The organism is Streptomyces sp. P1-3, from assembly GCF_050613155.1.
Taxonomy (GTDB): domain Bacteria; phylum Actinomycetota; class Actinomycetes; order Streptomycetales; family Streptomycetaceae; genus Streptomyces.
This window is the reverse complement of record NZ_CP192512.1, coordinates 5,861,977-6,091,207: the sequence shown is the minus strand read 5'-3', so window position 1 is coordinate 6,091,207 and position 229,231 is coordinate 5,861,977. Positions and strand designations below refer to the sequence as shown.

204 protein-coding genes, 1 tRNA gene, 2 pseudogenes and 1 riboswitch (2 of these 208 running past the window's edge) are annotated in these 229,231 nt (G+C 71.5%); of the genes and pseudogenes, 70 read left to right on the top strand and 137 right to left on the bottom strand.

From position 1 onward, the window contains the following. Positions 1-212, top strand: a pseudogene (gene dapA / locus ACQUSR_RS26010) (4-hydroxy-tetrahydrodipicolinate synthase); its annotated part reaches 634 nt to the left of the window's first position; the annotation flags it as partial. Positions 213-238: 26 nt separating this feature from the next. Here dapA and dapD read toward each other — a convergent pair. The 9 genes from dapD to ACQUSR_RS25965 form a co-directional block, all read right to left on the bottom strand. Further along, positions 239-1,240, bottom strand: coding sequence for a 2,3,4,5-tetrahydropyridine-2,6-dicarboxylate N-succinyltransferase (gene dapD / locus ACQUSR_RS26005; RefSeq protein WP_431045037.1), 1,002 nt, complete (start codon positions 1,238-1,240; stop codon positions 239-241). A gap of 136 nt (positions 1,241-1,376) precedes the next feature. Further along, the gene (locus ACQUSR_RS26000; protein ID WP_431045036.1) at positions 1,377-1,721 is read right to left on the bottom strand and encodes a metal-sulfur cluster assembly factor; all 345 of its coding nucleotides are present in this window, start codon (positions 1,719-1,721) and stop codon (positions 1,377-1,379) included. After that, on the bottom strand, positions 1,718-2,182 hold the full coding sequence (gene sufU, locus ACQUSR_RS25995) for a Fe-S cluster assembly sulfur transfer protein SufU (RefSeq protein WP_431045035.1): 465 nt from the start codon (positions 2,180-2,182) through the stop codon (positions 1,718-1,720). Before sufU ends, ACQUSR_RS26000 begins: the two co-directional genes overlap by 4 nt. Positions 2,183-2,192: 10 nt before the next feature. Continuing rightward, positions 2,193-3,449, bottom strand: coding sequence for a cysteine desulfurase (locus tag ACQUSR_RS25990; protein ID WP_431045034.1), 1,257 nt, complete (start codon positions 3,447-3,449; stop codon positions 2,193-2,195). Next, positions 3,446-4,210 (bottom strand): Fe-S cluster assembly ATPase SufC, encoded by a 765-nt coding sequence (sufC, locus tag ACQUSR_RS25985; RefSeq protein ID WP_431045033.1) that lies wholly within the window; start codon positions 4,208-4,210, stop codon positions 3,446-3,448. The genes ACQUSR_RS25990 and sufC overlap by 4 nt, the downstream gene beginning before the upstream one ends. Before the next feature lie 7 nt (positions 4,211-4,217). Further along, complete coding sequence (locus ACQUSR_RS25980; RefSeq protein WP_431045032.1) at positions 4,218-4,541, bottom strand: bifunctional 3-phenylpropionate/cinnamic acid dioxygenase ferredoxin subunit; 324 nt, start codon at positions 4,539-4,541, stop codon at positions 4,218-4,220. Next, a complete protein-coding gene (gene sufD, locus ACQUSR_RS25975) occupies positions 4,538-5,707 on the bottom strand; it encodes a Fe-S cluster assembly protein SufD (protein WP_431045031.1) in 1,170 nt (389 codons plus the stop codon). Before sufD ends, ACQUSR_RS25980 begins: the two co-directional genes overlap by 4 nt. Positions 5,708-5,766: 59 nt before the next feature. Continuing rightward, complete coding sequence (sufB, locus tag ACQUSR_RS25970; protein ID WP_431045030.1) at positions 5,767-7,188, bottom strand: Fe-S cluster assembly protein SufB; 1,422 nt, start codon at positions 7,186-7,188, stop codon at positions 5,767-5,769. After that, the gene (locus ACQUSR_RS25965) at positions 7,185-8,003 is read right to left on the bottom strand and encodes a helix-turn-helix transcriptional regulator (RefSeq protein WP_431045029.1); all 819 of its coding nucleotides are present in this window, start codon (positions 8,001-8,003) and stop codon (positions 7,185-7,187) included. The genes sufB and ACQUSR_RS25965 overlap by 4 nt, the downstream gene beginning before the upstream one ends. Before the next feature lie 170 nt (positions 8,004-8,173). Between ACQUSR_RS25965 and ACQUSR_RS25960 the strand changes: the two genes are divergently transcribed. The 3 genes from ACQUSR_RS25960 (at position 8,174) to ACQUSR_RS25950 (ending at position 11,010) form a co-directional block, all read left to right on the top strand. After that, positions 8,174-9,100, top strand: coding sequence for an ABC transporter ATP-binding protein (locus tag ACQUSR_RS25960; RefSeq protein WP_431045028.1), 927 nt, complete (start codon positions 8,174-8,176; stop codon positions 9,098-9,100). An 83-nt stretch (positions 9,101-9,183) separates the two neighbouring features. Then, positions 9,184-9,900, top strand: coding sequence for an ABC transporter permease (locus ACQUSR_RS25955; RefSeq protein ID WP_431047845.1), 717 nt, complete (start codon positions 9,184-9,186; stop codon positions 9,898-9,900). A 99-nt stretch (positions 9,901-9,999) separates the two neighbouring features. Then, complete coding sequence (locus ACQUSR_RS25950) at positions 10,000-11,010, top strand: COX15/CtaA family protein (RefSeq protein ID WP_431045027.1); 1,011 nt, start codon at positions 10,000-10,002, stop codon at positions 11,008-11,010. Here the strand turns inward: ACQUSR_RS25950 and ACQUSR_RS25945 are convergent. The 3 genes from ACQUSR_RS25945 to ACQUSR_RS25935 all read right to left on the bottom strand — a co-directional run bounded on the left by ACQUSR_RS25945 (position 10,959) and on the right by ACQUSR_RS25935 (position 13,500). Beyond that, complete coding sequence (locus ACQUSR_RS25945; RefSeq protein WP_431045026.1) at positions 10,959-12,074, bottom strand: amidohydrolase; 1,116 nt, start codon at positions 12,072-12,074, stop codon at positions 10,959-10,961. The two genes, ACQUSR_RS25950 and ACQUSR_RS25945, sit on opposite strands and share 52 nt — an antisense overlap. Before the next feature lie 71 nt (positions 12,075-12,145). Next, positions 12,146-12,505, bottom strand: a complete 360-nt coding sequence (locus ACQUSR_RS25940) for a hypothetical protein (protein WP_431045025.1) — start codon at positions 12,503-12,505, stop codon at positions 12,146-12,148. Positions 12,506-12,552: 47 nt separating this feature from the next. Then, positions 12,553-13,500 (bottom strand): heme o synthase, encoded by a 948-nt coding sequence (locus ACQUSR_RS25935; RefSeq protein ID WP_431045024.1) that lies wholly within the window; start codon positions 13,498-13,500, stop codon positions 12,553-12,555. A 370-nt stretch (positions 13,501-13,870) separates the two neighbouring features. On the opposite strand from ACQUSR_RS25935, the gene tkt reads away from it, so the two are divergent. From tkt to ACQUSR_RS25905, 6 genes are all read left to right on the top strand, one after another. Further along, the gene (gene tkt, locus ACQUSR_RS25930) at positions 13,871-15,949 is read left to right on the top strand and encodes a transketolase (protein WP_431045023.1); all 2,079 of its coding nucleotides are present in this window, start codon (positions 13,871-13,873) and stop codon (positions 15,947-15,949) included. Positions 15,950-15,984: 35 nt separating this feature from the next. After that, positions 15,985-17,103, top strand: a complete 1,119-nt coding sequence (gene tal, locus ACQUSR_RS25925; protein ID WP_431045022.1) for a transaldolase — start codon at positions 15,985-15,987, stop codon at positions 17,101-17,103. Then, complete coding sequence (zwf, locus tag ACQUSR_RS25920; protein ID WP_431045021.1) at positions 17,100-18,641, top strand: glucose-6-phosphate dehydrogenase; 1,542 nt, start codon at positions 17,100-17,102, stop codon at positions 18,639-18,641. Before tal ends, zwf begins: the two co-directional genes overlap by 4 nt. Then, complete coding sequence (opcA, locus tag ACQUSR_RS25915) at positions 18,638-19,714, top strand: glucose-6-phosphate dehydrogenase assembly protein OpcA (protein WP_431045020.1); 1,077 nt, start codon at positions 18,638-18,640, stop codon at positions 19,712-19,714. Before zwf ends, opcA begins: the two co-directional genes overlap by 4 nt. Continuing rightward, a complete protein-coding gene (pgl, locus tag ACQUSR_RS25910) occupies positions 19,711-20,493 on the top strand; it encodes a 6-phosphogluconolactonase (protein WP_431045019.1) in 783 nt (260 codons plus the stop codon). Before opcA ends, pgl begins: the two co-directional genes overlap by 4 nt. A gap of 174 nt (positions 20,494-20,667) precedes the next feature. After that, positions 20,668-21,405 carry a hypothetical protein gene (locus ACQUSR_RS25905; protein WP_431045018.1) on the top strand — a complete coding sequence of 246 codons (738 nt, stop codon included), beginning with the start codon at positions 20,668-20,670 and terminating at the stop codon, positions 21,403-21,405. A 28-nt stretch (positions 21,406-21,433) separates the two neighbouring features. Here ACQUSR_RS25905 and pgi read toward each other — a convergent pair whose 3' ends face one another. From pgi to ACQUSR_RS25840, 13 genes are all read right to left on the bottom strand, one after another. Next, positions 21,434-23,086, bottom strand: a complete 1,653-nt coding sequence (gene pgi / locus ACQUSR_RS25900) for a glucose-6-phosphate isomerase (RefSeq protein ID WP_431047843.1) — start codon at positions 23,084-23,086, stop codon at positions 21,434-21,436. Positions 23,087-23,146: 60 nt separating this feature from the next. Beyond that, the gene (locus tag ACQUSR_RS25895) at positions 23,147-24,442 is read right to left on the bottom strand and encodes an MFS transporter (RefSeq protein ID WP_431045017.1); all 1,296 of its coding nucleotides are present in this window, start codon (positions 24,440-24,442) and stop codon (positions 23,147-23,149) included. Between the two features lie 132 nt (positions 24,443-24,574). Further along, positions 24,575-24,910 carry an RNA polymerase-binding protein RbpA gene (locus tag ACQUSR_RS25890; RefSeq protein ID WP_431045016.1) on the bottom strand — a complete coding sequence of 112 codons (336 nt, stop codon included), beginning with the start codon at positions 24,908-24,910 and terminating at the stop codon, positions 24,575-24,577. A 174-nt stretch (positions 24,911-25,084) separates the two neighbouring features. Continuing rightward, entirely contained in the window at positions 25,085-25,312 is a 228-nt protein-coding gene (gene secG / locus ACQUSR_RS25885) for a preprotein translocase subunit SecG (protein ID WP_431045015.1), read from the bottom strand. Positions 25,313-25,482: 170 nt separating this feature from the next. Beyond that, a complete protein-coding gene (gene tpiA, locus ACQUSR_RS25880; protein ID WP_431045014.1) occupies positions 25,483-26,259 on the bottom strand; it encodes a triose-phosphate isomerase in 777 nt (258 codons plus the stop codon). Between the two features lie 5 nt (positions 26,260-26,264). Further along, positions 26,265-27,467, bottom strand: a complete 1,203-nt coding sequence (locus ACQUSR_RS25875) for a phosphoglycerate kinase (RefSeq protein WP_431045013.1) — start codon at positions 27,465-27,467, stop codon at positions 26,265-26,267. A gap of 110 nt (positions 27,468-27,577) precedes the next feature. Next, the gene (gene gap, locus ACQUSR_RS25870) at positions 27,578-28,582 is read right to left on the bottom strand and encodes a type I glyceraldehyde-3-phosphate dehydrogenase (RefSeq protein WP_431045012.1); all 1,005 of its coding nucleotides are present in this window, start codon (positions 28,580-28,582) and stop codon (positions 27,578-27,580) included. A 248-nt stretch (positions 28,583-28,830) separates the two neighbouring features. Beyond that, entirely contained in the window at positions 28,831-29,820 is a 990-nt protein-coding gene (gene whiA / locus ACQUSR_RS25865) for a DNA-binding protein WhiA (protein ID WP_304461124.1), read from the bottom strand. Then, positions 29,811-30,839 (bottom strand): gluconeogenesis factor YvcK family protein, encoded by a 1,029-nt coding sequence (locus tag ACQUSR_RS25860; RefSeq protein ID WP_431045011.1) that lies wholly within the window; start codon positions 30,837-30,839, stop codon positions 29,811-29,813. The genes whiA and ACQUSR_RS25860 overlap by 10 nt, the downstream gene beginning before the upstream one ends. Continuing rightward, positions 30,836-31,771, bottom strand: coding sequence for an RNase adapter RapZ (rapZ, locus tag ACQUSR_RS25855; protein WP_431045010.1), 936 nt, complete (start codon positions 31,769-31,771; stop codon positions 30,836-30,838). Before rapZ ends, ACQUSR_RS25860 begins: the two co-directional genes overlap by 4 nt. Positions 31,772-31,885: 114 nt before the next feature. Beyond that, positions 31,886-33,874, bottom strand: a complete 1,989-nt coding sequence (gene uvrC / locus ACQUSR_RS25850; RefSeq protein WP_431045009.1) for an excinuclease ABC subunit UvrC — start codon at positions 33,872-33,874, stop codon at positions 31,886-31,888. A gap of 170 nt (positions 33,875-34,044) precedes the next feature. Continuing rightward, positions 34,045-34,884, bottom strand: a complete 840-nt coding sequence (locus ACQUSR_RS25845; RefSeq protein ID WP_431045008.1) for a hypothetical protein — start codon at positions 34,882-34,884, stop codon at positions 34,045-34,047. Between the two features lie 4 nt (positions 34,885-34,888). Next, the gene (locus ACQUSR_RS25840; protein ID WP_431045007.1) at positions 34,889-35,512 is read right to left on the bottom strand and encodes a papain-like cysteine protease family protein; all 624 of its coding nucleotides are present in this window, start codon (positions 35,510-35,512) and stop codon (positions 34,889-34,891) included. 366 nt (positions 35,513-35,878) lie between these two features. Between ACQUSR_RS25840 and ACQUSR_RS25835 the strand changes: the two genes are divergently transcribed. Continuing rightward, positions 35,879-36,823, top strand: a complete 945-nt coding sequence (locus tag ACQUSR_RS25835) for a hypothetical protein (RefSeq protein WP_431045006.1) — start codon at positions 35,879-35,881, stop codon at positions 36,821-36,823. A 25-nt stretch (positions 36,824-36,848) separates the two neighbouring features. Here ACQUSR_RS25835 and ACQUSR_RS25830 read toward each other — a convergent pair whose 3' ends face one another. After that, positions 36,849-37,274 (bottom strand): ubiquinol-cytochrome c reductase iron-sulfur subunit, encoded by a 426-nt coding sequence (locus ACQUSR_RS25830; protein ID WP_431045005.1) that lies wholly within the window; start codon positions 37,272-37,274, stop codon positions 36,849-36,851. Between the two features lie 296 nt (positions 37,275-37,570). On the opposite strand from ACQUSR_RS25830, the gene ACQUSR_RS25825 reads away from it, so the two are divergent. Then, positions 37,571-38,521 carry a carbohydrate kinase family protein gene (locus ACQUSR_RS25825; protein WP_431045004.1) on the top strand — a complete coding sequence of 317 codons (951 nt, stop codon included), beginning with the start codon at positions 37,571-37,573 and terminating at the stop codon, positions 38,519-38,521. A 385-nt stretch (positions 38,522-38,906) separates the two neighbouring features. Here the strand turns inward: ACQUSR_RS25825 and uvrA are convergent, their stop codons facing one another. After that, positions 38,907-41,927 carry an excinuclease ABC subunit UvrA gene (uvrA, locus tag ACQUSR_RS25820; protein ID WP_431045003.1) on the bottom strand — a complete coding sequence of 1,007 codons (3,021 nt, stop codon included), beginning with the start codon at positions 41,925-41,927 and terminating at the stop codon, positions 38,907-38,909. Positions 41,928-42,181: 254 nt separating this feature from the next. Between uvrA and ACQUSR_RS25815 the strand changes: the two genes are divergently transcribed. Then, entirely contained in the window at positions 42,182-42,895 is a 714-nt protein-coding gene (locus tag ACQUSR_RS25815) for a maleylpyruvate isomerase family mycothiol-dependent enzyme (RefSeq protein WP_431045002.1), read from the top strand. Positions 42,896-42,899: 4 nt separating this feature from the next. Continuing rightward, positions 42,900-43,556, top strand: coding sequence for an MBL fold metallo-hydrolase (locus ACQUSR_RS25810; RefSeq protein ID WP_431045001.1), 657 nt, complete (start codon positions 42,900-42,902; stop codon positions 43,554-43,556). A gap of 58 nt (positions 43,557-43,614) precedes the next feature. Here the strand turns inward: ACQUSR_RS25810 and ACQUSR_RS25805 are convergent, their stop codons facing one another. From ACQUSR_RS25805 to uvrB, 4 genes are all read right to left on the bottom strand, one after another. Continuing rightward, entirely contained in the window at positions 43,615-44,631 is a 1,017-nt protein-coding gene (locus ACQUSR_RS25805; RefSeq protein ID WP_431045000.1) for a TerC family protein, read from the bottom strand. 211 nt (positions 44,632-44,842) lie between these two features. Further along, the gene (locus ACQUSR_RS25800; protein ID WP_431044999.1) at positions 44,843-46,768 is read right to left on the bottom strand and encodes a TerD family protein; all 1,926 of its coding nucleotides are present in this window, start codon (positions 46,766-46,768) and stop codon (positions 44,843-44,845) included. Between the two features lie 118 nt (positions 46,769-46,886). Continuing rightward, positions 46,887-47,465 (bottom strand): TerD family protein, encoded by a 579-nt coding sequence (locus tag ACQUSR_RS25795; RefSeq protein WP_431044998.1) that lies wholly within the window; start codon positions 47,463-47,465, stop codon positions 46,887-46,889. A gap of 152 nt (positions 47,466-47,617) precedes the next feature. Next, positions 47,618-49,747 carry an excinuclease ABC subunit UvrB gene (uvrB, locus tag ACQUSR_RS25790; RefSeq protein WP_431044997.1) on the bottom strand — a complete coding sequence of 710 codons (2,130 nt, stop codon included), beginning with the start codon at positions 49,745-49,747 and terminating at the stop codon, positions 47,618-47,620. Positions 49,748-50,154: 407 nt separating this feature from the next. Here uvrB and ACQUSR_RS25785 point away from each other — a divergent pair, with 407 nt between their 5' ends. Both ACQUSR_RS25785 and ACQUSR_RS25780 read left to right on the top strand, forming a co-directional pair. After that, positions 50,155-51,057, top strand: a complete 903-nt coding sequence (locus ACQUSR_RS25785) for a glycerophosphodiester phosphodiesterase (protein ID WP_431044996.1) — start codon at positions 50,155-50,157, stop codon at positions 51,055-51,057. 149 nt (positions 51,058-51,206) lie between these two features. Beyond that, positions 51,207-51,779 carry a methylated-DNA--[protein]-cysteine S-methyltransferase gene (locus ACQUSR_RS25780; RefSeq protein WP_431044995.1) on the top strand — a complete coding sequence of 191 codons (573 nt, stop codon included), beginning with the start codon at positions 51,207-51,209 and terminating at the stop codon, positions 51,777-51,779. 26 nt (positions 51,780-51,805) lie between these two features. On the opposite strand, the gene ACQUSR_RS25775 is transcribed toward ACQUSR_RS25780, so the two are convergent. Continuing rightward, the gene (locus ACQUSR_RS25775; RefSeq protein WP_431044994.1) at positions 51,806-52,444 is read right to left on the bottom strand and encodes a uridine kinase; all 639 of its coding nucleotides are present in this window, start codon (positions 52,442-52,444) and stop codon (positions 51,806-51,808) included. A gap of 75 nt (positions 52,445-52,519) precedes the next feature. Here ACQUSR_RS25775 and ACQUSR_RS25770 point away from each other — a divergent pair, with 75 nt between their 5' ends. The 3 genes from ACQUSR_RS25770 to ACQUSR_RS25760 all read left to right on the top strand — a co-directional run bounded on the left by ACQUSR_RS25770 (position 52,520) and on the right by ACQUSR_RS25760 (position 55,980). Further along, positions 52,520-53,065, top strand: a complete 546-nt coding sequence (locus ACQUSR_RS25770) for a DUF1697 domain-containing protein (protein WP_431044993.1) — start codon at positions 52,520-52,522, stop codon at positions 53,063-53,065. 145 nt (positions 53,066-53,210) lie between these two features. Beyond that, positions 53,211-54,368, top strand: coding sequence for an aromatic acid exporter family protein (locus tag ACQUSR_RS25765; RefSeq protein ID WP_431047841.1), 1,158 nt, complete (start codon positions 53,211-53,213; stop codon positions 54,366-54,368). A gap of 175 nt (positions 54,369-54,543) precedes the next feature. Continuing rightward, positions 54,544-55,980, top strand: a complete 1,437-nt coding sequence (locus ACQUSR_RS25760; RefSeq protein WP_431044992.1) for a WGR domain-containing protein — start codon at positions 54,544-54,546, stop codon at positions 55,978-55,980. A gap of 133 nt (positions 55,981-56,113) precedes the next feature. On the opposite strand, the gene ACQUSR_RS25755 is transcribed toward ACQUSR_RS25760, so the two are convergent. The 3 genes from ACQUSR_RS25755 to ACQUSR_RS25745 all read right to left on the bottom strand — a co-directional run bounded on the left by ACQUSR_RS25755 (position 56,114) and on the right by ACQUSR_RS25745 (position 58,316). Beyond that, positions 56,114-56,317 carry a hypothetical protein gene (locus ACQUSR_RS25755; protein ID WP_431044991.1) on the bottom strand — a complete coding sequence of 68 codons (204 nt, stop codon included), beginning with the start codon at positions 56,315-56,317 and terminating at the stop codon, positions 56,114-56,116. A 35-nt stretch (positions 56,318-56,352) separates the two neighbouring features. Further along, complete coding sequence (locus ACQUSR_RS25750; RefSeq protein WP_431044990.1) at positions 56,353-57,084, bottom strand: hypothetical protein; 732 nt, start codon at positions 57,082-57,084, stop codon at positions 56,353-56,355. Positions 57,085-57,149: 65 nt separating this feature from the next. After that, on the bottom strand, positions 57,150-58,316 hold the full coding sequence (locus ACQUSR_RS25745; RefSeq protein ID WP_431044989.1) for an ADP-ribosylglycohydrolase family protein: 1,167 nt from the start codon (positions 58,314-58,316) through the stop codon (positions 57,150-57,152). On the opposite strand from ACQUSR_RS25745, the gene ACQUSR_RS25740 reads away from it, so the two are divergent. Both ACQUSR_RS25740 and ACQUSR_RS25735 read left to right on the top strand, forming a co-directional pair. After that, positions 58,301-58,435: a hypothetical protein gene (locus tag ACQUSR_RS25740; RefSeq protein ID WP_431044988.1), complete on the top strand. Its 135-nt coding sequence runs from the start codon at positions 58,301-58,303 to the stop codon at positions 58,433-58,435. The two genes, ACQUSR_RS25745 and ACQUSR_RS25740, sit on opposite strands and share 16 nt — an antisense overlap. A gap of 61 nt (positions 58,436-58,496) precedes the next feature. After that, positions 58,497-58,808 (top strand): DUF6343 family protein, encoded by a 312-nt coding sequence (locus tag ACQUSR_RS25735; RefSeq protein WP_431044987.1) that lies wholly within the window; start codon positions 58,497-58,499, stop codon positions 58,806-58,808. Between the two features lie 445 nt (positions 58,809-59,253). On the opposite strand, the gene ACQUSR_RS25730 is transcribed toward ACQUSR_RS25735, so the two are convergent. The 4 genes from ACQUSR_RS25730 to rpsA all read right to left on the bottom strand — a co-directional run bounded on the left by ACQUSR_RS25730 (position 59,254) and on the right by rpsA (position 63,316). Further along, positions 59,254-59,622 (bottom strand): tetratricopeptide repeat protein, encoded by a 369-nt coding sequence (locus ACQUSR_RS25730; protein WP_431044986.1) that lies wholly within the window; start codon positions 59,620-59,622, stop codon positions 59,254-59,256. A 166-nt stretch (positions 59,623-59,788) separates the two neighbouring features. After that, a complete protein-coding gene (coaE, locus tag ACQUSR_RS25725; protein WP_431044985.1) occupies positions 59,789-60,397 on the bottom strand; it encodes a dephospho-CoA kinase in 609 nt (202 codons plus the stop codon). A gap of 181 nt (positions 60,398-60,578) precedes the next feature. Beyond that, positions 60,579-61,523 (bottom strand): PAC2 family protein, encoded by a 945-nt coding sequence (locus tag ACQUSR_RS25720; protein WP_431044984.1) that lies wholly within the window; start codon positions 61,521-61,523, stop codon positions 60,579-60,581. A 293-nt stretch (positions 61,524-61,816) separates the two neighbouring features. After that, positions 61,817-63,316 (bottom strand): 30S ribosomal protein S1, encoded by a 1,500-nt coding sequence (rpsA, locus tag ACQUSR_RS25715; RefSeq protein WP_304461148.1) that lies wholly within the window; start codon positions 63,314-63,316, stop codon positions 61,817-61,819. A gap of 346 nt (positions 63,317-63,662) precedes the next feature. Here rpsA and ACQUSR_RS25710 point away from each other — a divergent pair, with 346 nt between their 5' ends. Next, positions 63,663-64,484 carry a class I SAM-dependent methyltransferase gene (locus ACQUSR_RS25710; RefSeq protein ID WP_431044983.1) on the top strand — a complete coding sequence of 274 codons (822 nt, stop codon included), beginning with the start codon at positions 63,663-63,665 and terminating at the stop codon, positions 64,482-64,484. Between the two features lie 91 nt (positions 64,485-64,575). After that, positions 64,576-67,230, top strand: a complete 2,655-nt coding sequence (gene hrpB / locus ACQUSR_RS25705; protein WP_431044982.1) for an ATP-dependent helicase HrpB — start codon at positions 64,576-64,578, stop codon at positions 67,228-67,230. On the opposite strand, the gene ACQUSR_RS25700 is transcribed toward hrpB, so the two are convergent. The 4 genes from ACQUSR_RS25700 to polA all read right to left on the bottom strand — a co-directional run bounded on the left by ACQUSR_RS25700 (position 67,217) and on the right by polA (position 73,175). Then, the gene (locus ACQUSR_RS25700; RefSeq protein WP_431044981.1) at positions 67,217-68,224 is read right to left on the bottom strand and encodes a DUF3068 domain-containing protein; all 1,008 of its coding nucleotides are present in this window, start codon (positions 68,222-68,224) and stop codon (positions 67,217-67,219) included. The genes hrpB and ACQUSR_RS25700 overlap by 14 nt on opposite strands. Before the next feature lie 18 nt (positions 68,225-68,242). Further along, entirely contained in the window at positions 68,243-68,377 is a 135-nt protein-coding gene (locus ACQUSR_RS25695) for an SPW_0924 family protein (RefSeq protein WP_431044980.1), read from the bottom strand. A 181-nt stretch (positions 68,378-68,558) separates the two neighbouring features. Further along, the gene (locus tag ACQUSR_RS25690; RefSeq protein ID WP_431044979.1) at positions 68,559-70,334 is read right to left on the bottom strand and encodes a lytic murein transglycosylase; all 1,776 of its coding nucleotides are present in this window, start codon (positions 70,332-70,334) and stop codon (positions 68,559-68,561) included. 102 nt (positions 70,335-70,436) lie between these two features. Continuing rightward, positions 70,437-73,175: a DNA polymerase I gene (gene polA / locus ACQUSR_RS25685; RefSeq protein ID WP_431044978.1), complete on the bottom strand. Its 2,739-nt coding sequence runs from the start codon at positions 73,173-73,175 to the stop codon at positions 70,437-70,439. A gap of 137 nt (positions 73,176-73,312) precedes the next feature. Here polA and ACQUSR_RS25680 point away from each other — a divergent pair, with 137 nt between their 5' ends. From ACQUSR_RS25680 to ACQUSR_RS25640, 9 genes are all read left to right on the top strand, one after another. Beyond that, positions 73,313-75,595, top strand: coding sequence for an FdhF/YdeP family oxidoreductase (locus ACQUSR_RS25680; protein ID WP_431044977.1), 2,283 nt, complete (start codon positions 73,313-73,315; stop codon positions 75,593-75,595). A 63-nt stretch (positions 75,596-75,658) separates the two neighbouring features. After that, entirely contained in the window at positions 75,659-76,165 is a 507-nt protein-coding gene (locus ACQUSR_RS25675; protein ID WP_431044976.1) for a PaaI family thioesterase, read from the top strand. A gap of 164 nt (positions 76,166-76,329) precedes the next feature. Continuing rightward, positions 76,330-77,238: a trypsin-like serine protease gene (locus ACQUSR_RS25670; protein ID WP_431044975.1), complete on the top strand. Its 909-nt coding sequence runs from the start codon at positions 76,330-76,332 to the stop codon at positions 77,236-77,238. A 63-nt stretch (positions 77,239-77,301) separates the two neighbouring features. Continuing rightward, positions 77,302-77,739 carry a hypothetical protein gene (locus ACQUSR_RS25665; protein ID WP_431044974.1) on the top strand — a complete coding sequence of 146 codons (438 nt, stop codon included), beginning with the start codon at positions 77,302-77,304 and terminating at the stop codon, positions 77,737-77,739. A 437-nt stretch (positions 77,740-78,176) separates the two neighbouring features. Then, positions 78,177-79,406, top strand: coding sequence for a branched-chain amino acid ABC transporter substrate-binding protein (locus tag ACQUSR_RS25660; RefSeq protein WP_431044973.1), 1,230 nt, complete (start codon positions 78,177-78,179; stop codon positions 79,404-79,406). Positions 79,407-79,506: 100 nt separating this feature from the next. After that, complete coding sequence (locus ACQUSR_RS25655) at positions 79,507-80,439, top strand: branched-chain amino acid ABC transporter permease (protein WP_431044972.1); 933 nt, start codon at positions 79,507-79,509, stop codon at positions 80,437-80,439. Between the two features lie 13 nt (positions 80,440-80,452). Further along, the gene (locus tag ACQUSR_RS25650) at positions 80,453-82,189 is read left to right on the top strand and encodes a branched-chain amino acid ABC transporter permease (protein ID WP_431044971.1); all 1,737 of its coding nucleotides are present in this window, start codon (positions 80,453-80,455) and stop codon (positions 82,187-82,189) included. Between the two features lie 5 nt (positions 82,190-82,194). Further along, the gene (locus ACQUSR_RS25645; RefSeq protein ID WP_431044970.1) at positions 82,195-83,079 is read left to right on the top strand and encodes an ABC transporter ATP-binding protein; all 885 of its coding nucleotides are present in this window, start codon (positions 82,195-82,197) and stop codon (positions 83,077-83,079) included. Then, a complete protein-coding gene (locus ACQUSR_RS25640) occupies positions 83,076-83,792 on the top strand; it encodes an ABC transporter ATP-binding protein (protein ID WP_431044969.1) in 717 nt (238 codons plus the stop codon). Before ACQUSR_RS25645 ends, ACQUSR_RS25640 begins: the two co-directional genes overlap by 4 nt. 90 nt (positions 83,793-83,882) lie before the next feature. On the opposite strand, the gene ACQUSR_RS25635 is transcribed toward ACQUSR_RS25640, so the two are convergent. Continuing rightward, the gene (locus ACQUSR_RS25635; protein ID WP_431044968.1) at positions 83,883-84,530 is read right to left on the bottom strand and encodes an ANTAR domain-containing response regulator; all 648 of its coding nucleotides are present in this window, start codon (positions 84,528-84,530) and stop codon (positions 83,883-83,885) included. A 92-nt stretch (positions 84,531-84,622) separates the two neighbouring features. Between ACQUSR_RS25635 and ACQUSR_RS25630 the strand changes: the two genes are divergently transcribed. Next, a tRNA-Leu gene (locus tag ACQUSR_RS25630) sits at positions 84,623-84,707 on the top strand. An 89-nt stretch (positions 84,708-84,796) separates the two neighbouring features. Further along, complete coding sequence (locus ACQUSR_RS25625; protein ID WP_431044967.1) at positions 84,797-85,585, top strand: helix-turn-helix domain-containing protein; 789 nt, start codon at positions 84,797-84,799, stop codon at positions 85,583-85,585. Positions 85,586-85,642: 57 nt separating this feature from the next. On the opposite strand, the gene pyk is transcribed toward ACQUSR_RS25625, so the two are convergent. From pyk to ACQUSR_RS25610, 3 genes are all read right to left on the bottom strand, one after another. Continuing rightward, positions 85,643-87,076 carry a pyruvate kinase gene (gene pyk / locus ACQUSR_RS25620; protein WP_431044966.1) on the bottom strand — a complete coding sequence of 478 codons (1,434 nt, stop codon included), beginning with the start codon at positions 87,074-87,076 and terminating at the stop codon, positions 85,643-85,645. A gap of 167 nt (positions 87,077-87,243) precedes the next feature. Further along, positions 87,244-87,969: an SIMPL domain-containing protein gene (locus ACQUSR_RS25615; RefSeq protein ID WP_431044965.1), complete on the bottom strand. Its 726-nt coding sequence runs from the start codon at positions 87,967-87,969 to the stop codon at positions 87,244-87,246. A gap of 41 nt (positions 87,970-88,010) precedes the next feature. Beyond that, positions 88,011-88,460, bottom strand: coding sequence for an NUDIX hydrolase (locus tag ACQUSR_RS25610; RefSeq protein WP_431044964.1), 450 nt, complete (start codon positions 88,458-88,460; stop codon positions 88,011-88,013). Between the two features lie 112 nt (positions 88,461-88,572). Between ACQUSR_RS25610 and ACQUSR_RS25605 the strand changes: the two genes are divergently transcribed. After that, a complete protein-coding gene (locus ACQUSR_RS25605; protein ID WP_431044963.1) occupies positions 88,573-90,369 on the top strand; it encodes a bifunctional metallophosphatase/5'-nucleotidase in 1,797 nt (598 codons plus the stop codon). A gap of 387 nt (positions 90,370-90,756) precedes the next feature. On the opposite strand, the gene ACQUSR_RS25600 is transcribed toward ACQUSR_RS25605, so the two are convergent. Continuing rightward, complete coding sequence (locus tag ACQUSR_RS25600) at positions 90,757-92,166, bottom strand: lysine N(6)-hydroxylase/L-ornithine N(5)-oxygenase family protein (RefSeq protein WP_431044962.1); 1,410 nt, start codon at positions 92,164-92,166, stop codon at positions 90,757-90,759. Next, entirely contained in the window at positions 92,163-93,560 is a 1,398-nt protein-coding gene (locus tag ACQUSR_RS25595) for a pyridoxal phosphate-dependent decarboxylase family protein (protein WP_431044961.1), read from the bottom strand. The genes ACQUSR_RS25600 and ACQUSR_RS25595 overlap by 4 nt, the downstream gene beginning before the upstream one ends. Positions 93,561-93,721: 161 nt before the next feature. On the opposite strand from ACQUSR_RS25595, the gene atpF reads away from it, so the two are divergent. After that, positions 93,722-94,198 (top strand): F0F1 ATP synthase subunit B, encoded by a 477-nt coding sequence (atpF, locus tag ACQUSR_RS25590; RefSeq protein WP_431044960.1) that lies wholly within the window; start codon positions 93,722-93,724, stop codon positions 94,196-94,198. A 382-nt stretch (positions 94,199-94,580) separates the two neighbouring features. Here atpF and ACQUSR_RS25585 read toward each other — a convergent pair whose 3' ends face one another. The 9 genes from ACQUSR_RS25585 to ACQUSR_RS25545 form a co-directional block, all read right to left on the bottom strand. Further along, positions 94,581-95,447 (bottom strand): SDR family oxidoreductase, encoded by an 867-nt coding sequence (locus tag ACQUSR_RS25585; RefSeq protein WP_431044959.1) that lies wholly within the window; start codon positions 95,445-95,447, stop codon positions 94,581-94,583. Positions 95,448-95,697: 250 nt separating this feature from the next. Next, entirely contained in the window at positions 95,698-98,268 is a 2,571-nt protein-coding gene (gene pepN, locus ACQUSR_RS25580) for an aminopeptidase N (RefSeq protein ID WP_431044958.1), read from the bottom strand. Between the two features lie 98 nt (positions 98,269-98,366). Continuing rightward, the gene (locus tag ACQUSR_RS25575; protein ID WP_431044957.1) at positions 98,367-99,053 is read right to left on the bottom strand and encodes a GmrSD restriction endonuclease domain-containing protein; all 687 of its coding nucleotides are present in this window, start codon (positions 99,051-99,053) and stop codon (positions 98,367-98,369) included. Positions 99,054-99,127: 74 nt separating this feature from the next. Continuing rightward, entirely contained in the window at positions 99,128-99,505 is a 378-nt protein-coding gene (locus tag ACQUSR_RS25570) for a chorismate mutase (RefSeq protein WP_431044956.1), read from the bottom strand. A gap of 9 nt (positions 99,506-99,514) precedes the next feature. Beyond that, the gene (locus ACQUSR_RS25565) at positions 99,515-100,414 is read right to left on the bottom strand and encodes an AraC family transcriptional regulator (protein WP_431044955.1); all 900 of its coding nucleotides are present in this window, start codon (positions 100,412-100,414) and stop codon (positions 99,515-99,517) included. Between the two features lie 174 nt (positions 100,415-100,588). Next, positions 100,589-103,786 carry an endo-alpha-N-acetylgalactosaminidase family protein gene (locus ACQUSR_RS25560; RefSeq protein WP_431044954.1) on the bottom strand — a complete coding sequence of 1,066 codons (3,198 nt, stop codon included), beginning with the start codon at positions 103,784-103,786 and terminating at the stop codon, positions 100,589-100,591. A gap of 182 nt (positions 103,787-103,968) precedes the next feature. Continuing rightward, positions 103,969-104,664, bottom strand: coding sequence for an MBL fold metallo-hydrolase (locus tag ACQUSR_RS25555; protein WP_431044953.1), 696 nt, complete (start codon positions 104,662-104,664; stop codon positions 103,969-103,971). Between the two features lie 207 nt (positions 104,665-104,871). Then, positions 104,872-105,654 (bottom strand): S1 family peptidase, encoded by a 783-nt coding sequence (locus ACQUSR_RS25550; RefSeq protein ID WP_431047839.1) that lies wholly within the window; start codon positions 105,652-105,654, stop codon positions 104,872-104,874. 420 nt (positions 105,655-106,074) lie between these two features. Beyond that, positions 106,075-106,905 (bottom strand): S1 family peptidase, encoded by an 831-nt coding sequence (locus ACQUSR_RS25545; protein WP_431044952.1) that lies wholly within the window; start codon positions 106,903-106,905, stop codon positions 106,075-106,077. A 226-nt stretch (positions 106,906-107,131) separates the two neighbouring features. Between ACQUSR_RS25545 and ACQUSR_RS25540 the strand changes: the two genes are divergently transcribed. Then, positions 107,132-107,845, top strand: a complete 714-nt coding sequence (locus ACQUSR_RS25540) for a hypothetical protein (protein WP_431044951.1) — start codon at positions 107,132-107,134, stop codon at positions 107,843-107,845. On the opposite strand, the gene ACQUSR_RS25535 is transcribed toward ACQUSR_RS25540, so the two are convergent. The 19 genes from ACQUSR_RS25535 to hisI form a co-directional block, all read right to left on the bottom strand. Continuing rightward, positions 107,814-109,325: a glycosyltransferase family 39 protein gene (locus ACQUSR_RS25535; protein ID WP_431044950.1), complete on the bottom strand. Its 1,512-nt coding sequence runs from the start codon at positions 109,323-109,325 to the stop codon at positions 107,814-107,816. The genes ACQUSR_RS25540 and ACQUSR_RS25535 overlap by 32 nt on opposite strands. A 38-nt stretch (positions 109,326-109,363) precedes the next feature. Next, on the bottom strand, positions 109,364-110,368 hold the full coding sequence (locus ACQUSR_RS25530; protein ID WP_431044949.1) for a translation initiation factor IF-2: 1,005 nt from the start codon (positions 110,366-110,368) through the stop codon (positions 109,364-109,366). Further along, positions 110,365-111,384, bottom strand: a complete 1,020-nt coding sequence (locus ACQUSR_RS25525; RefSeq protein ID WP_431044948.1) for a hypothetical protein — start codon at positions 111,382-111,384, stop codon at positions 110,365-110,367. The genes ACQUSR_RS25530 and ACQUSR_RS25525 overlap by 4 nt, the downstream gene beginning before the upstream one ends. Further along, positions 111,381-112,316 carry an ATP-binding cassette domain-containing protein gene (locus tag ACQUSR_RS25520; RefSeq protein ID WP_431044947.1) on the bottom strand — a complete coding sequence of 312 codons (936 nt, stop codon included), beginning with the start codon at positions 112,314-112,316 and terminating at the stop codon, positions 111,381-111,383. The genes ACQUSR_RS25525 and ACQUSR_RS25520 overlap by 4 nt, the downstream gene beginning before the upstream one ends. Next, positions 112,313-112,738 (bottom strand): GntR family transcriptional regulator, encoded by a 426-nt coding sequence (locus ACQUSR_RS25515; protein WP_431047837.1) that lies wholly within the window; start codon positions 112,736-112,738, stop codon positions 112,313-112,315. Before ACQUSR_RS25515 ends, ACQUSR_RS25520 begins: the two co-directional genes overlap by 4 nt. 208 nt (positions 112,739-112,946) lie before the next feature. Continuing rightward, positions 112,947-114,407, bottom strand: a complete 1,461-nt coding sequence (locus ACQUSR_RS25510; protein WP_431044946.1) for a glutamate synthase subunit beta — start codon at positions 114,405-114,407, stop codon at positions 112,947-112,949. After that, on the bottom strand, positions 114,400-118,956 hold the full coding sequence (gltB, locus tag ACQUSR_RS25505) for a glutamate synthase large subunit (RefSeq protein ID WP_431044945.1): 4,557 nt from the start codon (positions 118,954-118,956) through the stop codon (positions 114,400-114,402). Before gltB ends, ACQUSR_RS25510 begins: the two co-directional genes overlap by 8 nt. A gap of 300 nt (positions 118,957-119,256) precedes the next feature. Further along, a complete protein-coding gene (locus ACQUSR_RS25500; protein WP_431044944.1) occupies positions 119,257-119,988 on the bottom strand; it encodes a VIT1/CCC1 transporter family protein in 732 nt (243 codons plus the stop codon). A 220-nt stretch (positions 119,989-120,208) separates the two neighbouring features. Continuing rightward, complete coding sequence (lgt, locus tag ACQUSR_RS25495; protein ID WP_431044943.1) at positions 120,209-121,174, bottom strand: prolipoprotein diacylglyceryl transferase; 966 nt, start codon at positions 121,172-121,174, stop codon at positions 120,209-120,211. 72 nt (positions 121,175-121,246) lie between these two features. Beyond that, positions 121,247-122,017 carry a DsbA family protein gene (locus ACQUSR_RS25490; RefSeq protein ID WP_431044942.1) on the bottom strand — a complete coding sequence of 257 codons (771 nt, stop codon included), beginning with the start codon at positions 122,015-122,017 and terminating at the stop codon, positions 121,247-121,249. 169 nt (positions 122,018-122,186) lie between these two features. Next, positions 122,187-123,008: a tryptophan synthase subunit alpha gene (gene trpA / locus ACQUSR_RS25485; RefSeq protein WP_431044941.1), complete on the bottom strand. Its 822-nt coding sequence runs from the start codon at positions 123,006-123,008 to the stop codon at positions 122,187-122,189. Then, positions 123,005-124,246, bottom strand: coding sequence for a tryptophan synthase subunit beta (gene trpB, locus ACQUSR_RS25480; protein ID WP_431044940.1), 1,242 nt, complete (start codon positions 124,244-124,246; stop codon positions 123,005-123,007). Before trpB ends, trpA begins: the two co-directional genes overlap by 4 nt. Before the next feature lie 123 nt (positions 124,247-124,369). Beyond that, complete coding sequence (gene trpM, locus ACQUSR_RS25475) at positions 124,370-124,522, bottom strand: tryptophan biosynthesis modulator TrpM (RefSeq protein ID WP_431044939.1); 153 nt, start codon at positions 124,520-124,522, stop codon at positions 124,370-124,372. Positions 124,523-124,527: 5 nt separating this feature from the next. Then, positions 124,528-125,337, bottom strand: coding sequence for an indole-3-glycerol phosphate synthase TrpC (gene trpC / locus ACQUSR_RS25470; protein ID WP_431044938.1), 810 nt, complete (start codon positions 125,335-125,337; stop codon positions 124,528-124,530). Positions 125,338-125,518: 181 nt separating this feature from the next. Then, positions 125,519-125,953 carry a DUF2752 domain-containing protein gene (locus ACQUSR_RS25465; protein WP_431044937.1) on the bottom strand — a complete coding sequence of 145 codons (435 nt, stop codon included), beginning with the start codon at positions 125,951-125,953 and terminating at the stop codon, positions 125,519-125,521. A 101-nt stretch (positions 125,954-126,054) separates the two neighbouring features. Next, positions 126,055-126,288 (bottom strand): HGxxPAAW family protein, encoded by a 234-nt coding sequence (locus ACQUSR_RS25460; RefSeq protein WP_431044936.1) that lies wholly within the window; start codon positions 126,286-126,288, stop codon positions 126,055-126,057. 164 nt (positions 126,289-126,452) lie between these two features. Further along, entirely contained in the window at positions 126,453-127,145 is a 693-nt protein-coding gene (locus ACQUSR_RS25455) for a TIGR02234 family membrane protein (RefSeq protein WP_431044935.1), read from the bottom strand. Positions 127,146-127,211: 66 nt separating this feature from the next. Beyond that, the gene (locus tag ACQUSR_RS25450) at positions 127,212-128,735 is read right to left on the bottom strand and encodes an anthranilate synthase component I (protein ID WP_431044934.1); all 1,524 of its coding nucleotides are present in this window, start codon (positions 128,733-128,735) and stop codon (positions 127,212-127,214) included. A 10-nt stretch (positions 128,736-128,745) separates the two neighbouring features. Further along, complete coding sequence (hisI, locus tag ACQUSR_RS25445; protein WP_431044933.1) at positions 128,746-129,132, bottom strand: phosphoribosyl-AMP cyclohydrolase; 387 nt, start codon at positions 129,130-129,132, stop codon at positions 128,746-128,748. Between the two features lie 391 nt (positions 129,133-129,523). On the opposite strand from hisI, the gene ACQUSR_RS25440 reads away from it, so the two are divergent. The 4 genes from ACQUSR_RS25440 to ACQUSR_RS25425 all read left to right on the top strand — a co-directional run bounded on the left by ACQUSR_RS25440 (position 129,524) and on the right by ACQUSR_RS25425 (position 133,340). After that, the gene (locus ACQUSR_RS25440; protein ID WP_431044932.1) at positions 129,524-130,123 is read left to right on the top strand and encodes a hypothetical protein; all 600 of its coding nucleotides are present in this window, start codon (positions 129,524-129,526) and stop codon (positions 130,121-130,123) included. 134 nt (positions 130,124-130,257) lie between these two features. Beyond that, positions 130,258-131,520, top strand: a complete 1,263-nt coding sequence (locus ACQUSR_RS25435) for a PucR family transcriptional regulator (protein ID WP_431044931.1) — start codon at positions 130,258-130,260, stop codon at positions 131,518-131,520. A gap of 154 nt (positions 131,521-131,674) precedes the next feature. Beyond that, positions 131,675-132,598, top strand: coding sequence for an esterase/lipase family protein (locus ACQUSR_RS25430; RefSeq protein ID WP_431044930.1), 924 nt, complete (start codon positions 131,675-131,677; stop codon positions 132,596-132,598). A 109-nt stretch (positions 132,599-132,707) separates the two neighbouring features. Next, a complete protein-coding gene (locus ACQUSR_RS25425; RefSeq protein WP_431044929.1) occupies positions 132,708-133,340 on the top strand; it encodes a TIGR03085 family metal-binding protein in 633 nt (210 codons plus the stop codon). A gap of 22 nt (positions 133,341-133,362) precedes the next feature. Here the strand turns inward: ACQUSR_RS25425 and hisF are convergent, their stop codons facing one another. The 8 genes from hisF to hisD form a co-directional block, all read right to left on the bottom strand. Then, positions 133,363-134,121, bottom strand: coding sequence for an imidazole glycerol phosphate synthase subunit HisF (hisF, locus tag ACQUSR_RS25420; protein ID WP_431044928.1), 759 nt, complete (start codon positions 134,119-134,121; stop codon positions 133,363-133,365). After that, positions 134,118-134,519 carry a RidA family protein gene (locus ACQUSR_RS25415; protein ID WP_431044927.1) on the bottom strand — a complete coding sequence of 134 codons (402 nt, stop codon included), beginning with the start codon at positions 134,517-134,519 and terminating at the stop codon, positions 134,118-134,120. The genes hisF and ACQUSR_RS25415 overlap by 4 nt, the downstream gene beginning before the upstream one ends. Further along, positions 134,519-135,241, bottom strand: coding sequence for a bifunctional 1-(5-phosphoribosyl)-5-((5-phosphoribosylamino)methylideneamino)imidazole-4-carboxamide isomerase/phosphoribosylanthranilate isomerase PriA (gene priA, locus ACQUSR_RS25410; RefSeq protein ID WP_431044926.1), 723 nt, complete (start codon positions 135,239-135,241; stop codon positions 134,519-134,521). Before priA ends, ACQUSR_RS25415 begins: the two co-directional genes overlap by 1 nt. Before the next feature lie 88 nt (positions 135,242-135,329). Then, positions 135,330-135,971, bottom strand: coding sequence for an imidazole glycerol phosphate synthase subunit HisH (gene hisH, locus ACQUSR_RS25405; RefSeq protein ID WP_431044925.1), 642 nt, complete (start codon positions 135,969-135,971; stop codon positions 135,330-135,332). Continuing rightward, positions 135,968-136,132 (bottom strand): hypothetical protein, encoded by a 165-nt coding sequence (locus ACQUSR_RS25400; protein WP_431044924.1) that lies wholly within the window; start codon positions 136,130-136,132, stop codon positions 135,968-135,970. Before ACQUSR_RS25400 ends, hisH begins: the two co-directional genes overlap by 4 nt. Beyond that, positions 136,129-136,722, bottom strand: a complete 594-nt coding sequence (hisB, locus tag ACQUSR_RS25395; protein WP_431044923.1) for an imidazoleglycerol-phosphate dehydratase HisB — start codon at positions 136,720-136,722, stop codon at positions 136,129-136,131. The genes ACQUSR_RS25400 and hisB overlap by 4 nt, the downstream gene beginning before the upstream one ends. Further along, the gene (locus ACQUSR_RS25390) at positions 136,719-137,825 is read right to left on the bottom strand and encodes a histidinol-phosphate transaminase (RefSeq protein ID WP_431044922.1); all 1,107 of its coding nucleotides are present in this window, start codon (positions 137,823-137,825) and stop codon (positions 136,719-136,721) included. Before ACQUSR_RS25390 ends, hisB begins: the two co-directional genes overlap by 4 nt. Beyond that, the gene (gene hisD, locus ACQUSR_RS25385) at positions 137,822-139,156 is read right to left on the bottom strand and encodes a histidinol dehydrogenase (RefSeq protein ID WP_431044921.1); all 1,335 of its coding nucleotides are present in this window, start codon (positions 139,154-139,156) and stop codon (positions 137,822-137,824) included. Before hisD ends, ACQUSR_RS25390 begins: the two co-directional genes overlap by 4 nt. 157 nt (positions 139,157-139,313) lie before the next feature. On the opposite strand from hisD, the gene ACQUSR_RS25380 reads away from it, so the two are divergent. The 3 genes from ACQUSR_RS25380 (at position 139,314) to ybaK (ending at position 142,289) form a co-directional block, all read left to right on the top strand. After that, positions 139,314-140,918 (top strand): oxidoreductase, encoded by a 1,605-nt coding sequence (locus tag ACQUSR_RS25380; RefSeq protein WP_431044920.1) that lies wholly within the window; start codon positions 139,314-139,316, stop codon positions 140,916-140,918. 115 nt (positions 140,919-141,033) lie between these two features. Then, the gene (locus ACQUSR_RS25375) at positions 141,034-141,774 is read left to right on the top strand and encodes an LON peptidase substrate-binding domain-containing protein (protein ID WP_431044919.1); all 741 of its coding nucleotides are present in this window, start codon (positions 141,034-141,036) and stop codon (positions 141,772-141,774) included. Positions 141,775-141,788: 14 nt separating this feature from the next. Continuing rightward, positions 141,789-142,289: a Cys-tRNA(Pro) deacylase gene (ybaK, locus tag ACQUSR_RS25370; protein WP_431044918.1), complete on the top strand. Its 501-nt coding sequence runs from the start codon at positions 141,789-141,791 to the stop codon at positions 142,287-142,289. A gap of 54 nt (positions 142,290-142,343) precedes the next feature. Here ybaK and ACQUSR_RS25365 read toward each other — a convergent pair whose 3' ends face one another. The 4 genes from ACQUSR_RS25365 to ACQUSR_RS25350 all read right to left on the bottom strand — a co-directional run bounded on the left by ACQUSR_RS25365 (position 142,344) and on the right by ACQUSR_RS25350 (position 146,535). Beyond that, positions 142,344-143,057 (bottom strand): hypothetical protein, encoded by a 714-nt coding sequence (locus ACQUSR_RS25365; RefSeq protein WP_431044917.1) that lies wholly within the window; start codon positions 143,055-143,057, stop codon positions 142,344-142,346. A 59-nt stretch (positions 143,058-143,116) separates the two neighbouring features. After that, the gene (locus tag ACQUSR_RS25360; protein ID WP_431047835.1) at positions 143,117-143,929 is read right to left on the bottom strand and encodes an ABC transporter permease; all 813 of its coding nucleotides are present in this window, start codon (positions 143,927-143,929) and stop codon (positions 143,117-143,119) included. A gap of 187 nt (positions 143,930-144,116) precedes the next feature. Next, positions 144,117-145,097, bottom strand: a complete 981-nt coding sequence (locus ACQUSR_RS25355; RefSeq protein WP_431047833.1) for an ABC transporter ATP-binding protein — start codon at positions 145,095-145,097, stop codon at positions 144,117-144,119. Positions 145,098-145,242: 145 nt separating this feature from the next. Beyond that, positions 145,243-146,535 carry an NYN domain-containing protein gene (locus ACQUSR_RS25350; RefSeq protein WP_431044916.1) on the bottom strand — a complete coding sequence of 431 codons (1,293 nt, stop codon included), beginning with the start codon at positions 146,533-146,535 and terminating at the stop codon, positions 145,243-145,245. A 250-nt stretch (positions 146,536-146,785) separates the two neighbouring features. Here ACQUSR_RS25350 and ACQUSR_RS25345 point away from each other — a divergent pair, with 250 nt between their 5' ends. Then, complete coding sequence (locus ACQUSR_RS25345) at positions 146,786-146,959, top strand: hypothetical protein (protein ID WP_431044915.1); 174 nt, start codon at positions 146,786-146,788, stop codon at positions 146,957-146,959. A 72-nt stretch (positions 146,960-147,031) separates the two neighbouring features. On the opposite strand, the gene dnaE is transcribed toward ACQUSR_RS25345, so the two are convergent. Next, a complete protein-coding gene (gene dnaE / locus ACQUSR_RS25340) occupies positions 147,032-150,577 on the bottom strand; it encodes a DNA polymerase III subunit alpha (protein WP_431044914.1) in 3,546 nt (1,181 codons plus the stop codon). A 211-nt stretch (positions 150,578-150,788) separates the two neighbouring features. Here dnaE and ACQUSR_RS25335 point away from each other — a divergent pair, with 211 nt between their 5' ends. The 4 genes from ACQUSR_RS25335 (at position 150,789) to ACQUSR_RS25320 (ending at position 155,567) form a co-directional block, all read left to right on the top strand. Continuing rightward, complete coding sequence (locus tag ACQUSR_RS25335; protein WP_431044913.1) at positions 150,789-152,129, top strand: DUF2252 domain-containing protein; 1,341 nt, start codon at positions 150,789-150,791, stop codon at positions 152,127-152,129. 104 nt (positions 152,130-152,233) lie between these two features. After that, complete coding sequence (locus ACQUSR_RS25330; RefSeq protein ID WP_431044912.1) at positions 152,234-152,908, top strand: hypothetical protein; 675 nt, start codon at positions 152,234-152,236, stop codon at positions 152,906-152,908. A gap of 66 nt (positions 152,909-152,974) precedes the next feature. Continuing rightward, positions 152,975-153,808, top strand: coding sequence for a thioredoxin domain-containing protein (locus ACQUSR_RS25325; RefSeq protein ID WP_431044911.1), 834 nt, complete (start codon positions 152,975-152,977; stop codon positions 153,806-153,808). Between the two features lie 67 nt (positions 153,809-153,875). Further along, on the top strand, positions 153,876-155,567 hold the full coding sequence (locus ACQUSR_RS25320) for an alkaline phosphatase D family protein (RefSeq protein ID WP_431044910.1): 1,692 nt from the start codon (positions 153,876-153,878) through the stop codon (positions 155,565-155,567). A 34-nt stretch (positions 155,568-155,601) separates the two neighbouring features. Here ACQUSR_RS25320 and ACQUSR_RS25315 read toward each other — a convergent pair whose 3' ends face one another. The 5 genes from ACQUSR_RS25315 to ACQUSR_RS25295 all read right to left on the bottom strand — a co-directional run bounded on the left by ACQUSR_RS25315 (position 155,602) and on the right by ACQUSR_RS25295 (position 159,133). Then, positions 155,602-156,192 carry a dienelactone hydrolase family protein gene (locus tag ACQUSR_RS25315; RefSeq protein WP_431047831.1) on the bottom strand — a complete coding sequence of 197 codons (591 nt, stop codon included), beginning with the start codon at positions 156,190-156,192 and terminating at the stop codon, positions 155,602-155,604. Between the two features lie 118 nt (positions 156,193-156,310). Further along, positions 156,311-156,709, bottom strand: coding sequence for a GNAT family N-acetyltransferase (locus ACQUSR_RS25310; protein WP_431047829.1), 399 nt, complete (start codon positions 156,707-156,709; stop codon positions 156,311-156,313). Then, positions 156,634-157,575 carry an RluA family pseudouridine synthase gene (locus ACQUSR_RS25305; protein WP_431044909.1) on the bottom strand — a complete coding sequence of 314 codons (942 nt, stop codon included), beginning with the start codon at positions 157,573-157,575 and terminating at the stop codon, positions 156,634-156,636. Before ACQUSR_RS25305 ends, ACQUSR_RS25310 begins: the two co-directional genes overlap by 76 nt. Before the next feature lie 88 nt (positions 157,576-157,663). Beyond that, positions 157,664-158,275: a signal peptidase II gene (gene lspA, locus ACQUSR_RS25300; protein WP_431044908.1), complete on the bottom strand. Its 612-nt coding sequence runs from the start codon at positions 158,273-158,275 to the stop codon at positions 157,664-157,666. Positions 158,276-158,353: 78 nt separating this feature from the next. Beyond that, complete coding sequence (locus ACQUSR_RS25295) at positions 158,354-159,133, bottom strand: TraR/DksA family transcriptional regulator (protein WP_431044907.1); 780 nt, start codon at positions 159,131-159,133, stop codon at positions 158,354-158,356. Between the two features lie 588 nt (positions 159,134-159,721). On the opposite strand from ACQUSR_RS25295, the gene ileS reads away from it, so the two are divergent. After that, positions 159,722-162,865, top strand: coding sequence for an isoleucine--tRNA ligase (ileS, locus tag ACQUSR_RS25290; RefSeq protein ID WP_431044906.1), 3,144 nt, complete (start codon positions 159,722-159,724; stop codon positions 162,863-162,865). A 366-nt stretch (positions 162,866-163,231) separates the two neighbouring features. Here ileS and ACQUSR_RS25285 read toward each other — a convergent pair whose 3' ends face one another. The 17 genes from ACQUSR_RS25285 to rsmH all read right to left on the bottom strand — a co-directional run bounded on the left by ACQUSR_RS25285 (position 163,232) and on the right by rsmH (position 181,301). Continuing rightward, positions 163,232-164,386 carry a DivIVA domain-containing protein gene (locus tag ACQUSR_RS25285; protein ID WP_304461217.1) on the bottom strand — a complete coding sequence of 385 codons (1,155 nt, stop codon included), beginning with the start codon at positions 164,384-164,386 and terminating at the stop codon, positions 163,232-163,234. 55 nt (positions 164,387-164,441) lie between these two features. Then, entirely contained in the window at positions 164,442-164,729 is a 288-nt protein-coding gene (locus ACQUSR_RS25280) for a YggT family protein (RefSeq protein ID WP_431044905.1), read from the bottom strand. A gap of 74 nt (positions 164,730-164,803) precedes the next feature. Continuing rightward, complete coding sequence (locus tag ACQUSR_RS25275; RefSeq protein ID WP_431044904.1) at positions 164,804-165,415, bottom strand: cell division protein SepF; 612 nt, start codon at positions 165,413-165,415, stop codon at positions 164,804-164,806. A gap of 122 nt (positions 165,416-165,537) precedes the next feature. Continuing rightward, positions 165,538-166,257 carry a YggS family pyridoxal phosphate-dependent enzyme gene (locus tag ACQUSR_RS25270; RefSeq protein WP_431044903.1) on the bottom strand — a complete coding sequence of 240 codons (720 nt, stop codon included), beginning with the start codon at positions 166,255-166,257 and terminating at the stop codon, positions 165,538-165,540. Next, positions 166,254-166,991 carry a peptidoglycan editing factor PgeF gene (gene pgeF / locus ACQUSR_RS25265; RefSeq protein WP_431044902.1) on the bottom strand — a complete coding sequence of 246 codons (738 nt, stop codon included), beginning with the start codon at positions 166,989-166,991 and terminating at the stop codon, positions 166,254-166,256. Before pgeF ends, ACQUSR_RS25270 begins: the two co-directional genes overlap by 4 nt. 12 nt (positions 166,992-167,003) lie before the next feature. Then, positions 167,004-168,236 (bottom strand): cell division protein FtsZ, encoded by a 1,233-nt coding sequence (ftsZ, locus tag ACQUSR_RS25260; protein ID WP_431044901.1) that lies wholly within the window; start codon positions 168,234-168,236, stop codon positions 167,004-167,006. A gap of 284 nt (positions 168,237-168,520) precedes the next feature. After that, the gene (locus ACQUSR_RS25255; protein WP_431044900.1) at positions 168,521-169,318 is read right to left on the bottom strand and encodes a cell division protein FtsQ/DivIB; all 798 of its coding nucleotides are present in this window, start codon (positions 169,316-169,318) and stop codon (positions 168,521-168,523) included. Positions 169,319-169,428: 110 nt separating this feature from the next. Beyond that, positions 169,429-170,523, bottom strand: coding sequence for an undecaprenyldiphospho-muramoylpentapeptide beta-N-acetylglucosaminyltransferase (gene murG, locus ACQUSR_RS25250; protein ID WP_431044899.1), 1,095 nt, complete (start codon positions 170,521-170,523; stop codon positions 169,429-169,431). A 6-nt stretch (positions 170,524-170,529) separates the two neighbouring features. Beyond that, positions 170,530-171,900, bottom strand: coding sequence for a putative lipid II flippase FtsW (gene ftsW, locus ACQUSR_RS25245; protein WP_431044898.1), 1,371 nt, complete (start codon positions 171,898-171,900; stop codon positions 170,530-170,532). Between the two features lie 55 nt (positions 171,901-171,955). After that, positions 171,956-173,413, bottom strand: coding sequence for a UDP-N-acetylmuramoyl-L-alanine--D-glutamate ligase (murD, locus tag ACQUSR_RS25240; RefSeq protein ID WP_431044897.1), 1,458 nt, complete (start codon positions 173,411-173,413; stop codon positions 171,956-171,958). A 13-nt stretch (positions 173,414-173,426) separates the two neighbouring features. Beyond that, the gene (mraY, locus tag ACQUSR_RS25235) at positions 173,427-174,491 is read right to left on the bottom strand and encodes a phospho-N-acetylmuramoyl-pentapeptide-transferase (protein ID WP_431044896.1); all 1,065 of its coding nucleotides are present in this window, start codon (positions 174,489-174,491) and stop codon (positions 173,427-173,429) included. Then, complete coding sequence (locus tag ACQUSR_RS25230; protein ID WP_431044895.1) at positions 174,488-175,906, bottom strand: UDP-N-acetylmuramoyl-tripeptide--D-alanyl-D-alanine ligase; 1,419 nt, start codon at positions 175,904-175,906, stop codon at positions 174,488-174,490. The genes mraY and ACQUSR_RS25230 overlap by 4 nt, the downstream gene beginning before the upstream one ends. 58 nt (positions 175,907-175,964) lie before the next feature. Further along, positions 175,965-177,671, bottom strand: coding sequence for a UDP-N-acetylmuramoyl-L-alanyl-D-glutamate--2,6-diaminopimelate ligase (locus tag ACQUSR_RS25225; RefSeq protein WP_431044894.1), 1,707 nt, complete (start codon positions 177,669-177,671; stop codon positions 175,965-175,967). Between the two features lie 11 nt (positions 177,672-177,682). Next, on the bottom strand, positions 177,683-179,689 hold the full coding sequence (locus ACQUSR_RS25220) for a peptidoglycan D,D-transpeptidase FtsI family protein (protein WP_431044893.1): 2,007 nt from the start codon (positions 179,687-179,689) through the stop codon (positions 177,683-177,685). After that, positions 179,686-179,826, bottom strand: a complete 141-nt coding sequence (locus tag ACQUSR_RS25215; RefSeq protein WP_431044892.1) for a hypothetical protein — start codon at positions 179,824-179,826, stop codon at positions 179,686-179,688. Before ACQUSR_RS25215 ends, ACQUSR_RS25220 begins: the two co-directional genes overlap by 4 nt. Positions 179,827-179,830: 4 nt before the next feature. Continuing rightward, a complete protein-coding gene (locus ACQUSR_RS25210; RefSeq protein ID WP_431044891.1) occupies positions 179,831-180,274 on the bottom strand; it encodes a septum formation initiator family protein in 444 nt (147 codons plus the stop codon). A 67-nt stretch (positions 180,275-180,341) separates the two neighbouring features. Then, entirely contained in the window at positions 180,342-181,301 is a 960-nt protein-coding gene (gene rsmH, locus ACQUSR_RS25205) for a 16S rRNA (cytosine(1402)-N(4))-methyltransferase RsmH (protein WP_431044890.1), read from the bottom strand. 395 nt (positions 181,302-181,696) lie between these two features. Between rsmH and ACQUSR_RS25200 the strand changes: the two genes are divergently transcribed. From ACQUSR_RS25200 to ACQUSR_RS25185, 4 genes are all read left to right on the top strand, one after another. Continuing rightward, on the top strand, positions 181,697-182,254 hold the full coding sequence (locus ACQUSR_RS25200; protein ID WP_431044889.1) for a beta-class carbonic anhydrase: 558 nt from the start codon (positions 181,697-181,699) through the stop codon (positions 182,252-182,254). Between the two features lie 232 nt (positions 182,255-182,486). Beyond that, on the top strand, positions 182,487-183,581 hold the full coding sequence (locus ACQUSR_RS25195) for an AAA family ATPase (protein ID WP_431044888.1): 1,095 nt from the start codon (positions 182,487-182,489) through the stop codon (positions 183,579-183,581). Beyond that, on the top strand, positions 183,581-184,951 hold the full coding sequence (locus ACQUSR_RS25190) for a DUF58 domain-containing protein (RefSeq protein WP_431044887.1): 1,371 nt from the start codon (positions 183,581-183,583) through the stop codon (positions 184,949-184,951). The genes ACQUSR_RS25195 and ACQUSR_RS25190 overlap by 1 nt, the downstream gene beginning before the upstream one ends. Positions 184,952-185,066: 115 nt before the next feature. Further along, positions 185,067-187,514, top strand: a complete 2,448-nt coding sequence (locus ACQUSR_RS25185) for a transglutaminase TgpA family protein (RefSeq protein ID WP_431044886.1) — start codon at positions 185,067-185,069, stop codon at positions 187,512-187,514. A gap of 254 nt (positions 187,515-187,768) precedes the next feature. On the opposite strand, the gene ACQUSR_RS25180 is transcribed toward ACQUSR_RS25185, so the two are convergent. The 3 genes from ACQUSR_RS25180 to ACQUSR_RS25170 form a co-directional block, all read right to left on the bottom strand. Continuing rightward, positions 187,769-188,176 (bottom strand): DUF3040 domain-containing protein, encoded by a 408-nt coding sequence (locus ACQUSR_RS25180; RefSeq protein WP_431044885.1) that lies wholly within the window; start codon positions 188,174-188,176, stop codon positions 187,769-187,771. 273 nt (positions 188,177-188,449) lie between these two features. Continuing rightward, a complete protein-coding gene (locus ACQUSR_RS25175; protein WP_431044884.1) occupies positions 188,450-189,214 on the bottom strand; it encodes a methyltransferase in 765 nt (254 codons plus the stop codon). Between the two features lie 76 nt (positions 189,215-189,290). Further along, positions 189,291-189,872: an SAV_6107 family HEPN domain-containing protein gene (locus ACQUSR_RS25170; RefSeq protein WP_431044883.1), complete on the bottom strand. Its 582-nt coding sequence runs from the start codon at positions 189,870-189,872 to the stop codon at positions 189,291-189,293. 219 nt (positions 189,873-190,091) lie between these two features. Between ACQUSR_RS25170 and ACQUSR_RS25165 the strand changes: the two genes are divergently transcribed. From ACQUSR_RS25165 to ACQUSR_RS25150, 4 genes are all read left to right on the top strand, one after another. Beyond that, the gene (locus ACQUSR_RS25165) at positions 190,092-190,892 is read left to right on the top strand and encodes an ATP-binding cassette domain-containing protein (protein ID WP_431044882.1); all 801 of its coding nucleotides are present in this window, start codon (positions 190,092-190,094) and stop codon (positions 190,890-190,892) included. After that, the gene (locus ACQUSR_RS25160; protein WP_431044881.1) at positions 190,864-192,951 is read left to right on the top strand and encodes a YhgE/Pip family protein; all 2,088 of its coding nucleotides are present in this window, start codon (positions 190,864-190,866) and stop codon (positions 192,949-192,951) included. The genes ACQUSR_RS25165 and ACQUSR_RS25160 overlap by 29 nt, the downstream gene beginning before the upstream one ends. 125 nt (positions 192,952-193,076) lie before the next feature. After that, positions 193,077-193,706: a TetR/AcrR family transcriptional regulator gene (locus ACQUSR_RS25155; RefSeq protein WP_431044880.1), complete on the top strand. Its 630-nt coding sequence runs from the start codon at positions 193,077-193,079 to the stop codon at positions 193,704-193,706. Positions 193,707-194,132: 426 nt separating this feature from the next. After that, positions 194,133-195,683 carry a phytoene desaturase family protein gene (locus ACQUSR_RS25150; RefSeq protein ID WP_431044879.1) on the top strand — a complete coding sequence of 517 codons (1,551 nt, stop codon included), beginning with the start codon at positions 194,133-194,135 and terminating at the stop codon, positions 195,681-195,683. A gap of 142 nt (positions 195,684-195,825) precedes the next feature. Here the strand turns inward: ACQUSR_RS25150 and ACQUSR_RS25145 are convergent, their stop codons facing one another. The 5 genes from ACQUSR_RS25145 to ACQUSR_RS25125 form a co-directional block, all read right to left on the bottom strand. After that, positions 195,826-196,794 (bottom strand): hypothetical protein, encoded by a 969-nt coding sequence (locus tag ACQUSR_RS25145; RefSeq protein ID WP_431044878.1) that lies wholly within the window; start codon positions 196,792-196,794, stop codon positions 195,826-195,828. 39 nt (positions 196,795-196,833) lie between these two features. Further along, on the bottom strand, positions 196,834-197,754 hold the full coding sequence (gene metF / locus ACQUSR_RS25140; RefSeq protein ID WP_431044877.1) for a methylenetetrahydrofolate reductase [NAD(P)H]: 921 nt from the start codon (positions 197,752-197,754) through the stop codon (positions 196,834-196,836). A 138-nt stretch (positions 197,755-197,892) separates the two neighbouring features. Next, positions 197,893-198,570: a thiamine phosphate synthase gene (thiE, locus tag ACQUSR_RS25135; RefSeq protein WP_431044876.1), complete on the bottom strand. Its 678-nt coding sequence runs from the start codon at positions 198,568-198,570 to the stop codon at positions 197,893-197,895. 117 nt (positions 198,571-198,687) lie between these two features. After that, positions 198,688-199,053 carry an Rv2175c family DNA-binding protein gene (locus tag ACQUSR_RS25130; RefSeq protein WP_431044875.1) on the bottom strand — a complete coding sequence of 122 codons (366 nt, stop codon included), beginning with the start codon at positions 199,051-199,053 and terminating at the stop codon, positions 198,688-198,690. A gap of 124 nt (positions 199,054-199,177) precedes the next feature. Beyond that, positions 199,178-200,386 carry an NAD(P)/FAD-dependent oxidoreductase gene (locus tag ACQUSR_RS25125; protein WP_431047827.1) on the bottom strand — a complete coding sequence of 403 codons (1,209 nt, stop codon included), beginning with the start codon at positions 200,384-200,386 and terminating at the stop codon, positions 199,178-199,180. Between the two features lie 195 nt (positions 200,387-200,581). Continuing rightward, a riboswitch (TPP riboswitch) is annotated at positions 200,582-200,696 on the top strand. Here ACQUSR_RS25125 and thiO point away from each other — a divergent pair. From thiO to ACQUSR_RS25100, 5 genes are all read left to right on the top strand, one after another. Then, positions 200,694-201,869: a glycine oxidase ThiO gene (gene thiO, locus ACQUSR_RS25120; RefSeq protein ID WP_431044874.1), complete on the top strand. Its 1,176-nt coding sequence runs from the start codon at positions 200,694-200,696 to the stop codon at positions 201,867-201,869. (Overlaps the previous riboswitch by 3 nt.) Further along, entirely contained in the window at positions 201,866-202,066 is a 201-nt protein-coding gene (thiS, locus tag ACQUSR_RS25115) for a sulfur carrier protein ThiS (RefSeq protein ID WP_431044873.1), read from the top strand. Before thiO ends, thiS begins: the two co-directional genes overlap by 4 nt. Before the next feature lie 2 nt (positions 202,067-202,068). Continuing rightward, a complete protein-coding gene (locus ACQUSR_RS25110) occupies positions 202,069-202,863 on the top strand; it encodes a thiazole synthase (protein WP_431044872.1) in 795 nt (264 codons plus the stop codon). A 116-nt stretch (positions 202,864-202,979) separates the two neighbouring features. Further along, positions 202,980-204,911 (top strand): Stk1 family PASTA domain-containing Ser/Thr kinase, encoded by a 1,932-nt coding sequence (gene pknB / locus ACQUSR_RS25105; RefSeq protein WP_431044871.1) that lies wholly within the window; start codon positions 202,980-202,982, stop codon positions 204,909-204,911. A gap of 16 nt (positions 204,912-204,927) precedes the next feature. Further along, positions 204,928-205,803 (top strand): deoxyribonuclease IV, encoded by an 876-nt coding sequence (locus ACQUSR_RS25100; RefSeq protein WP_431047826.1) that lies wholly within the window; start codon positions 204,928-204,930, stop codon positions 205,801-205,803. Between the two features lie 47 nt (positions 205,804-205,850). Here the strand turns inward: ACQUSR_RS25100 and ACQUSR_RS25095 are convergent, their stop codons facing one another. Then, positions 205,851-206,474, bottom strand: coding sequence for a sulfite oxidase-like oxidoreductase (locus tag ACQUSR_RS25095; RefSeq protein WP_431044870.1), 624 nt, complete (start codon positions 206,472-206,474; stop codon positions 205,851-205,853). 200 nt (positions 206,475-206,674) lie between these two features. Between ACQUSR_RS25095 and bfr the strand changes: the two genes are divergently transcribed. Beyond that, positions 206,675-207,160, top strand: coding sequence for a bacterioferritin (gene bfr / locus ACQUSR_RS25090; protein ID WP_431044869.1), 486 nt, complete (start codon positions 206,675-206,677; stop codon positions 207,158-207,160). 9 nt (positions 207,161-207,169) lie between these two features. On the opposite strand, the gene ACQUSR_RS25085 is transcribed toward bfr, so the two are convergent. Both ACQUSR_RS25085 and ACQUSR_RS25080 read right to left on the bottom strand, forming a co-directional pair. Continuing rightward, positions 207,170-207,424, bottom strand: coding sequence for a (2Fe-2S)-binding protein (locus ACQUSR_RS25085; protein WP_431044868.1), 255 nt, complete (start codon positions 207,422-207,424; stop codon positions 207,170-207,172). Between the two features lie 123 nt (positions 207,425-207,547). After that, complete coding sequence (locus ACQUSR_RS25080; protein ID WP_431044867.1) at positions 207,548-208,897, bottom strand: class II 3-deoxy-7-phosphoheptulonate synthase; 1,350 nt, start codon at positions 208,895-208,897, stop codon at positions 207,548-207,550. Between the two features lie 46 nt (positions 208,898-208,943). On the opposite strand from ACQUSR_RS25080, the gene ACQUSR_RS25075 reads away from it, so the two are divergent. Both ACQUSR_RS25075 and ACQUSR_RS25070 read left to right on the top strand, forming a co-directional pair. Beyond that, complete coding sequence (locus tag ACQUSR_RS25075) at positions 208,944-209,066, top strand: trp operon leader peptide (protein WP_431044866.1); 123 nt, start codon at positions 208,944-208,946, stop codon at positions 209,064-209,066. 93 nt (positions 209,067-209,159) lie between these two features. Then, positions 209,160-211,088: an anthranilate synthase family protein gene (locus ACQUSR_RS25070; RefSeq protein WP_431044865.1), complete on the top strand. Its 1,929-nt coding sequence runs from the start codon at positions 209,160-209,162 to the stop codon at positions 211,086-211,088. A gap of 260 nt (positions 211,089-211,348) precedes the next feature. Here the strand turns inward: ACQUSR_RS25070 and ACQUSR_RS25065 are convergent, their stop codons facing one another. From ACQUSR_RS25065 to ACQUSR_RS25050, 4 genes are all read right to left on the bottom strand, one after another. Beyond that, positions 211,349-212,377, bottom strand: coding sequence for a 6-phosphofructokinase (locus ACQUSR_RS25065; RefSeq protein ID WP_431044864.1), 1,029 nt, complete (start codon positions 212,375-212,377; stop codon positions 211,349-211,351). Between the two features lie 131 nt (positions 212,378-212,508). After that, the gene (locus ACQUSR_RS25060; RefSeq protein WP_431044863.1) at positions 212,509-213,201 is read right to left on the bottom strand and encodes a response regulator; all 693 of its coding nucleotides are present in this window, start codon (positions 213,199-213,201) and stop codon (positions 212,509-212,511) included. Positions 213,202-213,204: 3 nt separating this feature from the next. Further along, complete coding sequence (macS, locus tag ACQUSR_RS25055) at positions 213,205-214,491, bottom strand: MacS family sensor histidine kinase (protein ID WP_431044862.1); 1,287 nt, start codon at positions 214,489-214,491, stop codon at positions 213,205-213,207. A gap of 92 nt (positions 214,492-214,583) precedes the next feature. Next, positions 214,584-215,315 carry a lysophospholipid acyltransferase family protein gene (locus ACQUSR_RS25050; RefSeq protein ID WP_431044861.1) on the bottom strand — a complete coding sequence of 244 codons (732 nt, stop codon included), beginning with the start codon at positions 215,313-215,315 and terminating at the stop codon, positions 214,584-214,586. 189 nt (positions 215,316-215,504) lie between these two features. Between ACQUSR_RS25050 and ACQUSR_RS25045 the strand changes: the two genes are divergently transcribed. Together ACQUSR_RS25045 and ACQUSR_RS25040 are read left to right on the top strand one after the other, a co-directional pair. After that, positions 215,505-216,290, top strand: coding sequence for an alpha/beta hydrolase (locus tag ACQUSR_RS25045; RefSeq protein ID WP_431044860.1), 786 nt, complete (start codon positions 215,505-215,507; stop codon positions 216,288-216,290). Continuing rightward, complete coding sequence (locus ACQUSR_RS25040; RefSeq protein ID WP_431044859.1) at positions 216,277-216,969, top strand: hypothetical protein; 693 nt, start codon at positions 216,277-216,279, stop codon at positions 216,967-216,969. Before ACQUSR_RS25045 ends, ACQUSR_RS25040 begins: the two co-directional genes overlap by 14 nt. Before the next feature lie 35 nt (positions 216,970-217,004). Here the strand turns inward: ACQUSR_RS25040 and ACQUSR_RS25035 are convergent, their stop codons facing one another. The 6 genes from ACQUSR_RS25035 to ACQUSR_RS25010 form a co-directional block, all read right to left on the bottom strand. Next, positions 217,005-217,763 (bottom strand): endonuclease/exonuclease/phosphatase family protein, encoded by a 759-nt coding sequence (locus ACQUSR_RS25035; RefSeq protein ID WP_431044858.1) that lies wholly within the window; start codon positions 217,761-217,763, stop codon positions 217,005-217,007. A 90-nt stretch (positions 217,764-217,853) separates the two neighbouring features. Continuing rightward, on the bottom strand, positions 217,854-218,795 hold the full coding sequence (locus tag ACQUSR_RS25030) for an ROK family glucokinase (RefSeq protein WP_431044857.1): 942 nt from the start codon (positions 218,793-218,795) through the stop codon (positions 217,854-217,856). Positions 218,796-218,883: 88 nt separating this feature from the next. Next, the gene (locus tag ACQUSR_RS25025; RefSeq protein WP_431044856.1) at positions 218,884-219,369 is read right to left on the bottom strand and encodes a DUF5304 domain-containing protein; all 486 of its coding nucleotides are present in this window, start codon (positions 219,367-219,369) and stop codon (positions 218,884-218,886) included. 86 nt (positions 219,370-219,455) lie between these two features. Further along, a complete protein-coding gene (locus ACQUSR_RS25020) occupies positions 219,456-220,754 on the bottom strand; it encodes an ArsA family ATPase (protein ID WP_431044855.1) in 1,299 nt (432 codons plus the stop codon). Positions 220,755-221,066: 312 nt separating this feature from the next. Further along, complete coding sequence (locus tag ACQUSR_RS25015) at positions 221,067-221,507, bottom strand: SRPBCC family protein (RefSeq protein WP_431044854.1); 441 nt, start codon at positions 221,505-221,507, stop codon at positions 221,067-221,069. A gap of 67 nt (positions 221,508-221,574) precedes the next feature. Beyond that, the gene (locus ACQUSR_RS25010) at positions 221,575-222,345 is read right to left on the bottom strand and encodes a metallophosphoesterase family protein (RefSeq protein ID WP_431047824.1); all 771 of its coding nucleotides are present in this window, start codon (positions 222,343-222,345) and stop codon (positions 221,575-221,577) included. Between the two features lie 281 nt (positions 222,346-222,626). Between ACQUSR_RS25010 and ACQUSR_RS25005 the strand changes: the two genes are divergently transcribed. Further along, on the top strand, positions 222,627-224,423 hold the full coding sequence (locus ACQUSR_RS25005; RefSeq protein WP_431044853.1) for an AMP-dependent synthetase/ligase: 1,797 nt from the start codon (positions 222,627-222,629) through the stop codon (positions 224,421-224,423). 86 nt (positions 224,424-224,509) lie between these two features. Here ACQUSR_RS25005 and ACQUSR_RS25000 read toward each other — a convergent pair whose 3' ends face one another. Continuing rightward, complete coding sequence (locus ACQUSR_RS25000) at positions 224,510-225,655, bottom strand: glycosyltransferase family 4 protein (RefSeq protein WP_431044852.1); 1,146 nt, start codon at positions 225,653-225,655, stop codon at positions 224,510-224,512. Positions 225,656-225,810: 155 nt separating this feature from the next. Then, positions 225,811-227,166: an MATE family efflux transporter gene (locus tag ACQUSR_RS24995; protein WP_431044851.1), complete on the bottom strand. Its 1,356-nt coding sequence runs from the start codon at positions 227,164-227,166 to the stop codon at positions 225,811-225,813. Positions 227,167-227,260: 94 nt separating this feature from the next. Here ACQUSR_RS24995 and ACQUSR_RS24990 point away from each other — a divergent pair. Beyond that, positions 227,261-227,779 (top strand): annotated as a pseudogene (locus ACQUSR_RS24990) (PadR family transcriptional regulator); the annotation flags it as partial. Positions 227,780-227,828: 49 nt separating this feature from the next. Here the strand turns inward: ACQUSR_RS24990 and ACQUSR_RS24985 are convergent. Further along, positions 227,829-229,031, bottom strand: a complete 1,203-nt coding sequence (locus ACQUSR_RS24985; protein WP_431047822.1) for a hypothetical protein — start codon at positions 229,029-229,031, stop codon at positions 227,829-227,831. 148 nt (positions 229,032-229,179) lie between these two features. After that, positions 229,180-229,231, bottom strand: partial view of an NlpC/P60 family protein gene (locus tag ACQUSR_RS24980; RefSeq protein WP_431044850.1) — the 3' portion only. 995 nt of this gene lie beyond the right edge of the window; only the last 52 of its 1,047 coding nucleotides appear in the window; its start codon lies beyond the right edge, outside the window; its stop codon occupies positions 229,180-229,182.

Sequence of the window (229,231 nt, the reverse complement as noted above, 5' to 3'; positions counted from 1 at the left end):
ACGACAGGGGCGCGAACGCGGAGGCGGCCCGGCTGCACCGGCTCCTGGTCCCCCTGACCGAGCTGATGATGGGCGCCGGGCTGCCGGGGACCGTCACCGCCAAGGCGCTGCTGGGCGCGCTCGGCCTGCCCTCGGGCCCCGTCCGGGCCCCGCTGCGGCCCGCCGGCCCGGAGGTGGCCGACCGTCTGGTGCGCGCGTACGAGGAGTTGCTGGACGCCGCTGTGACGGGGCGAGGGGTTCAGTTGTGGCTGTGCAGGGCCTCGTTGAGGCCGCCCCACGAACCGCTGCGCTGCAGCGCCTCGACCGCGCCGGTGGTGGAGTTGCGGCGGAAGAGCAGGTTGGTGGCGCCGGAGAGCTCCACCGCCTTGACGACCTGGCCGTCCGGCAGCGTCACCCGGGTTCCGGCGGTGACGTACAGACCCGCCTCGACGATGCAGTCGTCGCCGAGCGAGATGCCGATGCCGGCCTCCGCACCGAGCAGGCAGCGTTCGCCGATGGAGATGGTCTGCTTGCCGCCGCCGGACAGCGTGCCCATGATCGAGGCGCCGCCGCCGATGTCGGAGCCGTCGCCGACCACGACGCCCGCGCTGATCCGGCCCTCGACCATGGAGGTGCCGAGCGTTCCGGCGTTGAAGTTGACGAAGCCCTCGTGCATGACGGTGGTCCCGGACGCCAGGTGGGCGCCGAGCCGAACGCGGTCGGCGTCGCCGATCCGCACCCCGGCCGGGGCGACGTAGTCGGTCATGCGCGGGAACTTGTCGATGCTGGTGACGTTCAGGGCCAGGCCCTCGGCGCGCGCGGCGAGCCGGACCCGCTCCACCTGGTCCACGGCGACGGGGCCGAGGTTGGTCCAGGCGACGTTGGCCAGCAGCCCGAAGATGCCGTCGAGGCTCTGGCCGTGCGGCCGCACCAGGCGGTGGCTGAGCAGGTGCAGGCGCAGGTAAGCGTCGTGCGCGTCGAGCGGCTTGTCGTCCAGGGAGGCGATGACCGTACGGACGGCGACGACCTCGACTCCGCGGCGCGGGTCGGCGCCCAGGGCGCGCGGGGCGGCCTCGCCCAGCAGTTCGGCGGCGCGCTCGGCGTCGAGCCGTTCGGTCCCGGACGGGCCCGGCGCGGCGACCAGCTCGGGGGCCGGGAACCAGGTGTCCAAAACGGTGCCGTCGGCGGCGAGGGTGGCGAGACCGGCGGCGACGGCGCCGGTGGTGCGGGTGTCAGGAGTGGTGGTTGCTGCGTCGGTCATGTCCGAACGCTAACCGGAGCTGACCCGATCAGGCGAACCGGTCTCGCCGACCGGGCACGGACCCGCCGCCGCGCGCACCCCCTGGCCACGCGACGAGGCCCCCGGCGCCGTGCCGGGGGCCTCGCTCAGCCGTGTCTCAGACGTTGAAGCCGAGCGCGCGCAGCTGCTCGCGGCCCTCGTCCGTGATCTTGTCGGGACCCCACGGCGGCATCCAGACCCAGTTGATCCGCAGCTCGTTGACGATGCCGTCGGTGGCCGACTTCGCCTGGTCCTCGATGACGTCGGTCAGCGGGCAGGCCGCGGAGGTCAGCGTCATGTCGATGGTGGCGATGTTGGCGTCGTCGACATGGATGCCGTAGATCAGGCCGAGGTTGACGACGTCGATGCCCAGCTCGGGGTCGACGACGTCGTACAGCGCCTCGCGGATCTCGTCCTCGCTGGCGGGCTTGGCCGCGGTGGTGGTGTCTACGTTGTCGCTCATGCCGTCTTCCTCGCAGCGTTCTCGCCCAGCGCCTGGGCGGTCGCGTCCTTCCAGGCCATCCAGCTCAGCAACGCGCACTTCACGCGTGCGGGGTACTTCGAGACGCCGGCGAACGCGACCGCGTCCTCCAGCACCTCCTCCATCGCGTCATCCGGCTCGATCCGGCCCTTGGACTGCATCAGCTCCAGGAAGGTCTCCTGGATCCTGCGCGCCTCGCTGAGCTCCTTGCCGACCAGGAGTTCGTTCAGCACGGAGGCGCTGGCCTGACTGATGGAGCAGCCCTGCCCCTCGTAACTGACGTCCGCGATGGTCCCGTCGTCCAGCCGGACACGCAGCGTGATCTCGTCGCCGCAGGTCGGATTGACGTGGTGCACCTCGGCGTCGCCATCCCGCAGACCGCGCCCGTGCGGGTGCTTGTAGTGGTCCAGGATGACGTCCTGGTACATCGAATCCAGCTTCACGAAGCAGCCCCTACCCGAAGAAGTCCCGAACGTGCTCCAGGCCCTCGACCAAGGCGTCCACCTCGGCCGGCGTGGAGTACAGATAGAAAGACGCTCGCGTGGTCGCCGGAATTCCGTACCGCAGGCAGACCGGCCGGGCGCAGTGGTGGCCGACCCGGACCGCGATGCCCTGCTCGTCGAGGACCTGGCCCACGTCGTGCGGGTGGATGTCGCCGAGGGTGAAGGAGATCGCGGCGCCGCGGTCCTCGGCCGTGGTGGGGCCGATGATCCGCAGGTCGGGGACCTCCAGCAGGCGGCGGACGGCGTACTCCGTCAGCGCGTGCTCATGGGCCTGGATGTTCTCCATGCCGATCGCGGTGAGGTAGTCCACGGCCGCGCCGAGGCCGACGGCCTGGGCGATCGGGGGCGTACCCGCCTCGAACTTGTGCGGCGCCGGAGCGTAGGTGGAGGAGTGCATCGAGACGGTCTCGATCATCTCGCCGCCACCGAGGAACGGCGGCAGGTCCTCCAGCAGCTCCTGGCGGCCCCACAGCACGCCGATGCCGTCCGGACCGCACATCTTGTGGCCGGTGAAGGCCACGAAGTCGGCCTGGAGCGCCTGGACGTCCAGCGGCATGTGCGGCGCGGCCTGCGAGGCGTCGACGACCACGAGCGCCCCGACCTCCTGGGCGCGGCGCACGATCTCGTCGACCGGGTTGACCGTGCCCAGGATGTTGGAGACCAGCACGAACGAGACGACCTTGGTCTTCTCGGTGATGATCTCGTCGATGTTGGACAGGTCGAGGCGGCCGTCGTCGGTGAGGCCGAACCACTTCAGCTTCGCGCCGGTGCGCTGCGCGAGCAGCTGCCACGGAACGATGTTGGAGTGGTGCTCCATCTCCGTGATGACGATCTCGGTCTCGTGGTTCACCCGGTACGGCTCGTCGGCCCAGCCGAGCATGTTCGCCACGAGGTTGAGCGACTCCGAGGCGTTCTTGGTGAAGATCACCTCGTCGCGGCTGGGCGCGTTGATGAAGGCGGCGACCTTGTCGCGGGCGCCTTCGTACAGCGCCGTGGCCTCCTCGGCGAGGACGTGCACGCCGCGGTGGACGTTGGCGTTGTGCCGCTCGTAGTACTCGTTGAGCACGTCGAGCATCTGGCGCGGCTTCTGCGAGGTCGCCGCGTTGTCCAGGTACACGAGCTTCTTCCCGTCGTGGATCACGCGGTCCAGGATCGGGAAGTCCTTGCGAATCGCCTCGGTGTCGAGGAGGCCCGGCAGCTTCGTCACAGGGTTGCGCCGCCCTTCACATATGCCTCGTAGCCCTCGGCCTCCAGCTTGTCGGCGAGCTCAGGGCCGCCGGACTCGGCGATACGTCCGGCCGCGAAGACGTGGACGTGGTCCGGCTTGATGTAGCGCAGGATGCGCGTGTAGTGGGTGATCAGCAGAGTGCCGACCTGACCGGTCTCGCGGACGCGGTTGACGCCCTCGGAGACGATGCGCAGCGCGTCGACGTCCAGACCGGAGTCGGTCTCGTCGAGGATCGCGATCTTCGGCTTGAGAAGCTCCAGCTGGAGGATCTCGTGGCGCTTCTTCTCACCGCCGGAGAAGCCCTCGTTGACGTTGCGCTCGGCGAAGGCGGGGTCCATGTGGAGACGCTCCATGGCCTCCTTGACCTCCTTCACCCAGGTGCGCAGCTTCGGGGCCTCGCCGCGGACGGCGGTCGCGGAGGTGCGCAGGAAGTTGGAGACGGAGACGCCGGGCACCTCGACCGGGTACTGCATGGCGAGGAAGACGCCGGCGCGGGCGCGCTCGTCGACGGACATCTCCAGGACGTTCTCGCCGTCGAGGGTGACGGTGCCACCGGTGACGGTGTACTTCGGGTGACCCGCCAGCGAGTACGCGAGGGTGGACTTGCCGGAGCCGTTGGGGCCCATGATGGCGTGGGTCTCGCCCTGCTTCACGGTCAGGTCGACACCGCGCAGGATCTCGCGCGGACCGTTCTCGGCCTCGACGGAGACGTGCAGGTCGTGGATCTCAAGCGTTGCCATGGGTGCCTCAGGACTCCTGGGTGACGGAGACGAGTACGTCGTCCCCTTCGATCTTTACGGGGTATACGGGGACGGGGCGCGTCGCGGGCAGGCCGGACGGCTTGCCGGTGCGCAGGTCGAAGCTGGAGCCGTGCAGCCAGCACTCGATGGCGCAGTCCTCGACCTCGCCCTCGGAGAGGGAGACGTTCGCGTGCGAGCAGATGTCGTTGATCGCGAACACCTCGCCCTCGGTGCGCACGAGCGAGACCGGCGTGCCGTCGATCTCGACACGCCTGGGAGTGTCCTCCTCCAGCTCGCTCAGCGCGCAGACGCGGACAAAGGCTTCGGTCATGCTACGGACGCCTCCAGCTCTGCCTCGATCTTGGCGAGCAGGCGCTCCTCGACGTCCGGCAGGCCGATCTGCTGGACCAGCTCGGCGAAGAAGCCGCGCACCACCAGGCGCCGGGCCTCGTCGGCCGGGATGCCGCGCGCCATCAGGTAGAACAGCTGCTCGTCCTCGAACCGGCCGGTGGCCGAGGCGTGGCCGGCGCCGACGATCTCGCCGGTCTCGATCTCCAGGTTCGGCACGGAGTCGACGCGCGCGCCGTCGGTGAGGACGAGGTTGCGGTTGAGCTCGTAGGTGTCGGTGCCCTCGGCGGCCGCCCGGATGAGGACGTCGCCGATCCAGACGGCGTGCGCGTCCTGGCCCTGCAGCGCGCCCTTGTAGGCCACGTTGCTGCGGCAGTGCGGGGTGTCGTGGTCGATGAAGAGCCGGTGCTCCTGGTGCTGGCCGTTGTCGGTGAAGTACAGGCCGTAGAGCTCGGCCTCACCGCCCGGGGCGCCGTAGACGACCCGCGGGTGGAGCCGGACCAGGTCGCCGCCGAAGGTGACCACGACGGACTTGAAGGTGGCGTCGCGGCCGACCAGCGCGGTGTGCTGGGCGACGTGCACGGCCGTGCGGTCCCAGTCCTGGACGGAGACCACGGTCAGCTTGGCGCCGTCGCCGATGAGGTACTCGACGTTGGCGGCGAGGGTGGCGTCGCCGGTGTGGTCGATGACGACGACGGCCTCGGCGAAGGCGCCGACCTCGACGACCTGGTGGCCGAAGGCGGTGCCGCCCTCGCCGTGCACGGAGATCCGCACCGGCTCGCTGAGCACCGTGTCCTTGGCGATGGAGACGACCGACGCCTTCTCGAAGGAGCTGTACGCCTGTGCCGCGACCCGGTCCACCGGCTTGCCGGCCTTGCCCAGGCGAGCGTCGTCGCGGCCGACGGTCTCGACGGTGACGCCCTCGGGGGCGGTCACCTCGACCTTGATGCCGCCGTCGGCGACGGCGGTGCCGTCGTGCAGACCGCGCAGGCGCTCCAGCGGAGTGAAGCGCCACTCCTCTTCGCGCCCGTGCGGGACCGGGAAGTCGGCCACGTCGTACGAGGCAGGGGCGCTGACCCGCGCGTCGGCGGGCTGGCCCACCTGGATCGCACCGTCCGTGGTGCTGCCGGCCGGAATGGTTTCAGCCATGGCTGTCGTACTGCTCGCTTTCTGGGGGAACGTCGTCGCGGAACGGGATCGGACCGGCGCTAGCCGACCGCGCCTTCCATCTGCAGCTCGATCAGCCGGTTGAGCTCCAGCGCGTACTCCATGGGCAGCTCGCGGGCGATCGGCTCCACGAATCCGCGAACGATCATGGCCATGGCCTCGAACTCGGACAGGCCGCGGCTCATCAGGTAGAAGAGCTGGTCGTCGCTGACCTTGGAGACGGTCGCCTCGTGCCCCATGGAGACGTCGTCCTCGCGGACGTCCACGTAGGGGTAGGTGTCCGAGCGCGAGATCGTGTCCACCAGCAGGGCGTCGCACAGGACGTTGGACTTGGCGCCCTCGGCGCCCTCGCCGATCTCGATCAGACCGCGGTAGGAGGTCCGGCCGCCGCCTCGCGCCACCGACTTGGAGACGATGTTGGAGGAGGTGTTCGGAGCCATGTGGACCATCTTGGCGCCGGCGTCCTGGTGCTGGCCCGCGCCCGCGAAGGCGATGGACAGGGTCTCGCCCTTGGCGTGCTCGCCCATCAGGTAGACGGCCGGGTACTTCATGGTGACCTTGGAGCCGATGTTGCCGTCGACCCACTCCATGGTCGCGCCCTCGTACGCCACGGCGCGCTTGGTCACCAGGTTGTAGACGTTGTTCGACCAGTTCTGGATGGTCGTGTAACGGCAGCGGGCACCCTTCTTGACGATGATCTCGACCACCGCGGAGTGCAGCGAGTCCGACTTGTAGATCGGCGCCGTGCAGCCCTCGACGTAGTGGACGTAGGCGTCCTCGTCGACGATGATCAGCGTCCGCTCGAACTGGCCCATGTTCTCGGTGTTGATCCGGAAGTAGGCCTGGAGCGGGATCTCCACGTGCACGCCCTTCGGCACGTAGATGAACGACCCGCCGGACCACACGGCCGTGTTCAGCGAGGCGAACTTGTTGTCGCCGACCGGGATGACCGTGCCGAAGTACTCCTTGAAGAGCTCCGGGTGCTCCTTCAGCGCGGTGTCGGTGTCGAGGAAGATGACGCCCTGCTCCTCCAGGTCCTCACGGATCTGGTGGTAGACGACCTCGGACTCGTACTGCGCGGCGACACCGGCGACGAGGCGCTGCTTCTCCGCCTCGGGGATGCCCAGCTTGTCGTACGTGTTCTTGATGTCCTCGGGCAGGTCCTCCCAGGACTCCGCCTGCTTCTCCGTGGAGCGCACGAAGTACTTGATGTTGTCGAAGTCGATCTCCGACAGGTCCGACCCCCAGGTCGGCATGGGCTTCTTGTCGAAGAGCCTGAGGCCCTTCAGACGCAGCTTGAGCATCCATTCCGGCTCGGACTTCTTGGCCGAGATGTCGCGGACGACCTCCTCCGACAGGCCGCGCTTGGCCGCGGCGCCGGCCGCGTCGGAGTCGGCCCAGCCGTACTCGTAGTTGCCCAGCCCCTCGAGCTCAGGGTGAGCAGTCTCCGTGGGGAGAGTCATTCGGGGTTCCTCCCGGCCGTGCTGGTAGATGGTGCTGTGGTGGTCTGAAAGGTGGTTCTGTGCTGCGCTCCGCCGCGCGGAATGAACGTCGTGCACACCCCGTCGCCGTGGGCGATGGTGGCCAGACGCTGCACATGGGTTCCGAGCAGGCGGGAGAAGACCTCGGTCTCCGCCTCGCACAGCTGCGGGTACCGCTCGGCGACATGGGCGACCGGGCAGTGGTGCTGGCAGAGCTGTTCACCCCAACGGGGACCGGGCGCGCTGCGCGCCGTGGCAGCGTACCCCTCGGCGGTGAGGGCCTTGGCGAGCACCTCCGCCCGTTCCTCGGGGAGCGCCGCCTCGACCGCTTCGCGGTACGCCTCGGCCTGGGCGGCGAACCTGGCCCGGGCGAACGCGGCGACCGCCGCCTCGCCCTGCTCGCCGCCCCCGGCGCTCTCCGCGATCCAGCGCAGCGCGTCCACGGCCAGCTTGTCGTAGGCCTGGTCGAAGGCGTCACGCCCGCAGTCGGTGAGCGCGAAGACCTTGGCGGGCCGGCCGCGGCCACGCGCTCCGTAGACCCGCTTCTCACGCGGTTCGACGACTCTGTCGGCGACCAAGGCGTCGAGGTGGCGGCGGACGGCGGCCTGGGTGAGCTCCAGCCGGAGGGCGAGCTCGGCCGCGGTGGACGGACCGTGGTCGAGAATGGAGCGGGCCACGCGGCTGCGGGTGCCGTGCTGCTCGTCATGAGCGGCGGGCACCCCCGCGGGCGCGGGCAGAACGGGACGCGCGGCCGACTCGGTCGCGGGCCCCTTCTGGTCCTCGCTCGCGTATTTCACAACGCCATTGTTGCGTAATTCTCGGAACGGATACAAGCCGTGACCGAAAGGGTGAACGGTGGGGTGCATCACTTAGGCACACCTAACCTGACCTGCGGAAACGATCAACAGAATGGCCTCTTTCCGCCCTGCCGCCCCGGCGGCGCGAAACGGTTCGTAGACTTCCCGGCATGCGTAATGAGCCCTCGGTCGAGGTCGTCGGCCTGGTCAAGCGGTACGGGGCGAAGACCGCGGTGGACGGGCTCGACCTGTCCGTCGCGCACGGCTCCGTGACCGCCGTGCTCGGCCCCAACGGGGCCGGCAAGACCACCACCATCGAGACCTGCGAGGGCTACCGCCGACCGGACGCGGGCACCGTGCGCGTCCTCGGCCTCGACCCGGTCGCCGACGCCGCCGCCCTCCGTCCGCGCATCGGGGTGATGCTCCAGTCCGGAGGGGTCTACTCCGGCGCGCGCGCGGAAGAGATGCTGCGGCACACCGCCACGCTGCACGCCCACCCCTTGGACGTCGGCCTGCTCGTCGAGCGCCTGGGGCTCGGCTCCTGCGGCCGCACGACCTACCGGCGGCTCTCGGGCGGCCAGCAGCAGCGGCTCGCACTGGCCATGGCCGTCGTCGGCCGCCCCGAGCTGGTCTTCCTCGACGAGCCGACGGCCGGCCTCGACCCGCAGGCCCGCCGCGCCACCTGGGACCTGGTACGGGACCTGCGCGACGACGGCGTCACCGTCGTGCTCACCACCCACCACATGGACGAGGCCGAGCAGCTCGCCGACGACGTCGCCATCATCGACGGCGGCCGGGTGATCGCGCAGGGCAGCCCGGAGGAGCTGTGCCGCGGCGGCGCCGAGAACACCCTGCGGTTCACCGGCCGCCCCGCCCTCGACCTCGCCTCCCTCCTCAAGGCGCTGCCCGACGACACCGCGGCCGCCGAGCTGACCCCCGGCTCGTACCGCGTCACCGGAAGAGTCGACCCGCAACTACTGGCCACCGTCGCCTCCTGGTGCGCACAGAACGGCGTCATGCCCGACCGGATCTCGGTCGAACGGCACACTCTGGAGGACGTCTTCCTGGAGCTGACCGGCAAGGAGCTGCGATCGTGAACGAGCGAAGCGAGCGAACCACAGAGCGCTCCACCGCCACCGGCACCTTCTCCCCGAAGCCCGGCGCGGCACCGCTGCCCCGGATGATCCGGGCCCAGGCGGCGCTGGAGACCCGCATGCTGCTGCGCAACGGCGAGCAGCTGCTGCTGACCGTCGTGATCCCGGCGCTCGTGCTCGTCCTGTTCAGCACCGTCGACGTCATCGACACCGGCGACGGCGAGGCGGTCGACTTCCTCGCGCCCGGCGTGCTCGCGCTGGCCGTGCTCTCCACCGCCTTCACCGGGCAGGCCATCGCGACCGGTTTCGAGCGGCGGTACGGCGTCCTCAAGCGGCTCGGCGCCTCGCCGCTGCCGCGCTGGGCGCTGATGACCGCGAAGACCTGCTCGGTCCTGGTCACCGAGGTCCTACAGGTCGCGCTGCTGATCGCCATCGCGTTCGGGCTCGGCTGGTCGCCGCACGGCGATCCGGTGTCCGTGGCACTGCTGCTGGCCCTGGGGACGGCGGCGTTCTCCGGACTCGGACTGCTGATGGCGGGCACGCTCAAGGCGGAGGCGACCCTGGCCGCCGCCAACCTGGTCTTCCTGCTGCTCCTGGTCGGCGGCGGGGTCATGGTGCCGCTGGAGAAGTTCCCGGACGCCGCGCAGAGCGTGCTCCAGCTGCTGCCCATCGCGGCGCTGTCGGACGGTCTGCGGGACGTGCTGCGGGACGGAGCCGGGACGCCGTGGGCGGACCTGGGGATCCTCGCGGCGTGGGCGGTCCTGGGGCTGGGTGCGGCGGCGCGGTTCTTCCGCTGGGAGTGACCGCGGGGAGTCGAGTGACCGCAGGGGATCGAGTGACCGTGGGGGATCTCCCGGGACCCTCGTGAAAAGCTGCACAAGCTCCGGCCTACGATGGTGCCCGTGCCGAATTCGCTGAATCCCCTCGAGCTGATCGCCCGCCGCTGGCAGCCCTCCGCGCGCTTCGTGCGGCAGGCCGCGCTCGCCTCCGTGGTGATGGCCGTCGTCATCGTCGTGACGGGCGGCGCGGTGCGGCTGACCCAGTCCGGGCTCGGCTGCGAGACCTGGCCGAAGTGCACCGACGACAGTCTGACGCCCACCTCCGAGATGGGCGTCTACGGTGTCATCGAGTTCGGCAACCGCATGCTGACGTACGTCCTGTGCGCCGTCGTCGGCCTGGTGATCGTCGCCGCCCGCGCCCGTACGCCCGTTCGTACCAGCCTCACCCGGCTCGGCTGGGTGCAGTTCTGGATCGTCATGGGCAACGCCGTCGTCGGCGGTGTCACCGTGCTCACCGGGCTCAACCCGTACATCGTCAGTTCGCACTTCCTGCTCTCCACGACCCTGCTGTCGGTGGCCGTGGTGACCTGGCAGCGCACCCGGGAGGGCGATGCCCCGGCCCGGGACCTGGTCTCCCGTCCCCTCCGGCAGCTCACCGGGCTGCTGGTCGCCGCGACCGCCGCGCTGATCGTGATCGGCACCGTGGTGACCGGCACCGGGCCGCACGCGGGCGACGCCAAGAAGGTGGACCGCATCCCGCTGGACTGGCAGGAGATCACCCAGCTGCATGTGGACTTCGTCTACATCGTCGTGGGCCTGACCGTCGCGCTGTGGTTCGCACTGCGGGCCGTGGACGCGCCCGCGGCCGCCCGCCGCCCCGTGCAGGAGCTGTTCGGCGTGCTGCTCCTGCAGGGCGTGATCGGTTACGTCCAGTACTTCACGCACCTGCCGGAGATCGTCGTCGGCGCCCATATGCTCGGCTCCTGCCTGGTGTGGATCGCCGTGCTGCGGGTCTTCCTCGCCCAGCGCGAGCGCGCCGAGCTGCCGGCCGTACCCGGGCCGGGCGGCGAGCACGAGGCCGTTCAGCCGGTGGAGCCGGCCGCGGCGGTCGAGGCGTCCGCCTCCAGCCGGTAGACGCGGCGGGCCGTGCCGGCCGCGACCAGGCCGGCGATCCGCCGCGCTTCGGCCGGTGAGCACACCCCGTCGGCGATCCATTCGGCGGCCAGCCGGGACATCGCCCGTGCGAACAGCCGGGCGCCGGTCACGTAGAGCTCGGGCAGTGCCCGCGCCCCGGTGGAGAACAGCAGCTTCCCGAACGGCGCCCGGCCCAGGGTCTCCTCCGGGCGGGGTCCGACGTCGGCGTAGACGTGCGGGAAGGCGGCCGCGAGCTGGGCGCCGTGGCGGTGGTGCGGTTCGCGCGCCAGCAGCACCAGGTCGGTGCCGAGCCCCGCGGTGGCGCGCAGGAAGCCGGCCAGCGACCGCGGGTCGCCGCAGTGCAGCTGGACCGGCAGGCCGGTCGCCACCGCGCTCCACAACAGGTGGCGGAGCAGGTGCGGGTCGGTCGGCCGGGCGCCGGTGGGTCGGCTGTTCAGCCAGCTTCCCGCCACCCGACGCACCTGGCGCGGGTCGGGCGGCGCGCCGTCGGCGAGGGTGACGCCGCAGGCGAAGGCGGTGGCGTGCTGGGCGGCGGCGTACAGCGCCTCGGCGGTGTTCCCCATGAAGGCGTCGACACCGCCGGAAGTGTCCGCGACCTGCCCCGCCAGCGGCTCCAGCCGGACGATCTCGTGGCCGCGGCCGTCCGCGGCGGCGGCCAGCTCGGCGGCCGAGGTCCGCTCGCCCGGTGCGCCGGAATCCAGCAGGAAGGTGTCGGCCTCCAGGAGGAAGGTGCCGATGCCCGCGCCGCGCAGCAGCAGGCGCCCGGCGCGGTACGCACCCAGTTCCCGGCGCCTGGCCAGATAGCGGACCGGCGGGCAGTAGGCCTCGAGGCCGAGCAGCGGCGGGCACCAGCGGCGCACCGCCAGCCCCGTCCAGCTGTCGAAGTAGGTGGTGCCCGAGGGCGCCGTCGTACCGCCCGCCCCGGCCGCCGCGGCGAGATGCGTCTCGAACGCCCCCAGCCCGAGCTCGGTGTGCAGCGCTCCGTGGCTGTGCTGGTCGACGAGCGGCGGCAGGGGCGTCCTGGCGTCGGTGCCGCCGCTCATCCGCGTCTCCCTGCCCGTCCGGCCCCCGCAGGGTCTAACGGGCCGGACGCCGTCAGGTGTCGGCCGTCGGCTCAGCCGTTGCCGGGCCCGCCGATCTGGATCCCGGCCATGCGGGTCCATTCGTACGGGCCGGTGCGGACCTTGGCGGCGAGTTCGCCGTCGAAGTCGTCCTGGAGGGTGAGCCCGGCGAGCTCGGCGGCGCGCTGGGCGATCTCGTACGAGGGAGCGACCAGGTTGCCCCACTCGCCGTTGGCGCCGACCAGGGCGATCCGGGTACTGCCCCGCGCGATGTGCGCGAGCTGGCCTTCAGCGCTTCCGCCGTGGCTCTTGGCGAAGGCCGCGATCTGGTCGGCGAGGCGCTTGGCGCGCTTCTCGGCGCGCTTGTCCATGTCGGGCTGCTGGACGCCGTCCGCCTGCTTCGTGTCTGCCATAGACACGATGCTACCCGCCGGTAATCAAGGGAGGAAGGGCCGACCGGTCAGCGGAGGAAGGGGTCCACCGCGACCGCGACGAAGAGCAGCGACACATAGGTGATGGACCAGTGGAACAGCCTCATCTCCTTGAGCTTCGGGCCCGTCACCCCGGCCTTGGCGCGCGCCTGGAGCGCATGCGCCTCCTTGAGCCAGAAGGCGCCGAGCACCGCCGCGACCGCCGGGTAGAACCAGCCGGTGTAGCCCAGCGGCCACAGCAGCAGCGAGATGCCCACCATCACCCAGCTGTACGCGACGATCTGCCGGGCCACGGCCTTGTTGCCCGCGACGACCGGGAGCATGGGCACGCCCACGCGCTCGTAGTCGTCCTTCACCTTCATGGACAGCGGCCAGTAGTGCGGAGGCGTCCAGAAGAAGATGACGAGGAACAGCACCAGCGCGGCCCAGGAGACCGAGTTGGTCACCGACGACCAGCCGATGAAGACCGGCATGCATCCGGCGATGCCGCCCCAGACGATGTTCTGCGCGGTCCGCCGCTTGAGCCACATCGTGTAGACCACGACGTAGAACAGCAGTGCGCCGAGCGACAGCATCGCCGAGAGCGGGTTGACCAGCGTCCAGAACCAGACGGTGGACACGACGGCCAGCGCGTAGGCGAAGACCAGGCACTCACGCGGGGTGACCATGCCGGTGACCAGCGGGCGCTGCGACGTCCGGTCCATCAGCGCGTCGATGTCGCGGTCGAGGTACATGTTGAACGCGCCCGCGCCACCGGCGGAGAGGTAGCCGCCGACGCAGGTGGCCAGCACGAGCCACAGGTCGGGGACGCCCTCGGCCGCCAGGAACATCACCGGGACCGTCGTCATGAGCAGCAGCTCGATGACGCGGGGCTTGGTCAGCGCCACGAACGCCTTGACACGGGCCCCGAACGGCCGGTGGCTGGGGCTCGGACTCGCAGCGAGCACCCCCGCAGGACGGGATTCGACGGCCGTCACGCACACCCCTGGTGGAAGCAGCAGAACCAGCAAGCTCCGGACATGAACGTCCGATAAAGACTTGCGCGTACCACGCCACTCTAGACGTAGCGGGTACCCGGCCCATCGCGGGGGTGGGTCGTGTTGGCAGCCGTTCCGGGAGGCGAAGCCGGACGCCGCCCGGCACGCTGGGAATGTCCGGCGGGCCGCTCAATGGAATGACGCGGCGCTCACGCTCCGCTCATAGGAATGGCGTGCCGCTCAATGGAATAGCCGCATGTCCGGCATTCGGAGCTCGAAAAAATGACCGTGATTCCAGGGGTAGGCTCAAAGCGCCCGGTGTGCACATCGTCACCGGCATTGGACATGTGGAGAGGAGCCCTGACCCAGGGTGAGCACCAAGCCGACCACCACAGACCTCGAGTGGACCGAACTGGACCAGCGGGCCGTCGATACCGCCCGCGTCCTGGCCATGGACTCCGTACAGAAGGTCGGTAACGGCCACCCTGGCACGGCCATGAGTCTCGCGCCCGCCGCGTACCTGCTCTTCCAGAAGCTGATGCGGCACGACCCGTCGGACGCGCAGTGGGCCGGCCGCGACCGGTTCGTCCTGTCCCCCGGCCACACCAGCCTGACGCTGTACGTCCAGCTGTTCCTGTCGGGCTACGGCCTGGAGCTGGACGACCTCAAGGCCTTCCGCACCTGGGGCAGCCTGACCCCCGGCCACCCCGAGCACGGGCACACCATCGGTGTCGAGACGACCACCGGACCGCTGGGCCAGGGCATCGCCAACGCCGTGGGCATGGCGATGGCCGCACGCTACGAGCGCGGCCTGTTCGACCCGGAGGCACCCGAGGGCGCCTCCCCGTTCGACCACACCATCTGGACGATCGTCTCCGACGGCGACCTGGAGGAGGGCATCTCCGCCGAGGCGTCCTCGCTGGCCGGCCACCAGAAGCTGGGCAACATCGTCGCGCTGTACGACGACAACCACATCTCGATCGAGGGCGACACCGCCACGGCGCTGTCCGAGGACGTCCTCAAGCGGTACGAGGCGTACGGCTGGCACGTCCAGCGCATCGAGCAGGGCGCCAACGGCGACTTCGACATCCACGCGCTGTACGCGGCGCTCAAGGCCGCGCAGGAGGAGACCGAGCGCCCCTCGATCATCGCGGCGCGCACGATCATCGCCTGGCCCGCGCCGAACGCGCAGAACACCGAGGCCTCGCACGGCTCGGCGCTCGGCGCCGAGGAGGTCGCGGCCACCAAGCGGGTGCTGGGCTTCGACCCCGAGCAGGACTTCCCGGTCGAGGACGCGGTGCTGACCCACGCCCGCGCGGTGGTCGACCGCGGCCGCGAGGCGCGTGCCACCTGGGAGAAGCAGCTCCAGGAGTGGCGGGACAACAACCCGCGGCGCGCCGCCGAGTTCGACCGGATCAGCGCGGGCGAGCTGCCCGAGGGCTGGGAGGGGGCGCTGCCGGTCTTCGAGGCGGGCAAGGACGTCGCGACCCGTAAGGCGTCCGGCAAGGTCCTGCAGGCGCTGGGCGGGGTGCTCCCCGAGCTGTGGGGCGGCTCCGCCGACCTGGCCGGCTCGAACAACACCACCATCGACCCGTCGTCGTCCTTCCTGCCGAAGGACAACCCGCTGCCGGAGGCCGACCCGTACGGCCGCACGATCCACTTCGGCATCCGCGAGCACGCCATGGGTTCGACCATGAACGGCATCGCGCTGCACGGCAACACCCGGGTCTACGGCGGCACGTTCCTGGTCTTCTCCGACTACATGCGCCCGGCCGTGCGACTGGCCGCGCTGATGAAGCTGCCGGTCACCTACGTGTGGACGCACGACTCCATCGGCCTGGGCGAGGACGGTCCGACGCACCAGCCGGTCGAGCACCTCGCCGCGCTGCGCGCCATTCCGGGCCTGAACATGGTCCGCCCGGCCGACGCCAACGAGACGGCGATCGCCTGGCGTGAGATCGTCCGCCGCCACGGCGAGCAGCCGGCCCCGCACGGCATCGCGCTGACCCGCCAGAACGTGCCGACGTACGAGTACAACGAGGGCGCCGCGAAGGGTGGCTACGTCCTCTTCGAGGCCGAGGGCGGCAAGCCGCAGGTCATCCTGATCGGCACCGGCTCCGAGGTGCAGCTCGCCGTCGAGGCGCGCGAGCAGCTCCAGGCCGCGGGCGTGCCGACCCGGGTCGTGTCGATGCCGTCCGTCGAGTGGTTCGAGGAGCAGGACCAGGAGTACCGCGACAGCGTGCTGCCGCCGTCGGTCAGGGCGCGGGTCGCCGTCGAGGCCGGCATCGGCCTGACCTGGTACCGCTACGTGGGCGAGGCCGGCCGCATCGTGTCGCTGGAGCACTTCGGCGCGAGCGCCGACTACAAGGTGCTGTTCCGCGAGTTCGGGCTGACCGCCGACGCGGTGGCGCAGGCCGCCCGGGAATCTCTCGCCGCCGCAGAGCGCTGACTCTCGCATAAGAACAAGTAGGAGTTGCAGATTTCATGACCGACGCACTCAAGCGCCTCTCCGAAGAAGGCGTCGCGATCTGGCTCGACGACCTCTCGCGCAAGCGGATCACCTCCGGCAACCTGGCCGAACTGATCGACCAGCAGCACGTCGTCGGCGTCACCACCAACCCGTCGATCTTCCAGAAGGCGATCTCCGGCGGTGACGGCTACGAGCAGCAGCTCGCCGATCTCGCGGTGCGCAAGGTCACCGTCGACGAGGCCGTCCGCATGATCACCACGGCGGACGTCCGGGACGCCGCCGACATCCTGCGCCCGGTGTTCGACGCCACCGGCGGCCAGGACGGCCGGGTCTCCATCGAGGTCGACCCGCGGCTGGCGCACAACACCGCCGCGACGATCGCCGAGGCCAAGCAGCTGGCCTGGCTGGTGGACCGGCCGAACACCCTGATCAAGATCCCGGCCACCAAGGCGGGCCTCCCGGCGATCACCGAGGTGATCGGGCTGGGCATCAGCGTCAACGTCACGCTGATCTTCTCGCTGGAGCGGTACCGCGAGGTCATGGACGCCTACCTGGCCGGCCTGGAGAAGGCCAAGGCCGCGGGCCTGGACCTGACCAAGATCCGTTCCGTGGCGTCCTTCTTCGTGTCCCGCGTGGACACCGAGATCGACAAGCGCCTGGAGAAGATCGACGGCGAGGAGGCGAAGGCGCTGCGCGGCAAGGCCGCCCTGGCCAACGCCCGGCTCGCCTACCAGGCGTACGAAGAGGTGTTCTCCGGCGACCGCTGGGCCGCGCTGGACAAGGCGGGCGCCCACAAGCAGCGTCCGCTGTGGGCCTCGACCGGTGTCAAGGACCCGGCCTACAAGGACACGCTGTACGTGGACGACCTGGTCGCCCCGGGCACGGTGAACACCATGCCGGAGGCCACGCTCCAGGCCACGGACGACCACGGCCAGATCACCGGAGACACCGTGCGCGGCACGTACGAGCAGGCCAAGGCCGACCTCGACGCGCTGGCGAAGCTCGGCGTCTCCTACGACGACGTCGTACAGCTGCTGGAGGACGAGGGCGTCGAGAAGTTCGAGGCGTCCTGGAACGACCTGCTGGAGTCCACCGAGGCGGAGCTCAAGCGCCTCGCTCCTTCGGAGGCATGAAATTGTCTTCTTTCGTCAACGGGGCGAACCCGCTCCGTGACGCCCAGGACCGTCGGCTCCCGCGCATCGCGGGGCCGTCGGGCCTGGTGATCTTCGGCGTCACGGGCGATTTGTCACGTAAGAAGCTGATGCCGGCCGTTTACGACCTGGCCAATCGCGGCCTGCTGCCGCCGGGCTTCTCGCTCGTCGGCTTCGCCCGCCGCGACTGGGAGCAGGAGGACTTCGCCCAGGTCGTCCACGACGCGGTGAAGGAACACGCCAGGACGCCGTTCCGCGAGGAGGTCTGGCAGCAACTCGCCGAGGGCTTCCGCTTCGTACCCGGCGAGTTCTCCGACGACGAGGCCTTCGAGACCCTGAAGGCGACGATCGAGGATCTCGACAAGGCGCGCGGCACCGGCGGCAACTTCGCCTTCTATCTCTCCGTTCCGCCGAAGTTCTTCCCCACGGTCGTGCAGCAGCTGAAGAAGCACGGCCTGTCGGACGGGCTCGGCGACTCCTGGCGGCGCGCGGTCATCGAGAAGCCGTTCGGCCACGACCTGGCCAGCGCGCAAGAGCTCAACCAGGTCGTCCACCAGGTATTCCCGCCCAGCGACGTGTTCCGTATCGACCACTACCTGGGCAAGGAGACGGTCCAGAACATCCTGGCGCTGCGCTTCGCCAACACGATGTTCGAGCCGCTGTGGAACCGGTCCTACGTCGACCATGTGCAGATCACCATGGCGGAGGACATCGGCATCGGCGGCCGCGCGGGCTACTACGACGGCATCGGCGCCGCTCGCGACGTCATCCAGAACCACCTGCTCCAGCTGCTCGCCCTGACCGCGATGGAGGAGCCCTCCTCCTTCGACGCCAAGGCACTGGTCACCGAGAAGCTGAAGGTCCTCAAGGCCGTCAAGCTGCCGCGGGAGCTGGGCAAGCACACCGTGCGCGGGCAGTACGCCCACGGCTGGCAGGGCGGCGAGGAGGTCCTCGGCTACCTGGAGGAAGAGGGCATCGACCCGAAGTCGAAGACCGACACCTACGCCGCCATCAAGCTGGAGATCGACAACCGCCGCTGGGCGGGTGTCCCCTTCTACCTGCGGACGGGCAAGCGGCTCGGCCGCCGGGTCACCGAGATCGCGGTGGTCTTCCAGCGCGCCCCGCACTCCCCCTTCGACACCACCGACACCCAGGAACTGGGGCAGAACGCCCTGGTCATCCGGGTGCAGCCGGACGAGGGCATCACCATCAGGTTCGGCTCCAAGGTGCCCGGCACCTCGATGGAGATCCGGGACGTGACGATGGACTTCGCGTACGGCGAGTCCTTCACAGAATCCAGCCCCGAGGCGTACGAGCGGCTGCTGCTGGACGTCCTGCTGGGCGACGCGAACCTCTTCCCGCGCCACCAGGAGGTGGAGGAGTCCTGGCGGATCCTCGACCCGATCGAGGAGTACTGGGACAAGCACGGCAAGCCCGAGCAGTACACCGCCGGGACCTGGGGGCCGAAGGCGGCGGACGAGATGCTCGCACGAGACGGACGGAGCTGGCGCCGGCCATGAACATCGATCTCACGGACACCACGTCCAGCCAGATCAACGCGGCTCTGGTGCGGGCACGCCGGGCGACCGGCACGCCTGCCGTCGGCATGGTGCTCACCCTCGTCATCGTCACGGACGAGGGCAACCACTACGACGCGCTGAAGGCCGCCAGCGAGGCGTCCAAGGAGCACCCGTCCCGCATCCTCGTCGTCATCAAGCGGCCCGGCCGCTCTCCGCGCGACCGCAAGATCGCCCGGCTGGACGCGGAGGTACGGGTCGGCGGGGAGACCGGGACCGGTGAGACGGTGCTGCTTCGGCTCCACGGCGAACTGGCCAACCACGACCACTCGGTCGTCCTGCCACTGCTGCTGCCGGACGCCCCGGTGGTCGTGTGGTGGCCGGAGGACGCACCCGACAACCCCAGCGAGGATCTGCTCGGGCAGCTCGCGGCGCGCCGGATCACCGACGCGCAGGCCACCGAGGACCCGGTGGCGACGCTGGGGCTGCGCGCCCAGGCGTACACCCCGGGCGACACCGATCTGGCCTGGACCCGGATCACCCCCTGGCGCAGTGTGCTGGCGGCCGCGCTGGACCAGAAGCACTCGGCCATCAAGTCCGCGGTCGTCGAGGGTGAGGCGTACAACCCGAGCAGCGAGCTGCTCGCGCTGTGGCTCGCCGAGCGGCTGAGGGTGCCGGTCGAGCGCCAGGTCTCGCAGGGCCCGGGGCTGACCGCTGTGCGGCTGCAGACGGCCGACGGCACGATCTGCCTGGACCGGGCGGACGGTTCGCTGGCCGAGCTGGCGATGCCGGGGCAGCCCGACCGCCACGTCGCGCTGCACCGGCGCGACACGTCCGAGCTGATCGCGGAGGAGCTGCGCCGGCTGGACCCGGACGAGACGTACGCGTCCGCGGTGAAGTTCGGGGTCGCCAAGCTCGCCAGGAGCCAGGACACGGCGTCGGCCGAGGGGACCCGGTCCGGGGCCGCCATATCCGAAACCGCTGCGTCCGAGGCCGGCGCTCCCGGGAGCGCTCCTTCTGGGGGCGGCACTGCCGGGGCTGCCAAGAAGACGACGGCCAAGAAGGCGGCGAAGTGACCACCCCTCAGATCGTGGTGCACCGGGACAAGGAGCTGATGGTCCAGGCCGCGGCGGCCCGGCTGATCACGAAGATCGTGGACGCCCAGGCCGCACGGGGCTCCTCCTCCGTGGTCCTCACCGGCGGGCGCAACGGCAACGGCCTGCTGGCCGCGCTCGCCGCGGCGCCCGCGCGGGACGCCGTGGACTGGTCGCGGCTGGACGTGTGGTGGGGGGACGAGCGGTATCTGCCGGACGGCCACCCGGATCGGAACGTGACCCAGGCCAGGGAGGCGCTGCTGGACTCGGTGCCGCTCGACCCGGCCCGCGTGCACCCGATGCCCGCGTCCAACGGCCCCTTCGGCAGCGACGCGGAGGCCGCCGCCGAGGCGTACGCCGCCGAGCTGGCGGCCGCGGCGGGACCTGAGAACCGCTCTCTGGTGCCGTCCTTCGACGTCCTGCTGCTGGGGGTCGGGCCTGACGCCCATGTGGCCTCGCTCTTCCCCGAGCTGCCCGCGGTGCGGGAGACGGAGCGGACCGTGGTCGGGGTGCGGGGCGCGCCGAAGCCACCGCCGAACCGGATCTCGCTCACGCTGCCCGCGATCCGCGGGGCCCGTGAGGTGTGGCTGCTGGCGGCGGGCGAGGACAAGGCCAAGGCGGTGACCATCGCGCTGTCGGGGGCCGGGGAGATCCAGGCCCCGGCGGCGGGGGCGTACGGCCGCGGCAGGACGCTGTGGCTGCTGGACGCGGCCGCCGCCGCGGGGCTGCCCCGGAGCCTGTACCCCCCGGCGTCGCCCTGAGGCCCGCAGGATCCTTTGACACCAACAGGATCCCTTGACACGAAGACGCCCGGCCGGACTCCCCGGCCGGGCGTCTTCGTGTCCTCGGGTGCGGTCGAGACGAACGGACGGCGGGGCGTACGCACGGCGGGGCGTACGCTGAAATATCGGACCTGTTCGGTCAGAGGAGGCGCCATGGCTGCCGTCGACGAGATCTCTCCGGATGTCTACCGCGTCAATGTGATGACCGACCCGGACCTGGATTTCACCACCAGCTTCTTCCTCATCCGCGACGAGGCCCCCACGCTGGTCGAGACCGGATTCCGCCGCGCCTTCGACGAGACGTACAGGGCCGTCTCCGAGCTGATCGACCCGGCGACCCTGCGCTATCTGGTGGTGCCGCACTTCGAGGGTGACGAGTCCGGCGCGCTCAACGGCTTTCTGAGCCGGGCGCCGCACTCGGTCGCCGTATGCAGTCCGATCGGCATGGCCGTCAACGCCGACCTGGCGGACCGCGACCCCATGGTCGTGGACGGGGACAGCGAGCTGGACCTGGGTGCCCACCGGCTGCGCTTCCTGATCACCCCGTACGTGCACACGTGGGAGTCGATGCTCCCGTACGACCCGACCACCGGGACGGTCTTCTGCTCGGACGTCTTCATCGGGCCGGACGGCGGACACGCCATCACGGAGGCCGATCAGACGGACCACATGATCCAGATGTACAAGAGCGTGGGCATCTTCCCGTCACGTGCCCATCTGGACCACGCCCTGGACAAGATCGAGGCCGTACACCCGCGGACCCTCGCCTGCCACCACGGCAGTGTCAAGGCCGGCCGGATCGGCACCTATCTGCAAGCGCTGCGCGAGCATGACGTCACCGGGGTCACGGAGTGGAACCCGATGCTCGAACCTACGGACCGGCCGCGGTAGCCGCAGCCACCACGGCCGGCCCCGGGCATCAGCGGCCGCGCATCTCGCGGTACGTGGCGACCAGTCCGGCGGTGGACGCGTCCAGGCCCGGCACCTCCGCACCGTCGGTCAGCGCCGGCTCCACCCGTTTGGCCAGCACCTTGCCGAGCTCCACGCCCCACTGGTCGAAGGAGTCGATGTTCCAGATGGCGCCCTGGACGAACACCTTGTGCTCGTACAGCGCGACCAGCTGGCCCAGCACCGACGGGGTGAGTTCCTTGGCCAGGAGCGTGGTCGTCGGGTGGTTGCCGCGGAACGTCTTGTGCGGCACCAGTTCGGCGGGCACGCCTTCGGCGGCGACTTCGTCGGCGGTCTTGCCGAACGCCAGCGCCTGCCCCTGCGCGAAGAGATTGGCCATCAGCAGGTCGTGCTGTTCGGCCAGCCCCGGGAGGAGGTCCGGCACCGGGTTCGCGAAGCCGATCAGATCCGCCGGGATGACCTTGGTGCCCTGGTGGAGCAGCTGGTAGTAGGCGTGCTGGCCGTTGGTCCCGGGCGTGCCCCAGACCACCGGGCCGGTCTGCCAGGCCACCGGGTTCCCCTGCCGGTCCACCGACTTGCCGTTGGACTCCATGTCCAGCTGCTGAAGGTAGGCGGTGAATTTCGAGAGGTAGTGGCTGTACGGCAGGACCGCATGCGACTGCGCGTCGTGGAAGTTGTTGTACCAGACACCCAGCAGACCGAGCAGCAGCGGTGCGTTCTCCTCCGGGGGAGCGCACCGGAAGTGCTCATCCACCTCGTGGAAGCCCGCCAGCATCTCCCGGAAGTGGTCGGGGCCGATGGCGATCATCAGTGAGAGACCGATCGCCGAGTCGTACGAGTAGCGGCCGCCGACCCAGTCCCAGAACTCGAACATGTTCGCCGTGTCGATGCCGAACTCCGCGACCTTCTCGGCGTTCGTCGACAGGGCCACGAAGTGCTTGGCGACGGCCTCGGGGCCCGCCCGCAGCCCGGTCAGCAGCCAATTGCGAGCCGACGTGGCGTTGGTGACGGTCTCGATGGTGGTGAACGTCTTCGAGGCGACGATGAACAGCGTCTCGGCCGGATCGAGGTCGCGCACCGCCTCGTGCAGATCCGCACCGTCCACGTTGGACACGAAACGGAAGTCCATGTCACGCGCGGTGTAGGCGCGCAGCACCTCGTACGCCATCGCCGGGCCGAGGTCGGAGCCGCCGATCCCGATGTTCACGACGGTCTTGATGCGCTTGCCGGTGTGGCCGGTCCACTGGCCCGAGCGGACGCGGTCGGCGAAGGTCGCCATCTTGGTGAGGACGGCGTGCACGTCCGGCACCACGTCCTTGCCACCGGTCTTGATAACGGCCGACCGCGGTGCCCGCAGCGCGGTGTGCAGCACCGCGCGGTCCTCGGTGGTGTTGATCCGCTCGCCGCGGAACATCGCCTCCCGCAGCTCCGCCACCCCAGCGGCCGCGGCCAGCTCACGCAGCAGCCGCAGCGTCTCGTCCGTCACCAGGTGCTTGGAGTAGTCCAGATGGAGGTCACCGACCCGGAGGGTGAACCGGCTCGCGCGGTCGGGGTCGTCGGCGAACAGCTCACGCAGATGGGTCTCGCCGAGCTCCTGACGGTGCTTGGCCAGCGCGTGCCACTCAGGCATCTGGTCCAGCCTGCCGCGGCCTTCCTTGTTCATCTCGGACATCAGCCCACTTCTTCTCGTGCCTGCACCCCGCCGCCACCAACCTTAAGGCCGTCAGGTGGCCGGTCGCTTCCCGGGAGCCCCGCCCGCCACGCGCCTCAGGCCGGGGACCATCGCCAGCACGCCGATCAGCATGGCCACCGCGGAGAGGAGCGCCGGGGCGCCGCCTCCCCAGGCCGCGGCGGCGACCCCGCCGAGCACGGCACCCAGCGGTGCGCCACCGATCGACGCCGTGCGGAACGCCGCGCTCACCCGGCCGAGGGCCTCCGCGGGGCTGCGCTCCTGCATCATCGTCACCTCCGTGACATTCCAGATCATTCCGGCGCAGCCGAAGACCCCGAGGGCGGCGACGGCGACGGGCAGGCTGCGCACCGTCCCGAGTGCGATCAGCGCCCCGACCTGCGCGGTGCCGCACAGGGCCAGCGCGCGGACCTGGCCCAGCCGTTCCACGAAGCGCGGAGCCAACAGCCCTCCGAGGACGCTGCCTATGCCGTAGACGGTGATGACGGCCGCGTAGCCGGCTTCGCCCGCGCCCAGCCAGCCGGTGACCATCAGGACGAGAGTGGCGATGAGGGCGCCTATGCCGATGTTGCACAGCGCCGTGGAGACGCACAGGGCCCGCAGCGTCCTGTCCCGCCACAGAGTTCGCAGGCCGTCGGCGATGTCGCGTCGTATCGTGCGGCCCGGGGCACGGGGGTCGCGTGCCGGCGGGTCCGCCCGCAGCGACGCGACGAGCACGGCGGCGACACCGTACGTGGCGGCGTCGGCCGCGTAGGGCATGGCCACCCCGAGCCCGAGCAGCACCGGGACCAACGGCGCTCCGACGAACCGGCCCGCGATCTCCTGGCCGGTCATCAGCCGGGCGTTGGCGCGGCCCAGCGACTCGCGCGGCACCACGGACGGCAGCAGCGCCGTGGCGGCGTTGTCGAACAGCGTCTGGAGCGTGGTCAGGGCGAAGGCCAGCACGATCAGCCAGGCGATCGTGGCCTGGCCCAGCCACACCATGGCGGCGAAACCGGCCATCAGCACGGCGCGCGCCGCGTCCACCGCCCACATCGCCCGCCGCTGGTCCACCCGGTCCGCGAGCGCCCCACCTAGCAGTCCGAACAGCAGCCAGGGCAGGAAACCGCACGCGGTCACCAGCGACACCAGCAGCGCCGAGTCGGTCAGTGACACCGCGAGCAGCGGCAGCGCGGCGCCCCGCAGCGCGTCACCGAACCGCGACACCACGGCGGCGGACCACAGCCGCCCGAAGCCTCCCCCTGGTCCCGACGCGGCGACCCCGAGCCAGGCGCGCGCGCCGGCCCGCCGCTCCCCCGCACCCTGCTCGCCCGACTCCAGCTCGGTCATGCCGCCCCCCGTCCACGTCTCGCGGGCTCACCCTCCCCACACGGTAGGACCCGGCACTGACAACGGCCTGTCCGGGCACCCTCGACGGGTGCCCGGACAGGCCGTTCTACCGCTGTGCCGGATCGGATTCCGCTAGATCTCGCCCCGGAGCTTGGCGAGGGCCTCAGCGAGGATGGCCTCGCCGTCGGCGTCGCTCCGCCGCTCCCGTACATACGCCAGATGCGTCTTGTACGGCTCGGTGCGCGGCGCGGCCGGCGGGTTGTCCCGGTCTTTGCCGGCCGGGAGGCCGCAGCGGGGGCAGTCCCAAGTGTCCGGGATCTGCGCGTCGCTGGCGAAGCTCGGCTGAGTCTCGTGCTCGTTCGCGCACCAGAAGGAGATGCGCAGACGCGGCGCGGACTCGCCTCGCTCGGCCTCTCCCATCGGCCCCGCTCCGACCCGACTCCCTCGGATCGCGTTGCCACTTGCCACGGTCGTAACTCCCTGCGTGATGGTGCCGCGAAGCGTCGATATGAGCTCCGCTGCGGGCGCCCCAGTCTACGTAAGGCCCAACGCGCGTCCAGTGGCAGGAGTTACACCGCCCGCCCCCGAGGACGCCAGCCCCATGATAGGCCGGACAGACGACGGTACGTCAGCTGCCGAGTTTCAGTCGAGCTTCATGAGCAGGCCGAGGGCCACGATGCAGACGAACCAGAGCATGCCCACGACGACGGTGATCCGGTCGAGGTTGCGCTCGGCGACCGAAGAACCACCCACGGAGGACTGCATGCCGCCGCCGAACATGTCGGACAGGCCGCCGCCCTTCCCCTTGTGCATGAGCACCAGCATCATCAACAGAACGCTGAAGATGATGAGGGCGATCGAGAACCCCATGACCACGGCTGGACCAACTCTCTCGGGTGCAGAAACTGACGAAAACCCAGACAAAAGCGAACAATAGCGTCGGGGCCGGGGGGCGCGTCCACGCCGGTCCCGGCCCCGACAGCGTACGACGGTGAGTGCCCGTCGTCATAGCTGCTGCTCGTCGCGGTGTCCGCGGACCTTTACTGGTCCCGGAAGCGGACGATCTTGACGAACTCGTCGGCGTCCAGTGCCGCGCCGCCGACCAGCGCGCCGTCCACGTCCGGCTGCGCCATGATCGCCGCGACGTTCCCGGCCTTCACCGAGCCGCCGTACTGGATGCGGACCTTGTCGGCCAGCTCCTGGTCGTACAGCTCGGCCAGCCGGCCGCGGATCGCCCCGCAGACCTCCTGCGCGTCCTCGGGCGTGGCGACCTCGCCGGTGCCGATGGCCCACACCGGCTCGTACGCGATCACGATGGTCTCGGCCTGCTCGGCCGGGATGTCCTTCAGACCGCCGTCGACCTGCGCGAGGGTGTGCGCGACCTGGTTGCCGGCCTTGCGGACCTCCAGGCCCTCGCCGACGCACAGGATCGGGGTGAGGCCGTACCGGTACGCGGCCTTCACCTTGGCGTTGCACAGCTCGTCGGTCTCGGCGTGGTACTGCCGCCGCTCGGAGTGCCCGATGGCGACGTAGGCGCACTTCAGCTTGGCGAGCATCGAGCCGGAGACCTCGCCGGTGTACGCCCCGGACTCGTGCGCCGAGAGGTCCTGGGCACCGTACTTGATCTTCAGCTTGTCGCCCTCGACCAGCGTCTGCACCGAGCGCAGGTCGGTGAAGGGCGGCAGGACCGCGACCTCGACGGCCTCGTAGTCCTTGTCGGCGAGCGCGAAGGCGAGCTTCTGGACGTGCGCGATGGCCTCAAGGTGGTTGAGGTTCATCTTCCAGTTGCCCGCCATCAGCGGGATACGGTCACTCACTGTGTTCAGTCCTCCAGTGCGGCGAGGCCGGGGAGGGTCTTGCCCTCAAGGTATTCGAGGCTGGCCCCGCCACCGGTCGAAATGTGGCCGAAAGCGGTCTCGTCGAAGCCGAGCGTGCGGACGGCCGCGGCCGAGTCGCCACCACCGACGACGGTGAAGGCGTCGGTGTCGAGGAGCGCCTGGGCGATGGCAGACGTGCCACCGGCGTAGTCCGGGTGCTCGAAGACACCGAGCGGACCGTTCCAGAAGACGGTCGCGGCGTCGGCGAGCTTAGACGCGTACAGCTCACGGGTCTTCGGGCCGATGTCCAGGCCCTCCTTGTCGGAGGGGATCCGGTCGGCGTCGACGGTGACGAAGTCCGCGGGGGCCTTCGTCTTCAGGTCCGGGAAGTCGGCCGAGGCCAGGATGTCGACCGGCAGGACCAGCTCGACGCCGTCCCTCTCGGCCCGCTCCATGTACTCGGTGACGGCCGGGATCTGGTCCTCCTGAAGGAGGGAGATGCCGACCTCGTAGCCCTTGGCCTTGAGGAAGGTGTACGCCATGCCGCCGCCGATCAGCAGGCGGTCGGCCTTGCCGAGCAGCTCGTCGATGACGGCGAGCTTGTCGGAGACCTTGGCACCGCCGAGCACGACCACGTACGGGCGCTTGACGTCCTCGGTGAGCTTCTTCAGGACGCCGACCTCGGTGGCGATCAGGTCGCCCGCGGCGTGCGGCAGCCGGGCCGGGAGGTCGTAGACCGAGGCGTGCTTGCGGTGCACGGCGCCGAAGCCGTCGCCGACGTACGCGTCCGCGAGCGCGGCGAGCTGGTCGGCGAAGGCGGCCCGCTCCGCGTCGTCCTTGCTGGTCTCGCCGGCGTTGAAGCGGAGGTTCTCCAGCAGCGTGACCTCGCCGTCGCCTAGAGCGGCGACGGTGGCCTTCGCGCTGTCCCCCACGGTGTCGGCCGCGAAGGCGACCGGCTTGCCGAGGATCTCACCGAGCCGCTTGGCGACCGGTGCGAGCGAGAACTGCGGGTCCGGGGCACCCTTGGGACGGCCCAGGTGAGAGGCGACGATCACCTTGGCGCCGGCCTCGGCCAGCCTGGCGATCGTCGGCGCGACGGCCCGGATCCGGCCGTCGTCGGTAATGGTGTCGCCGTCGAGCGGGACGTTGAGGTCGGCGCGGACGAAGACCCGCTTCCCGGCCACCTCAAGGTCGTCGATCGTCTTCATGGTGTGGACTCCTATGTGGCTACCACGAACAACGGGGCCCGTGCTGCGCATGTGCGCGCTGCGCGAGCCCCGTTGCTCACATCGAATTGCCGCTCAGTGCCGGATCGGGCTCAGAGCTGGCCGCCGACGAAGGTGGTCAGGTCCACCAGGCGGTTGGAGTAGCCCCACTCGTTGTCGTACCAGCCGACGACCTTGACCTGCTTGCCCTGGGCCATCGTCAGCGAGGCGTCGAAGGTGCAGGACGCCGGCCAGTTGACGATGTCGGACGAGACGATGGCGTCCTCGGTGTACTCGAGGATGCCCTTCAGCTGCCCCTCGGCGGCCTTCTGGAAGGCGGTGTTGATCTCTTCCTTGGTGACCTCGCGGTCGAGCTCGAGGACCAGGTCGGTGACCGAGCCGGTGGGGACCGGGACGCGCATGGCGATGCCGTCCAGCTTGCCCTTGAGCTGCGGCAGGACCAGGGCGGTGGCCTTGGCGGCACCGGTGGAGGTCGGGATGATGTTCTGCGCTGCGGCACGGGCCCGGCGCAGGTCGCTGTGCGGGAAGTCCAGGATGCGCTGGTCGTTGGTGTACGCGTGGACGGTCGTCATCAGGCCCTTGGCGATGCCGAAGCTCTCGTCGAGAACCTTGGCCATCGGCGCCACGCAGTTGGTGGTGCAGGAGGCGTTGGAGATGACGTGGTGGTTGGCCGCGTCGTACTTGTCCTGGTTGACGCCCATCACGATCGTGATGTCCTCGCCCTTGGCGGGCGCGGAGATCAGGACCTTCTTGGCGCCGGCGGCCAGGTGCTTGGCCGCGTCCTCGCGCTTGGTGAAGATGCCGGTGGACTCGACGACGATGTCGGCGCCCAGCTCGGCCCACGGAAGGTTCGCCGGGTCACGCTCGGCGATGGTCTTGAAGGTCTGGTTGCCGACGGTGATGGTGTCGTCGGTGTGGCTGACCTCGTGCTTCAGCCGACCCAGGATGGTGTCGTACTTCAGGAGGTGGACCAGGGTGGCGTTGTCGGTCAGGTCGTTGACACCGACGATCTCGATGTCCGCGCCCTGCTCCAGGAGCGCGCGGAAGTAGTTGCGGCCGATGCGGCCGAAGCCGTTGATGCCTACGCGGATCGTCACGAACCGATCTCCTCGTTGGTGTGCCGGCCAGGACGCCGGCGAGCGTATGGGTTGTCCCCGACCGCCTCCGACCCTACCGCCTGTACGGGACCTACGTGACATTGGCCGCGGCGGCCCGCGACCACCATCGAGTGGTTCGGGCCGCCGCCTCGATCATCCTGTCGCCGCGCGAAAAATCATCGGGTCGTCATATAGGCGGCGTTGTACGGCTGTCATGCGTGATCGGCGAATTCGGGGTGCCGCCCGGGTCAGCCGACCATGCCCTCGGCCATCTCCTCGGTCAGGCTGGATTCCGTACCGGGGATCCCGAGGTCCTGCGCGCGCTTGTCGGCCATGGCCAGCAGCCGGCGGATACGGCCCGCGACGGCGTCCTTGGTCAGCGGCGGGTCGGCGAGCGCCCCCAGCTCCTCCAGGGATGCCTGCTTGTGCTCCATACGCAGCCGCCCGGCCGCCGCGAGGTGCTCGGGCACCTCGTCGCCGAGGATCTCCAGAGCGCGCTGTACCCGCGCGCCCGCGGCGACGGCGGCCCGAGCCGAGCGCCGCAGATTGGCGTCGTCGAAGTTGGCCAGCCGGTTGGCCGTGGCCCGAACCTCGCGGCGCATCCGCCGCTCCTCCCACGCCAGCACCGACTCGTGGGCCCCCAGCCGGGTCAGCAGCGCCCCGATCGCGTCACCGTCGCGGACGACCACCCGGTCCACGCCGCGCACCTCGCGCGCCTTGGCCGCGATCTGCAGCCGCCGGGCCGCGCCGACCAGCGCGAGGGCGGCCTCGGGGCCCGGGCAGGTGACCTCCAGCGACGAGGAGCGGCCGGGCTCGGTGAGCGAGCCGTGGGCGAGGAAGGCCCCGCGCCAGGCGGCCTCGGCGTCGCAGGTGGCGCCGGAGACGACCTGCGGGGGCAGGCCGCGAATGGGGCGGCCGCGGCCGTCGACCAGGCCGGTCTGGCGGGCCAGCTGGTCGCCGCCGGCGACCACCCGGACCACGTACCGGCTGCCGCGGCGCAACCCGCCCGGGGCCATCACCACCAGGTCGGAGGCGTGCCCGAAGATCTCCAGGATGTCCTTGCGCAGCCGCCGGGCGGCGATGCCGGTGTCCAGTTCGGCCTCGATCACGATGCGTCCGCTGACGAGGTGCAGACCGCCCGCGAACCTCAGGATCGCCGAGACCTCCGCCTTCCGGCAGCACGTCCGGGTGACGGGAAGCCGAGAGATTTCGTCCTTCACCGCTGGCGTCATCGCCATGGGCCGATCCTTCCATGCATCCGAAAAATACGGTCGTACGCGGCGGCCAGCAGCTCCGGGTCGTGCCGGGGAGCCCCGTCGGGCGCAGCCACAGGGGCCAGCTCGACCGTGCCGCCCAACCGCTCGGCGGCGTCACACAGGCTGCTCTGGTCGGGCACCGCTGCGGCGTCGGCCAGCACCACGTCGAAGGCGAGTTTAGGGGCGTGTCGGGCCAAAACCTCCAAATGACGCTGCGGGGAGAAGCCTTCGGTTTCACCGGGCTGGGGGGCCAGGTTCAGTGACAGCACACGCCGGGCCTTGGTCTCGACGAGCGCGTCGAGCAGCTCGGGGACCAGCAGGTGCGGGATCACCGAGGAGAACCAGGAGCCCGGGCCGAGCACCACCCAGTCGGCGTCGAGCACCGCGGCGACGGCCTCGGGCACGGCGGGCGGGTCCTCCGGGACCACGTGCACGGACTGCACCTCGCCCGGGGTCAGCGCCACGGTGGCCTGGCCGCGGACGGTGGAGATCTCGTCGGGACGGTCCGGGTCGTGCCCCCGTACGAGCGCCTGGAGCTCCAGCGGCACCGCGGACATGGGCAGCACCCGGCCGTGCGCCCCCAGGAGCCTGCCGACCCACTCCAGCGCCTTGACGGGGTCGCCCAGCTGCTCCCACAGCGCGACGATCAGCAGATTGCCCACGGCGTGGCCGTGCAGCTCGCCCTCGCTGGCGAAGCGGTGCTGGATGACCCGGGCCCAGGTCTGGCCCCAGTCGTCGTCGCCGCACAGCGCGGCGAGCGCCTTGCGCAGGTCACCGGGGGGCAGCACGCCCAGCTCGTCGCGGAGCCGGCCGCTGGAGCCGCCGTCGTCGGCCACCGTGACGACGGCGGTGAGGTCGCCGGTGATGCGGCGCAGCGCCGCGAGAGAGGCGGACAGGCCCATGCCGCCGCCGAGCGCGACGACCTTGGGCTGGGCACCACGGCCCGAGCGGCCGCCGACCAGCCGCCGCAGGCGCCGGGTGCGGAAGGGCGTAAGGCTCACTCGCGCCCCATGTCGCGGTGGACGACGACGGTCTCCACGCCTTCGGCGGCGAGACGGGCGGCCAGCCGCTCGGACATCGCGACGCTGCGGTGCTTGCCGCCGGTGCAGCCGACGGCGATGGTCACGTAGCGCTTGCCCTCTCGCCGGTATCCGGCGGCGATCAGCTGGAGCAGTTCGGCGTAGCGGTCGAGGAACTCCTTGGCGCCGGGCTGGTTGAAGACGTAGCCGGACACCTCCTCGTTGAGCCCGGTGAAGGGGCGCAGCTCGGGCACCCAGTGCGGGTTCGGCAGGAAGCGGCAGTCGACCACGAGGTCGGCGTCGACCGGCAGGCCGTACTTGTAGCCGAACGACATGACGGTGGCGCGCAGCTCCGGCTCCTCGTCGCCGGCGAACTGGGCGTCCATCTTGGCGCGCAGTTCGTGCACGTTGAGGCTGGAGGTGTCGATCACCAGGTCGGCGTCGCCGCGCAGCTCGCGCAGCAGGTCGCGCTCGGCGGCGATGCCGTCCACGATCCGGCCGTCGCCCTGGAGCGGGTGCGGGCGGCGTACGGACTCGAACCGGCGCACCAAGGCGTCGTCGGACGCCTCCAGGAACAGCACGCGGCGCTTGACGTGCTTGGCCTCAAGGTCGGCCAGGGACTCGCGGAGGTTGTCGAAGAAGCGGCGGCCGCGCACGTCCACGACGACGGCGATCCGGGCCACGTTCCCCTGCGAGCGGGCGCCGAGGTCCACCATGGTCGGGATCAGGGCGGGCGGCAGGTTGTCCACGACGAACCAGCCGAGGTCCTCCAGACACTTGGCGGCGGTGCTGCGGCCCGCCCCGGACATGCCAGAGATGATCACCAGCTCGGGGATGGCCGAGGTCTCGGCCGTGTCCCCGTTCGTGCCCGTACTCACCTGTGCTCCGTCTCCGTCGGTGTCTTGCGCGTTCATCTTCCTGTCCCCCGTGTCAGTGGCGACGCCGCCGCTGCGGCCTCGCCTTCCATACTGCTACCTCCGTGGAGGTGGTCTCCCCGTCCTCGGCCCGCTCGGGAGCGGCGTCGCACGTCAGCCCTCTTCTCCGTCGAGGATCTCGCCGGTGGCGGTGTTGACCGCCGGGGCGGCCGGGGCGGCCTGCGCCAGGGCCGCGGCGACGGTCTCGGCCGTTTTGCGGCCGATGCCGGGGACCTCGCAGATCTGGTCGATGGTGGCCGCGCGCAGCCGTTTGACCGAGCCGAAGTGCTTCAGCAGTGCCTGGCGGCGGCTGCCGCCCAGGCCCGGCACCGCGTCGAGCGGCCCGGCCTTCATGGTTTTGGCGCGCTTGCTGCGCTGGTAGCTGATGGCGAACCGGTGGGCTTCGTCCCGGACCCGCTGGAGGAGATAGAGCCCCTCACTGCTGCGCGGCAGCACCACGGGGTCGTGCTCGCCGGGGAGCCAGACCTCTTCCAGGCGCTTGGCCAGGCCGCAGACCGCGACGTCGTCGACGCCGAGCTCCTCCAGGGCCTTCTTGGCCGCGGCGACCTGCGGTGCGCCGCCGTCGACGACGACCAGCTGGGGCGGGTAGGCGAACTTCTTCGGCTTGCCGTCCTCGCCGATGGGCCCGCCGTTCGCCTCGGGGGTGTCCGTGGCGTCTTCCTCCTGCCACTCCCCCGTCTTCTGCTTCTCCTGGAGATACCGGCGGAAGCGGCGGCTGACGACCTCGTGCATGGAGCGGACGTCGTCCTGTCCTGCGAAGCTCTTGACCTGGAAGCGGCGGTACTCGCTCTTGCGCGCCAGGCCGTCCTCGAAGACGACCATGGAAGCCACGACGTCGTCGCCCTGGAAGTGCGAGATGTCGAAGCATTCGATGCGCAGCGGCGCGGAGTCCAGGTCCAGGGCCTCGGCAATCTCCTCCAGGGCGCGGGAGCGGGTGGTCAGGTCCGAGGCGCGCTTGGTCTTGTGCAGCACGAGTGCCTGCTGGGCGTTCCGCTGCACCGTCGCCATCAGGTCCTTCTTGTCGCCGCGCTGCGGTATCCGCAGGTCGACGCGGGCGCCACGGCGCTCGGTGAGCCACTGGGCGACCGGTGCGACGGGGTCCGGCAGGGCGGGCACCAGGACCTCCTTGGGAACCGCGTCGCCCTTCTCCTCGCCGTAGAGCTGCTGGAGGGCGTGCTCGACCAGGCCCGCGGTGTCCACGGCCTCGACCTTGTCGGTGACCCAGCCGCGCTGACCCCGGACCCGGCCGCCGCGCACATGGAAGATCTGGACCGCGGCTTCGAGCTCGTCCTCGGCGACGGCGATCAGGTCGGCGTCGGTGGCGTCGGCGAGGACGACGGCGTTCTTCTCCATGGCGCGCCTGAGCGCCTCGATGTCGTCGCGCAGCCGTGCCGCCCGCTCGTACTCCATCTCCTCCGCGGCCTGCTGCATCTCCTGTTCGAGGCGGCGCAGGTAGGTGCCGGTGCGGCCGGCCATGAAGTCGCAGAATTCCTCGGCGAGTTCGCGGTGCTCGGCGGCGGTGACCCGGCCGACGCACGGGGCGGAGCACTTGCCGATGTAGCCGAGGAGGCAGGGGCGGCCGATCTGATGGGAGCGCTTGAAGACCCCGGCGGAGCAGGTCCGTACGGGGAAGACCCGCAGCATGAGATCGACGGTCTCGCGGATCGCCCAGGCGTGGGCGTACGGGCCGAAGTAGCGCACGCCCTTCTTCTTGGGACCGCGCATCACCTGGACGCGCGGGAACTCCTCGCCCATGGTGACCGCCAGGGACGGATAGCTCTTGTCGTCCCGGTACTTGACGTTGAACCGGGGGTCGAACTCCTTGATCCAGGAGTATTCGAGCTGGAGCGCCTCGACCTCTGTGGAAACCACGGTCCACTCCACGGACGCCGCGGTGGTGACCATGGTGCGGGTGCGCGGGTGGAGGTTCGCCAGGTCCTGGAAATACGAGGAGAGCCGCTGGCGCAGGCTCTTCGCCTTTCCGACGTAGATCACCCGGCCGTGCTCGTCCCGGAACCTGTAGACCCCCGGCGAGTCGGGGATCTGTCCCGGCTTGGGTCGGTAGCTGCTGGGGTCGGCCATGGTCACCACCCTACTGGCGGACAGTGACAACGCGGCTCCGCGGCGGCGGCCGGGCCGTCCGGCTCCGGTGGGAATCACCCTCCGGGGCCGGACGGCCGCGGCTGCTCTCTTTGCGCCGCCAGGCGGCGTTCACCTCGCGGTTCCCGCCTCTGGGGGCCTTGTCTCAGGGTTCAGCGGCGGCGGGTGCGCAGCGCCGCGGCGCCGCACAGGCCCAGGGCGACGATCGCACCGGCGCCCGCGACGGTGGACGTGGCGGTGAGCAGCCCGTCGCTGCTGCCGTCGGCCGCCTGCCGCTGCTTCTCCGGCCGCGCCTCCGGCTGCTGCCCGTATCCGCCGGCCTTGCCCTTCTTGGCGTACGCCGACCCCGGGAGCTTGTCCCCGTACGCCTCGTGGACCCGCTTCTGGTAGGCGCGGACCGTGGTGCCGTCGGCGCCGATCGCGCGCGTGGCGTCGGCGTCCAGCGGCAGGACGCGCGTACCCCGCTGGACGTACCAGGCGTCGATCTGCGGCTCGCGGAACACGGTGCCGCCCTTGAGCTTCTTCGCGCCCTTGGCGGCGTACCGGGTCTCGTCGTCGCCGGTGGCGATGTTCACGACCTGCCAGGCCCCGCCCTGGCGTACGGTCCACACCGACGCCGCCTGCCCGTCCGAGGCGACGGCCTTGCTGGCGAGGAATTCCAGTTCGGCGACGGGCGTGCGCAGCGCGTCGCGCGCCCCCGGGTCGGCTGCCACGAACGCGGCGGAGAGGCTGTAGACGGGCACGGTGGCGCCCTCGATGCGCGGGGCGGCCGCCCGCTTGGCGACGGCCCCGTCCCGCGCGAAGAAGCGGGAGAGGGTGTCGAGGGTGGTGGGGGCGGTCGCGGCGTCGTGGGCGGCGCCGACGGCCGTCGCGGCGGGCGCCTTGGGGGCCGCGGGGGCCTCCTCGGCCTGGGCCGCGGGTGCGGCGAGTCCGACGAGGGCGGCGGCCAGGGCGCCACCGGCGAGGGTGCGCGTTGCGTTGACGAAGGTCACGGTGTCACGCCCCGATCCGGTAGAGCGAGTGGGTCCAGGAGAACTGGTTGTTGTTCACGTACCAGTCGTGGGACGCCCAGCTGTAGCGCTGGCTGGAGGGCCACGGGTCGCCCCACGCCACCCAGCTGCCGGACGTGTCGTAGCCGTATATGACCTGCATGTGCCCACCTCCTGACGACCACTGGATACGGGTCTCGATCGGGCGCTCCGCGTCGATCTCGCTCTGCACGGTGGAGTAGCGCAGCCATCCGTTCACATAGGAGCCGGGGGATATACCGATCCAGTTCAGTGCAGTCTGCACATTACCGAGGGTCGCCTGCCAGTTGGGGCAGTCGTAGCCCTGCGTGCGGTTGAACGCGGCGTTGCAGAACTGGTTCTGGCTGTAGTTGTAGCCGTAGTAGGTGGCGATGGTGTTGCCCGACGCGGCCCAGCACCAGTTGGTGTTCTGCTGCGCCTGCATGCTGATGTCGAGCTCGTTGGAGTAGGCCTCCGCGGCGACGGACTTGGTGTTCTTGGCATCGCTGCCGGGCGCGGGCGCCGCAGTGCTCGCGGTCGCCGTGGGCAGTGCGAGCAGCGCGGCGGCGGCGAGGGCGGCGACAGACAGTCGTCTGCCGCGCCTTCCGCGCATACGCGATGTATGGGGGACGAGAGACATGGACGTTCCTCCCGAATGAGCCGATGAGTTGAGTGGGGGGTGTTTCAGGTGGGGGGTGTCGGCACGGGGAGACCGACGCGGGTGTCGGCGTGAAGAGGCCGACGTGGGTGTCGGTGTGAAGAGGCCGACGTGGGGGGGTGGAGGAGCGCGTCCGGACGCTGGTGAGGAGCATCAGGTGTTGTTCGAATGGGGTCAACACGCTTCAATGCGAGGTGACATCGCGGTGTGAACGATCCGGACCAAATGTGAACGTCCAGTGCCCTTGAATGCTGGAATATGGCGTTCTCAACAGTGCGACACTCTGCGTCGGATCGTGAATGTTCACAGAGGAGCTCGCCGATGGGGCAGATCACCGCGCACGCGGACGCGGCCGAAGCGGAACTGGCGCAGGCCCTGCGCACCGGCCCGTTCCACCTGGCGCTGCGGGCGGCGCTGGCCGCGCGCGGCCTGGCTCTGCACCGGATACAGCACCGGCTCGCCCAACGCGGCATCAAGGTCGGGGTGACCAGCCTGAGCTACTGGCAGCAGGGCGCGCGGCGGCCGCGGCGGCCCGAGTCGCTCCGGGCGGTACGCGCCCTGGAGGACGTACTGGAACTGCCCGCGCACGCGCTGACCCGGCTGCTCGATCCGGGCTTCCGTCCGGAAGTGGAACGCCCCGCCGCGCGCACGTACCGTGCTCTGCTGGAGCACTCCGGCGCGCTGGAGGCCATGCTCGCCGAGTTGGAGTCACCACTCGACGGCGGGCTGCACACCGCCTGCCAGCTGGAGCGGGTGAGCATCGGCCCGCGGCGGGAGTTGCAGGGACGCGATTCCCAGCATGTCGTCCGTGCCCACCGGGACGGCGTCGACCGCTACGTCGCCATTCACCACGGAGAGGCGGGCGGCGACCCCTCGCAGGTCACGGTCCGGGCATGGGAGAACTGCCGCCTGGGGCGGGTGCGCTGGGACACGGCCGCCAATCTGGTCGTCGCGGAGCTGCTGTTCGACGCGCGGCTGCGCGCCGGGGACACGTACCTCTTCAGCTACGGCTTCGAGGACGGCACCGGCGGCCCGAGCACGGAGTACGAGCGGGGCTTCCCGTTCGCGAGCGGGCAGTACGTCCTCCAGGTACGGTTCGACGCCGCGGCGCTTCCCGTACGCTGCCGCCGCTTCGCGCGGGCCTCGGCGGGCGCGCCGCGCGGCGGGCAGCGGGAACTGACCCTGAGCGGCCAGCACCGGGTGGTGCATGTGGCCGAGCACGATGTGCGGCCGGGAATCCTGGGGATCGCCTGGGACTGGAACTGAGCGCGACGCCGCGGGCCGGCGGCGCTCATGCCTCCGGGCCGACGATCAACCTGCCGCCCTCGGTGCGCACCGGCACGGACGGCAGCGGCGCCACCGCCGGCCCCGCCAGCACCTTGCCGGTCTTCGCGTCGAACTCACTGCCGTGGCAGGAGCACCGGATCCGCTCGTCCTCCACCGAGCTCACCACGCACCCGGCGTGCGTGCACACCGCGCCGAACGCCTTGTACTCGCCCTTGGCGAGCCGCGTGACCACGACCCGGTCCTCGCGGTAGAGCTTCGTCCCGCCCACGGGGACGTCGCCTGGCGCGCCGAGATCGACCGGTGCGGTCGGGGTCGGCGGGACCTTCGAGCCGCCGGCCCCGCCGTCGCAGGCGGCGACCCCGAGCCCGGCGGCCCCGGCCAGCGCGGCCCCTCGCAGTACGGTTCGGCGGGCGGGGGGCTGGCTGGTCATGGGGACTCCTGTGCGTGGGGCGTGCGTTGGCTCGACGATACCGGCACAGATCATGCCGTTCCGACAGTGGTGCCTGGGCGTAGGCGAACGTTCGCACCAGCACTGACGTGAACGTTCATGCCGCGTGCGGTCATGGGATACGTTTCGGCGTCGACGTCGGCTGTACGTCCTGCAAGGGCTGAAGGCGGCCGGGGAAGAGCCGAGAGGCGCCGAAAAGGTCCGAAGGGCCCGAGCAAGAAGGTAGGACCCGATGAACGACCGAACCCGATGAACGACCGGAGAAGGGACCGCTCCTCGTGATCGTCGTTGCCGGAGAAGCCCTCATCGATCTCGTGCCTGACCGCGCCGGGGCGGGCGGCGGCCTGCCCGCCCTGCTGCCGCGCTGTGGCGGCGGTCCGTACAACACCGCGGTGGCACTGGGGCGGCTCGGCTCTCCGACCGCGTTCTGCTCACGTGTGTCGACCGACGCCTTCGGCGACGCGCTGCTGGCCGGACTGCGCGCCGACGGGGTCGACACCACGCTGGTGCAGCGCGGACCGGAACCCACCACGCTCGCGGTCGCGGACATCGGCTCCGACGGATCGGCGGGCTACGGCTTCTACGCCGAGGGCACCGCGGACCGGCTCTTCGCGTTGCCCGGTGCCCTGCCCGAGTCGGTGACGGCCGTCTCCGTGGGCACCTGCTCCCTGGTGCTGGAGCCGGGCGCGAGCGCGTACGAGGCGCTGCTGCGGCGCGAGGCCGCGCGGGGCCTGCTCACCGCGCTCGACCCCAACATCCGCCCCGGCCTCATCGCCGACGCCGACGGCTACCGCACCCGCTTCCGGTCCTGGCTTCCCTCCGTGAGCCTGCTCAAGCTGTCCGTCGAGGACGCCGTCTGGCTGGCCGGCGGGGCCGGGAACCCCAGCCTCGGTGCGGCGCTGGCGGCCTCCCGGGAATGGCTGGCCGAGGGGCCGGTGGCGGTCGTCCTCACCCATGGCGCGGACGGGCTGACCGTGCTGACCCGCACGGGCGGATCGGTCACCGTACCGGGCGAACGGGTCGCGGTGGCCGACACCATCGGCGCGGGCGACACGGTCAACGCCGCGCTGCTGCACCGGCTGGGCGCCCACGGCGCGCTGTCCCCGGCGGCCGCGGCAGCCCTGGACGACGCCGCGTGGCAGGACACCCTGCGCTTCGCGGCCCGCGCCGCGGCGATCACCTGTTCCCGCCCGGGCGCGCAGCCACCGTACGCGTCGGAGCTGGCCTGACGCGGCCAATAGTCGTCGCACCGCCCCGGGCGGCAACCGGGGCGGGGGGGCGACCGCCCCGGTTATGGCACCGGCAGACCTCCCCCACGCAGCCGCCTCCCGTCACGCACCCGACGGGCAGCGGGGCGCGCGGCCTGCGCGGGCACCGGCGTCTTGAACAGACCCGGGCCCCGGCACCCGGCCTGCGGGGCGCCGAGCTCTCGGACAATCCCGGGCCCCGGAACCCGGCCTGCGGGGCGCCGAGCTCTCGGACAATCCCGGGCCCCGGAACCCGGCCTGCGGGGCGCCGAGCTCTCGGACAGACCCCGGCCCGCCCCGCTGAAGGCGGGACCGGCGCCCGCCGGGCGACCGCGTCGTACGTGATGCGCGCGGTCGCCCGCCCGCATCACGCCCGGCGCGCCCGTGCCGTCTTCTTGGGCGCGGCGGCGGCCGGCACGGTCGCCCCCGCTGCCTTCTTCACCGCGGTGGAGTTCGCCTTCTTCGCCGCGGTCTTCTTCGCGGCGGGCTTCCTCCCCGCGGCCGTCCCCGTCCCCTTCCGGGCCGCGGGCACCACCGCGTCACTCACCCGCTCCCCCAGCAGCTCCCGCAGGAACTTGCCGGTGTGGCTGGCGGGCACCGAAGCGACCTGCTCCGGCGTGCCCTCGGCGATGACCAGGCCACCGCCGCTTCCGCCCTCCGGGCCCATGTCCACGACCCAGTCCGCCGTCTTGATCACATCGAGGTTGTGCTCGATGACGATCACCGTGTTGCCCTTGTCGACCAGCCCGGACAGCACCGCGATCAGCTTGCTGATGTCCTCGAAGTGCAGGCCGGTCGTCGGCTCGTCCAGCACGTAGACCGTGCGCCCCGTCGAACGCTTCTGCAGCTCGCTGGCCAGCTTGACCCGCTGCGCCTCACCGCCGGAGAGCGTCGGGGCCGACTGCCCGAGGCGCACATACCCCAGTCCGACCTCGTTGAGCGTCCGCAGATGACGGGCGATGGTCGGCACCGCCTCGAAGAAGTCCAGCGCCTCCTCGATCGGCATGTCCAGCACCTCGGCGATGGACTTGCTCTTGTAATGGACCTCCAGGGTCTCCCGGTTGTAGCGCGCGCCGTGGCAGACCTCGCACGGCACATACACATCGGGCAGGAAGTTCATCTCGATCTTGATGGTGCCGTCACCGGCGCAGTTCTCGCACCGGCCGCCCTTGACGTTGAAGGAGAACCGGCCGGGCAGATAGCCGCGGACCTTCGCCTCCATCGTCTCCGCGAAGAGCTTGCGCACATGGTCGAAGACCCCGGTGTACGTCGCCGGGTTGGAGCGGGGCGTACGGCCGATGGGCGACTGGTCGACGTGCACGACCTTGTCGACGAGGTCGTCGCCGTCCACCCGCGTGTGGCGGCCCGGCACCGATCGCGCACCGTTCAGCTCGCGCGCCAGGTGGGTGTAGAGGATGTCGTTGACCAGCGTGGACTTGCCCGATCCGGAGACACCCGTGACGGCGGTGAGCACGCCGAGAGGGAAGGAGACGTCGATGTCCTGCAGATTGTTCTCGCGGGCACCGTGCACCGTCAGCTGCCGCTCCGGGTCCACGGACCGACGGGATGCCGGCAGCGCGATGGACTTCTTCCCGGACAGGTACTGCCCGGTCATCGAGTCCTTGTTGCGCAGCAGTTCCTTCAAGGGGCCGCTGTGCACCACCTTGCCGCCGTGCTCACCCGCGCCCGGGCCGATGTCCACCACCCAGTCCGAGGTCTTGATGGTGTCCTCGTCGTGCTCGACGACGATCAGTGTGTTCCCGAGATCGCGCAGACGCACCAGGGTCTCGATGAGCCGGTGGTTGTCACGCTGGTGCAGACCGATCGACGGCTCGTCCAGCACGTAGAGCACACCGACCAGGCCGGAGCCGATCTGGGTGGCGAGCCGGATGCGCTGGGCCTCACCGCCGGACAGCGTGCCCGCAGCGCGGTTCAGCGAGAGGTAGTCGAGACCGACGTCGACCAGGAACCTCAGCCGCTCGTTGACCTCCTTCAGCACGCGCTCCGCGATCGTCTTCTCGCGGGCGTTCAGCTTCATCTCACGCAGGAACTCCGCGCATTCGCTGATCGACATCGCGGAGACCTCCGCGATGGACCGGCCCTGCACGGTGACCGCGAGGACGATCGGCTTGAGGCGGGTGCCCTCACAGGTGGGGCAGGGCACCTCACGCATGTACCCCTCGAAGCGCTCCCGGCTGGAGTCGCTCTCCGCCTCCGAGTGCCGCCGCTTGACGAACGGCACGGCACCTTCGAAGGCCGTGGTGTAGGCCCGCTCCCGGCCGTACCGGTTGCGGTAGCGCACCTCGATCTGGGTCTTGTGGCCGTTGAGTAGCGCCTTCTTGGCCCGCTGGGGCAGTCCGGCCCAGGGGATGTCCGTACGGAAGCCGAGTGCGTCGGCGAGTGCCCCGACCAGGCGGCCGAAGTAGTCCTTGGTGTGTCCGTGGGACCAGGGGTGGATGGCACCCTCGTCCAGGGAGCGCTCCTCGTCCGGGACGATCAGCTCGGGGTCGACCTCCATCCGCGTGCCGATGCCCGTGCAGTCCGGGCAGGCGCCGAACGGCGAGTTGAAGGAGAAGGAGCGGGGCTCCAGTTCCTCGAAGGAGAGATCGTCGTACGGGCAGTAGAGGTGCTCGGAGAACATCCGCTCGCGCTGCGGGTCGTCCTCGTCGAGGTCCACGAAGTCGAGGATCACCATGCCGCCGGAGAGCCCGAGCGCGGTCTCCACCGAGTCGGTCAGCCGCCGCTTGGCGCTGTCCTTGACGGTGAGGCGGTCGACGACGACCTCGATGGTGTGCTTCTCCTGCTTCTTCAGCTTGGGCGGATCGGACAGCTGGATGGTCTGGCCGTCCACCCGGGCCCGGCTGTAGCCCTTGGTCTGGAGGTCGGAGAAGAGATCGACGAACTCGCCCTTGCGCTCGCGGACCAGCGGCGACAGCACCTGGAAGCGGCTGCCCTCGGGCAGCTCCAGCACCCGGTCCACGATGGCCTGCGGCGACTGGCGGGCGATCGGGCGGCCGCACTCGGGGCAGTGCGGCTTGCCGATCCGGGCGAAGAGCAGCCGGAGGTAGTCGTAGACCTCCGTGATGGTGCCGACCGTGGAGCGCGGATTCCGCGAGGTCGACTTCTGGTCGATGGAGACGGCCGGGGACAGGCCCTCGATGAAGTCCACGTCGGGCTTGTCCATCTGTCCCAGGAACTGCCGGGCGTAGGAGGAGAGCGACTCGACGTAGCGACGCTGCCCCTCGGCGAAGATCGTGTCGAACGCGAGGGAGGACTTGCCCGATCCCGACAGCCCGGTGAAGACGATCAGGGAGTCACGGGGGAGGTCGAGCGAGACGTTCTTGAGGTTGTGCTCGCGAGCGCCACGGACGATGAGACGGTCGGCCACGCCGGTCGGCACCTTTCGTGAGGAAGTGAGGGGTGCGCCGGTCTCTGCTTCTTGGATCCTCTGTCTCGCTGGTCCCACCAGCCGAGGCTGACGAGCAGAGGCGGAGCGGAGCATGCCCCCGACCCAGGGTAGGGGGCGGAACGGCGTTGTCTTCAAGGATGCAGCACTCCGAGCCTATAGCACGCACATTCGAATTGCGGGCGAAGTCCGCCACCTTCACCCGAATGAGTGGGCGAAGGCATTACGGTCGGAGCATGAGTGACTACGCACGCGATGCCTCCGCGGTCCAGGGGGCCACCGACCGCCTGCTCACCGCGGTCGCCGGACTCGACGAGGGCGCCGCCGCCCAGCCGTCCCTGCTGCCCGGCTGGACCCGCGGCCATGTGCTCGCCCACCTGGCCCGGAACGCCGACGCTCTGGTCAATCTCCTCACCTGGGCTCGCACCGGCGAAGAGACCCCGATGTACGCGAGCGAGGGCGCCCGCGACCGCGACATCGAGCGCGACGCCGCACGCCCGCTGGCCGTCCACCTCGACGATCTGCGCACCAGTGCCTTCCGGTTCAACGCGGCGGCCGCGGCCCTCCCCCGGGACCGCTGGACCTTCGAGGTGACCATGCGCAACGGCGTGACCGAGCGCGCCGAGCGGCTGCCGCTCCGTCGCCTGGTGGAGGTCGAGCTGCACCATGTCGACCTGGGCATCGGCTACACGATGGCGGATCTGCCCGACGCGTTCGTCGAGCGGCACCTGGCCTTCCTCACCACGGTGAAGTTCGCCGGGCACCCGGATCTGCCCGCGCTGCGACTCACGGACGGCGAACGCGCGTGGGAGACAGGCCGTGCGCAGGGTCCGCGGCTCACGGTCAGCGGCTCCCCCCGCGAGCTACTGGGCTGGCTCACCGGCCGGGCGGATGGCTCCGGGCTCTCCGCCTCCGACGCCCCGCTGCCCACCGTCCCGCCGCTAGGCTGAGGCCATGACTTACAGCGGAGCGGTGAAGGTCGGCGGGCCTGCGGAGACGCACGAACTGCCCGACGTGATGATCTCGAAGGTCGCGGTCGGCCCCATGAACAACAACGCCTATCTGTTGCGCTGCCGCGCGACCGATGAGCAGCTGCTGATCGACGCCGCCGCCGAACCCCATACCCTGCTGACCCTGATCGGCGAGGACGGCATCGGGTCCGTGGTCACCACCCACCGGCACGGCGACCACTGGGGCGCGCTGCGCGAGGTGGTGGACGCCACGAGCGCGACGACCTACGCCGGACGGTACGACGCCGAGGGCATCCCGGTGCCGACCCAGGTACTGGTCGAGGACGGCGACACGATCCGCGTCGGACGCGTGGAGCTGACCGCCCGCCACCTGGTCGGGCACACCCCGGGCAGCATCGCCCTCGTCTACGACGACCCGCACGGCCACCCGCATGTGTTCACCGGCGACTGCCTGTTCCCGGGCGGGGTCGGCAACACCCATGACGACGCCGCCGCGTTCACCAGCCTGATCAACGACGTCGAGACCAAGCTCTTCGACGCCCTGCCGGACGAGACCTGGGTCTACCCCGGCCATGGCGACGACACCACGCTCGGCGCCGAGCGTCCGCACCTGGCCGAGTGGCGCGAACGCGGCTGGTGAACCACGGGGCCGCCCCTCCCCACGGCCGGCGACGGCTCTCAGGAGGGGCGGCGTTCCGTCAGGCCTCGACGCTGTCCTTGTCCCTGCTGTCGACCCCGCTCTCGGGGGCCGTCTGCGCCCCCTCTGCGGCGGCCTGCTTCTTCGAGGCGTACAGGCTGGTGACCGTGGTGACGGCGAGCACCGCGCAGATGACGCCCAGCGAGACCGGGATGCCGATCTCCGGGACATGCACGCCGGATTCGTGCAGCGCGTGCAGGACCAGCTTCACGCCGATGAAGCCGAGGATGACCGACAGGCCGTAGGAGAGGTGGACCAGCTTCTTCAGCAGCCCGCCGATGAGGAAGTACAGCTGCCGCAGGCCCATCAGCGCGAAGGCGTTGGCGGTGAAGACGATGTACGGGTCCTGGGTGAGACCGAAGATCGCGGGTATCGAGTCCAGCGCGAAGAGGACGTCGGTCGTACCGATCGCCAGCATGACGATCAGCATCGGGGTCATCAGGCGCTTGCCGTTCTGGACGATGAACAGCTTGGTCCCGTGGTACGTGTCGGTGGACGGGAAGCGCTTCTCGACCATCTTCAGGAAGCGGTTCTCCTCGAACTCCTCGTCCTCCTCCTCGGCCCGCGCCTCCTTGATGAGTTTCCAGGCCGTCCAGATGAGGAACGCGCCGAAGATGTAGAACACCCAGGCGAAGTTCGAGATGATCGCGGCGCCGGCGCCGATGAACCCCGCGCGCAGGACAAGCGCGATGAGCACACCCACCATCAGCACGCGCTGCTGGTATATCGACGGCACCGCGAACTTCGCCATGATCAGGACGAAGACGAAGAGGTTGTCGACGCTCAGCGATTTCTCGGTGATGAAGCCCGCGAAGAACTCGCCCGACGGCTGGCCGCCGCCGAAGATCAGCAGACCGAGCCCGAAGAGCCCGGCCAGCGCGATCCAGACCGCGGTCCAGATCCCGGCCTCCTTGAGGGAGACCTCGTGCGGCTTGCGGCCGCCTATGAAGAAATCGGCGGCGATGAGGGCGCACAGACCGACGATCGTCAGCACCCACAACGTCAGGGAAACATCCATTGGTCCTCCGGCATTCGTACGGCAGATTTCAGCGTCGTCGCTGCCGGAGGTCTCTTCCACCCGCGACAAGGCCACGGGCCGACGCCCCGGGATCCGGTCGATCCGTGATGACGGGTACGTCGCAGCGGGAGTACTCCCCTCCGCACGAAAGAGAGTACAGGGATGCCCAAGGAAAAGTAAAGAGAAGGGTAAATCCCCTGGTCAGATGGGATTAGTTGCCATAGGCCCGCCGCGCCTGCGCCACCTGCGACAGGACCTGGTCGAGGACCTGACTGCCCGCCGGAACGAGCGCCGGCTCATAGGTCCAGGCATGGCCGACCCACGGGTCGGCCAGATGGTCGTCCGGGACCGGCGTGATCCGCAGCAGCGCCCGCCACAGCGGATCGAGCACCGGCCCGTACGCCCGCGCGTCCTGCCGGTCGGCCACCATCATCAGATGCACACCGACGGCCGGGCCCTCGTCCGCGAGGTAGCGCAGCTGAGTGACCGCCCGGTCGTCGAAGCCGTGCGGGAAGTCATGGACGATCAGGAGCTGCTGGGCGGTGTCCAGATCCGGCGGCAGCGCATCGGTGGCACCACTGCGGATGGCCATCTGCACCAGGTCGACGCGCTGTGTCAGCCCGGCCAGCACCGCGTTCACACCCTGGGCGCCCGCCGCGGGAGGCTCCCGCAGCACACCGGAGCGGGTCAGCGGCGCGAGTGAGGCCGCCGCGGACCCCGCCGGGTCGATCACGTGCACCGTGAACTCGCCCGCCGGATAGACGGCCAGCAGCCGGGCGGCGTGCGCGACCGCGGTGTCCACGGCCTTGCGACGCAGCTCGGTGGAGTCCAGCAGCGCGGCGTCCGAAGAGCCGTCGCGCCCGCTGTCGATCCACAGCCCGCGTTCGAGCGGAAGCCTCATCAGCATGGGGACGTGCAGTCCCGCGCTCTCGGGGAGGTGCAGATCGCCGAGGCGCAGCGCCATCGGCATCTCCATCGGCACCTGGTAGCCCTGCCATACCGGGCTGTCCCAGCGGGCGTAGGCAGGCGGCAGCGCGGGCTCGACGACCTCGGCCTCCGCCGTGAGCTGCGCCACGTCACGATCCAGGACCACACGGGCCTGTTCGACGAGCTGAGTGTGCTTGGCACGCGCCTCCGCGCGCGCCGAGTCGGCAGCCGGACCGACGCGGGTGCTCGGGTCGGAGAGCACCCGGTCCAGCTCCTGCTCCATGCGGGAGTCCGCGAAGTCGACGGCGCTGCGGTACGCGGCGGTCGTACGCGCGAGGTCCTCGAACATGCCCCAGACCTGGTTGTAGAGCCGCTCGTCCATGGTCCATCCGGAGGCGTCGCCCGCGACGGGCACGGCGGGCTGCCCCGGAGTGGCGGGCGGGGCAGTCGGGGCCGGGGGCGGCGGGGCCGAGGTGCGGCGGCCGGGGTGCTGGTAGCTGACGGGGCCGCCCACCGGCTGGGCAGGGGACTGCTGGGCACCTCCGGGCGGCTGCACGGGGGCGGGCCCGCCATCGGCCGGGGCACTGCCACCGGCCGTCGCGGTACGCACCCGGCCGGAGCCGCCGGAGCGCGGCGGGGGCTGCGCCACGGAGCGCGCCATGCCCAGAGCGACGGCGTCGTTGATCCGCGCGGCGAGTTCGGCGGCCTGCGGCAGCCCCTGGTCCTGGAGCATGGCGGCCAGTCCACCCGCATACCCCTGGCCTACGGCGCGCACCTTCCACGCGCCCTGCCTGCGGTAGAGCTCCAGGGCGACCACGGCGGACTCGGAGTCCAGATCGGTGATGGTGTAACCGGCGACGCCGGCTCCGTCGAGGCCGGTGACCGCGATGAACGGCGCCGGCAGGGCGCCGAACCGGACGGGTCCGCCCACGCCGGCCGGGAGCGCGAGCAGCACACTGACCCGGTGGACGCCGTCGGGCAGCGCGTCCAGGTCGACTGCGAGCCGGTGGTCGGCCGCGGCCTGCTTGGAGACCTCTATGCCGGGGAGCTGGGGGGCGGCGGGGTGCGCGACCCATTCCGCTCCGCGGACCGTGCCCTGTTCATCGCCCAGTGTCGCCCCGGCCACGACCGGCTCGCCGGCCGAGACCCGGATCTCCAAACGGGCCTGGGGCAGAGGGTGGTTCTGCCCTCGGACCAGCTCGGCCGTCATCGCGTGCGCTCCCTTGTTGCGTCGTTCGTTGCATGTGCCCGTCGGCCCGGCGGCACATCGCCGCCGGGCCGTCAAATGCCGTAAGCCGAGCGGCCGGTCAGCCGGCCGCCGGCGCCGCTCACAGGTGCGGGGCGATGAAGGGCATCAGGTCCTGGAAGGTGCGGCCGTTGGCGGGCTCGCCGAGGGCCTTCATCTGCCAGCCGTTCCCCGCGCGCTGCACCTTCGCCATGATCTGGGCGGTGTACTGGCCGCCGCCGGTGAGGGTGTACCGCGCCAGCTCCTGGCCGTTGGTCTCGTCCACCAGACGGCAGAACGCGTTCTGCACCTCGGCGAAGGTCTGCCCGGTGAAGGAGTTGACGGTGAAGATGATCTGGTCGATGTGCACCGGCACGCGCTGCAGGTCGACCAGGATCGCCTCGTCGTCGCCGCCCTGGCCCACGCCGCCCACGAGGTTGTCACCGGTGTGCCGGACCGAACCGTCGTCGCTCGTGAGGTGGCGGAAGAAGACGACGTCCGTCGGCTGCTGTCCGGCGAACAGTACAGCCGAGGCGTCGAGGTCGATTTCGCGCGTGCGGGACCCGAACAGCCCACGGCGGGCGGCGGCCTGCCACCCCAGTCCCATTCGCACCGCGGTCAGGGTTCCGCCGTCGGCCTTCTGCAGGCTGATGGACTGGCCCTTGGTCATGTTGACCGTCACGTGCTGTCCCTACTCTCATTTCTCGATCCCCGCGGCCGCCCGTCGGTGCGGCCCTCCCTGAAACCCTATGCACTGCCGCGGGCGGACCGACAATCGGCAGCGGCTTTGTGTCGTTCTTGCAACACACCGCACGGCGTGGCGGGGGCCTCGGGTCAGGCGAGCCCGGCCTCCCGCATCTGCCGGAGCTCCTTCTTCAACTCCCCCACCTCGTCGCGCAGCCGGGCCGCGACCTCGAACTGCAGCTCCGCCGCCGCGGCGCGCATCCGCTCGGTCATCTCCTCGATCAGTTCGGCGAGTTCGGTGGCTGGCCGGTCGGTCGGCTTGCCGCCCTTCGCCCCCGGCTTGTGCGCGGCGAGCGCGGGCACCGGCGCCTTGGCCTGCCCCTTGGCCTTGACCCCGCCCTGCTCCTGCTGCCGGTAGCCGCTGCCCAGCAGTTCCTTGGTGTCCATCTCCTCGCGCGCGATCGTGGCGACGATGTCCCCGATCTTCTTCCGGAGCGGCTGCGGGTCGATGCCGTTCGCCTTGTTGTAGGCGATCTGCTTCTCACGGCGGCGGTTGGTCTCGTCGATGGCCTTCTCCATCGCCCGTGTGATCTTGTCGGCGTACATGTGGACCTGGCCCGAGACGTTACGGGCGGCCCGTCCGATCGTCTGGATCAGCGAGGTCCCGGAGCGCAGGAAGCCTTCCTTGTCGGCGTCCAGGATCGCCACCAGGGAGACTTCTGGGAGGTCCAGGCCCTCGCGCAGCAGGTTGATGCCGACCAGGACGTCGAACTCGCCGGCGCGCAGCTCGCGCAGCAGCTCCACCCGGCGCAGCGTGTCGACGTCGCTGTGCAGATAGCGCACCTGGATGCCGAGTTCCAGCATGTAGTCGGTGAGGTCCTCGGCCATCTTCTTGGTCAGCGTGGTCACCAGGACGCGCTCGTCCTTCTCGGTGCGCGTGCGGATCTCGTGGATGAGGTCGTCGATCTGGCCGTCGGTGGGCTTGACCACGACCTCGGGGTCGACCAGTCCGGTGGGCCGGATGATCTGCTCGACGAAGCCGTCGCCGCGTGAGAGCTCGTACGGACCGGGCGTGGCGGACAGATACACGGTCTGGTCGACCCGCTCCAGGAACTCCTCCCACTTGAGCGGGCGGTTGTCCAGGGCGGAGGGCAGCCGGAAGCCGTGCTCGATCAGCGTGCGCTTCCGGGAGGCGTCGCCCTCGTACATGGCACCGATCTGCGGGACGGTGACATGCGACTCGTCGATGACCAGGAGGAAGTCGTCGGGGAAGAAGTCCAGAAGGGTGTGCGGCGGGGTGCCGGACTCACGGCCGTCGATGTGCAGCGAGTAGTTCTCGATGCCGGAGCAGGTGCCGATCTGCCGCATCATCTCGATGTCGTACGTCGTCCGCATGCGCAAGCGCTGGGCTTCGAGGAGCTTGCCCTGCTTCTCCAGCCGGGCCAGGGTCTGGGCCAGCTCGCTCTCGATCCCGGTGATGGCCCGCTCCATGCGCTCGGGTCCGGCGACGTAGTGGGTGGCGGGGAAGACGTACAGCTCCTGGTCATCGGAGATGACCTCGCCGGTCAGCGGATGCAGGGTGGACAGCGCCTCGATCTCGTCGCCGAACATCTCGATGCGGACGGCGAGCTCCTCGTAGACCGGGAAGATCTCGATGGTGTCGCCGCGAACCCGGAAGGTGCCCCGGGTGAACGCCACGTCGTTGCGTGTGTACTGGATGTCGACGAAGCGGCGCAGCAGCTGGTCGCGGTCGATCTCGTCGCCGACCTTCAGCGGCACCATCCGGTCGACGTACTCCTGCGGTGTGCCCAGGCCGTAGATGCAGGAGACGGAGGCCACCACGACGACGTCACGCCGGGTGATCAGCGAGTTCGTGGCCGAGTGGCGCAGCCGCTCGACCTCCTCGTTGATGGAGGAGTCCTTCTCGATGTAGGTGTCCGACTGCGGGACGTACGCCTCGGGCTGGTAGTAGTCGTAGTACGAGACGAAGTACTCCACCGCGTTGTTCGGCAGGAGCTCCCGGAACTCGTTGGCGAGCTGGGCGGCCAGCGTCTTGTTGGGCGCCATGACCAGGGTCGGCCGCTGGAGCCTCTCGATCATCCACGCGGTGGTCGCGGACTTGCCGGTGCCGGTCGCCCCGAGCAGTACGACGTCCTTCTCACCGGCGCGGATGCGCCGCTCCAGGTCGGCGATGGCCGTCGGCTGGTCGCCGCTGGGCTGGTAGGGGCTGACGACCTCGAAGGGCGCCACCTTGCGTTCGATCTGAGATACGGGCCGCATGGGTCCACCGTACGACCGACCACTGACAGACGGCCCGGCTGCTGCCCCTGCCCGGCTCGCCTCGTGCGTATCAGGCGACCGAGTGAAGGGGGGTCACCCCCTGCGAGACGCCCCGGTGGGTGCCAGGAGGCACCTGGCCGGTGTGTCGGGGCCGATTCGTCACCGTTCCCCGCCCACGTCGCTGACCTGGGGCAACGGTCCCGGCTACGGGACCCGTGACCCGATCGGCCGAACGCCCGCGAATTTGTCATTTCATCATCCGTCCGTCCGATGTCTATCCCCCGGTGCACCTCGGCTGGCACCCTCAGCGCGTCCGAAGAGGATCCATCGCCCACGCTTTGTCACAGACGCTATGTGACAAATGCTCCGTGACAGACCTGCCGTGACAGACGATGCGAGGAGTCCGTATGCACATCCGCCCTGTCGCTGCCCTCGCCGGCGCGCTCCTGGGAATGTCCGCGCTCTTCCTCCCCACATCGGCGGCGCAGGCCGCCGACCAGCCACAGCGAACGATCACCATCGCCCACCGAGGCGCCTCGACCTACGCCCCCGAGAACACCCTGGCTGCGGTCGACGCCGCCGATGACCTGGGGATCAAGTGGGTCGAGAACGACGTCCAGCGCACCAAGGACGGCGAGCTGATCATCATGCACGACACCACGCTGAACCGGACCACGGACGTCGAGCAGCTCTTCCCCGGCCGGGCGCCGTGGAAGATCTCCGACTTCACCCTCGAGGAGATCAAGCGGCTGGACGCGGGCAGCTGGTTCGGCGCCGAGTTCGCGGACGAGCGGGTGCCCACGTTAAAGGAGTACATGAAGCGGGTCTCGCGCAACCGGCAGAGCCTGCTGATGGAGCTGAAGGCCCCCGAGCTCTACCCCGGCATCGAGCACCAGACACTGCGCCAGCTGCGCAGGCAGGGCTGGCTGAACCACCACCACGTCAAGCACCGGCTGATCATCCAGAGCTTCAACGCCACGTCCATGCAGACGCTCCACAAGCTGCGCCCCGATGTGAAGACCGGCTTCCTGGGCACGCCGTCCGTCGCCGATCTGCCGAAGTACGCGGAGTTCGCCGACCAGATCAACCCGAGCCACAAGACAATCGACGAGGCCTATGTCGCGGCGGTGCACGCCGTCGACGGCGCGCACGGCAAACCGTTCGAGGTCTTCACGTGGACCGTGAACGACGCACCCACCGCGGTCAAGGTCGCACGGATGGGCGTGGACGGCATCATCACCAATTCGCCGGATGTCGTGCGCGACGCCCTGGAGGACGCCGGGCACGAGATCATGGCGGGTTCCCGCTGAGGCACTGACGCGTGCGGGAGGGGGTCGGCCGAGCAGGTCCGAACAGCGCGCCGGGGGTGGGGCGGACGCTCCTTCCCCGGCGCCGCCCGCGGCCCCGGCGCCCGAGCTGCCGAGGCCCGGTTGTCAGTGCCCCCGCCTAGTCTGAAGACGTGACGAACGCAGAGCCGAAGAAGTCGGCTGAGCAGCACGGGGCGCGCCCGTGGTCCTGGACGGTGCTCGACACCCCCATCGGGCCGCTGCTGCTCGCCGCCACCGACCATGGCCTGGTCCAGGTCGTCTTCCACGCCGACGACGCGACGGCGGCCGAGGCCGTGTCGCGACTCACGCGCCGTTTCGGCACCGCCCCCGACCCGGACCGCGGCGGCCCGCTCGACATGGCGATACGCGAGCTGGAAGCGTACTTCCGCGGGGAGCTGCGCACGTTCGCCACGCCCCTCGACTGGTCGCTGAGCGCCGGCTTCAACCGCCGCGTGCTGCGTGAGCTCGCCGACCACGTCCCGTATGGGACTGTCGTGGGCTATCAGGACCTCGCCAACCGGGTGTCCGAGCCGGGCGCCGCCCGCGCGGTCGGCACGGCCATGGGCAGCAATCCGCTACCGGTCGTCGTCCCCTGTCACCGCGTGGTGGAGAGCGACGGCGGGATAGGCGGCTTCGGCGGCGGCCTCGAGACCAAGCGACGCCTGCTCGCGCTGGAGGGTGTCCTGCCGCAGCCGCTGTTCTGAGCACCTCACGGCACCCGCGGCGCCGCTCAGTCCATGCCGCTCCACGCCGGATGCCGGGGGTCGTCGGCGCGCACCACGACGTCGGCGGTCTCGGCAGGCCGCACCTCATCCTCGTAGCGCGCGAACGCGGGCAGTGTCCACCGCTCGCCGTCGTCCGTACGCCGGGCGAGTGCGGACGGGGACAGCCGCACATGTACCGAAAGATCGAAGGGGAACCAGTGGCCGAGGAGCAGCGGTCCGTGCAGCACCAGCACTCCACCCGGCGGAAGTTGGGTGTACGGGCTGCGGGTGGCCCGGTCCGCGACCGGGTCCCACAGGTCGGGCAGCACCCGCCCCGTGCCGCCCGGCTCCAACGGTGTGAAGACCTCCCTCCACAGCGCACCGGTGTCCGTCCACCCGGAGTAGTACGTGTCGACGTCCCGCCGTCCGTACTCGTAGCGCAGCGAGGCGGGCCGAAGGAAACCGCGCGCCGCCACGACCAGCACGGAGCGGCCGCGCGTGCGCAGGGCCTGCGACAGCCGTTCCGCCAGGTCGCCGGTGCGCGCGGCGGGCGCGCCGTCGACGGCCACGCGCAGCCAGGGGCCGCCGTCGGCCGGGCGTGCGCCCGCGACGCGGTCCGCGAGGACCTCGCTCAGCCGTTCCCAGGTGATCGCCTCCCACCGCACTCCCCCATCATGCCCGTCCGCACGGCGCGCTTCCGGCCCCGGGCCGCGCGCTCGCTTCCCGAGGAGACCCAGGAAATGGCAGCCCAGATCATTCTGCTGCGTGGCATCAATGTCGGCGGTCACCGGAAGTTCTCCATGGCGGAGCAGCGCGAAATGATGCACGCCCTGGGATACGAGCAGGTCACCGTCCACCTCCAGACGGGCAACATCGTGCTGGCCGATCCGGGCACCCCGCCCGAGGAGACCGTCCGGGCGATCGAGGACCGAGTCGCCGCCGACCTCGGATTCCGGGTGTCCGCGATGGTGCGCACACGGGAGGAGCTCGCCGCGGTGGTGGCGGCCAACCCGTATCCGCGGGCGACCGCCGAGCCGAAGACGCTGCATGTCGCGTTCCTGTCCGACGCGCCCGCCGACCCGGCCCCGCTGGACGCCCTCGACGTGACGTCCTTCGCCCCGGACCAGTTCCGGCTCATCGGCCGGGAGATCTACCTCTGGTGTCCGAACGGCGTCGGCCGCTCCAAGCTCGCCGGAAAGATCGACGGCATGCGGCTGGGCGTCACGGTCACCTCGCGGAACTGGAACACCGTCACCAGGCTTCTGGCGCTGGCCGACTCGGCCTGAGGCGGCAGAGGAGGCGAGAGGGGAGGCAGGGGGCAGCTCAGGGCACCGCCAGGCAGGTGTCAGCCTGGACCCGCGGTGTCTGCCCCCGTCCAGGAGCGGGAATGGGCACAAGGTGCGTGATGTAACCGAGCCCGTGACCGAGCTGATGAAGAAACGCGGCCGCCAGCCCGTCGTCGCGCAGGCACTGCGTTCCACGGTGGCCGCGACGATCTCGTACGTCGTCGCGCTCCAGCTCAGCAGCGAACCGGCCCCGCTGACCGCTCCGCTCACCGCGCTGCTCGTCGTCCAGGTGACGCTCTACTCGACCCTGACCACGGGCATCCGCAGGGTGAACTCGGTGGTGGCCGGAGTGCTCATCGCCATCGGTTTCAGCGCCCTGGTGGGCCTGACGTGGTGGAGCCTGTGCCTGATCATCCTCGCTTCGCTGGCCGCCGGCCACCTCGTGCGGGTGGACGAGTTCGTCCCCGAGGTGGCGATCAGCGCCATGCTCGTCCTCGGCGTCACCCAGGTGGCGGACACGGCCTGGGACCGGGTCCTGGAAACGCTCATCGGCGCCGCGGTGGGCATGCTGTTCAACCTCCTGTTCGCCCCGCCGGTGTGGGTGCACACCGCCGGCGAGTCCATCGAGGACCTCGCCCGCCGCCTGCGTGACCTGCTGGTCCTCATCGGCGAGGGACTCGGCGCCCACACTCCCGTCGAACGCGCCGCCGCCCGCCTCCACGAGGCCCGCCGCCTGGACAACGACGTCGCCCGGGTGGACGCGGCCCTCCGCCAGGCGGAGGACAGTCTGCGCCTCAATCCTCGCGTCAAGGAGGGCCTGCTGCACCGGGTCGTCCTGCGCACCGGTCTGGACACCCTGGAGATCTGCACGGTGGTCCTCCGCGTGCTGGCCCGCAGCCTTACGGACCTGGCCAAGCACCGCAGGGACGAGCCGCTCTTCCCACCGGATGTCGCCGACGCCCTGCAGGAGCTGTTCACACACATCGCCAAGGCGGTGGAGAGCTTCGCGGTGCTGGTCACCACCCAGATCAGCGAGAACGCCGAAGAGGCGGAGTCCCGGCTGGCGAGCGAACTGGAGGAAGCGGGACTCAGCCGCGAACGCGCGGCACGCCTGCTGCTCCAACGCGTCCAGCAGCATCCACAGCAGTGGCAGCTGCATGGGGCGCTGCTGTCGGAGGTCGACCGGATCCTGGACGAGCTGGACTTGGAGCACCGTACGAAGCGCCTGATGGAGGAGCTGGACCGCAGCGCGCGCGAGCAGCGGGAGCGCTTCCCGCGACTGCGCAAACTCACGCGTCTGTAACCCGATGGGCTCCGTACGGCCAGGTCCGGTCAGTGGACCGCAGGGGCCGGAGGAGGAGTCGTCCCAACCCGTTGTCAGCCGGGCGAGGCGTCGTCCCAGCCCGTTGTCAGTGGTCGGCCCTACGGTGTTGATCAGTGGGAGTCACCCACCACCGACACCTTGGGAGGGGCTTGCCGTGTCCGGGTCGAAGACGTATCTGGAGCTGTCGCAAGAGGGCGGCGGTGCGCACAAGTTCTACGAAGTGACCGTGGACGGCCTCACCGTGTCGGTGCGCTATGGCCGGATCGGCGCGGCGGGGCAGGTGCAGACCTCCACGTTCCCGACCGCCGAGAGGGCGCGGGCCGCGGCCGACAAGAAAGTCAGCGAGAAGGTGCGCAGGGGCTACGCCCCGGCCGTTCAGGGGCAGCGCGCGGCCCGCCCGGTCACCCGCCGCCAGGTCTCCTCCGCCCCGTCGACCGCGCGGGCCGTCGCACCGGTGCTGTGGCGGTTCCGCACCGGCGCCGCCGCCTTCGGCATCCACATCAGCGAGGACCGCTGCTGGGTCGGCAACCAGGCCGGGGACGTGTACGCGGTCGGCCACGACGGCGAGGTCCTGGCCTGCTATCAGTTGCCCGACGGGGTGAAGTGCCTGGTCGCCGACGACTTCTGGATCTACGCGGGCTGTGACGACGGAACGGTCTACGACCTGTCCTCCAAACTGCCCTTCGCCGCCTACGAGATCGCCGCGGACGTCGACATCTTCTGGCTGGACATCCATGAGGGCGTCCTCAACGTCGCCGACCGCAAGGGCGGGCTGACGGTCATCGACCACGAGGACGAGTTCCAGTGGTCGCGCAGCAGCACGGGCGGTCACGCCTGGATGGTGCGCCGTGACGACCAGGCGGTCTACCACGGCCACCAGCGGGGTGTCACGGCCTATGCCTCCGACGGCACCAGAGAGCTGTGGCACACCCCGACGTCGGGAGCGGTGCTGTTCGGCTGGCAGGAGGCCGACGCGGTCTACGCCGGCACCGACCGCCGCGTCGTCCAGCGCCTGTCCAAGGCCACTGGCCGGACCGAGGCCACGTACCGCTGCGACACCGTCGTGTACTCCTGCGCCACCGCGCCCGGCGGAAGTTACGTCTTTGCGGGTGACTCCGCCTCGTCCGTTTACTGCTTCGCCGAGGACGGCACCCGCCTGTGGAAGCTCGGCACCGGCGGCGGCTCGGCGCTGTCGATGCAGTATCTGGACGAGAAGCTCTACATCGTCACCACCGACGGCTCGTTGGTCTGCATCGATGCGAGCGACGCGGCGATCGCGGCCGCGCAGGGCGGCACTCTCCCCACCGCCTTGGACGTCAAGTCGGCCGCGGGCCTGCCGACGTACGCCCCGGCCACCACGGTCCAGACCGTCACCGCGGCGCCCACTCCGGGCGCCGGTGTGATCATCGAATGTATACAGGACGGCAGCCGACTGCGGATGCGCGTCGTCACCGACGGCTATGACCCACGGTGGAACGTCCAGTTCCCCCGCCGCATACGCGAGGCGGGCGCCCGCTACGTGGTCGATGCCCTGCACCCGGCTTCCGGCGGCTTCTACCGGGTCCGCGGCGAGATCCGGCGCCTGCTGTAGGAAGGCAGCCGCAGAAACGGGAGCGGGCCCGGGGGCGTAGCCTGCCCCCGGGCCCCGGGATGCCGCCCAGTTCGCACGCCGGCGTCACTGCGGGCACAGGTCAGTCATCATGTCGTCGTGTTCTGCCTTTGAACTACCGCGCATCGGAGAGGAACTTCAGCTGCGCGGGCCGGACTTGAACCGGCATCCGACGACCAAGCCTGGGCCCGGTCTGTCCGGCGATCGGCGGCGAATGCTGAGTCTGGAGCGAGAGTCTGAGATTGATCACGATCCGGTGTTCGCCACCGGGCCGTGCCGTCACGACAAGCTTCAGCTTCAGCTTGCGCTCCTCGCGCACCCCGACCGCGCACAAGCGGCCGGGGGTTCATGAGGCTACCCGAAAAGATAGCCGAAGACCGCCTCGCCGACGCGCTGGTCGCTGACCTCCACGGCGTTCGCCTCCTCGCGGGCGAACTTGACGGCCTGCTGGAGCTTCTCCACGCGGTCGAGGAGCTCGTTGACACGGCGGGCGGGAAGGGCCCCGGAGAACTTGACGGTGGTCCAGTAGCCGACCGGGATGTCCTCGTAATAGACCTCGACCTGTGCCGGATGCTTGTCGGTGGCCTCCGCCTTGACGTGGTTGCGCGGCACCTTCTTCGTACGGACGGTGCGGACCGGGTCCGTCTTCCACGCGTCCGTGGACGGATCCAGGGACCAGGATTCGGCGGCGTCGAGGATCGGCAGCTTGCGGAGGAAGGTTCCCAGGTCGCTCAGCTGCTTCTCCAGGAAGAGCAGATAGGAGACCGGGACGTCACGCAGCAGTGCGCGGCCCTCGACGGTGACATCGGCGCGAGCCGTGCAGTTGGCCCAGTCCTTGGTGGCGGTGACGTCGAAGAGGCGGGTCAGGGTCGTGGCCGTCTCGCGCAGGACGTCCTCCGCCTTGACCTGCACACGGGTGGACTCGGGCGGGAGCTGCTCGCCCTCCTCGTCCTTGGGCTGGTACGTACGGGATATGCCTGCGAGCAAGGCGGGCTTCTGGAGCCCGTGGTGAGTCGCCGACAGGTCCTGCTGCGTCTTGGCCTTGACGCCCTTCTCGACCGCGATGATCTGGTTCAGTTTCGCCACGTCGCCACAGTAACAGCGCGCGACACAGGCTCTCGAACAGTTATCCGCGGGCGTCGGGAAGGCCGTCAGCCGTGCGGATAGCGGTCCCGGGGGAAGAACGCGTCGTTGTGCGGGTCGCGCTCGTCCCTGGTGTCGGTGAACGGGTGGAATTCCATGGCCAGGTCGTCGGCCACTTCCGCGATCGTGGCACGGCCCTCAGTGAGGGCCAGCCAGTTCGGGGGGAGGGCCAGGTCGCCGTGGCGGGCGCCGACCAGATTGCCGCACAACGAACCCGTGGAGTCACTGTCCCCGGAGTGGTTGACGGCCAGAAGCAGCGCCGAGCGGACAGGGTCGCGGTCGGCGGAGGCAGGCGCGAGCGCGCTGTAGACGGCGATGGCCAGGGCCTCCTCGGCGACCCAGCCGCCGCCCAGCGACTCGGCCTTCTCCGGGCTCGGGTCGCCTTCGGTCGCCAGCGACACCGCCGAACGCAGCGCGGCGAGAGTCTCCTCATGTGCCGGATAGCCAGAGAGGAGTTCCATCGCGCGCAGCACCGCGCCCTCCAGCGAATCGCCCTCCAGCAGGTAGGCCATCATCGCGGCGAAGGCACCCGCGGCGTAGTAGCCCGTCGGGTGGCCGTGGGTGATCTGCGCGCAGCGGGCGGCGAGTTCGAAGCACTGGCGTGCGGGGTGCCCGGTGAGCCCGAACGGCGCCGAGCGCATCACCGTGCCGCAGCCCTTGGAATGGGGATTCACCGGTCCGGGGGTGCCGTCGAGCGCGGCGTGCGGCGCCGGGACGTGGTCGGACTCCAGGCCGGACAGACAGGCGTTGCCGGGCGCACGGCAGGCGTACAACCAGGGCTGGAGGCGGAGCCAGCCGGAGCGCACCGGGTCGTACGACGGTCCGGCGGGCGGTGGCTCGGGATGGTTCTGCGTGTCCAGCCAGCGCAGGTAGGAGTACCGGACGATGGCGGTCTCCGCACCGCCGATGCCCTTGCTCCAGGCTCTGGCGTGCGCCCTGATCAGGCCCTCGGCCGTGAAGAGCGTCATCTGGGTGTCGTCGGTGACCCGGCCCACGGCGCCGTCGGCGTCCGGGACCAGGGTGGTGAGTCCGACCATGCCATGGGCGGCGCGGATCGCCGCCAGGGAGAGGAACTCCACCGGATTGCCGAGGGCGTCGCCTATCGCGCCACCCAGCAGACAGCCGCGGATACGGGTGCGTCGTGCGGCGAGCTCATCCCATGAATGACGGTTCACTGTGGTTCCTCGTCCGCTTCTTCGTCGCCTCCGTCATCGGGCGGCCGGGAGTGCCCGCGTTCGGCCTCGCCCCGGACGATGATCGCATCAGGACGACCGGAGCCACGCGAGAAGAGTAGTTTCGGTAGAGAAGGCCCCTCGGGCAGCGTCTGACAGAGGGGCCTCGGGAGATGAGTCGCGATGTTGCGTATGGTGCGTACGGGCGATGAGCCGGTGCACGCCCGCAGCGCCCTGCGGCTGCGCTGCGGGCTGGCCGTATGGGGACTCCTGTGGGCCTTGGCCGGAACTGCGCTGTTCGCCGCCGCGGGCAGGACCGGCTGGGCTGTCGCGTGCGGAGTGCTGATCGCGATCACCACCACGGACCTGATCGTCGTCATACGGCATATCCGGAAGGGCCCGCACTACCAGCCGGGCCGCGATGTGCCGCCGTACGAACCGGTCGACGAGCACTGGAGCGAACAGCGGACGCGGGACCGTAGGCCACGGCCTTGACCCAAGCGCAGGCCACCGGTCCTGGTTCCATCGCGGGCCGCGGCTCAGGCGCGGACTACGGCCTCAGCCCGCGGCGCCAGTCCGAAGTCGGCGCCACCATCGCGGACCGGTCGCCGTGATCCGGATCAGCGGGGTCCGCGGCTCCGGATCACCGGGGCGGCGCGCAGTGCCTGCTCGCAGGCCCGGGATGCGGCAGTTTCCGGCACCGGTCTGCGTGTCCTCGTGCCCGAGGTGGCTGGTCCGCCCGGGGCGCCCTGGCGCGTGTGCGCCTCCGCGGCCGGGCGTTCGGTGGCGCCCTCCAGGCCACACGGGGCGTGGCCGGGACGGTGATGCAGGACGCGGGTCTGGTGCGACCCGCGCCCGTTGCCCCCAGCAGCCAGGCCCCGGCCGACAGGGCATCCTGACGCTCATCGTGCAAGGGGTCAGTGCTCGCCCCCGCCAGGACTCAGCCGCTCTCACCGAAGCCCGCGGCCGCCACGAAATCCGGGCGGGGGTCGAGGGCTGCGGCCAGCCGGAAGTGGCGCTTGGCCTCGGCAGGTCGATTTGCGCGCTCCAGTGTGCGGGCCAGCGCGAAGTGGGCGAACGCGTTGTCCGGCTCACGCTCCAGGACGATCTGGAACTCCAACTCGGCGGGGCGCAGTTGAGCCGCGCCGAAGAAGGCGCGCGCCCGCAGCAGCCGCGCCGCGGTGTTCTCCGGGTGGGCGGCGATGACCGAGTCGAGCAGTTTCACGGCGCCGTGCGGGTCGCGGGCCGCCAGCAACTGCTCCGCTGCGCGGTAGTCGATGACATGGGTCTCGGGCGTGGGCTCGGGCACAACCGCTTCCTTCCCGTGGTCGCGTTGCCGCTGGTGTCGCGTAGCCGCTGGTCGAACTGATCGTCCTGCCGGCGGCACTCGGTACGAGAGGCACAACCGAGCGGGCGGCCCGCACATTCCCGGGGCGTCCGTGTTGTACGGAGCGCATGGGCACGTGGGGGCGCGTCTACTCGGCCGTGCGCCCCACACGCTCCAGCAGCTGCGCCCAGACCTTCCTGACCTGAGGCTCCAGTGCCTCCAGCGGACCGTCGTTGTCGATGACGACATCGGCGATGGCCAGCCGCTGCTCCCGCGTCGACTGGGCGGCCATCCGGGCGCGTGCTTCGTCCTCGGCCATGCCGCGCAGCCGAACCAGCCGGTCGAGCTGGGTCTCGGGAGCGGCATCGACCACGATGACCAGGTCGTAGAGCGGGGCCAGACCGTTCTCTGTCAGCAGGGGGACGTCGTTGACGACAATCGCGTCCGGTCCGGCCGCCGCGACCAGTTCGGCGGAGCGGTCGCGGATCAGAGGATGGATGATGCCGTTGAGGACCTGCCGGCGCTCGGGATCGTTGAAGACGATGGCACCGAGCTTGGGACGGTTCAGCGCCCCTTCGGCCGTGAGTACCTCAGGGCCGAACGCCTCGACCACGGCCGCCAGTCCGGGGGTACCCGGCTCGACGACCTCGCGGGCGATCCGGTCGGAGTCAATGAGCACCGCACCGTACGAGGACAGCAGACGGGACACCTCGCTCTTGCCCGCGCCGATTCCACCCGTCAGGCCGACGGAGAGCATGGCACTCCTCCACTCGCTCGCTCGCCCTGCTCGCGCGGGGCCGCCGACGCCTGTACCGGGCCGGTCAGCCGCCACGCTACCGGACGGTACAGTCCCAGTTCCGGTCTCGGTCCGGTCCGGTCCGGTCCAGCAGGAGCGCAGCTCCCGGTCGCGGTCCGGTCCGGCCCGGCCCGGCAGGGCCTCAGTTTCCGGCCTCGCCCTCCCGCTCCGCGAGGAAGCGCTCGAACTCCGCGCCCAGCTCATCCGCCGACGGCAGTTCGACCCGCTCGGCCACGAGATTGCCCCGCGTCTCACCGCCCGCCACCGCGTCGTACTGGTGCTCAAGCCCGCGCACCAGCGCCACCAGTTCCTCGTCGCCTTCCGAGATCTGACGCTCGATCTCCTCCTGCGTCTTGTGCGCCTCGGTACGCAGCGTGTGCGCCACCCCCGGCAGCACCAGACCGGTGGCCGCGGTGACCGCCTCCAGCGCGGTGAGCGCCGCGTCCGGGTAGGGCGACCGGGCGACATAGTGCGGCACATGGGCGGCGACGCCGAGGACGTCGTGCCCGGCTTCCGCCAGCCGGTACTCGATCAGCGACTCGGCGCTCCCGGGCACCTGGGCCTCGGTGAAGAAGGCGCTGTGGCCGGGCATGAGGTCGGTACGGTTCCCATGCGGGGTCAGACCGACGGGGCGAGTGTGCGGCACGCCCATGGGGATGCCGTGGAAGTTCACCGACAGACGCACTCCGAGCCGCTCGACAAGCTGCCGCACGGCCGCCGCGAAGCGCTCCCACTCGACGTCCGGCTCCAGCCCCGTAAGCAGCAGGAAAGGGGCTCCGGTGGCGTCGCGCACGAGATGCAGCTCAATGGCCGGCGTCTCGTACTCGGTCCAGCGGTCGCGCTCGAACGTGAGCAGGGGCCGACGCGCCCGGTAGTCGACGAGCCGGTCGTGGTCGAAGCGCGCCACTACCTGATGCGGCAGGCCGTCGAGGAGCCGCTCGACGATCTGCTCCCCGGTCTCGCCCGCGTCGATGTATCCGTCGAAGTGGTACAGCATCACCAACCCGGCGGAGTCCCGAGAGGTTATGGCGTCGACCACCGCGAGCCCGCTCGGGTCCCATGCGTACAAATCCTGCGGATCCAACACCTGACGCTCCTCCTTGTGTTCCGCTGACAAGAACACCGGAGTCAGGGGCGCGCATTCCCGATCGCGTCCAGTCCAGCCGCGCTTTCTTCGTCGTGACCGACCGGTGGGCTGACCGCCCAACGAGCCGGGCTGTGCTCCGAGTTCGGCGTCAGATCCCCCTCACCGGCTCCCGAAGGCGGTGCTGACCGCCAGTGGCAGCTACGGGCTGCATCCGAAGGTCAAGAAACGGCACAAGGCCCGCCCCCATTGGGGGCGGGCCTTGTCAGTGGCTATCGCCTAGCCGCTTGAGCGGTTCAGCTCTGGCCGCCGGCCAGCTTCTCGCGGAGCGCGGCCAGGGCCTCGTCCGAAGCGAGAGCACCGGACTGGTCGGCCGACTCCGAGGAGTACGAACCGCCGGCACCGGCACCGGCGCCCTGCGGGGCAGCCTGGCCGGCCTCGGCAGCGGCCTGCTCGTCGGCCTCGCGGGACTTGATGACCTGCGCCTGGTGCTGCTCGAAGCGCTGCTGCGCCTCGGCGTACTGGCGCTCCCACTCCTCGCGCTGCTTCTCGTAACCCGGCAGCCAGTCGTTGGCCTCCGGGTCGAAGCCCTCGGGGTAGATGTAGTTGCCCTGGTCGTCGTACGACGCGGCCATGCCGTACAGCGTCGGGTCGAACTCGACCGAGGCCGGGTCGGCGCCGAAGGACTCGTTGGCCTGCTTCAGCGAGAGGCTGATGCGGCGGCGCTCCAGGTCGATGTCGATGACCTTGACGAAGATCTCGTCGTTGACCTGGACGACCTGCTCCGGGATCTCCACGTGGCGCTCGGCCAGCTCGGAGATGTGGACCAGACCCTCGATGCCCTCGTCCACGCGGACGAACGCACCGAACGGCACGAGCTTGGTGACCTTACCCGGGACGACCTGGCCGATCTGGTGGGTCCGGGCGAACTGCTGCCACGGGTCTTCCTGGGTCGCCTTCAGCGACAGGGAGACGCGCTCGCGGTCCATGTCGACGTCGAGGACCTCGACGGTGACCTCCTGGCCGACCTCGACAACCTCGGACGGGTGGTCGATGTGCTTCCAGGACAGCTCGGAGACGTGGACCAGACCGTCGACGCCACCCAGGTCCACGAAGGCACCGAAGTTGACGATGGAGGAGACGACGCCGGAGCGCACCTGACCCTTCTGCAGGGTGGTGAGGAAGGTCTGGCGGACCTCGCTCTGGGTCTGCTCCAGCCAGGCGCGGCGGGACAGGACCACGTTGTTGCGGTTCTTGTCGAGCTCGATGATCTTGGCCTCGAGCTCCTTGCCCACGTAGGGCTGCAGGTCGCGGACGCGGCGCATCTCGACCAGGGACGCCGGGAGGAAGCCACGGAGGCCGATGTCGAGGATGAGACCACCCTTGACGACCTCGATGACGGTACCGGTGACGATGCCGTCCTCGTCCTTGATCTTCTCGATCGTGCCCCAGGCACGCTCGTACTGGGCGCGCTTCTTCGAGAGGATCAGGCGGCCTTCCTTGTCCTCCTTCTGGAGAACAAGGGCCTCGATCTCGTCGCCGACTGCCACGACCTCGTTCGGGTCGACGTCGTGCTTGATCGAAAGCTCGCGGGAAGGGATGACGCCTTCGGTCTTGTAACCGATGTCGAGCAGGACCTCGTCCCGGTCGACCTTCACGATGACGCCGTCGACGATGTCGCCGTCGTTGAAGTACTTGATCGTCTCGTCGATCGCGGCGAGGAAGGCTTCCTCGGAACCGATGTCGTTTACCGCCACCTGCGGGGTGGTGCGGGTTGCCTCGGTGCTGCTCGTCATGTGGGAAAGGGCTCCGGTACGGACATGAAGTCGTAGGTACTGCTACGCCGTGGACCCTTATCGCACCGCCGAAGCCGGACAGCCTAGGAGGCGCCTTCCGAAAGATCGGATACGCCTCGACAACCGAGGGGTCATTCAACAGATGCGAGTGCGGCCTGCTCCGTCTGAGGCGCACAGGCCCGCAACGCAACTTGTAGCATACGGGGGCAGCCGGGCACGGTCAATGCGCGAAGATGCGCAGACGGGACTTTCGCCCCTTACCCGGCATTGCATGTCCGTGCTGCGACGCGGTTCACACCGTGCCCCGCGGCCACAGGTCGATTCAGAGAGTACGACGGCACGCCAGATGATCCAAGAAGACGGCCTTCCGGAATCCGACGAACCCACGGCCACACGGCGTGTCGCCGATGACACGGAGAGCAGTCGGGCCAGCCGCGGCTGGTGGGACCGCAACGCGGACGAGTACCAGAGCGAACATGGCGGGTTCCTCGGCGACGACCGGTTCGTCTGGGGCCCCGAGGGCCTGGACGAGGCCGAGGCCCAGTTGCTCGGCCCGGTGGCCGAGCTGAAGGGACGGGACGTCCTGGAGATCGGCGCGGGCGCGGCGCAGTGCTCGCGCTGGCTCGCCGCCCAGGGCGCGCGGCCAGTGGCACTCGATCTCTCCCATCGGCAGTTGCAGCACGCCCTGCGTATCGGAGCCGGATTTCCGCTGGTGGAGGCCGACGCGGCGGCGCTGCCGTTCGCGGACGCGTCGTTCGACCTGGCGTGCTCGGCGTACGGGGCGGTGCCGTTCGTCGCCGATCCGGTCCGGGTGATGCGCGAGGTGCACCGGGTGCTGCGGCCCGGCGGGCGCTGGGTCTTCTCCGTGACGCACCCGATCCGGTGGGCCTTCCCGGACGAGCCCGGCCCTGAGGGGCTGAGCGTCGCCGCCTCGTACTTCGACCGGACGCCCTACGTGGAGCAGGACGAGTCGGGGCGGGCGGTCTACGTGGAGCATCACCGGACCCTCGGCGACCGGGTCCGGGACGTCGTGGCCGCGGGGTTCCGGCTGAGGGACCTGGTGGAGCCGGAGTGGCCGCACTGGAACCAGCAGGAGTGGGGCGGCTGGTCCCCACTGCGGGGGCATCTGATCCCGGGGACGGCCGTCTTCGTGTGCGAGCGGGACTGAGACGTCCTCTTTCAGCCCGCTGAAGCGTCTCCCCTCCAGCCCGCTCCCGGTTATCCACAGGCGAGCCGGCGAGACGCGGTCCGCTGCGAGGATGGTGCCCGTGACGATCCGGACCGACGCGCTCGCCCAGCTTCCCGTACGTACCGCCGTGCCCGCCCTGCTGCGGGCGCTGGACGGCCACGGCGCCGCCGTCCTGTGCGCGCCGCCCGGGACCGGCAAGACGACGCTCGTACCGCTGGCTCTGGCCGGACTGGTCGCCCCCGGCGGGAGGCCGCCCGGGGCGGACCGGCCGGTGCGACGGGTGGTGGTCGCCGAGCCGCGGCGGATCGCGGCACGGGCGGCGGCCCGGCGCATGGCGTGGCTGCTGGGCGAGTCCGTCGACGGCACCGGTGGCGGCAGCCGGGTGGGCTTCACGGTGCGTGGTGAGCGGCGTGCCGGGCCTGGCACGGTCGTGGAGGTGGTGACCACCGGGGTCCTGTTGCAGCGGCTGCAACGCGACCCGGAGCTGGCCGGAGTCGACGCGGTGGTCTTGGACGAGTGCCATGAACGGCACCTCGACGCCGACACCGCCGCCGCGTTCCTGCTGGACATACGTGCCACCCTGCGCCCTGATCTGCGGCTGGTGGCGGCCTCCGCCACAACGGACGCGGCAGGCTGGGCACGGCTGCTCGGGCACGAAGGCGGGGACGCTCCCGTGGTCGAGGCGCAGGGCGTGTCGCACCCGGTGGAGACGGTGTGGGCTCCGCCCGCCCGGCCGGTGCGGCCGCCGCACGGGATGCGCGTCGATCCGGCACTGCTGACACATGTGGCCGCCGTGGTACGCCGGGCACTGGCCGAGCGCGAAGGGGACGTGCTCTGCTTCCTGCCGGGCGTGGGCGAGATCGCACGGGTGGCGGGGCACCTGTCGGACTGCGGCGCCGAGGTGCTCCAGGTGCACGGGCGGGCTCCGGCCGCGGTGCAGGACGCGGTGCTCGCGGGCGGAGACGGCGCAGGCCGGCGCGTCGTGTTGGCGACCTCGGTCGCCGAGTCGAGCCTGACCGTGCCGGGCGTGCGGGTCGTCGTGGACAGCGGGCTCGCCCGTGAACCCCGCGTGGACCACGCCCGGGGGCTGAGCGCGCTGACGACCGTACGGGCTTCGCGCGCGTCGGCCGACCAGCGTGCGGGGCGTGCGGGGCGCGAGGCCCCGGGCGCGGTCTACCGCTGCTGGACGGAGGCTGACGACGCCCGGCTGCCGCGCTGGCCCGCCCCTGAGATCGCGGTCGCGGACCTGACCGCCTTCGCGTTGCAGGCGGCGTGCTGGGGTGACCCGGAGGCTTCCGGTCTGGCGCTCCTCGATCCGCCGCCGGGTGGTGCGATGGCCGCCGCGCGCGAAGTGCTAACGGCGACCGGCGCCGTGGACGCGGACGGCCGGGCCACGGAGCGGGGCGCCCGGATGGCCCGCATGGGCCTCCACCCCCGGCTCGCGCGCGCCCTGCTGGACGGCGCCCGCGAGATCGGGACGCGCCGGGCCGCGGAGGTCGTGGCGCTGCTCAGCGAGGAGCCGCCGCGCGAGTACGGGGACGACCTGGCGGCGGCGTGGCGTGCGGCGCGTCGCGCCGGGGACGGCTACTCCGCCCGCTGGCGACAGGAGGTACGGCGCCTGGAGCACGCGGTGGGCGCATCGGAGCCCCCGTCGCGGGACGGCTCCCGCCCGCCTGGCCAGGGCCCGGCGTCGTCACGGGGCTCAAAGACGGCGGGAGACTCAACGGCGGCGGGAGCGGGGTCGCCCGGCGTCGACGCCGCGGCGGGCCTCATCGCCGCACTCGCCTTCCCCGAGCGGGTGGCGCGGGCGCGTGGCGAAGCGGCGTATCTCATGGCGTCCGGGACGGGTGCGGAGCTCGCCGACGGATCGCGGCTGCGGAGCGCGCCATGGCTCGCGGTGGCCGTCGCGGACCGGCCGGTGAACGCGGCGTCGGCCCGGGTGCGGCTCGCCGCCGTGACCGACGAGGACACGGCCCGCAGGGCGGCCGCGGCGCTCGCCTCGTCCGGTGCAGAGGTGGGCTGGACCGATGGTGACGTCGTCGCCCGCGACGTCGAACGGCTCGGTGCGATCGAGCTGCGGGTACGGCAGCTGCCCGCGCCGGATCCCGCTCTCCTCCGGAACGCGCTCATGACGGGTCTGCGCCGCGAGGGGCTGGGACTTCTGCGCTGGACGGAGGAGGGGATACGACTGCGGGAGCGGCTGGCGTTCCTGCGCGGAGCGGTAGGCGAGCCGTGGCCGGATGTATCCGATGCCGCCCTGCTGGAGTGCACGGAGGCCTGGCTTGAGCCTGAGCTCTCCGCGGCCCGCCGACGGGCGGATCTGGCACGGCTCGACGCGGGCCGGGCGCTGACCCGGCTGCTGCCGTGGGCGACCGGTGAGGCGGCGCGCCTGGACGGTCTGGCGCCGGAGCGCATCGAGGTGCCCAGCGGGTCGCGGGTGCGTGTCGACTACGGCGGCGAGCAGCCTGTTCTGGCCGTCAAACTGCAGGAGATGTTCGGACTCGCCGAGACACCGAAGGTGGCGGGGGTGCCTGTGCTGGTCCATTTGCTCTCCCCCGCCGGGCGCCCGGCCGCGCTCACCGCCGACCTGGCGTCCTTCTGGCAGGACGGATACCGGTCGGTACGGGCGGAGTTGCGCGGCCGCTATCCGAAGCACCCGTGGCCGGAGGACCCGGTGACGGCCGCGCCGACCCGGCACACCACGGCGCGGTTCAGGAGGGGCTGAGCGACATCGAGGCGGCGGCAGGCGGCGCGGGCTCCCCACCGGCCGGGGCTCCGGGTCGGCGGCTGCGGGCTTCGAGTACGAGCGCGAGGGCGAACAGCACGGTGCCCAGACCCAGACATCCCCAGGGCAGGTAGGTGGTCAGCAGCAGGACCAGCTGCCTCTGGGACCTGACGAGATCGACGGCGTGCCGGACGTAGTCCTCGCGCATCTTGACGTGCCCGGCGAAGGCCGTCACCCGGTCGCGGTCCCCGAGCAGGGTGCCGCCGCGGAGTTCCTCCTTGTGGATCTCCTCGCCGTTGACCGGGGCCCCGGTGGTGGGTTCCACCCAGAACATGCGCTTGGTGGTGTACCACCGAGTGGTGCCCGCTTCGGCGACCGCTTCGCGGGTGACGCCGCCGACGGGGAGCTTCCTGGGCAGCGGGACCTTGGTCCACGGGATGGTCTGCTCGAAGTAGTAGACCTTGAGGCCGCGGAAGGTCCGGGTGCCCTTGTAGTGGATGGGCGCGGAGGTGCGGGTCTGCGCGTCGAAGTAGGTGTAGTCGCGCGGCTGGGTCAGGAACGGCCATTTGAACGCGATGCCCTGGCGGCGGACCGGGTCGCCGTCCACGTGCTCGCCGTCGGCGTGTACGGGGTCCTGGGTGTGGGCGTCGAAGATGTAGCGCTCCGGGATCTCGGACACCATCTTGCCGTCGGGGCCCGCGACGTAGGAGAGGGCGTCCCAGACCACGACGTCGCGGCCGGTGGTCCGTTCGATCTTCTCCGAGGCCGCCACGTTCCCGCGGAGGGTCTGGACGATGGTGATCCTGGGGACTTTCCGGGCCCGCAGGGTGCTGTAGTCGAGAAGGGTGGCGGGCTTCGCTTCGAGGACCGCCGTCTGGTACTCGTCGGCCGGGACCTTGGCCAGCCTGGGGTAGGCGTACCAGCGGATCAGCGGTGCCAGGGCGGCGAAGAAGACGGCGAAGGCGAGCAGCACCAGGCTGGCTCTGCGGCGCATGGCGAGGCCCCGTTCGGCTCAAGGGTGCTCGGGGACGGTGGTGAGCAGCGGTTCGGGGGAGGTCTCCCCGCTGGGCGCGCCGACGGCGGTCACGGTGAGGACGAGGCCGAGAGCGGCGACGAGTCCGGCGGCCGCGGCGGCGAGGGCGCGCATGTCCCCTCCCAGAACTGATGGTTCGTCAGTTGGCGAGGGAACCGTAGCAATGGGAAGCGGAGATGAGAACACGTCACACCGCCCTCGCGTCCGGTGAGACGCGAGGGCGGTGCGGTGTGGTGCCGTGTGGCGCGTGGCTTCGGGCCGGGGCCCGAGCCGGGGCGCGGCTGCGAGCGCTCGCTCAGCCGATCGACGCGGTGACGACCAGCTTGACGATGAGGGACGTGCCCTCGGGGGTGGTCAGGCGCAGCTGGAAGACGCCGGCCTGGTCGTCGGCGAAGATCTTCGGGAGGGTGAGCTTCCCCTCGGCGTCGGTCGTCAGCCCCGTCAGAGTGCGGACCGGCTGGTCCTTGGCGTCCTTGAAGAAGGGGCCGCGGTCGTTCGGCACCGGGTTGGCCGGATCCGAGGTGATCATGGTGGCGGTCACCGGGACGCCTGCCGCGGCCTTGCCCCGGTAGGTGGCCAGGATCGCGACCGGGTCGGCGAACTCCCCGCCCGTGGTGGTCTGGTGGACTGTCAGGTCCACCCGGCTCAGGGTGTCGGCCTGCGGCCGCGGCGGAGCTGTGACGGTCGCGGTGACCTCGGCGGCGGTGACGTCACGACCGACGACCGTGGCTCGTACGGTGAAGGAGCCGGTCCGCTCGCCCGCTCGCAGCTTCGGGGCGGTGGCGATCCCGCGGGCATCGGATACGGCGCTGACGCGGCGCGCGTCACCGGCGAAGACGGCATCGGTCTCGCCGCGTATCTCGTACTGGACTCGGACGCCGGCGACCGGCTTGCCCGCGGCGTCCTCGGCCCGCACCTGCGGCGAGCGGGCGAATTCCGTGCCCGCCGTCGCGGTCAGCTCACCCACGTCCACGGAGACGAGTCCGGTGACGGGCGCGGGGGCCGGGGTGCTGGGGTCGGTCGGGCCCGGAGTGGGCTTGCCTTCGCCGCCGGGAGGCGTGGAGCCGTCGCCGCCCGGGCGGGGCTTCGGGCTCGGGGGCTTGTCCTTGCCGTCGTCGCCCTTGCCGCTCTCGCCCTTGCCTCCGCCCTTGTCCTTGTTCCCGCCGTCGCCCTTGCCGCCGTCGCCCTTGTTCTTGTCCTTGTTCTTGTCCGAGGAGCCGGACGGACTGGTCCCCGAGGGCAGCACTCCGGTGCCGTCCGGCACCTCGTGCGTGCCGTTCTTGTAGAACTCGAACCAGGAAAGCACGGTCCGCAGGTACTCCTGCGAGTGGTTGTAACCGAGGATCGCGCGGTGCAGGTGGGTGGTGTCCGACAGATCGCGGCCGCCGGCGCACAGATAGCCGCCGGCGGCGAGCGCCGCGTCGTAGATGTTGTTGGGGTCCCGCTCGCCGTCGCCGTTGCCGTCCTTGCCCCAGTTCGCCCAGGTCGACGGGATGAACTGCATCGGCCCCACAGCGCGGTCGTGCGTGGTGTCGCCGTCGTACGCCCCGCCGTCGGTGTCCGTGATCCGGGCGAAGCCGTTGCCGTTGAGCTGGGGCCCGAGGATCGGCGCGCGGGTCGTGCCCTGGGCGTCGACGGCGCCGCCACGCGCCTGCCCGGACTCGACCTTGCCGATCGCGGCCAGCAGCTGCCAGGGCAGATTGCAGCCTGGCTTGGTCCTGCGCAGCTCGGCTTCCGCCTTCTTGTACGCGTCGAGGACGGTCGCGGGTATGCCCCGCTGGGCGGGCCCGGTGCCGATGGCGGGATCGTCGTCCGCCCCGGAGCCGTCGCCGGCGCCCGGCTTGTCGGGCGTCGGCAGCGGCGGCAGGTCGGTGTGGTACGACGAGCCGCCGTCGATGGGTGTGCCGGCCGGCGGGTCCACCGTCGCACCCTCGGTCTGCCGGTCCTGGTCGTGGTGGAGCGTGCCGGCGAATCCCGGAGCCTGAGAGGCGGTGAGGGCGGCCATCGCGATCGCCGCCACCGCCGTCGTCGCCGCTCCCTTGCGGAACCGCCGACCGAACCGTGCTGCCATCAGTTGTTCCCCTCCCGTCGGGCGCCGCGCATTCCCCCCACGCGTCAGCGCCTCGTGACATTACGACAACTCCCGGCGCACAGCTACCGGTCGCCGGGGCACTCAGTGGGCCGCGGACTCCCAGTCCGCGCCGAACCCGACGGACACGTCCAGCGGCGCGCGCAAGGAGACCGCCTCCCTCATCTCCTGACGCACCAGCTCCTCGACGCGTTCCCTTTCACCGGGGGCGACCTCCAGGACGATCTCGTCGTGCACCTGGAGCAGCAGCCGCGAGGCGAGCTTCTCGTGCCGCAGCGCCTCGTCCACCCTGAGCATCGCGATCTTGACGATGTCGGCGGCGGTGCCCTGGATCGGGGCGTTGAGCGCCATGCGCTCGGCCATCTCACGGCGCTGGCGGTTGTCGCTGGTGAGGTCCGGGAGATAGCGGCGGCGTCCGAGCATCGTCTCGGTGTACCCGGTGGCGCGGGCCTCCTCCACGACCCTCTGCAGATAGTCGCGCACCCCGCCGAACCGCTCGAAGAAGGTGTCCATCAGCTTGCGCGCCTCGTCGGGCGCGATGTTCAGCTGTTGGGAGAGGCCGAACGCCGACAGCCCGTAGGCCAGTCCGTACGACATCGCCTTGATCTTGCGCCGCATCTCCGGGTCGACGTCGGACTTGGGGACGGCGAACACCTGCGAGGCGACCGTGGTGTGCAGGTCCTCGCCGGAGGTGAACGCCTCGATCAGGCCCTCGTCCTCGGACAGATGCGCCATGACCCGCAGTTCGATCTGGCTGTAGTCGGCGGTCAGCAGCGACTCATAGCCCTCGCCGACGACGAACCCGCGCCGGATGGCGCGACCTTCGTCCGTACGCACCGGGATGTTCTGCAGGTTGGGGTCGGTGGAGGACAGCCGTCCGGTGGCGGCCACGGTCTGGTTGAACGTGGTGTGGATTCGGCCGCCGGGGGCGATCGTCTTGATCAGGCCCTCGACGGTGGAGCGCAGCCTGGCCTGCTCACGGTGACGGAGCATGATCACGGGCAGTTCGTGGTCGGTCTGCCCCGCGAGCCAGGCGAGCGCGTCCGCGTCCGTGGTGTACCCGGTCTTGGTCTTCTTGGTCTTGGGCAGGCCCAGCTCGCCGAAGAACACCTCCTGGAGCTGCTTGGGCGAACCGAGGTTGAACTCGTGGCCCACCGCGGCGTGCGCCTCCCGCACGGCCTGCTGCACGGCGGCGGCGAACTGCTGCTCCATACGGTCCAGCCAGGCCCGGTCGGCGGCGATGCCCGCCCGCTCCATGCGGGCCAACAGCGCGGAGGTCGGAAGCTCCACGTCGCGCAGCAGCTCGGCGGCGCCCACCTGCCGCAACCGCTCGCCGAAGGCGTCGCCGAGGTCCAGGATCGTGCGGGCCTGGACCATCAGAGCGTCCTGCTCGGCCTGCTCGTCCATACCGAAGGCCAGTTGGCCGTCCACGGCGGCCGGGGCCAGCTCACGGCCCAGGTACTCCACCGACAGCGCGTCCAGCGCGAAGGAGCGGCGCCCCGGCTTGACCAGGTACGCGGCGAGCGCGGTGTCCATCCGCACGCCCTCGACCGACCAGCCGTGCTCGGCGAAGACCCGCATCGTGCTCTTGGCGTCGTGCATCACCTTGGGCTTGCCGGGGTCGGCGATCCAGTCGGCGAACGCGCGCTCGTCGGCCTCGTCGAGCTCGGCCGGGTCGAACCAGGCGGCGGGACCGGATGCGGTCGCCAGCGCGATCTCGCTCACGCTGCCGCTGCCCAGCGCCCAGACGGCGACGGTGGCCAGGCCCAGCGGCCCGGCGCCGTGCTCCGCCAGCCACGGCGCCAGTTCGCCCGCGCCCAGTGCCACCCCGTCCACCGCGACCCCGGCGGCGGGCGGTGCCTCCTCCACGACCTCACCCGGGTCCGCGGCCATGAGCCGGTCCCGGAAGTTCTGGTGGCGGAACTCCAGCGCGTCCAGGATCACCGAGAGCGCCTGCCGGTCATACGGAGCGCGGGCCAGCGCGTCAGGGCCCACCGGCAGCTCCACATCCCGCACCAGCTCCGTCAGCTGCCGGTTGAGCTTGACGGCGTCCAGATGCTCGCGGAACTTCTCGCCAACCTTGCCCTTGACCTCGTCGGCCCGCTCCACCAGCTCCGCGAACGAGCCGAACTGGTTGATCCACTTCGCGGCCGTCTTCTCGCCGACGCCCGGGATCCCGGGGAGGTTGTCCGAGGGGTCGCCGCGCAGCGCCGCGAAGTCCGGATACTGCCGGGGACTGAGGCCGTACTTCTCCTGGACCTTCTCCGGCGTGAACCGGGTCAGCTCCGAGACGCCCTTGGTCGGGTACAGCACCGTGACCCGGTCGCTGACCAGCTGGAACGAATCCCGGTCGCCGGTGACGATCAGCACATCGAAGCCCGCGGCCTCGGCCTGGGTGGCAAGGGTGGCGATCACGTCGTCGGCCTCGAAGCCGTCCACCGCGAACCGGCGCACGTTCATCGAGTCGAGCAGTTCGCCGATCAGCTCCACCTGCCCCTTGAACTCATCCGGGGTCGTGGAGCGGTTCGCCTTGTACTCCGCGAACTCCTCCGAGCGCCAGGTCTTGCGCGAGACGTCGAAGGCGACCGCGAGATGCGTGGGCCGCTCGTCACGGAGCGTGTTCGCCAGCATCGACGCGAAGCCGTAGATCGCGTTCGTCGTCTGGCCCGTGGTGGTGTTGAAGTTCTCCGCAGGCAGCGCGAAGAACGCCCGGTACGCGAGCGAGTGGCCGTCCAGCAGCATCAGGCGGGGGCGGTCCCCCGAGCCTGCCTGCCCGGCATCCGGCGCGGTCTGATCGGTCTGCTTCGATGCTTTCTCTGCCACGCGTCCGATCCTGCCACGCCCCACTGACAATCCCGCCCACGAGCGGCGCCGGCAGCGCGGGCCGGTCCGCCGTGAAAGGATCGGGGCAGGGCACCGCCCCGACCGCCGATGCCGACGACCGCTCAAGGGAGAGCGCCATGGCAGCCAAGCCGCCCGCCGGGGACCCGGTGCAGGACGCACCCGAGGTGACCGCTCCGCAGCACGCCGCAGTCGGGCTGCCCGCCATCGGCCATGCGCTGCGCGTTTCGCAGCGGCAGATGGGCGTGCGCCGCACCGCGCTCACCCTCCTCAAGGTGAACCAGAAGGACGGCTTCGACTGCCCCGGCTGCGCCTGGCCCGAGCCGGAGAAGCGGGCCAAGGCCGAGTTCTGCGAGAACGGCGCCAAAGCCGTCGCCGAGGAGGCGACGCTGCGCCGGGTCACCCCCGATTTCTTCACCGCGCACCCCGTCGCCGACCTCGCCGGACGCAGCGGCTACTGGCTCGGGCAGCAGGGCCGTCTCACCCAGCCGATGTACCTGGCGGAGGGTGCGGATCGGTACGAGCCGGTGCCGTGGGAGCGCGCCTTCGACATCATCGCCGAGGAGCTGCACGCCCTGGGCTCACCGGACGAGGCGGTCTTCTACACCTCCGGGCGTACGAGCAACGAGGCGGCGTTCCTCTACCAGCTGTTCGCCCGCGAGTTCGGCACGAACAATCTGCCCGACTGCTCCAACATGTGCCACGAGTCCTCAGGCTCGGCGCTGACCGAGACCCTCGGGATCGGCAAGGGCAGCGTGACCCTGGAGGATCTCCACAAGGCCGACCTGATCATCGTCGCCGGGCAGAACCCGGGCACCAACCATCCGCGCATGCTCACTGCCCTGGAGAAGGCGAAAGGCAACGGCGCGCGGATCATCACCGTCAATCCGCTACCCGAAGCCGGATTGGAGCGATTCAACAATCCGCAGACCCCGCGCGGACTACTGGGCCGCGGCACCCCGATCAGCGATCTCTTCCTCCAGATCCGGATCGGCGGCGACCAGGCCCTCTTCCGGGCGCTGAACCGGATGGTCCTGGAAGCGGACGGAGGCGTGGACGAGGAGTTCGTCCGCGAACACACCCACGGTTTCGAGGAGTTCGCGGCCGCCGCCCGAGCCGCCGACTGGGACGAGACGCTGCGTGCCACCGGCCTGGAGCGCGCCGAGATCGACCAGGCACTGCGGATGGTCCTGGCCTCCAAGCGCACCATCGTCTGCTGGGCGATGGGCCTGACCCAGCACAAGCACGCCGTGCCCACCATCCGTGAGGTGGTGAACTTCCTGCTTCTGCGCGGCAACGTGGGCCGCCCGGGCGCGGGGGTCTGCCCGGTGCGCGGCCACAGCAACGTGCAGGGCGACCGCACCATGGGCATCTTCGAACGTCCGGCCCCGGCCTTCCTCGACGCGCTGGAGAAGGAGTTCGGCTTCGCGCCGCCGCGCGAGCACGGACTCGACGTCGTCCGCGCCATCCGCGCGCTGCGCGACGGACAGGCGAAGGTCTTCTTCGCCATGGGCGGCAACTTCGTCGCCGCGTCGCCCGACACCGAGGTCACCGAGGCCGCGATGCGCCGGGCCCGGCTGACCGTGCACGTCTCCACCAAGCTGAACCGCTCGCACGTGGTGACCGGCGCGCGGGCGCTGATCCTGCCCACCCTGGGCCGGACCGAGCGGGACCTGCAGGGCAGCGGCGAGCAGTTCGTCACGGTCGAGGACTCGATGGGCATGGTGCACGCCTCGCGCGGACGGCTGGAAGCGGCCAGCCCGCAGCTCCTCTCTGAGCCCTCCATCGTGTGCCGGCTGGCCCGGCGGGTCCTGGGCCCGGACAGCGGCACCCCGTGGGAGGAGTTCGAGCGGGACTACGGCCGCATCCGGGACCGGATCGCACGGGTCGTACCGGGCTTCGAGGACTTCAACGCCAAGGTCGCCCGGCCCGGCGGCTTCGCGCTGCCGCACGCGCCCCGAGACGAGCGGCGCTTCCCCACTGCCACCGGCAAGGCCAACTTCACGGCGGCGGAGGTGGAGTACCCGCGCGTGCCCGAGGGCCGGCTGCTGCTCCAGACCCTCCGCTCCCACGACCAGTACAACACCACGATCTACGGCCTCGACGACCGCTACCGGGGGATCAAAGGCGGCCGCCGGGTCGTGCTGGTGCACCCGGACGACGCCCGGGAGCTGGGGCTGGCCGACGGCGCCTACACCGACCTGGTCAGCGAGTGGACGGATGGCACCGAACGCCGGGCGCCCGGCTTCCGCGTCGTCCACTACCCCACCGCGCGCGGCTGCGCCGCGGCCTACTACCCCGAGACCAACGTCCTGATCCCTCTCGACGCCACCGCCGACACCAGCAACACCCCCGCGAGCAAGTCCGTGATCGTCCGCCTGGAACTCGCCACCCCCGTCTAAGCGTTCGGTCAGTGACCTGATAAGACGGTGCGCACGACAGTTCAGACGAACGGAGCCGGACCCATGGGCGAGCAGACCCGCGTGAAGTTCCCGCAAGAGGTCATCGACGAGTACGCGGCGCTCGGCGTCGACCTGCCCGCACTGTTCTCCGCCGGGCGGCTCGGCTCCCGTATGGGCGTGACGATCATCGAGGCTTCGGCGGAACGTGTGGTGGGCACCCTGCCCGTGGAGGGCAACACCCAGCCCTATGGACTCCTGCACGGCGGCGCTTCCGCGGTGCTCGCCGAGACCCTCGGATCCATCGGCGCGATGCTCCACGCGGGCAGCCGCAAGATCGCCGTGGGCATGGACCTCAACTGCACCCATCACCGGGGCGTCCGCTCCGGACTGGTCACCGGCGTCGCCACGCCGGTGCACCGCGGCCGCTCCACCGCGACGTACGAGATCGTGATCAGCGACGAGCAGGACCGCCGGGTGTGCAGCGCCCGGCTGACCTGCGTGCTGCGCGAGGCCGACGTCGACGGGACGCTGGCCGACATCGAACGGGCCCGCGGCGGCGCCGGACAGTGACCCGACGGCCGCGGTCTGGGCGGCACCCCAGACCGCGGACCGGCACGGCATAGCACAACGGTCACTTCCTCAACAGGGCTTTCATGGCACGCGTCGGCACGCTTCAATGCGGGGCGACACCTCCCCAGCGCGTTCGACCTGGGGACCCCCAACGGACGCCTGACATGAAGGAGTTCGCATTGCGGGCCATACGCCTGAGATCCACCTGGCAGCGGAGCGCCGTCGTCGCCGCCACAGCGACCGCCCTCGCGCTGACCGCACAGTTCCCGGCCGCCGCCATCAACTCGTACAACGCGACACCCGCCCCGGAGCGCACCGAGGTCGGCGCCCTCGTCGCCACCTGGGACAACGACGACAATCCCGCGACACCCGACCGGGTCGACTGGGTCTGCTCCGGGACCATGGTCGACGCCGACACCTTCCTGACCGCCGCGCACTGCACCACCGACTGGCCCGAGAACGTGCGGTTCTACGTCTCACTCGACCAGGACGTGCAGGCCGGACTGGACAAGGCGGCCGCGCAGCACCCGGGCGACCCGGCGGCCGTCGCCGCCGCCGTCGCGGTGCCCGGCACAGCCCACAGCCACCCCGACTACCCCGGCCCCGCCGCTGACACCCACGACATATCCGTCATCGAACTGCCGGCCGACAAGGTGAAGGCCCGCTGGTCCTTCACCCCGGCGACGCTGCCGACCGCGGGACTCTTCGACCGGCTCGGCGCACGCGGGCTGAACGACACCGACTTCACCGTGGCCGGGTACGGCACGCAGGAAGCCCAGCGCGAACCCGGCGGCCACACCCACCCCGGGGGCGGCATCCGCCTGAAGGCACCGGTGACATTCGACGCCCTCAACGACGCCTGGATCCGGCTGGCCATGACCGCACCGCAGGGTAACGGCGGCGCCTGTTACGGCGATTCGGGCGGGCCCAACTTCGCAATGGTGGACGGCAAGCGCCTGCTGGCCGCCACCACGATCACCGGCGACACCCCTTGCTACGCCACGAATGTGACGTACCGTCTGGACACTCCCGGCGCCCGCACCTTCCTCGCGCCCTACGTGAAGCTTCCCTGATCCCGCCCGGCGGCACGCGACAGCACCATTGCCGTGTGCCGCCCGCGGCTCTACCGTGCGCCCATGAGGGCCTCGCCCCGTACACCCGCCGGCGCCCACGCCCAGCCCTGCCCCCGTACGCCGGCCCGCTTCGGCCGGGCCTGCCGCCTCCTCCTCGCCGCCGCCCTGCTGGCCGGTTGCGGCGGCTCCAGCACCGGCGCGGACGACCGCGGCCCGGCGCCGGAGCCCTCCAGCCCCGAGGAGACCTGCGCGGCGCTCATCTCCTACTGGGCCCAGGAAGCGCTCACCGGCGGCAGGTGGGCAGGTCTGGACTGGGAGCAAAAAGGGCTGTCCAACCAGCAGTTGGCGATCCACGACCAGATCGTGGCGGCGGCACACGCCGAGCGCCGGCGGCGGGGCACCGAGGCCGCGAAAGAGCTCATCAAGCGCCAGGCGAAGCACCGGTGCGCCGCCGAGCGCGGCGCCACGGGCAGTTCCGAGAACTGGCGCTCCCGCCCCTGAGGCGCAGGTGAGGAGACGATGGAGGTAACACTCCGTAATGTCGACGCGATCTCCTCCGCGATCTTCCTCGGCGGTGAGATGTAGGCCACACGCATTTTCCGGACGGCCTGGGCCACCCTCCGCTCACAAGCGTCCACTCAAGCCACGACTTCTTAGCGGAACTGCAGATTCTCAGTATCTGGACTCATCGAAAACTAGCGATATGCCGGTTTTGCGCCCTCGTTTTTGCTACACAGACACCATCCGGTGACCTTCGGCATAACAAGAGCGTCACATCCTGGCCTGCACCTCTGCCTCTAATCGCCACACGCGCTTAGAGTCACGGCCAGTCACCACGCGGCCGAGTGGCGCACCGAATCTTCACAACACGCTCCACCGTCATCCGGCGAGCGATCGGCACCTCTACAGAGGAGCCGCGCCAGGGAAAGGACTCACCCGTGCGACACCGTTCCTTGCTCATACTCACCTCCGCGATCACCGCCGGAGCTCTCGGACTGTCCGCATGTGGCTCGCGGGACGAAGGCAAGAACGCCGATGACGGCGGCAAGACAACCGTGGTCATCGGCGTCGACGCCCCGCTGACCGGCTCGCTCTCCGCACTGGGCCAGGGAATCAAGAACTCCGTCGACCTCGCGGCGAAGATCGCCAACAAGAACAACGAAGTCGACGGCGTCACCTTCAAGGTCGAGTCCTACGACGACAAGGCCGTCCCCGCCTCCGGCCAGCAGAACGCCACCAAGCTCGTCGGCAACGACGACGTCCTCGGCGTCGTCGGCCCACTGAACTCCGGCGTCGCCCAGTCCATGCAGGGCGTCTTCGCCAAGGCCGACCTCGCCCAGGTCTCCCCCGCCAACACCACCCCGGACCTCACCCAGGGCCCCGGCTGGACCAGAGGCGACAAGAAGCGGCAGTTCCCCACCTACTTCCGCACCGCCACCACCGACATCATCCAGGGCCGCTTCGCCGCGCAGTACTACTACAAGGACGCCAAGAAGCGGAAAGTCTTCGTCATCGACGACAAGCAGGCCTACGGCTCCGGCCTGGCCTCGATCTTCGCCCAGGAGTTCAAGCGACTCGGCGGCAAGGTCGTCGACACCGACCACCTGACCGTCAAGGAGACCGACTTCTCCGGCATCGCCAGCAAGGTCAGGACCTCCGGAGCCGACTCGGTCTACTTCGGCGGCCAGTACCCCGAGGGCGGTCTGCTCTCCGACCAGATCAAGAAGGCCGGCGCCGACATCCCGACCATGGGCGGCGACGGCCTCTACGACCCCGCCTTCGTCAAGGCGTCCAGCGAGAGCAACGACGGCGACCTCGCCACCTCCGTCGGCTACCCCGTCGAAAAGCTCCCCTCCGCCAAGGAATTCATCAAGAACTACGACGCCCAGGGCTACAAGGACCCGTACGCGGCCTACGGCGGCTACTCCTACGACGCCGCCTGGGCGATCATCCAGGCCGTCAAGACCGTCGTCGAAGGCAACGACGGCAAGCTGCCCGACGACGCCCGCGCCAAGGTCACCGAAGCACTCAACAAGGTCTCCTTCGACGGCGTGACCGGCCAGGTCGCCTTCGACGAGTACGGCGACACCACCAACAAGCAGCTCACCGTCTACCAGGTCAAGGACGGCAAGTGGATCTCGGTCAAGAGCGACACCTTCAAGGACTGACCCCGACCCCACCCCGCACCACTTGACCTAATCCGCGCGAGGGTGCTCACCAGCACCCTCGCGCGGCCTCACATCCGACACGCTCATCGGAGGCCCTGCGGTGCACGAACTGCCGCAAACGCTGATCGACGGCCTGACCCTCGGCGCCCTCTACGGCTTGATCGCCATCGGGTACACCATGGTCTACGGCATCGTCCAGCTCATCAACTTCGCCCACGGCGAGATCTTCATGATCGGGGGCTTCGGCGCCCTCACCATCTTCCTCTGGCTCCCCAGCGGCACCGCGCTGACCCTGGCGATACCACTGATGCTCATAGGCGGCGTCGTCGCCTCGGTCGCCATCGCCACCGCCGCCGAACGCTTCGCCTACCGCCCCCTGCGTAACGCACCACGGCTGGCACCACTGATCACGGCGATCGGCCTGTCGATCACCCTCCAGCAGGTCATCTGGGCGTTCTACCCCGACGCCAAGAACCCCCGCTCCTTCCCGCAGTTCGAAGGCAAGTCCTTCGAGATCCTCGACAACCTGCACATCCAGCGGGCCGACCTCTTCCTGCTGCTCGCCGCCCCCGCCTGCATGATGGCCCTGGGCCTGTTCGTCTCCAAGAGCCGCTCCGGCCGCGCCATGCAAGCCACCGCGCAGGACCCCGACACGGCCAAGCTCATGGGCATCGACACCGACCGCATCATCGTGATGGCCTTCGCCATCGGCGGCGCCTTCGCCGCCGTCGCGGCCACCGCCCACGGCCTCAAGTACGGCCAGATCAACTTCGAGATGGGCTTCATCGCCGGCCTCAAGGCCTTCACCGCCGCCGTCCTCGGCGGCATCGGCAACATCTACGGAGCCATGCTCGGCGGCGTCGTCCTCGGCCTCGTCGAAGCCCTGGCCATCCAGTACATCGAGCACATCCCGGGCATGGAGCAGCTCGGCGGCGGCGCCTGGAAGGACGTATGGGCGTTCACCCTGCTCATCGCCGTCCTGCTGCTCAGGCCACAAGGCCTGCTCGGCGAACGCGTAGCGGACCGGGCGTGAGGGAGTCACACACATGAGCACCGACACCACCACCCCGGCCAAGACCACCACCACGGCCCCCCGCACCAACCTCTGGCGCGTCCTCACCGCCGCCGGCGGCCTGGCCACCGCGGGCAGCACCATGCTCGCCTGGACCTGGACCGCCGCCTTCCCCGGCAACCTCACCATCAACGGCTACCCCGGCGGCCTCCAGATCTTCACCCTCATCGCAGGTCTGGCCACCACCCTCCTCACCCTGGCCTCCTACGACATCAAGGGCCTGCGCTGGCTGGTACCCACCGGCGCCACCCAGGCCATCCGGCTGGCCGCCCTCGGCGCCTTCGCCACCACCTGGTTCACCGTCATCGCCATCACCGTCGACCTCGGCGGACTGGTCAACCTCGAACCAGGCGGCTACGTCGCAGCCGTCGCCTCCACCATCCCGGCCGCGGCCTCCTTCCTCATCCCCGACGACACCCGCCTGGCCAAGCGGCCCCAGAAGCTCAGCTCCTGGCTGGAAATCCTCCTCATCGTCGTCGCCTTCGCAATCGCCCTCCAGGTGATCACCTACGGCGTCGACATCGACGACGAAGAGAGCCAGGAATTCATCGGCTACCTCATCACCGTCGGATTCGGCACCGCAGCCCTGCACAAGGCAGGCCTCGTCGCCCGCCTCTCCGCCCTCACCCAGAACAACCGGACCGCCACCGCCGCCGCGGCCTTCGCGGCCGCCGCCGCATTCCCCTTCACCCAAACCGACGACCAGTACCTCCAACTCGGCGTCAGCATCCTCATCTTCGCGACCGTCGCGCTCGGCCTGAACGTCGTCGTCGGCCTCGCCGGCCTGCTCGACCTCGGCTACGTCGCCTTCCTCGGCGTCGGCGCCTACACCGCCGCCCTGGTCTCCGGATCCACCGCCTCCACCCTGGACGTCCACTTCCCCTTCTGGGCCGCCGTCCTCGCCGGAGCCCTCGCCGCCCTGGTCTTCGGCGTCGTCATCGGCGCACCCACCCTGCGGCTGCGCGGCGACTACCTCGCCATCGTCACCCTCGGCTTCGGAGAAATCTTCCGCATCGTCGTCAACAACCTCGACGGCGACTCCGGCCCCAGCCTCACCAACGGCCCCAACGGCGTCCCCAACATCCCCGACCTCGTCATCTTCGGATACGACTTCGGCGAAACCCACACCATCGGCAGCTTCGAACTCGGCTCATTCGCCAACTACTACCTGCTGATGCTGCTGTTCACCGTCCTCGTCGTCATGGTCTTCAGCCGGGCCGGAAACTCCCGCATCGGCCGCGCCTGGGTCGCCATCCGCGAAGACGAGACCGCCGCCACCGCCATGGGCATCAACGGCTTCCGACTCAAGCTCATCGCCTTCGCCCTCGGCGCCACCCTCGCCGGCGTCGCCGGCACCGTCTGGGCCCACACCCAATACACCGTCGTGCCCGAACAGTACGTATTCACCGGACCCGTGGCACCCAACTCCGCCTTCCTGCTCGCCGCGGTCATCCTCGGCGGCATGGGCACCATCAGCGGCCCCCTCCTCGGCGCCGCCCTGCTCTTCCTCATCCCCGAGAAACTCACCTTCCTCCAGGACTACCAGCTGCTCGCCTTCGGTATCGCACTGATCCTGCTCATGCGCTTCCGCCCCGAAGGGCTCATCCCCAACCGACGGCAGCAACTCGAATACCACGAGACCGACCAGCTCGACGTGCCCACCAAGGGCCTGGACGACGCAGCCGTCGGCGTCACCAAGGCGGAGGCGTGACCGATATGACGCACACAGCGCCCGAGACCACCACCAAGGACACCACCCCCGTCCTCGACGCCAGCGGCGTCACCATGCGCTTCGGCGGACTCACCGCCGTACGCTCCGTCGACCTCACCGTCCACCCCGGCGAGATCGTCGGCCTCATCGGCCCCAACGGCGCCGGCAAGACCACCTTCTTCAACTGCCTGACCGGGCTGTACATTCCCACCGAGGGCACCGTGTCCTACCGCGGCACCGTGCTCCCGCCCAAACCCCACCTGGTCACCCAGGCCGGCATCGCCCGCACCTTCCAGAACATCCGGCTCTTCGCCAACATGACCGTCCTGGAAAACGTGCTCGTCGGACGGCACACCCGCACCAGAGAAGGCCTCTGGTCCGCCCTCCTCCGCGGCCCCGGATTCAAACGAGCCGAAGCCGCCTCCACACGCCGCGCCATGGAACTGCTGGAGTTCACCGGCCTCGCCCACAAGGCCGACCACCTCTCCCGCAACCTCCCCTACGGCGAACAGCGGAAACTGGAGATCGCCCGAGCACTCGCCAGCGACCCCGGCCTGCTCCTCCTCGACGAGCCCACGGCCGGCATGAACCCGCAGGAGACCCGGGCCGCCGAAGAACTCATCTTCGCCATCCGGGACCAGGGCATCGCCGTCCTCGTCATCGAGCACGACATGCGCTTCATCTTCAACCTCTGCGACCGCGTCGCCTGCCTCGTCCAGGGCGAAAAGCTCATCGAAGGCACACCCAGCGTCGTCCAAGGCGACGAACGCGTCGTCGCCGCCTACCTCGGCACCCCCTTCGAAGGCGCGCCCGGCGCGGCCGAAGCAGCAGAAGTCGAAGCCGCCGAAGCGCAGCAGAGCACCACCGCACGCACGGAGGACCCACAGTGACCGCACTCCTTGAGGTCGAGGACCTCCGGGTCGCCTACGGCAAGATCGAAGCCGTCAAAGGCATCTCATTCAGCGTCGAAACCGGTCAAGTCGTCACCCTCATCGGAACCAACGGCGCCGGCAAGACCACCACACTGCGCACCCTCTCGGGACTCCTCAAGCCACTCAGCGGCCGCGTACTCTTCGACGGCAAACCGCTGACCGGAGTCCCCGCACACAAGATCGTCGCACTGGGCCTCGCCCACTCCCCCGAAGGCCGGCACATCTTCCCCCGGCTCACCATCGCCGAAAACCTCCAGCTCGGCGCCTTCCTCCGGAAGGACAGCGACGGCATCGCCAAGGACATCGAGCGCGCCTACGAGCTCTTCCCCATCCTCGGCGAACGCAGGAGCCAGGCCGCCGGCACCCTCTCCGGCGGCGAACAGCAGATGCTCGCCATGGGCCGCGCCCTGATGTCACGGCCCAAGCTGCTGATGCTGGACGAACCGTCGATGGGCCTGTCGCCGATCATGATGCAGAAGATCATGGCAACCATCAGCGAACTGAAGTCCCAGGGCACGACCATCCTGCTGGTGGAGCAGAACGCACAGGCCGCACTGTCGCTCGCCGACCAGGGCCATGTGATGGAGATCGGCAAGATCGTACTGTCGGGCTCGGGCGAGTCACTGCTGCACGACGAGTCCGTACGGAAGGCGTATCTGGGCGAGGACTGAGCCCCCCCGGCAGCACACGCGCAGGGGCCCGCACCGTCGGATCGGCGGTGCGGGCCCCTGCGCTCGCGTACGTACGCGCCTACTGCCGCCCTACTGCTCCTTGGCGTCCTTGGCGGCCTTCTTCTCCTCGGCGTCCTCGATCACGGCCTCCGCCACCTGCTGCATCGACAGCCGACGATCCATCGACGTCTTCTGGATCCAACGGAACGCGGCCGGCTCCGTCAGCCCGTACTGCGTCTGCAGAACACTCTTGGCCCGGTCGACGAGCTTCCGCGTCTCCAGCCGTTGCGAGAGGTCCGAGACCTCCTTCTCCAGCGCCTTGAGCTCCGCGAACCGAGACACGGCCATCTCGATCGCCGGAACCACATCGCTCTTGCTGAACGGCTTCACCAGATACGCCATCGCACCGGCGTCCCGCGCGCGCTCCACCAGCTCACGCTGCGAGAAGGCGGTCAGCATCAGAACGGGTGCGATGCTGTCCGCGGCGATCCGCTCGGCCGCGGAGATCCCATCGAGGACCGGCATCTTCACATCGAGGATCACCAGATCGGGCCGGTGCTCCTGGGCGAGCGCGACGGCCGTCTCGCCGTCGCCCGCTTCACCGACGACGGAGTACCCCTCTTCTTCGAGCATCTCTTTCAGGTCGAGGCGGATGAGGGCCTCGTCCTCGGCGATGACGACGCGGGTGGTGTGCGGGGGGACGTGCGGCTGCGCGTCGGGGGCGTCAGTGGCGCTCACTGTGCTCCTCGCTTCTGGGCAGGTGGGGCACCATGAGCCTACCTAGCAGCGAGCGCCTGGCGGCACAGGGTACGCTTACGGCGGCACAACCGGCCCGGTTGGTGGAACTGGTCAGACACGCGGCGCTCAAACCGCCGTGCCCTTTGGGGCATGTGGGTTCGAATCCCACACCGGGCACCCTGATCCGCACGAAGCGGAACCTCGCCTTCTCGTGAACCTTGGTCGTTCCGCCTCCGCGAGCGACCCCAATCACGCAGTGTTGCCCCATGCGTACACATGGCACCGAAGTGCGACGGCAGGCGCTCACTCTGCTCCGCTCCGGAGGCAAGAGCTCGGACGTCGCGCGAGCATTGGGCCTACCACCCGGAACCGTCCGCTCGTGGCTTCACCTCGACCGCGCGAAGCGAGGCATGCTCCCAGGCAGCCCCGAGCGCCTATGCCCGCGCTGCGACGGCCGGGCGCTGGACGAAGCAGCATATGCGTACCTGCTCGGCCTCTACCTTGGCGACGGCCACATCATGCACTACCACAAGCATCGAGTGCCGAGCCTCTCCATCGCATGCAGCAACACATGGCCCGGACTCATAGACAGGGCCTCGGCGGCCGTCCGCGCAGTCCTCCCCGACAACAAGGCATGCAGGGTTCGCAGTACGGGCTGCACCTACGTAAAGGTGTACTCCAAGCACCTATCCTGCCTCTTCCCTCAGCACGGTGCAGGTAAGAAACACGAGCGCCCTATCGCCCTGGAACCCTGGCAACAGAGGCTTGTGGACATTCACCCCTGGGAGTTCGTCCGTGGCTTGATCCACTCCGATGGCTCACGGATCACCAACTGGACCACCCGCGTCATCGGCGGTGAGCGCAAGCGCTACGAGTACCCCCGGTACTTCTTCACCAACGCATCCGAGGACATCACCCGGCTCTTCACCGACACTCTCGACAAGCTCGGGGTCGAGTGGAAGCCCACTCGCCAGAGCCGCAAAGCACAGAACATCTCCGTGGCGCGGCGCGCCTCCGTGGCGCTCATGGACGCGCACATCGGGCCCAAGTACTGACTCCGCATGCACTAAGCCCCCGCTGAACGGAGCGGGGGCTCGAAAGGGGCGCGCGGGTTATCGGGGCGAGACGGCTTCGCCGATGTGGTGGACGCGGACCAGGTTCGTGGAGCCGGAGACTCCGGGCGGGGAGCCTGCTGTGATGATCACGGTGTCGCCCTCGCGGCAGCGGCCGATGCGCAGGAGTTCCTCGTCTACCTGTTTGACCATCTCGTCCGTTGTGTCGACCTTTGGACCGAGGAAGGTTTCCACTCCCCAGGTGAGGTTGAGCTGGGAGCGGGTGGCCGGTTCGGGGGTGAAGGCGAGGAGGGGGATGGGTGAGCGGTAGCGGGACAGGCGGCGGACGGTGTCTCCGCTCTGGGTGAAGGCGACGAGGAATTTCGCGCCGAGGAAGTCGCCCATTTCGGCTGCGGCGCGGGCGACGGCGCCGCCCTGGGTGCGGGGTTTGCTGCGTTCGGTGAGTGGGGGCAGGCCCTTGGCGAGGATGTCCTGCTCGGCGGCGGCGACGATGCGGCCCATGGTCTTGACCGTGCCGACGGGGTATTTGCCGACGCTGGTCTCGCCGGAGAGCATGACGGCGTCGGTGCCGTCGATGACGGCGTTGGCGACGTCGGAGGCTTCGGCGCGGGTGGGGCGGGAGTTGTCGATCATGGAGTCGAGCATCTGGGTGGCGACGATGACCGGTTTGGCGTTTCGCTTGGCCAGTTTGATGGCGCGTTTCTGAACCATCGGGACCTGTTCGAGTGGCATTTCGACGCCGAGGTCGCCGCGGGCGACCATGATGCCGTCGAAGGCGTCGACGATGGCGTCGAGGTTCTCGACGGCTTGGGGCTTCTCGATCTTGGCGATGACGGGGAGCCGTCGTTCCTCTTCGGCCATGATGCGGTGGACGTCGATGACGTCGTCGGCGTTGCGTACGAAGGACAGGGCGATGACGTCGGCTCCGGTGCGCAGCGCCCAGCGCAGGTCTTCGACGTCCTTGTCGGAGAGGGCGGGGACGGAGACGGCGACGCCTGGGAGGTTGAGGCCTTTGTGGTCGGAGATCATCCCTCCTTCGATGACGATGGTGTTGACGCGGGGGCCGTCGACGTTGACGACTTCGAGGGTGACACGGCCGTCGTCGACGAGGATGCGTTCGCCTTTGCTGACGTCGGCGGCGAGGCCGGTGTAGGTGGTGCCGCAGCGGTGGCGGTCGCCTTCGATCTTCTCGACGGTGATGGTGAACTCGTCGCCGCGTTCAAGGAGTACGGGGCCTTCGCGGAATCGGCCGAGGCGGATCTTCGGGCCTTGAAGGTCTGCGAGGACTCCGACACTGCGGCCGGTCTCGTTGGAGGCTTTGCGCACCCGGCGGTACCGCTCCTCGTGTTCGGCGTAGGTGCCGTGGCTGAGGTTGAAGCGGGCGACGTCCATTCCTGCCTCGACGAGTGCCTTGATCTGCTCGTACGAGTCTGTCGCTGGTCCTAGGGTGCAGACGATTTTTGCTCGGCGCATGTTTCGAGCCTATGACTTACCGGCCGGTAGAGAGCGGTGTACGCCCTACTGCCCAACGGCCTTTGGGTTAAGGGCTATTGACAACTTCTGAAACGTGCACGGGGGTGCTCCGATGAGCGGCGGGGAGGCTCGGCATGCGGTGGTTGGGGTGGCGGCCACGGGCCGGCTCACAGTTCGGGACGCGTCATCGTGAAGCGGGCGTTGACGTGGGCGTATACGGTTTGGCGCTGGGGTTCGAGGTCGAGGGCGGGCGGGGTGTCGGGGGCTGCTCCGCCTGCGGTGGCTCCGCGCATGCGTGCTCCGCCTGGTCGTGAGAACCCGGTGGTGGGGGTGTCCGCTTGGTGGTCGGCGAGTTCGATCAGGGCGACGAGGCGGGCGTCGAGTGCTTCGGCGTATTCGCGGGCGCGGCGGACGGCTTCTTTTACTGCTTTTTGGCGGACTTGGCGGTGGGCGGGGGATCCGGCGCGCAGTGCCCACCAGGGGCCGTCGATGCTGGTGAGGTCTTGGTCGGCGAGGCGGGTGGTCAGTTCGCCGAGGATGGTGAAGTCGGCGATGACCGCGGTGGTGTGGACGGTGCCGTGGTAGGCGCGTATGCGTTCGTTTCGGCCTTTCGGGGTGAGTTGCGGGGTGAGGGTGAAGCCGCCGGTCGCGAGTTTTTCTATCGCTGGGCCGTAGGACTTCAGTAGTTCCAGGGTGTGCTGGTTGCGGGTGGTGAGGTCGTCGAGGGTGGTACGCCGGTCGGTGCCGCGGGCGGTGACACTGATTCTGAGGCGGGCGATTTCGGGGTCGACTTCGAGGCGCGCTTCGCCGCGGACGGCCAGGCGTGGGCTGTCGGGGGTGCCGTAGGGCAGGTGGGTGGTGGCGCTGTGGGTGGGGTGGGGTGGCTGGTCCATGGGGTGGTGGCTCCTGACTGGGGTGGTGGTGCCGTCGGGCTTCATGGTGTGGTGCGACCGTGTGGTGGGCGTTTGGTGTGGAGGGCGAGGGCGATGTCGACCAGGCCGACGCGGGGCAGTGCGGGGATGTGGTCGAGGTCGATCCATTCGGCGCGGTCGGTGGAGCCGTTGGTCTCGTGGCGTAGTTCGCCGCCGGTGACGTGGGCGGCGTAGATGATGCGCAGTCCGTGGAAGTCGGTGCGGCCGCGGCCGCGGCGTGCGTAGTTGCGGCGGGTGGAGTCCATGCCGAGGAGTCGGTCGATGGTGATGGTGTAGCCGGTTTCTTCTGCTGCTTCGCGTATCGCGGCGTCGTAGGGGTCTTCGCCGTGCTCGATGCCGCCGCCGGGCATGGTCCATCGTTTGCCGTCCGGGCCGATCCATCGGGCGAGGAGGACTTTCGTGTCGCGGATGCAGACGGCGTAGGCGGCGACGCGGAGCACGTGGTGGGTCATCGTTCCAGCATGACCGCGTAGCAACCTGATCGAAACCTTTCGGGGGTGTTGTCGTTCCTCACTCTTACGCCAGAATCTACGCGCGTTGTGACCATCTTCAGGGGAGATTCGAATGCCGCTTGATCGAAGGACGTTCCTGGGCCGTTCCGCCGCCACTGGTGCGGGCGTCGCGCTGGCGGGGGCGGCGGCCGCGCCTGCCGAGGCGCACGGGCCCGGTCGCCCGGACCGAAAGCGGTACTCCTTTACCGTCATGGGCACCACGGATCTGCACGGAAACGTGTTCAACTGGGACTACTTCACGGACAAGGAGTTCGACGACAAGGCCCACAACGATGTGGGTCTGGCGAAGATCTCAACGCTGGTGGAGCGGGTGCGGCGGGAGAAGGGGCGGTGCGACACCCTCCTCATCGACGCGGGCGACACGATCCAGGGGACCCAGCTGTCGTACTACTACGCCAAGGTGGACCCGATCACGGGCGAGGACGGCCCGGTGCATCCGATGGCTCAGGCGATGAACGCGATCGGATATGACGCGGCGGCGTTGGGCAACCATGAGTTCAATTACGGCATCCCGGTGCTGCGGAAGTTCCAGGAGCAGTGCGACTTTCCGCTGCTGGGGGCCAACGCGCTGGACGCGAAGACGCTGCGTCCCGCCTTTCCGCCGTACTGGATGACGCGGCTGCGCACCCCGTGCGGGCGGGATGTGAAGGTGGCCGTGCTGGGGCTGACGAACCCGGGCATCGCGATCTGGGACAAGGCCCATGTGCAGGGGAAGATGACGTTCCCGGGGCTGGAGGAGCAGGCGGCGAAGTGGGTGCCGAAGCTGCGGTCGATGGGGGCGGACGTCGTGATCGTGTCCGCGCACTCGGGCAGCAGCGGCACGTCTTCCTACGGTGATCAGCTCCCGTACATCGAGAACGCGGCGGCGCTGATCGCCGAGCAGGTGCCGGGCATCGACGCGATTCTGGTGGGTCACGCGCACACGGAGATCCCCGAGTACCGGGTGACGAACAAGGAGACCGGCAAGCAGGTCGTGCTTTCGGAGCCCCTGAAGTGGGGGCAGCGGCTCACGCTCTTCGACTTCGAGCTGGTCTGGGGCAAGGGCCGCTGGAGTGTGGAGTCGGTGTCGGCGAAGGTGCTGAACTCCAACACGGTCCCGGAGGACCCTCGGATCGTCGGGTTGCTCGGTGATGAGCACAAGAAGGTCGTGGAGTACGTCAACCAGGTCATCGGCACCTCCACTGCGGCGATGGCGGCCGGCGAGGCGCCGTACAAGGACACGCCGATCATCGACTTCATCAACCACGTCCAGGCGGAGACGGTGAAGGAGGCGCTGGCAGGGACGGAGTACGCGGCGCTGCCGGTGCTCTCCCAGGCGTCGTGCTTCTCGCGTACCGCTGCGATCCCGGCGGGTGAGGTGACGATCCGGGAGGTCGCGGGGCTGTATCCGTTCGAGAACACGCTGGAGGCGCGGGTGCTGACCGGCGCCCAGCTGAAGGACTATCTGGAGTTCTCGGCGCGGTACTACGTGCGGACTCCGGCGGGCGGCGAGGTCGATCCGGCGAAGCTGACGAACGCGGACGCCATTCCGGACTACAACTACGACGCGGTGAGCGGTCTGGCGTATGAGATCGACATCGCCAAGGAGCCGGGGGCGCGGATCGCGAAGCTGTCGTTCGGCGGGAAGCCGGTGGACCCGGATGCGCGGTTCGTGCTGGCGGTGAACAACTACCGGGCGAGCGGTGGCGGCAACTTCCCCCATGTGGCGGCGGCCAAGCAGGTGTGGGCCGACTCGGACGAGATCCGCAACACCATCATCGGGTGGGTGAAGGCGAAGGGGACGATCGAGGTGGCGGCGTTCGCGTCGGTGGACTGGAAGCTGACGCGCGACGGCGCGCCGATCTTCTGATTATCGGTCCGTCCCTGTGGATAACGGAGGGCGGGTCCCGGCCGGGTTCGGCACACTGGCGGCATGAACGAAGAGCTCGCCACCGTGCTGGAACCCGTGCTCCGGGACCTGTCCGCCACCTGTGCCGTTCAGCCGAAGGTCGCCGAAGAGGTGTACCACGGTGAAGAGCACGTTGTGCTCTACGAACGGGACGGCAGCGGCACGGGCATAGGTCTGTGGATCGGCCGGAACCACGCCGAGCGCATCGCGCACGTCGCCGACCAGATACAGGTCTGGGCGGTGGAGGCACTGTGCGCGGCGCTCAAGCCCGCCGTGTGGCCCGAGTGTCCCGCCCACCCCGACTCGCATCCGCTTGAGCCCGAGGTCAAGGGCGGGATCGCGGTGTGGTCATGTCCGCGTACGCGCCAGACGGTCTCGCTGATCGGGGAGCTTCCCGGGCCCCGGCCGCGGGTCGAGTCCGAAGGTCGTGAACGCGGTCCGCGCCGGAAGCGGGAACGTCGCCGTGCCCGTGAGTGAGTTGAGGATGACGGCGCTGCGCCATGCGGCCAGGCCCAGGTCGGGGGCGCCCACGCCGTGTGTGTGGCGCTCGGCGTTCTGGACGTAGACCGAGCCGGTGACGGTGGGGTCGAGGACGAGCCGGTGGTGTTCGTCGATGCGTGGGCGTTCGGCGGCGTCGCGCCGGATGTAGGGGGCGAGGGCGGCGAGCAGGGTGTCGACGCTGCGCTCGCGGTAGCCGGTGGCCAGCACCACGGCGTCGGTGGTCAGTCGGCTGCGGGTGCCTTGCTGGATGTGTTCCAGGTGGAGTTCGACGCGGGTGGCGGCGACGCGGCCGGCGGTGCGCACGGTGACACCGGGAGTGAGCACGGCGTCGGGCCAGCCGCCGTGCAGGGTGCGCTGGTACAGCTCGTCGTGGATGGCGGCGATGGTGTCGTGGTCGATGCCCTTGTACAGCTGCCATTGGCTGGGCAGGAGTTGGTCGCGTACCGCTTCGGGCAGGGCGTGGAAGTAGCGGGTGTAGTCGGGAGTGAACTGCTCGAGGCCGAGTTTGCTGTACTCCATGGGTGCGAAGGCGGGGGTGCGCGCCAGCCAGTGCAGCCTCTCCGCGCCGTGCGGCCGGTTGCGCAGCAGGTCGAGGAAGACCTCTGCGCCCGACTGGCCGGAGCCGACGACGGTGACGTGTCCGGCGGCGAGCAGCTGTGACCGGTGGTCGAGGTAGTCGGCGGAGTGCCACAGCGGTACGTCGGGGGTGTGGGCGAGGGGGCGGAGCGGGGCTGGGACGTGGGGGGCGCTGCCGACGCCGAGGACGAGGTGGCGGGCGTAGGTGCGGCCGAGGGTGTGGGTTTCGCCGCTGGGGGCGAGCTGGGTGTAGTCGATTTCGAACAAGGCGCGTTCGGGATTCCAGCGGGCGCCGTCGATCTGGTGGCTGAAGTGCAGGCCGGGAAGTTGCTCGCTCACCCAGCGGCAGTAGCCGTCGTATTCGGCGCGGTGCAGGTGGAATCGCTCGGCGAGGTAGAAGGGGAAGAGTCGGCCGCGGGCTTTGAGGTAGTTGAGGAAGGACCAGGGGCTGGTGGGGTCGGCGAGGGTGACCAGGTCGGCGAGGAAGGGGACTTGGAGGGTGGTGCCTTCGATCATCAGTCCGGGGTGCCAGTGGAAGGCGGGGCGCTGGTCGTAGAAGGCGGTGCGCAGGCCGGGGATGCCGTGGGCGAGGCACGCGAGGGAGAGGTTGAAGGGGCCGATGCCGATGCCCGCGAGGTCGAGCGGCTGATCGGGGTTGGGGTTGGGGTCGGGGGGTGTCATCGGGCCGTAGTGCCTTCCACGAGGTCTAACAGGGTGTGCAGGTCGCCGGGGCGGGTGTGCGGGTTGAGGAGGGTGGCTTTGAGCCAGAGTCCTTCGCCGGTGGTGGCGCGGCCGAGGACGGCGTGGCCGTGGTGCAGCAGGGTGCGGCGGATGTCGGCGACGGTGGTGTCGTCCGCTCCGGTGGGGCGGAACAGGACGGTGCTGATGGTGGGGCGGGCCTGGAGTTCGAGACCGGGGCGGGCTTCGATGAGGTCGGCCAGGTGTTGGGCGGTGGCGCAGACCTGGTCGACGAGGGCGCCGAGTCCGGTGCGGCCGAGCGCGCGCAGGGTGACGGCGATCTTGAGGATGTCGGGGCGTCGGGTGGTGCGCAGGGAGCGGCCGAGGAGGTCGGGGTATCCGGCGTCGGTGTCGTCATCGGCGTTGAGGTAGTCGGCCTGGTGGGCCAAGGGGGCGAACTGGGTGGTGTCGGGAACGGTGAGGAGTCCCGCGGCGACCGGTTGCCAGCCGAGTTTGTGGAGGTCGAGGGTGACGGTGCGGGCCCGGTCCAGGCCTTCGACGCGGGTTCGGTGGGTGTCGCTGAACAGCAGCGGGCCGCCGTAGGAGGCGTCGATGTGCAGGGGGGTCTCGTGCGCGGCGCAGATGTCGGCGAGTTCGGGCAGGGGGTCGATGGCGCCGGTGTCGGTGGTGCCCGCGGTGGCGACGGCGAGGGTGGGGGTGTCGGGAAGTCCGCTGAGGGCGGTGTGCAGGCGGTGGGGGTCGAGGACGCCGGTGGGGGTGGGGAGGGTGAGGGGGGCGGGGAGGCCCAGGAGCCAGGCGGCGCGGTGGATGCTGTGGTGGGCGTTGGCACCGCAGACGATGTGCAGGCGGCCGGGGGCGGCCTCGCGGGCGAGGAGCAGGGCGAGCTGGTTGGATTCGGTGCCGCCGGTGGTGACCAGGGCGTCGGGGGCGGGGGCGCCGGGGTGGACGAGGCCCGCCAGGGCGCGGCAGGTGAGGGCTTCGAGTTCGGCGGCCGCGGGTGCCTGGTCCCAGGAGTCGAGGGAGGGGTTGAGGGCGCTGACGGCGAGGTCGGCGGCGACGGCGACGGCGAGCGGGGGGCAGTGCAGGTGGGCGGTGCAGTGCGGTTCCGCGGGGTCGGCGGCGCCTGCGGCCAGGGCGTGGACGAGGGTGTGCAGGGCGTCGCGGGCGCCGGTGCCGGTGGTGGGGAGGGCGGGTTCGGCGGCGGCGCGGACGCGGTGGCTGACGGCGCCGGGTCCGCCGGACGGCAGCGGGCCGGCCCGGTCGGCGGCGCCGGTGGCGAGGGCGTCGAGGACGATGTCGAGCATCGGGCGGAGCGCGCGCGGGCCGTCGGGGCCTCCGGCGAGGAGGCGGGCGGTCCCGGATGCGGGCACAGGCATGGGTGTGCCCCTCGGGTCGAGGTCAGTACGGGAAGGCCGCCCTAAATTACTTGTCGGATGAGCACCCAGGGCCGCTGTCGCCTGGAGTCCACCCTTACGTGGTACGGCCGCTTGGCTTCCCCGGGTCGGGGTGGTCGCTTCGGCCCCGTACCCTGATGCGTATGGAACTGTCCTTGGAGATTGGCCCGCTCAAGCCCGAATGGCCGGACCTGGTGGCCGCGTTCGTCTCGTTCGCACTGGTCTTCGCCCTGCTGGCGGGGGTGCTCCTGCCGCGTATCGCGAAGGTGCTGCGGGAGCGCGAGGACGCGATCGAGGGGGTTGCGGACCGGGCCGGGGAGACGCGCGCGGAGGCCGAGCGCCTGCACGAGGAGTACCAGCGGCTGCTGGCCGAGGCCCGCCATGAGGCGGCGCGGCTGCGTCAGGAGTCGGCGGAGCAGGGCGCGGTGCTGCTGGCCGAGCTGCGTGCCGAGGGGCAGCGGCAGCGTGAGGAGATGGTCGCGGCGGCGCGGACGCAGCTGGACGCGGACCGGGCCCTCGCGGAGGCGTCGCTGAACCAGGAGATCGACGCGCTCGCGACGACGCTCGCGGGCAAGATCGTCGGTGAGTCGCTGGACGAGTTCGCCCGCGAGCGTGGGTGACGTCGGCGGACCCGCGAGCGTAGAGGTGACGTCGGCTCGCCTGCGAGCGTAGAGGTGACCTCGGCCCGCCCGCCAGCGTGGGTGATGTCGGCTCGCCGCGAGCGTAGGTGCCGTCCGCGGACCCGCGAGCGTAGGTAACGTCTGCCCGCCCATCAGCGTAGGTGCGTCGGCTCGCCCGCCGGCGTAGGTGCGTCGGCTCGCCCGCCGGCGTAGGTGCGTCGGCTCGCCCGCCGGCGTAGGTGCGTCGGCTCGCCTGCGAGCGTAGGACGTCGGCGGGCGTCGGCGGCCTTTCGCCGCTGTGTGAGAACCGCTGAGGCGGCCCCGGTGTTCTGCCGGGGCCGCCTCGCCGTGTCCGGGCCGGGCCGCGCGGCCCGGGCACAGGTCAGCGGAAGTCGTCGCGGTGGTCCTCCGCCCAACGGGTGAACGCGCGGGCGGGGGTGCCGGTCACGTCCCGTACGGTCGTGGTGATCTCGGGGGTGACGCCGACCGTCGCGGCGAAGCTGGCCAGGATCGCGGGGAGCATGGTCGGGGGCACGTGGGGGAAGAGGTCCGGGCCGACGTCGTCGGCGGGGATCTCGCGGAAGGTCAGGGTGCGGCCGAGCGCGGTGCCGATGGCGTGGATCTGCTCGGCGGTGGTGGCGGCGTCCGGGCCGGTGAGCCGGTAGGCGGCGCCCGTGTGGCCGTCTTCGAGGAGGGCGGTCAGGGCGACGGCGGCGATGTCGTGTTCGTGGATCGGGGCGGTGTTGGCGTCCGGGTACGGGCCGCGGATGGTGTCGCCGGAGCGGATCTGGGGCGCCCATTGGAAGGCGTTGGTGGCGAACGCGTTGGGCCGCAGAAAGGTCCACTCCAGGCCGCTGTCGCGGACGGCGGCCTCGTGCTCGGCGTGGTGGCGGTGGATGGGATGGGCGGTGTCGGCCCCCTCCTGGATGATGCCCGAGGAGAGCATGACGACGCGGGTGACACCTGCCCGGCGGGCCGCGTCGAGGAGTGCTGTGGTGGTGCCGGCCCCGGCGCTGAGCGGGGTGGGCCCGCTGAGCGCGCTCAGGTTCAGGAACAGGGCCGTGGCGCCGGTGAACAGCGCGTCGTGCTCGGCGGGTTCGCTGAGGTCGGCGCCGACGACGTCGGCGCCGACGGGCAGCAGGGCCCGCCCGGGGTCGCGGGTCAGGGCGCGCACGGCCTGCCCGGCGGCGAGAAGCTGGGTCACCAGGGAACGTCCCACGTTGCCGGTGGCACCGGTCACAACGATCATGCGCGCTCCTTCTGCGGGCGGCGGGTGCCGCGTTGTCCGGCGGGCTGACCGCCCGTGCCGTGAGGCTATGCGGGCGGGCGGCTCGCCGGATCGGCGTGCGGGACCAGTCGGGTTCGGTCATGAGACCTACGTCCGGACGCCGTGGCCGAACTACTCGACCGCGCTCCGGGGACTCAGCCCCGGACCCCGGATCCGGACCTCAGCCCCGGATCCCGGACCCCGGACCCCGGACCCCGGTCGATCCCGGTCCTCAGACTGCCCCGGACAGGTTCGACGCGTTCGCTTCGCGGGCTCGCAGAGCACGTCGTACGTCGTCCAGTTGGTCGGCGAGGCGGCGGCGCAGGGCGGGCAGGAGGTCGGCGTCGCGCAGGCACTCCTCGCCCAGCCGCAGTGTCTCGGAATCGGCGCCGGTGGGGAAGCCGTACCGGCCGACGACCTCGGCGATGGCGGGGCCGCGGCGGTCGGCGAGGGCGACGGCGGCGGGGAAGTACCGGGGCAGGTAGCCGCGGAGGAGGTCGTGTTGCTCAGGCTGCCAGAAGCCTTCGGCCGTGGCGGTGACCAGGTAGTTCGACAGGTCGTCCCGGTCGAACAGGGCGGTCCAGGCGGCCTCCTTGGCGGCGCGGTCGGGCAGCGCGGCGCGGCAGCGGGCGGCGCCTTCGGCGCCGGTGGCGCTGGGGTCGCGGGCGAGTTCGGCGTCGATGTCGTCGGGGGTGGCGGCGCCGAGTACGGCGAGCCGGAGCAGGAAGCGCCAGCGCAGTTCCGGGTCGAGCGCGGGGCCGCCGGGTACGGTGCCGTCGGCCAGCCAGTCGGTCAGTTCGGCGGTGCCGGTGGCGCTGTCTGCGTAGGTCCGTACGGCGGCCAGTCGCAGTCCTGGTCCCGAGCCGTCCTCGGTGCGGCGCAGCAGGTCCCGGCAGGTGGCCAGCAGGGTGTTCAGGGCCGCGGGGCGCTGTTCGGCGGGGAGGTAGAGGTCGGCGACGTGGAGCCGGGCGAAGCCGAGGACGCCTTCGACGATCGCGGTGTCGGTCTCGTGCGGCAGGTGGGCGCGGACGGTGTCGAGGTAGGCGGTGGGGTCGAGTACGCCGTCGCGCACCATGTCGCGGGCGGCGTTCCAGATCACGGCGCGGGTGAGGGGGTCGGGGAGGCCGGACAGGGAGCGTTGGACGGTGTCCCAGGAGCCGGGGTCGAGGCGGATCTTGGCGTAGCTGAGGTCGGCGTCGTTGAGGAGGAGCAGGTCGGGGCGGTGCCCGGTGAAGGTGAGGGTGAGGTTCTGGCCGCTGCCGTCGAGGTCTGCCTCGATCCGTTTGCGCGGGGCGAGCTGGTGCGGGGCGGCGGGCCGCTGGTCGTACAGGCCGATGGCGATGCGGTGCGGGCGGGTGCCGTCGCCGCTGCCGTCGTGCCGGATGCGGGCGGTCCAGCGGTCGCCGTCGGTGGTGATCTCGGGTGTGAGGGTGTCGACGCCGGTGGTGCGCAGCCAGCGGTCGGCCCAGCCGTGGACGTCGCGGCCGGAGGCGCGGGCGAGGGAGTCGATGAAGTCGGCGAGGGTGGCGTTGCCGAACCGGTGCCGGGCGAAGTGGTCGTTGATGCCGGCGAGGAAGTCCTTCTCGCCGAGCCAGGCGACGAGCTGGCGGAGTGCGGAGGCGCCCTTGGCGTAGGAGATGCCGTCGAAGTTGAGGCGGGCGGAGGCGGTGTCGGGGACGGGGTCGGGGCGGGTGGGGGTGAAGGGGCCGGGGGCGGGGGCCACGGGGTGGGTGGAGGGCCGTTGGTCGGCGTCGTAGCCCCAGTTCTTGCGGCGGACGCCGAAGTCGGCCCAGGTGCCGGTGTAGCCGGTGGCCTCGGTGAGGATCTGGAAGCCCATGTACTCGGCGAAGGACTCGTTGAGCCAGATGTCGTCCCACCATCGCATGGTGACCAGGTCGCCGAACCACATGTGGGCCATCTCGTGGGCGATGACCATGGCGCGGGTCTGGCGCTGGGCGTCGGTGACGGCGGAGCGGTAGACGAACTCGTCGCGGAAGGTGACGAGGCCGGGGTTCTCCATGGCGCCGGAGTTGAACTCGGGGACGAACGCCTGGTCGTAGGAGTCGAAGGGGTAGGGCTCGTCGAAGATCTCGTGGTAGCGGTCGAAGCAGCGCTTGGTGATGTCGAAGAGTTCGTCGGCGTCCGCGTCGAGGTGGGGCGCGAGGGAGCGGCGGACGTGCAGGCCGAGGGGGAGCCCGCGGTGTTCGGTGCGCACCGAGTGGTAGGGGCCGGCGGCGAGCGCCATCAGGTAGGTGCTGATGGGTGGGGTGGGGGCGATGTGCCAGCGGCCGTCGGCGGGGTCGCCGACGCGTTCGGCGATGCCGTTGCCGAGCACGGTCCATTCGGGTGGGGCGGTGACGGTGACCTCGAAGACGGCCTTGAGGTCGGGTTGGTCGAAGGCGGCGAACACCTGGTTGGCGTCGGCCATGCAGCACATGGTGTACAGGTAGGTCTCGCCGTCGGCGGGGTCGGTGAAGCGGTGCATGCCCTCGCCGGTGTGCGAGTAGCGCATGTCGGCCTCGACGCGGAGTTCGTGCTCGCCCGCGGCGAGGCCGATGAGGGTGAGGCGGTTGTCCGTGTATGCGCTGTGGTCCAGGTCGCGGCCGTCGAGGGTGGCGCGGTGCAGGACTTCGGGCCTGAGTTCGACGAAGGTGTCGGTGTCCGTCTCGCGCACGCTGAAGCGGATGGTGGTGGTGGAGCCGAACAGCTCGGCTCCGCGCGTGAGGTCGAGGTCGATGTGGTAGCGGTGGGTGTCGATCAGGCGGGCTCGGGTCTGCGCTTCGTCGCGCCTCAGTACGGACATGGGGACATGCTGCCGTACGGCATGTGGGCGGCGCAGCGGTAAGGGGCGAGGTCCGCGTTGAGCGAAGCGGCTGCCTTGTGGCGAGGGGTGTGGTCCGGTCAGCGGGCGCGGGTGTAGGTGATCCTCTCGTCCTCGCACTCGCCCGCGAGCTGTTCGAGGGCGGCGGCCTCGGCGCGGTCGGCCGTCAGCCGCCAGCGTCCTTTCACCACCAGCCACTCGGCGGTGTACCGGCAGTCGGCGCTGTCGTCGGACGGTTCCCACTGGGCGGGGTCCTGGTCGCCCTTGGCCCGGGTCTCGGCCGCGGTCACGGCGGCCAGGGACCGGGGGTCGTCCTGGTCGTTGGCGTAGGCGCGGCGGTCTTCCTCGGACCAGGCCGAGGCGCCGGAGTCCCATGCCTCGGCGAGGGGGACCATGTGGTCGATGCCGAGGGACCGCGCGCTGGTGTGGTCGGTCTTGTCGTAGTACGAGTGCCAGGCGCCGCCGACCAGGGTGCAGCGGGAGTCGGTCTCCGGTGGGGTGACGGCTTCCTCCAGCAGCACCTCGTCACGGGTGTCGCAGCCGTCCTGGTCCTCGTCGGTCCAGTGCGGGAACAGGTCGCGGCGGTAGCCGGTGCGGTCCTCGGCCGCGATGGGCAGGTCGGCGACGGCCTGGTGCAGGGTGGTGGTGACGGTGTCGCCGGAGGTCGCTGCCGCCGGGGCGGTCGGTGCGGTCAGCAGGGCCGCGGTCGTCGCCGCGCAGGCCGTGATCGCGGTTCGGATACGCAGACGGATACGGGTACGCGCCATGCCAGTCCTCCTTGGGGGGGCTGGCACCTTCCTAGCGGGAGGGACTGTGCGCCGGGCCGTGAAGGCTTGGAGGGTCACTCGAGCGGGGTGGCCGCGGGGGCGTCGCCCGGGGCTGCCGGGGCGGTTTCGGCGATCCGTTCGTGGTGGCGGATGACCTCGGCGATGATGAAGTTGAGCAGCTTCTCGGCGAAGGCGGGGTCGAGGTTGGCGCTCTCCGCGAGCTGCCGCAGTCGGGCGATCTGGCGCGCTTCGCGGGAGGGGTCGGCGGGCGGCAGCCGGTGGGCGGCCTTGAGGTGGCCGACCTGCTGGGTGCATTTGAAGCGCTCGGCGAGCATGTGGACCACGGCGGCGTCGATGTTGTCGATGCTCTCGCGCAGCCGGCTCAGCTCGGCTTGTACGGACTCGTCGATGGCGCCGGGTGCGTCGTTGTCGGCGGGTTCGCGGTTCGTCATGAGCAGACCCTATGTGGCGTGGCCCTCGGCCGGGGAGCCGGGCACGATGGTGGGCGGCCGGTCGGGCTCGGGTACGCGGTCGCTCCAGCCGCCGGGGACGGTGCGGCCCTGCTGCTCGCGGAAGCGGACGGGTGAGGTGCCGACGCGGCGGGTGAACAGCCGGCTGAAGTAGGCGGGGTCGTCGTAGCCGATGCGGCGGGCGACGGCGGCGACGGGGAGTTCGGTGCCGACGAGGAGTTCCTTGGCGCGGCCGAGCCGGATGCCGAGCAGGTAGTCCTTGGGGCTGCAGCCGGCGCCGCGGCGTACGGCGACGCGCAGTTCGGTGGGGGTCATCCCGTGTCGGGCGGCGTGTTCGGCGACGGACAGGGGACGGCAGGCGTCGCGGGCCAGGGCTTGCAGGACGGGGTGGCCGTCGCCGCCGGTGTCGGCGCGGGCGCGGCGCAGCGCGACGAGGAGTTCGTGGACGGCGGCGGCGGTCTCCACCTCCAGGAACGGGTTTCCCGGCCGGGCGGCGCGGACGATCCGGCCGATGGCGGTGCGCGCGGTGGCGGTGTCGGTGAGCGGCACGACGGGCCGGTCGGGGTCGATGTAGCCCAGTTCGGTGTAGGTGGTGGTGGCCGGTCCGGTGAAGTCGACGAAGCTCTCGTCCCAGCCGGGGTCGGCGGCGTAGTGGTGCGGTGTGCCGGGGGTGAGCCAGATCAGGGCGGGTGCGGTGATGGTGTGGCGGCGGCCGTCGCAGCTCTGGTACCAGCCGCGGCCCGCGCTGATGACCACGGCCACGTGGTGGTCGAGGGTGCGCGGGCCGACTTCGGGCAGGGCGCCGTGCTGGAGACCGACGCCGAGGCAGACCAGACCGAGCCGGTGGTGGGCCGGGCTGGGCGTGAAGTACCGCATCCAGGTGTGGTACACGGGCTCCCTCCGTCCGGACACGCCCGATCGTTGTCGATGAACGGGCGCTCCGCCAGAGGGCGGAGTGGATCGGCGAGGGGGATCGGCGGGAGGCGCGGGTGCGGGGCCGCCGGCCGTGGGGCGGTGCCGCCGCCCCCTTGTGGGGGGTGTGGTGCGAGAAGGGGGCGGCGGCGGTCAGCGGGGAGGAGCGGCGCTGCCGGGTTCCTCGGGAGCGGGCGTGCCGAGTTCCTCCACCGTGAAGGAGTCCATGGTGAACTCCGAGGTTCCGCTCTCGCCGGTTTTCCTCAGGCCGACCCAGGCTTCGCCGGTGGCGGGGGCGGTGAACTCGTAGGAGTGGGTGGCGGGGGCGGTGGCCCTGGGCAGCGGGGTGCGGGTCAGTTCGCGGGCGGCTGGCTCGTCGACGGCGGTGATCCACGCGTACTGGCCGGCCGTCTCGTTCTCGTATCGGAGGGTGATCCGGTAGCGGTGCCCGGCGCGGAAGCGGACGGTGTGCGGCACGGTGCGGTAGACCAGTCCGGGGTTCTCGCCGCGGGACTTGAGCGATTCGGTGCCGTCGATGACGTCGTCGATCGCCTTGCCGTTCCAGCCGGCCTGGGTGTACGGGGCGTGTCGCTGGGCGATGTGGGTGCGCGGGTCGGTGACGCCGCCCGCGTCGCCCTTGACGAAGGGGCCCCAGCCCTGTGGGACGTGCTCGAAGTCCTCGTGGAGCAGCGTGCCGGGCTTGCGGGCGCGGGTGGCGGGGACGACGCGTACGTTGTCGAACCGCACCCGTGCCGTCCCCGCCTCGGCGCGGAGGGTGAGGTCGACCGGTCCGCCGCCTTCGGGAACGGTGAAGTAGGTGAACATCCGCTGGAAGCGGGTGCCGTGTTTGCGGTCGGCGGCCATGTGGTTGCCCGCGGTGGAGGTCTCGGTCCAGTTTCGGGCGGTGATGCCGTCCGCGGTGCGGACGGTGAGCGCGGCGCGGCGCCGCTCCCCCGCCCGCTCGCCGACCTCGACCTGGACGGACGCCGCGTAGCCGCCGGGCGCGAGCCGGGCCAGCCGCTGGCTCACGGCGGCGGCCGGGCCGGGGCCGATGACCAGTTCGTCGTCGCCGAGGTCGCTGCGTCGGACGCCGGCCGGGCCGGTGGTGTGCCAGCCGTCCAGGGAGCCGGAGTGGAATCCGGGGTCGTGCACCGGGGTGCCGTGGCCCCAGCCGGGCGCGGGCTGGGCGGGGGCGCGGGTCCTGTGGACCACGTAGGGCTGGTCGGCCCGCGCGGTGACGCTGATCTTCCCGTCGGTGACGGGGAGTTCGACGGCGTCGGCGCGTCCTTGGTCGGTGAGCCGGTACAGCGTCACCGTCCGCAGGTCCGCCCAGCCGCGTGGCAGCCGCCAGGTGGTCGTGCCGCCCGCCGGGTTGTAGTGGTAGAGCCTGGCCGGGTCGGTGGCTTCACGCGGCTCCCAGGGCAGCAGATACGTTCCGCCGTCGTAGACCGGTCGCCCGTCGGTGGTGATGCGCCGTACGCCGCCGGTGTCGGTGACGGAGGTCGCGGTGGGGCCCTCAAAGGTGATCTCGTGGTCGCGCCAGGTGCGGATGGGGTACGCCTGGAGGTATTTGGCGGGGAGGCTGTCGGTCCAGATCAGCCGGTAGAAGGCGGTCCAGTCGGTCTTGCCGGTCCAGCCTTCGAAGTTGCCGGTGCGCGGGATGCCGAGCAGGGTGGGCCACTTGTCGGCGAAGACGTCCTTGTGGTGGTTGTGCAGGAATCGGATCAGGCGGGAGTTGATGCCGCGTGAGGTGTCGGGTCCGTAGTCGGTCTCGGTGGCCCAGTGGGACCACAGGGCGGAGCGTTCCAGTCCGTGGCCCCATTCGGTGGTGATGTGCCAGCCCTGGTCGCGCAGGGCGCGCTGGAGCCGGTCGGAGGTCCAGCCCGACTCGCGGAAGACGTCGATGTAGAGCGTATTGAGGGCCGGATCAGTCTGGTCCCGCAGGTCCTGGAAGCGTTTGATGACGTCGCCGGAGACCAGGTCGCGGCGCTGGTCTATGCGGTAGGACTGGTCGAGCCAGTCCCATTGGGCGTCGGTGGTGTCCACCAGCGTCTCGGAGAAGGCGTGGGCGACCGGGTAGGACTCGGTGACGTTGACGTGCACGCCGAAGTCGCTGTGCCACTTCCTGCCCTCGCGAAGCAGGGTGTTGAGGTCGTCCAGGCCACCCGCGCGCTTGTTGTAGTTGCCCGCGTAGTCGGGGTGGGCGGAGTCGTGGCCTTCCGACTGGTAGCCCTTGAGCAGCGTGTACTGGCGCAGCCCATCGGTGGCCAGGGAGATCCGCTTGACGTGGTCGAGGGTGGCCAGGAACGGGTTGGTGGCCTGGCTGGCGAAGTTGAAGGCGATGTGCGGGACGACGCGCAGGTGCTGCTGGTCGGCGCCCAGTGGTTCGGTCGTGATGTCGCGCAGCGCGATGGCGGCGTCCTGCCAGTCGACGGTGCCGTCGCCGTTGCGGTCGCGGGTGACGATCACGGTGGCGTACGGCAGCGGCTCGGTGGCGGCCGGCGGGGCGGTCGCGGCCCGGTGCGTCCACTGGCCGCAGCCCAGGCGCACCGTGAGGCGGCCGTCCTCGTCCTTGACGGTCTGCCGCCACAGCCGCCCGTTCTCCCAGGTGGTCCCGGCGGCGGTGGTGGGTCTGTCCCAGACGGTGTTGGTCTCGACGGCGGCGGCCAGCGCGTCGGTGGCGACGACGGCGTACGCACAGCCCAGCGAGGCGGCGTCCGCCGGGGTCGCGGGGTCGCCGGGCCGGACGAGGGTGTCGCCGCTCTTGGCCTTGTCCAGCTCGACGCGGGCGGCCAGCAGGGCGGCGCCGGGCTGGTCGGCGCGGACGCTGAGCAGGGCGAGGCCGGGGATGCGCAGGGTGCCGACGCGGAGGGCGCCGGTATCGCTGATGTGGGTGACGCGCCAGTGCACCTGCCAGTCCCGCACCCGGATCTCCACGCCGATCCGGGTGCCGCCGGTGAAGGCGAGGGTGTAGGTGATGTAGTCGCTGTGCGCGGTGCTGGTGACCTGGGGGGTCAGTTCGGTGTCGCCGATGAGCACCGAGCCGACGGGCCGCGGCTGGCCGTGGAGTACGGCGCGGGTGCCGCGGTCGGTGTACGAGACCACGCGTGGGAAGTCCGTGCCGACCAGGACCTCCAGCCGCGTCGACCGGATGACGGCTTCGGCGGTACGGGCGGGCGCGGGGGCGTTGCCCGCGTGGGTGCTGTCGGCATGGGCGGGGCCGCCACTGCCCACTTGGGCGTGCGCGAGGCCGCCGCCGGTGCCGAGCGCCGTGCCGATCCCGGCCAGCGCGCCGGTGGCCACGACCGTTCTGCGGCTGGGCCCTTCCTGCCGCTCCCCTTGCTTCGTCAACGCCGTGCTCCTCCGGCTCGCCGCCTGGTTGGTCCCCCGACACGCCGGGGTGGGTGGTCCCCGACACGCTGGGTGGGTGATCCCCCCAACCCTGGTCCGGGACGGCGCCTGAGCCCATGGACAAAAGTGCGGCGGATGTTGGACTCGTGAGGCGGGGGTGGGAGCTGGGGGGGGCGCCGGGCTCAGGGCAGCATCTCGGCGGCGGCGCGCAGGGCCGCGCCCGCGCCGGTGGTCAGCGGGTCGCCGTGGCCGAAGCAGGCGGTCTCCACGTCCAGGGCGGCCTGGCGGCGGAAGGCGTCGGCCATGCGGCCGGGTTCGAGGTTGAACACGCCCGGCATCAGCCGTCCGACGTTGGCGATGGTGTCCCCGGTGAACAGCACGCCGGAGGCGGGCAGATGGAGCGCCACGCTGCCGTGGGTGTGGCCGGGCACGTGCACCACGCGGGCGGGTTCTCCCCAGTCGAGGGTGTCGCCGTCGGACAGCTCCCGGTCGACCGGCACGGCCGGAGCCGGTGGCACCTGCGGGGCGTGGGCCTCGTAGAGCGGGATCTCCCAGTCGGCGAGCACCGGGTCCGGTAGCGGCTGCGCGCCGCTGATCACGGGGGCGTCGGCGGAACCGGCGAGGACGCGGGCTCCGGTGGCGGCGGCCAGGGCGGCGGCGGAGCCGTAATGGTCCTTGTGGCAGTGGGTGATCAGGATCTCGCGCAGGTCCGCGGGGCCCGACGCGCCGAGTCCGGCGAGGGCGTCCAGGATCGGCTTCTCGTAGCCCGCCCATCCGCAGTCCACCAGCGCGAAGCCGTCCGGGATCCGGACGGCGTACGCCTGGCCCACGGGGAACCGCAGCATCCAGACGGTGTCGTTGACGTGGGTGATCTCCATGCCCGCGACGCTAGGGCCGGTGGGCGGCGGGGGCCAGGCGGTTGCGCGGGGCGCGAACACGCCGTGGGCGAACGGACGTCGGCGGCGCCGGCCGGTGAATGACGGCGCCGTTCCCGGTGTACGACGCGCGCCGCCCCCGGCCGGGAGGGAGTCCCGGCCGGGGGCGGCATCCGTTCACTCAAGACTGCGACGGGCGTACCCGGCGGATCAGGCGCCGAGCTCGGCCGCGGCCTTCTTGATGTCCTCGGCGAAGTTGCTCACCTCGGTGTAGACGCCGGGCTTGCCCGGACGCGCGCAGCCCTCGCCCCAGCTGACGATGCCGACCTGGATCCACTTGTCGGAGTCGTCCTTGCGGAACATCGGGCCGCCGGAGTCGCCCTGACAGGTGTCCACGCCGCCCTGGTCGAGGAGTCCGGCGCAGAGCTCCTCCTTCTCCACCAGGTTGCTGTAGGCGTTCTTGCAGGTGGCGTCGTCGACGAACGGCACGCTCGCCTTGAGCAGGTAGCGCTGCTGGTCGCCGCCCTCCTTGTCGGCGCCCCAACCGGCGATGGTGAAGTCGCCGTTGTTGTACGCGTCCGTCTCGGCGATCGGCATGGTCGGCAGGTCGATCTTCTTGTCCAGCTTGATCAGCGCCCAGTCCTTGCCGGTGCCGTTGTAGCCGGGGGCCTGGAGGACCTCGGTGGACTTGGCCGTGACGGCGCTGGAGTCCTCCAGGTCCACCACGCCGGCGGTGGCGGTGATGTCGGTGTTCGGGCCGCTGCCGTCGACGCAGTGGGCGGCGGTCAGCACGATGTCCTGGGTGTAGAGCGCGCCACCACAGCCCATGGACAGGCGCACCATGAACGGGAATTCACCCTGCTCGGCCTTGGTGCCACCGACGATCTTCGCGGACTTGCCGCCGTCGTCGTGCGCGAACGCGGCGCCGGGGAAGAGGCTGAACGCGCTGAGCGCGACGGCGCCGACGGCTGCGGTCCGCTTCACCTGCTTCATGAAGTTCTGCAACGGACTTCCTTTCGTGGGGGGTTGACACGCACAGCAGGTCCATGCCAACAGGAAGTCCGGAAGCCTCCGACGGAATGGGGCGTCGACGGGAGGCGTCACACCGTGAGGTGCCCGGGACCCAGTGGGGGATGAGCCCGCGTAGCGCGTTGTGATTATCTGAACGGATACGACGCCCTGGCAAGGGTCGAGTTCCGGCCACGGGCGTCCGCACTCCGGACACCCCCACGGACGAGCGGCGACAGACACCGTCACGGACGGGCGGCGACAGCCGGAAGCGGCGCCGCCCCGACCGGGAGGAAGGCCCGGCCGGGGCGACGCCTGCTCTTGGTTGCCGCGGTGCGGAGTTGCCGCGGGTCACGCCGTGCGCGACGCACGGGTCACGGAGTCACACGGACCGGGTCCGGGGCCTCAGCCGCCGAGCTGGGCTGCGCCGGACCGGATGGCACCGGCGAAGGTGCTCACCTCGGTGTAGACGCCGGGCTTGCCCGGACGCGCGCAGCCCTCGCCCCAGCTGACGATGCCGACCTGTATCCACTGTCCGGCGTTGTCCTTGCGGAACATCGGGCCGCCGGAGTCGCCCTGGCAGGTGTCCACGCCGCCCTGCTGCATGTATCCGGCGCAGATCTCCTCGTTCGCGACCAGGCCCGCGTAGCTGCCGCCGGCCCTCTTGCAGGTGGCGTCGTCGACGAACGGCACGGTGGCCTTGAGCAGGTAGCGCTGCTGCGACCCGCCCTCGCGCGCCGCGCCCCAACCGGCGACGGTGAAGGTGCCGTTGTTGTATGCCGTGGTGTCGGCGATCTTGAGCGTGGGCAGGTCGATCGGCCGGGCGAGCTTGATCAGCGCCCAGTCCTTGCCCGTGCCGTTGTAGCCCGGGGCCTGGAGGACCCGGGTGGACTTGACCTTGATGGCGCTGGAGTTCTGGAGGTCCACCACGCCCGCGGTGGCGGTGATGGAGGTGTTGGGACCGCTGCCGTTCACGCAGTGCGCGGCGGTCAGGACGAGGGTCTTGGAGTACAGGGCGCCGCCGCATCCCATGGACAGGCGCACCATGAACGGGAATTCGCCCTGTGCGGCGCGGGTGCCGCCGACGACCGGCAGGCCGATCCGGGAGCTGTCGCTCTGGCCGGCCCGGGAGCCGTCGCTCTGGGCCAGTGCGGTACCGGGGAACAGGCTGATCCCGGCGAGCGCGGCCGCGCAGACCGCCGCCGATCTCTTCACGTGCTTCAGGAAATTCCGCAAGGGGATGTCCTTTCCGTGGGGGCGGGATACCGCTTGATTGGCACGCACATGCCAACCCATGGCCATTGATTATGTGGACGGAGTGAAGGGCGTGACAAGGCACGTTTTCCGGCCAGATGTGTTCGTACTCCGGACATCGACGGCACGACGACATGACGGGTTCGGCGAGCGGGCGGCACGGCGGCCCCGGTCCGTGCCGTGGAGGCGGCGGCTACCCTTCACGCATATGACCGAGATACTGCTGAACCTCGTGCTGGGCCTGGTCACGGCGGCAATGGGCACGGGGTTCGGATGGTTCTCCCGTACGTTCCTCTTTCGCCGCGAACTCCGCCGCACCCAGCGGTTCTTCGGGCTGCCGCCCGGTGCCGAGTGTCTGCTCGTGGTCAACCGCGACTTCGGCGGCGCGGCGGACAGCGTGGCGCGCAACGACACCTACGCACTGCTGGAACTCGCCGGGCTGGTCAAGGAGTGCGGAGCGGGGTTCGAGGTCGCCGCGCACGACGAGACCCGGCAGGGCATCGGCGAGCGCACCGAGTTCTGCGTCGGCGGCCCGGGCTCGAACCAGCGGATGGCCGCCCACCTGGCCACGTCGCTGCCGGGCTTCACGATCGAAGGAGAGGCCGACTTCGCCGTCGCCGGGGCCGCCTACCGTATGGAGCGCGGCGTGGTCGAGTACGTTCTGCTGGCCAAGGTCGCCCCGGGCGCGGGGCGGCGGCCGCTGTTCCTGGTGTGCGGGCAGCGCTCGGTCGCCAACCAGGCGGCGGCGCGGTATCTGGCCCGGGAGCACGCCCGCCTGGCGCGGACGTACGGTGTCGACGGCGGCTTCTGCCTGCTGCTGAAGGTCGTCAACTCCGGGGCCTACGGGCCGGATGCGGTCGAGTTGGTGGCGGATGTCAGCGGGGCGGCGGTCAGCAGGAGCCGGGGCGCGCGTACAGCCTGATCACGATGCCGTGCGCCTTCCTGGTCTCGCACACGTCGTAGTGCCGCTCGAGCACCGCCCGCTTGGCCTCGCCCTCGGGGACGTCGTCCTTCACGCGGTAGTTCGGGTCGTAGACCGCGATGATCCGATCGGCGGCCAACAGCCGCGCGGGGACGCGGGACGCCGGGACCTCGATCCCCTGCAAGGTGCCGGAGGAGGCCGGGTCCTGAGCAAGCGCCAGGTCGCGCAGCCCCTCGAAGTCGCGAGGGTGGGACAGCATCGACTCCCGCCGTCCGGAAGGCATGAACACCACGCCGTCACCGGGGGCGGCCATCTCCCGTACGGCGCGCGCGGCACCGGCGGGGTCGTCGAGATGGACGGCGGCGGTGCGGATGCGCGCCCACGTCGGCACCTGCGAGGCCACGATCGCCACGCACACGGCGACGGCCAGGACGGTCGCCACCCGCCCCCGGCGCACCGCGCAGCGCAGCGCCCGGTCCAGGGCCGTGCCGATCAGCAGCGCGAGACCGGTGTAGGAGTAGATGATGTACCGGTGGGTGTACAGCGGCCGGTCGGCCAGCGCCGCCAGCATCAGCAGCGTTGACGGCAGCACCAGGAGCGGCAGCGCGAGGGTCCACAGCCGGACCGGTCCCGGGGCGGGAGCCGGCACGGCGGCGCAGACGGTTCCCACCAGCGCCCAGACGGCGAACGCGGTGATCTCGCTGCCGGTGGGGGGCACGAGCCATGACACCTGCGCCGACTGCTGCTGGCTGATGATCACCAGCGGGATCAGCGGGACGACCGCGCAGGTCGCCGCCAGCCCCCACGACCACCGGACCGCGGCCGGAACCCGGGACAGCAGCAGGGTGACGCCGTGTGCGAGCACCGCGATGACCGCGAACTCGTGCAGCAGACCGGCCAGGCACGCCAGCACCGCGTAGCCGGTCCAGGTGCGCGGGTGCGGCCGGTCGAGCGCGCGCAGCAGCTGATACGAGGACCACGCCACGAGCGCGCAGACGAGGGCGTACGAACGCCCCTCCTGGGCGAACTGCTGGATGGCCGGAATCATGGGGAAGACCAGTCCCGCCAGCAGCCCGGCACGCGGCCCCGCGAGCCGGTGGCCGATCAGCCCGACGGCGGCGGCCGCCGCGGCCATCGCCAGCACCGAAGGCAGCCGCAGGGCGAGCAGCCCGCCGTCCCACAGGCTGAACAGCGCGTGCATGAGCAGGTAATGGAGCCCGTGCACCGCGTCGATGTTCCCCAGCATGTGCCAGATCTCGGGCAGGGTGCGGTGGGTGACCTGATAGGTCGTCGACTCGTCCCGTCCCATGCTGCCCTGGCGGCGGATGCCCCACAGTCCGATGACGAGAGTCAGGCCGGCGGGGACCAGCGCGGCCGTCACGCGCCCGATCCGGGGGCGGGTGGGCCGCGCGGTGACGGGGCTGCCGGGCCGGATGACCACTGCGGCGGCGACCTTGGCGGCCAGCGGCGGATGAACCATGGTGACGCGGACTCCGTTCAAAGCGTGGGGGGGTTGGATCAGACGGCCGGGGCGCGGCGGATCCACCACAGGCAGAAGGCGGCGAGCGCGGCGGCCGCGGCCAGGCAGATCCCGGCTTCGGCCCACTGCATGGGCCAGAAATGGCTCGGAGGGTGGAAATCGTGGAGCTGGCCGATGACGTGATGCCGGGCCATGCAGGCGTCCCAGTCGACGTCCGTGCACACTCCACTGGGCTGGATCCGACCGCTGTCGGTGATCCAGTCCCAGCGGCCCTCCCAGGCGTAGCCGAGCTGCATCGTCGTGGCTACCGAACCGATGGGCTCGAACCCTGACTCCCAATCCACCAGGTCGGGACGGAGGGCGCGGAGGCCGAACTGCGCACCCACCGTGGCGGCCAGCGTCACCGCCATCGCGGGCAGGGTCCGCCGCAGCAGCAGACCGGCGGCTGCTCCGGTCATCAGCGCCAGCAGTGCCCAGGCGACGGCGACCGGGCCGATGGCGTTGTAGGGAACGCTGTTGAACCAGGGAAGTTCCGCCGGCCCCATGACGTCGTGCGCCCTTGTGGAGACGGCATGGGCAGGCGCCCACCACCAGGTGTAGAGCGCGGCCATCGCCCCGGCGGCGGCCAGCGTGATTCCCGTGGCGACGCCGAGCTTGACGGCCAGCCAGCGCGTCCTGCTGACCGACTGGGACCACACCAGCCGGTGGGTGCCGCTCTCCAGTTCCCGCGCGAACAACGGGCTGCCGACGAAGACGCCGATCAGCGCCGGCACCGCGACGCACACGCGGGCACCGTTACGCAGCGGGCCCGCGTACTTCCGCTCGAAGGCGTAGACGGTGTTGGGCCGGAACCCCTCCTCATCCGACCAACAGGCGGCTCTGGCCGTGCCACGGCACCTGACGATGTCGTGCGCATTGATGTACGCGACCATGTCGGCGCGCTGCCACGTCATGTAGACGGCCGCCACGAGCACGAGCACCGCGCCCGCCCAGAGCACGACCCGGTGCTGCCGCAGGACGAGCCAGACCAGTCCCTTGGTCATGCCGTCACCGCCCGGGCGGAGCGGCCCACCCACCACACGCAGAACGCGGCGAGCGCGGCGGCCGCGGCGAGGCAGATGCCGGCCTGGACCCACTGCATGGGCCAGAAGTGGCTCGAAGGGTGGTAGTCCACGAATCTCTCGACCACATGGCCCGCGGAGCAGTTCCTCACGGGCTCGCCGCCGCAGGTCCCAGGGGAAAGCCGCTCCCCCGACTCCGTCAGAAACCCGTCGGCAAGGACGTGGCCGCCCCTGGGGACCTGGTCGAACGCGGACCCGTTTCCCCGCAGCACGCGGCTGGTCACGGTCCGTACCGGCCACAGCGCGGCGCGCAGCCGGGATAGGTCGAGGACGTACATCACACCGGCCGTGGCGGCGAGCGCGGCGACCATCGCCGGTAGCGTGCGCCGCACGAGCAGTCCGATCGTGGCACCGAGGAGGAGAGCCAGCAGGGCCAGGGCGACCGCCGCCGGGCCCGCCGTGAGGAACGGCACCGCGGTGTTCCAGGCCAGATCGCCGAAGTCCCGGTAGCCGGGGTGCCACCACCATCCGTACAGCGCCGTCAGCGTGGCCGAGACCAGCAGGGTGAACACGGCGGGGAGGGCGAGTTTGGCGGCGAGCCAGCGGCGCGGGCTGACCGACTGCGCCCAGGCGAGCTTGTACGTGCCGCTCTCCAACTCCCGTGCCAGCAGCGGGGCGCCGAGGAACGTGCCGACCAGCAGGGGCAGCGCGAGCAGTAACCGGCCCGTATCGAGCAGCGGGCTCCGGTAGTCGTCGTACAGCCGCATGAGCGCCTCGCCAAGGGCGTTGGGGCGCTCGTCCCCGTCTCCGTACACCACTCGCTTGCCGTGGCAGACACCCTGCCCCCGCTCACACTCGGCGATGCCATGCTCCCGCTGGAAGCCCACCAGCTCGAAGCGCTGGTACACGATGTACGCGGCGAGGGCCGCGGTCAGCGCCGCGCCGATCAGCAGCACCGTCCGGTGCTGCCGCCAGACCACCCAGGCCAGGCCCTTCACCCGGCCACCTCCGCGACCGTGGCTCGCGCGCTGCGGGTGAGCAGCGGCGGGGCGTCCGGAGCGCGGAGGTAGCCGAGCAGGATCTCCTCGACCGACGGCTCTCCCACGATCCAGTCGCCGCCGAGCGGCACGGCACCCGGACGCATCAGGGCGGTGAGCTGGCGGCCGGTGGTGCGGGTCTCGACGATGGTGTGCTGTTCGAACCCGGCCGGCAGGCCAGGGCCCTCGTGGACGCCGGTGACCAGGCTGTGCGCGGCCTGGATGGCGTCGGTCTCGCCCGCGAGCCGCAGTCGGGCGTCGCCGATCAGCATCAAGTAGTCGCAGACGCCGTCCAGTTCGGCAAGCACATGGGTGGAGATCACCACGGTGGTGCCGTGTTCGGCCGCCTCGGCCATGAGCGCGCCCATCATCCGGCGGCGGCGCAGCGGGTCCTGGTCGGACATCGGCTCGTCCAGGAGCAGTAAGTCGGCGCGCTTGCCGAGGGCGAGAGCCAGGGCCACGCAGGTGCGCTGGCCGCCGGAGAGGGTGGAGATCCGGGCCGTGAGCGGCACGTCCGCCTCGGCTACGACGCGTTCGGCCACGGCCTGGTCCCAGGCGGGGTTGAGCTCGCGGCCCAGGCGCAGCGTCTCGGCGACCGTGAACCGCGGATAGAGCGGCTTGTCCTGGGCGACGAAGGCGACGCGCCGGCGGGCAGCCGGTGCTGACGGAGGATCACCGAAGAGGCGTATGGCGCCCTCGGTGGGCGCCAGCAGGTTCGCGGCGAGGGCCAGGAGCGTGCTCTTGCCCGAGCCGTTGGGGCCCACCAGCGCGCAGACGCGCCCGGCCGGCAGGCGGAACGTGCACTCCCGCAGCGCCCAGCCGCGCCGGTACTTCTTCCCCAGGCCGGTCGCCTCCACGGCCGCCGTGGCCGGGGCGCCTATCTGGTCGGTCACCCGTTCTCCCCGTTCAGGTCTGTGCCGGCGGCGGTCGGGCCGGCGTCGAAGCGTTCGTCGAGGACGGAGGCGATCAGTGCCGCCACGTCCTCGCGGTCGAGTCCGGCCGCGCGGGCCCGGTCCGTCCAGGCGGCGAGTTCGGCGCGCAGTGGTGAGTCCACGGCCGCCTCGGGCCGGGCGAGCGAGCGCCTCACGAAGGTGCCGAGGCCGGGTCTGGGTTCGACCAGGCCCTCGCGCTCCAGCTCCCGGTAAGCCTTGAGGACGGTGTTGGGGTTGATCGCCGTGGCCGCGACGACCTCCTTGGCGGTGGGCAGCTTGTCGCCCGGCTGCAGGAGTCCGAGGCGCAACGCCTGCTTCGTCTGCTGGACGATCTGCAGGTAGGTGGCGACGCCGCTGCGCCGGTCGATGCGGTACTCGACCACATCCACCACCCTTTCACTAATCAGTTAGTGGAATGATGGTGCAGGGTTGCGCTGGGCACTGTCAAGCAGAGCGCGGCCGAGCAGGGGCGCGGTCAAGCAGGGCGCGGTCAGGCAGCACAAAGCCGCGCGGCGCCTGCCCCGGTCGGGAGGGGCAGGCGCCGCGCATCCGGTCCGTACGACGTTGTACGGCGGAGACTATGAGGTTGTGTCAGACCATCAGCGATCGGTCGGTCGGGCGGATCGGCGCGGGCAGCGCGCTCGTGCCCGCCAGGTAGCGGTCCACGCCGCGCGCCGCGGAGCGGCCCTCGGCGATGGCCCACACGATCAGCGACTGGCCGCGGCCCGCGTCTCCGGCGACGAAGACCCCGTCGACGTTGGTGGCGAAGTCGGCGTCACGGGCGATGTTGCCGCGCTCGTCCAGCTCCAGGCCGAACTGCTGGACCAGGCCGTTGTCCTGGTCGGTGCCGGTGAAGCCCATGGCCAGCGTCACCAGCTGGGCCGGGATCCTCCGCTCGGTGCCCGGCTTCTGCTCCAGCTTGCCGCCGGTGAACTCCACCTCGACCAGGTGCAGCCACTGGACGTTGCCGTCCTCGTCGCCCTCGAAGCGGGTGGTGGAGACGGAGTAGACCCGCTCGCCGCCCTCCTCGTGCGCGGAGGTGACCTTGTAGAGCATCGGGAAGGTCGGCCAGGGCTGGCCCGCGCTGCGCTCCTCGCCGGGCCTCGGCATGATCTCCAGCTGGGTGACGGAGGCCGCGCCCTGGCGGTGGGCGGTGCCGACGCAGTCCGCGCCGGTGTCGCCGCCGCCGATGACCACGACGTGCTTGCCCTCGGCGGTGAGCGGCGGGGCGACGAAGTCGCCCTCCTGCACCTTGTTGGCGAGCGGCAGGTACTCCATCGCCTGGTGGACGCCCTTGAGCTCGCGGCCCGGCACCCGCAGGTCGCGCGCGGTGGTGGCTCCGGCCGCGATGACGACCGCGTCGTAGCGCTTGCGCAGCTTGGCGGCGTCGATGTCCCGGCCGATCTCCACACCGGTGCGGAACTTGGTGCCTTCCGCCCGCATCTGCTCGATACGGCGGTTGATGTGGCGCTTCTCCATCTTGAACTCGGGGATGCCGTACCGCAGCAGGCCGCCGATGCGGTCGGCGCGCTCGTAGACGGCGACCGTGTGACCGGCCCGGGTCAGCTGCTGGGCCGCGGCGAGACCGGCCGGTCCCGAGCCGATGACGGCGACGGTCTTGCCGGACAGCCGCTCGGGCGGCTGCGGGGTGACGTTGCCGGAGTCCCACGCCTTGTCGATGATCGAGACTTCGACGTTCTTGATGGTGACGGCGGGCTGGTTGATGCCCAGCACACAGGCGGCCTCGCACGGCGCGGGGCACAGCCGACCGGTGAACTCCGGGAAGTTGTTGGTGGCGTGCAGCCGCTCGCTCGCCTCGGCCCAGTCCTCGCGGTAGGCGTAGTCGTTCCACTCGGGGATGAGGTTCCCCAGCGGACAGCCGTTGTGGCAGAACGGGATGCCGCAGTCCATGCAGCGCCCGGCCTGCTTGCTGATGATCGGCAGCAGGGAGCCGGGGACGTAGACCTCGTTCCAGTCCTTGACGCGCTCGCCGACGGGGCGGGACGTGGCGCCCTCGCGCCCGGTGGTCAGGAAGCCCTTGGGGTCAGCCATTGATCGCCGCCTCCATCATCTTCTCGTGGGTCTCGGACTCGGTCAGTCCTGCTCGCTCGGCGGCGTCCTTGGCGGCGAGCACGGCCTTGTACGTGGTCGGCATGACCTTGCTGAAGCGGGTGAGCGCGGTGCCCCAGTCGGCGAGGAGCGCGGCGGCGACGGTGGAGCCGGTCTCTTCCTGGTGACGGCGCACGACATCGTGCAGCCACCGCTGGTCGTCGCCGTCGAGCGGCTCGATGGCGGACACCAGGTCCTTGTTGACGTTGTCCCGGTCGAGGTCGATGACGTACGCGACGCCGCCGGACATGCCGGCCGCGAAGTTGCGGCCCGTCTCCCCCAGCACCACCGCGCGGCCGCCGGTCATGTACTCGCAGCCGTGGTCGCCCACGCCCTCGGAGACGACGGTGGCGCCGGAGTTGCGGACGCAGAACCGCTCGCCGACGCGTCCGCGCAGGAACATCTCGCCGCCGGTCGCGCCGTACGCGAGGGTGTTGCCCGCGATGGTGGAGTACTCGGCGAGGTGGTCGGCGCCCCGGTCCGGGCGGACGACGACCCGGCCGCCGGAGAGGCCCTTGCCGACGTAGTCGTTGGCGTCGCCCTCCAGCCGCAGCGTGACGCCGCGCGGCACGAACGCGCCGAAGGACTGGCCCGCGGAGCCGGTGAAGGTGATGTCGATGGTGTCGTCCGGCAGACCCGCGCCGCCGAACCTCTTCGTCACCTCGTGGCCGAGCATGGTGCCGACGGTCCGGTTGATGTTGCGGATGGCGACCTGGGCACGCACCGGCTGGGCGGCCTCGGCGGTCTCGGCGGCCAGCGCGTCGGCGGCCAGCTCGATCAGCTCGTTGTCGAGGGCCTTCTCCAGGCCGTGGTCCTGGGCGATGACCTGGTGCCGTACGGCACCGGCCGGCAGGTCCGGGACGTGCAGCAGCGGGGCCAGGTCCAGGCCCTGCGCCTTCCAGTGGCCGACGGCCCGCTGGGTGTCGAGCAGCTCGGCGTGCCCGACGGCCTCCTGGAGCGTACGGAAGCCCAGTTCGGCCAGCAGCTCACGGACCTCCTCGGCGATGAACTCGAAGAAGTTCACGACGAACTCGGCCTTGCCGCTGAACCGCTCGCGCAGCACCGGGTTCTGGGTGGCGATACCGACCGGGCAGGTGTCCAGGTGGCACACGCGCATCATCACGCAGCCGGAGACGACCAGCGGCGCGGTGGCGAAGCCGAACTCCTCGGCGCCGAGCAGCGCGGCGATGACGACGTCGCGGCCGGTCTTCAGCTGGCCGTCGGTCTGCACGACGATACGGTCGCGCAGGCCGTTGAGCAGCAGCGTCTGCTGGGTCTCGGCCAGGCCCAGCTCCCAGGGGCCGCCCGCGTGCTTCAGCGACGTCAGCGGCGAGGCCCCCGTACCGCCGTCGTGGCCGGAGATCAGGACGACGTCCGCGTGCGCCTTGGAGACACCCGCGGCGACCGTGCCGACGCCGACCTCGGAGACCAGCTTCACGTGGATCCGCGCCTGGGGGTTGGCGTTCTTCAGATCGTGGATGAGCTGGGCGAGGTCTTCGATGGAGTAGATGTCGTGGTGCGGCGGCGGGGAGATCAGGCCGACACCGGGCGTGGAGTGCCGGGTCTTGGCGACCCACGGGTAGACCTTGTGGCCGGGCAGCTGGCCGCCCTCACCGGGCTTGGCGCCCTGGGCCATCTTGATCTGGATGTCATCGGAGTTGACCAGGTACTCGCTGGTCACACCGAAGCGGCCGGAGGCGACCTGCTTGATCGAGGACCGGCGGGCCGGGTCGTACAGCCGCTCCGGGTCCTCGCCGCCCTCGCCGGTGTTGGACTTTCCGCCCAGCTGGTTCATGGCGATGGCGAGCGTCTCGTGTGCCTCGCGCGAGATCGATCCGTAAGACATGGCGCCGGTGGAGAAGCGCTTGACGATCTCGGAGACCGGCTCGACCTCCTCGATGGGGATCGAGGGCCGGTCGTTCTTGAGGGAGAACAGGCCGCGGAGCGTCATCAGCCGCTCGGACTGCTCGTTCACCCGCTCGGTGTACTTCTTGAAGATGTCGTAGCGGCGGGCGCGGGTCGCGTGCTGGAGCCGGAAGACGGTGTCGGGGTCGAACAGGTGCGGCTCGCCCTCGCGACGCCACTGGTACTCGCCGCCGATCTCCAGCGCGCGGTGCGCCGAGGGGATGCCGGTGACCGGGTACGCCTTGACGTGCCGCTCGGCGACCTCCCGGGCGATGACGTCGAGGCCGGCGCCGCCGATCTTGGTGGCGGTGCCGTGGAAGTAGGCCTCGACGAAACCCTCGTCCAGGCCGATGGCCTCGAAGACCTGGGCGCCGCGGTAGGAGGCGACGGTCGAGATGCCCATCTTGGACATCACCTTGAGCACGCCCTTGCCGAGGGCGTAGATCAGGTTGCGAATGGCCTGCTCGGGCTCGATGTCGGAGAGGAAGGTGCCGGCGCGGACCAGGTCCTCCACGGACTCCATGGCCAGGTACGGGTTGACGGCGGCGGCGCCGTAGCCGATGAGCAGCGCGACGTGGTGCACCTCGCGGACGTCGCCGGCCTCGACCAGCAGCCCGACGTGCGTGCGCTGCTTGGTGCGGATCAGGTGGTGGTGGACGGCGGAGGTGAGCAGCAGGGAGGGGATCGGCGCGTGCTCGGCGTCGGAGTGCCGGTCGGACAGCACGATCAGCCGGGCGCCGTCCTCGATGGCGGCGTCGGCCTCGGCGCAGATCTCCGCCAGCCGCGCGGCCAGGGCCTCGCCGCCCCCGCCGACCCGGTACAGACCGGACAGGGTCGCGGCCTTCCACCCCGGCATGTCGCCGTCGGCGTTGATGTGGATGAGCTTGGCCAGCTCGTCGTTGTCGATGACGGGGAACGGCAGGGTGACGCTGCGGCAGGAGGCCGGGGTCGGGTCCAGCAGGTTGCCCTGCGGGCCGAGGGAGGAGATCAGCGAGGTGACCAGCTCCTCCCGGATGGCGTCCAGCGGCGGGTTGGTGACCTGCGCGAACAGCTGGGTGAAGTAGTCGAAGAGCAGCCGCGGCCGGGCGGACAGGGCGGCGATCGGGGCGTCCGTGCCCATGGAGCCGATCGGCTCGGCGCCGGTCTTGGCCATCGGCGCGAGGATGACGCGCAGCTCTTCCTCGGTGTAGCCGAAGGTCTGCTGGCGGCGGGTGACCGAGGCGTGGGTGTGCACGATGTGCTCACGGTCCGGAAGGTCGGTCAGGTCGACGAGACCGCTCTCCAGCCACTCGGTGTACGGGTGCTCGGCGGCGAGGCCGGCCTTGATCTCGTCGTCCTCGATGATGCGGTGCTCGGCGGTGTCGACCAGGAACATCTTGCCGGGCTGGAGGCGGCCCTTGCGGACGACCCTGGCCGGGTCGATGTCGAGTACGCCGACCTCGGAGCCGAGGACGACGAGGCCGTCGTCAGTGACCCAGTAGCGGCCGGGCCGCAGACCGTTGCGGTCCAGGACCGCGCCGACCTGGGTGCCGTCGGTGAAGGTGACGCAGGCCGGGCCGTCCCAGGGCTCCATCATCGTGGAGTGGTACTGGTAGAAGGCGCGCCGGGCCGGGTCCATGGAGGCGTGGTTCTCCCACGCCTCGGGGACCATCATCAGCACCGCGTGCGGCAGGGAGCGCCCACCGAGGTGCAGCAGCTCCAGCACCTCGTCGAAGGAGGCGGAGTCGGAGGCGTCCGGGGTGCAGACGGGGAAGAGCCGGTCCAGGGTCTCGTCCCCGAACAGGCCGCTGGCCAGCTGCGATTCCCGGGCCCGCATCCAGTTGCGGTTGCCCTTGACCGTGTTGATCTCGCCGTTGTGGGCGACGAAGCGGTACGGGTGGGCGAGCGGCCAGCTCGGGAAGGTGTTGGTGGAGAACCGCGAGTGCACCAGCGCGACGGCGGAGGCGAAGCGGCGGTCGGACAGGTCCGGGAAGAACGGCTCCAGCTGTCCGGTGGTCAGCATGCCCTTGTAGACGATGGTCCGGGCGGACAGCGACGGGAAGTAGACGCCCGCCTCGCGCTCGGCGCGCTTGCGCAGCGCGAACGCCTTGCGGTCCAGGGCCAGCCCGGTGTGCTCACCGTCGCCGACGAACAGCTGGGCGAAGGCGGGCATGGTGGCCCGGGCGCCGTTGCCGAGCAGCTCGGGGGTGACCGGGACCTCGCGCCAGCCGAGGACGGTCAGGTTCTCCTCGGCGGCGATCCGCTCGATGTGCGCGGTGGCGGCGGTGCGCTCGTCCGCGTCGTCCGGGAGGAAGGCGATGCCGACGGCGTACGCCCCGGCCTCCGGGAGCGGGAAGCCGGTGCTCTCGCGCAGGAACGCGTCCGGGACCTGGACGAGGATGCCGGCGCCGTCGCCGGAGTCGGGCTCGGAGCCGGTGGCTCCGCGGTGTTCCAGGTTCCGCAGGACCGTCAGGGCCTGCTCGACAAGTGCGTGTGCGGCCTCACCGGTGAGCGTCGCCACGAAGCCCACGCCACAGGCGTCATGCTCGTTGCGCGGGTCGTACATCCCCTGGCGGGCGGGGTAAGACGCAGTGGACGCAGCACGCATCGGCTCTCCCGTCGTCGTCATGGCATTTGGTAGTGCCGAGGGACGACGTTGGCCCTCTGCGAATTTTCGTGCAGGTTACATGATGCCCCGCTTCTCGAGAAGCGGATTCTCCGTTTCAGCATGCGGACAGCCGGTACGGAGGGCAACCGGGGAGCGAAGGGGCGAAAGGGCCGCCGACGCGGGGATCAAGGCATGGGCGACGCTGCCCATGCGCCCGGTCCTTATGCCCGCCGGTTAAGGAATTGAAACCGCCGGGTAACGGCGGCGGTCAACTCGTTACCGACCGGTACGGACGCCGGGTCAGCCTAGAGCCGCACCGAACAGGGTGCCCAGGGCGTACGTCACACCCGCCGCCGCCCCGCCCAGCGCCAGCTGCCGCAGCCCGCTGTACCACCAGGAACGGGCCGTCACCCGCGACACCACCGCGCCGCAGGCGAAGAGCCCGAGCAGAGCCAGGAGGACGGCCGGCCACAGCGCCGTGGCACCCAGCAGATACGGCAGCACCGGCAGCAGCGCGCCCAGCGCGAACGCGCCGAACGAGGACACCGCCGCGACCAGCGGCGACGGCAGGTCGTCCGGATCCACCCCGAGCTCCTCGCGGGCGTGTATCTCCAGCGCCTGCTCCGGGTCCTTCGACAGCTGCTCCGCGACCTCGCGGGCCAGGGCGGGCTCGACGCCCCGCGACTCGTACAGCGAGGCCAGCTCCAGCAGCTCATCCTTGGGGTGCTTGCGCAGCTCGCGCCGCTCGACCTCCAGCTCGGCCAGTACCAGCTCGCGCTGGGAGGCGACCGAGGTGTACTCCCCCGCCGCCATGGAGAAGGCACCGGCGGCGAGCCCGGCCATGCCGGTGATCACGATGGTCTGCGCGGAGACGGAGCCACCGGCGACACCGGTCATCAGGGCGAGGTTGGAGACCAGTCCGTCCATCGCCCCGAACACCGCGGGGCGCAGCCACCCGCCGCTGACGTCGCGGTGCGTGTGGTTGTCGCGGTGCGCGATGTGCAGCGGTGCCGAGGTCTCGATGACGGCCATGCCGGGCGTGCTCCCTTCCCCTGGGTGCGGGCCTGGCGCCCACTCCCCCCAAGTCGAAGGTACGCACGATTTACCGGCCTCCGCCAGCAAGGAAGGCCGAACTTACCTCTCTGACCTGCGGAAACGCAGAGTGCTTGGCGAAAAGTACGAGGGAGCGGGGGCCACCGGCGCCCCCGGGCGAGGGTGCCCTTACGCTGCGCCGGGCCGTCCCCAGCCCCCGTCAGGGCTTCTTCGTGGGCTCCGGCGCCTCGGCGGCGTCGGCCTCGCCGCCGTCGGCCGCGGCATCCACCGCATCCTCGCCAACGCCCTCGTCGTCGACGGCCTCGGCGTCCGTGCCGCCCTCGGCCGCCTCGACGGCCGCCTCCGCCGCCACCGGCTCCACCACTGCCTCGCGGCCAGGGGCCCGCTTCGCGGAGATGACCATGTACGCCACGGCCGCGAGGAAGACGACGATGGAGGTCCAGTTGTTCAGGCGCATGCCCAGGACGTGGTGGGCGTCGTCCACCCGCAGGTACTCGACCCAGAAGCGGCCGACCGTGTACGCCGCGACGTACAGCGCGAACGCCCGGCCGTGGCCCAGCTTGAAGCGGCGGTCCGCCCAGATGACCAGCAGCGCCACACCGACGCACCACAGCGACTCGTACAGGAACGTCGGGTGGTAGGTCCCGCCGGCGACTCCGGCGTCGGGGTCCGCGTCGATCTTCAGCGCCCACGGCACGTCGGTGGCCTTGCCGTACAGCTCCTGGTTGAACCAGTTGCCCCAGCGGCCGATGGCCTGGGCGAAGGCGATCCCGGGCGCGATGGCGTCCGCGTACGCCGGCAGCGGGATGCCCCGGCGGCGGCAGCCGATCCACGCGCCCAGCGCGCCGAGCGCGATGGCGCCCCAGATGCCGAGGCCGCCTTCCCAGATCTTGAAGGCGTCGATCCAGTCACGGCCTTCGCCGAAGTACAGCTCGTAGTCGGTGATGACGTGGTAGAGCCGTCCGCCGATCAGACCGAAGGGCACCGCCCACACGGCGATGTCGGCCACCGTGCCGACCTGGCCGCCGCGCGCGACCCAGCGCCGGCCGCCGAGCCAGACGGCCACGAAGACGCCGATGATGATGCAGAACGCGTAGCCGCGCAGCGGGATCGGGCCGAGATCGATCACGCCGGTCGACGGGCTGGGGATGTAAGCGAGGTCCATGACAGGGTCGACGCTACCTTGCCGCTGGGTAAGTCGGGCAACCCGCCCGGTGCAACAGCTGCATAACGCGTGTCACCGCTGGGCCTCGTCGACGAGCTTCCGGAGCCGGTCGGGGGTGAGCGGGTTCTTCGGGTCGCCGTAGACCTTCTTCCCGTCGAGCAGGACGGTCGGGGTGCCGGTGAACCCGGATCCGGCGAAGGCCCTGCCGGACTTCCGGACCCAGCCGTCGTGGGTGCCCTTCTGCACGCAGCGGCGGAAGGCGGGGGTGTCCAGCCCCTTGACCTGCCGGGCCAGCTCGATCAGCCGGTCCTTCTTCCCGTAGGCGTCGTCCGTCTCCTGCGGCTGGTTGGCGAAGAGCACATCGTGGTACGCGCCGAACTTCCCCGCGTCCTGGGCGCAGGCGGCGGCGTTCGCGGCGTTGAGCGACCCGCTGCCGCCCAGGTTTCCGTCGATGATCGTGACCAGGTGGTAGTCGGTCTTCACCCGGCCCTTGCCCTCCAGGTCGCGGACGGTGCCGCGGAGGTTGTCCTCGAACTGCTTGCAGGCCGGGCAGCGGAAGTCCTCGTAGACGGTGAGGGTGGCCGGGGCGTCCGCCCGGCCGGTCCGGATCACCAGGTCGTCCTTGCCGGTCGCGGCGGAGGGCGCGGTGACCGGTCCGCCGTTCCCGTCGCCGTCGCCACCGGCGACCAGCGCCCCGATCCCGGCGGCGAGGCCGAGCACGGCCACCACCAGCACCGCCATCATCAGCTGGCGCCGGCGCCTGTCCCGCGCCTCGTCCTGCCGCCGCTGCGCCCGCATCCGAGCGCGAGCGCTGTCCCGTCCATCACCGTTTCGCTGACTCACGCCCCCGACAACGAGGCGGAGGAGCACCGCTGCGCTCCTCCGCCCCGCTTTCGCCCGTTCGGCCGCAGGGCAGCACTCTTCCGGGGGCTACCGGAGGGATCCGGCGTGTCGTGTCAGGACGGCCGGGTCAGGAGGGCCGGGCCAGGGCCGGTCGCGTGAGGGCGCCGGGTCAGGACGACGGGCGTCCTCGGACGCCCTCGGCCAGTTCACCCGCCAGCGTCCGCACGTCCGCGAGCCCGGCCTCCACGTCCGGTGCGTCGAGCAGCCGCTTGACGAACGCCGATCCGACGATCACGCCGTCGGCGAAGCCGGCGACCTCCGCCGCCTGCGTCGCGTTCGACACGCCGAGACCGACGCAGACCGGCAGCTCGGTGGTGCCCCTGGTGCGGCGCACCAGGTCCTGGGCCTCCTTGCCGACCGACTCCCGGGTGCCGGTGACGCCCATCAGGGACGCCGCGTAGACGAAGCCGCTGCCCGCCGCCGTGATCTTGGCGAGCCGCTCGTCCCGGCTGCTCGGCGCCACCACGAACACGGTCGCCAGACCGTGCCGCTCGGCGGCCTTGAGCCAGACCTCGGCCTCCTCCACCGGCAGGTCGGGCAGGATGCAGCCCGCGCCGCCCGCCGCCGCCAGGTCGGCGGCGAACCGCTCGGGGCCGTAGCGGTCGACCGGGTTCCAGTACGTCATGCACAGCACCGGAGCGCCGGTGGCCGCGTGCACCTCGCGGACCGTACGGATCACGTCCACGATCTTCACGCCGCCGCGCAGCGCGATGTCGTCGGCGGTCTGGATGATCGGCCCGTCCAGCACCGGGTCGCTGTGCGGCAGGCCGACCTCGACGATGTCGCAGCCGCCCTCGACCATGGCCGAGATGGCCCGTACGCCGTCGTCGACGGTCGGGAAGCCGGCCGGCAGATAGCCGACGAGCGCGGCGCGGCCCTCGGACTTCGCCGTGGCGAGGACGTTGTCCAGCAGTGCGATGTTGCCGCTCACTCGGCCCCCTCCGCGGAGTCGTACAGCCCGAAGTAGCGGGCCGCTGTGTCCATGTCCTTGTCCCCGCGTCCGGAGAGGTTGACGAGCAGCAGCCCGCCCTCACCCAGCTCGCGGCCCACTTCCAGGGCCCCGGCCAGCGCGTGCGCGCTCTCGATCGCCGGGATGATGCCCTCGGTACGGGACAGCAGCCGCAGTGCCTGCATGGCCGCGTCGTCGGTGATCGCGCGGTACTCGCCGCGGCCGGTGTCCTTCAGATACGCGTGCTCCGGTCCGACGCCGGGGTAGTCCAGGCCCGCGGAGATGGAGTACGGCTCGGTGATCTGGCCGTCCTCGTCCTGGAGGACGTAACTGCGTGAGCCGTGCAGGATCCCCGGCTCACCCTCGCTGAGGGTGGCCGCGTGCTCCCCGGTCTCGACGCCGTGTCCGGCCGGCTCGCAGCCGATCAGGCGGACGGAGTCGTCGTTCAGGAAGGCGTGGAAGAGGCCGATGGCGTTGGAGCCGCCGCCGACGCAGGCGAGGGCGGCGTCCGGGAGGCGACCTGCGCGGTGCGTGATCTGGTGGCGCGCCTCGACGCCGATGACGCGGTGGAAGTCGCGCACCATCGCCGGGAAGGGGTGCGGGCCGGCGACCGTGCCGAAGAGGTAGTGCGTGTGGTCGACGTTGGCGACCCAGTCGCGGAACGCCTCGTTGATGGCGTCCTTGAGGGTGCGGCTGCCGGACTTCACGGCGATGACCTCGGCGCCGAGCATGCGCATCCGGGCGACGTTGAGCGCCTGCCGCTCGGTGTCGACCTCGCCCATGTAGATGGTGCAGTCGAGGCCGAAGAGCGCACACGCGGTGGCGGTGGCGACACCGTGCTGACCGGCGCCGGTCTCCGCGATGACGCGGGTCTTGCCCATGCGCTTGGTGAGCAGGGCCTGCCCGAGCACGTTGTTGATCTTGTGTGAGCCGGTGTGGTTGAGGTCCTCGCGCTTGAGGAAGATCCGGGCACCGCCGGCGTGCCGGGCGAACCGCGGCACCTCGGTCAGGGCACTCGGCCGCCCCGTGTAGTTGACCAGCAGGTCTTCCAGCTCGGCGGCGAAGGCGGGGTCCGCCTTGGCCTTCGCGTACTCCGCGGCGACCTCGTCCACGGCGGCGACGAGCGCCTCCGGGATGAACTTGCCGCCGAACGCGCCGAAGTATCCCTCGGCGCTGGGAACCAGACCCTCCGGGTCCGGGATGAAGAAGTCAGACGACATGCGACGTACTCCTCGGGGGCGGCGCCCCCAACAAGGGTGGGTGGGAACGTGTGGCAGCAACGCTGCCACCGCGGACCGCCGCGGGCGCTGCGCGCCGCGGCCGACCGCGTGACGGCGCACACTTCAGTGCGCGGCCGCCCCACGCCATCGACGTCCGTTGATCTGCCCGGGCTCACACCCGATGTGGTAGCGCACCCGGCGCCCGCGAACGCGCCGCGCGGGCGCACGGCAGCCCCGGGGCCGGCAGCCCCGGGCCAGTCGCGCGTACGCCCGCATGCCGGTCAGCTCCGGCCGTGCCGCAGGGCGGGGTGGGCGCCCGCCGCCACCAGGTCCGCCACCGCGCCCTTGGGGTCGCGGCCGGTCACCAGCGACTCGCCGACCAGCACCGCGTCCGCGCCCTCGTTGGCGTACGCGATCAGGTCGTGCGGCCCGCGCACACCGGACTCCGCGACCTTCACGATGTGGTCCGGGATCTCGGGCGCGACCTGCGCGAAGGTGTTCCGGTCCACCTCGAGCGTCTTGAGGTTGCGCGCGTTGACCCCGATGATCTTCGCGCCCGCGTCGACCGCCCGCTCGACCTCCTCCTCGTCGTGCACCTCGACCAGCGGGGTCAGCCCGATCGACTCGGCCCGCTCGATGAGGGAGACCAGCGCCTCCTGGTCGAGGGCCGCGACGATCAGCAGCGCCAGGTCGGCGCCGTACGCCCGGGCCTCCCACAGCTGGTAGGAGGTGACGATGAAGTCCTTGCGCAGGACGGGGATGTCGACCTTGGCGCGCACCGCCTCCAGGTCCGCGAGGGACCCGCCGAAGCGCCGCTGCTCGGTCAGCACGCTGATGACGGCCGCGCCGCCCGCCTCGTAGTCCGCGGCCAGCCCGGCCGGGTCCGCGATCGCGGCGAGCGCGCCCTTGGACGGGCTGGAGCGCTTGACCTCGCAGATCACCTTGACGCTGTCGCCCTTGAGGGCGGCGACGCCGTCCTTGGCCTGGGGCGCCTTGGCGGCCCGCTCCTTGAGCTCGTCGAGGGTGACGCGTGCCTGCCGCTCCGCGAGGTCGGCACGGACTCCGTCGATGATCTCGTCGAGCACACTCACGCGAGCGGCCCCCCTTCTGGACGGGGATGGAGCTTGTGGTCGGTGCCGGTGTCGCGGGCGAGCCGCTTCACCTGCACTTGTGATGGTATCCGGCCGGGGGCCGAGGTCTCGCATCCGGTTGACGCTTCAGTCCACCGGCTGGACGTTCCCCGGACTCCCGGAGGACGCTTCGCGGACGTGATCAGGGGGCGAGCGGCGCTCCGAAGGGCAGATTCCGGACGATCGTGAAGGCCAGGGCCAGTCCGCCCAGCGCCCAGCCGTGGGCGGCGCGCAGACGTGGGGCCGGGGCGGGGCGTCCGCGGGCGGACCGCGTCAGCCACCGGGTCCAGTGGACCGCGAAGGCGAGGTACCCGGCGAACGCCAGGGCGTTGGCGCCGAGCGCGCTGACCAGGTCGGCGTGTGCGAGGGCGTGCGCGCCGCGCAGCCCGCCGCAGCCGGGGCACAGCACGCCGGTGTACCGCAGAAGCGGGCAGGCCGGGTAGTGGCCCGGCTCCCCCGGGTCCACCGCGCCGACGAACGCGAAGGCCGCGGCCACCGCGGCGAGCACACCCAGCGGGGCGGCCAGCCGGCGGGCGGCGGGTGCGGGCCGGCGTACGGCGGGTGCGGGGCTCGTCACACGGCCAGCCTGCCGGTGGACGTGCGAAGGCGCAGCCCAGGACCGCCGGAACTACGCCGTACGGATCCTGGCCGCGCCTCGTCCGGCGGCCGGAGGGCCGGTCAGGTCAGCTGCTGCTGGCTCTGCGGCTGCTGGACCGTGCGCTTCTGCTGACCCATGCCCATCGAGCGCATCACCATGCCCACCACGCCGCCGAGAGCGATGACCACGATGCCCGCCCAGAAGCCGACCGGGTTGGCCAGCACGGTGAACGCACCGGAGACGCAGAAGCCGATGAAGGCGATGGTCACGCCGGTCCAGGCCGCCGGGGTGTGGCCGTGGTTGTTACCCGCCATGTGTACTCCTCGTTGCTGTACTGCTCCCTGGGACGTGCGTCCGGGAGGGTCCCCCGGGTACGGGGTCCGGGGCGCGGGGCGCGGGGGATACGCTCCGTGCCCATTCTCCCCGACGCGTCGTCAATCCTTCCGCGGGGGTCGGGGTCACGGGGGCGCGTGTCCGGTCAGCCGCCGGCGGATGCCCGCCCGCCGTCCTGCCCGGTCGGGTCCTCGCCCCGGTCCAGGGCCTTCCACAGCTCTTCGGGGCGGTCCGGGTCGGGGGCCGGGCGGGTCCGCCCGGCGCGGGTCCGGGCCGGAGCGCCGTCCGCGCCCGTGCGCTCGTACCGCCCGGACATGGCGGGCCAGTGGCGGCCGTAGCCCAGCGCGAGCACCCCGGCGAGCAGCAGCAGCGCGCCGCCCGCCAGGGCCACCCACGGCCAGGCCGTGTGCGCCACGTCGTGGATGGTGCCGTCCGCCAGGCCGGTGGCCTTGGACGCCTTCTCCTCGAGCGCCGCGGTGTCGGAGGCGCCCGCGATCGAGCTGGCGACGATCCCCGCCCCGCAGAGCGCGAGGAGCGCGGAGACCAGGACGCGGCCGGTGCGGCGCACCGCGAAGACCGCGACGAGCGCGGCGAGTCCGACGACCGCGAGCGCACCGGGCAGCCCGGTGACGTCCTCGCCGTCGGCGCGCTGCGGGAGCGCGCCCTGGGCGACGGCCGCGGTGCCCTCGGCCCAGGTGCGGCTGGTGGCCAGGAGGACCAGCGCGGCTCCGGCCGCGCCCGACAGCAGGGCGACGGCGAGACTTCGCCTGCCGCTGCGCTCGGCCTTGGCGGCGGGCCCGCTGCGGGCCTGTGGCTGGGGTACGGCTGCTGCACTCACGCGTACCACTATCCCTCACGGGTGGGACAGTGCCGTCCCTGGGGCTCCGGCCCCCGGCCCTCCCGGCTAGCGCGGGGAGGTGCCCCCGAGGCGGTTGGCGGTGTGGACGGCCCGCAGCACCGCCGCGGCCTTGTTGCGGCACTCCGCGTCCTCGGCGGCCGGATCGGAGTCGGCGACGACGCCCGCCCCCGCCTGCACGTACGCGGTACCGTCGCGCAGCAGGGCGGTACGGATCGCGATGGCGGTGTCCGAATCGCCCGCGAAGTCCAGATAGCCCACGCAGCCGCCGTACAGGCCGCGGCGGCTGGGCTCCAGTTCCTCGATGATCTGCATGGCGCGCGGCTTCGGCGCGCCGGAGAGCGTGCCGGCCGGGAAGCAGGCGGTGAGGACATCGAAGGCGGTCCGGTCCTCGGCGAGCTTCCCGGTGACGGTCGAGACGATGTGCATGACGTGGCTGTAGCGCTCGATGGACATGAAGTCGACGACTTCGACGCTGCCGGGCTCGCACACCCGCCCCAGGTCGTTGCGCCCGAGGTCGACGAGCATCAGGTGCTCGGCCCGCTCCTTGGGGTCGGCGAGCAGCTCGTCGGCGAGGGCGGCGTCGTCCTGCGGGGTGGCGCCGCGCGGGCGGGTACCGGCGATGGGGTGCACCATCGCGCGGCCCTCCTCGACCTTGACCAGGGCCTCGGGGCTGGAGCCGACGACGTCGAAGGCGGTGCCGTCCACGGCGGGGAAGCGGAACAGGTACATATACGGGCTGGGGTTGGTGGCCCGCAGCACCCGGTACACGTCGAGGGCGCTGGCGGTGCAGGGCGTCTCGAAGCGCTGCGAGGGCACGACCTGGAAGGCCTCGCCCGCGCGGATGCGCTCCTTGATGTCCTCGACGGCGACTCGGTAGTCCGGGCCGCCCCACAGCGCGGTGTAGTCGGGCAGTTCGGACGGCGGCAGGGCGGTCGGCTCGGTGGGGACGGGGCGCGCCAGGTCGGCGGTCATGGCGTCGAGCCGGGCGACCGCGTCCGCGTACGCCTCGTCCACGCCCGTCGCCAGGTCGTTGTGGTTGATCGCGTTGGCGATCAGCAGGACGGTGCCGTCCCAGTGGTCGAAGACCGCGAGGTCCGAGGTGAGCAGCATGGTCAGCTCGGGCAGCCGGAGGTCGTCGCGGCAGCTGTCGCCGATCTTCTCCAGCCGCCGGACGATGTCGTAGCCGAGGTAGCCGACCATGCCGCCGGTGAACGGGGGCAGACCGCCACCAAGCACTCTGCCCAGGTCGCGCGGGGTGTGCAGGGCCTCGACGGTGGCGCGTAGCGCGGCGAGCGGGTCGCCGTCGGTGGGCAGCCCGACGGGCGGTTCGCCCAGCCAGTGGGTCTGCCCGTCGCGTGCGGTGAGGGTGGCGGCGCTGCGGACGCCGATGAAGGAGTAGCGAGACCACGAGCGGCCGTTCTCGGCGGATTCCAGCAGGAAGGTGCCGGGGCGCTCGGCGGCGAGTTTGCGGTAGAGGCCGACCGGGGTGTCGCCGTCCGCGAGCAGCCTGCGGCTGACCGGGATGACGCGGCGGTCGGCCGCCAGCTTGCGGAAGGTCTCAAGATCCATGGCGCCGACCCTACTTGCCCTGCGGGGCGTCGACGGGCAGAACGTCGGCGTCGAAGCAGGTGCGGTCGCCGGTGTGGCAGGCCGCGCCGACCTGGTCCACCTGGACCAGGAGGGTGTCGGCGTCGCAGTCCAGCGCGACGGACTTGACGTGCTGGACGTGCCCGGAGGTGTCGCCCTTGACCCAGTACTCCTGGCGGCTGCGGCTCCAGTAGGTGCAGCGGCCGGTGGTGAGGGTGCGGTGCAGCGCCTCGTCGTCCATCCAGCCGAGCATCAGCACTTCGCCGGTGTCGTACTGCTGGGCGATGGCGGGAACAAGGCCGTCGGCGCCGCGCTTGAGGCGGGCGGCGATGTCCGGGTCGAGGGACGACGGTCGTGCGGGGCTGTCGGGGCCGGTCATGGGGCCATTCTGCCTCGGGTACCGGGTCGCCCGGGCGGGTTGTCCGCCCGCTGGACGGGGTGTCAGCGCCATGGGGCATGCTTCGGGCATGACGTTTCCGACTCCGCCGAACCAGCCAGAACCGCCCCGCGACGGTGGTGGCTTCGGGCCTCCCCCGGCCCCCGCCGGGAGCGGCCCCCAGCAGGGTTTCGGGCCTCCTGTCCAACCGGGCGGTTTCGGGGCACCGGGAGCGTTCGGGGCGCCGGCGCCTTTGGGCACTCCTGGGGCGCCGGGGTCCTTCGATTGGGGGCACCTCCCAGCGGTAGCTGGGGGAGGGGCTCCGCCGCCGCCCCCGCGCGGCCCCTCCGGAGGGAAGATCGCGGCGATAGCCGGCGGGGTGGTGGCGGCCGCGGTGGCGATCGGCCTGGCGGTGGTGGGACTCGGCGGCGGCGACGAGGACAAGGTGAAGGCCAAGGAGAGTCCCACGGCGAAGCAGAGCACGTCCGCCGGGGGGTCGGGGTCCCCCTCGCCGTCCGCGGAGCCGTCGGGAACCGAGGACCCGGGCAGGGGCGCCCCGCTGGGCCCGGGTGACTCGCCCACCGGGGACCCGGACCCCTCGTCCTCCGCTTCGCCCTCGGGGCCCTCGGATGTGGTGCCGTACGTCGTCCTCAAGCCGGGCGAGTGCTTCGACCACCCCAGTCTCGACAGCAGCGTGACGACGGTGGAGAAGCGGTCCTGCAACGGTCCGCACGACGGCGAGGTGATCGCCAACGAGACGCTGACCGGCACCTTCGCCACCGACAAGGACATCCAGGCCAAGGCGCTGGCGCTGTGCGCGACGGACGCCGCGAAGCGGATGAAGCGGATATCCGATGGCCGGACGTACTACTACTACGCGCTCTTCCCGGCCCGCGACACCTACACGTACCAGGGTTCGGACAAGGTGACCTGTTCGCTGACCCTCAGCGGCTCGGTCGACGGCCCCAAGCTCTCCAAGCCGCTGCCGGGCTGACCCACTCGGCGGGGTTCGCGCGGTCACGGCAGGTTGCTGCACACGTCTGGTGCCTGCCCCGACCGGCGTGTTACTCGTAAGTAACGGGAGCTGTCCTCCGGCGGCTCGCCATGGGCGCCGAAGGGGAGGGACCGATGACAGGCCTGCGCACCGCGATCTCGTTCGGCGGCGTTCCACTTCAGCAGCGCCTCTCCCGTTCCGTGCGGGATCTGGCGGCCACGGTGCTGGAGGAGCTGGTCGAGGAGCTGCCCGTCTACGGCGCCCTGCCCACGGAGCAGTTGCGCGGCGAGATCAGCGCCGTCGTCGAGCAGAGCATCCGCACCTTCGTCGGGGTCCTGAGCACCGGCGAGCTGCCGGGCCCCGACCATCTGGCGGCCCTGCGCGAGTCGGCGGCCAGACGCGCGGAGGACGGGGTGCCGCTGGCGGCGGTCATCAGCGCCTACCACCTGGGGGCGCGGGTCTGCTGGGACGCGGTGGCGCCCGAGGCGGAGCCGGGCGACCTGCCTGCGGTGCTGGCCGCCCACCGGCTGCTGCTGCAGTATCTCCAGCGGATGACGGCGACGGCCTCCACGGGCTACGCGCAGGAGCGCCAGGCCGCGTTCGGCGAGGAGTACGCGGCGCGCCAGGCGCTGCTGTCGGCGCTGTTGGAGGGGGCGCCCGCGCTGGAGGCGGCGGGCCGGGCGGGGGTCCGGATGCCCGTCTGCTACCTCGTCCTGTCCCTGGCGGTCGGCCCGCACCCGGACGAACTGGCTCCCGGCGTCGACACGATGGTCGCGGCCCGGCGGAAGGCGCGGCGGCTGCGGGTGGAGCTGGAGCGGCACGTGGATCCGGCGGTCGGTGTGGTGCTGTCCATGCTCTCCGTCGACGGCGGCGTGGCGCTGGTGCCGCGTGACACGCCCGCGGACGCGCTGGCCGCGAAGGACTGGAAGTGGCTGGCCGCGGTGGTGGGCTATATGAGCCGCATGTGCGGCGCCGAGATCACCGCGGGGGTGGTCGAGGCGCGGCCCGAGGACGTGGCGGACGCCGCCCGGCTGTCCGCCGAGGTACGCGAGGTGGCCACAACGTTCGGCCGCCCGCCCGGGGTGTACCGGCTCGGCGATGTGGCGTTCGAGTACCAGCTCACCCGCCCCGGTCCGGCTCGGGACCAACTGGCCGCGCTGCTGTCGCCGTTGACGGGTAGACCGGAACTGCTGGACACCCTGGGCGCGTTCATGACGGGCCCGATCGACCGGCGGCAGACCGCCGCCCAGCTCCAGGTGCATCCGAACACCGTGGACTACCGGCTGCGCAAGGTGGCGGCGCTGACCGGCCTGGACACCAGCCGTCCCGCCGATCTGCCGACGATCCGCGCCGCGCTCGTCGCCCACCGGGCGGTCATGGGTGGTTGTGCCGGATAACAACGGACCGGCCGGAAGTTTTGACTCGGCCGCCTTCCGGCGAACTCCGGGCCTTTTTACATTCGTTTGACAGCCCGTCAAGCCGTGCCGCGTGTTCCGCGACCGGCACTGCGCGGGCGATTCCCCCCTTTTGCTCCTGGAAGCCGGAGTGTCCATGAGACTCGCCTCCATCGGCATCGCCCTGTCCCTGGCCGCCGCCGTGCTCGCCGGTGCCGCCCCCGCGCAGGCCGACGACGAGCCGTATCCGGTCGGCAACCTCAAGACCGCCGTCCACAACTACCTCTTCAGCCCGGACTCCGTGGCCGGGGCCAACGACTGGGACTGCAAGCCCAGTGCGGAGCACCCGGACCCGGTGGTGCTGGCCCACGGCACCTTCGCGAACACCGGTGCCAACTGGGTCAAGCTCGCCCCCATGCTGGCCAACGAGGGCTACTGCGTCTTCGCCTTCAACTACGGAATGAACCATCTCTCGCTCGGCCGTGTCGGCGGCCTGGACGACATAGCCGGCTCGGCCCGCACCATGAGCGCGTTCGTCGACCGGGTGCTGGCCGCCACCGGCGCGAAGAAGGTCGACGTCGTGGGCCATTCCCAGGGCGGGATGATGCCGCACTACTACCTCAAGCGGCTGGGCGGCGCGGCGAAGGTGGACACCCTCGTCGGAGTGGCGCCCATCAACCACGGCACCACGCTGGACGGCCTGGTCAACCTAGGCGAGGCGATGGGCATCCTCGGCTTCGTCAACAACCTCTTCGACTGGACCGGCCTGCCCGGGCTGCACCAGATGGAGGTGAACTCCACGTTCCAGAAGGAGCTGTGGGCCGACGGCGACACCGTGCCCGGCGTTCGCTACCGGGTGATCGCGACCAACCGCGACCTGGTGGTCACGCCGTATACGAACGGGTTCCTGCGCGGTGGCGACGTCCGCAACGTCACGCTCCAGGACCAGTGCCCCAGCGACCCGGCCGGCCACGTCGGGGTCTTCCTCGACGGCCCCGTGATGCAGAACGTCCTCAACGCCCTGGGGCCGGACGACCCCGCCTTCCGGCCGACCTGCACCGACTACGGTCCGGCGGTCTGACCCGCTCCACCACGACCGGCACCGGGCCCGCTCCGCCATGGGAGGGGGCCCGGTGCCGGTCCGCGCGGCGCCGTGGCAGGTCGGCTCCGCACGGTCGTACGCTGGCGTCATGTCGACTCACGCCAAGCGCGAACGTCTCCTTCTGGCCGACCTCTTGGAGAGCTCGGGGCCCGAGGCCCCGACGCTGTGCGACGGCTGGACCACCCGCGACCTGGCCGCCCACCTCGTCGTCCGCGACCGCCGCCCCGACGCGGCCGCGGGCCTCCTGATCAAACCGCTGGCCGCGCGCCTGGAGCGGGTGCAGGCCGAGTTCGCCGCGAAGCCGTACGAGGAACTGATCCAGCTCATCCGCACCGGCCCGCCGCGGATGTCCCCGTTCGCTCTCAAGCCGGTCGACGAGGCGGCGAACACCCTGGAGTTCTACGTCCACGGCGAGGACGTCCGCCGTGCCCAGCCCGACTGGACGCCCCGCCCCGTCGACCCGGTCCTGGCCGACGCCCTGTGGGTCCGCGTCGAACGCATCGCCCGCGTCTTCGGTCGCAGGTCTCCGGTGGGCCTGGTCCTGCGCCGCCCCGACGGCCGCACAGCCGTCGCCCACCGGGGCCTCCCGGTCGTCACGGTCACCGGCGAGCCCGGCGAGCTGGTGGTCTTCCTGTACGGGCGCCAGGACGCGGCGAAGGTCCAGCTGGACGGCGACAAGGAGGCCGTCGCCCTGCTGCACGAAGCCCGGCTGGGGATCTAGGCCGCCCCCGGGCTCCCCGTCGTCAGAGGCGGACCGGGTGGCCCGCCCGGCGCAGGGTCTCCTTCACCTCGCCGATCCGCAGATCGCCGAAGTGGAAGACCGACGCGGCCAGCACGGCGTCCGCGCCCGCCGCGATGGCCGGCGGGAAGTGCTCCAGCCGGCCCGCGCCACCGCTGGCGATCACGGGCACCGTGACGTGCTTCCGTACGGCCGCGATCATCTCGGTGTCGTAGCCGTCCTTGGTGCCGTCGGCGTCCATCGAGTTCAGCAGGATCTCGCCGGCGCCCAGCTCGGCCGCGCGGTGGGCCCACTCGACCGCGTCCATCCCGGTGCCCCTGCGGCCGCCGTGCGTGGTGACCTCGAACGAACCGGCCGGCGTGCGCCGGGCGTCCACCGACAGGACCAGGACCTGGCGGCCGAAGCGCTCGGCGATCTCCCGGATGAGGTCGGGGCGGGCGATGGCCGCGGTGTTGACGCCGACCTTGTCCGCACCGGCGCGCAGCAGCTTGTCGACGTCCTCGGCGGTGCGCACGCCGCCGCCGACGGTGAGCGGGATGAAGACCTGCTCGGCGGTGCGCCGCACCACGTCGTAGGTCGTCTCGCGGTTGCCGGAGGACGCGGTGATGTCGAGGAAGGTCAGTTCGTCGGCGCCCTCCGCGCCGTAGATCCTGGCCATCTCGACGGGGTCGCCGGCGTCACGCAGGTTCTGGAAGTTGACGCCCTTGACGACCCGGCCGTTGTCCACGTCCAGGCAGGGGATGACTCGGACCGCCAGGGTCATGAGGTGTCTGCTCCTCTGAATGCTTCTACTTCGACTTCCACCAGCACGCGGGAGTCGACGAACCGGGAGACCACGACCATGGTCGCGGCCGGACGCACGGCGCCGAACAGCTCCCTGTGGGCGCGGCCCACCGCGTCGACATCGCGCAGATGGGTGAGGTACATACGGGTACGGATGACGGATTCGGCGCCGAGGCCGAACTCCTTGAGCGCCTCCAGCGCGCCCCCGAAGGCCGCCAGCGCCTGCTCGTACGGGTCCCCCTCGCCCTGGAGCACCCTGCCCGTGAAGGGCATGGTGCCCGCGACCAGGACCCGGTCACCCGCCGCGACGGCGCGCGCGGAGCCGATCGTCTCGTCCCAGGGGCTGTCGGTCTGCACACGCCGCACGGCTTCGCTCATCAGGACACAGCCTCCAAGGCCTCTTCGAGGGTGAACGCCTTCGCGTAGAGGGCCTTGCCCACGATGGCACCTTCGACGCCCTCCGGCACCAGAGTCGCAAGCGCCCGCAGATCGTCAAGGGACGAAACGCCGCCGGAGGCGACCACCGGCTTGTCGGTCACCGCGCAGACGTCCCGCAGCAACTGGAGGTTGGGGCCCTGGAGGGTGCCGTCCTTGGCGATGTCGGTGACGACGTAGCGGGCGCAGCCCTCGGAGTCGAGCCGGGCCAGCGTCTCGTAGAGGTCGCCGCCGTCGCGGGTCCAGCCGCGGCCGCGCAGCGTGGTGCCGCGGACGTCGAGGCCGACCGCGATCTTGTCGCCGTGACCGGCGATGACCTTGGCCACCCACTCCGGGGTCTCCAGGGCGGCGGTGCCCAGGTTGACGCGGGTGCAGCCGGTGGCGAGCGCGGCGGCGAGGGAGTCGTCGTCGCGGATGCCGCCGGAGAGTTCGACCTTGATGTCCATGGCCCGGGCGACCTCGGCGATCAGGGCGCGGTTGTCGCCGGTGCCGAACGCCGCGTCGAGGTCGACCAGGTGCAGCCACTCGGCGCCCGCGCGCTGCCAGGCCAGGGCGGCCTCGAGCGGCGAGCCGTAGGAGGTCTCGGTGCCGGACTCGCCGTGCACCAGGCGGACGGCCTGGCCGTCGCGGACGTCGACGGCGGGGAGGAGTTCGAGCTTGCTCATCTCGGGCGGTCCTAGTGGAGGTCGGGAGGAGGGCGGAGGAAGAGGGGAGCACCCGCGGGACGGGGCCGCCGGGCGCGGCCCCGCGCGGCTACAGGGTGCCGAGCCAGTTGCTCAGGAGCCGGGCGCCGGCGTCGCCGGACTTCTCGGGGTGGAACTGGGTGGCCCACAGCGGGCCGTTCTCGACGGCCGCCACGAACGGCTCGCCGTGCGTGGCCCACGTGACCTTCGGGGCCCGGATGTGCGGGTTGGTGATCTCCAGCTCCCACTCGCGCACCGCGTAGGAGTGCACGAAGTAGTAGCGGTCGTCGGTGTCCGCGCCAGCGAAGAGCCGCGAGTCCTCGGGCGCCTTGACCGTGTTCCAGCCCATGTGCGGGACGACGGGCGCGCGCAGCGGCTCGACGGTGCCCGGCCACTCGTCCAGGCCCTCGGCCTCCTCGCCGTGCTCGATGCCGCGGGCGAAGAGGATCTGCATGCCCACGCAGATGCCCATCACGGGTCGGCCGCCCGCCAGCCGACGGCCCACCAGCCAGTCGCCGCGGGCTTCGCGCAGCCCGCGCATGCAGGCGGCGAAGGCCCCGACGCCGGGCACCAGCAGCCCGTCGGCGGTCATGGCCTTGTCGTAGTCGCGGGTGATCTCCACGTCCGCGCCGACGTGGGCCAGGGCCCGCTCGGCGGAGCGGACGTTGCCGAAGCCGTAGTCGAAGACCACGACCTTCTTGCGCGCGCTCAACCCCACACCTCCAGCCGCATGACCCCGGCGATCAGGGACATGCCGGCGCCGATGCTCAGGAGCGTGATGAGGCTCTTGGACATGCCCTGCTTGGCGAAGGAGATGACGCCGCCGAGCAGGAACAGGCCGAGGACGATGAAGGCGGTCGACATGCCGCTCATAGGGCACCCTTCGTGGACGGGATGATGCCGGCCGCGCGCGGGTCGCGCTCGCTGGCGTAGCGCAGGGCGCGGGCGAGGGCCTTGAACTGGCACTCGACGATGTGGTGGGCGTTGCGTCCGTACGGAACGTGCACGTGCAGCGCGATCTGCGCCTGGGCGACGAACGACTCCAGTATGTGCCGGGTCATGGTGGTGTCGTAGCTGCCGATCATCGGCGCCATGTTCTCGGGCTCGGTGTGCACCAGGTACGGGCGGCCCGAGAGGTCGACCGTCACCTGGGCGAGGGACTCGTCCAGCGGCACGGTGCAGTTGCCGAAACGATAAATCCCGACCTTGTCGCCGAGGGCCTGCTTGAAGGCGGCGCCCAGCGCGAGGGCGGTGTCCTCGATGGTGTGGTGGGTGTCGATGTGCAGGTCGCCGTCGGTCTTGACGGTGAGGTCGAACAGACCGTGCCGGCCGAGCTGGTCGAGCATGTGGTCGTAGAAGCCGACCCCCGTCGACACGTCGACCTGGCCCGAACCGTCGAGGTCGATCTCGACCAGGACGGACGTCTCCTTGGTGGTGCGCTCCACGCGGCCCACGCGAGTCATGCGCTCTTCTCCTTTACAACCGCGCGTACCGCATCGAGGAACGCGTCGTTCTCGGCGGGGGTCCCGGCGGTCACCCGCAGCCAACCCGGTACGCCGTTGTCACGGACCAGGACGCCCTGGTCGAGGATCCGCTGCCAGGCGGCGTGGGCGTCCGGGAAGCGCCCGAACTGCACGAAGTTGGCGTCCGAGTCGGTGACCTCGCAGCCCAGCGCGCGCAGCTCCGTGACCAGCCGGTCGCGCTCGGCCTTGAGCTGCTCGACGTAGCCCAGCAGCGTGTCGGTGTGCTCCAGCGCCGCGAGCGCGGTGGCCTGGGTGACGGCGGACAGGTGGTACGGCAGCCGCACCAGCTGGACGGCGTCGACGACCGCGGGGTCGGCGGCCAGATAGCCCAGGCGCAGCCCGGCCGCGCCGAACGCCTTGGACATGGTGCGCGAGACGACCAGGTGCGGCCGGCCCGCGAGCAGCGGCAGCAGCGACGGCCGGTGGCTGAACTCGCCGTACGCCTCGTCCACGACCACCATCGACGGCTTGGCGGCCTGCGCCGCCTCATACAGCGCCAGCACGGTGTCCGCCTCGACGGCGGTGCCGGTGGGGTTGTTCGGGGAGGTGATGAAGACGACGTCGGGGCGGTGTTCGGCGATGGCCGCGCACGCCGCGGCCACGTCGATCCGGAAGTCCTCGGTGCGCGGCCCGGAGATCCAGCCGGTGCCGGTGCCGCGCGAGATCAGCGCGTGCATCGAGTACGAGGGCTCGAAGCCGATCGCGGTGCGGCCGGGCCCGGCGAAGGTCTGCAGCAGCTGCTGGATGACTTCGTTGGAGCCGTTGGCCGCCCACACGTTGGCCATGCCGACCTGGTGCCCGGCGGTGCGGCTGAGGTACTTGGCCAGCTCGGTGCGGAGCTCCACCGCGTCCCGGTCCGGGTAGCGGTTGAGGTGCCGGGCGGCCTCGGCGACCCGCTCCGCGATCCGGGCGACCAGCGGCTCGGGCAGCGGGTAGGGGTTCTCGTTGGTGTTCAGGCGTACGGGCACGTCGAGCTGGGGGGCGCCGTACGGGGACTTGCCGCGCAGCTCGTCCCTGATGGGGAGATCGTCGATACGGGTCACTGGCTGTGCGGAACCTTCCCGTCGAACCTCGCGGTGAGGGCCGCCCCGTGGGCGGGCAGGTCCTCGGCCTCGGCCAGCGTCACCACGTGGTGGGTGACCTCGGCCAGGGCCTGGCGGCTGTAGTCCACGACGTGGATGCCGCGCAGGAAGGACTGGACCGACAGGCCGGAGGAGTGGCAGGCGCAGCCGCCGGTCGGCAGGACGTGGTTGGAGCCGGCGCAGTAGTCGCCGAGCGAGACCGGGGCGTACGGGCCGACGAAGATCGCGCCCGCGTTGCGCACCCGGGCGGCCACCTGGGCGGCGTTCTCGGTCTGGATCTCCAGGTGCTCGGCGGCGTAGGCGTCCACCACGGCCAGGCCCTGGTCGAGGTCGTCCACCAGGACGATGCCGGACTGCCGCCCGGCCAGCGCCTCGGTGATCCGCTCGCGGTGCCTGGTGGCCGCGACCTGCGTCTTGAGTTCCACCTCGACGGCCTCGGCGAGCGCCACCGAGGGCGTGACGAGGACGGCGGCGGCGAGCGTGTCGTGCTCGGCCTGGCTGATCAGGTCCGCGGCCACGTGGGCCGCGTCGGCGGTGTCGTCCGCGAGGATCGCGATCTCGGTCGGACCGGCTTCGGCGTCGATGCCGATCCGGCCCTTGAGCAGCCGCTTGGCGGCGGCGACCCAGATGTTGCCGGGGCCGGTGACCAGTTGGACGGGGCGGCACTCGTCGGTGCCGTACGCGAACATCGCGATGGCCTGGGCGCCACCGGCCGCGTACACCTCGTCCACGCCGAGCAGCGCGCAGGCGGCGAGGATGGTGGGGTGCGGCAGTCCGCCGTGGTCCTTCTGCGGCGGCGAGGAGACCGCCAGCGAGGCGACGCCCGCTTCTTGTGCGGGCACCACGTTCATCACGACGGAGGACGGATAGACGGCGTTGCCGCCCGGCACGTACAGGCCGACGCGCTCGACGGGGACCCAGCGCTCGGTGACCGTGCCGCCCGGCACGACGGTGACGGTCTTGTCGGTGCGGCGCTGCTCGCGGTGGACGAGCCGGGCACGGCGGATGGACTCCTCCAGGGCGGCCCGGACGGCCGGGTCCAGCTCCGCCAGGGCGCGCGAGAGCGCCTCGGCGGGCACCCGCACCCGGTCGATCCTCACGCCGTCGAAGCGCTCCGCGTAGTCGATCAGTGCCGCGGTGCCGCGATGATGCACGTCGTCGCAGATCGGCCGCACCTTCTCCAGGGCGGCCTCGACGTCGAGCTCGGCACGGGGCAGCAGGTCGCGATCGATGCCGCCGTCGGGAGAACCCTCGGGACGGGCAGCGCCGCGCAGATCGATTCGGGAGATCACGCGGTCAATTGTCTCAGACCGGTTCCGGAGCCCGGTCCCCCGTATCACTCAGTGATACGCACCCCTTAAGTTGATCCTGACCGCTGGCGTTCAACCGGTTACTCAGCGGGAATGGGGATCCGTGCGGGGCGTACGGAGTACGGGAGGGGGCACGGCTGTGACCGAGCCGCACGACGGCGATCCGCCCGAAGGACTCGATCTGACGACCCCCGAATGGGGGATGTGGCAGGCCTTCCGCAACGGCAGCACCCTCGATCTGCGCACCCCGCACCCGCAGCGCAACGATCCGGCGGGCCCGCACGCGTGGGGTCCGGAGCGCAGTGTGCGCGCCCGGGTGGTCGCCCTGCTGCTGCTCAACGGCCCGTCGCCGCAGCCCGGCCGGGTCGCCGCGCTCAAGCTCAACGGAGTGCACATCACCGGCACGCTGGATCTGGCCGGCGGCGCGATAGACCCGTATGTGGAGATGCGCAACTGCCGCTTCGAGCAGGAGCTGCTGCTCCCCGAGGCCCGCTTCTCCACCCTGCGGCTGGTGGGCTGCGCGGTGCCCAGGATCGAGGCGGCCCGGCTGCACACCGAGGGCGATCTGCACCTGCCGCGCTGCGTGGTGGAGAACGGCATCCGGCTCACCGACGCCCACATCGGCACGGACTTACTCCTCAACCAGCTGGTGGTGCGCCGGGACCGGCGCGGCCGGTCCATCACCGCCGACGGGCTGACCGTGGCCCAGGACTTCCAGGCCGAGATGATCGAGTCGTACGGCGAGCTGAGCATGCGCGGCGCGCAGATCGGCGTCTCCTTGAGCCTGCGCGGCAGCCGGCTGCGCAACCCCTATGGAGGGCGGGCGCTGAACGCCCCGCAGCTGACGGTGGAGCGCACCCTGTACCTGACGGCCGCCGGGGTCAGCGGCTCGCCGTTCTCCAACGGCACGACCCCGCCGTACGGCATCTCCGCCAGCACGCCCACCCGCGGCACCCGTATCCAGCGCTTCGAGTGCGAGGGCGGGGTGCGGCTGGACGACGGGCGGTTCGGCGACGCCATCGACTTCGAACAGGCCCGTTTCACCCTGGAGAACGACCAGGAGGTGTCGCTGCGCCGGGTCCAGACGCCCGAGCTGCGCTTCCTCGGGGAGCGCCCGGAGAAGGGCCGGGTGATCCTGTCGGGCGCCAAGGTGGTCAACCTCGTCGACAAGTCGGTGAGCTGGCCGGGCCCCGGCGGTCTGGCGATGGCCGGGTTCGCGTACGAGCACCTCATCCCGCGCGGCCACTTCCCGCTGTCGCGGCGCCTGGAGTGGGTGGCCGCGGCGACGCCGGAGTACTCCCCCGATCCGTACGAGATGCTGGCGACCGCCCTGCGCACCAGCGGGGAGGACGCGGACGCCCGCGAGGTGCTGCTCGCCAAGCAGCGGCGGCGGCGCGAGACGCTGCCGGTGGGCGCGAAGCTGTGGGGATATCTCCAGGACTGGACGGTGGCGTACGGGTACCGGCCCGGGCGTGCGGCCGTGTGGATGGCGGTGCTGTGGGCGGTCGGCACGGTCTTCTTCACCCAGCGGCCGCCGGAGGCGATCAAGCCCGGCGAGGCGCCGCACTGGAACGCGTTCCTCTACACCCTGGATCTGCTGCTGCCGGTCATCGACCTCGGCCAGGACAGCTACTGGCGGCCGGACGGCCTGGCCCAGTGGGCGGCGGCGATGCTGATCGTGCTCGGCTGGATCCTGGCCACGACGGTGGCGGCGGGCGCGTCCCGGCTGCTGCGCCGCCAGTAGCGGGGGCTCGGGGCGGGTCCTGCGCCCGGAGCGGGGCCTTCGCGGGCCGGGCTCGCGGGTCTCAGGTCCCGGTCAGGAACCCCGGCCGGGGGAAGGGGCACTACGATGAGCGGCCGTGACCTCCCCCCGTCTCCCGCTCTTCCCGCTGAACACCGTGCTGTTCCCGGGCCTGGTGCTGCCTCTGAACGTCTTCGAGGCGCGATACCGCGCCCTGATGCGCGATCTGGCGGCGCTGCCCGAGGACGCGCCGCGCCGCTTCGGTGTGGTCGCCATCCGGGACGGACGTGAGGTCGCGCAGACCGCGCCCGGCCTGCCGGACCCGACCGCCATGCCGGAGCAGGGCGCGGCCGCGGGCTTCGGCGCCGACCCGATGCGCGCCTTCCACGACGTGGGGTGCGTGGCGGACGCGGCGACGATCCGCGCGCGCGACGACGGCACGTTCGAGGTGCTGGCCACCGGCACGACCCGCTTCCGGCTGCTGTCCGTGGACTCCTCCGGCCCCTATCTGACCGCTGAGGTCGAGGAGTTGCCGGAGGAGGAGGGCGACGGCGCCGGGGCGCTGGCTGCGGGCGTGCTGCGGGCCTTCCGTACGTATCAGAAGCGGCTGGCCGGGGCCCGGGAGCGGACCCTGACCGCCGAGCAGGAACTGCCAGGTGAGCCGTCGGTGCTGTCCTATCTGGTGGCGGCGGCCGCCATGCTGGACAACCCCACGAAGCAGCGGCTGCTCCAGGCGCCGGACACCGCGTCGCGGCTGGCGGACGAACTGAAACTGCTGCGCGCGGAGACCGCGGTGATCGGTAAGCTCCCGTCGCTGCCGCTCACCGAGCACACGCAGCACCCGACGAGCCCCAACTGACACCGGGCGGCGCCATGGCCAGGAAGTCCAAGAAGCAGTCCGGGGGCGGCACCCCCGCGACGGTGGCCCTCGCCGCCGCCGGTACCGCCTTCACCGTGCACGCCTACGAGCACGACCCCGCGGCTCCCGGTTACGGGACGGAGGCGGCCGAGGCGCTGGGCGTCGACCCGGGCCGGGTCTTCAAGACCCTGATCGCCGCGGTGGACGACGCGCTGACGGTCGCCATCGTGCCGGTGTCGGCCCAGCTGGACCTGAAGGCGCTGGCGGCGGCGGTGGGCGGCAAGCGCGCGGTGATGGCCGACCCGGCCGCGGCCGAGCGCACGACCGGATACGTACGGGGCGGGATCTCCCCGCTGGGCCAGCGCAAGCGGCTGCCCACCGCGCTGGACGCGTCCGCGTCCGGCCATCAGACGGTGTGTGTCTCGGGCGGGCGCCGGGGCCTGGAGGTCGAGCTGGCCCCGGCCGATCTCGCGACGCTCACCGAAGCGGTGATCGCGCCGATCGCCCGCTTCTGAAGCAGTTCGCACGCTGTCCCGGCCGATGCTCCGGGACTGGCCGCCGGCTGCCGATCAGTTCGCGGGCGGCGGGGCGTCGTCCCGCGGCGGGACGCCACCCTGCGGCGGGCTGTCGTCCCGTGGCGGGATGCCGTCCCGTGCGGCCGGGTGCGCCGTCGGCTCCGGGTCCCGTGGCCCGAACAGCCCGGTGAGCGCCAGATGCGCGGCCATCGCGGCGACCGACCAGGCCAGCAGCGCGCCCTTGGCGCCCAGCGCCAGCGGCTTGTCGAACGTCACGCCCGCACCGACCTCGCGCGCGTGCTTCTCGACGTCGGTCTCGGGGCCGAGGAACACCCCCAGCCGCCAGGCGAGCAGGGAGCCGAGCACACCGCCCACCGCCAGCCCGAGCACCAGCGGCACGCCGCCGCGCCGCCGGAACAGGAAGACGGCGACCGCGGACAGCACGCCCATGCCGAGCGCGAGCAGGATGAAGACGCCGTCGGCACCGATGGCGTCCTCGGCCTCGGACTCCCTCAGCCAGACACGGCTCTGGCCGTCCCAGACGGCCGGGACACGCGGAGCAAGCCACAGCCACAGCAGCCCCAGCAGCACCCCCGAGACCGCGACGGCCAGCGCCACGAGCACCGCTTCCAGCAGCTCGGCGCGGCCACGGTCCCCGGTGCCACCCTCCGGTCCGGCGGCGGGGCGGGCGGAGCCCCCGGACGGCTCGGGTCCGGACGGCTGCGGTCCGGGCGTGGGCTTGTCGTGCGGCGTCAACGGTGCGGTCACCCCGTCATCGTGCCAGGTGGGCGGCGTGGGCAGGTCGGCAGGAGGGCCACTGGGGTACGTCACCGCACCGCCGCCCGGCGGTAGGCCCAGGTCGCCGCCGCCAGCGAGACGGCTCCGACCGCCGCGCACACTCCCAGATCGGCACCGACCACGAGCCAGTCGGGCTGGGCGTCGAAGGACCGGGCCAGTGCCTCCACACCGTACGTGGACGGCAGCAGATCGCGCGCGTACGACACCGCGGCGGGCATCCGGTCGGCGGGCAGCACCCCGAGCAGGAGCGCGGCGGACATGCCCAGCTGGCCGCAGAGGGTCGCCAGCTCCTGGCGGGGGGCCAGCAGGCCGAGGGCGGCGCCGAGCCCGGCGAGGGCGGCACCGGAGAGCGGGATCACCGCCGCCAGGACCCACAGGTGGCTCAGTGGCAGGTCGAAGAGCACACTGCCGGTCACGGCCGTGACGATCGTGCCGGGCACGGTGAAGGAGGCGTACGCGGCGGCGGCGCCGAGCACCACGGCGGCGGGCGGCACCGGCAGCGTCGCGTAGTGGTCGAGACCGCCGCTGGCCCGCAGCTGGCCGAAGTACTGCGCCAGGAGGTTCAGCGCCACGAACGCCACGACCAGCACGCTGGATCCGGCGACCACGGCCCGTGCCTCGCTGCCGCCGTCCACCACGCCCCGCATCAGGACCATGATCCCGATGGACTGGAAGGTGGCCACGAACAGCAGCGGGATCCGGGCCACCCGGGCCCGGGACAGCTGTGCCCGGTAGACAGCGCCGAGCGCGGGCAGCAGTCGCGCGCGGGCCGCGAGCGGGGCGGGCGCTGCGGGGTCCGAGGGCCCCGGCCGGGAATCGCCGCGCGGCGCGGCGGTCTCCAGGGACACAGCAGTCACGTTGCGCGGCTCCTCTTCGCAGGGGGTTCCCCCGGACGGAGTCGGGGGGAGGTCACGGCCACGACGGCCGCCGCACGGGTACGACGCCGGCGGATACCCTCGCACGGCGTCGTCACCGGCCGGCCGCCGGGCCCCGGGCCCTGGGCCCGGCGACGGATCATCCGGTGGCGGATCACGCCTTCACCAGCCCCTCCGTCCCTTCCGTACGGCCACCCAGTGCCAGGTAGACATCTTCCAGGCTGGGCGTGGTGAGCGTGAAATCGTCCAGGGCGGCGAAGGCCGGGCCGCCGGTCACGGCGGCGACGGCGGCGCGCGCCTCCTCCGGGGCGAGGCGCAGCAGCCAGCGCCGCCCGGCGGCCCGCGCACTGTCCCGCAGGGCGGCGACCTCGGGTACGTGCAGCGGCGGCTGGTCGCGCCAGACCAACTCGACCCGGACCTCGTCGGCGACCAGCGCCTTGAGCCCGGCCGGGGTGTCGCAGGCGATGACCTTGCCGCGCTCCAGCACCGCGACCCGGTCCAGGACGGTCTCGGCCTCGATGACGTTGTGGGTGACCAGCAGCACCGTGGTGCCCCGCTCGGCGCGCCGCCGGTCGACGGCGGACCACACGGCGCGGCGCGCGACCGGGTCCATGCCGGCGGTCGGCTCGTCCATCACCAGCAGCGGCCGCTCCCCGACCAGGGCCGCCGCCACGCAGGCCAGCCGCCGCTGGCCGCCGGACAGCCGCTTCAGCGGGCGGCCCGCCAGCTCGGTCAGCCCCAGCTCGTCCAGGACGGCGTCGCGCTCGGCGCGGGCCGCACGGCTGTCGAGGCCGCGCAGCCGGGCGGTGGTCTCGGCGGCGAGCGCGACGGTCAGTTCGTCGAGCGCGGTGGACTCCTGGCCGAGGTAGCCCACGAGGCGGGCGGCGCGCTCGGGGTGGCGGACCAGGTCGTGGCCGAGGACCTCGACGCTGCCCTCGTCGGGCCGCAGCAGGCCGGTGAGCTGCCGTACGAGGGTGGTCTTCCCGGCGCCGTTGGGGCCGAGCAGCCCGAAGACCTCGCCGCGGCCCACGGTGAGGTCGATGCCGTCGCTGGCCCGCACGGCGGGCGCGGCCGGGACGCCGCGGCGGGGCCGGGCGGCCGGGTAGGTCTTGACCAGGCCGCGCACACTGCACACCGCGCCGTCGCCTGTCGCCTGTTTCGCGCCCGTCCTCACGAGCTACGAGGGTACGCGCCCTTTCGCCACCGCTCGGCTTCGGGGCATGGGTTGCGCTCCGCCGCGGTGTCCTTCCCCGGCGGCATCGGACGCCGCCGCGCCGCCGCTAGTCCCCCACGGGAGCGCGCTCCGTCGCCGTGCGGCTGTCGATCTCGCGCCAGAACCCCGCCCGGATCGCGTACCGGTCGTGCTCGTCGATCTGGTCGTCCTTGTGCGCGAGCAGCCCGAAACGGGCGGCGTACCGCAGCAGCTCGCCGTCGATGCGGTGCGGGATGCGCGGGTACTCCGTCGACAGCTGGTGCAGCGGGCCGGCCTCGGAGAGCCGCTCGGTCCAGCGCCGTGCGAAGACCTGGCCGACCTCGAACGGGTCGCCGCTGACGGCGGTGATGTCCTCCTCGCGGTCGGCCCAGCGCTGCTCGGCCGTGGTGAGCTGGGCGAGCATCGGCAGCGCGGCGGTCTCGGGCGGCTCGCCCGCACCGGCGCCGCGGTCGACCCAGCCCCGGTCGGAGGACCAGCGCAGGGTCGCGGTGGGGGCGGGCTGCGGCCCGGGCTGCCCGGCGGGGCCGCGGCCCAGGCCGGCCAGGTCCTTGGGCGTGGGTACGCCGCGGCCCGCGGCCGCCGCCGCGCCCGCGTCGGTCGCGTCGGCCGCGTCGGTGCCGTCGCCGGGGCGCTCGGGGGCGGCGGTCCCGGGCTCCGCGGTGCCCGGTGGGTCGGCTGGTCGGGCGGTGCCGTTGCGGGCGGGGCCCTGGTCCCCCGGCACCGTGGCGGCGGCCGTCTCCGGCAGCGGGGCGGAGAGGATCGCGGCGATCTCGGGCCGGGTGCCGGGCGCGGAGGTGCAGGGCGCCGGGTACTCCTTGGCCCGCACCGCCCGGGTGATCCAGGAACGGTCCAGAACACGGCGTTCGTCGGCCTCGGCGACGAGGTCCTCGGACTGGTTGAAATCGCCGTCGGCGGCCTGGACGGCCCACAGGTGGATGGCGACGCCGTGTTCCTTGGCGTCCATCAGGCCGGGCAGCAGGTCGCCGTCGCCGGTGACGAGCACGATGTCGGAGCAGGCGCGGTTGCGGGCGAGTTCGGTGAGCTCCGCGTGCATGGCGGCGTCCACGCCCTTCTGCGCCCAGCGTCCGTCGCTGCGGGTCAGGGCGCCGAGCCGGACGGTGACCCGCGGCATGACGCGCAGCCTCCGGTGCTCGGGCTGGGGCACCCGGTCGGGCGCGCCGTCGAACCAGTAGATCCGCAGCAGCGGGCGTTCGGTCTCCGCTTCGGCGCGCTCCCGCAGCCCTTGGATGAGGGTCGCGTGGTCGACGGAGATGCGGGACCGGGCGGGTTCTCCGGCGAGCAGGCTCGCGGCGGCGCCCAGCAGATAACCGGCGTCCACCAGGACGACGCAGCGGTCCACGTTCCACCTCTTCCCTGACGTCCGGACGTGCGCTCCCCCCGGCACCACGGTGCCCGGTGCTCTTCGGCTTCGCTTCGAGTCTGCCCGACCGCAGGGGAGTTACCTGTCCGAACTGGATCAACGGCGTGGCGGATACGGCCTACCCGTCATGCGCCTCTCTCACTCACGGTAATTGCCCGAAATGCACGTTACGTTCTGTCGTGTCACTGTGTCTTCCGGGGAACCGACCTCACCGGGAGGCAGAACAGCCATGGCCAAGAACAAGAACCGGGAACGCAAGGAGCCGGCCACCCGCAGTACCGCCGAGCGGGGCCGCGAGCACGAGCGCCGGGGCCCGGCGCCGGAGTCAGGGGACCCGTCGTCGTCGCCGTCGCCGATGGATCAGGCCCGCAAGGGCCGGCAGAAGAAGTTCGGCCACAACTGATCGGCCTCGCCGAATGCTTGAAGGGGCGCGCCCGGGTCGGGCGCGCCCCTCCTTTCGCGGAAAAGGGGCGGATCAGCCGGCCAGGCAGGACGGGCCGAGCAGCACCTTCAGGTCGCCGAACAGCGCCGGATCCGGGGTGACCCGGTGCCGGTCCAGCCGCAGCACCGTGGTCTTGCGCGCTCCTTGCAGCCGGATGCGCACCTCGGTCGAACCGCGGTGGTGGGTGAGCACCTCGCCGAGCTTCTCGACCAGCGGCGGGGTGACCTTGACCGTCGGGATGGTGATCGTCACCGGGGCGTTGGCGGACGCCTCGGACAGGTCCGGGACCATCAGCTCCATCGCGACCAGCCTCGGCACGTCCTCCCGCTTGTCCAGGCGGCCCTTGACGAAGACCACGACGTCCTCGACCAGTTGGGTCGAGACCAGCTGGTAGGTGGCCGGGAAGAACATGCAGTCGATGGAGCCGGCCAGGTCCTCGACGGTGGCGATCGCCCAGGCGTTGCCCTGCTTGGTCATCTTGCGCTGGAGGCCGGAGATGATGCCGCCGATGGTCACGATGGCACCGTCGGCATGCTCACCGCCCGTGAGCTGTGCGATGGCGGCGTCGCTCTTGTCGTTGAGGACGTGCTCGATGCCGAACAGCGGGTGGTCGGAGACGTACAGGCCGAGCATCTCGCGCTCCTGGGCGAGCAGATACGACTTGTCCCACTCGACGTCGGAGAACTCCACGTCGAGACCGAAGCCGGGGCCGTCGTCCCCACCGCTGTCGTCGCCCATGCCGCCGAAGAGGTCGAACTGCCCCTCGGCCTCCTTGCGCTTCACCGCGACCACATTGTCGATCATGGGCTCGTAGTGCGCCACGAGGCCCTTGCGGGTGTGCCCCATCTCGTCGAACGCGCCCGCCTTGATCAGCGACTCGGTGGTGCGCTTGTTGCAGACGACCGCCTCGACCTTGTCGAGGTAGTCGGGGAAGGAGTTGTACTTCCCCTTCGACTTACGGCAGCGGATGATCGAATCCACCACGTTCTGACCGACGTTGCGGACCGCCGTGAGACCGAAGAGGATCACGTCGTCACCCTGCGCCGTGAAGTTCGCCTCGGACTCGTTGACGTTCGGCGGGAGCACCTTGATGCCCATGCGGCGGCACTCGTTCAGATAGACCGCCGACTTGTCCTTGTCGTCGCGCACGGAGGTCAGCAGCGCCGCCATGTACTCCGCGGGGTAGTTCGCCTTGAGGTACGCGGTCCAGTAGGTGACCAGTCCGTACGCGGAGGAGTGCGCCTTGTTGAACGCGTATCCGGCGAAGGGGACCAGCACGTCCCACAGGGCCTGGATCGCCTCGTCCGAGTAGCCGTTCTTACGGGCGCCCGCCTGGAAGATGCCGAAGTTCTTCGCCAGCTCCTCAGGCTTCTTCTTGCCCATCACGCGGCGCAGGATGTCGGCCTCGCCGAGCGAGTACCCGGCGATGATCTGGGCGGCCTTCTGCACCTGCTCCTGGTACACGATGAGGCCGTAGGTGAGGCCGAGGGTCTCCTTCAGGGGCTCCTCGAGCTCGGGGTGGATCGGGGTGATCTCCTGGCGGCCGTTCTTGCGCTCCGCGTAGTTCGTGTGCGAGTTCATGCCCATCGGGCCCGGCCGGTACAGGGCCGAGACGGCGGAGATGTCCTCGAAGTTGTCGGGCTGCATCTGGCGCAGCAGGGAGCGCATCGGGCCGCCGTCGAACTGGAAGACGCCGAGCGTGTCACCGCGGCAGAGCATCTGGTACGTCTTGGGGTCGTCCAGCGGGACGGAGAGCAGCTCCAGCTCGACGCCCTTGTTGGCCTTCACCATCTTGACGGCGTCGTCCATGATCGTGAGGTTGCGCAGGCCGAGGAAGTCCATCTTCAGCAGGCCGAGCGACTCGCAGGTGGGGTAGTCCCACTGCGTGATGGTGACGCCGTCGGAGTGCCGCACCCAGACGGGGATGTGGTCGGTGATCGTCTCGCTGGACATGATCACGCCGGCCGCGTGCACACCCATCTGCCGGACCAGGCCCTCGACGCCGCGCGCGGTGTCGATGACCTTCTTCACGTCCGGTTCGTTCTCGTACATCCCCCGGACCTCGCCCGCCTCGCTGTAGCGGGGGTGCTTCTCGTCGGTGATGCCGGAGAGCGGGATGCCCTTGCCCAGGACGTCGGCGGGCATCGCCTTGGTGATCCGGTCGCCCATGGCGTACGGGTAGCCCAGGACGCGGGCCGAGTCCTTGATCGCGTTCTTGGCCTTGATGGTGCCGTACGTACCGATCATGGCGACCTTGTCGGCGCCGTATTTCTCGGTCACGTACCGGATGACCTCGCCGCGCCTGCGCTCGTCGAAGTCGATGTCGACGTCGGGCATGGAGACGCGCTCGGGGTTGAGGAACCGCTCGAAGATCAGGCCGTGCTCGATCGGGTCGAGGTCGGTGATGCCCATGGCGTACGCGACGATCGAACCGGCCGCGGAGCCTCGGCCGGGGCCCACCGCGATGCCGTTGTCCTTGGCCCACATGATGAAGTCGGCCACGACGAGGAAGTACCCGGGGAACCCCATCTGGATGATGACGTCCATCTCGTAGTCGGCCTGCCGCTGGCGGTCCTCCGGCACCCCGCCCGGGTACCGCCGGGCCATGCCCCGCTTGACCTCCTCCTGGAACCAGGTGACCTCGGTGTAGCCCTCGGGGACGTCGAAGCGGGGCATCAGGTCGCGCTTGTCGAACCAGCCGGCGGTGTCCACCTGCTCGGCGACCAGCCAGGTGTTGGCGCAGCCCTCCTGCCAGGCGTCCGAGGAGTCGATGGCGTACATCTCGTCCGTCGACTTCAGGTAGTAGCCGGTGCCGTCGAACTTGAAGCGGTCCGGGTCGGAGAGGTTCTTGCCGGTCTGGATGCACAGCAGGGCGTCGTGGGCGCCGGCCTCGTGCGCGTACGTGTAGTGCGAGTCATTGGTGACCAGCGGCGGGATCTCCAGCTTCTTGCCGATCTCCAGCAGCCCGTCCCGGACCCGGCGCTCGATCTCGATGCCGTGGTCCATCAGCTCCAGGAAATAGCGCCCCTTGCCGAAGATGTCCTGGTACTCGGAGGCGGCCTTCAGGGCCTCGTCGAACTGGCCGAGCCGCAGCCGGGTCTGCACCTCGCCGGACGGGCAGCCGGTGGAGGCGATCAGGCCCTCCGACCACTGGGAGATCGTCTCCTTGTCCATACGGGGCCACTTCTGCAGCCAGCCCTCGGCGTACGCGTCGGAGGAGAGCCGGAAGAGGTTGTGCAGTCCTGTCTTGTTCGCCGCCCAGATCGTCTTGTGGGTGTAACCACCCGAACCCGAGACGTCATCGCGCTTCTGGTGCGGCTGGCCCCACTGGACCTTGCGCTTGTACCGCCGGGACTCGGGCGCCACGTACGCCTCGATGCCGATGATCGGCGTCACCCCGGCCTTCGTGGCCTGCTGGAAGAAGTCGTACGCCCCGTGCAGGTTGCCGTGGTCCGACATGGCGATGTGGGTCATGCCCATCTCGTTGCACGCCTGGAACATGTCCTTGAGCCGCGCGGCACCGTCCAGCAGCGAGTACTGGGTGTGCACGTGCAGGTGCGTGAACGGCTTCTTTGCCACGACGGAAGTCCTCCAGGTGGATTGTGCGGCGCGAAGCGCCTCGATGAGGGGCGGCGGCCGGGCGACGGGCGGGCACTCGATGACGGCTGGGGAGACAGCTTTGAAGACTACCTCTCCGCACTGACAGCGCCCGGGCACTCGGAGGTAGCCTCACCCGTTGTAGCGGGGGAACACCCGTCCCACGCACTCGTACCTCAGGAGGCCACGCGCGATGTCGGACCTGCACGTCCGCGAGAAGGACGCCGACCAGCGCGGAGAGGAGATCCTCTCCGTCTTCGACACCGCCTTCGGAGAGCTGCTCGCCGCCGATCCGGCGGCGTTCCGAGTGAAGTTCCGGAAGATGGCCGCCTCGGCCTTCGCCTTCTACCGGGGCACGGCCGGCCTGTTCTACTCCGACCTGGAGCGGGCCGGGGAGAACGACACCGGTCCCTACCTGGACGAGCGCACCAGCCGGGTGTGGATCCACGGTGATCTCCACGCGGAGAACTTCGGCACCTATATGGACGCCACGGGCCGCCTGATCTTCAACGTCAACGACTTCGACGAGGCGTACGTCGGGCCGTTCACCTGGGACCTCAAGCGGTTCGCCGCCTCCGTGGCGCTGATCGGCTACACCAAGGCGCTCAGCGACGAGAAGATCACCGAGCTGGTGCGGACGTACGCCGCCGCCTACCGCGAGCGCATCCACGCGCTGGCCGCCGGGGCCAAGCACGACGAGGTGCCGCCGTTCACCCTGGACACCGCCGACGGCGCACTGCTCGGCGCGCTGCACAGCGCCCGCTCCCTGACCCGCTTCGGGCTGCTGGAGACCATGACCGAGATCCGCGACCACGAACGGGTCTTCTCCTCCGGCGGCGGATCCATCGAGCTGGACGCCGCGACCCGCTACAAGGTCCTGGCCGCCTTCGACGGCTATCTGGAGACGCTTCCCGAGTCGAGCCTGACCCGGCCGGACTCCTACCGGGTCAAGGACGTCGTGGGCCGCCGCGGCATCGGCATAGGCAGCGCGGGCCTGCCCTCGTACAACATCCTTCTGGAGGGCAACAGCGACGCGTTGGAGAACGACGTCGTGATCTACATGAAGCGGGGGCAGACCCCGGCGGTCTCCCGGCACATCACCGACGAGCAGGTGCGTGCCTACTTCCAGCACGAGGGCCACCGCACGGTCATCTCGCAGCGCGCCCTCCAGGCGCACGCGGACCCGTGGCTGGGCTGGACCGAGCTGGACGGCCGGGGCCAGCTGGTCGCCGAGGTCTCGCCGTACGCGGTGGACCTGGACTGGTCCGACCTGGACGACCCCGCCGAGATCGCCGCGGTCGTCGCCGACCTGGGGCGGGCCACCGCCACGATGCACGCGGCCGCCGACGACACCAGCGGCCACTCGCTGGTGCCGTTCTCCACCGAGCGGGCGATCGACGCCGTCATCGCCGCCGACGAGGACGGCTTCGGCGATCTGCTGGTGGACTTCGCGCACTCCTACGGGGCGCGGGCGCGGGCCGACCACCAGCTCTTCGTGGACCTGTTCCGCAACGGCCGCATCCCGGGCCTGTGAGGGGCGTGCGGCCCAGCCTGTAGCCGCGGAGCCGGGGCGGGCGCCGCGCCGGATGCCGAATCTTGACGCGACGCCTACAGGTTCTCGTGGCACACTCTGCGCCGATGGACATCTCGGCGACTCACCTGCGGGCGGCACGCGCGGCGCTCTTCACCGCGCTGTGCATGACGCTGTCCGCCGCGTCGCACGTCCTGTTGTCCGGGATGCCGCTCCCGGTGACCGTCGTCGCGGGGATGTGCGCCGCCGTCTTCGTGATCGCCTACGCCCTGGCGGGCCGGGAACGCGGCTTCGGCCAGATCGCCGCGCTCCTGGTGCCGCTGGAGCTGGCCGCCGACACGGCCTTCACCACCGGCCAGCACACCTGTTACGGACCGACCGGCGGCCCGGTGACCGGGCCGCTGCGCTTCGTCGGCGTCGACCTCGCCTGCTCGGGCGGCAGCGTCGGCGGGCCGCTCGCCCATGTCTCCAGCCCCACGGCGGTACCCGGCGCGGTCATGGGTGTGTCGCCCTGGCTGCTCCTGGCCGCCCACGTCGTGATCGGCCTGCTCGCCGCCGCCTGGCTGCGGCGGGGCGAGGCGGCACTGGCCCGCCTGCTGGGCGCGATCGCCGCGTTCACGTTCCGGCCGCTGCTGGTGGCGGTGGCGGCGGTCTCCGCCGCCGTCGCACCCCGCCGTCCCGCCGTGGGCTTCATCCGGCGCCCCCGGACACCCCGCGCCCTCCCGCTCCTGGTGCACTCCGTCGTACGGCGAGGTCCGCCGTGCCCGGCTCCGGCCATCTGACGTATCCGGCCGGCCGAGTACAGCGTTAACCCCTCACCGAACCACTTTCCGACGGAGAAGAAGATCATGAGCAACCGGAACAGCCAGGCCAACAAGCAGGCCGCGCGGGAGCGGCTGCGCGCGGAGCGCGAGGCCCAGGCCAAGAAGGACAAGATGCGCCGCCAGCTGACGGTCGGCGCCTCCATCCTGGTGGTCCTCGCCGTCGCCGGCGGCATCGGCTTCGCGCTCAGCAACATGAACAGCGGCAGCAAGAACGTCAAGGTGAGCAACGCCGACTGGAAGGCCGACGCGAAGGCGAAGACCTTCGTCAAGCCCGCCAACACCAGCGGTGACAAGGGCACCACTGTCATCATCGGCGACAAGAACGCCAAGAACACGCTGCAGGTCTTCGAGGACATGCGCTGCCCGGTCTGCGCCCAGTTCGAGCAGGCGTCCGGCGAGGCCCTCCAGAAGGGCATCAAGGACGGCACGTACAAGGCGCAGTTCACGATGGGCGCCTTCCTGGACGACAACAAGCAGATCTCGGGCTCGGGTTCGAAGAACGCCCTGAGTGCGCTGGGCGCCGCTCTGGACGTCAGCCCGGACGCGTTCCTTGAGTACAAGGAGGCGCTCTTCTCCGCGGAGAACCACCCCGCGGAGGACGACGACCAGTACTCCGACGACGAGAAGCTGATCGACATCGCGCAGGACGTCAAGGCCCTCAAGGGCAACAAGGCCTTCGAGAAGGCGGTGAAGAACGGCACCTACGACAAGTGGGCGCTGGCCATGGGCGACGCCTTCAACGAGGTGAAGGACATCCGCGGCACCCCGAACTTCAAGGTCAACGGCAAGCTGATCAAGTTGGACAGCTTCGCCCCCGAGGCGTTCACCGCCGCGGTGGACAAGGAACTGAAGAAGTAGGTCATTCCGGCGCCGTTCGTGGCGCCTGGGCAACGGGCGGGCGAACTCTTGGGGTTCGCCCGCCCGTATGCCTGTTCACTTCCCTTACTTGCCAGTAAGGTCTGCGGCCGTGACCTCCCACGACTCCTCCAGACCGCGCATATCGCGCCGCAGTGCCGTCACGGCCGCCGCCGCTGCCGCAGCCGTACTGCCCCTCGCCACCGGCGCCGCCACCGCGCGCGCCGACGGCTCCGGCCCCGCGTTCGCGCACGGTGTCGCCTCCGGTGACCCGCTTCCCGACGGGATCCTGCTGTGGACCCGCGTCACCCCGGAGCCCGGCGCCGAGCCCGGGTCGGGGCGCGGTGCGCAGATCGATGTGTCGTGGGAGGTGGCCGAGGACCAGGCGTTCGGGCGGGTCGTAGCGCGCGGCACCGTGCGGGCGTCCGCCGCCTCGGACCACACCGTCAAGGCGGATGTGCGCGGACTGCGGCCCGCCACCGACTACTTCTTCCGCTTCACCGCGGGCGGGACGCAGTCGCCGGCGGGGCGCACCCGTACCGCACCGGCGCACGACGCGGCCGCGGCCGCCGTCCGGTTCGGTGTGGTCTCCTGCGCCAACTGGGAGGCCGGGTACTTCTCCGCCTACCGCCACCTGGCCGCGCGCCGCGACCTGGACGCCGTGCTGCACCTCGGCGACTACATCTACGAGTACGGCACGGGCGCGTACCCGAAGGCGAAGTACACCGTCCGGGCCCACTCCCCCGCTCACGAGATCACCACCCTCGCCGACTACCGCACCCGGCACGGCCACTACAAGACGGACGCCGACCTCCAGGCGCTGCACCAGGCGCACCCGGTCATCGCGATCTGGGACGACCACGAGTTCGCGAACGACGCCTGGGCGGGCGGCGCGGAGAACCACACGGACGGCGCCGAGGGCGACTGGGCCCGGCGAGTGGCCGCCGCCAAGCAGGCGTACTTCGAGTGGATGCCGGTGCGTCCCTCCATCGAGGGCACCACCTACCGGCGGCTGCGGTTCGGCTCGCTGGCCGACCTGCACCTGCTGGACCTGCGCTCCTTCCGCTCCGAGCAGGCGTCCGTAGGCAGCGGCGAGGTGGACGACCCGGACCGGACGATGACCGGGCGCGCCCAGCTCGATTGGCTGAAGGCGGGGCTGGCCGCGTCGGACGCCAAGTGGCGGCTGGTGGGGACCTCGGTGATGATCACGCCGGTCGCCTTCGGCTCCGTGCCCGCCCATCTACTCGGCCCGCTCGCCGAGTTGCTGGGGCTCCCCAAGGAAGGGCTGGCGATCAACGTCGACCAGTGGGACGGGTACACCGACGACCGGCGCGAGCTGCTCGCCCATCTCACCCAGCGGGGCATCGACAACACCGTCTTCCTCACGGGTGACATCCACATGGCGTGGGCCAACGACGTGCCGGTGAAGGCCGCCACGTACCCGCTGTCCGCGTCGGCCGCGACGGAGTTCGTGGTCACCTCGGTGACCTCGGACAACATCGACGACCTGCTGCACGTGGCGCCCGACACGCTCTCCAGCGTCGCGGAGGTCGCCATCAAGGCCGCCAACCGCCATGTGAAGTGGCTGGACATGGACGGGCACGGCTACGGCGTGCTCGATGTCACCGCCGAGCGGACGCAGATGGACTACTTCACGGTGTCGGACAAGACCGATCCCGATGCCGCCTCCGCCTGGGCGCGCTCGTACCGCACACGGTCGGGCACCCAGCGAGTGGAGCGCGTGGACCAGCCCGTGCGGTGACGGACGGACCGGCCCGCCCCGTGACGCGGGCGCGCTACAGGTCGGCGAGGAAGCCGAGCGCCACCTGCCAGGTGGCCTCGGCGGCCTCCTCGTCGTAGTCCGGCAGGTCCGGGTCGGTGAAGAGGTGCCCGGCGCCCGGGTAGCGGTAGACCTCCACGTCCGCCCCGGCGCGCCGCATCCGCAGATACCACGCGTTCAGCCAGTCGTGCGGCTCGAACGGGTCGGGGTCGGCGACATGCAGCTGGACCGGGAGGCCGTCGGTCTCCGCGTCCTCCGCGAGGTCCGAGGTGCCGTGCAGAAGCAGCAGACCGCGCGCCTTCTCATCGCCCAGCGCGAGGTTCTGCGCGATCGATCCGCCGAGCGAGAAGCCCGCGTACACCACACCGCGCTCGGACAGCGGGGCCGCGGCCATGATCGCCCGCTTCAGCAGCTCCTCCTGGCCGATCTCCTCCTTGATGGCCATGCCGTCCTCGACGGTGTCCGCCGTGCGCCCCTCGTAGAGGTCCGGCACATGCACCTCGTGCCCGGCGGCGCGCAGCCGGTCGGCCGCCGCGTGGACGGCCGGGCGCAGCCCGTAAGCGGAATGGAACAGAACGATCGTCGAGGTGTTCGCGGAGGCCGCCACAGCTGTCACTTCCTGTCGATGGGGCACGTGATCCCATCGTGCCAGCTACCTCTGACAGCCACTTCCCACCGGGCCGCGCGTCCTCCCACCGGACCGCGCGCCCCGGACCGCGCGCCCGTCAGAGCGTCCGGCGCATCGCCCGGTGCGGGATGCCGCTGCCCTCGTCGAACTCCGGTCCGTACGCCCTGTAGCCCAGCTTCTCGTAGAAGCCCAGCGCATGCGTCTGCGACTCCAGGTAGACCTCGGCGAGGCCGAGCCGCCGGGCTTCCGCCTCCACCGCCCGCACGAGCAGCGCCCCGAGCCCCGTACCGCGGGCCGCGCGGCCGACGGCGAGGCGGCCGAGGACGGCCGTGGTCCGGCCGTCGATGCCGGTGTGGCAGCCCGCCAGATCGCCGTCCCGCACGACCGAGATCTCGTACGGGGCGGCGCACTCGGACGGCACTACGCGCTCTCCGCCCGCACCCGGTCCAGCGCGCCTTGCAGGTCGTCGGGGTAAGCGCTCTCGAACTCCACCCAGCGGCCGTCGGCCGGGTGCTCGAAGCCGAGGCGCACCGCGTGCAGCCACTGGCGGGAGACCTTCAGCCGCTTGGCCAGGGTGGGGTCGGCGCCGTAGGTCAGGTCGCCCACACACGGGTGCCGGTGCGCCGCCATGTGCACGCGGATCTGGTGGGTACGGCCGGTCTCCAGCTTGATGTCGAGGAGGCTGGCGGCGCGGAACGCCTCCACGAGGTCGTAGTGCGTGACGCTGGGCTTGCCCTCCGCCGTGACCGCCCACTTGTAGTCGTGGGTGGGGTGGCGGCCGATCGGCGCGTCGATGGTGCCGCTCAGCGGGTCGGGGTGGCCCTGCACCAGCGCGTGGTAGCGCTTGTCGACCGTACGCTCCCGGAACTGCTGCTTGAGCAGCGTGTACGCGCGCTCCGATTTGGCGACGACCATCAGCCCCGAGGTGCCGACGTCCAGCCGGTGCACGATGCCCTGCCGCTCGGCGGCGCCGGAGGTGGAGACGCGGTAGCCCGCGGCGGCCAGTCCGCCGATCACGGTGGGGCCGGTCCAGCCCGGGCTGGGGTGCGCGGCGACCCCGACCGGCTTGACGATCACCACGATGTCGTCGTCGTCGTGCACGATCTCCATGCCCTCGACGGGCTCGGCGACGACCTGCACGGGCGGCGCGGCCTGCGGCATCTCGACCTCGAGCCAGGCGCCGCCGGTGACCCGGTCGGACTTTCCGGCGACACTGCCGTCGACCTGGACCTTTCCGGCAGCGGCGAGCTCGGCGGCCTTCGTCCGCGAGAAGCCGAACATACGGGCTATCGCGGCGTCGACGCGCTCGCCTTCGAGGCCCTCGGGCACGGGCAGGGTACGGATCTCGGGAATCGTGCTCACCCGTCGAGTATGCCGCAACGGGGAATCCGCCCGGACCTCCGTCCACAGGCGGCGGGCCCCGCGGACGGCGGCGGCGCCCCGTTCCCGCTCAGTCCCGGTGGACGGTTCCGTCGGGGTCGAGGCCGCGGAAGGACAGGATCACGATCAGGATGCCGCCGCAGACGATCGCCGAGTCGGCGAGGTTGAAGACCGCGAAGTGCGCGGGCGCGATGAAGTCCACGACCGCGCCCTGCAGGCCGCCGGGGGCGCGGAAGATGCGGTCGGTGAGGTTGCCCAGGGCGCCGCCGAGCAGCAGGCCCAGCGCGATGGCCCAGGGGACGCTGTACAGCTTGCGGGCGAGCCGCGCGATCACCACGATCACGGCGGTGGCGATCACCGTGAAGACGATGGTCATCGCCTCACCGAAGCCGAACGCCGCGCCCGGGTTGCGGATCACCTCGAACTGGAGCCACTCGCCGACCACCTTGACGGGCGCGTGGTGCTCCAGCTCCGCGACGACGAACAGCTTGCTGGTCAGGTCGAGCACGTAGGCGAAGGCGGCCACGGCGAGCAGCACCGCGATGCGCCGCCTGCCCCTGCTCGCGCCCGGGTCAGCGTCGCCCGGGACGGTCCGCTCGGCGGTGCCCGCCGCCCCGGCCTCGTCGGTCTTGTCCCTCTGCTCGGGGTCTGGCGTACCGATGGCCTGCTCCGCCTCTGTCACGTGAGTCCCTCAACGTCCGCGTCCGTGCCAGGCCGCCGCCTGGATGAGGACGAGGGTACGGCACACCCGTACGACTGGTCAGCGGCGCTCCTGGCGCTGCTTGCACTCCACACACAGGGTGGCGCGCGGGAACGCCTGCATGCGGGCCTTGCCGATGGGCTTGCCGCAGCTCTCGCAGAGCCCGTACGTGCCGGCGTCCAGCCGCGCCAGAGCGCGTTCCGTCTGCCGTAGCCGTTCGCGGGCACTGCCGGCCAGCGCCAGCTCGTGCTCACGCGTGATGTTCTTGGCGCCGGTGTCGGCCTGGTCGTCGCCCGCGCCGTCGCCCGAGTCGCGCATCAGCCCGGCGACCGCGGCCTCGGAGGCGCGGATCTCCCCGCGCAGCCGCTCGGCGTCCTGGTTCAGCTCGGCGCGGGCCTCGGCGACCTCCTCGGCCGACCAGGGCTCCTCGCCGGGGCGCACCGCGAGCGCGCCGGGCTCCGCGGCTCCGGCCCGGGCCGGGGGGACCGCGGTGCCGCGGTCCGTGCCCACCGACTCGTCCGGGGTCTTCTTCAGCGCCACTGTCCTGGCTCCCGTCTTCTTCGCGGGCACCGCCTTCTTGGCGGGTGCGGCCGTCTTGGCTGTGACCTTCTTGACTGTGGCCTTCTTGGCTGTGGTCTTGTTGGCCGCGGTCTTCCTCGCCGGGGCGGCCTTCTTCGCGGTCTTCGTCGCCGCCTTCTTCGCTGCCTTCTCCCCAGGAGCCCTCGCAACGGCCTTTGTCGCGGCCGTCTTCTCAGCAGCCTTCGCAGCGGTCTTCGCCGTGGCCTTCTTGGTGGTCTTCTTCGCGGCCTCCTCGGCCGACGCGGTCTTCTTAGCCACCATGGCCACGACCCCTTCACATATTGTGATCTTGCGCGCAAATCGTGCCGGAACGATAAAACGGCTCCGAGCACGCGGCAACGGGGCTCGCCGCCCGACTCGCCCGGCTTCCTCGTACGGGAAAGCGGTCTCATCCGTTGTGCCCCACTCCCAGCCCGGTAATCCGGTCGGCGGTCGGCGGCGGAAAAGCGGTCGGCCGCTGTCGGCACCGCCCCGTACACTGTGGGGACACCCCCTGCTCTGGGGGCACCTCCCGGCCGAAGGCTGGGGGAGAAGCCGAGAGCTTGGGGGAGCAGCGAAAGGCGTGGATGGGGACGCATAGCGTCGTACGCAGCCATGAGCGACCCGGGGACGGTGCGAGCCCGGGGGCGAGCGCGATGTGAAGGATCACCCCGGAGCCGCCGGAAGAACGTCTTGGGCAGTGGGCTCCGCCCACGGGCCGCCCAGGGCCAGTAGAACCGGCATCGCGACCCCAATGAGGGGGCCGAGAGCGTGGCTGCTCACGGTCAAGGAGGGTGGTACCGCGGGAGCGCGCAGCTCTCGTCCCTCCGACGGAACGACAAGCGACGTGTCCGCCGGAGGACGACCCCGATGAGTCCGCAGCCGCAGTACCGCCAGGTGCCCGCCCAGGTCGATTTGCCCGCCCTCGAGCACGCCGTGCTCGACTTCTGGCGCGAGAGCAAGCTCTTCGCCCGCAGCCTGGAGCAGTCCGAGGGACGGCCCGAGTGGGTCTTCTACGAGGGCCCGCCCACCGCCAACGGCATGCCGGGCGCCCACCACATCGAGGCGCGCGTCTTCAAGGACGTCTTCCCGCGCTTCCGCACCATGCAGGGCTACCACGTCGACCGCAAGGCCGGCTGGGACTGCCACGGCCTGCCGGTCGAGCTCGCGGTCGAGAAGGAGCTCGGCTTCAGCGGCAAGAAGGACATCGAGGCTTACGGCATCGCGGAGTTCAACGCGAAGTGCCGGGAGTCGGTGACCCGGCACACCGACGCGTTCGCCGAGCTCACCACCCGTATGGGCTACTGGGTGGATCTGGACAACGCGTACCGGACCATGAACCCCGAGTACATCGACTCCGTGTGGTGGTCGCTGAAGGAGATCTTCAACAAGGGGCTGCTGGTCCAGGACCACCGGGTCGCCCCATGGTGCCCGCGCTGCGGCACCGGCCTCTCCGACCACGAGCTGGCGCAGGGCTACGAGACCGTCGTGGACCCGTCGGTCTTCGTCCGCTTCCCGCTGACCTCCGGCCCGCTGGCGGGCGAGGCGGCGCTGCTGGTGTGGACGACGACCCCGTGGACGCTGGTGTCCAACACGGCCGTCGCCGCGCACCCGGACGTCACGTACGTGGTCGCCACCAACGGCGAGGAGAAGCTCGTCGTGGCCCAGCCGCTGCTGGAGAAGGCCCTCGGCGAGGGCTGGGAGGCCACGGGTCGGACCTTCACCGGCCGCGAGATGGAGCGCTGGACCTACCAGCGCCCGTTCTCCCTCGTCGCGATCGACGACGCCCACTTCGTGGTCAACGCGGAGTACGTGACGACCGAGGACGGCACCGGTCTGGTCCACCAGGCGCCCGCCTTCGGTGAGGACGACCTCAAGACCTGCCGCGCCTACGGCCTGCCGGTGGTCAACCCGGTCCGGCCCGACGGCACCTTCGAGGAGGACGTCGAGCTGGTAGGCGGCCAGTTCTTCAAGAAGGCGGACGAGGCGCTCACCGCCGACCTCGACGCCCGGGGGCTGCTCTTCCGGCACGTGGCGTACGAGCACAGCTACCCGCACTGCTGGCGCTGCCACACCGCGCTGCTCTACTACGCCCAGCCGTCCTGGTACGTCCGCACCACCGCGGTCAAGGACGCGCTGCTGCGCGAGAACGAGAAGACCAACTGGTTCCCGGAGTCGGTCAAGCACGGCCGGTTCGGTGACTGGCTGAGCAACAACATCGACTGGGCGCTGTCGCGCAACCGCTACTGGGGCACCCCGCTGCCGATCTGGCGCTGCGCGGACAACCACCTGACCTGCGTCGGCTCGCGCGCCGAGCTGACCGAGCTGACCGGCGCCGACCAGTCGGGGCTCGACCCGCACCGCCCGTTCATCGACGCGGTGACCTTCACCTGCACCGCCGAGGGCTGCTCGCTGGAGGCCGTGCGCGTCCCCGAGGTGATCGACGCCTGGTACGACTCGGGCTCGATGCCGTTCGCGCAGTGGGGCTACCCGTACCAGAACAAGGAGCTCTTCGAGAAGCGCTACCCGGCGCAGTTCATCTCGGAGGCCATCGACCAGACCCGCGGCTGGTTCTACACGCTGATGGCCGTCGGCACCCTGGTCTTCGACCGGTCGTCCTACGAGAACGTGGTCTGCCTGGGCCACATCCTCGCCGAGGACGGCCGGAAGATGTCCAAGCACCTGGGGAACATCCTCCAGCCGATCCCGCTCATGGACCAGCACGGCGCGGACGCGGTCCGCTGGTTCATGGCGGCCGGCGGCTCGCCGTGGGCGGCGCGCCGGGTCGGGCACGGCACGATCCAGGAGGTCGTCCGCAAGACGCTGCTGACCTACTGGAACACGGTGGCCTTCCAGGCGCTGTACGCGCGGACCTCCGGCTGGGCACCGAGCGCCGCCGACCCGGCCCCGGCCGACCGGCCGCTGCTCGACCGCTGGCTGCTCGGCGAGCTGCACACGCTGGTCGACCAGGTCACCAAGGCCATGGAGGCCTACGACACCCAGCGCGCGGGGAAGCTGCTGTCCGCCTTCGTGGACGACCTGTCGAACTGGTACGTCCGCCGTTCCCGCCGCCGCTTCTGGCAGGGCGACGCGGCGGCGCTGCGCACGCTGCACGAGTCCATCGAGACCGTGACCCGGCTGATGGCGCCGATCGTCCCGTTCATCACCGAGCGGGTCTGGCAGGACCTGGTCGCCCCGGTCGTCCCGGACGCGCCGGAGTCGGTGCACCTGTCGACCTGGCCGACCGTCGACGAGAAGCTGATCGACCCCGTGCTCTCGCAGCAGATGCTGCTGGTGCGCCGGCTGGTCGAGCTCGGCCGCGCGACCCGCGCCGAGTCCGGCGTGAAGACCCGGCAGCCGCTGTCGCGGGCGCTGGTGGCGGCGGCGGGCTTCGAGGCGCTCTCCGCCGAGCTGCACACGCAGATCACCGAGGAGCTCAACGTCTCCTCGTTGGCCTCGCTGAGCGAGGTCGGCGGCTCGCTCGTGGACACCACGGCGAAGGCCAACTTCCGCGCCTTGGGCAAGCGCTTCGGCAAGGGCGTCCAGGCGGTGGCCAAGGCGATCGCCGAGGCGGACGCCGCTGCCCTGTCGGTCGGGCTGCGCGAGGGCACGGCCTCGGTGGTGGTCGACGGTGAGACGGTCGGCCTCTCCCCGGAGGAGGTCATCATCACCGAGACTCCGCGCGAGGGCTGGTCGGTGGCCTCCGACGCGGGTGCGACGGTGGCCCTCGACCTGGAGATCACGCCGGAACTGCGGCGCGCGGGCGTGGCCCGCGACGCGATCCGGCTGATCCAGGAGGCCCGCAAGAACAGCGGCCTCGACGTCGCCGACCGGATCGCGCTGCGCTGGCGCGCGGCCGAAGCCGAGACGGAAGCGGCGCTGTCCGAGCACAGCGCGCTGATCGCGGACGAGGTGCTGGCGCTGGACCTGGCGGCGGGCGAGGCGGACGACTCCTACGGCGAGGAGTTCACCGACGAGGCGCTGGGCCTGGCCTTCCGCCTCCGCAAGGCGTAACCCGCCCACCCGCCCTTCTCCGACAGCGCCCGGTCGCCGTTCCCCGATGGGGGGCGGCAACCGGGCGCTTCGCGTCCCCGGCACCACTCCCGCCGGGGGCGCGGGGGACCCCCACCTTCCGGGCTGTAGCCGATATGTGGATCCGCCGTGTGGGGGGGGCTCGCCCCCGGGCACCTCGCCGGACTCTGGGGCGCTGGCCGCCAGGCAGCTGCTGCGGGCTGCGCCCCCGGGGCCGGGGGCGCCCGCACCCTCCTGGTTGGTTCGCCGACGGCGCGCACGACAACGGGCTGGGCCCCTGGGGAATCCCCAGGGGCCCAGCCCGTTTGATCATGACGGCTCAGCGCCGAGCGGCGCCGCGTCCAGCGATCAGTTGTCGTCCTCGTCGATCAGGAAGCCCCGCATCGGGCTCGGCGCCTGCTGCATCGGCTGCGGGCCCTGCGGCCGCACCGGCGCCATCGGCTGCGTCATCGCCGGGGACATCTGCTGCTGGCCGCCGTAGGACGGGCCGTTGCCGCCCTGCGTGTGGCCGCCCATGGACTGGTTGCCGCCCATCGTGTGGCCGCCCATGGGGCTCGCGCCCGCGGAGGCCATCGACGGGGACGGCGGCAGCGAGGCGGTCGCCGGGGTGCGCGGCGGGGCCAGCGAGTCGTCGGCCTGGTTCTCCAGCTGACGGAGCTGGCTCTCCAGGTAAGACTTCAGACGCGTGCGGTACTCGCGCTCGAAGCCGCGCAGGTCCTCGACCTTGCGCTCCAGCGTGGCGCGCGCGGACTCCAGCGAGCCCATCGCCACGCGGTGCTTCTCCTGCGCGTCCCGCTCCAGCGCGTCCGCCTTGGCGCGCGCGTCGCGCTCCAGGCCCTCGGCGCGGCTGCGGGCCTCACCGACGATCTTGTTGGCCTCGGAACGGGCCTCCGCGATCGCCTGGTCAGCGGTCTGCTGCGCGAGCGAGAGCACACGGGCGGCGCTGTCGCCGCCAGGACCCTGCTGCGGGAGCTGCGGACCGGGGCCACCGGGGCCGCCCATCGGACCGCCCTGGCCCATCGGGCCACCCTGTCCCATGGGGCCGTTCTGCCCCATAGGCCCACCCTGACCCATAGGACCGTTCTGTCCCATCGGGCCGGGGCCCATCGGACCGCCCATCGGGCCCGGACCGTGCGGTCCCTGCGGGCCGTGGCCGCCAGGACCGGCAGGCAGCTGAGGTGCACCACCCGGCAGCTGGGGCGGACCGCCCATCTGCTGCTGCTGCGGCGGCACCGGCTGCGGGCCCGATATGGCGGCGGGCACCGGGGCGCCCGGCCGCTCCTGTTGCTCAGGAGGTTTACGCATGCCTTGCTGCTGGTTCTGCGCGGCGGCCCGGGTCGCGGCAGCCAGCTTGGCCCGCAGATCCTCGTTCTCCCGCAGCAGCCGGGTCAGTTCGGCTTCGACCTCATCGAGGAAGGCATCGACCTCGTCCTCGTCATAGCCTTCTCGGAGGCGGACGGTCGTGAACTGCTTGTTCCGCACGTCCTCGGGGGTCAACGGCATCTCTTCTTCACCTCAACGTAGTCATCGGCAATCGGCAAGACCGCATCGTCCACGCCTACCTCGCATTACCCACGAAGTTGATCAGGACATAGACAATGATCATCAGCACGAAGAAGGACAGGTCGAGCGCCACGCCCCCGAGACGCAGCGGCGGGATGAACCGCCGCAGAAGCTTGAGTGGCGGATCGGTGACAGTGTAGGTGGCCTCAAGGACGACCACCATCGCCTTACCGGGTTGCCACGAGCGGGCGAACTGGAAGACGTAGTCCATGACCAACCGGAAGATGAGCACGATCAGGAAGCAGTACAGCGCGATGTAGATCACCTGAAGTGCGATGTCCATCCCGCGGGTCCCTCTCCCCTGTTCGTACCCGGCCTCGCGGCCGCTGTCTGACTCGGTGCTACCGGTGTTGCGTCTCAGCTCTGATTGAAGAACCCGCCCTCTGCGATACGGGCCTTGTCCTCCGCCGTGACATCGACGTTAGCAGGCGACAACAGGAACACCTTCTGAGTCACCCGTTCAATACTCCCGTGGAGGCCGAAGACGAGACCGGCGGCAAAGTCGACAAGTCGCTTCGCGTCGGTGTCGTCCATCTCCGTCAGATTCATGATCACCGGAGTGCCCTCACGGAAGTGTTCCCCGATGGTACGGGCCTCGTTGTAGGTCCGGGGGTGCAGTGTCGTGATGCGGTAAGGCTCCCGCTCGGACACAACTTTGGGCATGATCACCGGCGCGTTCTTCTCCAGGTTCTGGCGTTCAGGTGTGATGGACGCCACGGGGGCGATTCGGGCGGGTCGTCCGCTTTCCGCTACGAGCGGAGCGGGTTCGCGCTGTGCCGGCGGGTGGACGACTCGTACCGGTTCGCCCCTCTCCGGCCGGGGCTCGGGGGTGGTTTGATGCCGCCTGCGGTCCCGCTCGGGCTCCGGTTCGGGCTCGAACTCGTCGTCGGGGTCGAACCCCCGGCCGTCGTACCCATCGTCCTCCACGAGGCCGAGGTAGACCGCCATCTTGCGCATCGCGCCGGCCATTCTCTGCGTCCTCCGCTCTGTGGTGGATCGGCTCCGCCACCGGGTGCCGTGGATCCACGTGGCCTGCCCGCCTTGGCGGGAATTGACCATATTTTCTGCTGTGGTCCGACTTCTTGGCGACGTTACCGGAGCCGAGGTCGGACTCCGAGTACCGCCGTACCGACGCGCACATGTGTCGCTCCGGCCGCCACCGCGTCCTCAAGGTCCGTGCTCATTCCGGCGGAGACCATGGTGGCAGCAGGATGGACCGCGCGCAGGCTGGATGAGATTTCCATCAGCCGGTCGAACGCGGCCCCGGGTCTGTCCGCGTAAGGGCCGACGAGCGGCGCGACCGCCATCAGCCCTTGCAGACGCAGCCCTTGGGCCTCGGCGACGGCGTCGGCCAGCTCGGCCACGCCGTCCGGCGCGACACCGCCCCGTCCCGACCGTCCACCCGACTCGGCGTCGAACGCGACCTGGATGAGGCAGCCCAGCTCCCGGCCGCCCCGGACCGCCGCCGCGGACAGCGCGTCGACCAGTCGCTTCCGGTCGACGGACTGCACCACATCGGCATAACTCGCCACGGAACGTACCTTATTCGTCTGAAGTTGGCCGACAAAGTGCCAACTCAGCGGCAGATCCGCGCATTCGGCCGCTTTCGGGGCCGCGTCCTGGTCGCGATTTTCGGCCACGTGCCGCACGCCCAGATCCGCGAGCAGCCGGACGTCGCTCGCGGGATAGGTCTTGGTGACCACGATCAGGGTCACATCCTGCCGGGGGCGGCCGGCCGCGGCACAGGCGGCCGAGATCCGATCCTCCACCCGGGCCAGGTTGCCGGCCAGTTCGGTCTTGCGATCCGTCACAGCTCTGCGTCCAACCAGACATAGCTCGCGAGCCGCCCTGTCGTGCGGTCGCGCCGGTACGAGAAGTGATCTGCCGATTCCAGCGTGCAGATGTGAGAATGTCCACCGATTCCCACGCCAGAACGGGCAAGTTGGGCGGTAACCCCCGCGGCCACATCGACCGCCGCGGTTCCCCAGACGGTGCGCGACCACGCTTCCGGCACCACTTCGGCGACCGCGTCCCGCATCGCCTCCGGGACCTCGTAGCAGCGTCCGCAGACCGAGGGGCCGGTGCGCGCCAGGATCCGCCCCGGCTCGGCCCCCAGCGCCAGCATCGCCTCCACGGTCGCCGGAACCACCCCGGCGACCAGGCCGGGCCGTCCCGCGTGCGCGGCCCCGACGACGCCGGCGACCGGGTCGGCCAGCAGCACCGGTGTGCAGTCGGCGGTGAGGACGGCGAGCGCGAGCCCGCGGCGCGTCGTCACCACCGCGTCCACCGCGGGCACCTCGTCGCCGGCCCAGGGGCCGTCGACCACCGCGACGTCCCGGCCGTGGACCTGGTTCATCCAGACGACGGCGCCGGGTTCGAGGCCGAGTGCCCGGGCGGCCCGCTCGCGGTTGGTCCGGACGGCCGCCGGGTCGTCGCCGACCGCGCCGCCGAGGTTGAGCGTGTCATACGGAGCGGCGCTCACCCCGCCCCACCGGTCGGTGAAGGCGAAGTGCGCGCCGCTCGCGTCGTGCTGTTGTCCTATCACTTCCGGCGGGGCTTACTTCAGGAAGTCCGGAACGTCCAGCTCCTCGGCCGTGCTGTCCTGGTACGGACGGGCCGGCGGGACCTGCGGTGAGCTCACCGGGGGCGGCGGGACCTCCGCGACCGCGGCGGGCTCGGGGTTCGGCTCCTCATCCCGCTGGGTGACGCTGCCCAGTCCGCCGAAGGACGGACGGCTGGGCTCGGCGGGAACGGACGCGCGCCCGGCGGTGCCGGCGGAGTCGTCCCGGCTGCTGTACGCACCCAGCACCTTGTCGCGGTTCTCGCGGTTCTTCGCCGGCGGCTGGCCGCCGTCGAAGCCCGCCGCGATGACCGTGACCCGGACCTCGTCGCCGAGCGCGTCGTCGATCACGGCGCCGAAGATGATGTTCGCCTCGGGGTGGGCGGCCTCGCTGACCAGCTGGGCGGCCTCGTTGATCTCGAACAGGCCGAGGTCGGAGCCGCCGGAGATGGACAGCAGCACGCCGCGGGCGCCGTCGATGGATGCCTCCAGCAGCGGCGAGGAGATCGCCATCTCTGCCGCGGCCACCGCGCGGTCGTCGCCGCGCGCCGAGCCGATGCCCATGAGCGCCGAGCCCGCCTCGGACATCACGGACTTGACGTCCGCGAAGTCCAGGTTGATCAGGCCCGGGGTGGTGATCAGGTCGGTGATGCCCTGGACACCCGAGAGCAGCACCTGGTCCGCGGACTTGAACGCGTCGAGCACGCTGACCTGGCGGTCCGAGATCGACAGCAGTCGGTCGTTCGGGATCACGATGAGGGTGTCGACCTCGTCGCGCAGCTGCGCGATGCCGTCCTCCGCCTGGTTCGCCCGGCGGCGCCCCTCGAAGGTGAACGGGCGGGTGACCACACCGATCGTCAGGGCGCCCAGCGAGCGGGCGATGTTGGCGACGACGGGCGCGCCGCCCGTGCCGGTGCCGCCGCCCTCGCCCGCGGTGACGAAGACCATGTCGGCCCCCTTGAGGACCTCTTCGATCTCCTCGCGGTGGTCCTCGGCGGCCTTGCGGCCGACATCGGGGTTGGCGCCGGCGCCGAGGCCGCGGGTGAGCTCCCGGCCTACGTCGAGCTTGACGTCGGCGTCGCTCATCAGCAGGGCCTGCGCATCGGTGTTGATCGCGATGAACTCGACGCCCTTGAGCCCGACCTCGATCATCCGGTTGATGGCGTTCACGCCACCGCCGCCGATGCCGACGACCTTGATGACTGCGAGGTAGTTCTGCGGTGCTGCCACGTCGAAGGCCTCTCGCCTCGATTTACGTGTCGCCACCCCGCAGTTGCTGCGGTGCGCCGACGGATGCCGAATGGGGTGGTCCTCTTGGCCGACCCCAACCCTAACGGTGAAGTTTAGGGTTACTAGTGCCGCTGTCCTCTGGGTTCTTCGGAACAGGACACTAAGTCGACAAGTGGTGCGTGTTCAATGAACACGCCGAACCTCCCGTTTTTCTTTTCACCCTATGTGATCACCCCTGAGGGTAGCCAACCAGGGTGCCGGACCTGGCCCGATGTCCGATACGACTACGTCAACTGACCGGACACCGCCGGGGCACCGGGCGCACTGACGTCGAAGTGCGCCGCGTCGGGCACCGCTTTCAGCAGTGCGGTGAGCGCGGCCGCCTTCTGCTCGCCCCGTTCGCCGCTGCCCCACATCACCGTACGGCCACCCGTCAACTCCACCGTAATGGAATCGAAGGAGCGGACGCGGATGGCGCGAGTGTCGCGGTGGACCGGCGCGGGAAGAGCCGCCGCGACCCGGGCGCCTTCGCGGCGCAGCCGGTCGGCGCCGAAACGGCGGGAACTCGGCGATGGGGCAATGTCCATTTCGAGCAGGGGAACCCCTTTCGGGGCGTGCCCGACCGTGGCGAACCGCACGCCGTCCGCGTCCACTTCGACGAACTTTCCGTTCGTTCGCAGCGCCACTTCAGGCTTCCGCTCGACCACTTCGAGACTGATGGTGTGCGGCCATGAACGGGAGGCGCGCACATCGGCGATCCTCGGCAGCCGCGCGCGCAATCTGCGTTCGATGGCGTCGGTGTCCACCGAGATCAGCGGGGAGTCCAGCGGTACGGCCGCGGCCTTCTCGACCTCACCGGCTGTCAGGACTTCGGTGCCGCGCACATTCACCCGCTCGGCCCGCAGCCAGCTCGAACCGTAGAGCACCCACGTACCGGCCCCACCGACCAGCACGGCGGCCACCAGGGTCAGCAGCACGGTGCGGCGGCCGGGGAGGCGGAACCGGAGCCTCGGTACCCGTCGGGGCGGGCGGGACGGCGCCGTCTTTCGGGCACCGCGCTGGGCGGTCGTCGGTCCGGCCACGCTCCGCGTCTCCTTCCGGCGGCACCGCCCCGGGGGACACCCCCGGGGCGGAACACAGCGTCAATACGCGGCTTCCGCCGCGCGGCATCCGTGGCGGCGCGCCTGCCCGCTCACCCCTGGCGGCGTGCGGCGATCGCCTCGTACACCATGCCGACGAGCAGTTCGTCGGCGTCCCGGCGGCCGAATTCGGCGGCGCGCCGCGACATCTCGTACAGCCGGTGCGGGTCGGAGAGCACCGGGAGCACATTGCCCTGGACCCACTCGGGCGTGAGCTCGGCGTCGTCGACCAGCAGGCCACCGCCGGCCTTCACCACCGGCTGGGCGTTGAGCCGCTGCTCTCCGTTGCCGATCGGCAGCGGAACGTAGGCGGCCGGCAGTCCGACGGCGGAGAGTTCGGCGACGGTCATCGCGCCCGCGCGGCAGAGCATCATGTCCGCCGCGGCGTACGCGAGGTCCATACGGTCCACGTACGATACCGGGATATACGGCGGCATTCCGGGCATGTTGTCCGCGCGCGGCAGTTCGTTCTTCGGGCCGACCGCGTGCAGGATCTGGATCCCGGCGCGCTGCAGGAACGGGGCGACCGTCTGGACCACCTCGTTCAGCCTGCGCGCGCCCTGCGAGCCGCCGGAGACCAGCAGCGTCGGCAGGTTGGGGTCGAGCCCGAAGGCCGCGCGCGCCTCCGGCCGGACCGCCGCCCGGTCGAGCGTGGCGATGGAGCGGCGCAGCGGGATGCCGATGTACCGCGCGTTGCGCAGCTTGCTGTCCGGCGTGCTGACCGCCACGAACTTCGCGTAACGGGAGCCGATCTTGTTGGCCAGGCCGGGCCGGGCGTTGGCCTCGTGCACGATGATCGGCACCCCGAGCCGCTTGGCGGCCAGATAGCCGGGCAGCGCGACATAGCCGCCGAACCCGACGACGCAGTCCGCCTTGGTGCGCTCCAGGATCTGCTCGGCGGCCTTGATCGTGCCGCGCAGCCGCCCGGGGACGGTGATCAGCTCGGGCGTGGGTTTACGGGGCAGCGGTACGGCCGGGATGAGTCCGAGCTCGTAGCCCCGCTCGGGTACGAGCCGCGTCTCGAGCCCCCGCTCCGTGCCGAGCGCCGTGATCCCCATGGTCGGGTCCTGCCTGCGCAGGGCGTCCGCGAGGGCGAGCGCGGGCTCGATGTGGCCGGCGGTCCCCCCACCGGCGAGTACGACATGCACCGAAATTCACCGCTCTCCGGACGGCAGCTTCTTGACGCGCCGTCTCATCGTCTTCCATCTCACCCCAGCCCGCTTCCTGCCGAAGACAGGCTGCCGCATGGCCAACGCCGCTCGGGCACCGGGCTCCGCACGCGCGAAGGCGATGAGCAGACCGATGGCGAACATGGTCGGCAGCAGGGCGGACCCTCCGTAGGAGAACAGCGGGAGCGGGACCCCGGCGATCGGCAGCAGACCGAGCACCGCACCGATATTGACCACGGCCTGCGCCGTGACCCAGGTGGTCACACCTCCCGCGGCGTACCTCACGAAGGGGTCCTCCGTGCGTCCGGCCACGCGGATACCCGCATAGCCTAGAGCCGCGAAGAGGGCGAGCACCGACAGTGTCCCCGCCAGGCCGAGTTCCTCCCCGGTAATGGCGAAGATGAAGTCGGTGTGTGGTTCAGGGAGTTCGCCCCATTTTTCCATGCTCGCGCCCAGTCCGGAACCGAACCATCCGCCATTGGCCAAAGCGTAGATCCCGTGCACGGCCTGCCAGCACTGATCATTGGGCCCCGGATCGGTGGCACCGATGCAGGCCAGCCTCGACATCCGGTTGGCGCTGGACTTGATCAGCAGGATCCCGATGGCCGCGGCGACGGAGAGGACGCCGACGAAGAGCCGGGTGGGCGCGCCCGCCAGCCACAGCACCCCGAACAGGATCGCGGTGACGATGATCGCCGTGCCCATGTCACCGCCCATCATGATCAGGCAGATCAGCACGCCGGCGGCGGGCACCAGCGGGACCAGCAGGTGCTTCCACTGGGTCAGCAGCCGCTTGTCCCTCTTGCGCGCCAGCAGGTCGGCGCCCCACAGCACCAGCGCCAGCTTCCCGAACTCGCTCGGCTGGAGCAGGAACGGCCCGCCGAAGGAGATCCAGTTCTGGTTGCCGTTGACCGCGACCCCTATCCCCGGCACCTGGACCATGCACATCAGGAAGACGGAGACGGCCAGCAGCGGATAGGCGAGGGCGCGGTGCAGCTTGATGGGCGTACGGGCCGCCAGCAGCATCAGGACGCCGCCGAGTGCGGCCGCGAAGAGCTGCTTGCGGAAGAAGTACGAAGGCGCCAGACCGGACTGCAGCGCCTTGATCTGGGAGGCCGAGTAGACCATCACCAGGCCGAGCACGATGATCAGCAGACTGGCGCCCAGGATCACGTAGTAGGCGGTGAGCGGCCGGTCCCACGCGCGCCTGGCACGGGTGTGCAGCGTCCGCAGGCCCCCGAGCGCGGTGCCCCTCGGGGGCCCGGACGACCCCGCTGCGGGGCGGCCGCGGGCGGGCCCCGCGGGCCCGGCGGTCACACGCTTCCGCGGCCGCGTGGCGGGCCGGTCAGCGGTCATGTCACATCCCTCCGTAGCTCCCCGCGCGAGCGGCCCTCGCGGGGGGACCGGCGGGTCAATGCTCGTTCGAACGCTGCGAAACCTGGGCGGAGCCTTCGGAGCCGGAGGCCAGCTCGCGCACGGCTGCGGCGAAGGCGTCGCCCCGCGCGTTGTAGTTGACGAACATGTCCATCGACGCGCAGGCCGGGGCCATGAGGACCGTGTCCCCCGGCCTGGCGAGCCGCGCCGCTTCCCGGACCGCCGCCGCCATCGCCCCAGTGTCCGTCCGGTCGAGGTCCACGACCGGGACATCCGGGGCGTGTCGCCGAAGCGCTTCGGCGATCAGGGCGCGGTCGGCGCCGATGAGCACGGCGCCGCGCAGCCGCTTCGCGGAGGCGACGACGAGGTCGTCGAAGGTCGCGCCCTTGGCCAGACCGCCGGCGATCCACACGATCGGCTCGTAGGCCGCCAACGACGCCTGGGCGGCGTGGGTGTTGGTGGCCTTGGAATCGTCCACATAGCGGACGCCGTCGACGTCGGCGACGTGCGCGATGCGGTGCGCGTCCGGCCGGAAGGCGCGCAGGCCGTCCCGTACGGCCGCGGGCTCCACCCCGAAGGCGCGCGCCAGAGCGGCGGCGGCGAGGGCGTTGGCGATGTTGTGCGGGGCGGCCGGGGTGACGTCGGAGACCTCGGCCAGCTCCTGCGCCTGCTTGTGCCGGTTCGGCACGAAGGCGCGGTCGACGAGGATGCCGTCGACGATGCCGAGTTGGGACGGGCCGGGGGTGCCGAGGGTGAAGCCGATGGCCCGGCAGCCCTCCTCGACGTCGGCCTCGCGCACCAGGTCCTCGGTGGCCGGGTCGGCGGCGTTGTACACGCAGGCGACCTGGTTGCCCTCGTAGATACGGCCCTTGTCGGCGGCGTAGGCGGCCATGGAGCCGTGCCAGTCCAGGTGGTCCGGCGCGAGGTTGAGGACGGCGGCGGAGTGCGCGCGGACCGAGGGCGCCCAGTGCAGCTGGTAGCTGGACAGCTCCACCGCGAGCACGTCGTAGGGCTCGTCGCCCAGGACGACGTCCAGCAGCGAGACGCCGATGTTGCCGACGGCGGCGGTGCGCAGCCCGGCGGCCCTCAGGATGGACGCCAGCATCTGGACGGTGGTCGTCTTGCCGTTGGTGCCGGTGACCGCGAGCCAGGGCGCCGCCTTGTCCGGGTCGCGCAGCTGCCAGGCCAGCTCGACGTCGCCCCAGACCGGGACGCCGGCGGCGGCCGCCGCCTGGAACAGCGGCTTGTCCGGCTTCCAGCCCGGCGCGGTGACGATCAGCTCGGTGCCCTCGGGGAGCGTGTCGCCGTCGCCCAGGCGCACGGTGACGCCCAGTGCCGCGAGGTCCGCCGCCTGGGCCCGCGCACGCTCGTCGTCGCCGTCGTTGACGACCGTGACCTCGGCGCCGAGGTCCCGCAGCACACGTGCCGCGGGGACCCCGGAGACGCCGAGACCGGCGACGGTGACGTGCTTGCCCGTGAAGTCCTGCCGTGTCACTTGGAGTCCCGCGTCACTTGGTGGCCCGCCAGCCAGCGTAGAAGGTGCCGAGTCCGACAATCACACACATACCCTGAATGATCCAGAATCTGACCACCACCAGGACCTCGCTCCACCCCTTGAGCTCGAAGTGGTGCTGGAGCGGCGCCATCCGGAAGACCCGTCGGCCGGTGAGCCGGAACGATCCGACCTGGATGACCACGGACATGGTGATCAGGACGAAGAGACCGCCGAGGATGGCGAGCAGCAGCTCGGTGCGGGAGCAGATCGCGAGACCCGCGAGCGCGCCGCCAAGGGCGAGCGATCCGGTGTCGCCCATGAAGATCTTGGCGGGCGAGGTGTTCCACCACAGGAAGCCGAAGCAGGCGCCCATCAGCGCGGAGGCGACGACCGCCAGGTCGAGCGGGTCGCGTACCTCGTAGCAGGCGGGGCCCGCGGTGAGCTGGTTGGCGCAACTCTCCTGGTACTGCCACACGCCGATGAAGGTGTACGCGCCGAAGACCATCACCGAGGCGCCGGTGGCCAGGCCGTCCAGACCGTCGGTGAGGTTCACGCCGTTGGACATCGCCAGGATCATGAACAGCGCCCAGATGACGAAGATCACCGGGCCGATCTGCCAGCCGAAGTCCTGGGTGAAGGAGAGCCGGTCGGAGGCCGGGGTCTGGTTGCGGGCGTCCGCGAAGTTCAGGGACAGGATCGCGAAGGCGATACCGACGATGAGCTGGCCGGCCATCTTCGCCTTGGCCCGCAGGCCCAGGCTCCGCTGCTTGACGATCTTGATGTAGTCGTCGAGGAAGCCGACCAGGCCCATGCCCGCGAAGAGGAAGAGCACCAGCACACCGGAGAAGGTCGGATCACTGGAGGTGATCACCTTCGTCAGCGCGTAGGCGATGATCGTGGCCAGGATGAAGGAGATGCCGCCCATGGTGGGCGTCCCCTTCTTGCTGCCGTGGCTGCGCGGACCGTCGTCACGGATGAACTGCCCATAGCCCTTGCGGGCCAGCAGCTTGATCAGCAGAGGCGTGCCGATCAGCGTCAGGAAGAGCCCGATGGCTCCGGAGAAGAGGATCTGCCTCATCGCCCGGCGACCTCACCATCGAGCAGCGCCTGCGCGATCCGCTCCAGACCGACCGACCTGGATGCCTTCACCAGCACGACGTCCCCCGGGCGCAGCTCGCTGCGCAACAGATCGACCGCCGCCTGCACGTCGGACACGTGCACCGACTCCTCACCCCACGAACCCTCGTTCTTGGCGCCCATGTCGAGCCAGGCGGCCTCCTGGCCGCCGACCGCCACGAGCTTGCTGACGTTGAGCCGGACGGCCAGCCGCCCGACCGCGTCGTGCTCGGCGAGTGACTCCCCGCCGAGCTCGGCCATCTGGCCCAGCACCGCCCACGTACGACCCCCCTGAGCCCGGGTGGACCGGCCCATGGCGACCAGCGCGCGCAGCGCGGCTCGCATGGAGTCGGGGTTCGCGTTGTAGGCGTCGTTGACGACCGTCACGCCGTCCGCGCGCTCGGTGACCTCCATCCGCCAGCGGGAGAGCTGTCCCGCCTCGGAGAGCGCCACGGCGATCTCCCCAGCGGACATGCCCAGCGCATGGCCGACGGCGGCCGCGGCGAGCGCGTTCGACACGTGGTGCTCACCGTACAGGCGCAAGGTCACGTCGCTGCACCCGGTGGGGGTGTGAAGCGTGAAGGCGGGCTGACCTTCCGTAGTGAGCCGGACATTCTCGGCGCGTACGTCGGCGTCCTCGGCCTCGCCGAAGAGCAGTACGCGGGCCTTGGTGCGGGTCCGCATGGCGCGGACGAGCGGATCGTCGGCGTTGAGCACCGCGATCCCGCCCGCGTCGGTGGGGGGAAGCGCCTCGATCAGCTCGCCCTTGGCCTCGGCGATCTGGTCGCGGCCGCCGAACTCGCCGATGTGGGCGGTGCCGACGTTGAGGACCACGCCGATCCGCGGCGGGGTGAGCTCGGTGAGGTAGCGGATGTGGCCGACGCCGCGGGCGCCCATCTCCAGCACGAGGTGCTTGGTGCCGGCGTCGGCGAGGAGCGCGGTGAGCGGCAGGCCAATCTCGTTGTTGAGCGAGCCGGGGGTCCAGACCGTGGGCGCGTTCCGCTGGAGCAGCTGCGCGATCAGGTCCTTGGTGCTGGTCTTGCCCGCCGAGCCGGTGAGGGCCACCACGGTGGTGCCCAACCGCTCGACGACGGCGCGGGCCAGCGCGCCGAGGGCGCGTTCGACGTCGTCCACGACGATCGCGGGGACTCCGACGGGGCGGGCGGCCAGCACGGCTGCCGCGCCCGCCTCGACGGCGCGCTGCGCGTAGTCGTGGCCGTCGACGCGCTCCCCGACGAAGGCCGCGAAGAGGCCGCCCGGGCGTACCTCGCGGGAGTCGATCACGACCGGGCCCGTCACGCGCAGCTCGGGGTCCGGTATGTCGTATGGCCGTCCGCCGGTGATGCCGGTGATCTCGGCGAGGGACAGTGCGATCACTGGTCACCTCCGGCGGTACAGAGCTGCCTGGCGGCGGCTGGTGGGCGCATTCGTTCTGTCATCCCTGGTCGTGAGGGTGCGAGGAGAGGGGAAGATCAAGCGCGTCGTGGTCGGCGGTCCTGGCCCGCTCGATGGCCCGGCGCAGCACCTGGCGGTCGTCGAAGGGGCGGACCACCCCGGCGATGTCCTGGCCCTGCTCGTGGCCCTTGCCCGCGACGAGGACGGTGTCGCCGGGCTCGGCGCGGGCCACGGCGGCGGCGATGGCGGCGGCACGGTCGGCGTCCACCACCACCTCGCCGCGCTCGTGGGCGGGTACCTCGGCGGCGCCGGCGAGCATCGTGGCGAGGATCGCGAGGGGGTCCTCGGAGCGGGGGTTGTCGGAGGTGAGCACGGCGGTGTCGGCGTACCGGGCGACCGCGGCGCCCATGGGGGCGCGCTTGTGCGGGTCGCGGTCGCCGCCGCAGCCCAGGACGGCGTGCAGCCGGCCCTTGGTGACCTTGCGCAGCGCGCGCAGGACCGATTCGACCGCGTCGGTCTTGTGGGCGTAGTCGACGACCGCCAGGTACGGCTGTCCGGCGTCCACCCGCTCCAGCCGGCCCGGCACGCCGGGCACGGCGGCGACGCCGTCGGCGGCGGTCTGCGGGTCGATCCCGGCGGCTACGAGGGCGGTGACGGCGGCGAGCGCGTTGGCGACGTTGAACGGGCCGGGGATCGGGGACGCGGCCCGGACCCGCTCACCCTTCGGGCCCAGGATGGTGAACGTGGAGCCGAGCGCGCCGACCTCGACGTCCGCGGCGCGCCAGTCGGCGTCCGGGTGGCCCTCGGCCGAGAAGGTGGTGACCGGGACCTCGGCCTGCTCGACCAGCCGTTTGCCGTACTCGTCGTCGTAGTTGACCACGGCGGCGCGGCTGCGGGCCTTGGTGAACAGCTGCGCCTTGGCCTGGAAGTAGTCGTCCATCCCGGAGTGGAACTCCATGTGCTCCGGGCTGAGGTTGTTGAAGACGGCGACGTCGAAGACGCAGCCGTCCACCCGGCCCAGGACCAGGGCGTGGCTGGAGACCTCCATGACCACGGAGCGGACCTCGCGCTCGCGCATGACCGCGAACAGCGCCTGGAGGTCGGTGGCCTCCGGCGTGGTGCGCTCGGACTTGACGCGCTCGTCGCCGATCCGGGTCTCGACGGTGCCGATGAGGCCGGTCAGCCCCCGTGCTCCCGCCGCGGCCCGCAGTCCCCCTTCGATGAGGTACGCGGTGGTGGTCTTGCCGGACGTGCCGGTGATGCCGATCTGGAGCAGGTCCTGGCCCGGCTCGCCGTAGATCGTGGCCGCCAGCGCGCCCATCCGGGCTCGTGGGTCCGGCACGGTGAGGACCGGCAGCCCGGTGGCGGCGGCGCGGTCGGCGCCGGCCGGGTCGGTCAGCACGCCGACGGCGCCGAGGTCGGCGGCCTGGGCGGCGAAGTCCGCGCCGTGGAACCGGGCGCCGGGCAGCGCGGCGTACAGGTCGCCGGGGCGTACCGCCCGCGAGTCATGGGTGATCCCGGTGACCGGCTTCCCCGCCGGGGCCTCGACGCCGAGCTGATCGGCCAGCTCCGCGAACGGGGTGGGGCGGACCTGGCGGGGGCGGGGCGCTCCCGGGTGAGCCGCGGGAGCGTCCTGCTGGGAGGTTTGAGACTGATCAGCGTGGGGCACGGCGGTGAGCGTACCGGGCGTACCCGCCTCGCCGCGAAATGGGCCGCGGTTCCCGGGCGGGGGCGTGATCGTCGTCACGGCGCGTCCCCTCAGGTGCCCGGGGAGTAGCTTACGGGCAGCCGCGCCGAGGGCTTGCCGGACGGCGCGACCCGCAGCGTCTTCAGTGCGAACTCCATGACCTGTTTGTACACCGGACCGCAGACCTGGCCGCCGAAGTAGCTGCCCTTGGTCGGATTCTGCACGGCGCAGTAGACGGTCACCCGCGGCTCGTCGGCGGGCGCGAACCCGGCGAACGAGGCGGTGTAGCCGTGGTAGCGGCCGGTGCGCGGATCCACCCGGTTGGAGGTGCCGGTCTTCCCCGCGACACGGTAGCCGGGGATCTTGGCCTTTGCCCCGGTGCCCTCCCGGTCGTCCACGACGGACTCCAGCATGGTGGCCAGCGTCTTCGCGGTGTCCTGGCTGACCACGCGGTTGCGCTGGGGGGCGGGCGCGGGGGTGAACCCGCCGTCGGCTCCCTTGGTGCCGCGTACCAGCGACGGTTCGATGCGCTCGCCGCCGTTGGCGATGGTGGAGTAGACGGAGGCCGCCTGTACGGCGTTCAGGGACAGACCCTGGCCGAACGGGATCGTGTACTGCTGGGAGGCGCTCCAGTCCTGCGGCTTGGCCAGGATGCCCGAGGTCTCGCCCGGGAAGCGGAGTCCCGTGGGCCTGCCGATGCCGAATTTCCGCAGGTAGGAGTAGAGGACCTGGTTGGCCTCCCGCTGGGTTTTCCCCAGCTGTTCCACGGCCAGGATGGTGCCGATGTTGCTGGACTTGGCGAGCACGCCGTTGAGGGTGAGGAACCAGGTGGCGTGGTCGATGTCGTCCGCGAACGCGCGGTCGGCGCGGGGCAGCCGGTTGGGGACCTCCACAGGGGTGTCCCAGCGCGCGGCGCGCTCCTCCAGCACGGCGGCCATCGACATCACCTTGCTGACGCTGCCCGGTTCGTAGGCGTCGGTGAGCGCGGCGTTGCCCAGCGCCTCCGAGTCCGCGCCCGAGACGTCGTTGGGGTCAAAGCCGGGCGCGTTGGCCAGGGCCAGGATCTCCCCGGTACGGGTGTCCTGGACGACGACGTAGCCGCGGTCCGCCTTGGACCGCTCGACCTGCTCGCTGATGGCGCTCTGCGCCGCCCACTGGATGTCGCGGTCGATGGTGAGCTCGACGTCGGAGCCGGGTACCGCGGGCTGCTCCTGGACGTCGGCGGTGGGCACCTGGCGGCCACCGGACTGGGCGTAGACGCGCTTGCCGTCCTGGCCCGCCAGGTCCTTGTCGAACAGGCGCTCCACGCCGCCGGCGCCCTGGCCCTGGGCGTTGACGAAGCCCAGTATTCCGGCGGCGAGGTCTCCGTTGGGGTAGACCCGCTTGCTGTGCGCCTCCCGGTTGACCCCGGCGAGTACGTTCACGCCCTTGCGCTGGCTCGCCTTGCCCGCCAGGACGCTCTTGAGGTCCTTGATCTGGTTCCAGACCTGCGGGGTCTGCTGGCGGGCCAGGACGACGTACTTCGAGCGCGGGTTGGCGGTGAGCTTTTCGGCCAGGTCCGCCTCCTTCGCGTCGAGGATCGGCGCGAGCAGCGCGGCGGCCCGCTGCGGCGCGTCGTCGATCCCGGTGTTGTCGCGGGTGAGCAGATCCGGGGCGGCGGTGATGTCGTACGCGTCCACGGTGGTGGCCAGGTCGACCCCGGAGCGGTCGGTGATGGTGCCGCGCTCGGCGGCGAGCCGGACCGGGATGTAGCGGTTGACGTTGGCCTTGGAGGCGTACGCGTCGGCGTCCACGGCCTGGACCTGGAGCAGCCGCACGACGAAGGCGAGCATCACCAGCGTCAGGCCGAGGGTGACCAGCCGCAGCCGGGGCCGCGGGCTGCCGAGCCGCAGCGCCTGGCTTCCCTTGTTGGGGCGGGCCGGGCGCGGGCCGGGGCGGCGGACGCCGGGGCGCGGCCGGGCGGTCCCCGATTCGCCGCGCCGCCGGGCCGCCGCCTGGCCGCGGGAGCGGGCGGCACCGTCACCGCGGGGCCGTGCGGGGCGGGGGACCCGGCGCCGGGGGTCGCGCGGGGCCGTCATACGGCGACCGTCCGGCGTACCACGACCGTCCGGCTTACTGCGACCATCCGGCGTACCACGACCGTCCGGCATGCGGCGGCGATCCGGCTCACATCGGTGGTCCGGCGTACGGCGGGCAGCGGCCAGGGGTGCGGCACGGCGTCACCTACCGGGTGTCGGGACGGGCGGCGCGGGCAGCACCGGCGCCGGCCCCGCGGACGGCCTGGGGGCGAGCAGCGAGACCGGCGGCGCGGCGGGGGCGAGCAGCGTGGCGGGCAGGCCGTCGGCCGTCTGCGGGACGCCGCGCACCGTACCGTCCGGGCCGATGAAGACCGGGCTGCCGCCGGGCACCAGGCCCAGCTCGCGGGCGCGGCGCTCCAGTGCGTCGGGGGCCGAGAGCTGGTCCACCTCCTGCTGCAGCGCCTGCCGCTCGTCGGTGAGCTCCGTGGTCTGCTTCTCCAGCCGGTCGAGTTCGAAGGAGCCTTGGTTGAGGGCGGAGTTGAGGACCAGCAGGCTGATCAGCCCGGCGCCCAGCAGCGCCACGACGAGCAGGACGAACGGGGTCCGTTTGGCGGCCGCCGCGCCCGATGCCCCCGACACGCTCACCACGCCCCCCATCCCCCCTCGTTCCCCCGCGGGCTCCGTTCCGCCGCCTCCGCGTCGGCGCCCGCGCTCACGCCACGTCCTCGCGGATGCGCTGGGCGCCGCGCAGCCGCGCCGGGGCGGCGCGCCGGTTCTCCGCGACCTCCTCCTCCGTGGGCAGCTCGGCGCCGCGCGTCAGCAGCTTCAGGCGCGGCTGGTAGCGCTCGGGTACGACCGGCAGCCCGGCGGGCGCGGTGTTCGCCGCGCCCGCCGCGAAGACCTGCTTGACCAGGCGGTCCTCCAGCGAGTGGTACGACAGGACGGCGATCCGGCCGTCCAGGGCCAGGGCCGACACGGCCGCCGGGATCGCGCGCTCCAGGACCGCGAGTTCACCGTTGACCTCGATCCGCAGCGCCTGGAAGGTGCGCTTGGCCGGGTTGCCCCCGGTGCGCTTGGCGGCCTGCGGGAGCGCGGTGCGGATCAGCTCCACGAGCCGGGCACTGTTGCTGAACGGTTCCTTCTCGCGCTCCCGGACCACCGCGTCCACGATCTTGCGGGCGAACTTCTCCTCGCCGTAGGTGCGCAGGATGCGGACCAGCTCACCCGGCGGATAGGTGTTGAGCACCTCGGCGGCGCTGATCCCGGTCGTCTGGTCCATACGCATGTCCAGCGGGGCGTCCTGGGCGTACGCGAAGCCGCGGTCGGCCTCGTCCAGCTGCATGGAGGAGACGCCGAGGTCGAAGAGGACACCCTGGACCTTGGGGATGCCCAGCCGGTCCAGGACCTCCGGCAGCTCGTCGTACACGGCGTGGACGAGCGTCGCCCGGTCGCCGTAAGGAGCCAGCCGTTCGGCCGAGAGCTTGAGCGCGGCCGGGTCCCGGTCGAGTGCGACCAGCCGGGCGGCGGGGAAGGTGGCGAGCAGCGCCTCGCTGTGCCCGCCCAGTCCGAGCGTGCAGTCCACTACGACCGCACCGGGCTGGGCGAGGGCGGGAGCGAGCATGTCCAGGCACCGCTGGAGCATGACGGGAACGTGGAGAGCGTTGCTGCTCATGCGCCCTTCTGAGGTCCGGCGCGCAGGTACGTACCGCCTGGTCCCCACCCGCTCTGAAGGGGAAGCGGTCTTCTGGCGCCGGGGAAGAGGCGTCAGGCGACCGGGAGCGGGAGGAGGCCGAGTGGTACGTACGCGCCGCGCACGCGTAGGTGTTCGGGATCCTGAGGGGAGCGTCACGCCTCCCACTTCGCGTCACTTTAGTCCACTCGTCCCTTCGGTCAACCAACCGGCCAGCGCGTCTCGTGGGCGCGCCGGATCCCGGCCGCCACCTGGACGACCACACCCGTACCACTCTTGTGGGTTACCTCACACAAGACGCCGTGGCGTCTTTTTACCCACGTTTTGCCCGACCTCACAGGCGGCGAGTTTCCGCAGCTCCGCATACCTTCGTAACCATGTCGATATCCGCGCCTCAGCCGCTGCCCAACTCAGCCGACAGCGTGTTCCGTGACGGAGGCACGGTCACTGACCGTCTCGTCGAAGCCAACACCCACTACGCCACCGAGTTCCACGACCCCGGCATGGACGCGCGTCCCGTACTGCGCGTCGCCGTCGTCGCCTGCATGGACGCCCGTCTCGACCTGCACGCCGCCCTCGGCCTGCGGCTCGGTGACTGCCACACCATCCGCAACGCGGGCGGTGTGGTCACCGACGACGTCATCCGCTCCCTCACCATCAGCCAGCGAGCGCTGGGCACCCGCAGCGTGGTGCTCATCCACCACACCGGCTGCGGTCTGCTGAACCTCACCGAGGACTTCCGGCACGATCTGGAGGCCGAGGTCGGCCAGCGGCCGTCGTGGGCGGTGGAGGCGTTCAAGGACCTCGACAAGGACGTGCGCCAGTCCATGCAGCGGGTACGCACCTCCCCCTTCCTGCTGCACAAGGACGATGTGCGAGGCTTCGTGTTCGATGTGCACACGGGCCTGCTCCGGGAGATCGATCCGCAGGCCTGAGCTTCCATCAGGCAGCCCTCGCCGCGGTGGTCTCGGCACTTCGCCCCGGAGTTGTCCACAGGCGAGTGACGAGGTCGCCGCGGTGACGGCAAGATTGCGTACGTACACCCCCCGCCGCGGAAGCGGCGGGACCGGTGTGCGCGTTTCGGGGTGGGCCGATCCGTATCGAAGGCGTCGGCCCTGGGGTATCCCCTGCTCCTCGTGAGCTTGGGGAAGGGCCGAGGAGGGCCGGGTGACGACCTATGACGAGCGAGCGAGCCTCAGAGATCTGACCACCACAGCGGGGCGGGTCCGCAGGTCGGTGGAGAGCGTGATCGAGGGCAAGCCCGAGGTCGTCCGGCTTTCGCTGACGGTGCTGCTCGCCGAGGGACACCTGCTGATCGAGGATGTCCCGGGGGTGGGGAAGACCATGCTCGCCAAGGCGCTCGCGCGGTCGATCGACTGCTCCGTGCGGCGGATCCAGTTCACGCCCGACCTGCTGCCGTCGGACATCACGGGCGTGAGCATCTACGACCAGCAGCGCAAGGAGTTCGAGTTCAAGCCGGGTGCGATCTTCGCGCAGATAGTGATCGGCGACGAGATCAACCGCGCCTCCCCCAAGACCCAGTCGGCGCTGCTGGAGTCGATGGAGGAGCGGCAGGTCACCATCGACGGGCAGTCGTACGAACTGCCCAGCCCGTTCATGGTGGTGGCCACGCAGAACCCCGTCGAGATGGAGGGCACCTACCCGCTGCCCGAGGCGCAGCGCGACCGCTTCATGGCCCGGGTGTCGGTCGGCTATCCCAGCCCGGAGGCGGAGCTGCGGATGCTGGATGTGCACGGCGGCACGTCGCCGCTGGACGACCTGCAGCCCGTCGCGCACGCGCACGAGATCGTCAAGCTCGTCGAAGCCGTCCGCGCCGTCCATGTGGCCGAACCCGTCCGGCGGTACGCGGTCGAGGTGGTCGCCGCCACGCGCCACCACCCTGATCTGCGGCTCGGCGCGTCCCCGCGCGCGACGCTGCACCTGCTGCGGGCGGCCAAGGCGGCCGCCGCGCTCGCCGGGCGGGAGTTCGCGCTGCCGGACGATGTGCAGTCGCTGGCCGTGCCCGTGCTGGCGCACCGGCTGCTGCCCACGGCCCAGGCCCAGCTGAACCGGCGTACCTCCGAGCAGGTCGTGGCCGACATCCTGCACCGGGTGCCGGTGCCGACCGCGGCGCCGCGCGCCGCTGCGCGGCCGGCGCCCGCGATGCCGCCGTCGATGCCGCCGGCGGCGCCGCCCGGTATGCCGCCCGCCGTGCCTCCGGTGGAGTACGGCCAGCAGCCGCCGGGCGCACGGAGGGTGTGATGTCCGGCGGGGGGAGGCCGCCGGGCGGCGGTGACGACGAGGGCGGGATGGGGTCCGCGTTCTCCGGGCTGACGACGCGCGGGCGGTCCTTCCTGGCCGCCGGTATCGCGGCGGCGGGGTGCAGCGTCGTGCTGGGGCAGACCGATCTGCTGCGGGTCGGGCTGCTGCTGGCGGTGCTGCCGATCGTGTGCGTCCTGGTGCTGTACCGCACCCGGTACCGGGTGGCGGGCAGCAGGCGGCTGAGCCCCGCGCGGGTGCCCGCCGGGTCCGAGGCACGGGTGCACCTGCGGATCGACAACGTCTCGCGCCTGCCCACCGGACTGCTCATGCTCCAGGACCGGGTGCCGTACGTGCTGGGTCCACGCCCTCGTTTCGTGCTGGACCGGATCGAGCCGGGCGGGCGGCGTGAGGTGTCCTACCGGGTCCGCTCGGATCTGCGCGGGCGCTATTCCCTTGGCCCGCTCCAACTGCGGCTGACCGACCCGTTCGGCATGTGCGAGCTGGCGCGGGGGTTCAGCGCCTACGACACGCTGACGGTGGTGCCGAGGGTGGAGCCGCTGCCCGCGGTGCGGCTCGCGGGTGAGGCCGCGGGGTACGGCGACGGGCGGAACCGCTCGCTGGCGCTGGCCGGCGAGGACGACGTGATCCCGCGCGGCTACCGCCACGGGGACGATCTGCGCCGCGTCCACTGGCGGTCCACCGCGCGTTACGGGGAGCTGATGGTCCGGCGCGAGGAGCAGCCCCAGCGGGCGCACTGCACGGTGCTGCTGGACACCAGGGCCGTCGCGCACATCGGCGCGGGGCCGGACTCCGCGTTCGAGTGGGCGGTGTCCGGCGCGGCCTCCGCGGCGGTGCACCTGCTGGAGCGGGGGTACGCCGTCCGGCTGCTGACCGACACCGGCAGTTCGATTCCCGGCCCCGACGGGGTGGGCGGCTACCCCGGCTCGTCCCTGGAGTCGGCGGACACCGCGGGGATGCTGCTGGACACCCTGGCCGTCGTGGACCACTCGGACGGGGAGAGCCTCTCGTCCGCGTACGACGTGCTGCGCGGCGGAAGCGAAGGGCTGCTGGTGGCGTTCCTGGGCGATCTCGACGAGGAGCAGGCCGCGATCGTGGCGCGGATGCGGCAGCGCGGCGGCGCCGCGGTGGCGTTCGTCCTGGACAACACGGCCTGGACGCGAGGCGTGTGGCCGGCCGATCCCGACGGGCTTCAGGCTCGGCTGCGGCTGCTCCGCGAGGCGGGGTGGACGGCGCTGCTGGTCGGGCCCGGGGTACCGCTGGCCCACCTGTGGCGGCACACGGACGCGCGGGGCGGGAACCGGGCGGACGCGGGCCCCGCCCCGACGGCGAGCACGACGGGGATGTCATGAGCGAGGCACGCGCGGCCGCCGGGCCGCAGACGGACACGAAGGCCGCTCCTCCTCGGGGAGTCCGGGGGAGGCCGCGCTGGGAGAGGAGCCTGCGGGAGAACGAGGGGGGCGCGTCATGAGCGGTCGGGCGCGATTGGCGATCTTCGCGGCGGTGGCGACCCTGGCGTCCGCGTGCGCGCTGCTGCCGCTGGTCGATCCGGTCCGGTGGATGTTCCAGGCGGCCCTCCTGGTCTGCGTGCAGAGCGCGGTGGGCACCGCGGCGCGGCGGGTCCCGCTGGCGCGGCCGCTGACCGTGGCGGCCCAGGCCGTGGTGTCACTGCTGCTGATCACCGCGGTCTTCGCGCGGGAGCAGGCGCTCGGCGGAGTGCTCCCCAGCCCGCAGGCCTTCCAGGAACTGGGCCTGCTGATGCGGGACGGCGCCGACGACGTCGGGCGGTACGCGATCCCGGCGCCGCTGACCGACGGCATCCGGCTGTTGCTGGTCGGCGGGGTGCTGGTGATCGGGCTCGCCGTGGACGCGCTGGCGGTCACGTACCGCAGCGCCGCGCCCGCCGGGCTGCCGCTGCTGGCCCTGTTCTCGGTGGCCGCCGGGCTGTCGGACGACGGCCACGACTGGCTGTGGTTCCTGCTCGCCGCGGGCGGCTATCTGCTGCTGCTCCTGGCCGAAGGCCGGGACCGGCTCTCTCAGTGGGGGCGGCTCTTCCCCGGTGGCGGTCCACGCTCGCCGGAGCGGATGGCGTCCGGGCTGGCCGCAGCGGGTGGCGGAGATGCGGCGCTCGCCCCGGTCCGCACCGGCCGCCGGATCGGCGCCCTGGCGCTGGGGATCGCGCTTGCGGTGCCCGCGGTGCTGCCGTCGCTGAACGGCGGCCTGCTGGACCGCCGGGGGAACGGCGAGAAGGGCGGCGGCGGCAGCACGATCTCGGCGGTGAACCCGCTGGTGTCGCTGCAGAACAGCCTCAACCAGCCGGAGAACCGCGAGGTGCTCAGCTATCGCACCACCTCGGACACGACCCAGGATCTGTATCTGCGGATCGTCGCCCTGGACCAGTTCGACGGGACGGCGTGGAAGCCGTCGGAGCGCCGGGTCACGGATGTGCCGGAGACCCTGCCCCGCCCGCCGGGGCTCGGCTCCGGCATCCGCACGACCGAGATCACCACCTCCGTCTCGGCCGCCCGGTGGTATGCCCAGAGCTGGCTGCCGCTCCCCTACCCCGCCACCAAGGTCGACATCGAAGGCCGCTGGCGCTTCGAACCGGAAGGCCGCACGCTGGTCGGCGACCGGGGGCAGAGCACGAAGGGCGCGCGCTACCAGGTCTCCAGCCTTCGGGTGCAGCCGACCGCCGATCAGCTGGCCGCCGCGCCCGCTCCGCCCTCGCGGCTGCTGCGCGAGTACACCCAGGTGCCGGACTCCCTGCCGCCGGTCGTGCGGCAGACGGCGGACGAGGTGACGGCCGGGGCCCGCAACGCCTACGAGAAGGCCGTCAAGCTCCAGGACTGGTTCTCCTACAAGGGCGGGTTCACCTACGACACGCAGGTGCGGGCGGGCACCGGCAGCCAGGCCATCGCACGCTTCCTGGAGCAGAAGGAGGGCTTCTGCGTCCACTTCTCGTTCTCGATGGCGGCGATGGCCCGCACGCTGGGCATTCCGGCCCGGGTGGCGGTCGGGTTCACCCCGGGCACGAAGAAGTCGAACGGCGCGATGTCGGTGGGCATCAAGGACGCGCACGCCTGGCCGGAGCTGTACTTCGAAGGCGTGGGCTGGACCCGCTTCGAGCCCACCCCGAGCCGCGGCTCGCAACCCGACTACACGATCGAGCCGATTCCGTCGGACGACGATCCCGAGGTGCCGGCGCCCCGGCCCAGCGGAGCGGAGCGCCCGTCGACGGCGGCTCCGTCGCCCTCGGACAGCTGCCCGCCCGACGCGCGCAAGCTCGGTGACTGCGGTGCCGCGCCGCCTGCCCCGTCCGACGACGACTCGGAGGGGGGCGGCGGCTGGATCTCCCGCACGGCCACGATCGTGGGGTTCGGCGCGCTGGCATGTCTGCTGATCGCGATACCGCTGGCGCCGATGCTGTGGCGGCTGCGCACCCGCACACGGCGGCTGAACGGCTCCGGCGGCCGCACCCCCGAGGACGCGGCCGACCGCACGCTCGCGGCCTGGCGAGAGCTCGTGGACACGGCCTGGGACTACGGCATCGTCCCGGACGACGCGCAGACCTCGCGCAGGGCCGTGGACCGGATCGCCGAGGCCGGGAGACTGGACCCGGCGGCGACCGAGGCGGCGGGCAGAGTCGCGCAGGCGGTCGAGCAGGTGCTGTACGCCCCGCTGCCGCGCCCGGTGACGGGGCTGGCCGACGACGTGCGGCGGGTCATCACCGGCTTGCGGGCCTCGGCCGGCCGGCGTGTGCGGTGGCGGGCGCTGCTCGCCCCGCGGTCGGCGGTCCGGCTGGTATGGGCGGGGCCGCAGCGCTGGTCCACCTGGGCGGACCGCTGGGGCCGGGCATCCCGCCGATGGACGCGCTGGTCCTCGCTGCCGCGGCGGACCCGACGCCAGCGAGGGTGACGGCCGTCGGGCGGGGCTGACCGCCGTCGGGCAGGGGGCTGACGCCCCCGTCCGGCGGGGGGCTGACGGCCCCGTCAGAGGTTGACGGCCGCCGTCCGGCGGGGGCTGGCGGCCCCCCGTCCGGCAGGGCAGCCCCCGGCAGCAGGGCTGACCGCCGTCGGGCGAAGGTGACGGCGGTCGGGCGTGTCGGGGCCGGACAGCGGTGAGGGGCGGATGCCATGCGGCATCCGCCCCTCACCGATCAGGCGTATGTCTCAGTGCCCCTGTTCGTCGCGGCGGCGCTGCCACCGCTCCTCGATGCGGTCCATCATCGAGCGGCGCTGACGGCCCTGACGGCGGCCGGGGGCCGCTCCGCCCTCTCCCGCGCCCCGTTCCCGCCGCTCACCCGGCTTGGGCGCCTTGCGCCAGCCGGTCACCGCGAGCACGGCACAGCCGAGCATGACGAGGAACCCCACCACGCTGACCCAGATCTGCTGGACAGCCACGCCGACCATGAGGAGCGCGATGCCCACCAGAAAACCAGCGACCGCCTGGTAGACCCGTCGCCGGGTGTACGTGCGCAGGCCGCTACCCTCAAGCGCTGTCGCGAACTTGGGATCTTCGGCGTACAGCGCTCGCTCCATCTGCTCGAGCATGCGCTGCTCGTGCTCCGAGAGCGGCACAGAGTCCTCCTACTCGTCGGTCGCGGGGGTGCGACCGGGTGCGACCCTTTCAGGATAGGCAGGGAATCGCCCCCGTGAAACCCGCCCCTCTGCGCCAATTCACCCACCGGTACCGCTCTGGTGGACAGTGGCGCTGAAACCTGCATTCCCCACCCGCCGATCCGCCATGCCGAGCGGCGTCTCCTGATCATACGGGGCGAGGGCGCGCGACGGGCGTCCTGTGGCCGACGCCACCGGCTCCGACCTGCGGCGCGCGCCGGGCGTTGGGGGTGGTCAGCCGCGCTCGGCGAGGACGTGGAGCTGGGTCGCGATGGCGTGGAAGGCGGGCAGCTCCGCCGCGGCCGCCTCCAGTCGCAGCAGCGCGTCCGCGGCTCCGGGCTCGGTGTCCACCAGCACGCCGGGCACCAGGTCGGCGAAGACCCGTACGCCGTGCACCGCGCCCACCTCCAGCCCGGTCGCGGTGACCAGCTCGGACAGCTGCTCGGCGGTGAAGCGGCGCGGGACCGGGTCGCCCTTGCCCCAGCGGCCCGCGGGGTCGGTCAGGGCGTGCTGGGCCTCGGTGAAGTGACCGGCCAGCGCACGGGCGAGCACGGCGCCGCCGAGCCCGGCGGCCAGCAGGCTGAGGGTGCCTGCGGGACGGAGCGCGGCCACGGCGTTGCGCACGCCCTCGGCCGGGTCGTCCACGTACTCCAGCACGCCGTGGCACAGCACCGCGTCGTACTGGGCGCGCTCCACGACGTCGAAGAGTCCGTGGACATCGCCCTGGACGCCGCGCACCCGATCGGCGACCCCGGCCTCCGCGGCCCGGCGCTCCAGCGCGAACAGCGCGTTCGGGCTGGGGTCGACCACGGTGACGCGGTGCCCGAGCCGGGCTACGGGGACGGCGAACTTGCCGGTGCCGCCCCCGGTGTCCAGGACGTCCAGGACTCCCCCGGACGCCGGATCCGCGCTCTTGGTCCGGCGGTCCAGGGCCTCTTGGAGGACCTCCCACACCACGGCGGTACGGAGGGACGCACGGGGGCGCAGCGGGTCTGACACAGCGGATGGCTCCTCGGCGCGGCGTCGGCACCGCTTGCGGCGGTGACGGCGAGTGACTGACGTCGACGCCACCAGCCTATTGCCTCGCCGGTGGGCCGATGGTGCACGGGCCGCCCCGGTGGTTCCTCTCGCTCAGCCCTTCTTCCCCCCCTCCCCCCATCGGTCGCCGTGGGAGCGCGGGTTGCGGGACCAGCATCCGTTCGACGATGCGCAGGAACATGCCGACCGCGCGCAGCAGGTCGTCGGCGTCCCGGCAGCCGGCCGCGCCGGGTATGCCCGCCTCCGCGCGGGCCCGGCGCTCTGCCCCGGCGGCGAACAGGGCGCTCCATTCGGTCAGTTCCGGCGCGACCTCCGGCAGCACCTCCCAGGCGCTGCGGATCCGGGCGCGGCGGCGGGCGGAGGGCTCGGGGCGGCCGCGGACGGCGAGCACGGCGGCCGCGGTGCGCAGGGCGGCCAGGTGGGCGGTGGCGAAGCGCTCATTGGCGGTTTCGAGCAGAGCGGCTTCCTCCAGGCCCTGACGGGCCTGGGCGAGAAGGTCGAGCGCGGCGGGTGGGGCCGCGGACCGGCGCAGGACGGGGTGGACGTCGTCCGCGGGTCCGGTCAACGAAGGGGCGGGGCCGGCGGCACGGTGCCGGCGCGCTGCGGCGGTCCTGGCCATGACGAACCTCCTGTCGTCGCGAGGCGGACCCGCCGGTCGATGACGTGGCCGCCGTCTGTCCTCATCGTCGGGCACCCCACTGACAATCGGCTCTGACCTGCGCAAACACCTCGCCCGAAAGGCCCCCTCGCGAAGCCTGGGCGCCGTGCTGCATAATTCTTTTGAACTGACTAGTCAGTTCAAAAGCCAACCAGAACGCTCCGAGACCGGGAGGGCTTCGTGGACACCACCCCGCCGAAGGACACCGCGCGCGGAGCGGCGGTCCGGGCCGAGGGGCTCGGCGTCGAAGGAGCGCGCGGCTGGGCGTTCCGCCACCTCGACCTCGCCGCGGAGCCCGGCGCGCTGATCGCCGTGACCGGCCCATCCGGCTCGGGCCGCACCTGCGCGCTGCTCGCGCTCACGGGCCGTATGCGCATCTCCGCCGGACACGCCGAGGTCGCCGGGTTGCGACTGCCCCGACACATGTCCGCGGTCCGGCGGATCTCCGCGCTCGCCCACGTACCCGGGGTCAGCGAGCTGGATCCGGCCCTGACCGTCGCCGAGCACCTGCGCGAACGCGCCCTGCTGGACCGCAGATTCAGCGGTTCGCCGCTCACCCTGCTGCGGCCGCGCCGCGAGAGGGCGGCCAAGGCCAGGGCACGGATCGATGCGGCCCTGAATGCCTCCGGTCTGGATGTGGAAGAGCTGCCCAAGGGGCTGCGTACATCCGTACGCGACCTGGAACGCCTGGAGACGCTGCGGCTCTCGGTGGGACTGGCGCTGATCGGTCGGCCCCGGCTGCTCGCCGTCGACGACGTCGACCTGAAGCTCTCGGACGCCGAGCGCGAACAGGCGTGGGCGATGCTGCGCGCCGTCGCGGCGGACGGCGTCACCGTCCTCGCCGTGTGCAGCCAGGCTCCCGAGCAAGCGGTCGTCGTCTCGACCGACGAGCGGCCGAAGGCGGACGACGAGGCCGAGACCGCCACCGAGACCGACAAGGAGGGGGCCGACGATGCGGGCACCGAAGCTGGCCGCGCTTGAGCTGAGGCGCTTCGGCAGGGGAAGGATGCCGCGCGCCGCGCTTGTCGCCCTGCTCCTCCTGCCGCTGCTGTACGGCGCGCTCTACCTGTGGTCCTTCTGGGACCCGTACTCCCGGCTGGACAAGATCCCGGTCGCGCTCGTCAACGCCGACCGGGGCGCCACCGTGCAGGGCCACAAGCTCACCGCGGGGGACGACATCGCCCGGAAGCTCCTCGACAGCGACACCTTCGAGTGGCACGAGACCAGCGACGCCGAGGCCCGCTCGGGCGTGGAGGACGGCACGTACTACCTCTCCCTGACCATGCCCGCCGACTTCAGCGAGCGGATCGCCTCCAGTTCCGGCGGCGACCCCGAGACGGGCGCGCTGCGGGTGCGGACCAACGACGCCAACAACTACATCGTCAGCCAGATCTCCCGGACGGTGTTCTCCGAGGTGCGCGCGGCCGCGTCCACCAAGGCGTCCCGGGGCTTCTACGACAACATCTTCATCTCCTTCTCCGACATCCACGGCGAGACTGTGAAGGCCGCCAAGGGCGCCGACACGATCGACAAGGGCATCGGCGACGCCAAGAAGGGAACGGAGAGCCTCACCAAGGGGCTGGCCAAGGCCAAGAAGGGCAGCAGTGCCCTCAAGACCGGCGTGACCAAGCTCGACAACGGTGCGAAGACGCTGGAGACAGGGGCCGGGGAGCTCGCCGAGGGGACCCAGGCCCTGGCGGACAAGGCGGTCCAAGTCTCCGCGAAGGTACGGCCGTTCCTCAAGGAGCACGGAAAGGAGATCGGGCAGGTCTCGCAGCTCGTCGCCGACGCCGCCGAGAAGGCGTCCGACGATCTGGACAAGCTCCCCGAGGCCGCCGCCACCGCGGCGACCAAGGCCCGCGCGGCGTCCGACACGCTCGCCGCCGACTACAAGCTGCGCTGTACGGACGCCACCCTCCCCGCGGCCGACTGCCCGGCGTTGAAGAAGGCCGCCGACGCGGCCGACACCGCCGCCGATGTGGCTCAGAGCGTGAACACCCTGGTGAAGAACCACACCACCGATCTGGAGACGCTCGGCGGCCGCCTGGACGACCTGCACACCAAGGCCCTCTGGCTGGCCGGGAAGGCCCCGAACCTCGCCGGGGACCTGGACACCGCCGTGGCGAAGATCAAGGCGCTCAACACGGGCGCCCACAAGGTCGCCGCCGGCGCGAAGACCCTCCATACGGGCCTGACCACCGCCAAGAGCGGCGCGTCCACCCTGGACACGGGCATCGGCACGGCCCACGAGGGCGCGAACACCCTCGACGGCGGTCTGTTCAAGCTGGCCGACGGCTCCGGGAAGCTGGCGGGCGGTCTCCACAAGGGCGCCGGGAAGATCCCGGACTACGGCAAGCGGGACCGGGACGCGCGGACCGAGGTCATGGCCGACCCGGTCAGGCTCGCCTCCCAGTCGTTGCACAAGGCGCCCAACTACGGCACCGGATTCGCGCCGTACTTCATCCCGCTGTCCCTGTGGGTGGGCGCGATGGTGGGCTACATGCTGATCCAGCCGCTCAACCGGCGCGCACTGGCCGTGGGCGCCTCCGCCTGGCGGGTCGCGCTGGCGGGCTGGCTGCCGGTCGCCGCGATCGGTGCGCTCCAGGCGACGCTGCTGCTGTCGGTCCTGCACTGGTCCTCGCTGGGCCTGCACATGGCCAGGGCCGCGGGCACGGTCGGCTTCCTGGTGCTGGTCACCGCCTGTTTCGCCGCCATCGTGCAGTGGCTGAACGCCCAGTTCGGCCCGGCCGGGCGGATCCTGGTCCTCGTCCTGCTGATGCTCCAGCTGACCTCGGCGGGCGGTACCTACCCGGTGCAGACCAGCCCCGCCTTCTTCAACGCCCTGCATCCGTTCCTGCCGATGACGTACGTCGTCGCGGGGCTGCGGCGGCTGATCACCGGCGGCGGTATCGGCCCGGTGTGGGAAGCGTGCACCGTGCTGACCGCCTTCACGGTGGCGGCGCTCGCGCTCACCGCCTGGTCAGCCCGGCGCAAGCAGGTGTGGTCCCTCGACCGGCTGCATCCGGAGCTGAGCCTGTGACCGGCACCGGGCCCCGCATCGGGCCGGGGAACGGGTCCCGCAGCAGGTCCGGGGAGCTGTCCTCGGCCCGGTCGGCAGAGGGGCACGGGACCGGAACGGCCCGTTCAGCGGGCAGAATCGTCCCTATGGACAGCAGCAGTACACGCCGCCAGGCCACCCGGCGCAAGCTCTTCGAAGCGGCGGTCACGCTCATCGCCGAGAAGGGGTTCTCCGCCACGACGGTCGATGAGATCGCCGATCGCGCGGGGGTGGCGAAAGGCACGGTCTATTACAACTTCGCCAGCAAGACCGTGCTCTTCGAGGAGTTGCTGCGCCACGGCATCGAGCTGCTCACCGACTCGCTCCAGAACGCCGCCGACGAGACCGCCGAGCGCGGCGGCAGCCATGTGGACGCGCTCGACGCGATGATCCGGGCCGGACTGGACTTCATCTCCCGCTATCCGTCGCTGACCCAGCTGTACGTCGCGGAGCTGTGGCGCACCAATCGAGCCTGGCAGTCCACCCTCATGATCGTCCGGCAGCGCGCCATCGCGGTCATCGAGGCCGTGCTGCGCGAGGCCGTGGCCGCCGGTGAGCTGAGCGAGGAGATCGACATTCCGCTGACCGCGTCCGCGCTGTTCGGCATGGTGCTGGTCGCCGCGCTGGACTGGCAGTCGTATCAGCCGGAGCGCTCGATCGACGACGTGCACGCCGCGCTGTCACGGCTGCTTCAAGGGAGGGTCAGCGGCCGCCCGCTGCCGCAGAACGCTCCGTAGCCGACGACCGCCGCCCGCACGTGACGGCGCTGTTCCGGCGCGGCTCGATCCCCCTCGATCCGCACCGGAACAGCGCTTCCCCCGATTTTCTCTCCCCCGTTGCTTCCCCCGGTTTTACTTCCCCCGTTGCTTCCCCCGTCGTACGCCCACCGTCGGAGCCCCCATAGCTCCTTCCGGCGGGCGTCTCCCCCGGTTCGTCAGGAACTCCGCGCCGTTCCGCAGCCCCGTGTCGGCGGTTCCGGCGCGGCGTCCCTTCCGTGGCCACCACTCTTCCGTGCCGGCCGGTGGCGGCCCATCCGCGCGGCTACTCATCTGGGTACCTGAGTACGCGTACTCAGCCGTGAGGTGAGATCACCAGGGGCGGGTCCCGGTGCCGACCCCAGGTGCCGGGCGGCGTTGTCAGTGGCTGCGGATAAAGTCGCAGGCATGGCACGGATTGCGGTGATCGGCGCCGGGATGGGCGCGATGGCGGCCGCCGCCCGGCTGGCCGTCGCGGGCCACCGGGTGGCGGTGTACGAGCGCGGGCGGACCCACGGCGGCAGCGTCGGACGCCTGGCGCGGGACGGTTTCGTCTTCGACACCGGCCCCGGACTGCTCCACCTCCCGGCGGTCTACCGCGACCTGTTCATCAAGACCGGCAAGGAGAGCCTGGAGAGCTGCGTCGAGCTCTCCCAGGTGGACCCGGCCAGCCGGCATGTCTTTCCCGACGGAACGGATCTGCGGCTGCCCAACGCGTCACGCGCCGGAGTCGTCCGGGCCCTGGACGAGGCCTTCGGCGCGGGCTCGGGCGAGCGCTGGGGCGACCTGGTCAACCGGGCGCGCGAGGCGTGGGACGCCACCCGCAGACCGCTGCTGGAGGAGCCGCTGCGCACCGACCGGCAGGCGCTGGAGCACGATCCGTATCCGGCGGTGGCCCGGCGCGGCTGGCTGCGCCTGGGCCGCGGCGCGCAGCCCGGGACCCTGGCGCGGATCGCCTCGCGTGAACTGCGGGACGCGGGCCCGGTCGCCCTGCTGGAGAGTTACGCGCTGGCGTACGGCCTGGACCCGCGCACCGCGCCCGCGAGCGCCACTGTGCTGCCGTATCTGGAGCAGACCTTCGGCAGCTGGTACGCGCTCGGGGGGATGCGCGCGCTGGCCGACGCGCTGTACGAGCGCTGCCGGGCGCGGAAGGTGGAGTTCTCCTTCGGCGCCGAGGTCGCGGCGATCGTCGAGAAGGACGGGCGGGCGGCGGGTCTGACTCTGGCGGACGGGACACCGGTGGCCGCCGACGCCGTCGTGTGCGGCGTCGATCCGGCCGTGCTGCCGCGGCTGCTCGGCGGGGCGCGGGCCTGGCAGGACGGTGACGTCCAGCCGCCGGACGGCGGCTCCGCGAGCGGCGCGTCCGGCAGGCTCGTGGTGCTCCTGGCGCTGCGCGGGGCACGGCCGGGCGACACCGCTCACCGGACCGTGGTCCACGCGGCCGATCGCGGCGCCGAGCTCGCGTCCGTCTTCGGCGACGGTTCGGGGGAGGGGGCGGGGGCGGCCTGCCGGAGCAGGACCGTGACGGTGCTGCGCCCGGACGATCCGGGGACCCGCCCGGACGGGGAGCACGAGGCGGTCACCCTCACCGCGACCGTCGCCGCGCACGGGCCGGTGGACTGGTCGGACCCGGACATCGCGGGGCGGGAGGCGGACCGGATGGTGGCGGCCGCCGAAGCCGCGATACCGGGCCTGCGGGACCGCGTGCTGTGGCGGGAGGTGCGCACGCCGTACGACACGGCGGCGGACACGGGCGCGGAGGGCGGCGCGGTGCCCGCTCCCGCACTGGCCGGAGCGGGCGGCAGGCACCTGCGGCCCGCCAACCTCAGCCGGATACCGGGGCTCTATTTGGCGGGCGGCGGAGCACATCCGGGCGGCGGACTGGCCCACGCCGGGATGTCGGGCGCGATGGTGGCGGGTCTGATCGTCGAGGGTGCGGACTGGCGCGGCTCGCAGTGACGCCCTCGGGCCCGGGGCCTCGCCCCGGCCCACGGTCCGCGCCCCCGTAGTTCGCCGAGGAGTCCGTCCCCGGACTCCGTCCGGGACCCCCAGGAGCCGGCCCGTGGTGTCTCCCGCGCGAAGTCCGGGGAAGCTCGCGGACCTAGTAGCGGTGCTGCTCGTCGTAGCCGCCGTAGCCCTGCTGGTACGGGTAGGGCTGCGGGGGCTCGCCGTCGCGTTGCTGGGGGACCCAGGCGCCGTCCGCGGGCGCCGGATAGCCGTCCTGGGCGGCGGCGTAGTGGTCATCGGCCCCCGCGCCGTACTGCTGCTGCGCGTAAGGGTCGTAGGCCTGGTCGTATCCGCCGTACGGCTGCTGCTGGCCCTCGGCGTACGGGTCGGGGTAGGCGCCGTACCCGCCCGCCTCGGTGGCGTACGTGCCCGCCCCGGCGTCGTAGCCGTAGGAGCCTGTGGCGGCGTAGCCCTGCGTTCCGGCGCCGGTCAGCGGGTCCTGGCCGGCGTCCTGCCCGGCGGCCGGGGAGCCGTAACCGCCATAGGGGTCGCCGCCGTACGGAGCGGCGCCGTAGGAGTCGGCCCCGAAGGACTCACCGCCGTACGTGCCGCCGTAGGAGTCGTAGCCGCCGTAGCCGGGCTCCTGCGCCCCGTACGGCGGCTGCGCCGCGGCGGGCTCCGGGTCCCGGTACGCGGCGTACCCGCCGGTGTCGTCGTCGGGCAGCGGCTCCGGCTGGTACGTGGGCAGCGGCGGCTGCTGCGGGGCGGCGGGCGGCTCCTCCGGGGCGGCCGGCACCGCCTCCAGGTCCGAGACCTGGAGCGTCGGCTCGCTGACCGGCGGGGCCGAGGAGCGCCCGGCCCCGCCGCGCGGGAGGTTGATCGCCCAGCCGGCGGTGAAGCCGCGCCGGAAGGAGAGGGTCACATAGGTCTGGCCGACGGCGAAGGCCGCCGCGCCCGCCCCGATCACGATCACGTTCGAGAGGAGCACACCGGCCACCACACCGAGGAAGCCGGCGAACGCGACCAGCCGCCAGCGCAGCCGTGCCTTGTGCTGTAGCAGTACCTCGGCGAGCAGCCACAGCGCGACGACGCCGAACGCGATGTAGAGGACCGTCCAGCCCATCTGCGCCCCTCCCGGACGGCCGCCGTGCGCCGGCCGTCGTCATCCGGACCGCTGGTGCAGTCCGAGATTCTCGTAGATTTCCAGGGTCGCCGTGGAGTGGTTCAGGGTGATGAAGTGCAGCCCGGGGATCTCCTCGGCCATCAACCGCGCGCACAGATTCGTCGCGTAGTCGATTCCGACCGAGCGTACAGCGGCCGGGTCGTCCTGCACCGCGAGGATCCGCTCAGCCAGCTCGGGCGGGAACGCCGCGTTGCTGAGCTGGGCGAACCGCTCGATCTGGCGGACGTTGGTGACCGGCATGATCTCGGGGATGATCGGGGTGTCGCAGCCCGCCGCCGCCACCCGGTCGCGCAGCCGCAGATAGTCCTCCGCGTAGAAGAACATCTGCGTGATCGCGAAATCCGCGCCCGCCCGGCATTTGTCGACGAAGTGACCGACGTCGGTCTCCCAGTCCACCGAGCGCGGGTGCATTTCGGGGAATGCCGCGACACCGACGCAGAAGTCACCGGACTCCTTGATCAGCTGCACGAGTTCGGCGGCGTAGGTGACCCCGTCGGGGTGGCGCACCCATTCGCCCATCGGGTCGCCGGGCGGGTCGCCGCGCACCGCGAGCATGTTCCGGATCCCGGCGTCGGCGTACTGGCCGATGACGTTGCGCAGTTCCGCGACGGAGTGGTTCACGGCCGTGAGGTGCGCGACCGGGGTGAGCGTGGTGTCGGTGGCGATGCGCTCGGTGGCGCGCACCGTGCCCTCCCGCGAGGAGCCGCCCGCGCCGTAGGTCACGGACACGAACGTGGGTGAGACCGCCTCGATCCGGCGAATGGCGTTCCACAGGGTCCGTTCGCCTCTCTCGGTCTTCGGAGCGGCGAACTCGAACGAATACGACTGCTCGCCGGAGGCGAGCAGGTCACGCACCGTACGTGCGCGGTCTGTCCTGGTGGAAGCTGTCCCTAGGGCCATATCGGCAGGTTAGCCAGCGGGGTGGCGCAGGCACAGCCGACCAGAGCGATATGACCGCTTTGTCCGGCGGCTGTCCGAACTGCGGACTGTTCGCCGTCCATATTCGGCCACGTCACCCGTGCTCCCGTGTGCGGCGTCTCACATTCCGGACGGATCCGATGCCGCCCCGCGCACCCGCTTGGCCAGATCCGCGGCGGCGGCCCCCGGGTCGTCGGCCTCGGTGATCGCGCGCACCACGACCACCCGCCGCGCCCCGGCCGCGAGCACCTCGTCCAGATTGCCGGCGTCGATGCCGCCGATGGCGAACCAGGGGCGGGCGGGGGCGCGCTCCGCCGTGTACCGCACCAGCGAGAGGCCGGGGGCGTGCCGCCCCGGCTTGGTCGGGGTGGGCCAGCACGGACCGGTGCAGAAGTAGTCCACGCCGTCCTCGGAGATCGCCGCGTCCACCTCCGCCTCGGCGTGGGTGGAGCGGCCGATCAGCAGGTCCTCGCCGAGGACCGCACGGGCGGCCGGGACCGGCAGGTCCCCCTGGCCCAGGTGCAGCACGTCCGAGCCGATGGCGTGCGCGACGTCCGCCCGGTCGTTGACCGCCAGGAGCTTGCCGTGCCGCCGGCAGGCGTCGGCGAAGACGGCGAGGTGCGCCAGTTCCTCGCCCGCCTCCATGGCCTTGTCGCGCAGCTGGACGATGTCGACGCCGCCGGCGAGCACGGCGTCGAGGAACTCGGGCAGGTCACCCTGGCGCTTGCGCGCATCGGTGCACAGATACAGCCGGGCGTCGGCCAGCTGTCGGCGTGCTGCGTCGGCGGCAAGGGCCATGGGTGCGCTCCCCCCGGGTAGGCGGTGTACGGGCCGGGCGCCCCGGCCCGTACACCGGTGGGTTCTCAGGATCGGACGGCGGGCGGCCAGTGCTGGATCAGGTGCCCTGGTGCCGGATCAGACGGCGAGCGCCTGGGCACGGCGCTTCACCTCCGTGCCGCGATTCTCGCGCAGGGCCTGTGCGGGGGTGCCGGGCAGGGTCGGATCCGGAGTGAACAGCCACTCCAGCATCTCCTCGTCGCTGAAGCCGTCGTCCTTCAGCAGCGTCAGGGTCCCGGAGAGCCCCTTGACGACCTTTCCGTCTCCGATGAAGTCGGCGGGCACCTGGAGCACCCGGTTCTCGCCACGGCGCACGGCGATCAGCTGGCCTTCCTTGACCAGCTGCCGGACACGGGTCACCTCGACGTCCAGCCGTTCCGCGATGTCGGGAAGGGTGAGCCAGGCGGGCACGAGAGCATCGGTCTTTGCGTCAATCTCGGTCACGGGGCCAAGCCTGCCATCCGGGACTGACAACCGGCGAACGCTCCGCGGCCCCGGAGTCACTCCGCCGGCCGCCCCGCCGGGTCCCGACGGCGTCGCGCGGCGTGCCCCGCAGGAGCCGCCGGGCTCACAGCGCCGCGAGTTTGAGCGGAACTGACGCGTCCGCCGCCTTCGCCCGGTCGATCTCCGCGCCGCTCTCGATGAGCTTGCGGCCCTGCGCCAGGTCACGCGGTCGGCCCACCGCCAGCAGAGCGATCAGGGCGCCCTCCCGCAGCCAGCACACGCTCCACGCCGCACCGCTCGGGTCGCCGCGCCAGACCAGTTCGTCGGCGTCGGCGTGGTGGCCCACGTACTGCACGAACCGGCCGAACTGCTCGGACCAGAAGTACGGCACCGGGTCGTACACCGCGCCGACGAAGTTCGGCCGCTGCGAGCCGACCAGGTTGGCGGCCACGGTCCGCGGCCCCTGCAGCGCGTTGTCCCAGTGGTGCACCAGCAGCCGCCGGCCGTAGCGGGCGGACGGGAACGAGGCGCAGTCGCCCACGGCGTACACGTCGGGCGCCGAGGTCCGCAGCCGCTCGTCCGCGAGCACGGACCCGTCCGCGGCCAGTTCGATGCCCGAGCCGGCCAGCCAGCCGGTCGCGGGCCGGGCGCCGATGCCGACGAGTACCGCGTCCGCCCGCAGCCGCCGCCCTCCCCCGGGGCCTTCGGCCCGGGCGGCGCTCCCGGCCAGCAGCACACCGCCCTCCTCGACCGCGGCGACCCGCGTGCTGGTGATCAGCTCGGCGCCGCTGTCCAGGTACCAACCCGCCATGTACGCGGCGACCTCGGGCGGCAGCGCTCCGGCGAGCGGCCGCTCCGCGGCCTCGACGACCGTCACCGAGCAGCCCGCCTCGCGCGCCGCGGTGGCGAACTCCGCGCCGATCCAGCCCGCGCCGACCACCACGATGTCGTGTTGCGCGGCCAGGACCGGGCGCAACCGCTCCGCGTCGTCGAGGGTGCGCAGCAGATGGACGCCGGGCAGCTGCTCGGTGCCGGGCAGGGAGATCGGCTCGGCGCCGGTGGCGATCACCAGGTGGTCGTACGGCAGCGGACCGGCGTCCGTCCGCAGGCGCCGCCGCTCCAGGTCCACTCCGGTGGCCCGGCTGCCCAGTCGCAGCTCGACGCCGAGCGCCGCGAAGTCCACGTCGAACGTGGCGCCTTCGGCCTTGCCCAGCAGCAGCCCCTTGGACAGCGGCGGCCGGTCGTACGGCTGGTGGGGCTCGGCGCCCAGCAGCGTGATGGCGCCGGACCAGCCCTCCTCGCGCAGCGCGACGGCGGTCTGGACACCGGCCATCCCGGCGCCGGCGATCACGACACCCGGCCCGCCGCCGTCCGTCCCGGTCTGCTTCCGCTCGCTCAGCCCATCAGTCACCTGATCATCGTAGGTCGGCCGGAGCACCGCGCGAGGAGATCTCTGGCACATCGTCAGCTCCCCGGGAGGCTCCGCTCGCCCTTCCGGCCGATTCGGCGGGCGTACTAGGGTGTCGGCACACGCACTCGCGGGAGCCCGGACGCACCGGGCTGAGAGGGAGGCTGAGGCGGCCTCCGACCGTACGAACCTGATCCGGGTCATGCCGGCGAAGGGAGGGGCGAGAAAGCCCATGCACGCAACGGACAGACCGTACGACGTCCTCGTGGTCGGCGGCGGCATCATCGGCCTGGTCACGGCCTGGCGGTCGGCGCAGCGGGGGCTGCGCACGGCGGTGGCCGATCCGGCGCCCGGCGGCGGCGCCGCCCAGGTGGCGGCCGGGATGCTGGCCGCCGTCACCGAACTCCACTACGGCGAGGAGACGCTGCTCGGCCTCAATCTCGCCTCCGCGCGCCGCTACCCGGACTTCACGGCCGAGCTGGAGGAGGCGAGCGGCCAGGACACCGGTTTCCGCGCCTGCGGCACCCTCGCCGTCGCCCTCGACGCCGACGACCGCGCCCACCTGCGGGAGCTGCACGCACTCCAGCAGCACTGCGGGCTGGACGCGCGGTGGCTGAGCGGCCGCGAGTGCCGCCGTCTGGAGCCGATGCTGGCCCCCGGCGTCCAGGGCGGGCTGCGCGTGGACGGCGACCACCAGACCGATCCGCGGCGGCTGGCGGCGGCGCTGCTGACCGCGTGCCGGCGCGCGGGGGTCGTCTTCCACCTCGCGCGGGCGGACCGGGTCGAGATGAGCGGGGACGCCGTCACCGGGGCCGAGCTGGCCGACGGCACCCGTCTCGCCGCGGGCCAGACCGTGCTGGCCGCAGGCAGCCACAGCGGGCGGATCGCAGGGCTGCCGGAGGCGGTGCTGCCGCCGGTCCGCCCGGTCAAGGGCCAGGTGCTGCGGCTGCGGGTCCCCGCCGCGTACGGGCCGTTCCTGTCCCGGACGGTCCGGGCCGTGGTGCGCGGCGGACACGTCTACCTGGTGCCGCGGGAGAACGGCGAGCTGGTCGTCGGGGCCACCACCGAGGAACTGGGCTGGGACACCACCGTCACCGCGGGCGGCGTCTACGAGCTGCTGCGCGACGCCCACGAGCTGGTGCCCGGCATCACCGAGCTGCCGCTCACCGAGACCAGCGCCGGGCTGCGCCCCGGCTCCCCCGACAACGCCCCGCTGCTGGGCCCGACGGCTCTGCCGGGGCTGCATCTGGCCACCGGCCACCACCGCAACGGCGTCCTGCTCACCCCGGTCACCGGCGATGTGATGGCCGAGGTGCTGACCTCCGGGACGCTGCCCGAGCAGGCCCGCCCGTTCTCCCCGCAGCGCTTCCACGCCTCCCCCGCATCCGATCAGGAGCAGTCCGCATGACCGTCAGCGTCAACGGTGAGCCGCGCGAAATCCCCGACGGTCTCACCCTCGACCGGCTCGTGGCCACCTTCACCGCCGCCCCCAGCGGGGTCGCGGCAGCCGTCAACGAGACCGTCGTACCGCGCAGCCAGTGGCCCACCACCCGCCTCGGCGACGGCGACCGCGTCGAGGTCCTCACCGCGGTCCAGGGAGGCTGACCATGGCGGACGACCCCCTCACCATCGCCGGGACCGCTTTCGGCTCCCGGCTGATCATGGGTACGGGCGGGGCGCCGAGCCTCGATGTGCTGGAGCGGGCGCTGCTCGCGTCCGGAACCGAGCTGACGACCGTGGCCATGCGCCGCCTCGACCCGACCGTGCAGGGCTCGGTGCTGTCCGTGCTGGAGCGGCACGGCATCCGCGTGCTGCCGAACACCGCGGGCTGCTTCACCGCGGGTGAGGCGGTGCTGACCGCGCGGCTGGCCCGTGAGGCGCTGGGCACCGACTGGATCAAGCTGGAGGTGGTGGCGGACGAGCGGACCCTGCTGCCCGACCCGGTCGAGCTGCTGGACGCCGCCGAGACGCTGGTCGACGACGGGTTCACGGTCCTGCCGTACACCAACGACGACCCCGTGCTGGCCCGCAGGCTGGAGGAGGCCGGCTGTGCCGCGATCATGCCGCTGGGGTCGCCCATCGGCTCCGGTCTGGGCATCCGCAACCCGCACAACTTCCAGCTCATCACCGAGCGGGCGCGGGTCCCGGTGATCCTCGACGCGGGCGCCGGGACCGCCTCGGACGCCGCGCTGGCGATGGAGCTGGGCTGCGCGGCGGTGATGCTCGCCTCGGCGGTCACCCGGGCGCAGGAGCCGGTGCTGATGGCGGGAGCCATGCGGCACGCGGTCGAGGCGGGACGGCTGGCGTACCGCGCGGGCCGGATTCCGCGCCGGCACTTCGCGCACGCCTCGTCGCCGACCGAGGGCAGGGCGGACTTCGACCCGGAGCGCCCGGCGTTCTGACCGCGCCGCCGGGGGCCCGGTCCCCGGCCGTGGCCATGTCACCGTTCGGCTGCAGTACGGCGGCCTGGACCGGCGGGTAGATGGCCGGTGCGAGTCGGCTCGTAGACTGCGTTGTCGTGGATACGACCCTCCAGGACCCCTTGGTCGGGCAGGTGCTCGACGGCCGGTACCGCGTCGAGGCGCGGATCGCGGCCGGTGGCATGGCCACGGTCTACCGGACCGTGGACACCCGGCTGGACCGGGTGCTCGCCCTCAAGGTGATGCACCCCTCGCTCGCCGCCGACGCCGCCTTCGTCGAGCGCTTCATCCGCGAGGCCAAGTCCGTGGCGCGGCTCGCGCACCCCAACGTGGTGGGCGTCTACGACCAGGGCACCGACGGGACCTACGTCTATCTCGCGATGGAGTACGTCGCGGGGTGCACCCTGCGGGACGTGCTGCGCGAGCGCGGCGCCCTGCAGCCGCGCGCCGCACTGGACATCCTGGAGCCGGTGCTGGCCGCGCTCGGCGCCGCGCACCGCGCCGGGTTCGTGCACCGCGACATGAAGCCGGAGAACGTCCTCATCGGGGACGACGGCAGGGTCAAGGTCGCCGACTTCGGGCTGGCCCGCGCCGTGGACACCGCCACCAGCACCTCCACCGACTCGGTCATGGGCACCGTGTCGTATCTGGCGCCCGAGCAGATCGAGCACGGCACCGCCGACACCCGCGCGGACGTCTACGCCTGCGGTGTGGTCCTGTACGAGATGCTGACCGGCGCCAAGCCGCACGCGGGCGGCACCCCGGCGCAGGTCCTCTACCAGCACCTCCACGAGGACATCGCCCCGCCGTCCGCGGCGGTGCCGGGGCTCGCGCCCGAACTGGACGGCCTGGTGGCGGGCGCCACGGCCCGCGCCCCGGGGCTCCGCCCGGCCGACGCGGTCGAGCTGCTGGGGCTGGCCCGGGCCGCCCGCGCCGAGCTCACCGAGGCGCAGCTGGACCTCGTACCGCCGCGGGCGACCTCCGACACGCACGACAACTCCGAGGACCGTACGAGCGTCATCGCGCGCCCGGTGCCGATGGCGGCCGGGGCCGACAGGATGGAGCACACCAGCCGCCTGGAACTGCCGCCGGAGCCCCCCGCCCCGGCCCGGCGGGGCAGGCGCGGAGCCGGGCGCGGGCTGCCGCCGCGTCCGGTGCTGACGATGGTCGCCGCCGTGCTGCTGCTCCTCGGCATCGGCGCGGGCGTGTGGTACATCAACTCCGGCCAGTTCACCAAGGTCCCCGGCGTGATCGACATGACCGAGGCCAAGGCGAAGCAGAAGCTGCGCGACGAGGGCCTGGAGGTCAAGGTCGTCCGGGAGTTCAGCGACGTCACGGAGCGGGGCAAGGTCATCGGCACCAAGCCCGCGGTCGGCTCCCGGATCCGCGACACCGGAACCGTGACGATCAAGGTCTCCAAGGGGCGGCCGCGGACCGACGTGCCCAATGTCGTCGGCATGCCCCTCAGCGAGGCGCGCAAGCAGCTTCAGGACGCGGGGCTGAGCGTCGGCACCGTGACCCGGGCGTTCAGCGACGAGACCCCGCAGAACCAGGTGCTCGCCACCGACCCGCGCGCGGGCAGCACCCGCCGCCCGGGCACCGCCGTCGGCATCACCGTCAGCAAGGGCGAGAGGATCGAGATCCCGGACGTCATCGGCGAGTCGGTGGCGGACGCCGAGTCGGACCTGCGGGACGCGGGCTTCAAGGTCGAGTACGCCGAGGAGCAGGTGTTCTCCCAGGAGGACGCGGGCACGGTCGCCAAGCAGTCGCCGTCGGAGGGCGGCAAGGGCGCCAGGGGCGACACGATCACGCTGAGCATCTCCAAGGGCCCGCGGATGATCGAGGTGCCGGACGTCGAGGGTGACAACGTCGACGACGCCAAGAAGGAGCTGGAGGATCTGGGCTTCAAGGTCGAGGTGGACCGTCCGCTGCTGTTCCCCGGCGACGAGGTCAGCGGCCAGTCGGTGGAGGCGGGCGAGAAGGCCGCCGAGGGCAGCACGATCACCATCGAGGTCGACGGTGCCTTCTGAGCGTCCGGCGGGCACCGTGGACAGCGTGAACCGCGCCCGCAATCCGATCGGCGCCCATGTGCCGGTGGCCGCCCGCGGCCTGGCCGGCACGGGGCTGCCGTACGCCGCCGACATCGGCGCCGAGACCGTGCAGGTCTTCGTCGCCAACCCGCGCGGCTGGGCGACCCCGCCCGGCAACCCCGCCCAGGACGAGGAGTTCCGGGCCCGCTGCGCCGAGCGCTCGATCCCGGCGTACATCCACGCGCCGTACCTGATCAACTTCGGCTCGCACACCCCGGCCACGGCCGACAGCTCCGGGGTCTCGCTGCGCCACTCGCTGCGCCGCGGCCGGGCCATCGGCGCGCTGGGGGTCGTGGTGCACACCGGTTCCGCGACCGGAGGGCGGGACCGTGCCACCGCGCTCGCCCAGGTCCGCTCGCTGCTGCTGCCGCTGCTGGACGAGCTGGATCACGACGACGACCCGTGGCTGCTGCTGGAGCCGACCGCCGGGCAGGGCGCGTCCCTGTGCTCCGTGGTGGCGGATCTCGGCCCGTACTTCGACGCGTTGGACCGCCACCCGAAGCTGGGCGTCTGCCTCGACACCTGCCACGTCTTCGCGGCGGGCCACGATCTGGCGGGGCCCGGCGGGATGAAGCAGACCCTCGACGAGCTGGTGTCGGTGGTGGGCGAGGGCCGGCTGAAGCTGATCCACGCCAACGACTCCAAGGATGTCGCCGGTGCCCGCAAGGACCGGCACGAGAACATCGGCGCGGGGCACATCGGAGCCCAGCCGTTCCGTGAGCTGTTCCGGCATCCGGCGACGGCGGGCGTGCCGCTGGTGATCGAGACCCCGGGCCCCAAGGAGAACTACGCGGCCGACGTGGCCCGGCTCAAGGAGCTGCGCGACGGCTGAGGGCGGCCGGGGAACCGCGGGACGCGGCCGCCGCCCCGGGTGCCGGGTTACAGCTCGGGGCCGTCGCCCGGCTCCTCCTGATACGAGTACCGCTGCTCGCGCCAGGGGTCGCCGATGTTGTGGTAACCCCGCTCCTCCCAGAAGCCACGGCGGTCGGCGGTCATGTACTCAACGCCCCTGACCCACTTCGGGCCTTTCCAGGCGTACAGATGCGGGACGATCAGCCGCGCCGGGAAGCCGTGCTCGGCGGTGAGCGGCTCACCGTCCTTGTGGGTGGCGAAAATCGTGCGCTCGCCGGTGAAGTCCGCGAGCCGCAGATTGGCGCTGTAGCCGTACTCGGCCCAGACCATCACATGGGTGGCGGTGGGTGCGGGCGGCGCGAGTTCGGCGATCGTGCGGGCGGCCACACCGCCCCACTCCGCGCCCAGCATGCTGAATTTCGTGACGCAGTGCAGATCCGCCACGACCGTGGTGTACGGCAGCGCGGAGAACTCGTCGTGCGTCCAGGTGTGCTTGTCCCCGTCGGCGGTCGCACCGAAGACCCGGAACTCCCAGCGGTCCGGCTTGAACTTCGGGACCGGTCCGTAGTGCGTAACCGGCCAACCGCGCTGCAGCCGCTGCCCGGGAGGCAACAGTGCGAGCTCCCCCTCGCGGTGTTCCGACTGACCCATGGCTCCATGGTGTCAGACCGTGAGGGGTGGTCGTGACCAGCGCAGGACAGGGAGATTCTTCCTTTGAGGGTGGTGGTGGGAGACGGGAGGGCTATTCGGGCAAGCCGCACTAAGCGTGAACTTACTGGACTCTCCAGAGGGGGCGGTGCGACGATGCGCGCAATCTGCCGTTCCCCGCCTGGATTGGAAGGAGCCCCTCGATGCAGGGCGACCCCGAGGTCATCGAGTTCCTCAACGAGCAGCTCACCGGCGAGCTGACCGCGATCAACCAGTACTTCCTGCACGCCAAGATGCAGGAGAACCTGGGCTGGACCAAGCTCGCCGCGTACACCCGGCACGAGTCGTTCGACGAGATGAAGCACGCGGAGGTGCTCACCGACCGGATCCTGTTCCTGGACGGGCTGCCCAACTACCAGCGGCTCTTCCACGTCCGGATCGGCCAGACCCTCACCGAGATGTTCCAGGCCGACCGGCAGGTCGAGGTGGAGGCGATCGACCGGCTCAAGCGCGGCATCGAGGTGATGCGCGCCAAGGGGGACATCACCTCGGCCAACATCTTCGAGAGCATCCTGGCGGACGAGGAGCACCACATCGACTACCTCGACACCCAGCTGGAGCTCGTCGAGAAGCTCGGCGAGCCGCTCTACATCGCCCAGCTGATCGAGCAGACGACCCCGGGCAGCTGACGGTCCAGGTCAGGCGGCCCGGGAGGCGATCGGGACGGCCGGGGCCGGATCGGCGGCCAGCACGGCGGCGGACTCCCCCTGGTCGAGCAGCTCGCGGCGGGGGCACGCGCCCCGGCCGAGCAGCGCCTGGATACGGCGGACACACGAGCCGCAGTCCGTGCCCGCCTTGCACGCGCCGGCTATCTGGCGAGGGGTGCAGGCACCGGAGGCCGCATGCTCTTGCACCTGCTTCTCGGTGATGCCGAAGCATGAGCAGACGTACACGCGGTGCTCCTGGATGGACCGGATGATCAGTAAGGTTAACCTCACCTTACCCTCACTGGCCGCCGGGCAAAAGTGCGACGGGGCGCGGATCGCTGTGATCCGCGCCCCACCCACGTCAGGTCCTCACTGGTCCCGGTACATCTCCGCGACCAGGAACGCCAGGTCCAGGGACTGGCTGCGGTTCAGCCGCGGGTCGCACGCCGTCTCATAGCGCTGGTGCAGATCGTCGACGAAGATCTCGTCGCCGCCGCCCACGCACTCGGTGACGTCGTCACCGGTCAGCTCCACGTGGATGCCGCCCGGGTGGGTGCCCAGGCTCTTGTGCACCTCGAAGAAGCCCTTGACCTCGTCCAGCACGTCGTCGAAACGCCGCGTCTTGTGCCCGGAGGCCGCCTCGAAGGTGTTGCCGTGCATCGGGTCGCAGATCCACACGACCTGGGCGCCCGACGCGCTGACCTTCTCCACCAGGTTCGGCAGCCGGTCGCGGATCTTGTCCGCGCCCATCCGCGTGATGAAGGTCAGCCGGCCCGGCTCGCGGTCCGGGTCCAGCCGGTCGATCAGCGTCAGCGCGTCCTCCGGGGTGGTGGTCGGGCCGAGCTTCACCCCGATCGGGTTGCGGATCCGGGAGGCGAACTCGATGTGCGCCCCGTCCAGCTGCCGGGTGCGCTCACCGATCCACACCATGTGCCCGGAGACGTCGTACAGCTGCCCGGTGCGCGAGTCGGTGCGGGTCAGCGCCGACTCGTAGTCGAGGATCAGCGCCTCGTGCGAGGAGTAGAACTCGACGGTCTTGAACTCCTCCGGGTCCACCCCGCAGGCGTTCATGAAGTTCAGCGCCCGGTCGATCTCGCGGGCCAGCGCCTCGTAGCGCTGACCGGACGGGGAGGACTTCACGAAGTCCTGGTTCCAGGCGTGCACCTGGCGCAGGTCCGCGTAGCCACCGGTGGTGAAGGCGCGCACCAGGTTCAGCGTCGACGCCGACGCCTGGTACATCCGCTTCAGCCGCTGCGGGTCCGGGATCCGGGCCTCGGCGGTGAACTCGAAGCCGTTGACGGAGTCGCCCCGGTAGGTGGGCAGCGTCACGCCGTCGCGGGTCTCGGTCGGCTTCGAGCGCGGCTTGCTGTACTGCCCGGCGATCCGGCCCACCTTCACCACCGGGACGGACCCGGCGTAGGTGAGCACGGCGCCCATCTGGAGCAGCGTCTTGAGCTTGTTGCGGATCTGGTCGGCACCGACGGCGTCGAAGGCCTCGGCGCAGTCGCCGCCCTGGAGCAGGAACGCCTCACCGCGCGCGACAGCTCCCAGCCGGGCGCGCAGCTGGTCGCACTCGCCCGCGAAGACGAGCGGCGGATAGGACTCGAGCTCGGCGATCACATCGCGCAGAGCCTCTTGGTCCGGCCAGTCGGGCTGCTGCGCCGCGGGAAGGGAGCGCCAGGTGTTGCCACCGGCGTGGGTTTCGGCATTCACGGTCACGCTGCCAACAGTAAGGGGTCCCGGTGCCCGTTCAGCCGGATGCCCAATGGGTGAGACAACTCGTCCATTCGGCGTGGCCCGTTGCGCCGCGGGGTCGGGTAGGGTGCGGGGCATGTTCGCGCGACTGACCATGGACTGGTGGTGGACCGCTCATCCGGCGGCCCACTGATCGCGCTTGCACCAAGACACCGCGAAGGCCGCCGAGGGGCGGCCTTCGGCATTTGCGCGGGCCGTTTCCCTCCTCCCGGAAGGAACCCCGCACATGCACCACGACACCGCCGCCGTCGTGCGACGGCTGCTCTCCGCCGACTGCCCGCCCTTCGCCCTGCTGCGCCGCCGCGCGCCCGGCCACCCGGACGACATCGTCGAGGTGCTGGTCGGACCGGTGAGCGAGGTGGAGCGGCTGGCCGACATCCCGCTGCCGGTCGGCGCCCCCGCCGACGGGGCGTCCAGTGACGCCCTGGCGCTGGTCCCGTTCCGGCAGATCCGCGAGCGCGGCTTCGACGCGTACGACGACGGCACGCCGCTGGCGGTGCTGCGCCCCGAGGAGAGGTACGAACTGCCGCTGGCGGAGGTGCTGGCGGCACTGCCCGGCCACCGGGTACAGGTCGAGGGCGGCTCGTTCGACGTGGACGACGCGGAGTACGCCGAGGTCGTCAGGCGGGTCGTCGAGGACGAGATCGGCACCGGCGAGGGCGCCAACTTCGTGATCCGGAGGACCTTCGAGGGGCGGATCCCCGGGTTCTCGGCGGCCGACGCGCTGGCGCTGTTCCGCCGATTGCTGGCCGGTGAGCGCGGGGCCTACTGGACGTACGTGGTGCACCTGGGCGACCGGACGCTGGTGGGGGCCAGCCCGGAGGTCCATGTCCGGATGACCGGGAGGACCGTGGTGATGAACCCGATCAGCGGCACCTACCGCTATCCGCGCGACGGGGCGAGCGTGGCCGGGCTGCTGGAGTTCCTGCACGACCGCAAGGAGGTGGAGGAACTGTCCATGGTCGTGGACGAGGAGCTGAAGATGATGTGCACCGTCGGCGACATGGGCGGGGCGGTCGTCGGCCCCCGGCTGAAGGAGATGGCGCACCTGGCGCACACCGAGTACGAGCTGCGCGGCCGGTCGTCGCTGGACGTGCGGGAGGTGCTGCGGGAGACGATGTTCGCGGCGACGGTCACCGGGTCGCCGGTGCAGAACGCGTGCCGGGTGATCGAGCGGTACGAGCCCGTCGGGCCGGACGGTGCGGGCCGGGGCTACTACGCGGGTGCCCTGGCGCTGCTGGGCCGCGACGCGGGCGGAGCGCAGACCCTGGACTCGCCCATCCTGATCCGCACCGCCGACATCGACGGCGACGGGCGGCTGCGGGTGCCGGTGGGCGCGACGCTGGTGCGCCACTCCGACCCGTACGGCGAGGTCGCCGAGACGCACGCCAAGGCCGCGGGGGTACTCGCCGCGCTGGGCGTGGCGGACGTCCCGGCGCGGCCCGCCCCGGCCGTGCCGACCCCGCTCGCGGACGATCCGCGGGTCCAGGCCGCACTGGCCGCCCGGCGCGCGGACCTGGCCCCGTTCTGGCTGCGGATGCAGACCCCCGACGCGTCCGCCCGGCTGTCGGGGCACGCGCTGGTGGTGGACGGCGAGGACACGTTCACCGCGATGCTGGCGCATCTGCTGCGCACGTCGGGTCTGGCGGTCACGGTGCGGCGCTTCGACGAGCCGGGCGTACGGGAGGCCGCGCTGGCGCACCGGGGCCCGGTGGTGCTGGGGCCGGGCCCGGGTGATCCGTCGCAGGCCGGGGACCCGAAGATGCGGCTGTTGCGCGGGCTCGCGGCGGACCTGTTGCGCGGGCACCGGCAAGGTCTGCTGGGGGTGTGCCTCGGACACGAGCTGATCGCGGCGGAGCTCGGCCTGGACATCGTCCGCAAGGCGGTGCCGTTCCAGGGCGCGCAGGAGCGGATCGACTTCTTCGGGCGTGAGGAGACGGTGGGCTTCTACAACACGTTTGCCGCGCGGTGCGGTGAGGCTGTGGCCGAGGAGCTGGGCCTGCGGGGGGTGGAGGTGAGCCGGGACGCGGTGACGGGCGACGTCCACGCGCTGCGGGGGCCGGGGTTCGCGGGCGTCCAGTTCCACCCCGAGTCGGTCCTCACGATGAACGGTTCGGCCATCGTCGCCGAGCTGCTCGCAGCCGTACGCGTGTAACCTCCGGCCGGTTTGTGGGCAGTCGTCCGCCAGGGGCGGAACGGGTGGGCACAAACCGGCCCGCACCCGGCGACGGTGCGCCACCCCCCGCCGGGCATGGCCGCTCGTGCGCGGGTGCGGGCCGGTGGCCGGTTTGTGCCCACCCTCCCCCAGCTACCGCTGGGAGGTGCCCCCATCGCCCCGCGGAACGTATGCCCACAAACCGGTGGGCGGCGGGGCTGGGCCACGTCCCAAAGGTCAGGGTGGGTGGGTGGGATCCGTCAGCCGAAGAAGACGCCGGCTTCGGCGTACAAGGACGGGTCCACCGTCTTCAGCGTCGCCGTGGCCTCCGCCAGCGGCACCCGGACGATGTCCGTGCCCCGCAGCGCGACCATGACGCCGAAGTCCTCGTCCCGTACGGCGTCGATGGCGTGCAGTCCGAAGCGGGTGGCCAGCCAGCGGTCGAAGGCGCTGGGGGTGCCGCCGCGCTGGACATGGCCCAGGACGGTCGTCCGGGCCTCCTTGCCCGTGCGCTTCTCGATCTCCTTCGCCAGCCACTCGCCGATGCCGGAGAGCCGGACATGGCCGAAGGAATCGAGGGTCCCGTCCTTCAGGACCGCGTCGCCGTCCTTGGGCATGGCGCCCTCGGCGACGACCACGATCGGCGCATACCGGATCTTGAACCGCGATGTCACCCAGTCGCAGATCTGGTCGACGTCGAAGCGCTGTTCGGGGATGAGGATGACGTTGGCGCCGCCGGCGAGGCCCGAGTGCAGGGCGATCCACCCCGCGTGCCGGCCCATCACCTCCACCACCAGGACGCGCATGTGCGACTCGGCGGTGGTGTGCAGGCGGTCGATAGCCTCGGTGGCGATGTTGACGGCCGTGTCGAAGCCGAAGGTGTAGTCGGTGGCGGACAGGTCGTTGTCAATGGTCTTGGGGACGCCGACGCAGCGGACTCCGTACTCGTCGCTGAGCCGCGCCGCGACGCCGAGCGTGTCCTCGCCGCCGATCGCGATCAGCGCGTCGACCTCGTGCTTGACGAGGTTCTCCTTGATCTTGCGGATGCCGTCCTCGACCTTGAGGGGGTTGGTCCGCGACGATCCCAGGATCGTGCCGCCGCGCGGCAGGATGCCGCGCACCGCCTGGATGTCGAGGGTCACGGTGTCGCCTTCGAGGGGACCGCGCCAGCCGTCCCGGAAGCCGGTGAAGCCATAGCCGTACTCCTGCACGCCCTTGCGGACAGCGGCGCGGATGACCGCGTTGAGCCCGGGGCAGTCACCGCCGCCGGTCAGTACTCCGACCCGCATCGCATCTTCCCTTCTCCCGTGCGGTATCCCGTAAGGACCCGATTCGTGGTCACGCTAACGGTGATCCAGGTCACACGGGATGGGGTGGGAGGTGAATTCCACCGGGAGTCAAGGGAGTTGTGCGGAGGGGTTCACCCGGAAGAGTCGAGGCCGCGCTCGATCGCGTACCGCACCAGCTCCACACGGTTGTGCAACTGGAGTTTGCCCAGGGTGTTCTGCACATGGTTCTGCACGGTGCGGTGCGAGATGACCAACCGCTCGGCGATCTGCTTGTACGACAGCCCCTTGGCGACCAGGCGCAGCACCTCGGTCTCCCGCTCGGTCAGCTGGGGGACGTCGGGCTCGCCGGAGGCGGCGGGCGCGGGCTGGCCGGCCAGCCGCCGGTACTCGCCGAGGACCAGACCGGCCAGGCCCGGGGTGAACACCGCGTCGCCGGCGGCCGTCCGGCGCACCGCGTCGAGCAGCTCCTCCGTACTGGACGACTTCAGCAGATAGCCGGTGGCGCCGGACTTCACCGCCTCCAGGACGTCGGCGTGCTCGCCACTCGCGGAGAGCACCAGCACCCGCAGGCCGGCGTCGGCGGCCACCAGCTCCTTGCAGACCTGGACGCCGGGCAGCCCGGGCAGATTGAGGTCGAGGACGAGGACGTCGGGCTCGGCCGCCTTGGCCCGGCGCACCGCCTGCGGGCCGTCACCGGCCGTGGCCACCACGTCGAAACCCGCCTCGGCCAGATCGCGGGCGACCGCGTCCCGCCACATCGGGTGGTCGTCGACCACCATCACCGTCACGGCCCGGTCGGTCCGGTCCTCCGGCGTACCGCTCATCGTCTAAACCTTCCCGCCCCGCGGAACCCTCAACTCCACCTCGGTGCCCTGGCCGGGCGCCGAGAACCACTCGGCGCTGCCGCCGAGGTCACGCAGCCGGCCGCGGATCGACAGGGCCACTCCCAGGCGCCCTTCGCGCTCGGCGTCGGCCAGCCTCCCCTCCGGGATGCCCGGTCCGTCGTCCCGCACCGTCACCGTCACCGCGTCCGCCTCGTCCTCCACCAGGATCCACGCGCGGGCCTCCGCTCCCGCGTGCACCCGCACATTGTCCAGGGCCGCGCCGACGGCGGCCGCCAGTTCCGCCGCGGCGGCTGCCGTCAGCAGCACGGGCGCACCGGGCTCGGAGAACGTCACCCGGGACCCGGCGTACGGGGCCAGCAGCGCCCGCAGGTCGCAGGGGGCGTCGTCGGGGCCGCCCGCGGCCGAGGCGGCCGGTGCCGCCACGGTGGCCGGGACCATGGCCGAGACCCCAGCAGCCGCGGTCCGGGACTTCTCCAGCGCCTCGTGTCCGCCGTACGCGGCGTGTGCGTCGTCCATCGGACGTCGGGCACCCACCAGCCCGCCCGCGACCAGGGTGCGCAGTGCGATCTCCTGCTCCCCCGCCATCCGGCCGAGTTCCGCCGCCTCGCCGCCGATCGCGGCGCCGCGCCGCTGCACCATCGCCAGCACCTGGAGCACGCTGTCGTGGATGTCCCGGGCCAGCCGCTCACGCTCCCGGGTGGCGGCCTCGATCTGGAGCGCGCGGGCCAGGGTGCGCTCACTGGCCCGGGCCACCTCGACGACGTAGCCGATGGCCACGCTCGCCACCCACACCAGCACCACCGAGTGGATGCTGTCCTGGGCGAACTCGCGGCGTTCCGCGATGTTGGCCACCGCGACGACCGCGGAGGTCCACGCGGCCCACCGCCAGCCGCCCTTGATCGCGAAGCCGAGGACGGCGCCCGCGGTCCATATCGACGGCAGCGTGGGCGCCCCGTCGGCGATGCGGTCGTGGGTGTCCACCACGGGGGTCAGCAGGATGCCGACGACCGCGATGGTGAGATCGGCGACCAGGAAGCGCATCGTGCAGCGCTCGGCCGAGGAGACCTTGCGCACGGTGACGGCCGTCCACACGGTCAGCACGAGCAGGTACGCGCCCGCGCCCAGCGGATGGTCGTAGTGGTGGTACGCGAACGCGTACAGCGCGAGCGCGTACAGCGTCGTCAGCACCCGGTAGGCGGTGAGCGCATGCCACAGCGGCTGTTCCACGGACATGCGCACGACGCGCTCGCGCCTTGGCTCCCGCGGCATCCGGCTCCCCCGCCCTCCCCGCGCGGGCGCCGCCGCAACCGCTGCCGCCCGCGCGCACGCGCCGCCCGGCGGTACTCCCCGCCGGGCCGTTGTCAGTGCTTCTTGCCCGCGGCCTTCGCCGCCTCGGCCTCCGCCTTCGCCTGCTCCGCGAGCTGCCGCTTGGCGGCGGTGGCGTAGATGTCGACGTACTCCTGGCCGGACAGCTTCATGATCTCGTACATGACCTCGTCGGTCACCGAACGCAGGATGAACCGGTCGTTGTCCATGCCGTGGTAGCGGCTGAAGTCCAGCGGCTTGCCGATCCGGATGCCCGGCCGCATGAGCTTGGGCATGACCTTGCCGGGCGGCTGGATCTTCTCGGTGTCGATCATCGCGACGGGGATGACCGGCGCACCGGTGGCCAGCGCCACGCGCGCGAGGCCGCCGGGCTTGCCCCGGTACAGCCGTCCGTCCGGGGAGCGCGTGCCCTCCGGGTAGATCCCGAACAGCTCACCGCGCTCCAGCACCTCGATGCCGCTCTTGATGGCGGCCTCGCCCGCGCCGCGCGCGCCCGAGCGGTCCACCGGAAGCTGGCCGACCCCCTTGAAGAACGCCGCCGTCAGCTTCCCCTTGACTCCGGGGGTGGTGAAGTATTCGGCCTTCGCGATGAAGGTCACCTTGCGGTCGAGCACCGCGGGAAGGAAGAAGGAGTCCGAGAAGGAGAGGTGGTTGCTCGCCAGGATGGCGGGCCCCTCGGCCGGGATGTTCTCGAGCCCCTCCACCCACGGGCGGAAGGCGAGCTTCAGCGACCCTCCGACGGACAGCTTCATTGCGCGGTAGAACAACCGAGGACCTCCTGTGTCTGACGAGGAGACCTTAACCTGCCTACCCGCCGTGCGGCGCGCCGCGTACGCTTCCACCACCGGGGCTCCCCCGGGCTCCGCCCGGCCCCGCCCCTCACCGACACCTCGTACCGACCCGTCATCGACATCTCTCACCGACACTTCTCACTTCTCATCGAACGGAGATCCGTGGTGCCGCTCCTGCCCGGAGCCGAGCCGTTCCGCCACGACGGCGGAGACATCGGCGTCCTCGTCTGTCACGGCTTCACCGGCTCCCCCCAGTCGGTACGGCCCTGGGCCGATCACCTCGCGGAGCGCGGCCACACCGTGTCCCTGCCGCTGCTGCCGGGGCACGGCACCCGGTGGCAGGACCTGGCGGTCACCGGGTGGCAGGACTGGTACGCCGAGGTGGACCGCGAGCTGAGCCTGCTCACCGAGCGCTGCCGGACGGTCTTCGTCTGCGGACTGTCCATGGGCGGCACCCTCGCGCTGCGGCTGGCCGCCCGGCACGGCGCGGCCATCAGCGGCGTCGCGCTCGTCAACCCGGGCAACAAGATGCACGAGCGGGCGGCCGTGGCGCTGCCCGTGCTGCGCCATCTGGTGCCCTCCACCAAGGGCATCGCCAGCGACATCGCCAAGCCGGACGCCGTGGAGAGCGGATACGACCGGGTGCCGCTGCACGCCGCCCACTCGCTGCGCCGGTTCTTCCGCCTGGTCGACGCCGAGCTGCCGCAGGTCACCCAGCCGCTGCTGGTGATGCACAGCCCGCAGGACCATGTCGTACCGCCGGTGGACTCGGCCCGGATCCTGGCCCGGGTCTCCTCGCGGGATGTGACCGAGCGGCTGCTGGAACGCAGTTACCACGTGGCGACGCTGGACCACGACGCCGAGCTGATCTTCTCTGAGACCTCCGCGTTCATCGACCGGCTCGCGCCCGGCGCCGGGGTGGAAGGGATGGCGGCCAGTGGCGGAGCGTGACGCGAACGAGGCCGACGCGCGCGACGACGACGCCGCGTTCGCCGAGATCGTGGCGGCGTACGGCGAGGAGCCCGCGGATCCGCCGGGAGTGCCTCCGTGGCCGGACGCCGAGCGGGTCCAGCGGGAACTGCCGGACGACACCGCCGGCACCGCCGAGCCCGGTGGCTCATCCCGGTCCGGGGCCCGCGGCGGGTCCTCCCGGCCCGAAGGCCCGGACGGCGACGACACTCCCGAGCCATCGGAGAAGCCTGGGGAGCCCGAGAAGTCCGGGGCAGCGGGCGGCGCGGACGCCGGCGGTCCGTCCGGCACCTCCGGCGCGGGCGGCGGTGGCGGGCGGCCCGGCGGTTTCATCGTGTACGCGCCCGGGGTCGGCCCGCGTGACTGGCAGCCCGCCGAGGCGTCCGAGGACGACTTCGACGAGACGGACGAAGGCCATTTCGTACCGCCCGAGCCGCCTCCGCTGCCGCACGCCGACACCACCGCGCGCTTCGCCTGGCTGGCGGTGCTCGGCGGCCCACTGCTGCTCCTGCTCGCGGTCGTCTTCCGGTGGGAGATGACCTGGTGGCTCAGCACCCTGGGGGTGGGCGGCTTCCTCGGCGGCTTCGCGACGCTGGTGGTGCGGATGCGGGACGGCGACGAGGACGAGGACGACGACCCGGGGCGCGGCGCCGTCGTCTGAGCGGGCAAGCGGTGATCTGAACGGTCAGGCGGTGATCACGGGGCGACGCGGGGGATCCTGAGGGCGGCCAGGACCGGCAGGTGGTCCGTGGCCGCCCTCAGGTCCGCCGCGTTGACGCCGGGCAGCCCGGTCGGCACCCCGCAGCCCAGGACCTCCACCCCGTCGGTCGCGAAGACCGCGTCGATGCGGTGGCGGGGCTCGCGGGTCGAGTTGGTGAGCTCGCCGCCCCACGGCTTGGCCGCCCAGCCGTCCTGGAGCCGCCCGGCGAGCCTGCGGAAGGCTCGGCCCTCGGGCCGGTCGTTGAGGTCCCCGGCGACGACCGCGTGCGGTACCGCCAGCTCGGCCAGCTTGTCGAGGACCAGCCCCGCCTGGTCGTGGCGCTCGGCGGCGGACAGGCTGAGGTGGCAGCTGACCACCCCCAGCCGGACACCGGGGTCGAAGCGCAGTTCGGCGACGGCCAGGCCGCGCTGGTGCAGGCCGGGCGTACGGGGCAGCAGGACCTCCTCCGTACGCTCCACGTGGGCGCGGAGCGAGGTGAGGATCATCGGGCCCGCGGTGGTGGCGCCTCCGGTGGTGTACGTGAGACCGGTGGCCCGGGCGAGCCGGGCGGCGGCCTTGCGCCAGCGGAAGAAGCGCGGCGCCTCCTGCACGCACAGCACGTCCGGGGCGCAGGCCCGGATCACCCGGGCCAGCGCCGCCGTGTCGTCGCGCATCGAGCGGATGTTGTAGCTGAGGACGCGGACGACCGCCGCGCCGTCCGGTTCGGTACGGGACTCCGGCAGATCCGCGGGCATCTTCGTCGCTGCCCCTCTCAGCTCGATGCGGTGCGCTGGGCTCGGTTCACCCGACGATCTCACATCGTGCTCGGCCCCCGCGGGCTTTCGTCAGCCCTGGCGGGCCAGGTCCGCGGCGCCGACGAGTCCGGCCTTGCCGCCGAGCTGGGCGGCGAGCACCTGGGCGTGCGGCCGCCACTGGCTGCCCACCAGCCAGCGCCGGAAGGACTTGCGGATCGGGTCCAGGACCAGGTCGCCCTCGTCGGAGACGCCACCGCCGACGATGAACGCCGAGGGGTCGAAGAGGGAGGCCAGGTCGGCCAGGCCGGCGCCGGCCCAGCGCGCCAGCTCGCGGAAGGAGTCGATGGCGACGGGGTCGCCCTGGCGGGCGGCGTCGCTGATGTGCTTGCCCTGGATGCCCTCGGGGGTGCCGTCGCCGAGGCCGAGCAGGAGCGCGGCGTTCTCGGGTGCGGCGGCGGCGCGCTGCCGGGCGTAGCGGACGAGCGCGCGGCCCGAGGCGTACTGCTCCCAGCAGCCCTGGCTGCCGCAGCCGCACAGCAGACCGTCCGGCACGACCCGCAGGTGTCCGAACTCGGCCGCGACGCCGAAACGGCCGCGGTGCAGCCGGCCGCCGATGATGATGCCGCCACCGAGACCCGTGCCGAGCGTGATGCAGACGACGTCGTCGTGGCCGTGGCCGGCGCCGAAGCGGTACTCGCCCCAGGCGGCGGCGTTGGCGTCGTTCTCGACGACGACGGGCATCCCGACCCGCTGCTCGACCTTGTCCTTGAGCGCCTCGTGGCGCCAGTTGATGTTGGGGGCGAACAGCACCGTGGCGCGCTTGTCGTCCACGTACCCGGCCGCGCCGATGCCCACGGCCTCGACGTCGTGCCCGGCGCTGACGGTGCGCACCGCGTCCGCGATGGCGTCGATGACGCCCTCGGGAGTCGGCGGGGTCGGCACGGTGCTGGTGTCGAGGATCGCGCCCTCTTCGTCGACCACGCCAGCCGCGATCTTCGTGCCGCCGATGTCGACGCCGATGGTGAGTCCCATGTGTCCCTCGTTAATAGGTCGAACCCCGCCGGGCACAACCGTACCGGAGAGGGGGCCCTCCCCTGCCCTCCAAGGCGAGAACGGAGGCTCAGTCGAGGTCGATGTGTTCACTACTCGAACGGTCCGAGCCCTTCGTCCACCGCTGCTCCTGTCCGGCGACGGCGGCTCGGTAGGCCGCGAGAAGCTCGTTTCCGGCCGAGGCGAGGTGGTCGAAGACCTCGGGGTTGCGCTCGATGACGGGCTCTACGGCCGCCTTCGCCTGTGCGATCAACTGTTGTACGGCACCGTGGACCGCCGTCCCGGCGATCGGGGCCTGCAGGGCGGACACCTTCTCGGCGACCGCCTCGGCGAGCTTGCGCAGTTCCTCGGCGGCGCTGCCGGGCTGCTCCCCGGCGGCGCGGGCGCGGCGGCGGGCTCGCTCCGCCGCCAGGTCCTCCGCGCAGGCCTGCTGCCACGCGTCGTCGTCGCACCGGACGCCGTACGCGGAATCGTCGTGCGCGATGCGGTCGTTCCCCGCGTCCGGCTCCGCCTCCTGAGGGGCGTCGGCGTGGGGGCGCTCGGTGGCATCGCTCATGACGGGCTCCTGCGGCGGGGCTGGTGTCGACTCGGCTCGTCTTCGACGTTACCGGAACGGGGCGGAGCGGTTGCCAGGGGCGCGGGTCAGGGGCGTTGCGGCCACAGCGCGGGGTCGGGGGTGAACCGCACACTCAGTTCGCCGTCCCGCAGTCCCGCGCCGGAGACCGTGCAGCGGCGCAGCGCGGACGGCAGGGGCAGCACCCGGTGGAAGGGCCCCGCGGTGACGATGAGTTCGTCGCCGCGGCGTACCAGCCCGAGGGTCTCGCGGTCGGCCGCGGGCAGCGGGAGCCGCCAGACCAGTTCGCCGTCGTCGGCGAGCCGGTCGTCCACCTGCCAGGGGTCGGGGGCGGGGCTGTCCGGCCGCTGGTCGGGGGATCCCACGGGGGCGCACGGTCCGGCGAGCGCGGCCAGCTCCTCGACGCCCCGCGGGTCGGCGCCCAGATGCGGCAGTTCATGGATCGGGGCGTAGGGGGCCCACTCCCCGGCGAGTTCCTTCAGCGCCTCCTGCTGGCGTCCGGAGAGGGCGGCCAGCCAGGGGTCGGTGGAGGCGGTGGGGAGCAGCCGGTTGGCGATGACGGCCTCGACGCGGCAGCCGTGCAGCGCGAGCCCGGGGCGCAGGCCGCGCAGGGTGCGGACGGCCAGCGGGCCGGGTTCGGCCACCAGCCGCAGGGTCGTGCCGCGCGCGTCGATCACGGCCTGGACGGCGGCGAGTTCGCGCTCCCAGCCTTCGGCGAGCTCGTACAGCTTCTCGGTGGGCGCCGGGACCCCGGCGAGCTGGGCGAGCATCGGCCGCAGGGCGCGTGCCGCCTGCCGCTCGGCGGGCAGCAGCCGCCGCAGGTAGCGGCGGAGCCGCTCGGGCAGGGCGAGGACGGCGAGGGTCTCCGGCACCGGCGGCATGTCGACGACGACCAGGTCCCATCCGGCGGCCCCGGCCACCGGGGGGAGGGTTCCGCGCACCCGGTGCAGCGCGCGCAGCAGCGCGAACGCCTCGGTGCCGGGCAGCTCGGTCAGCTCCTCGCCCTCCAGGGGTGTGGCGCCGAGCATGTCCAGCAGGCCGCGGCCGCGGTCCTGTAGGGCGGTCAGCTCCGCCCGGACATGCTCGCCGGCGGCGATCCGGGCGGCCCACAGGCCCGGCGCGACCTCGGTCGGCGCGGTCCAGGGCAGCCCGTCCGCGGCCGGGGCGGTGCCGAACGGCTGGGTGTTGATCGGCTCGGTGCCGACCGATTCGGTGCCGGCCGCACCGAGCAGCGCGTCCGGGACGGCGCCCCGGTCGGAAGTCAGCAGCAGGACGTGCCGCCCCTCGCGCGCGGCGGCGAGTGCGGTCGCGGCCGCGACGGTGGTGCGACCCGCGCCGCCGAGTCCGGTGACCAGGACCATACGCATGGGGTTCCTCCTGGGGGTTACGGGCGGGGCGGGTGCCGGGCTGGAGGCCTGGCGGATGGTGCGCCTGCGGCGGGCTGGTCCCCTACCCCGCCCCTTCCCGGCTGTGTCCGATATGCGGCTCCGCCGCGTGGGGGGCTCCGCCCCCAGACCCCCAGGAGGTCGGGTGTGGCAGCGCCGGGAAGGAGTGAGGCTGGGGAACAACACCACCGTTGTGCGGGCCCGCCACGAGGGGCGCCACGGTCCGGCGGACGACCCGTGGCGCCCGGGTCCGGGCTCACCCCGGGCGGCAAAGGGCGGCCACGGCCGCAAGCGTCAGGCGCCGCTCTCGACGCGCTTCTTCAACCCCGCCAGCGCGCGGTCGATGATGACCTTCTCGGCCTTGCGCTTGATCATGCCGAGCATCGGGATCTTGACGTCGACGGTGAGCTGGTAGGTCACCTCGGTGCGGTCGCCGCCGAGCGCCCTGAGCCGGTAGGACCCGTCGAGGGTGCGCAGCATCGTCGACTTGACCAGCGACCAGTCGACGCGGTCCGCGCCGGTCCAGGTGTAGGCGAGGGTGTAGTCGTCCTTGATGGCGCCCGCGTCGAGCACCATCCGGACATGGTCGGGCCGGCCCTGCTCGTCCTTGGTCAGGACGTCGGCCTCCTTGACCTCACCGGACCACTCCGGGTAGCGGTCGAAGTCGGCGATCACCGCCATCACGTCGACCGGTGCCGCCTCGATCGTGATGCTTGAGCTGGTGTGTTCGGCCATCGCCGTGGCTCCTCCGTACCGGTCCGCCGCCTAGTGCGCCCTACCGGTGAAGGCTATCGTGCGCGACTCACCACTCCAGGGCCCAGGGGGTTCCGGTGGACGCGAAGTGTCCGACGTTGACGCACTCGGTGGCGCCGATCCGCATCCTGCGGGCGAGCGGCTGGTGGACGTGGCCGAAGAGGTGGTACGCGGGGCGGACGGCGTGGATGGCGTCGAGGATCGCCGAGCTGCCGCGTTCGAAGCGCCGGGCGACGGTGTCGTAGCAGAGCTCGGGGACGTCCGGCGGGATGTGGGTGCACAGCACGTCGACCTCGCCGACGGCGGCGATCTTCGCGGCGTACGTCTCGTCGTCGATCTCGTAGGGCGTGCGCATGGGGCTGCGCAGTCCGCCGCCGACGAAGCCGAAGACGCGGCCGCCGATCTCGACGCGCTCGCCGTCCAGGACGGTGGTGCCTGGTCCGGCGTACTCGGGCCAGAGGCGGGGGATGTCGACGTTGCCGTAGGTGGCGTACGTAGGAGCGGAGAAGGCGGCGAACAGTTCGGCGTACTGCTTGCGCACGGCGGCTTCGATGGCGGCCTCCTTGCCTTCCGTGAAGCCGCGCGCCTCCAGCCCCGCCCACAGCCGCCCGGCCAGCTCCCGCGCCTCCTCGAAGCGGCGGGCGGTGCGCAGTTCCACGATGAGGTCGGCGTTCTCCACGCCGAACAGCTCCGGGAAGATGCCGCGCGAGTGGTCCGCGTAGTCGAGGAAAAGGACGAGGTCACCGAGGCAGATCAACGCGTCGGCGCCGTCGCCCGCGGCGCCGAGAGCCTGGCTGTTGCCATGTACGTCACTGACCACGTGGACTCGCATGCCGATCACCTTACGGCGGCGGCGTAGGCCATCGGAAGGTCGTCTACCTGCGGTTACTTCCGCGTCACCGGGCCCGTCGACTAGTCTGCGCGCAGCAGTGTCGCGGTGTGTGACGCATAAAACATCTGGGCGGGAACCCCTATCCCGGAAGCCATACCGATGGGTAACGTCCGGGCAGTCCACCACCCCCCTTTGCCTGATCATGGACCGCAGCCGACGCGAGCAACCACAGTGTCGTGGCGCCGGCGCCCGACAAGGAGCAGCCAGTCTTGCGCGAGTTCAGCCTTCCGGCCCTTTATGAGGTACCGGCCGACGGCAATCTGACGGACCTCATCCGCCGCAACGCCGCCCAGCATCCTGACGTCGCCGTCGTCGGCCGCAAGGTCGCGGGTCAGTGGCAGGACGTCACCGCGACGCAGTTCCTCGCCGAGGTGCGGGCCGCGGCCAAGGGGCTGATCGCTTCCGGTGTGCAGCCTGGCGACCGGGTCGGCCTGATGTCCCGTACCAGCTACGAGTGGACACTGCTGGACTTCGCGATCTGGAGCGCGGGCGCGGTCACGGTTCCGGTCTACGAGACGAGCTCGCCCGAGCAGATCCAGTGGATCCTCAGCGACTCCGGGGCGGTCGCCTGCGTCGTGGAGAGCGCCGCCCACGAGGAGGCGGTGGAGTCCGTGCGGGACGCCCTGCCCGCGCTGAAGCACGTGTGGCGGATCGAGACCGACGCGGTCGAGCAGCTCACCGCCGCGGGCAGGGGGGTCTCCGACGAGCTGGTGGACGAGCGCAGCTCCGCGGCGAACGCCGACTCGCCGGCCACCATCGTCTACACCTCGGGCACCACCGGCCGCCCCAAGGGCTGTGTCCTCTCCCACCGCAGCTTCTTCGCCGTGTGCGGCAACGCGGTCGCCCGGCTCAAGCCGATCTTCGTCACCGGCGAGTCGTCGATCCTGCTGTTCCTGCCGGAGGCGCACGTCTTCGGCCGGCTGGTGGAGATCTGCGCGGTGCTGGCGCCGATCAAGCTGGGGCACGTCGGGGACATCAAGACGCTCACCGACGAGCTCGCCTCGTTCCGGCCGACGCTGATCCTCGGTGTGCCGCGGGTCTTCGAGAAGGTCTACAACTCCGCGCGGGCGAAGGCCCAGGCCGACGGCAAGGGCAAGATCTTCGACAAGGCCGCCGACGTTGCGATCGCCTACAGCCAGGCCCTCGACACCCCGTCCGGCCCGTCGCTGGGGCTCCGGATCAAGCACAAGGTCTTCGACCGGCTGGTCTACAGCAAGCTGCGCGCGGTGCTGGGCGGCCGGGCCACCCACGCCATCTCCGGCGGCGGGCCGCTGGGCGCCCGACTCGGCCACTTCTACCGGGGCATCGGCTTCACGGTGCTCGAGGGCTACGGCCTGACGGAGTCGTGCGCGCCGACCACCTTCAACGCGCTGGACCGGCAGAAGATCGGGACGGTCGGGCAGCCGATGCCGGGCACGGTGGTGCGGATCGCCGACGACGGCGAGGTGCTGCTGCACGGCGACCACCTGTTCACCGAGTACTGGAACAACCCGCAGGCGACGGCGGAGGCGATGTCCGACGGCTGGTTCCACACCGGCGACGTCGGCACTCTGGACGAGGACGGCTTCCTCACCATCACCGGCCGCAAGAAGGAGATCATCATCACCTCGGGCGGCAAGAACGTCGCCCCGGCGGTGATCGAGGACCGGATCCGGGCGCACGCGCTGGTGGCGGAGTGCATGGTGGTGGGCGACGGCCGCCCGTTCGTCGGCGCGCTGGTCACCATCGACGAGGAGTTCCTGCCCCGCTGGCTGGCCGAGCACGGCAAGCCGGCCGGCACCACGGCCGCGGAGCTGCGGGAGGACCCGGAGCTGCTGGCGGCGATCCAGGAGGCGGTGGACGACGGCAACTCGGCGGTGTCGCGGGCCGAGTCAGTGCGCAAGTTCCGGATCCTGCCGACGCAGTTCACGGAGGACTCGGGGCATGTGACGCCGTCGCTGAAGCTCAAGCGGAACGTGGTGGCGAAGGACTTCGCGAGCGAGATCGAGGCCATCTACCAGGGCTGAGGCTCCGCACACGGGTAAGGGGCGTGCACCAAGGGTGCACGCCCCTTACCTATGGGCTACTTGAGCATGCGCTACTCGAACATGGGCTACTTGAGCATGTGCTCCAGACGCTCCGCCAGATGGTCCCAGCGCCAGCGCTCCTCGACCCAGGCGCGCCCCCGCAGGCCCATGGTCCGCCGCAGTTCGGGGTCCCGGAGCAGCTCCACGATCCGGTCGGCGCAGTCCCTGGCCGAGCCGCCGCGCACCACCCAGCCGGTCTCCCCGTCGAGTACCGCGTCCGGCGCGCCGCCGGAGTCCCCGGCGACCACCGGCAGCCCGGTGGCCGAGGCCTCCAGATAGACGATGCCCAGGCCCTCGACGTCCAGCCCGCGGCGACGGGTCCGGCACGGCATGGCGAAGACGTCGCCCGCCCCGTAGTGGGCGGGCAGCTCCTCCCAGGGGACGGCACCGGTGAAGTACACCGAGTCCGCCACGCCCGTGGTCTCCGCGAGCCGCTTCAGGTCCCTGGCGTACGGCCCGCCCCCGACGATCAGCAGCGCCGTGTCCGGGATCCGCTCCAGGATGCGCGGCATGGCGTGGATCAGGGTGTCCTGTCCCTTACGTGGCACGAGCCGGGAGACGCACACCACGACGGGGCGGTCGGCGAGCCCCAGACGGGCCCGGACCTCTTCGCCGCCCGAGCCGGGGTGGAAGACCTTCTCGTCCACCCCGGGGGTGAGCTGGACCATCCGGGCGGCGGCGTGCTCGGTGAGCGCGTCCGCGATCCGGGAGCGGGTGTACTCCCCCAGATAGGTGAGGGCGTCGGTGCCCTCGCCGATCCTGCCCAGCAGTTGCCGGGAGGCGGGAAGCTGGGCCCAGCCCGCCTCGTGTCCGTGGGTGGTGGCCACCAGCCGGGTGGCGCCGGCCTTCCGCAGCGCGGGGGCCATCAGACCGAGCGGGGCCGCGGCGCCGAACCACACCGAGGTGCAGCCGTGTTCGCGGAGCAGCGCGGTGGCGCGCCGGGTGACGCGCGGGGTGGGCAGCAGCATCGTGGCGCGGTCCCGCACCACCGGGTACGGCTGTTCGGCGTCGAAGCGCGCGGTGGCCTCGGCGCCCTCCTGGCCCCGCTTCCAGGTGGAGGCGTAGACGACGATCCGCTCCGGGTCCAGCCGCAGCGCGATGTTGTGCAGGAAGGACTGGATACCGCCGGGGCGGGGCGGGAAGTCGTTGGTGACGATAAGGGTCTTGTGCATCGCGGCCGACAGTACCGGGTACGGGCCTCCCCCTGGGGGTACCTCCCAGCGTCAGCCGGGGGGAGCTTTGCGCAGGGCCCCCGGGGCCGCCTGGGCCGCATGCGTCGGCGGCCGGGACGCCCTCCCCCGGTACCGGGCCGCCCGCGTCGGCGCGGTCAGGACAGGCGGGCCGCCGGCTCCGGGACCTCGGCGCGCGGCCGACGGCGGTCCAGGCGCCGGTGCAGCGCCAGGACGGCGAGGCACTGCACGGCGGCGCTCAGCCCCATGGCCAGGCACACTCCGGGCAGCCCGAGCCCCGACAGGCCGTAGGCGAGCGGGAGTTGGACGGCGGTCCCGACGACGGTGACCCGCAGCATCAGCGGGCTGCCGCCCCCGCCCTCGAAGACCCCGCCCAGGGCGATGAAGCAGGCCAGCAGCGTGAGATACGGGCCGACGCAGCGCAGGAACAGCGCCCCGGCGGCGGCGACGTCCGGCTCCGCGCCGAACGCCCGCATCACCCACGGCGCGACGGCCAGCAGCGTGACGGCCGCGGCCGCCCCGAACCCGGCCCCGAGCAGCAGCGCCTGGCGGCCGATCGCGCGCCGCTCGTCCCGTCCGGCGCCCAGGGTGCGGGCGGTGTGGATCGCGGCGGCCTGGCGCACGGCGTAGAACGCCATCGTCGCGACGTACATGGCTTTGGTCGCGACGCCGTACGCGGCGACCGAGGTGACCCCGAGCCGCGCCACGATCGCCACCAGCGCCAGCGAGCCGGCCATCCGCACCAGGAAGTCGCCGGACATCGGCAGCCCGGTGGCGGCGGTGGCGCGCAGCGCGGCGGCGGTCCGCGCGGCGGGCGGCACCGCGCGCGCCTGACGGAGCAGCCGGTTGCGGCGCAGCGCCACGCATCCGGCGGCGAGCGCGGCCGTCCGGCCGGCGACGGTGGCCGCGGCGGCGCCCTGGACGCCGAGTTCCGGCAGGCCGAGGAGTCCGAAGATCAGCAGCGGGTCGAGGACGAGGATCAGCGCGTTGGCGAGGAGCGCGAGCCGCATCGGGGTGCGGGTGTCGCCCGCCCCCTTGAGTACGCCGTCGAGCAGGTTCTGCGCGAAGAACACCGCGATGCCGGGCAGCGAGACGGCGAAGTAGCCGACGGCCAGGTCGCGTACGGGCCCGTCCGCCCCGCCGAGCACCAGCCGGGCGAGCGGTTCGCGCAGCAGCCAGCCGCCGATCGCCACGGGCGGGGCGAGCAGCGCGCACAGCGCCCAGCCGCCCCGGACGGCCGAGCGCACGGCCGCCGGGTCGCGGGCCCCGGCGGCGCGGGCGACCAGGACGGTGGTGCCGGAGCCCGCCATGAGGATCACGCCCAGGAGCACGTTCTCGACGTTGGTGGCGACGGCGACCGCGGCGACGGCGTCGCCGCCGAGCCGGGCCACCCAGACCATGTTGACGATGCCGGCCAGTACCCCGGCGAGCAGTTCGCAGTACACCGGCCCGGCCAGCGTGAGGAGTCTCCTGCGGTGGGTGTCTGCTGCCACGGTGGTCTCCTCCAGGTCCATTACCTCGAATCGATGTACAGCGATGAGAGGTATCATGGCAGGGCCCGAGAATCCAACCCGCCGGAGTGCGCGCGTGCTCGAACTGACCATCCTCGGCTTCCTCCATGACGAGCCGCTGCACGGCTACGAGCTGAAGGAGCGCATCAAGGGCCTGAGCGGACACGTCCGCCCGGTCAGCGACGGGGCCCTGTACCCGGCGATCAGCAGACTGGCGAAGAGCGGCCTGGTGGACCAGCGCACCGAACCGGGCGCGGGCGCCGCGCCCCGCCGCATCCTGTCCCTGACCGACGCGGGCCGCGCCCGGCTGCTGGCCCGGCTCCGGGATCCCAAGGACGTCGAGATCACCGACGGCCAGCGCTTCTTCACCCTGCTGGCCTTCCTCCACCACCTACCGGACCCCGCCGAGCAGGCCACGGTGCTGCGCCGCAGAAAGGCGTTCCTGGACACCCCGGCGAGCTTCTTCTACCGCGACGGGCAACCGGTGCGCGCGGAGGAGGCCGGCGACCTCTTCCGGCAGGGAATGCTGCGGATCGCGCGGGCCACGGGCCAGGCGGAGAAGGCGTGGCTGGCAGAGGCGTTGGCGGAGCTGGAGCGGGGGGCGGGACGAAGCCCAGGGGCCGCCGCGCAGACGAAGCCCCGGCTCAGCCCAAGGTCCGCTTCACATACGACCGCCAGCCCGCCATGAACTCCGCCCGCTCCACCCCCAGCACCTTCTTCAGCGCCGCGTCCACCGACCGCCGCTCGCCCCCGGCGCCCGCCCCGACCGCCCCGTAGAACTCCGCGAGCTTCCGCTCCCCCCACCGTTCGGCGATCATGCGGCAGGCCAGCCAGCCCTCCTCGTAGGCGCGGGCCAGCGCGGGCCCATCGGTGCCGAAGCGGAAGGCGTCGGTGTCCGGCAGGTCGTGTGGCGGGCGGCCCGCCAGGACCGCGGTGGTCAGTTCCGGCGCGAGCGCTTGCGGACGGCGGTCCGCGCCGCGGTAGCCCACCCAGTCCGCGAACCCCTCCGACAGCCACAGCGGGGTGGACTCCGTGGTGGACGCGCGCGTCGCGACATGGGCCGTCTCATGCGTCATGACGGCCTGTCGGCCGAAGGCGCCGAGGACCGCGTACGCGTCCGGGTTCACGATGACGCGGTCGGCGGGCGCGGAGCCCTTCCGGACGAGCTCGGCGGTGGTGACCGCCGCGATGCCCCGGTAGGCGCTTGCGGACGTGCCCAGCAGGCCGGCGAGCCGCTCCACCGAGGCGGGCACCTGGATCACCACGCGGTGCGCCCACTTCTCCCGCCACACGGCGCTCACCGCGGGCACGGCGCGGTCGGCGGTGGCCGCGATCTCGCGCAGCCGGGCGCGGTCCTGGCCGACCCCGAGGACCAGGCTGTGTCTGCCGCGTACGACCTCGACGTCGCCCTGGTCCCACAGCTGCTGGGGGCCGCGCTTCCCTCCGGCGGAGGCCACGTACCACCGTCCGTCGCGCCGTACAAGGGTCAGGAACTGCTCGCTGGTGACCGGCGCGGTGTCGTATCCGACCAGGCGGTACCGGAGTTCGACGCGGGCGGCGATCCGGCGGCCCGTACCGGCGACCGGGGTGAATCCGCCCGTGCCCGCCAGCCGGTACGTCCACGAACCCAGCGGAACGTCCGCCAGGTTCTCGAAGACCCGCCGCTGGCCGGAGCGGTAGCGGACCGCGCCCCGGTCGACGGTGGCCAGGAACGCGCCTGCGTCCCGCTCCCGCACGGCCGCGGCGCGCCGGTCCAGCATCCGCTGGATCTCTCCATGGTCCTCGTCCACGGGAACGCGGCCGCACCCGGGGAACGCGGTGGCGCCCAACGCGCCGACCACGGCCATCCGGAGGATCGCCCGCCGTCGCTGCTGACCTGCCACGCGTCAGATCGTACGAGTCCCGGCAACGGGGCGGAGCGTGCGGTTCGGCCAATACGCCGCCGTGGCTGGCCGATCGCGATCCGGGGACCCGCCCCGGCCGACCACGGCCTCGCTACGGCCGGGTCACGGAGGAGATCGGCATCATGCCCACCGGGTCGTAGCGC

Bases quoted from the DNA above. Each gene is read 5' to 3' on its own strand.
- dapD (WP_431045037.1), bottom strand. From the start codon at position 1,240: ATGACCGACGCAGCAACCACCACTCCTGACACCCGCACCACCGGCGCC.
- ACQUSR_RS26000 (WP_431045036.1), bottom strand. From the start codon at position 1,721: ATGAGCGACAACGTAGACACCACCACCGCGGCCAAGCCCGCCAGCGAG.
- sufC (WP_431045033.1), bottom strand. From the start codon at position 4,210: ATGGCAACGCTTGAGATCCACGACCTGCACGTCTCCGTCGAGGCCGAG.
- ACQUSR_RS25980 (WP_431045032.1), bottom strand. From the start codon at position 4,541: ATGACCGAAGCCTTTGTCCGCGTCTGCGCGCTGAGCGAGCTGGAGGAG.
- sufD (WP_431045031.1), bottom strand. From the start codon at position 5,707: ATGGCTGAAACCATTCCGGCCGGCAGCACCACGGACGGTGCGATCCAG.
- sufB (WP_431045030.1), bottom strand. From the start codon at position 7,188: ATGACTCTCCCCACGGAGACTGCTCACCCTGAGCTCGAGGGGCTGGGC.
- ACQUSR_RS25960 (WP_431045028.1), top strand. From the start codon at position 8,174: ATGCGTAATGAGCCCTCGGTCGAGGTCGTCGGCCTGGTCAAGCGGTAC.
- ACQUSR_RS25955 (WP_431047845.1), top strand. From the start codon at position 9,184: ATGATCCGGGCCCAGGCGGCGCTGGAGACCCGCATGCTGCTGCGCAAC.
- ACQUSR_RS25945 (WP_431045026.1), bottom strand. From the start codon at position 12,074: ATGAGCGGCGGCACCGACGCCAGGACGCCCCTGCCGCCGCTCGTCGAC.
- ACQUSR_RS25940 (WP_431045025.1), bottom strand. From the start codon at position 12,505: ATGGCAGACACGAAGCAGGCGGACGGCGTCCAGCAGCCCGACATGGAC.
- tal (WP_431045022.1), top strand. From the start codon at position 15,985: ATGACCGACGCACTCAAGCGCCTCTCCGAAGAAGGCGTCGCGATCTGG.
- zwf (WP_431045021.1), top strand. From the start codon at position 17,100: ATGAAATTGTCTTCTTTCGTCAACGGGGCGAACCCGCTCCGTGACGCC.
- opcA (WP_431045020.1), top strand. From the start codon at position 18,638: ATGAACATCGATCTCACGGACACCACGTCCAGCCAGATCAACGCGGCT.
- ACQUSR_RS25905 (WP_431045018.1), top strand. From the start codon at position 20,668: ATGGCTGCCGTCGACGAGATCTCTCCGGATGTCTACCGCGTCAATGTG.
- pgi (WP_431047843.1), bottom strand. From the start codon at position 23,086: ATGAACAAGGAAGGCCGCGGCAGGCTGGACCAGATGCCTGAGTGGCAC.
- ACQUSR_RS25895 (WP_431045017.1), bottom strand. From the start codon at position 24,442: ATGACCGAGCTGGAGTCGGGCGAGCAGGGTGCGGGGGAGCGGCGGGCC.
- secG (WP_431045015.1), bottom strand. From the start codon at position 25,312: ATGGGGTTCTCGATCGCCCTCATCATCTTCAGCGTTCTGTTGATGATG.
- ACQUSR_RS25875 (WP_431045013.1), bottom strand. From the start codon at position 27,467: ATGAAGACGATCGACGACCTTGAGGTGGCCGGGAAGCGGGTCTTCGTC.
- whiA (WP_304461124.1), bottom strand. From the start codon at position 29,820: ATGGCGATGACGCCAGCGGTGAAGGACGAAATCTCTCGGCTTCCCGTC.
- rapZ (WP_431045010.1), bottom strand. From the start codon at position 31,771: ATGAACGCGCAAGACACCGACGGAGACGGAGCACAGGTGAGTACGGGC.
- uvrC (WP_431045009.1), bottom strand. From the start codon at position 33,874: ATGGCCGACCCCAGCAGCTACCGACCCAAGCCGGGACAGATCCCCGAC.
- ACQUSR_RS25840 (WP_431045007.1), bottom strand. From the start codon at position 35,512: ATGCGCGGAAGGCGCGGCAGACGACTGTCTGTCGCCGCCCTCGCCGCC.
- ACQUSR_RS25835 (WP_431045006.1), top strand. From the start codon at position 35,879: ATGGGGCAGATCACCGCGCACGCGGACGCGGCCGAAGCGGAACTGGCG.
- ACQUSR_RS25830 (WP_431045005.1), bottom strand. From the start codon at position 37,274: ATGACCAGCCAGCCCCCCGCCCGCCGAACCGTACTGCGAGGGGCCGCG.
- ACQUSR_RS25815 (WP_431045002.1), top strand. From the start codon at position 42,182: ATGAGTGACTACGCACGCGATGCCTCCGCGGTCCAGGGGGCCACCGAC.
- ACQUSR_RS25810 (WP_431045001.1), top strand. From the start codon at position 42,900: ATGACTTACAGCGGAGCGGTGAAGGTCGGCGGGCCTGCGGAGACGCAC.
- ACQUSR_RS25805 (WP_431045000.1), bottom strand. From the start codon at position 44,631: ATGGATGTTTCCCTGACGTTGTGGGTGCTGACGATCGTCGGTCTGTGC.
- ACQUSR_RS25800 (WP_431044999.1), bottom strand. From the start codon at position 46,768: ATGACGGCCGAGCTGGTCCGAGGGCAGAACCACCCTCTGCCCCAGGCC.
- uvrB (WP_431044997.1), bottom strand. From the start codon at position 49,747: ATGCGGCCCGTATCTCAGATCGAACGCAAGGTGGCGCCCTTCGAGGTC.
- ACQUSR_RS25785 (WP_431044996.1), top strand. From the start codon at position 50,155: ATGCACATCCGCCCTGTCGCTGCCCTCGCCGGCGCGCTCCTGGGAATG.
- ACQUSR_RS25770 (WP_431044993.1), top strand. From the start codon at position 52,520: ATGGCAGCCCAGATCATTCTGCTGCGTGGCATCAATGTCGGCGGTCAC.
- ACQUSR_RS25765 (WP_431047841.1), top strand. From the start codon at position 53,211: ATGAAGAAACGCGGCCGCCAGCCCGTCGTCGCGCAGGCACTGCGTTCC.
- ACQUSR_RS25740 (WP_431044988.1), top strand. From the start codon at position 58,301: ATGAATGACGGTTCACTGTGGTTCCTCGTCCGCTTCTTCGTCGCCTCC.
- ACQUSR_RS25735 (WP_431044987.1), top strand. From the start codon at position 58,497: ATGTTGCGTATGGTGCGTACGGGCGATGAGCCGGTGCACGCCCGCAGC.
- coaE (WP_431044985.1), bottom strand. From the start codon at position 60,397: ATGCTCTCCGTCGGCCTGACGGGTGGAATCGGCGCGGGCAAGAGCGAG.
- rpsA (WP_304461148.1), bottom strand. From the start codon at position 63,316: ATGACGAGCAGCACCGAGGCAACCCGCACCACCCCGCAGGTGGCGGTA.
- ACQUSR_RS25710 (WP_431044983.1), top strand. From the start codon at position 63,663: ATGATCCAAGAAGACGGCCTTCCGGAATCCGACGAACCCACGGCCACA.
- hrpB (WP_431044982.1), top strand. From the start codon at position 64,576: ATGGTGCCCGTGACGATCCGGACCGACGCGCTCGCCCAGCTTCCCGTA.
- ACQUSR_RS25700 (WP_431044981.1), bottom strand. From the start codon at position 68,224: ATGCGCCGCAGAGCCAGCCTGGTGCTGCTCGCCTTCGCCGTCTTCTTC.
- ACQUSR_RS25695 (WP_431044980.1), bottom strand. From the start codon at position 68,377: ATGCGCGCCCTCGCCGCCGCGGCCGCCGGACTCGTCGCCGCTCTCGGC.
- ACQUSR_RS25690 (WP_431044979.1), bottom strand. From the start codon at position 70,334: ATGGCAGCACGGTTCGGTCGGCGGTTCCGCAAGGGAGCGGCGACGACG.
- ACQUSR_RS25680 (WP_431044977.1), top strand. From the start codon at position 73,313: ATGGCAGCCAAGCCGCCCGCCGGGGACCCGGTGCAGGACGCACCCGAG.
- ACQUSR_RS25675 (WP_431044976.1), top strand. From the start codon at position 75,659: ATGGGCGAGCAGACCCGCGTGAAGTTCCCGCAAGAGGTCATCGACGAG.
- ACQUSR_RS25670 (WP_431044975.1), top strand. From the start codon at position 76,330: ATGAAGGAGTTCGCATTGCGGGCCATACGCCTGAGATCCACCTGGCAG.
- ACQUSR_RS25665 (WP_431044974.1), top strand. From the start codon at position 77,302: ATGAGGGCCTCGCCCCGTACACCCGCCGGCGCCCACGCCCAGCCCTGC.
- ACQUSR_RS25650 (WP_431044971.1), top strand. From the start codon at position 80,453: ATGAGCACCGACACCACCACCCCGGCCAAGACCACCACCACGGCCCCC.
- ACQUSR_RS25645 (WP_431044970.1), top strand. From the start codon at position 82,195: ATGACGCACACAGCGCCCGAGACCACCACCAAGGACACCACCCCCGTC.
- ACQUSR_RS25625 (WP_431044967.1), top strand. From the start codon at position 84,797: ATGCGTACACATGGCACCGAAGTGCGACGGCAGGCGCTCACTCTGCTC.
- pyk (WP_431044966.1), bottom strand. From the start codon at position 87,076: ATGCGCCGAGCAAAAATCGTCTGCACCCTAGGACCAGCGACAGACTCG.
- ACQUSR_RS25615 (WP_431044965.1), bottom strand. From the start codon at position 87,969: ATGGACCAGCCACCCCACCCCACCCACAGCGCCACCACCCACCTGCCC.
- ACQUSR_RS25610 (WP_431044964.1), bottom strand. From the start codon at position 88,460: ATGACCCACCACGTGCTCCGCGTCGCCGCCTACGCCGTCTGCATCCGC.
- ACQUSR_RS25605 (WP_431044963.1), top strand. From the start codon at position 88,573: ATGCCGCTTGATCGAAGGACGTTCCTGGGCCGTTCCGCCGCCACTGGT.
- ACQUSR_RS25600 (WP_431044962.1), bottom strand. From the start codon at position 92,166: ATGACACCCCCCGACCCCAACCCCAACCCCGATCAGCCGCTCGACCTC.
- ACQUSR_RS25595 (WP_431044961.1), bottom strand. From the start codon at position 93,560: ATGCCTGTGCCCGCATCCGGGACCGCCCGCCTCCTCGCCGGAGGCCCC.
- atpF (WP_431044960.1), top strand. From the start codon at position 93,722: ATGGAACTGTCCTTGGAGATTGGCCCGCTCAAGCCCGAATGGCCGGAC.
- ACQUSR_RS25585 (WP_431044959.1), bottom strand. From the start codon at position 95,447: ATGATCGTTGTGACCGGTGCCACCGGCAACGTGGGACGTTCCCTGGTG.
- pepN (WP_431044958.1), bottom strand. From the start codon at position 98,268: ATGTCCGTACTGAGGCGCGACGAAGCGCAGACCCGAGCCCGCCTGATC.
- ACQUSR_RS25575 (WP_431044957.1), bottom strand. From the start codon at position 99,053: ATGGCGCGTACCCGTATCCGTCTGCGTATCCGAACCGCGATCACGGCC.
- ACQUSR_RS25570 (WP_431044956.1), bottom strand. From the start codon at position 99,505: ATGACGAACCGCGAACCCGCCGACAACGACGCACCCGGCGCCATCGAC.
- ACQUSR_RS25555 (WP_431044953.1), bottom strand. From the start codon at position 104,664: ATGGAGATCACCCACGTCAACGACACCGTCTGGATGCTGCGGTTCCCC.
- ACQUSR_RS25550 (WP_431047839.1), bottom strand. From the start codon at position 105,654: ATGAAGCAGGTGAAGCGGACCGCAGCCGTCGGCGCCGTCGCGCTCAGC.
- ACQUSR_RS25540 (WP_431044951.1), top strand. From the start codon at position 107,132: ATGACCGAGATACTGCTGAACCTCGTGCTGGGCCTGGTCACGGCGGCA.
- ACQUSR_RS25535 (WP_431044950.1), bottom strand. From the start codon at position 109,325: ATGGTTCATCCGCCGCTGGCCGCCAAGGTCGCCGCCGCAGTGGTCATC.
- ACQUSR_RS25530 (WP_431044949.1), bottom strand. From the start codon at position 110,368: ATGACCAAGGGACTGGTCTGGCTCGTCCTGCGGCAGCACCGGGTCGTG.
- ACQUSR_RS25510 (WP_431044946.1), bottom strand. From the start codon at position 114,407: ATGGCTGACCCCAAGGGCTTCCTGACCACCGGGCGCGAGGGCGCCACG.
- gltB (WP_431044945.1), bottom strand. From the start codon at position 118,956: ATGCGTGCTGCGTCCACTGCGTCTTACCCCGCCCGCCAGGGGATGTAC.
- ACQUSR_RS25500 (WP_431044944.1), bottom strand. From the start codon at position 119,988: ATGGCCGTCATCGAGACCTCGGCACCGCTGCACATCGCGCACCGCGAC.
- lgt (WP_431044943.1), bottom strand. From the start codon at position 121,174: ATGGACCTCGCTTACATCCCCAGCCCGTCGACCGGCGTGATCGATCTC.
- trpB (WP_431044940.1), bottom strand. From the start codon at position 124,246: ATGTCGTCTGACTTCTTCATCCCGGACCCGGAGGGTCTGGTTCCCAGC.
- trpM (WP_431044939.1), bottom strand. From the start codon at position 124,522: ATGCGGGCGTACGCGCGACTGGCCCGGGGCTGCCGGCCCCGGGGCTGC.
- ACQUSR_RS25460 (WP_431044936.1), bottom strand. From the start codon at position 126,288: ATGGCGGGTAACAACCACGGCCACACCCCGGCGGCCTGGACCGGCGTG.
- ACQUSR_RS25450 (WP_431044934.1), bottom strand. From the start codon at position 128,735: ATGGATCTTGAGACCTTCCGCAAGCTGGCGGCCGACCGCCGCGTCATC.
- hisI (WP_431044933.1), bottom strand. From the start codon at position 129,132: ATGACCGGCCCCGACAGCCCCGCACGACCGTCGTCCCTCGACCCGGAC.
- ACQUSR_RS25435 (WP_431044931.1), top strand. From the start codon at position 130,258: ATGACAGGCCTGCGCACCGCGATCTCGTTCGGCGGCGTTCCACTTCAG.
- ACQUSR_RS25430 (WP_431044930.1), top strand. From the start codon at position 131,675: ATGAGACTCGCCTCCATCGGCATCGCCCTGTCCCTGGCCGCCGCCGTG.
- ACQUSR_RS25425 (WP_431044929.1), top strand. From the start codon at position 132,708: ATGTCGACTCACGCCAAGCGCGAACGTCTCCTTCTGGCCGACCTCTTG.
- hisF (WP_431044928.1), bottom strand. From the start codon at position 134,121: ATGACCCTGGCGGTCCGAGTCATCCCCTGCCTGGACGTGGACAACGGC.
- ACQUSR_RS25415 (WP_431044927.1), bottom strand. From the start codon at position 134,519: ATGAGCGAAGCCGTGCGGCGTGTGCAGACCGACAGCCCCTGGGACGAG.
- priA (WP_431044926.1), bottom strand. From the start codon at position 135,241: ATGAGCAAGCTCGAACTCCTCCCCGCCGTCGACGTCCGCGACGGCCAG.
- ACQUSR_RS25400 (WP_431044924.1), bottom strand. From the start codon at position 136,132: ATGAGCGGCATGTCGACCGCCTTCATCGTCCTCGGCCTGTTCCTGCTC.
- hisB (WP_431044923.1), bottom strand. From the start codon at position 136,722: ATGACTCGCGTGGGCCGCGTGGAGCGCACCACCAAGGAGACGTCCGTC.
- ybaK (WP_431044918.1), top strand. From the start codon at position 141,789: ATGGCCAGGAAGTCCAAGAAGCAGTCCGGGGGCGGCACCCCCGCGACG.
- ACQUSR_RS25345 (WP_431044915.1), top strand. From the start codon at position 146,786: ATGGCCAAGAACAAGAACCGGGAACGCAAGGAGCCGGCCACCCGCAGT.
- ACQUSR_RS25335 (WP_431044913.1), top strand. From the start codon at position 150,789: ATGTCGGACCTGCACGTCCGCGAGAAGGACGCCGACCAGCGCGGAGAG.
- ACQUSR_RS25330 (WP_431044912.1), top strand. From the start codon at position 152,234: ATGGACATCTCGGCGACTCACCTGCGGGCGGCACGCGCGGCGCTCTTC.
- ACQUSR_RS25325 (WP_431044911.1), top strand. From the start codon at position 152,975: ATGAGCAACCGGAACAGCCAGGCCAACAAGCAGGCCGCGCGGGAGCGG.
- ACQUSR_RS25320 (WP_431044910.1), top strand. From the start codon at position 153,876: ATGCCTGTTCACTTCCCTTACTTGCCAGTAAGGTCTGCGGCCGTGACC.
- ACQUSR_RS25295 (WP_431044907.1), bottom strand. From the start codon at position 159,133: ATGGTGGCTAAGAAGACCGCGTCGGCCGAGGAGGCCGCGAAGAAGACC.
- ileS (WP_431044906.1), top strand. From the start codon at position 159,722: ATGAGTCCGCAGCCGCAGTACCGCCAGGTGCCCGCCCAGGTCGATTTG.
- ACQUSR_RS25285 (WP_304461217.1), bottom strand. From the start codon at position 164,386: ATGCCGTTGACCCCCGAGGACGTGCGGAACAAGCAGTTCACGACCGTC.
- ACQUSR_RS25280 (WP_431044905.1), bottom strand. From the start codon at position 164,729: ATGGACATCGCACTTCAGGTGATCTACATCGCGCTGTACTGCTTCCTG.
- ACQUSR_RS25275 (WP_431044904.1), bottom strand. From the start codon at position 165,415: ATGGCCGGCGCGATGCGCAAGATGGCGGTCTACCTCGGCCTCGTGGAG.
- ftsW (WP_431044898.1), bottom strand. From the start codon at position 171,900: ATGACCGCTGACCGGCCCGCCACGCGGCCGCGGAAGCGTGTGACCGCC.
- mraY (WP_431044896.1), bottom strand. From the start codon at position 174,491: ATGAGGCAGATCCTCTTCTCCGGAGCCATCGGGCTCTTCCTGACGCTG.
- ACQUSR_RS25220 (WP_431044893.1), bottom strand. From the start codon at position 179,689: ATGACGGCCCCGCGCGACCCCCGGCGCCGGGTCCCCCGCCCCGCACGG.
- rsmH (WP_431044890.1), bottom strand. From the start codon at position 181,301: ATGAGCAGCAACGCTCTCCACGTTCCCGTCATGCTCCAGCGGTGCCTG.
- ACQUSR_RS25200 (WP_431044889.1), top strand. From the start codon at position 181,697: ATGTCGATATCCGCGCCTCAGCCGCTGCCCAACTCAGCCGACAGCGTG.
- ACQUSR_RS25190 (WP_431044887.1), top strand. From the start codon at position 183,581: ATGTCCGGCGGGGGGAGGCCGCCGGGCGGCGGTGACGACGAGGGCGGG.
- ACQUSR_RS25185 (WP_431044886.1), top strand. From the start codon at position 185,067: ATGAGCGGTCGGGCGCGATTGGCGATCTTCGCGGCGGTGGCGACCCTG.
- ACQUSR_RS25170 (WP_431044883.1), bottom strand. From the start codon at position 189,872: ATGGCCAGGACCGCCGCAGCGCGCCGGCACCGTGCCGCCGGCCCCGCC.
- ACQUSR_RS25160 (WP_431044881.1), top strand. From the start codon at position 190,864: ATGCGGGCACCGAAGCTGGCCGCGCTTGAGCTGAGGCGCTTCGGCAGG.
- ACQUSR_RS25155 (WP_431044880.1), top strand. From the start codon at position 193,077: ATGGACAGCAGCAGTACACGCCGCCAGGCCACCCGGCGCAAGCTCTTC.
- ACQUSR_RS25150 (WP_431044879.1), top strand. From the start codon at position 194,133: ATGGCACGGATTGCGGTGATCGGCGCCGGGATGGGCGCGATGGCGGCC.
- ACQUSR_RS25145 (WP_431044878.1), bottom strand. From the start codon at position 196,794: ATGGGCTGGACGGTCCTCTACATCGCGTTCGGCGTCGTCGCGCTGTGG.
- metF (WP_431044877.1), bottom strand. From the start codon at position 197,754: ATGGCCCTAGGGACAGCTTCCACCAGGACAGACCGCGCACGTACGGTG.
- thiE (WP_431044876.1), bottom strand. From the start codon at position 198,570: ATGGCCCTTGCCGCCGACGCAGCACGCCGACAGCTGGCCGACGCCCGG.
- ACQUSR_RS25125 (WP_431047827.1), bottom strand. From the start codon at position 200,386: ATGGCCGGTGTCCAGACCGCCGTCGCGCTGCGCGAGGAGGGCTGGTCC.
- thiO (WP_431044874.1), top strand. From the start codon at position 200,694: ATGCACGCAACGGACAGACCGTACGACGTCCTCGTGGTCGGCGGCGGC.
- thiS (WP_431044873.1), top strand. From the start codon at position 201,866: ATGACCGTCAGCGTCAACGGTGAGCCGCGCGAAATCCCCGACGGTCTC.
- ACQUSR_RS25110 (WP_431044872.1), top strand. From the start codon at position 202,069: ATGGCGGACGACCCCCTCACCATCGCCGGGACCGCTTTCGGCTCCCGG.
- ACQUSR_RS25095 (WP_431044870.1), bottom strand. From the start codon at position 206,474: ATGGGTCAGTCGGAACACCGCGAGGGGGAGCTCGCACTGTTGCCTCCC.
- bfr (WP_431044869.1), top strand. From the start codon at position 206,675: ATGCAGGGCGACCCCGAGGTCATCGAGTTCCTCAACGAGCAGCTCACC.
- ACQUSR_RS25075 (WP_431044866.1), top strand. From the start codon at position 208,944: ATGGGTGAGACAACTCGTCCATTCGGCGTGGCCCGTTGCGCCGCGGGG.
- ACQUSR_RS25070 (WP_431044865.1), top strand. From the start codon at position 209,160: ATGCACCACGACACCGCCGCCGTCGTGCGACGGCTGCTCTCCGCCGAC.
- ACQUSR_RS25065 (WP_431044864.1), bottom strand. From the start codon at position 212,377: ATGCGGGTCGGAGTACTGACCGGCGGCGGTGACTGCCCCGGGCTCAAC.
- ACQUSR_RS25060 (WP_431044863.1), bottom strand. From the start codon at position 213,201: ATGAGCGGTACGCCGGAGGACCGGACCGACCGGGCCGTGACGGTGATG.
- macS (WP_431044862.1), bottom strand. From the start codon at position 214,491: ATGCCGCGGGAGCCAAGGCGCGAGCGCGTCGTGCGCATGTCCGTGGAA.
- ACQUSR_RS25035 (WP_431044858.1), bottom strand. From the start codon at position 217,763: ATGCCCGCGGATCTGCCGGAGTCCCGTACCGAACCGGACGGCGCGGCG.
- ACQUSR_RS25030 (WP_431044857.1), bottom strand. From the start codon at position 218,795: ATGGGACTCACCATCGGCGTCGACATCGGCGGCACGAAGATCGCGGCT.
- ACQUSR_RS25025 (WP_431044856.1), bottom strand. From the start codon at position 219,369: ATGAGCGATGCCACCGAGCGCCCCCACGCCGACGCCCCTCAGGAGGCG.
- ACQUSR_RS25020 (WP_431044855.1), bottom strand. From the start codon at position 220,754: ATGCGTATGGTCCTGGTCACCGGACTCGGCGGCGCGGGTCGCACCACC.
- ACQUSR_RS25015 (WP_431044854.1), bottom strand. From the start codon at position 221,507: ATGGCCGAACACACCAGCTCAAGCATCACGATCGAGGCGGCACCGGTC.
- ACQUSR_RS25000 (WP_431044852.1), bottom strand. From the start codon at position 225,655: ATGCACAAGACCCTTATCGTCACCAACGACTTCCCGCCCCGCCCCGGC.
- ACQUSR_RS24985 (WP_431047822.1), bottom strand. From the start codon at position 229,031: ATGGCCGTGGTCGGCGCGTTGGGCGCCACCGCGTTCCCCGGGTGCGGC.